The following is a 221852-nucleotide window of genomic DNA, read 5'->3' on the forward strand; positions in this document are numbered from 1 at the left end:
TCCTTCCCCGGCACCCTGGCCACCGACGTCCGCCGTCTGAACGCCCACGGTCTCGGCACCGCCGCCGATCTCCTGGCCGAGCTGCACGTCTCGGCGACGGAGCGTTCCCGCGACGTCTTCGGCCGCCTGCTCCCGGCCGACACCACCCGGTTCGCCCGCGGCTGGCTGGCGGCGACCCGCTACACCGCGGAACTGGACCGGGCGCTGTGCGCGGCCGCGTGGGGCGTCCGGGCCGAATAATCGCGTCGACAACGCCCCACGGCGCCCGGCAGAGTGGCCGCCCGTGACGAGCAGCGAACTGTGGAACCGTGACAGTGCCGAGCGCTACGACGCCGAGGAGACCGAGATGTCCTCGGCGGCGGTGCTCGGCCCCACCCTCGACTGCCTCGCCGAACTGGCCGGAGCGGGAAGGGCGTTGGAGTTCGCGGTCGGTACCGGCCGGGTGGCCGTTCCGCTGCGGGAGCGGGGGGTGCCGGTGGCGGGCATCGAGTTCTCCGCGCACATGGCGGCGGTGCTGCGCCGGAAGGTGGACGAGGAGACGCTCCCGGTCACGCTGGGAGACATGGCCACGACGGTCGTACCGGGCGAGTTCAGCCTGGTCTACCTCGTCTACAACACCATCTCCAACCTGCTCACGCAGGACGAGCAGGTGGAGTGCTTCCGTAACGCCGCCCGGCATCTGGCGCCCGGCGGACGCTTCGTCATCGAACTCGGTGTGCCCCCGCTGCGGCTGCTGCCGCCCACGCAGTCGGCGGTGCCGTTCGACGTGTCGGCGGGGCACATCGGGTTCGACACCTTCGACCTGGTGGACCAGGTGCTGGTCTCGCACCACCTCACCCGGGACGGCGAGGACGGCCGGTACCGGCGCTCGGCCTCCCGGCACCGTTACGCCTGGCCCGCCGAGCTGGACCTGATGGCCCGCATCGCCGGACTGAGCCTGGAGCGGCGGGTGGCCGACTGGACCGGGACCCCCTTCACGGACGCCTCGGCCCAGCACATCTCGGTCTGGCGCAAGCCACTCTGACTTCGGGGCCCTTCCCCACCATGGGCCACTCCTGATAGACGCAGGAGGCATGACCCGACTCTCCCGTGCCGCCCGCGGTGTCATCACCGCCGTGGCCGCCCTGCTGACCGTGACCGCCGCCTCCACCACCGCCCGGGCCACACCCGAACCGAGGGCGCCGAAGGACTTCGTGGCCCTCAGGACGGTGGACCCCACGATCATCCAGGAGATGCGCTACTTCACCCCGCACAACTTCGTGGGCGAGCGCATCGACGGCTACCAGCAGCCGATCTGCGTCCTCACCCGCCCGGCCGCCGAAGCCCTGCACCAGGCACAGCGCCAACTCCTGCGCCACGGTTACAGCTTGAAGGTGTACGACTGCTACCGGCCGCAGCGCGCCGTCGACCACTTCGTCCGCTGGGCCGAGGACCTCGACGACGAGGCGATGAAGGCCGAGTTCTATCCGAACGTCGACAAGACCCGGCTCTTCGCCGACGGCTACATCGCGGAGAAGTCCGGCCACAGCCGTGGCTCGACCATGGACCTGACGATCGTCAGGCTCCCGGCCAGGCCGACGCGCCCGTACCGTCCCGGGCAGCCCCTGGTCCCCTGTTACGCCCCCAAGTCCGAGCGCTTCCCCGACAACTCCCTCGACATGGGCACCGGGTTCGACTGCTTCGACCCCCTCGCCCACACCCTGGACCCCCGCGTCCAGGGCCCGCAGCGCGCCAACCGCCTGCTGCTCAAGAACCTCCTGGAGAGCCTCGGCTTCGTGAACCTGGCCGAGGAATGGTGGCACTACACGTACAAGCCGGAGCCGTACCCGAACACGTACTTCGACTTCCCGGTGGCCTGGAAGTCGCTGACCAGGCACTGACCCGGGAGCCCTGCGGCCGCCCGGAACGCACGGTTCGAAGCCCCGGAGGGCAGCCCTTTTCGCGGCGGCGGACAATGGCTCTACGGAAGCTCCACGGAAGACTGCCGGGTGACCGGTACGAGGACCGCCTCGCGGCCCTGTCCGCCGGACAGAACCTCAGAAGGGGAAGCGTGACCGAGACCAGCAGCACCCGATCCGCCGCCAGTGACGCGCAAGAAGCACCACGGAGCCGACTGCAGCGTCTGATGCGCTACATCCCGCTGGTCGCCCCGGTGCTGCTGTGGGCGGTGCCGTGCTGGGTCCTCCTGTACACCGGCCAGCACTGGCCGCTCCCCGCGACCCTGACCGGCACCGCGCTGTTCGTCCTCGGCCTGGTCAGTATGCCGTTCGCGATGGCGCGCGGGCACGGTCGGCGCCAGCAGGACGGGGCCGCGATCGTCGGTGACACGCTGCTGGGCGGCGCCTGGGTCCTGTTCACCTGGTCCGTCCTGCTCGGTGTCCTGCTGCGGCTCGCCCTGGTCGTGGCAGGAGCCGGTGACGGCCAGGACCGGGCGCGCATCGTCACCTGGGCCGTCCTCGCCGTGACCGCCGTGCTGCTCGCCTGGGGGTACGCCGAGGCGCGACGCGTGCCGCGCGTGCGCAGGCTCGACGTGCGACTGCCGCGCCTGGGAGCCGGGCTGGACGGCACCCGCGTCGTCCTGATCACCGACACCCACTACGGTCCGCTCGACCGCGCCCGCTGGTCGGCACGGGTCTGCGAGACGGTGAACACCCTGGAGGCCGACCTGGTCTGCCACACCGGGGACATCGCGGACGGCACCGCCGAACGCCGTCGCGCCCAGGCCGCTCCCCTGGGCACCGTCGAGGCGACGCGGGCCCGCGTCTACGTCACCGGCAACCACGAGTACTACAGCGAGGCCCAGGGCTGGGTCGACCTGATGGACGAGCTGGGCTGGGAGCCGCTGCGCAATCGCCATCTGCTGCTGGAACGCGGCGGTGACACCCTGGTGGTCGCCGGGGTGGACGACGTGACGGCCGAGTCCTCCGGCCTGGCGGGCCACGGCGCTCACCTCGCCGGAGCCCTGGACGGCGCCGAGCCCGACCTCCCCGTCCTGCTCCTCGCCCACCAGCCCAAGTTCATCGACCGCGCGGCGGCCCACGGCATCGACCTCCAGCTCTCCGGCCACACCCACGGCGGCCAGATCTGGCCCTTCCACCACCTGGTCCGCCTCGACCAGCCAGCCTTGGCCGGCCTCACCCACCACGGCCCCCGCACCCTCCTCTACACCAGCCGCGGCACCGGCTTCTGGGGCCCGCCCTTCCGCGTCTTCGCACCGAGCGAGATCACCCTGCTCGTACTCCGCTCCACGTCTTAAGGCGGACCTGGCCCTCTCGTCGGCCGGATGTGGTTCGCTGCTGGGGTGACTCAGGAGTTGGAGATCGTCGCGTTCGAATCCACCGAGGCATTCCAGGCATGGCTCGGTGAGCACCACGCCGCCTCGCCCGGCATCTGGCTCAAGCTGCGCAAGAAGGGCCCCGGAATCATCGCCCTGGACTACGCCCAGGCGCTCGACGTGGCCCTCTGCCACGGCTGGATCGACGGCCAGAAAGGCAAGTTCGACGACGAGTGGTGGCTCCAGCGGTTCACTCCGCGCAAGCCGCGCAGCAGGTGGTCCAAGGTCAACCGGGAAAAGGCGGTCGCCCTGATCGAGCAGGGCCGGATGCGTCCGCCGGGGCAGGCGGAGGTCGACCGCGCCAAGGCGGACGGCCGCTGGGAGGCGGCCTACGCCGGAGCCAGGACCGCCACCGTGCCGGACGACCTCGCCGCGGCGCTGTCCGCCGACCCGGCCGCGGCGGAGTTCTTCGAGACCCTGGACCGCCAGAACCGCTACGCGATCCTGTACCGGGTCCAGGACGCGAAGAAGCCCGAGACCCGTGCGCGCCGGATCGAGAAGTACGTGGCGATGCTGGCGAAGGGCGAGAAGCCGCACCCGTAGACCCGGGGCGGGCTCGGATGGCGGGCGTGATGTCAGCGGGCTACGTTCCGAACGGACCTGTCGGAGGGGGCGGCGAGGGAGACATCGCATGGCGAACGCGGACCGTATCGATGTGCACACCCATGTGGTGCCCCCGTTCTGGGGCGAGGCGCTGCCGAGCCATGGCGGAGATCCGTCGGGCTGGGCCACCCCGGCGTGGAGCCCGGAGGCGCACCTCGCGTACATGGACGACCAGCAGATCGCCACCAGCGTCCTGTCACTGACCGCGCCGAGCGTGGTCGGCTGGGAGGGGCAGGAACGCCGGGACATGGCCCGCGGGGTGAACGAGTACGTCGCGGAGCTGGTCACCCGGTACCCGGGCCGGTTCGGCAACTTCGCCACCGTCCCGCTGCCGGACGTCGAGGGCGCCGTGGCCGAGGCCGAGTACGCGCTGGACGAGCTGGGCGCCGACGGGGTGGTGCTGCTCAGCAACTACGAGGGTGTCTACCTGGGCGACCCGAAGTACGCGCCGCTCTGGGAGGCACTGAACCAGCGGTCGGCCGTGGTGTTCATCCATCCGGGCCACCCGCTGATCCCGCTCCTGCCGGACGTGCCCGGTCCGCTCGTGGACTATCCGTTCGACACCACCCGGAACGCCGTGCAGATGGTGTTCACCGGGGTGCTGGACCAGTACCCGGACGCGAAGATCATCCTGTCGCACGCGGGCGGGTTCGTCCCCTACGCCGTGATGAGGTTCTGCGAGCTGCAACCGGCCCTCGAACCCGACGGACCCACCACCGAGGAGCTGCTGGCGAAGTTCAGGCTCTTCTACTGGGACACCGCCCTGTCCTCCGGTCCGGACGCCTTCCCCAGCTTCCTAGCCTTCGCCGACCACGAACGCATCCTCTTCGGCAGCGACTTCCCCTACGCCCCCGCACCCGTCGCGGGGGCGTTCAACCAGCTCCTGGACACACGCAGCGGCCTCACGGACGAACAGAAGACCGCCTTCAACCACGGCAACGCCAAGAGGATCTTCACGCGCCTCACCTGACGACGACAGGCCGGGTCAGCGGGCGAGGCGGGGGAAGAGCGCCTCGGCGTTGCCGCGGTCGATGGCCTCGGCCTGGCCCGGCGTGAAGTCCGGGTAGGTCTCCAGGAAGTGGTTGTAGTAACTGCCCGCCTCCTGCGGGGCGAAGGGCCAGTCGCTGCCGTAGAGGACGTGACCGGGCTCGGCGAAGGCGAGCAGGGCAGGCAGGGCGGAGGGGCTCGCGGACAGGGCGGTGTCGAAGTAGAACCGCTTGAGGTCGCGGAGGATGTCGTCGGCGTCGCGGTCCCGGTCCACGACGGTGGAGGTCAGGCCGGAGAAACGGTACGCCGCGTACGGCAGGAAGCCGCCACCGTGGGACAGGATGACGCGGACATCGCGGTACCGGTCCATGACGCCGTTCAGCACCATGTTCAGCGCGGTGCGGGTGGTGTCGAAGACGTAGTCCGCGAGCGGGGCCGGGGTGCCGGGCAGCAGCGTCATCGGGGGCTGCGCGGGGTGGACGAAGACGTTCGCCGAGCGGCGGTCCAGCTCGGCCCAGAGCGGCTCGAAGTCCGGGTCGCCGAGGTACTTGCCGTGAGCGTTGGACATCAGCACCACACCGTCGGCCCCGAGGACGTCGAGCGCGTACACGGCCTCCGCGACCGCCGCGTCCACGTCGGGCAGCGGGATGCTGGCGAAGTGGCCGAAGCGGTCGGGGTTGCCCTTGACGACCTCGGCGCCGTACTCGTTGACCGCGCGGGCCAGGTCGCGGGCGTCGGCGTCGTCACCGAGGTGGATGCCGGGCGAGGTGACGGACATGACGCCGGTGGCGATGCCCTGCTGGTCCATCATCGCGATCGCGCTCTCGGGGCTCCAGGCCGGGATGGCCCAGCCGCCCGAGGTGAGACCGCGCGCGGCCAGGGTCTCGGCCCAGACCGGCGGGACGATGTGGTGGTGGACGTCGATGCGTGCGGGGAAGTCCATGACTCAAAGCCTCCTAAAGCTTAGCTTGCTAATGACTTCATTTAGTAAGCTAACAGTCATGCAAGAGACGAGCAACCACGACGAGGGCGACCCCCAGGGCGCGGCTGGGGACGAGGCGAGCGTGCGGGAGCTGGCGCAGGCCGCTGACAGGCTGTTCTACGCGATGCGCCGGTCCCGGGCGGCCACCATGGGGCACTCCGGGGCCGGACTGTCCATGGCACAGCTCACCCTGCTGGAACCGCTCTCCGCCGACGCCAAGGGCGACGGACTGCCGGTCGGCAAGCTCGCCACCACCGCCGAGGTCAGCGTCCCGACCGCCACCCGCATGCTCAAACAGCTCGAGACGGCGGGCGTGGTCACCCGGCAGCGCTCCCCCCACGACGAGCGCCAGGTCCTCGTCCGCCTCACCCAGGACGGCGCCGACCGGCTCGCGGCCATGCGGGGCGACCTCCGCGCGCGCCAGGCCGAGGCACTCGCGCACTTCACCCCCCGGGAACGCCACGAACTCGCCGCGCAGCTCCTGCGCCTGGCCGCCGTCATCGGCGACACCATTCCTCAGCCCACCGAGGGGGACACCGCACGACCGTGACATGCCACCGGCCCTCGAGGCGTTCTGCGCGAGGTGGCCGAGTCACCGCGCGGCGGAGGAAGGCGTCGGGTCCGTCGATGGCGCCGCCGTACGCGGGTTCGGGGGCGGGGACCGGCGCTCCGTAGGGGTTGCCGAGGGGAGGGCTGAGGGCGAGGCGGTAACGGCCGTCGGACGGGCGGGTCTGGTCGGCGTGCTGGTCGAGGAGCGGGCGTCGGGGCGTGGGCTCACGGGAGCCGACTCGGCCGGGGTCGGCGGGGCCGTGGGGCTGCTCGCGGGCGGCGGCGCGAGGGGGACCGTCGGGGAGACGGGGTCCTGGAGTGCGCCGCGCAGGACGGGTACGGCGAGGAGGGCGACGGCCGCGCAGGTCGCACCGGCTACGACGGCGGTGCGCAGGAAGCGGCGGCGGGCGGCGCCACGGCGGATCTCCTCGTACCGGCCGGGCGGCGGTGCGAGGTGTCCGGAGGGGGGCCGCATGATGACGGCGAGGGGGTCGTCGGGTTCGAAGTCCGGACCGTCGTCACTGTATGTGATCAAGGCTTCTCCTCAAGTGGGCGCGGAGCAGTTCGCGGGCCGCGTGCAGGTCGGCCTTGACGGTTCCTTCCTTGCGCCCGGTCAGCTCGGCCACCTCCCGGATCGGCAAGTCAGCGTAGTAGTGCAGGAGGGTCGGTATGCGCAGTCGTTCGGGGAGCGCCTGGACGAGCAGGCGGACCGACGGATCGTTCTGCTCGGTGGGCGGGAGGACGGATGCCTCCACGGTGGCGCGGCGCACGGCCCGGCGTTCGCGCTCCAGGCGGCGCCAGTGATCGCGGACGATGTTGGCGGCCGTGACGTAGAGGAAGCCCCGGGGCTCCGACACTGACGTCCAGCGGGCCCAGAGGCGGGTGAACGCCTCCGAGGCGATCTCGTGCGCGGTCTCGTCGTCGTCGACCAGACGGCGGCACCAGCCGGCCAGGCGCGGATAGAGAACGGCGAACAGCTCGGCTGCCGCCTTCTCACGGGACCGTTTCAACACTCTCCAGGGGGTGGGGGGCATTCTTCACGTCCGGGTGCGCGGGGCAACCCTTGGGGAAGACCCCGGACCGAGGCCGTACGCTCCACACTCCACGCTCCGTGGCGTACGTTCCGTCGGTCCGGGATCGGGGCGGGCGGCGACCGTTCAGTGACGTGCGGCGCGCAGCACGGCGAAGACGATCACGTTGTCGCGATAGCCGTCGCCGGTACGGGGGCCGCCGCAGGTGATGAGCCGCAACTCCGGCCGGTCGACGTCGCCGTACACCGCCGCCGTAGGAAACTCGGCCTTCGCGACCGTCCGTACGGAGGTGACCGTGAACTCGGCCGACGTGCCGTTCTCCAGGCGCACGCTGATCTCGCCGCCCCGGCGCAGCCGGTCGAGCCGACGGAAGACGCCGTCCCCGTAGGCGCCGACCGTGACATGACCGAGGATCACCGACGGTCCCGTCTGACCCGGCGTCGGGGAGTCCTGGTACCAGCCCGCCTGATCGTGCGCGGTGATCGGCGGCACCTGCACGGTGCCGTCCTGCGCCAGCCCGAGCCGCATGACCGGGGTGTCGACGCCGATCCCAGGCATCCGCAGGCGCACCGGCATCGAGCGGCTCTGCGCGACCTTGGACGGATCCGCAGCGGGCGGGGGTGTCACGTGCGCGCCCCCGTCGCCACCGTGACCGCCGCAGCTCACGAGCAGCGAGCCCGCCACCGCGGTGACGAACACGCGCCTGGAGAGGTGGGTCATGCCCCGGTCGCCCGTCGGCGGCGCACGAGGAAGACCGCCGCGCCACCCACCGCGAGCACACCCGCGGAACTTCCGCCGATCAGCATGCCGTCCGAGCCGGAGCCGGTGGTCACGCCGGTATTGGGCGCGCCACTCGGCACGACGCCGACCTGGCCACCCCCCTCACGCGGCGCGACGGAAGGCACGGGAGTGGCCGCCTGGCTCGGCACCCGGGTCGGGACCGCACTGGGCGCCTCACTCGGCGCCTCACTCGGCTCCGCGCTGACCGGCGCGCTCGGCCGGGCCGACGGCGCGGCGGAGGCGGCGGGACGGGGAGTCGCGGACGAGTCCGCCCCACTGGCGAACGCGGGCACCGTGCTCGCCAACACGGCGACGCACGCGGCTGCCGTGGCGCTGAGGACTGTTCGGCGCATGTATCGCTCTCTTTCGTCGTCCGTCCCGGCGGATGGCCGGACCGGCTGCGTGATGGATCGAGCGAAGAGACGAGACAGGGGTGGTACGGGTTGTAAAGGATCGGCAAAGTCGCGGGGGGGGGTGACACATGGCTGTCGCCCATGCACAACGCTCACGTCAGCAGCCTGCGCTGATGCTCTACATGGTCATACGCTCATGCCGTAGCCCAATTCCTCGGCTGCGATATGCCAGAAAGAGTTCTCGTCGGCAACGGCCTCGGCATCAAGTGCCCCAAATCGTTCCAGCAACGTTTCGATGAGCACGTCGGCGGCCTGCCCGGCCAGGTCCACGGTCTCATCGTCGTCCAGACCGTCGCCGGGCCCCTCGTATGCAGCGGCCTCAGCAGCGGCCTTCTCATAAGCACGGTTGAAGGCGACGAACACGTCGACGCTGGAGTTCACCAGTTGGGGAACACCGTCTTCCGGCAGGCACCACAGCGAGCCGTCATGACGCCGTAGGGCGAGCGCACTCAGCCCTGGATCGATCGCAACCAGGGCGTACCGCACACCGTCGACCACGCGTTCCGCAAGTGGGGAGCCCTGCCACATACCCGGAAAGGGGGAGCCAGCACATCCGGCCAGGAGTGAGGCGACTTCAGCGTCGTTCATGCCGAGAACATAGCTCGCCTCAACATGGCCTCACCAAGGCGGTGAACCTCTGCGAAAGTTCTCCCCGCCCCGTCATGCGATGGTCAACGCGTCAGGCCGAAGGCCGGATACGGCCCTACAGTGAGGACATGTCAGACGACGGGCACCGCGTGACCGTGGACGACGGCGTCGGAATCCCGGCGCCCGCCGACGGCGAGGTATGGACGGTGGGGGCCGTCATCCTCAATCGGAACGGCCACGCCTTCGCCCAGAAGCGCAGCCTTGACCGGCGGCTCTTCCCGGACTGCTGGGACATCGTCGGCGGCCACGTCGAGCCCGGCGAATCCCTCCTGGACGCCCTCGCCCGCGAGGTGGAAGAGGAGACCAACTGGCGTTTGCGCCGCGTCCGGCGCCTCCTTGGGATCACCAACTGGACCGGCGACGACGGGGCCGGAATGCGGCACGAGGCCGACTACCTCATCGAGGTCGACGGCGACTTGGACCACCCCACCCTGGAACGGTCCAAGCACACCGCCTACGCCTGGTTCGGCCCCGCCGACCTCCCCCGCCTCAAAGAGAACCGGACCCCCGGCGAATACCTCATCCACGACCTGATCGCGAAGGCCCTACAAGATCCCCCGGACATGGCCTAGCCGAGAAAGCTCAGTCGCACCTACCCGTTGGCTCACCGCCACCCTCGCGCGGCTGGGCGATCAACTGAAGGCGGGCGAGACCTGCAGCGGCACCGGGGCGAAGGAGGCACAGACACGGATCCCACCGCCGATCAGATCCAGGAAATGGGCACCAGCCCCTTCAAGGAAGCCGATCAAGTACACGGCGAGCATCCATCTGATCCGCAGCGGCTGGCCCCTCCACCGTTCCCGCACTCCACCCCTCACCGGGCCAACCTATGCGTGACGCGGCACATCGATCAAAGAAACGACCGCCCCACCCGGCGGCGTTATCAGTGCACGTAGCTACAACTCGTAGTCCTGGGCCAACTTCTCCCAACGAGTACCGCGAAGCGCAAGATCGGCGTCCTCACCCGCCGGTACCTCCGGTGCTGGCTGGAACCAAGCGACAACGAGGGTTGAACTGTCCATTACCGGGTCGAGCGCCGTGGAGCGAAAACACCAACGCAGGCCACGGCAGGCAGCTCAGGGCAGGCATGTCGGCCAGGCACGTCGGTCAGTTCCTCGAAACTCGCGGACTGCTCACCTCATGCGAGTGTTCCGCATCAGCGACGGCACCACCATGCGCTACATCACCACAGCTACCGCAGCTCAATGCGCGACGGGCGGCTCAAGGCATCCCGTCTCCGGGAAATGCCCGTCGACCTGCAGGTACACTCTCTCTTCGGTGACAGCTCCAGTGAGGCATGCAGTCCGCCCCACGAACACGCCGAAGGTACTGCCTTTAGCGGCTCCCGCAGAGGTTGCTGCCGCAGGTTCATCAATGGTCACTCGCCCCGCACCAAGCTTCTCAAGTATGGGACGCAGGTCACGAGGGGCAACACGCCCCCTCTTTCGCTGGGCTTCGAGGGCGGGACGAAGGGCCTTCGCCTTGTCGAGGGCGTCTCGCTCATCGGTGGCACTCATGGAGCGGGGGCGTTGGGCGGCGCCGTTGTCGCCGTAGTTCGGTGGAGCGTCAGCATCAGGTGACTGGTCCCCCACACCTGGGCGAGGCGCCGCGTTGGCCGCGCGTGTCCCGTTCAGGTTGGAGAAGAGGTCGTCTCCGGAGCATCCGCTGGCAGTCAACGAGACGATGAGGAGGCTTCCCACGATGGCAGTTCTTCGCAGCAGCATGCGGTGATTGTTTCTGGGGTTGCCGGCGGCGTCCTGAGTAGGAGTACTCACATGAGAGGGCCGAGTTGGCCCGCGGGCTGAGGCCCCATAGGCTCGGCTCCTGCTCCGGGGACGATGTGGACTGCTGGTCACAGGTCCTGGATGCGCTTGCCGTTGGGCGCGAGCCGTCGATGTTCAACCTCGCCGCTGCAGTCCCACTGAAGCAAACCCCTAGCCGAGAAAGCTCAGTCGCACCTGACGGTTGGGATTGTCCCGGTTCGTATCCACCAGGCAGACCGACTGCCAGGTACCCAGTTCGAGGCTGCCGTCGATCACCGGCAGGGTCGCGTGGGGTGGGACGATCGCGGGGAGGACGTGGTCGCGGCCGTGGCCGGGGCTGCCGTGGCGGTGCTGCCAGCGGTCGTCGGCCGGGAGCAGGGTGTGCAGGGCGGTGAGCAGGTCGTCGTCGCTGCCCGCGCCGGTCTCGATGACGGCGACACCGCAGGTCGCATGGGGTACGAAGATGTTGAGGAGGCCATCGCGGCCCGCCGCGACCTCGCCCAGGAAGTGCTCGCACTCTTGAGTGAGGTCCACGACCCGCTCACGGGAACCGGTGGCGACGTCGAGCACGCGCGTGGTGAAGGCATCTGACATGCCTCCATCCTCACCCGGCCGCCGCGTTTCACGCCCCTCGGCGCGACCGTTCCGCGATACGGGCCGTCCACTGGACGAGACACCGTTGACCGGCGAACGTCAGCCTGGCTACGTTCACCGGCATGTCGCGTTCAGCCCTGCTCACCACGCGTGGTCACATCGACCTGCTTCGGGTGGCCTCCGCCGCGTGTCGCCCCGGCCGCTGACGCCTTTCCCCCGTTCCACCCCCGCCCTTCCTTCGGGCTGCCTCGCGTTCCCCGTCCGCCACACGTGACCCTCCGCTGAGCCGAGGGCGCCGTGGCGGTCATGGGCGCACCCTCTTCAGCGCTCTCCACCGTGTGGAGCACCCATGAGCATCAGCCATGCCCCACCCCATCCGTCCGACGTCCCGGACATGACCAAACTCCCCGCTTCTCCCACTCTGCAACGCCTCGTCCCCGCCTCCTCCCGGCGCACCCGGCTCCCCCGCTGGCTACGCCGTACCACCGGCCCGCTCGCCCTCCTCGCCCTGTGGCAACTCCTCAGCGTGACCGGCGTATTGGCGCCCGATGTACTGGCCTCACCGGGACGCATCGCGCAGGTCGCCGGTGATCTGACGGCGGATGGTTCGCTGCCGTCGGCCATGGCCATCTCGCTGCAGCGCGTCGCCGCCGGGCTGGTCCTCGGCACGGTGATCGGCACCGGACTCGCCCTGGTCTCAGGGCTGTTCCGCATCGGCGAGGACGTGGTCGACGCCCCGGTGCAGATGTTGCGGACGGTGCCCTTCGTGGGTCTCATCCCGCTCTTCATCATCTGGTTCGGCATCGGGGAGGCCCCCAAGATCGCCATCATCACCCTGGGCGTGACCTTCCCGCTGTATCTCAACGTCTACGCGGGCATTCGCGGCGTCGACTCCCAACTCATCGAGGCCGGTGAGTCATTGGGGCTCTCCCGCTGGGGTCTCGTCCGCCATGTGGTGCTGCCGGGCGCCCTTCCCGGCGCGCTCACCGGCCTGCGCTACTCCCTCGGCATCGCCTGGCTCGCCCTGATCTTCGCCGAACAGGTCAACGCCGACTCCGGCATCGGCTTCCTGATGGTGCAGGCACGCGACTTCCTGCGGACCGACGTGATCGTGGTCTGCCTGATCGTCTACGCCTTCCTCGGCCTCCTCGCCGATTTCATCGTCCGCTCCCTCGAAAGGCTCTTGCTGCGATGGCGACCGACGTTCACGGGCCGGTGAGCCCCGCGACCACCGAGGTCGCCCAGGCCGTCCATGTCGAGGGGCTGACCCGCGCCTTCGACGGCCGAGCCGTCATCGACGACCTCGAACTCGACCTCGCGCCGGGCGAGTTCGTCGCCCTGCTCGGCCGCAGCGGTTGCGGCAAGTCCACACTGCTCCGGGTCCTCGCCGGACTCGACCGCGACATCGACGGCACCGTACTGGTCCCCCGCCGCCGCTCGGTCGCGTTCCAGGCGCCCCGGCTCATGCCGTGGAAGAGGGTGTGGCGCAACGTCCTGCTGGGCCTGCAGGGCAATCCCGAACGCGCGCTGGCGGAGCAGGCGTTGGAGGAGGTGGGGCTCGGCCATCGGGTGAATGCGTGGCCGAAGACCCTGTCCGGCGGGGAGGCCCAGCGCGTCTCGCTCGCCCGTGCCCTGGTCCGCGAACCCGATCTCCTGCTGCTCGACGAGCCTTTCGGCGCCCTGGACGCGCTCACCCGTATCAACGCCCAACGCTTGGTGGGTGAGTTGTGGCAGCGCCGGGGCTGCGCGGTGCTGCTGGTCACGCACGACGTGGAGGAGGCCGTACTGCTCGCCGACCGCGTCCTGGTGATGGACGGCGGCCGCATCGCCCACGAGCAGCGTGTCGCACTCGACCGGCCCCGCGACCTGACCGACCCCCGCTTCGCCGCGATCCGCGCCGATCTGCTGGCACGCCTCGGTGTCACGCCGACGGCGGAAGCGGCCTGAACCTCCCCCATCCACTCGCGTCATGACCCTCGCACCATGAACGGAACCTTCATGCGACGACTCCTGGCCCCTGCCGTGCTGCTCCTTCCCTTGGCCCTTCTCCTCACTTCCTGCGGTGGGGACTCCGCAGCCGACACGGGCGCGCGGATCGACGGCTCGGGCTCCGTCACGCTCTCCGTCGGCGACCAGAAGGGTGGCTCCGAGGCCATCCTGCGGGCCGCCGGGGAGCTGAAGAACCTGGACTACCGGATCAAGTGGTCGACCTTCAGCTCGGGCCCGCCCCTGCTGGAGGCGGTCAACGCCGGGGCCGTGGACATCGGCGGCGTCGGCAACACCCCGCCCGTCTTCGCGGCGGGCGCTGGCTCCAAGATCGCGGTGGTGGCCGCCTGGCACGGCACGTCCCAGGCCGACGCCATCCTCGTCCGGAACGGCTCCGAGCTGACCGGTCCGAAGCAGCTAAAGGGCAGGTCCGTGGCCGTCGCCCAGGGCTCCTCCGCCCACTACCAACTGGTCGCCTCCCTCGAAGCGGCCGGGCTCCACCTGAAGGACATCAAGGTCAAGTACCTCCAGCCGGCCGACGCGCTCGCCGCGTTCAACTCCGGCAAGGTCGACGCCTGGGCGGTCTGGGACCCGTACACCTCGCAGATCCTCCAGAACAAGCAGGGCCGGGTCCTCACCACCGGCGACGGTGTCACCAACGGGCTCACCTTCCAGGTCGCGTCGCCCGGAGCGCTGCGCGACGCGAAGAAGGCCGCCGCCGTCAAGGACTACCTGGCCAGGCTGCGGCGCGCGCAGGACTGGGTGCACGGGCATCAGGAGGAGTGGGCCAAGGTGTGGGCCAAGGACACGGGGCTGCCGTACAAGGTGGCGCTCGCCTCCGTACGCCGTACCAACGCCACTCGTGTCGCCGTCGCCGTGGACAAGCCTCTCATCGCCTCCGAGCAGCGGATCGCCGACACCTTCACCGAGCTGAACCTGATCCCGAAGAAGGTCGACTTCGGCGACTTCGTGGACCCGCGCTTCAACGGCGACCTGCCGCCCTCGACCACTCCGGCCAAGCACTGACACGGGAGGACCCGACATGACCGTACGACTCCACTGGTTCCTGCCCACCGGCGGCGACGGCCGCACCCTGGTCGACCGGCACGCCTACGGCTCCAACATCGGCCGCGAGACCCGCGGCCTGCGCACCCCCGACATCGAGTACCTGACGCAGATAGCCAAGGCGGCCGAGCAGCTGGGCTTCGAGGCGGTGCTGACCCCGACCGGCACCTGGTGCGAGGACGCCTGGCTGACCACGGTGGCCCTCGCCCAGCACACCGAACGCCTGAAGTTCCTGGTGGCCTTCCGCCCCGGCCTGCTCTCCCCCACCCTGGCCGCCCAGATGGCCGCGACCTACCAGCGCCTCACCCGCGGACGACTCCTGCTCAACGTCGTCACCGGAGGCGACTCGTCGGAGCAACGCCGCTTCGGCGACCACCTCGACCACGACCGGCGCTACGAACGCACCGACGAATTCCTGTCCGTCGTACGCGGCGTTTGGCGGGGCGAGCCGTACGACTTCCACGGCGCCCACTACGAGGTGGAAGGTGGTCTCACCTCCCTCCCTCCGGACCCGGTGCCGGAAGTGTTCTTCGGCGGCTCCTCCCAGGCGGCTGGACCGGTGGCCGCGCGCCACGCCGACGTGTACCTCACCTGGGGCGAGCCACCGGCCCAGGTGAAGGCGAAGATCGACTGGATTCGCTCGCTGGCCGAGCGGGAGGGGCGCACGGTCCGCTTCGGCATCCGGCTGCACACCATCTCCCGCGACTCGTCCGCCGACGCCTGGTCGACGGCGAACCGGCTGCTCGACGACCTGGACGCCGACACCATCGCCGCCGCCCAGGCAGCCCTGGGACGCAGCGAGTCGGTAGGACAGCGGCGGATGCTGGAACTGCACGGCGGCTCCCGCGACCAGCTGGAGATCTACCCCAATCTCTGGGCGGGTGTCGGCCTGGTCCGGGGCGGCGCGGGCACCGCGCTGGTCGGCAGCCACGCGGAGGTCGCCGACCGGATCGAGGAGTACCACGCCCTCGGCGTCGAACACTTCGTGCTGTCCGGATATCCGCACCTGGAGGAGGCGTACTGGTTCGGTGAGGGCGTGATCCCCGAACTGGCCGCCCGCGGCCTGCTGTCCGCCGACACGGCATCGCGGACCACCGGACGCGGGGCCCCACTGCTGGCCGCCGGCGGCCGCTGAGCCCTCCGAGCACCGCTCACCACCGGCCGTCCCGGCCCCTCACCGGGGCGGCCGCGTGACCGGGCTCGCGCTGCCCGACGGTGTGCCCGACCTGGCGTCGGCCTTCTGCTGGGCGTTGAAGTCGGCCACGTTCCGCAGATGCCGGGTGTAGTCGGCGGTGAAGCGGGTGTCGCCGGGCTTGACGGTGACGAAGTACAGCCAGTCCCCCTTCGGCGGGTTGGTCACCGCCCGCATCGCGTCCTCACCGGGGTTGTCGATCGGCGTGGGCGGCAGCCCCATGCGCTGGTAGGAGTTGTACGGGCTCTCGATCCGGGTGTCGTCGATGCTGGTGTGGATGGTGTTGCGCTTCAGGGCGTAGTTGAGGGTGGAGTCCATCTGGAGCGGCATTCCGCGCTCCAGCCGGTTGAAGACGACGCGGGCCACCTTCCCCATGTCGCTCTTGGTGGCCGCCTCTGCCTGCACGACGCTCGCGACGGTGACGGCCTCGTAGACGTTCATCGCGTTCCGCTGCGCTCCGGCCGCGACCGGTGCGCCGTTGAACCGTCGGTTGGCCGTCTCGACCATCTTCCGGAGCAGCGATTCGACGGTGGTGTCGTCGGTGAGGGTGTAGGTCGCCGGGAAGAGGTAGCCCTCCGGGTTTCCCTCGGCGGCGGACTCCAGCTTGAGGCCCGCCTTGGCTACGGTTTTGCGGGCGCTGCCGGGCGGCAGTGCGAGCGCCTTGTCGATCGCGTCGTAGATCTGGCTCGCGCGCCAGCCCTCCGGGATCACGAGGGTGGTGGGCTCGTCGTCCCCGAATCCCCCCAGGCTCAGCGGCACCACCACGGCGGTGCCGACCAGGACGGCGCCGACCCCGGTGAGGGCGAGTCTGCCCCGGCGCGTCAGTCGCGTCATGCTCCGTGACGGAGTCTTCGTCTGCATGCGGGCACGGTAATACGCATATGACCGTAGAACCGACATATCTTCAGCTTGTCGGCTCCTGATCACCCATCATGACGACTCGTCAGCCGGTGGGTTCGAGCTGGGCGTCCCTGCGCACCAGTGCCGCGTAGCGCCCGTCGCGCGCCAGCAGTTCGTCGTGCGTGCCCAGTTCGGCCACCCGGCCGGAATCGAGGACGGCTATCTGGTCGGCGTCCCGGACGGTCGAGAGCCGGTGGGCGATGGTGATGGTCGTCCGGTCGGCCGACAACGCGTCGATCGCCTCCTGGACCGCCGCCTCGGTACGGGTGTCCAGGGCGCTGGTCGCCTCGTCGAGGATAAGGACGGGCGGGTCGCGCAGGATGGTGCGGGCGATCGCCAGGCGCTGCTTCTCCCCACCGGAGAACCGGTGTCCGCGTTCACCGACGATCGTGTCGTATCCGTCCGGCAGCGCGGTGATGTGGTCGTGGATCTGGGCGGCGCGGGCCGCCGTGTGCAGCTCGTCGTCGGTGGCGTCGGGCTTGGCGAAGCGGAGATTGTCGGCGACGGAGGCGTGGAAGAGGTAGGTCTCCTGCGCGACGACGCCGACCGCCCGGGCGACGGTGTCGAAGTCGAGGTCGCGGACGTCCACCCCGTCGACGGTGACGCGGCCGCCGGTGACGTCGTACAGCCGGGGCACCAGGCAGCCGAACGTCGATTTTCCGGCGCCGGTCGGACCCACGACGGCGAGGCTGCCTCCGGCGGGCACCGTGAGGTCGATGCCGTCGAGGACCGGGCCGCTCTTCTCGTCGTACCGGAACTCGACCCCTTCAAAGCGGACCTCGCCCTTGATGTCGTCGAGGTGGACGGGGTCCACGCGTTCGGTGATGTCGATGGGCAGGTCGAGGTACTCGAAGATGCGCTGGAAGAGCGCGAGGGACGCCTGGATCTGGACGCCGGTGGACAGCAGGCTCACGGCGGGCCGGAACAGACCCTGCTGGAGCGAGACGAAGGCGACGAGCGTGCCCAGCGAGACTTCGGGACCGCCGAACTGCAGGGCCAGTCCCGCGGCCCAGTAGATGAACGCGGGCATCGCCGCCATGACGATCGTGATCACCGCCATGCGCCAGCGTCCCGCCATGCTCGCCCGGACCTCCAGGTCGACCAGGCGCTCGGACTCCTCGGCGAAGCCCGCGGTCAGCGAGTCGGAGCGGCCCATGGTGCGGCCGAGCAGGATGCCGCTGACGGACAGCGACTCGGTGACGGTGGCGGCCATCACGGCCATCTGTTTCTGCCGCCGGGTGGTGATTCTCTTGCGCTCGTCGCCGACGCGGCGACTGATCCAGACGAACACCGGGAGCAGGAGCAGCGAGACGATCGTGAGCCGCCAGTCGAGGGCGACCATCGCCACGATCGTGGCGACCACGCTGGTGGTGTTGGAGACCAGGGAGGTGGCGGTGGAGGTGACGGTGGCCTGCATCCCGCCGATGTCGTTGGCGATGCGGGACTGCACCTCGCCGGTGCGGGTGCGGGTGAAGAAGGCGAGGGACATCCGCTGGAGTCGGCCGTAGACGGCGGTGCGCAGGTCGTGCATGACGCGCTGGCCGACGGTGGTCGAGATCAGCGTCTGGAGGACGCCGAAGACGCTGGAGAGGACCGCGCTGAGGATCATGCCGAGCGCGAGCAGGCTCAGCAGTCCGGTGCGGCCCTGCGGGATGGCGACGTCGAGGATCTCCCGCAGCAGGAAGGGTGTGGCCACCGAGACCAGCGAGGAGGCGCCGACCAGCAGGCCGACGACGGCGAGCCGACCGCGGTAGGGACGGAAGAGTTTGAGGATGCGGCGCACCTGTCGGGGCTGCTCCCCGGCATCAGGGGGCGGCATCCAGGACGTTTCTCGTTCGAGGCTCAAAGGACTCCTAGGAAGGCGAGAAGGGCCGGACCGACGGGCGGCCGACTCTGACTCATTGATCATAGCTCACTGTTACCTATACTCACAATGAATGTGGTCCTGATATTGTTCCCGCATGACGACCCCAGATCCCGAGGGTGTGCTCGCCGAGCAGTTGCTGCGGCTGACCCGCCGGGTGCACCGCATCCAGAAGCGCCATCTCGAATGGCGTGATCTGGGGGTCACTCCCGCCCAGTCCCGCCTGCTGCGCACCCTCGCGCACTACGACTCTCCCCCGCGCATGGCCGACCTCGCCGAGCGCCTGGAGGTGGTGCCCCGTGCGGTGACGACACTGGTCGACGGTCTCGAGGCACACGGCAAGGTCCGCCGGGTCCCCGACCCGACCAATCGCAGGGTCACCCGGATCGAGCTGACGGACGAGGGCCGCGCCACTCTGGGCGAACTGCGCGGAGCGCGCCGCTCCGCCGCCGAGGAGATCCTCGCTCCGCTGACCGAGAAGGAGCGGCAGGTGCTCGGCGTCCTGCTGGACACCCTGGTGGACGGCGACACCACGAAGCGGTGAACGCCCCGCTCGGCCTCCCTCCGTCCCCCGCTTTCCTCGCGCCCTCGCTTCCCTCGCCCGCGCGCCCTTGATCTGCGCGTAGTCGGGCCGAGGGGCGTGGCCGGAACCTGGTGACGGGTCGGGCGACACGGGAAAAACCGTTTGAAATTCACCTCCACGCAAGGCGAACCTTTCACGGCTTGCCGCCACCTCCGGGTGTCGCAGCAGCCTGCCCCTCCCTGACACGAGCCACTGGGACGCCATGCAGATCCAAGACCTTCCGTACTCAGATCCCGGCGTACCGGATGCGCGTTCCGGCCCCCGCCTGCTGTGGTGGCTCGGCCGCAACCAGCTGGACGGGCAGTGCAAGGCACTGCTGTGGGGCGTGCTGCACTTCGTCTCCGTCTGCGCCCTCCCCTTCTGCGTGGGCGTCGCCGTCCAGGCGGCCGTCGACCGCTCCGCCACCCGGCTGGCCCTGACCGGCGGTCTGATGCTGCTGTGCGGCACGGGCATCGCGGTGGGCGACACCTTCCTGCACCGCGCGGCGGTCACCAACTGGATCACGGCCGCCGCCCGGCTCCAGCAACTCCTGGCCCGCAAGGCAGCGCACCTGGGCTCCGCGCTGACCCGGCGGGTAGCCGCGGGAGAGGTCGTGACCGTCTCGACGGGCGACGTCGAGAAGATCGGGTGGTTCGTCGAGGCGGTGTCCCGCTTCACCGCGGCCGCGATGACCGTCGTCGTGGTGTGTGTCGTGCTGGTCGTCTACCAGCCCGCACTCGGCGTGATCGTCGCCGCGGGCCTGCCGGTGGTCGCGCTCGCGGTACTGCCCCTGCTGCCCCGGGCCACCACCCGAGCCGACGTTCAGCGCGAGAAGGCCGGCCGCGCGACCGATCTCGCCTCGGACACCGTGGCCGGACTGCGGGTGCTGCGGGGCATCGGCGGCGAGGAACTGTTCCTGGACCGCTACCGCCGTGCCTCGCAGGAGGTGCGGCACGCCGCGGTGCGCAGCGCCCGGATGTGGTCGGTCATCTCTGCGCTTCAGGTGCTGCTGCCGGGTCTGCTGCTGATCGTGGTCGTCCTGCGCGGCGTCCAGCTGGCCCGCGAGGGGCGGATCACGGTCGGTGAACTCGTCACCGTCTACAGCGCGATCATGATCGTCAACTATCCGCTGCGGCACTTCGTCGAGATCGCCATGGCGTACTCCTTCTCCCGGCCCTCCGCGCAACGGGCCGCGCGGGTCCTGTCGTTGGGACGCCCCACGGACACCGACGGCTCGCGCGCGAGCCAGGTGCCGGACGGCGACCTGTTCGACCCGGCCACCGGCCTGCTCGCCCCGGCACACGCCTTCACCGCCGTGGTGTGCGGCGACCCGGACATGGCGGGTCGCCTCGCCGATCGTCTGGGCGGCCATCCCGCCGAGCCCGCCGTGTCGGTACTGCTCGGCGGAGTGCCACTGGACGAGCTTCCCCTCGAGCACGCCCGCACCGTCGTCCTGGTCCAGGACAAGGACCCGGTGCTGCTGTCCGGAACCCTGCGCGAACTGCTCGACGTACCCGCCTCCGGCACCGTCCGTGCCGAGGACGCGCTCTCGGCCGCCCAGTGCGCGGACGTACTGGACGCCCTGGTGCAGGGGTCGCTGGACGCCTCCGACCCGATGGACGCGCGGATCACCGAACGCGGACGCTCCCTGTCCGGCGGCCAGCGGCAGCGTCTCGCCCTGGCCCGTTCCCTCGTCGCGGACCCGGAGGTCCTGGTACTGGACGAACCGACCTCCGCCGTGGACTCGCACACCGAGGCGAGGATCGCGGACGGGCTGCGGCGACTGCGCTCGGGCCGTACGACCGTGATGCTCACCTCCTCCCCGCTGCTGCTGGACCGCGCGGACGGAGTCGTCTTCCTCCATGAGGGCGAGGTCGCGGCGACGGGCACCCACCGCGAGCTGATCGGCTCCGAGCCCCGGTACCGCGCCGTCGTCACACGGGAAACCGAGGACGAGCAGCGCAAAACCGAAGACGCCACCGGGCTGCCCTCCGAACGGGAAGAGTCAGCCACCACCGACGGAGCCGCTCTCCTGGGCGCTCTCGAACCGCTCGAAGAGATCGAGGAGAGCGCATGATCGGCGTAGCGCCACCGGCCTACGATCCGGCGGCCCCGACCACCGCCACGACCCTGCCCATCGGCGCGGCCGCGACCGTGCGCGATTACGTGGCGGAACTCTTCCGCCGTCATCGACGGGCCTTTCTGCTGCTCATCGCCGTCAACACGATCGCGGTGATCGCCTCCATGGTGGGGCCCTACCTGCTCGGAGGTCTGGTCGAACGCGTTGCCACCCGAGCCTCCAACCCCCATCTGGGGCTGACGATCGGGCTCTTCCTGCTCGCACTGGTCGTCCAGGCGCTCTTCACGCTGCAGGTGCGGCTTCGGGGCGCGATGCTCGGCGAGCGGATGCTGGCCGACCTGCGCGAGGACTTCTTGATCCGCTCGGTGCGGCTGCCGCCGGGCGTACTGGAGCGGGCCGGCACGGGCGACCTGCTCTCCCGCATCACCACCGACATCGACCGTCTGTCCAACGCCATGCGGGAGGCCGTTCCCGAGTTGGCGATCGGTGTCGTGTGGGCGCTTCTGCTGCTCGGCGGACTCGTCGTGACGGCCCCGCCACTCGCTGCCGCCATCCTGCTCGCGGTGCCGGTGCTGGTGGCCGGGTGCCGCTGGTACTTCAAGCGCGCCCCGTCCGGCTACCGCTCGGAATCCGCCGGGTACGCGGCCGTCGCCGCCGCCCTCGCGGAGACCGTGGACGCCGGGCGCACCATCGAGGCCCACCGCCTCGGCGCCCGCCGCATCGCCCTCTCGGACGAGCGGATCGCACAGTGGACGGCGTGGGAGAGGTACACGCTCTGGCTGCGCTCGGTGCTGTTCCCCGTGATCAGCGCCGTCCATGTCATCGTGCTGGGCTCCGTCCTGATGGTCGGCGGTGTCCTCGTCCTGCGGGGCTGGATGGACGTGGGGCAGTTGACCACGGGCGCGCTGATCGCCCAGATGCTGGTCGACCCGATCAACCTGATCCTGCGCTGGTACGACGAGGTGCAGGTCGCCCAGGTGTCGCTGGCCAGGCTCGTCGGAGTCCGGGACATCGAGCCGGACGCCGGTGACGCCTCGCTGGTACCGGACGGGCGGGACGTGGACGCGGGCGGGGTGCACTTCGGCTACCGCGAGGGCGTCGACGTGCTGCGCGCGGTGTCCCTTCGGGTCGCGCCGGGCACCCGGCTGGCCCTGGTCGGCCCGTCCGGCGCGGGCAAGTCCACACTGGGCAGGCTGCTCGCCGGTGTCTACGCGCCGCGGACCGGCCATGTCACCCTGGGCGGCGCGGAGCTGTCCGGGATGGCCGCCGAACGGGTCCGCGCGCACGTCGCCCTCGTCAACCAGGAGCACCACGTCTTCGTCGGCTCCCTGCGCGACAACCTCCTTCTGGCCCGCACCGAGGCGCGGGACGCCGAGCTGTGGGCGGCGCTGGGCGCGGTCGACGCGGACACCTGGGCACGCGCGCTGGACTCGGGGCTGGACACCGAGGTCGGTTCCGGAGGTCTGCCGCTGACCCCGGCGCAGGCCCAGCAGATCGCACTGGCGCGGCTGGTGCTGGCCGACCCGCACACACTGGTGCTGGACGAAGCGACCTCGCTCCTCGATCCACGCGCGGCACGCCATCTGGAACGTTCGCTGTCCCGCGTCCTCGACGGGCGCACGGTGATCGCCATCGCGCACCGGCTGCACACCGCCCACGACGCCGATGTGATCGCGGTCGTGGAGAACGGCCGCATCAGCGAGCTGGGCAGCCACGACGACCTGGTCGCTGCGGACGGCGCCTACGCAGCGCTCTGGCGATCCTGGCACGGATGAGGGGCGGCAGACCGGGCCCGGCCGGAGTGGAGCGAGGCGAGGGGGCCGGTGCCGCCTCTCCCCCACGGTGCGGCGTTGCCGTTGCGCGGTCCCGAATCGGGGTGGAAGGCTGGACGAAGGCACAGGGCCCGGAATCCGGGGGACGTTTTCCCGGCCGTCATGTGGGACAGCAGGGCCGTATGTGCCCATGGGCCCGCGCCGGTGATGACGGCGCCGGGTCGTGCTCAGCGGATGGAGGTTCACGTGAACAGCGCCGACGGATGGGGTGACGACGTTTACCAGCCCGGCACCGACGAGATCCAGGAGGACTCCGGTGTGCTCGACGTGGAGGACACGTTGGACACCGACGGTGTCGAAGACCCTCTCGACCGGGGCTGGTCCCCTCCCGAGCGGCCGTGGGCGGTCGAGCACGACGGCGTGACGGCGGCGGAACGCGCGGCCGGGGAGACGCTGGACCAGCGGCTCGCCGAGGAGCTGCCCGACGCGGCCGCCCCCGACGGCGACGGTCTCGGTGACTGCGACGGCACCGACGGTGAACTGCTCGACAACGAGGTCGGTCTCCGGCGTTCTGGCCGCCTGGTGGCACCCGACGAGGGCACCCACGAGGACGAGGAGAGCGCGCTCGTGGCCACCGACGTCGGCATCGACGGGGCGGCCGCCTCCGCCGAGGAGGCCGCCATGCACATCGTCGACGAGGACTCCCTTCCCGGCTGATCCGGAAGCCTCCCGCCCCACCGACTCGTGCGAGGAGCCGCCATGCAGGACAAGCAGCCCGCGTACCGTCCCGTCGTCTTCCGCGACCGCTCGGCGGGCTTCGCCTTCCTTACCCGGTCCACCGCGGTCAGCGACCAGACCATCGACTGGGACGACGGCGAGACCTACCCAGTGATCGACGTGGAGATCTCCTCCGAGAGCCACCCCTTCTACACCGGCAAGGCCCGCACTCTCGACAGCGAGGGGCGCATCGACCGGTACGAGCGCAGATACGGAGGGAAGCCCCCGGACGCGACCGCCTGACGGGAAGCGCCTCGTCAGATGAAGTTGAGGGCCGCCGCGCCGCCCACTCCCCCGAGCAGCATGAACACGGGCATGAGCACCCGCAGCTCGACCCAGCTGCCCGCCCGGAAGCGCAGCGGCTTCGGCGGCCCGATCGGGTACCAGCGCTTGCGGCCCACCGGGATCGGCCACAGGACGGGGCAGCCGGACACGGTCAGCGCGTCCCCGAGATCGTGGACCAGGGCGCCCAGCACGACCGGCAGGCCCAGCCACATGTACTCCTGGCCGGGGGCCGTGAACAGCCAGTCGGCACCCTGGCCCGGCTTGTCCAGCATTCCTGCCAGGATCCAGGCGCTGGTCGCCGCGAGCAGCCACACCAGCACATCGCTGCTGGAACCACGTGCCGCCCGCCAGAGCAGACCTTCGATGGCCAGCACCATGTGCACGAACAGGATGCCCAGGACGCCCCAGCGGCCACAGGTGATCGCCACCGCGGAGCTGCCCACCCCGATCAGAACCGCCCACAGCCAGGTGTGGGTGAGGGTGCGGTGACCACCCGACCGACGCGCGTCGCCCGGCTTCCGGGTCGCCTTGTAGACGGCGTACGACAGCTTGTCGACGATCTCGCAGATCCAGCGGGACACGGGTCCGAAGGCCCGCGAGATGGTGGCCGCCTTGTGGTCCAGGTCGGGGGCGAGCGCGGCACCCGCACAGACCAGGGCACCTACCAGGAGGACCGGCCAGGGCATCGGGTACCCGGAGGCCGCGGCGGCCGCTCCGACGCCCAGCCAGGCCGCGGCCCCCGACAGTGAGTGTGCTGGTCCCATCATGGCCGTGTCCCGCCCCATTCCTCGTGTGCCGCTGTCCAGTTGACCTGCGGTGCTGATGCTCCGTCGGCGACACAGCGTAGCCTCCATGATCTTGACGCCCGCAGCCGATTCCCCGGTTGACGGCATGGCCAGGCAAGATGGGGGCGTGACCCTCATCGATCAGCTGCCGCAGACCGCCGACCCCGACGCCCTGTACGAATCCTTCGAGTCGTGGGCCCAGGATCGCGGCCTCACCCTCTATCCCCACCAGGAAGAGGCGCTGATCGAGGTGGTGTCCGGGGCGAACGTGATCGTCTCGACGCCGACCGGTTCCGGTAAGAGCATGATCGCCGCCGGGGCGCACTTCGCGGCGCTGGCCCGCGACGAGGTCACCTTCTACACCGCTCCGATCAAGGCCCTGGTCTCGGAGAAGTTCTTCGAGCTGTGCAAGATCTTCGGCACCGAGAACGTGGGCATGCTGACCGGCGACGCCTCGGTGAACGCCGACGCGCCCGTGATCTGCTGCACGGCCGAGGTTCTGGCGTCCATCGCGCTGCGTGACGGCAAGGACGCGGACATCGGCCAGGTGGTGATGGACGAGTTCCATTTCTACGCTGAGGGCGACCGGGGCTGGGCCTGGCAGATTCCGCTGCTGGAGCTGCCGCAGGCGCAGTTCATCCTGATGTCGGCCACGCTCGGCGACGTGTCCTTCTTCGAGAAGGACCTCACCCGCCGTACCGGCCGCCCCACCGCCGTGGTCCGTTCGGCCACGCGCCCGGTACCGCTCTCCTACGAGTACCGGCTCACCCCGCTCACCGAGACGCTCACCGAGCTGCTGGAGACCCGGCAGGCTCCGGTGTACATCGTGCACTTCACGCAGGCGCAGGCCGTGGAACGGGCGCAGGCGCTGATGAGCATCAACATGTGCACGCGTGAGGAGAAGGACCGGATCGCCGAGCTGATCGGCAACTTCCGCTTCACCACCAAGTTCGGCCAGAACCTCTCCCGTTACGTACGGCACGGCATCGGCGTCCACCACGCGGGCATGCTGCCCAAGTACCGGCGCCTGGTGGAGAAGCTCGCCCAGGCCGGTCTGCTGAAGGTCATCTGCGGCACGGACACCCTCGGTGTGGGCGTCAACGTGCCCATCCGCACCGTGCTGTTCACGGCGCTGACCAAGTACGACGGGAACCGGGTACGCACCCTGCGGGCCCGCGAGTTCCACCAGATCGCGGGACGGGCCGGGCGCGCCGGCTTCGACACCGCCGGACTGGTCGTCGCACAGGCGCCCGAGCACGTCATCGAGAACGAGAAAGCCCTCGCCAAGGCGGGGGACGACGCCAAGAAGCGCCGCAAGGTGGTGCGCAAGAAGGCTCCGGAGGGCTTCGTCGGCTGGACGGAGAGCACCTTCGAGAAGCTGATCGCGGCCGATCCGGAGCCGCTGACCTCGCGGTTCAGGGTGACGCACACCATGCTGCTGTCGGTGATCGCCCGGCCCGGCAACGCCTTCGAGGCGATGCGGCACCTGCTGGAGGACAACCACGAGCCGCGCAGGCAGCAGCTGAGGCACATCCGCCGCGCGATCGCCATCTACCGTTCGCTGCTGGACGGCGGCATCGTCGAGAAGCTCGACGAGCCGGACGCCGAGGGCCGGATCGTGCGGCTCACGGTCGATCTCCAGTCGGACTTCGCGCTCAACCAGCCGCTGTCCACGTTCGCGCTCGCCGCCTTCGAACTCCTCGACCCCGAGTCGCCGTCCTACGCCCTCGACATGGTGTCCGTCGTCGAGTCCACCCTGGACGACCCGCGACAGATCCTCGCCGCCCAGCAGAACAAGGCGCGCGGTGAGGCCGTGGCCCTGATGAAGGCGGACGGCGTCGAGTACGAGGAGCGCATGGAGCGGCTCCAGGACATCACCTACCCCAAGCCGATGGAAGAGCTGCTCTTCCACGCCTACGACACGTACCGCAAGAGCCACCCCTGGGTCGGCGACCACCCGCTGTCGCCGAAGTCGGTCGTCCGCGACATGTACGAGCGGGCCCTGTCCTTCACGGAGCTGGTGTCCCTCTACGAGCTGGCCCGCACCGAGGGCATCGTCCTGCGCTACCTGGCCGGCGCCTACAAGGCTCTCGATCACACCATCCCGGACGACCTGAAGTCCGAGGACCTGCAGGATCTGATCGAGTGGCTCGGTGAGATGGTCCGCCAGGTGGACTCCAGCCTTCTGGACGAGTGGGAGCAGCTGGCCAACCCCGAGGTGATGACCGCCGAGGAGGCCCAGGAGAAGGCCGACGAGGTGAAGCCCGTCACCACCAACGCCCGCGCCTTCCGCGTGCTGGTCCGCAACGCCCTCTTCCGCCGCGTGGAGCTGGCCGCACTCGACCAGGTCGACGAACTCGGCGAGATGGACGCCGAGTCCGGCTGGGACGCGGACGCGTGGGGCGAGGCCATGGACAAGTACTGGGACGAGTACGAGGACCTCGGCACCGGCCCCGACGCCCGCGGTCCCAAGCTGCTGGTGATCAAGGAGGAGCCGCAGAACGGTCTGTGGCGCGTCCGCCAGATCTTCGACGACCCCGATGATGACCACGACTGGGGCATCAGCGCGGAAGTCGATCTCGCCGCTTCCGACGCGGAGGGCCGTGCGGTCGTCCGTGTCACCGATGTCGGCCAGTTGTGAACACAGGAGAAACCCACCGATGACGAATCCGGCCGAGAGCCTGGTCGATCTGCTCGACCTGGAGCAGATCGAGGTCAACATCTTCCGCGGCCGAAGCCCGCAGGAGTCCCTCCAGAGGGTCTTCGGCGGCCAGGTGGCGGGCCAGGCGCTGGTCGCCGCGGGGCGCACCACGGAAGGTGACCGCCCCGTGCACTCGCTGCACGCGTACTTCCTGCGTCCGGGCCGCCCAGGCGTGCCGATCGTGTACCAGGTGGAGCGCGTCCGTGACGGACGCTCGTTCACCACGCGGCGCGTCACGGCGGTGCAGCAGGGCCGCACGATCTTCAATCTGACCGCCTCCTTTCACAAGCCTGAGGAAGGACCGTTCGAGCACCAGCTGCCTCCGGCCCGTGTGGTGCCGGACCCCGAGTCGCTGCCGCCGGTGGCCGAGGAGATCCGGAAGCACCTGGGCGCGCTGCCCGAGCAGTTGGAGCTGATGGCGCGCCGCCAGCCCTTCGACATCCGCTATGTCGACCGGCTGCGCTGGAACGCCGACGACATCGACGGCGCCGAGCCGCGCAGCGCCGTGTGGATGCGGGCGGTGGGACCGCTCGGTGACGACCCGCTGGTCCACACCTGCGCGCTGACCTACGCCAGCGACATGACCCTGCTGGACGCGGTCCGCATTCCGATCGAGCCGCTCTGGGGTCAGCGGAACTTCGACATGGCGTCGCTGGACCACGCCATGTGGTTCCACCGTCCCTTCCGCGCCGACGAGTGGTTCCTCTACGACCAGGAGTCCCCGATCGCCATCGGCGGCCGTGGCCTGGCCCGCGGGCGCATCTACGACGTGCACGGGCAACTGCTGGTGTCGGTCGTCCAGGAGGGTCTGTTCAGGTCCCTCTAGCGTGACGTCCGGTCAGCGCGCTCCGAGGAGTTCTGCGGCACAGCCAGGTCAGCAGCCCTCGGGGCGGTCGCGGCACGTCCGATGCGGGCGTGTGTCCGCCGTGGGCGACCGGCCGAGGGGTCGGTTCGTCGGAGCGGACGGGCGCTGCGGCGGTGTCGCTCGCCGCTGCCGGTGCGGGAGTTCGCGGCACTGGCGCTGTGGGCAGTCGCCGTACGCGCGCCCTTCGCGTCGTGTGATCGCGTGGGCCAGGTGCTGGTGACGAGACGTGCGGCGGCACGCGTGTCGCCTCCAGTTGTCGGGACAGGTCCGCGCTCAATCAGGCGATCTCGTCCGCTTCCCGCGCGGTCATGATCTCCTCGCCGAGCAGCGCGGAGGGGGACCCGGGGGCGCCGTGGTCGGGCAGGGCGGGCCGGAGCCGATTCAATCGAGCGCGTTCATAGGGACTCTTGACGATCCCCGCGATCTCGGCCTCCGGCAGGAAGGCGGCGATGGCTCCGGCTCGCGTCCACGGGTCCTCGGCTTGGCGCAGCAGGAATCCGAGATGACGTCCCCGCCAGTTGCGCGGGCGCAGATCGAGCCCGGCCATCAGCTGGCTCCTGAGTGTCTCGGGCGTCCTGCCCCTGATCAGTTCGGCGTGGTCGTCGTCCGCCGCGAACTGCCTGAGTTCCTCGGCCAGATAGAGCCACACCACGGCCCGGTACCGGTTGAGGTAGAAGTGCACGGGCACCAGCAGCCCCAGCCGGGCAAGCCGGGCGAACCTGCCGTCGGAGACACCCATGAGGGAGGCGCCCTCCTTGGTGCCCACGATCCGCACCCGCGCCCGGAGCGTCTCGGGAAAACCCTTCTGCGCCTGGAGGCGGGCGATCTCCGCCCAGTCGACTCGGCGGCCCCCGCCTCCCTCGTCGGGCACGGTGCGGATGCGGCCGAGTTGGACGGCCAGGTCGAACTCGTAGCGCTTGAGACCCAGTTCTCGAGCCGCGCGGCTCGGCGCGCAACGCGCGGGGCGTTCTGGGGTCAGGGTGGTCACGGACGCGATGGTGATTCCCGGCATGGCATGCTCCCCCGTGGAGTCCGACTCACGCCCTGTGCGTTAGCCGTGCACACACCGTAGCCGGAGCCGCGCACTCCGTGCCGAGCCTGTGGATAACTCTCCGGGCTCCGCTGATCCGCAGGTCAGAGCTCGGATACCGGAGTGTGTTCGGGCTGCCGGGCATTCACCCCGAGGTGTTCGCCGACCCGGTTCACAAGCAGCGTCATCTCGTAGGCGATCTGGCCGATGTCCGCCTCCGCACCGCTCAGCAGGCACAGGCAGCTGCTGGGTCCGGCGGCGGTGACGAACAGTACGGCGTCGTCGTACTCGATCATGGTCTGGCGGACGCGGCCCGCGCCGAAGTGGCGTCCCGAGCCCTTGGCCAGGCTGTGCAGTCCGGAGGACACCGCCGCCAGATGCTCCGCGTCCTCGCGCCGTAGTCCGGTGCTCGCCCCGGTGACCAGTCCGTCGTTCGAGAGCACCAGCGCGTGCCGCACGTGATCCACGCGCTGGGTGAGATCGTCCAGGAGCCATCCCAGTCCCTGGTTCTGCGCCATGTTCCGTCTCCCCGTGTGGCCTCTCCCCCTGGCTGGAGGAGCTTTCCGCAAGCCTTCCCCACCTCCGGCGTCCGGGCAAGCAGGATGGGCGTATGGCACACAAGATGACCGACGAGGAATGGCGGGCGTTCGTCTCGGACGGCACCCGGACCGGCAAGCTGGCGACCGTAAGGGCCGATGGAAGCCCTCATATCGCCCCGATCTGGTTCCTGCTCGACGGTGACGAGCTGGTCTTCAACACCGGTGAGGAGACAGTGAAAGGGCGCAATCTCGCCCGTGACCCACGAGTCGCGCTCTGCGTGGACGACGACCGGCCGCCGTTCTCGTTCGTGGTGCTGAACGGCCAGGCCCGTCTGTCCGAGGATCTGGACGACATCCGCCGGTGGGCGACCCGGATCGCCGCGCGGTACATGGGCGAGGACCGCGCCGAGGAGTTCGGCGCCCGCAACGGCGTTCCGGGTGAACTGCTGGTGAGGGTGCACATCGACCACGTGGTCGCCGTGCAGGACCTCGCGGACTGAGGCGGGCTCAGCTCACCGAGTCGAGAAGCCGGGCGGTGTGCATGCGCCCGGCGTACTCGACGAGGCGGATCAGGACTTCCTTGCCGGAGTCGCGGTCGCGGGCGTCGCAGAGCACCACGGGTGTCCCTTGGTCCAGGTCGAGGGCGCGCGAGACGTCAAGAGCACCGTAGGGGCGTGCGCCGGGGAAGCAGTTGACGGCGACGACGAACGGAATGCGCCGGTGCTCGAAGTAGTCGACCGCCGGGAAGCAGTCCTCCAGTCGGCGGGTGTCGGCGAGGACCACGGCGCCGAGGGCTCCTTGCGAGAGTTCGTCCCAGATGAACCAGAAGCGGTCTTGTCCCGGCGTCCCGAACAGGTACAGGGCGAGGCCGGAGCGGATGGTGATGCGGCCGAAGTCCATGGCCACGGTCGTGGTGACCTTGTGGTCCACGCCGTCGGTGTCGTCGACCAGCTGGCCCGCCTCGCTGAGCAGTTCCTCGGTGCGCAGGGGCCGGATCTCGCTGACGGAGCCGACCAGGGTGGTCTTGCCGACACCGAATCCCCCCGCCACCAGTATCTTCAGCGCCAGGGCGGAGATGTCGTCGGCGGCTTCGACGTGCTCAGAGGCCATGATCACTTCTCTCGGGAGGGCCGGCTGCGGTCGACGTGTTCGGGGCGTGAGGTCAGCATCATGACAACTTCGACACCGCCTCGGGGGTTCGGACTGAAAAGCACCAGATGTGACCGACTTCCGGCCGGTTGACCACCGGAAGCATGCGGAACGGCGATCAAAGAGGCGCCGGGTCGGTCGTGAACGTTCATCTACAGGGCCCGCAGCCCTTCGATGACCTCGCGCAGAATCCGCTCGTCCGGCAGTTGGGCCGGTGGTACCGGGCGGCTGACGGTGACGCGGCCCAGTTCCAGCAGGTCGCCCAGGAGCACTCGGACCACTCCCACGGGGAGGTCCGCGTCCGCAGCGAGTTCCGCGACCGACTGTGTCTCGGTGCGGCACAGCTCGATCAGGGTCCGGTGTTCCGGACCGAGCGCGCTGTCCTCGTCCGTGCCGGGTGCGGCGGGATCGAGGGTGACGAGGGCGATGAGGTCGAAGGGGACTCCGGTGGGGCCTGGCTGGGTGCGCCCGCCGGTCATGGCGTAGGGGCGCACCAGTGGCCCCGCCTCGCCGTCGTACCACTGGCTGCCCTCGTCCCGGAGGTCGCCCGGCGGGTTCTCGGTCATCCGTTCCGGCCTTCCCGGTCAGCCTGCCGCAGGCGGCCGTGAGGCGACGCGCGGTGCGGTGTAGAGGTGTTCGCCCACGCGCCTGACCAGGCGTGCCATCTCGTAGGCGACCAGGCCGATGTCGGCGGTCGCCGCCGTGAGGACGGCGAGACAGGACCCGTCCCCCGCGGAGACCACGAAGAGGAAGGCGTCGTCCAGCTCCACCATGGTCTGACGGACGCCGCCCGCGCCGAAGTGGCGTCCCGTGCCCTTGGCCAGGCTGTTGAAACCCGAGGCCACGGCGGCGAGGTGTTCGGCGTCGTCGCGGCCGAGGCCGGTGGAGGCTCCGACCGCGAGGCCGTCGTTGGACAGCACGACGGCGTGACGTACCTCGCCCACTCTCCTGACCAGGTCGTCCAGGAGCCAGTCGAGTTCGCCGGATCGCTGGTTCACGGTCGTGTTCGGCTCCTGGATCATGCCGGTTCTCCTTCGGTGCTGTCGCTGCCCGTGATGGGCGCTGCTGCGAGGCGGCCGGGGCGGCGACCGCCACCGCGTACCCAGCCGTCGCGGTAGGCCGCCATGCGGTCCCGCACAACTTCGGGGGTCCGCTCCTCGTCCTCAAGGGGTTCGGGTTCCGCCGCCGGTTCGGCCGGGCGCTCCTTGCGGAGCTGAGGTGCCAGGCTGGCCTGGCGCACGCGGCGTGGAAGATCGTCCGAGGACTCGGAGTCGGTCGGCGGACGGTGGGGCCTCAAGGTGCTGACTCCGGGCGGCGGTGTGTCGGGGACGGGTTCGGCGGGCGGTGGCACGGTGGCGGCCAGGGCGGGCCGCTCGGCCTGCGTGGTCACCACGGCCGGGATTGGCACGGGAGCGTCGGGCACGCGCGCGTACTCGCGTTCCGGCTCTCGTTCGACCGGGGGTTCCGCCACGGGCTGCTCCGAAGTGCCCTGGTGCACCAGGGCGGTCGGCAGGAGCACGACGGCGGTGGTGCCGCCGTACGGGGAGGTGCGCAGGTGCACCTTGATGCCTTGGCGGGCCGCGAGTCTGCTGACCACGAAGAGGCCTAGGCGGTCGCTGTCGAAGAGGTCGAGGGCCTCGGACTGCTCGATGCGCCGGTTGGCCTCCACGAGGGTTTCGGCGCTCATGCCGAGGCCCCGGTCCTCGACTTCGAGGACGTAGCCGTTGCCGACCGGTTCGCCGGACACGCGCACGCGCGTGTGGGGCGGCGAGAACTGGGCGGCGTTCTCGACCAGTTCCGCGAGCAGGTGGGTGAGGTCGGCGACGGCCGCCCCGATGACGGCTGCCTCCGGGAGCTGGCGGACCTCGACGCGCGCGTAGTCCTCGATCTCGGAGACCGCCGCGCGGACGACATTGGTCAGGGACACCGGCATCCGCCAGGCCCGGCCGGGTGCCGCCCCGGAAAGGATGATCAGACTTTCGGCGTGGCGCCGCATACGTGTGGTGAGGTGGTCGAGCCGGAACAGGTCACTCAACTCGTTCGGGTCGTCGGAACGGCGCTCCATGCTGTCGAGCAGGCTGAGCTGACGATGGACCAGTACCTGACTGCGGCGGGCGAGGTTGACGAAGACGCCGGAGATGCCGCTGGCGAGTTCGGCGCGTTCCACCGCGGCGTGCAGGGCGGCCCGGTGCACGGTCGTCAGGGCCTCCGCCACCTGCCCGGTCTCGTCCTCCGCGGGCGGTCCTGCGGGCGCCTCGGCGCGGATGTCGATGTCGGCGCCCGCGCGGAGTTTCCGCATGGCCGCCGGGAGTTTACGGCGGGCGATGTCCAGAGCGTCGTTGCGCAGACTCACCAGCTCGACCACGAGCGTGCGTCCGATCCGGACCGAGATCACGAGCGAGGCGACGACTGCGGCCAGGCCGAAGAGCACGGCGGCACCGGCCGGGCTCAGCAGCCCGTGCGTGAAGGGGTCCGCGCGGCCCGCGACCGCCCGGCTCGTGTCCGCCGCGATGGTGCTCATGTCCGCCTGCACGCGCGCGTGGGCGGTGGCCCAGGCCGAACCGGGCGCCGTGTCGGCCGCCTTGGCGCCGGAGCCCGCGGCGAGGACGCGGTCCTCGGTGGCGGTGAGGGCGAGGTAGGCGCTGCCGTGGGCGACACGGTTCCAGGCGGCGCGCTGGGCGGCGGGCAGGTCGGCGACGGCGACCTGGGTGAGGGCGCGCCGGTTGGCGACGGCGCCGTCCAGCAGCCGGAGCCGCGGGCCGCCAAGCTCGTCGCCGGGGCCCGTGCTCGCGAGGACGGCGTTCTCCTGGGCCAGTGCTTCAGCTGCTCGGGAGAATTCGAGCAACACACGCGCGTCGGAGCCGACATCGGCCCGCTGGATGCCGGAGAGGGCACCGTCCACCGCGAACGCGGCGTCGATGGTCCGGGAGTACCGGTCGTACGCCTTCGCCCAGTCCGCCTGGCGGCTGAGCACGGCGGCACGCACCGTGCGGAGCTGCTCGGCGCCGCCGACGAAGGTCTCCAGGCGGCTGCCTACTCCGGCGGGGAGCTGCTGCCCGGCGGCGACGGTGCTGTCGTCGCCGAGTCGCAGTTCGGACACCGCGCGGTCGGTGGTGGCCGCGAGGCCGCGGAGGTCGTTCCCGCGTGCCGCGTCCGGTTCGGCGGCGTACCGCACGGCGGCGGCGCGTTCCGCTTGCAGGGCGGCGACGGCGACCGCGACAGGGGTGCGCAGTTCGGCGTCGACGCGCTGGGACTCGCGCAGTCCGGAGACGTCCTGGGCGGTGGTCACGGTGGCGTAGGCCCACAGCGCGAGGAGGGAGACCACCGGCACCATGAGGAGGCAGACCACCTTGGCGCGCACGGTCCGGGGGCGCATGTGCCAGCGGCCCGCGCGCGTGGGCGCGTAGTCCGGCGACATGTCGAGGTACGGGTCCGGTCCCTCGTCGGCCGGTGGCCCGGCATGCGCGCGTCGGCCGCGTAGCGGGGTCGGGGACTGCGCCGGTGGTCCGGCCTTGGGAGTGCTACGGGGTGGGCGCATGGCCTCCTCGCTCGGGCAGTGGGTCAAGGGCTCTGGGTGCCGGGCTTCCGTCAGCGGGCGGCGCCCTCGACGGGCTGTTGGGCCGTGGCGGACGCCTGGCGCTCGTCCGCCGTGGGCGAGAGGGCGACGAAGGCCGAGGTGATGAAGAGGTAGGAGCCGAGGCCCACGGCGAGCGGGAAGATGAACTGCATGGCCGTGGCTCCCGGCAGGGTCGCGCCCGAGGGGCTGACGTGGACGCTGACCGCGAACATGCCGCTGTAGTGCATGCTGCTGACGGCCGCCCCCATGACGAGGGAGGCGAGCGTGACCGCGAGCGGGGACTTGATGTTGAGGCCCGCCCAGAGCGCGGCCGTGGCGGCCACCACCGCGATCACGATCGACAGGCCGACGAGGACGGGATCGTAGGTCACGTCCCCGTGCAGCCGGACCGCGGCCATGCCCAGGTAGTGCATGCTGGCGACGCCGAGGCCGGTGGTGAGGCCGCCGATCAGGAGGGCGCGGTTACGGTCCTTGCTGTAGCCGACGGCGAAGACGCCCGCGCACACGACGACCATGGCGACGACGAGGCTCAGGATGGTCAGCGGCACGTCGTAGCGGATGTCGGTGCCGCTGACGCGGAAGCCGAGCATGGCCACGAAGTGCATGGTCCAGATGCCGGTCCCGATCGCCGAAGCGGCGGTGATCAGCCAGTTGCGCCGGGCCCGGCCGGTCGTGGCCAGCGCGCGCACGGTGCAGCGCAGGCCGAGTGCGGCGCCGATGCAGGCCATCGCATACGAGAGCGTCGGGGTCAGCCAGCCGAAGGCCGCGTGGTCAAGGTGTCCCATGGCCTCCGGACGCTAGCCGGGGCAGGGGCGTACAGAGGGGGCGCGTTTCGAAAGCTGGCACAACATGACGCGGGGGGTGTCCGAACATGACGTGGAGTTGTGGTGAAAAGATCGCATCGCGCTCGAACCATGCGCGGGGGGCGTCAGCGGTCCTGGTGAGAGATCATCGGAGTATGAGTGACGACCACACGCACGTCCAGGAGTTCTTCACCGCGCGGGCGGCCGACTGGGACAGCAAGTTTCCCGACGACGGTCCCGCCTACGCGGCGGCCGTGTCCGACATGGGGCTGAGCGCGGGCGGCCGGGTGCTCGACGCGGGGTGCGGCACGGGCCGCGCGCTCCCGTCGCTGCGCGCGGCTGTGGGACCGTCCGGGACGGTGATCGGGGCCGATCTCACCCCGGCCATGGTCGAGGCCGCCGCTCGGGCCGGGCGCGGCGAGGAGGGGGCGCTGCTGCTCGCGGATGTCACCACGCTCCCCCTGCGGTCGGAGACCCTGGACGCCGTCTTCGCGGCGGGGCTCATCGCGCACCTCCCCGAACCGAACGAGAACCTGCGCGAACTGGCCCGAGTGGTGCGGCCCGGTGGCACGCTCGCCCTGTTCCACCCCATCGGCCGGGCCGCCCTGGCCGCTCGCCAGGGCAGGCAGCTCACCCCCGGCGACCTGCGGGCGGAGGCCAACCTCGGCCCCCTCCTGGCGCGTTCCGGCTGGCGCATGACCTCGTACGTCGACGAGCCCGACTACTTCCTCGCGCTGGCGGTCCGCGAGTCCTGAGACCAACTTGCCCGAAGCGGGCCCTCGTCTCACTCCACCGCGTCGGCCGATTTCGTCTGCCTCACCGGGCAACCACCCATTCCCGGCACAGGGCGCGTGCCCAGGTCAGCGGGGCGGTAGCCGTTCGGGTAGCTCTTGATCTCCCGGTTCTGCCGCGCGAAATGGGGCGCTCGACGCGGAGGCAGCAGCCTGACCAGCCGCCCGCGTGTCCGTACGGCGCGACGCGCGAGCGCGGTGACCGTAGCGCTCGGAGCCTCATAGCGGAAGGCACGCAGCAGCGGCTCGTCGAGCAGGGCGAGCGTCGCCGAACGCAACAGCGGCGCGAGCGGCCGCGGATACCAGGACGCCATGAGGTCGAGCGTCGCGTCGGACACCTGCCGGGCCCGCTCGTCCCAGGCGAAGTGCTCCTTCTCGTACGAGTCGAGGAGGGCCTCGAACTCCTCGAACGTCTCCGGGATGCCGGGGATGCCCATGTGCCGCCCGAGGGTGCGGTAGTACTCCGTGGTGGCGACGATCTCGTGCCGGGACAGACGCCGCCAGGCGTAGGTGTCGATCCAGCGTCTGGGCATCACGACGAGGGTCGACAGCACATAGCGCATGTCGTCGTCGCTGATGTCGTAGCTGCGGTGCATCTGGTTGATGCGCCGGATCGCGGTAAGGCCCTCGCGGGCGGCGAAGCCGTGTTCCATGATGGTGTCGAGCAGCAGGGCCGTGTCGTCGTACCGCCGCTGCGAGCGCTCGGTCAGCTCCGCCGTCTCGGCGAGCAGCCGGCCGATGGCGGGGACGGCGTAGGTGCGGTACAGAGCCAGTTCCAGCGCTCGCGTGTAGTCCCAGGGGAATTCGAACGCGGCGCTGAGACGGTAGATCTCCGCGGCGTCGGCGACCGGGTCCAGCCGCCGGATCCGGTCGAGCCGCTCGAAGCGTTTCACCGTGAGGTCCCCCTTATGCGGCCGGAATTTCAACTCTACTTTGAGCAACGGGACATGTGCGAGGAGCGAGACCCCGACCGGGGGAAGGTGGTTCGCGTGTTCGACACACTGCGCAAGTACGCCGTCAGGCTGGGTACTTCCCAGCATGGGCAAGCCGTCGCCGAGCGGAAGCGGCGTGGACACAATCTCTTCGAGGCCGCGGCGGCCTACGTGGCGGCCCGTGCACAGGACGACCAGGACGGAGTGGACGAGGCGTCGTCGTGGGTGTCACCGGAGGCGCTCTCCTTCGGTGTCGGCGAACTGGCGAGCCGAGCCGTCGTCACCCTCGCCCGAGAGCGTTCCATGACCCCGAGGGCGGTGGCCCGCGACCTGCTGGGCCTGCCGGCCGACTGAGGAAGGCCCTGCCGGACGGGGGTGTTTCGCCCCTGTCCGGCAGGAAAACCGCAGCTCCCACCGGTGTGCGGAGTCGTGACAAGCCTCTCCCCCGCGCACTAGGGTGCGCGCCGACGGACGAACCACTGGGGAGGCTGAGATGGCCGGGTCGGACGATGCACCCGTGGCTGCCGCGGACGAAGCGCTGTACGTGTTGACGGCGGTGCTGCTGACGCCCGCGCAGTTCCCGAGCGTGCTGGGTGACGACTACCCCGCGGCCTGCGCGGCACTGGGTCTCACACCGCTCGAAGAGGGGTACGGGCTGGTGCTCGGGCAGGACGGTGCCGGAGCGCGGTGGACGGCGGTCATCGACGACGTCTCCCTGGTGGCGGTGGCGATCGCCTCTTGGGACTGCGGCATGGAGTACGAACTGTCGCCCGACGAGCGCACGCTCGTGGCGGCCCTCCCCGGCTGGCCGCTGGCGCTGGCCGTCGCCGCACCCGACGTACCGGCCCCGCACGACCCGGTCACCGATGCCGAGAACCCACCTCCGCTCAGCCCGCCCGACACCAGCATCTGGGGGGCGGCCCAGCGGCGCCTCGGCGCCGACGAGATAGCCCTCCAGTGGGCGGAGTGGCGCGGTCGGCTCGATGACGCCGACGTCCTGCCGAAGGAGCGCCCTTCCGGTGCCGAAACGCCCGCACCGGAGACCGAAGCCGACACAGGCGCCGAACCCGGAGCTGCGGCCAAGCCCCGCCACCCGGGCGTGCGAGAGGCACTGGAGGAGGCGCGTGCCTACATCGACGCGCCGCCGCCCCTCGGACGGGTCCGTTCGTCGTTCGCCCCTGGTGACGCGCGGACACTGCGTGCCGACGGTCCCGGCTGGTCGATCGTGGCCCGTACGGACGACATCGCCTTCGTCCTGCTCGACGCGGAGCCCGGCGAGGTCATCCCCGTGGGACGGGGCCCGGAACTCCCCGGCCTGCTGGAAGGGCTGGACAAGATCGCGGTACGTCCCATCTGACCCCGCTCGGCTCAGCGGCCGATCTCCTTGCGCGTGACCCGGCGGAGCCTGCGCCGCTGCGAGGGGTCCAGCGCCAGGTACGCGACGGCGGGAACCCCCACCACGATCAGGAACGCCACCCACCAGGGCAGCCATATCAACAAGATCAGCCCGACCGCCACGCCACCTACGGCGATCTTCGCGTTTCTCGACATGCGCTCCGCCTCCTTCGTCACGTCCCACTGCCGCTCTCTGCAATGGAAAACGGTCCCGGGCACCCCACGGTTCCGGCCGCCGCCCCTGAGACATCCCTGAAACCGGACCCTGAGGAACCCCTGAGACGCCGTTCGGAGGCTGAAACGATCTCCGTGCCCTTGAGGGTGAGTACCCGCTCCAGCCACGAGCGACGCGGTCCATCCAGCACTCACCGCTGCCGAGGGGAAGACGCGGCGCGCGTGCCCAGCCGTAGTGGACCGGCCACGCGCGCGCTCTGTCAGCCGCGTGCGCCGAGCAGGTGATCCATCGCGAGCTGGTCGAGGTGCTCGAAGGCCATGCCACGCGCGGCGGCGGAGTCGACGTCGAAGTCCTCGAAGGCCGAACGGTCGGCGAGCAGGTCGTCAAGGCCGTCCGCGGCCGTGGGCAGCGCCAGCTCGTCCAGCCGCGAAGCGCGCAGCGCCTCCTGCACCTCCGGGTCGGCGCGGAAGGCGGCCGCGCGGTCCTTCAGGATGAGGTAGTTGCGCATGCATCCGGCGGCCGAAGCCCAGACCCCGTCGAGGTCCTCGGTCCGCGGCGGCTTGAAGTCGAAGTGCCGGGGTCCCTCGTACCCGGCGGTCTCCAGGAGGTCGACGAGCCAGAAGGCGGCCCGGAGGTCACCGGCACCGAAGCGCAGGTCCTGGTCGTACTTGATGCCCGACTGGCCGTTGAGGTCGATGTGGAAGAGCTTGCCCGCCCACAGTGCCTGCGCGATGCCGTGGGGGAAGTTGAGCCCGGCCATCTGCTCGTGGCCGACCTCGGGGTTGACGCCGTACAGCTCGGGGCGCTCCAGGCGCTCGATGAAGGCGAGGGCATGGCCGACGGTGGGGAGCAGGATGTCGCCGCGCGGCTCGTTCGGCTTGGGCTCGATGGCGAAGCGGATGTCGTAGCCCTGGGCGGTGACGTACTCGCCGAGGAGGTCGAACGCCTCCTTCATACGGTCCAGGGCCGCCCGGACGTCCTTGGCGCCACCTGACTCGGCGCCCTCGCGGCCGCCCCAGGCGACATAGGTCTCCGCGCCCAGTTCGACGGCGAGGTCGATGTTGCGGATCGTCTTGCGGAGCGCGTAGCGGCGCACGTCGCGGTCATTGGCGGTGAACGCGCCGTCCTTGAAGACGGGGTGGGTGAAGAGGTTGGTCGTCGCCATCGGCACGGCCATGCCGGTCGCGTCCAGGGCTTGGCGGAAGCGCTTGATGTGCGACTCGCGCTCGGTCTCGGAGGCGCCGAACGGGATCAGGTCGTCGTCGTGGAAGGTCACCCCGTGCGCGCCGAGCTCGGCCAGCCGCTGCACGGACTCGACCGGGTCGAGGGCACGACGGGTGGCGTCGCCGAACGGGTCCCTCCCCTGCCAACCGACGGTCCACAGGCCGAAGGTGAACTTGTCCTCGGGGGTGGGCTGGTAGTTCATGCCGTGGCTCCTCGGTGCGTACGACTATTTCGTCATGGCCGTTTACAAATTAGTATGCGAACGCGCCTCTGGGAAGAGACCGGATGTCTCCGACGCCGGGGCGCCATCGACGAACGGCGCCGCTGCCGGTCGATGACGCCGCGGAAGAGGGAGAGCCCGAATGTCAGCAGCCGAGGGACCGCTCGTCGTCGGTGTGGACACGTCCACCCAGTCCACGAAAGCACTGGTCGTCGACGCGTCCACCGGACAGGTGGTGGCGAGCGGCCAGGCCGCGCACACGGTGACCTCCGGCGCGGGACGGGAGAGTGATCCGCGTCAGTGGTGGGACGCGCTGTGCGAGGCGCTGCGCCAGTGCGGCGAGGCCGCGCACGAGGCGGCGGCGGTGTCGATCGGCGGCCAGCAGCACGGCCTGGTCACTCTGGACGCGAAGGGCGAGCCGGTACGCCCCGCGCTGCTGTGGAACGACGTCCGCTCGGCACCGCAGGCCCGGCGCCTCGTGGACGAACTGGGCGGCCCGGACGCCTGGGCGGAGCGTACGGGCAGCGTGCCGGGCGCGTCGTTCACGGTGTCGAAGTGGGCGTGGCTCGCGGAGCACGAGCCGGACGCGGTCCGCGCCACCAGGGCCGTGCGTCTCCCCCACGACTACCTCACCGAGCGCCTCACCGGCCTGGGCACGACCGACCGCGGCGATGTCTCCGGCACCGGCTGGTGGGCGTCGGCGACGGAGTCGTACCACGAGGAGACCCTCGCGCATGTGGGGCTCGACCCGGCACTGCTGCCCCGGGTGGTGCGGCCAGGCGAGGTGGCCGGCACCGTGCGCGATGGCCATGACCTGCCGTTCTCCAAGGGCACTCTGGTGGCGCCGGGAACCGGGGACAACGCGGCCGCCGCGCTCGGTCTCGGCCTGCGTCCGGGCACCCCGGTGCTCAGCCTCGGCACCTCGGGCACGGTGTACGCGGTCTCGGAGCGCCGCCCCACCGATCCGACCGGCACGGTGGCGGGTTTCGCCGACGCGCACGGCGCCTGGCTTCCGCTGGCCTGCACCCTGAACTGCACCCTCGCCGTGGACCGGGTCGCGGCGCTGCTCGGACTGGACCGCGAGGCCGTGGAGCCCGGCACCTCGGTCACGCTGCTGCCCTATCTGGACGGCGAACGCACCCCGAATCTGCCCCACGCCTCCGGGCTGTTGCACGGCCTGCGCCATGACACGACCCCCGGCCAGGTACTGCAGGCCGCCTACGACGGCGCGGTGCACTCGCTGCTCGGCGCGCTGGACCTGGTCCTCGACCAGGACGCCGACCGCACCGCTCCCCTCCTGCTGATCGGCGGCGGCGCCCGCGGGACGGCCTGGCAGCAGACGGTACGACGGCTGTCCGGGCGGCCGGTACAGATCCCCGAGGCGAAAGAACTGGTCGCGCTGGGCGCGGCCGCTCAAGCGGCGGGTCTGCTGACCGGCGAGGACCCGGCGGCCGTCGCTCGCCGCTGGAACACGACGGAGGGACGCGTCCTGGACGCGGTGGAACGGGACGAGGAAGCCCTGGCTCGGATCGCCGGGGTACTCTCCGACGCGTCCCCGCTGTTGGAGCGGGGGTCGGACTCCCGCTGAGCCCGACCAGGCCCGTGCCGGATGCGGCCGGAGTATCGGGAAGCGTCACACGCGAGGCCCACCGGTGGGCGACCGACCGAGCCGCGAGCCGCACACCCGGCCACGGACACCGAGGATCGACGGAGGCATGACCGCACCGCCGCACGACACACGACCGACGGGGAGCGGACGCACCCTGCCGGACACCCAGCAGGGCATGCGTCGTCGCAACCTTGCCCGGGTCATGCACACCGTCAGCGCGGACGGGCCGCTGTCGCGCGCCACGGTCGCCTCACGCATCGGCCTCACGCGGGCGGCCGTGTCCTCCCTCGTGGACGAACTGATCCGCTGGGATCTCCTGGAGGAACTGGGGCCCGAACGGCCGAGCCGGGTGGGACGGCCCGGCTCCGCGCTCGCGGTGAGTGGCCGCGGTCCTGCGGGGATCGGCGCGGAGATCGGGGTGCACCACCTCGCGGTGTGCGCTGTCGACCTTCGCGGCACGGTTCGCGCACGAGCCGAACGGCGCGGCGCGAACCGGGGGCGGACTCCAGAGTCCGTGGCCCAGGAACTCACGCGGCTGATCCAGCAGGTCACGGCCGAGGCGGAGAACGACGGCCTGTGGGTCGCCGGGCTCGCGGTCGCCGTACCCGGTCTGGTGGCCCGCGACGGCCGTACCGTCGTACGCGCCCCCAATCTCGGCTGGCATGACACCGACCTCGGCAGCGTGCTGCCCGACAGGGTTCCGCTGACCGTGGACAACGAGGCCAACTTCGGCGCCCTGGCGGAGCTGTGGCTCGGGGCCGGCACACCCGGCGACTTCCTGCACGTGTCTGCGGAGATCGGCATCGGCGCGGCGATCGTCGTGAACGGGCGGTTGCTGCGCGGCACCCGCGGGTTCGCGGGCGAGCTGGGCCATGTACCCGTCCGGCCGGACGGTCCTCCCTGTCCGTGCGGGGGACGCGGCTGCCTGGAGCAGTACGCCGGAGAGGAGGCCGTGCTGCGGCTGGCCGGGATCGAAGCCCGCGAGGACGTGATGGGGGTGCTGGCGGAGCGGGCCGAGGCAGGCGACGACGATGTGCGCACAGCACTCGGCGAGGCCGGTACAGCGCTCGGCATCGCCCTGACCGGAGCGGTCAATCTCCTGGACCCGGACACGGTCGTCCTGGGTGGTGCGCTGGCGGCCCTCTCACCATGGCTTCTCCCCTCTCTGCAACGCGAGCTGCGCGGCCGCACAGCCGGTCCGGCATGTCCGGTGGCGGTGTCCGAGCTGGGTCCGCAGGGGCCGCTGCTCGGTGCCGCGCATTCGGTGGTGCGGGCCGTGCTCGACGATCCGGCGATGGTGGCGGAACGGCCCTGACTTTTCGGTGGATGCCCGTGGCGGAAGCCCGCGACGCTCGCTGACGCCCGAAGCCCCTCGAACGGGTGGCCGACTTATCCACAATCCGCGAGTTGTCCACGGACCTGGCGCTCACCCTTCTGCCCAACTCCCCCGCGCCGTACCGTGATTCGCACGAGCCGCACCCGCCGCCCTCGAGTGGCGGAAGCGCAGGCCACACATGTGCCGAGCATCAGCTGACACCGGTATCGGGAGGGAAGCATGTACACGGAATCGACCGGCGCACGACGCCAGAGCCGACACCACCACGACCATTCCCGGTTCCCGCTGACACGAGCTGACACTGTGTCGGTCATACGCACGACTCCACTGAACTGTGCGTGTGCACCGCCCCGACGTCCCCGCGCACTCCTCGAGCGACGGCTCTCAAGAGCCTGCGCACCTCAACGCACTCAACTGCCGCCTCACCCACGGCAGGTGACCCTCACACTGCTGAAGGGCAGCCGACGATGGAGATGAACCAGCCCCGTACCCACCTCACCCGACGCGGCGTTCTCAAGGGCGCGGCACTCGCCGCCGTCCCCTATGCGCTCCTCCCCGACCCACAGGCGGCCGCTCAGACGGCGGTCGACTATCCGCCCGGCGAGTGGCAGCCGGCGAGCAGCGGCAACTACACCGCGTCCAGCCGCCCCGCCGCCTACAAGATCGACCGGGTGATCATCCATGTCACCCAGGAGACCTACACCCGCACGCTGGCCATCTTCCAGAACCCCGAGAAGAAGGTGTCCGCGCACTACCTCGTGCGCTCAGCGGACGGCCATGTCGCCCAGTGCGTCCGAGAAGCAGATGTCGCCTGGCACGCGGGCGACTGGGACTACAACACCCGCAGTATCGGCATCGAGCACGAGGGCTGGGTGGACCAGCCCGCCTACTTCACCAACGCCCTCTACGAGCAGTCCGCGAGACTGACGGCCGCGGTGTGCGACAAGTACGGCATCCCCAAGGACAGGGAGCACATCATCGGCCACTTCCAGGTTCCCGGCACCGACCACACCGACCCAGGGGTGAACTGGGACTGGTTCCGGTACATCAGGCTTGTCAATTTCTCCTGACCTCATGTCGGCCCGGTTGTCCGCGGAGGAGTCGCGCGTGACGATGGCCCAGTTGATTCCCTGGCAGGGAGGACGAGTTGACCGATCAGTGGGTGGCTCTGGAGCCGGGAGCCGACCCAGGCGAAAGAGTTCGGGCACTGCGCCGAGCGCATGAGACCTTCACGACCGTCGGTACGGTTCCGCGCCCGGTCCGGCCGGTGGTGGCCGAATCATGGCGGCGCAGCGCGCGAGCGGGCGTGGGGCCGGACGGCACCGCGAGCGTGGAACTGACCGATGACGACCTCGGCGCCTACCGCGCCGAGCATCCCCTGGCCCAGGTCATGCCGCTGGTCCGGGAGCTGGTGGGCACCTTCGCCGCCGATGGCTCGCATCTGCTCGCGGTGTGCGACGCGCACGGCAGGCTGATGTGGGTCGAGGGGCATCCGACGACGCTGCGGCGGGCGGACGGGATGAACTTCGTGCCGGGGGCTCGGTGGTCGGAGGCTGCAGTCGGTACCAACGCGCCGGGCACGGCGGTGGCCGTGGACCGTCCGGTGCAGGTCTTCGCGGCGGAGCACTTCATAAGGCGCGTGCAGCCGTGGACCTGCGCGGCCGCGCCGATCCACGATCCGCACACCGGCCGGGTCCTCGGCGCCGTCGACATCACCGGAGGAGACGGGCTGGCGCATCCGCACAGCCTGGGCTTCGTGCAGGCGGTGGCCCGCGCGGCCGAGTCACAGCTCAGCCTCCTCACCCCGCCGAGGCAGCGGGAAGACACCGCCACGCTGAGCGCGCTGGGCCGGGACGAGGCGGAACTCCGTCCAGATGGCGGCCACCGGATCAGGCTGAGCCGTCGGCACAGTGAGATCCTCGTGCTCCTGGCCCGCCACCCCGAGGGCATGACCGGCGACGAGCTGTCGTGCGCGCTGTACGCGGACGAATCGGTGACGCCGGTGACCTTGCGCGCCGAGCTGGCCAGACTGCGTCCGCTGCTGCCGCCCGGGCTGCTGGCATCCCGGCCGTACCGGCTGTCCCTGCCGGTCGAGTGCGACGCGGGTCTGGTGGAACGGCAGCTGGAGACGGGTGCGCTCACGGCCGCCATACGGGCGTATCACGGCCCGCTGCTGCCGGGCTCCCAGGCCCCCGCTGTCGTACGGCTGCGGCGTAGGCTCGCCGCGGCCCTCCGGACGGCGCTGATCAGCCGCGGCGACCCCGATCTGCTGGCGGACTGGGCTCACGCACCGTGGGGTGAGCACGATCTGCTGGTCTGGCGGGCCCTGGCGGCAGTGCGACCGAGTGCTCCGGTGCGGGCACGGATCGCGGCGCTGGAAGCCGAACTGGCCGTTCCGGGGGTACCGAGCCGTCGCCCGCACGTCCGCCAGACACCCTGGGTGACCAGCGGTGCAACATGTTCGCAACGTCCGCCCGTCTAGCCTCACGACGGGAGCTGCCCAACGGCGGGCAGCGCTGCACCGGGAGGCAGACCAGCATGACCCGTTACGCGACGCCCGGCTCCGAGGGCTCGATCGTCTCCTACCAGCCGCGGTACGACCACTTCATCGGCGGTGAGTACGTGCCGCCGGCGCGCGGGCAGTACTTCGAGAACCCGTCGCCGGTCAACGGGCAGCCGTTCACCGAGATCGCGCGCGGTACCGCGGAGGATGTCGAGCGGGCGCTCGACGCGGCGCACGCGGCCGCGCCCGGCTGGGCCCGTACGTCGGTGACGGTGCGTTCGGACATCCTGCTGAAGATCGCCGACCGTATGGAGGCCAACCTCGAGGCCCTGGCGGTGGCCGAGAGCTGGGAGAACGGCAAGCCGGTCCGCGAGACGCTGGCCGCGGACATCCCGCTGGCCATCGACCACTTCCGTTACTTCGCGGGGGCGATCCGCGCGCAGGAGGGGTCGCTGGGCGAGATCGACGACGACACCGTGGCGTACCACTTCCACGAGCCGCTCGGGGTGGTCGCGCAGATCATCCCGTGGAACTTCCCGATCCTGATGGCGGCCTGGAAGCTGGCGCCCGCGCTCGCCGCGGGCAACGCGGTCATCCTCAAGCCCGCCGAGCAGACCCCGGCGTCCATCCACTACTGGATGAGCCTGATCGCCGACCTGCTGCCGCCGGGCGTGCTCAACATCGTCAACGGCTTCGGCGTGGAGGCGGGCAAGCCGCTGGCCTCCAGCCCCCGGGTGGCGAAGGTGGCGTTCACCGGGGAGACCACGACCGGGCGGCTGATCATGCAGTACGCCTCCGAGAACATCAAGCCGGTCACGCTGGAGCTGGGCGGCAAGTCGCCCAACATCTTCTTCGACGACGTGTGGGCACACGACGACGACTTCCGGGACAAGGCCCTCGAGGGCTTCACCATGTTCGCGCTCAACCAGGGCGAGGTGTGCACCTGCCCCTCCCGAGCGCTCGTCCAGCGCGGCCACTACGCCGACTTCCTGGAGGCGGCCGTGGCCCGCACCCGGCAGATCAAGCCGGGGCACCCGCTCGACACCGACACGATGATCGGCGCCCAGGCGTCCAACGACCAGCTGGAGAAGATCCTCTCCTACCTGGACATCGGCCGTCAGGAGGGCGCCAAGGTGCTCACCGGCGGCGAACGCGTCGAGTACGACGGCGAGCTGAAGGGCGGGTACTACGTCCAGCCGACCATCTTCGAGGGCGACAACCGCATGCGGATCTTCCAGGAAGAGATCTTCGGCCCGGTCGTCTCGGTGACGTCGTTCGACGACTTCGACGACGCGATGAAGCTGGCCAACGACACGCTGTACGGCCTCGGCGCGGGCGTCTGGACCCGCGACATCAACACCGCCTACCGCGCCGGCCGCGAGATCCAGGCGGGCCGCGTCTGGACCAACTGCTACCACGCCTACCCGGCCCACGCGGCCTTCGGCGGCTACAAGCAGTCCGGAATCGGCCGCGAGACCCACAAGATGATGCTGGAGCACTACCAGCAGACTAAGAATCTCCTCGTGTCGTACTCCCCGAAGAAGCTCGGCTTCTTCTAGAAGCGCATGGAAAGGCGCCTGAAATGGGCTTTTACCAGTCAGGCGCCTTCCGCCATGGACTGCTCGATGAGCATGCGCGCGCCGCACACCCTCAGCACACAGTCAGCAGATGGTTCCTGTTGATGACCTCGAGGGACAGCGTGCGATACCCCACCGTCTCGAACAGCACCGTCAACCGCTCGTTCTCCTCGCTCATGACCGACCCCTGCCCCCACTGCTCGTGCCGTACGAGGGTGCCGGGCGGGAAGGGATGCTGGTCTCCGGCGGGTGCCGAAGAGGCCGACTCGGGGATCGGCCCACCTGTACCGGCCAGCACGGCGGGTCCGCCCTCCGCACCGCCGTCCTCCGCCAGTTCGGCCGCCTCGCATCGGTCGCACGCGCCGCAGGACTCGTCCTGATCGCCGACCTGACCGAAGTAGCCGAGCAGGAACCGGCGCCGACAGCCGGTGGCCTCCGCGTAGCCCCGCATCATGTCGACGCGGGACCGCTCCAACTGCTGATGGGCGTCGCCCAGTTCTATCGCCTGCTGTGCGGCGGCGGCCGGGCCGACCGTGCCGGTGGCCTCCAGTTCGCCGTCCTCGGTGGTGTGGACGGCGTCGACCTGCTCCAGGAGGTTGACGACGGCCGTCAGGCGGCTCGCCGTCAGGTTGGTCTCGTCGCGCAGTTCGGTCGGCGGGACGGGCCCGTCGTGTTCCTCCAGGGTGCTCACGACCTGGGTGACGGTGTCCGGGTCCGGCCGTCCCGCCGCGAAGAAGCGCTGCATGCCGAGGTCCTGCGGCCGGTAGGCGAGTATCGCGCGGGATTCTTCGCCGTCGCGTCCGGCGCGGCCGATCTCCTGGTAATAGGCGTCCAGGGAGCCGGGGACGGAGGCGTGCAGCACGAAGCGGACGTTCGGCTTGTCGATGCCCATCCCGAAGGCGGAGGTCGCCACGACCACGTCCAGCTCGCCCGCCATGAACCGGTCGTGCACGTCGCCCCGATCCCGCGCGGGCAGCCCCGCGTGGTACGCGGCCGCGTCCAGCCCGAGCAGGCTCAGTTCCTCGGCGTACTCCTCGGCCTCCCGGCGCGTACCGGCGTACACGAGGCCGGGCTTGGCCTCCGCGGCCGCGCGCTCGACGACGGCACGCTTCTTGACCGCGGCCTCCCGGAACGGGACGACCTCCAGGTGGATGTTGGGCCGGTCGAAGCCGGTGACGACCTCGTGCACGTCCCGCATGCCGAGCTGGCTGACGATGTCGGCCCGTACGGGTGCGGCGGCGCTCGCGGTCAGGGCCAGTACGGGAGGCCGGCCGAGCCGGTCGATGACCTGGCCGAGCCGCAGGTAGTCGGGGCGGAAGTCGTGTCCCCACGACGACACGCACTGGGCCTCGTCGACGACGAACAGGGCGGGCTCCGCGGCGGCGAGCTGCTCGACCACCTCGTCCTTGGCGAGCTGCTCGGGCGCCAGGAAGAGGAAGTCGACGTCGCCGTCGCTGATCCGGTCCCACACCGCCGCGTTCTCGCTGCCGCTCTGGGACGAGTTCACGGCCGCCGCCTCCGCGCCCTCCCGGCTCAGCAGCCCCCGCACCTGGTCCCGTTGGAGAGCGACGAGCGGCGACACCACGACGGTCGGCCCCGGCAGCAGCAGCCCAGGCACCTGGTAGACGGCCGACTTCCCGGCCCCGGTGGGCATCACGACCAGCGTGTCCCGCCGCTCCATCACCGCTTCCATCGCCACCAACTGCTCCGGCCGCAGCTCCTCCCACCCGAACACGTCCAGCGCGCTCTTCCGCAGCCGCTTCGCCGTCGCGGTACGCATCATGCTCCCCCTGAATTCCGGGCCTTGCTCAGATCACCGGAATCGGCGCCTGGGTGAGCACCCGGTACCCCGGGGAGACCGGAGTAGCGCCCTGGCTGCTCGGGAATTTGCCTCAGGAAGGCGCGACGCCCAGGGGCCCGAGGGGGCTCTGCGAAGCCCAGAAGAAGACCCCCATTGACGACGCGAGCGCCTCCGGTTGGCCCTCCCCCGACGCATCTCCCCCGGCTACCCCACAGGCCCGTCAGGCAACTCCGCCCACCCCTCCTTCAGCGCCCGTACCGTCTCCACGATCGCCGGTCGCCCGCTCGCCCCGGTGCGCCACAGGGCGTACAGCCGGCGGACCGGGGCCGGATCGAGCGGCAGCTCCACCGCACCGGGCGGCAGCGGCCCGCGCCCCAGCCGAGGCACGAGGCCGATACCGAGTCCCGCCGCGATGAGGGCGACCAACGTGGGGTTCTCGTCGGCCTGATGGACGATCTCCGGCGTGTGTCCGGCCTCGCGGAGGGTGCGGACCAGCCAGTCGTGGCACACCCGCCCCGGCGGCTGGCACACCCAGCGCTGACCCCCGAGTTCCGCGCGCCGCACCGAGGAACGCCTCGCGAACGGATGCGTCCGAGGCACCAGCAGCGTGCACGGATCGTCCCCGAGCACCGCCTGCTCCACCCCAGGCGGGAGCGGCAGCGGCGCGATGTCCCAGTCGTGCACCACCGCCAGATCGACGGCCCCCTTGGCCACCATGTCGACGGACAGATGCGGGTCGACCTCGCTGAGGCGGACGTCCAACGCGGGATGCCGTACGGCCAGTTCGGCCAGCACCCCCGGCAGCAGCCCACGGGCCGCCGAGGCGAAGGCGGCGACGGTGAGCAGCCCGGCGGGCACCCCGCGCCGCTGCTCCAGTTCCGTCTCGGCCCGCTCCATAACGGCGAGCATCTCCTGCGCGGCGGCAGCGAGTTGACGCGCCTCGGCGGTGAGGCGGACACCCCGCCCGTCCCGTTCCAGCAGGACGGACCTGGTCTCGCGCTCCAGCTTGGTGATCTGCTGGGACACCGCGGACGGGGTGTAGCCCAGCGCGGAGGCGGCGGCGCCCACACTGCCGTGCACGGACACGGCGTGCAGCGCGCGCAGCCGCTGGAGATCGAGCATGCGGGACCACCTCTCGGAACACTCGGCTCATTAGCGTCGCTTAATCCAATCATGCAGAACTCGTCGCTGGTGCTTCATCGAGCCGGGATGTGATCCTCGGCCCATGCGTCCGTCCCACCTCGCCCTCGCCGTTCTCGTCGCCGCCGTCTGGGGCGTCAACTTCACCGTCATCGAGATCGGCCTCGCCCACTTCCCGCCGCTGCTCTTCTCCGCCCTGCGCTTCCTGGCGGCCGCGCTCCCGGCGGTGTTCCTGGTCGGCCGCCCCAAGGTGGCGTGGAAGTGGATCGTGGCCGTGGGACTGGTGCTGGGAGTGGCCAAGTTCGGGCTGCTGTTCATCTCGATGGACCGGGGCATGCCGGCCGGGCTGTCCTCGCTGGTGCTGCAGATCCAGGCGGTGTTCACGGCCGTGTTCGCCTTCGCCGTCCTCGGGGAGCGGCCCTCGCGGCTGGGTGTGCTCGGCATGGCGGTCGCGCTGGCCGGGATCGGTGTGGCCGCCGTGGACGAGGGTGCGTCCGGGCCGCTCGGGGCGTTCGCGCTGTGCGTCCTGGCCGCCGCCTGCTGGGGCGCGTCCAACGTGCTGACCCGCAAGGCGTCTCCGTCGGACCCGCTGAACTTCATGGTGTGGGTCAGCACGGTCCCGGTCCTGCCGCTGCTCGGCCTCTCCCTGCTCACCGAGGGCCCGTCCCGCGACCTCGACGCGCTCGCCGCCCTCGACTGGCCGGGGGCGGGCACGATCCTCTACGTCGCCTGGATCACGACCGTCTTCGGCTTCGGCGCCTGGGGCTGGCTGCTGCGCCGTCACCCCGCGTCCACGGTGGCGCCGTTCTCCCTGCTCGTCCCGTTCTTCGGCATGTCCTCCGCGGCCCTCTTCCTCGGCGAACCGGTGAGCGGCCCGCGCTGGTGCGCGGCGGCACTGCTGATCGGCGGAGTGGCACTGGCGTCCTTCGCCCCTCGGCGGCGGGCTACGGCGGAGCAGGAGCCGATCGAGGTGCCGATTTCCGGACGCGTACGGGAACGGGCTGCGGGCAATGATGGACCATGACGACACTGCTCGCAGCCTTTGTGCTCGGCACCCCTGACCCGCCCGCGCTCGCTGATTTCTATCGCGCCCTGTTGGGCTGGGAAGAGGTCGACCGGGAGCCCGACTGGGTCCGCATCAAGGCTCCGGAGCGTGAACGCCCGGGTCTGAGCTTCCAGTTGGAGAAGGACCACCGCCCGCCCGCCTGGCCGTCCGGTCCCGGTGAGCAGCAGATGCAGGCCCACCTGGACATCCAGGTCGACGACCTCGGCGCCGAGACCGAGCGGGCCCGCGCTTTGGGCGCGACGGTGGAGGAGCACCAGCCGCAGGGCGACGTCCGCGTGTTGCGCGACCCCCACGGCCACCTCTTCTGCCTCTTCCTCCCCGGCGCCTGAGCGACGCGCACGGCTCAGCCCAGTGCCGCCAGCTCCAACAGCTCCTGCAGCCTCAGCCCCCGGTCGGCGTCCAGCTCGGTCGGGGTGTTCGTGCGTACGGCGGTGGCGAACTCCCGGCGCAGCGGGGGCCAGCACTCCTCGTGGTCGATCCCGGCCGTGTCGTATCGCAACGGCTCGGCGGAGCCGAAGAGTTCGACCGTCGTGACCGCTCGGGGCACGGCCACGCTGCCCGACAGGGTGGCCTGGCTGACGGCGCCGTTCGCGTGCTCGCAGGTCAACTCGGTCCAGCGGCGCGGATCTCCGGTGCGCCGGATGGCGGTGATCGGGGCTATCGCCGTGTCGAGGAGGTCCAGCAGATGCGGGCCGAGGTCGAGCAGGGCGCCGTGTTCCAGCCGCCAGCCGGTGGCGAAGTCGCCGCCCAGGAAGGCCCCGTGGAGGTAGCAGGAGCGGGCGCCGACGACATCGAAGGTGCGCGCGGCCCGCAGGAAGGCGCGGGTGGCGGGGTGGTAGCGCTTGGTCAGGACGAGTTGGGAGACGGCACCGGCCTCGGCGACCGCTTCGGCCACCCGCTGAGCCGCGGCCAGGTCCGGGCCGAGCGGCTTCTCCAGCAGCAGCGCCTTCCCCCGCTTCGCGGCGAGCGGGGCCAGTTCGGCCTGTACAGCGGGCGGTACCGCGAAGGCGACCGCCTCGCAGCGGTCGAGCAACTCCTCGAAGCTGGCTGCGACATGGGCGCCGTAGGGCGCGGCGGTCTGCTCGGCGGCCTCGGGGCGACGGGCCCAGACGGCGGACAGCCGGGTCTCGGGCCCGGCTGCCAGCACGCGGGCGTGCATGGCGCGGGCCCAGGGACCGGCGCCGACCAGTCCGACCGCCACGGGACGGTGCGGCCAAGGGGCGGGTGTGGTCATGACTTCCTGTCCGAACGAGGTCGAGGAGAAGGCGGGTTCAGCGGGCGAACCGCTCCAGCCGGGCGTCCGCGCGGTCGGCCGAGTACAGGAACTGCACGACCATGGCGGCGGCGCCGATGAGTCCGGCGTGGTCGCCGAGCCGGGAGGTGACGATCTGGAGGTTGCCGGTGGTGCGCGGCATGGCGCGCTGGTAGATCAGCTCCCGCACCCCGGTGAGGTACGGGACCCCAGACAGCTCGCCCGCGAGCATCAGCACACCGGGGTTGAGCAGGGTGACGACGGTGACCAGCACCTCGCCCGTACGCCGACCGGCCTCCCGCGCGAGCCGTACCGCCTCGGGGTGGCCCTCGGCGAGCAGGCGCCGGACGTCGCGGCCGGAGGCGGTGTCCAGGCCGAGCGCGCCCAGTTCCCGGGCGAGCGCGCCGCCACTGGCCACGGCGGCGAGGCAGCCGTGCGCACCGCACATGCACAGCGCGTCGGGACGGTCGTGCAGCCGGATGTGCCCGATGTCGCCCGCGCCGCCGTCGATGCCCCGGTACACGGAGTCGCCGATGACGACGCCCGCGCCGATACCGGTGGACGCCTTCACCAGGACGAAGGAGTCGCAGTCGGCGTGGTTGGCCCGCTGTTCGGCCAGTGCCATCAGGTTGGCGTCGTTGTCGACGAACACCGGTACGGGGCCGTCCTCCATGGAGCCGCCGATGCGCCGGGCGTAGGTCTCCTGGAGGCGTTCCCGGATCGGGTACTGGTCCCAGCCGGGCATGATGGGCGGCTCCACGACCCGGCCGGTCGCGAAGTCCACCGGGCCGGGGACGGACACGCCGATCCCGCAGATCCGGGCCGGGGAGACGCCCGCGGCGGCCAAGAGGTCGGGGAACCAGCCGACGAGCCGGTCCAGCACCGGCTCGGGGCCGTCCGCGATCTCCATCGGCCCGGTGTGCTCGGCGAGGATCGTGCCCCCGAGGTCCAGGACGGCGGCCCGCGCGTGCCGGGTCTCCAGGTCGACGGCGAGGACGGCCGCGTGGGCCGGGTCGAAGACGATCCGGTCGGAGGGACGGCCCCCGGTCGAGGCGCCGGTGGTGTGCCGTATCCAGCCCGCCCGGTTGAGCAGGTCCAGGCGCTGGCCCACGGTGGAGCGGGAGAGGCCGGTGACGCGCTGGAGATCGGCGCGGGTGTTGGCGCGTCCGTCGCGGATGAGCTGGAGCAGCCCTCCCGCGCTGACCTGACTGGGCGTCATCATGATGTCCCCCTGGACTCCTGGTTCCGCTGGGCTTCAGCTCTTGTCGGCACCGCTGGTCAGGCCCTCGGTGAGCAGCCGTTCGGCGGCGAAGAACAGAAGTACCACGGGCACCGTCAGCACCACCGAACCGGCCATCAGCACCGTCTTGGGCACCTCGATGCCGTTGGACAGCTGGGCCAGGCCCAGCGAGACGGTCCACTTGCCGGGAGAGGCGGCGAGGAAGAGCAGCGCGAACAGGAACTCGTTCCAGGCGATCATGAACACGTACAGGCCGGTCGCCATGAGCGAGGGCAGCGCCAGCGGCAGGATCACCTTGCGGAGGGTCTGCAGGCGCGAGCAGCCGTCCAGCGCGGCGGCCTCCTCGACCGAGTACGGGATGGTGACCAGGTAGTTCTTCAGCATGTAGATCGACACCGGGACGGTCTGCGCGACGTACACCACCGCGAGGCCCACCAGGCTGGAGGAGAGGCCGAGCCGGGCGAAGATCACGAACAGCGGGACGGCGAGCAGCGTCGCGGGGAAGAGGTAGACCGCGAGGAAGAGGGCGCTGACCTGGCGGTGCCCGAAGAACTTCAGTCGGCTCACCGCGTAGGCGCCCGGCACGGCGGCCACCAGGGTGAGCGCGACCGTACCGAGCGACACCAGCGCGGAGTTGGCCAGGAAGCCGAGGAAGCCCTGCCCGCCGTCGTCGGACGACTTCAGCACGTTCCGGTAGGTGTCGAGGGTGAGATCGCGGGCGGAGACCCACAGCGAGCCGGGGTCGAGGAGCAGCGCGTCGATGGGCTTCACCGACAGCAGCAGCATGTAGTAGAAGGGGAGCACGGTGATCACGGCGAGGAAGGCGATGACGCACCAGCGCGCCACGCCGAAGAAGCGCTCCTCGAACCGGGCCCTGGTCAGGGCGGCCTTGCGGGTCACGCTTCCTCCTGGACCTTGTTGCCGAAGAACTTGAAGTAGCAGCCCAGCAGGATCATCAGCGAGACCGCGAGGACCAGTGCCTGGGCGGCCGCGGCGCCCACGTCGTAGCGGGCGGTGAGGAAGTCGTAGACCCGGACGGCCGCGACGTCGGTGCCCGCGCCGCCGCCGGTGAGCAGATAGACGTCGTCGAACTTGTTGAACGTCATGATGAAGCGCAGCACGCACAGCAGGGCGATGACCGGCATGAGCTGCGGGAGCAGGATGTGCCGGAAGCGCTGCGAGACGGTGGCGCCGTCGACCTCCGCGGCCTCCTCCAGACCGTCCGGGACCGCCTGGAGCCGGGCGAGCAGGAAGAGGAAGGCGAACGGGAAGTAGCGCCAGCACTCGAAGGCGATGACGGTCAGCAGCGCCAGCGGTACGTGGAAGTGCGCGCCGAAGAGGCCGATTTCGTAGCTGCGGGTGGAGAGGAAGGCGACGGGGTCGTCCCAGCCGAACAGCCGGTGGCCCCAGTCGTTCACGATGCCGTACTGCGGGCTGAGCGCCACCTCCCACACGAAGGCGACGGCGACGACGGGCGCCACGTACGGCAGGAGCATCGCCGCGCGCAGCAGGGCCCGGCCGCGGAAGGGCCGCCTGAGGGCGAGCGCGGCCACCAGGCCGAGGAGGACGGAGCCGAGGGTGCCGCCCGCCGTGTAGAGCAGGGTGGTCAGCAGGCTGGACCAGAACCCGGCGGATTCGAAGACCGCCGCGAAGTTGTCCAGTGTCCAGCGGCCGAACAGGCCCATGCCCTGGATGTCGACGAGCCGGGCGTGCTGGAAGGCCAGCAGGAGTGTCCACAGGATCGGCAGGACGACCACGACAAGGACGACGATCAGGGTGGGAGAGACGAAGGCGAGACCGGCGCGGTTGGCCCGCCGCTCGGCGGTCATCGGCCGCGCGGGCGGCTGCTGCTGCCGTACGGCCGGGGGCCGGGGCTCGGTGTCCGGGCGCGGCGCTGCGCCGGAAGGGGCTCGGGTCATGGGGATGCCTTTGTGACGTGCGGCTACTGGAGGGACTTCTGCAGCGCGGCGACCTCGTCGTCGGCTTCGCGGGCCGCCTCCTTCGGGGAGAGCTGGCCGCTGGTCATCGCGCCGATCGCCTTGGGTACGGGCAGTTCGCCGTTGGTGGCGCCGACCAGGGCGCCCTCGCCCTGCTCGATGCCCCAGCGGCGCATGTTGCCGACCCCGGCGGCGAGTTCGTTGAGCAGGCTCGGCGGGTACACCTGGTCGAACGGCTTCTTGGTGTCGACCCCGATGTCGCTGTGCCGCCATGCGTCGAGATAGCGGTGGGGCTCGGCGGCGGTGCCGTGGCGGACCGGGATCTTGCCCTCGGGCGACATCCCGAACCAGGACTCGTAGCCGGAGTTCATCATGTACTCGATGAACTGCTGCGAGGCGGCGGTCTCCGCGGTCTTGGTGGTGACCCAGGAGGTGATCTCCCCGAACTGGGCGCCCTCGCGGGCGTCGGGGCCCTTCAGCGCGGTCACGATGCCGCTGTCGCGGGCCAGCCGTCCGGGGTCCTTCTCGCACTGCGGACAGCTCGGCAGGGCGTCCTTGCGCAGTCCGGCCAGCTCGTCCAGCAGGAACGAGGACCAGATGACCATGGAGGAGCGCCCGGCGAAGTAGGTGGCGCGGGTGGAGTCCACGCTCTGGGTGCCGGGGGCGCCGTGTTCGCGGGCGAGCTGGTCGTAGGTGCGGAAGGCGGTCTCGCACTGCGGGCTGTGCAGGTCGACCTTGTGGTCATCGTCAACGAGCTGGCAGCCGTTGGCGAGGGCCACGCTCTCGAAGCTCTGCGAGGTGAACACGTCGGAGGGGTCGGTGGCCGCCGACATGCCGTCGTGGCCGCCGCCGTCCAGCGCCCGTGCCGCGTCGAGTGCGCGGTCGTAGGTGTCGGGCGCGGCGAGGTGTTTCCGGGCGAAGTCGTCCTTGCGGTACACGAGCAGCTGGAGCCAGGCGTCGGAGGGGACGCCGAGATGGGTGCGGCCGTCGGAGGTGAGCCCGAGCGCGTTGGCGTTGAACGTGCCGGGCCCGAGTTCCTTGACGATCCGCCCGGGTATCTCCGTGTTGAGCAGGCCGTTTCCGTACATCTGCCAGACCTGGCCCATGGGTGCGGCGCCGATCACGTCGGGGAGGTCTCCGGAGGCGGCCGCCGACATGATCAGCTGCGGCAGCTGGCCCTCGTCCACCCCGACGAGGTGCACTTTCACGCCCGACTTCCGCTCGAAGCCGTCGATGATCTTCCGCGTCGCCCCGACGCGGTCGGGGAGGTTCTCCAGCGACCACACGGTGATCTCGTGGTCGGGTCTGCCGGGGCCGGTGCTACCGGAGCAGCCGGTGACCAGCGCCAGTCCCAGGGCGGAGGTGAGACCCACCGTGGTCGTCAGCGACCGTCGGCTCTTGATGCGCATTGCGTCTGTCCTCGTGTCGACTTACGTCTACCGATCACGCATCTCAGCATCACTTTTGCTGGTTGACAAGACATAAGTGAGGGTTATTGTCGACGCAACCCGCAGCCGCAACCTTCCGGAGTCATCCGTGGAACGCGTCGTTCAATTCACCGGTCCGCGTCAGGTGGAGGTGGCCGAGCAGTCTCGCGCCGACCTCCCGCCCGGCCATCTCAGGGTCCGCACCCGCTACTCCGGCATATCCGCCGGCACCGAGCTGACCGCCTACCGGGGCACCAACCCCTACCTCACCCGCACCTGGGACCCCGAGGCCCGCCTCTTCCGCGACGGCGCGGCCGGCATCGAGTACCCGGTGGCCGGTTGGGGCTACTCCGAGGTCGGTGAAGTCACCGAGATATCGCCCGAGTTGGCCGGTACGCCGGGCCTGCCGCGCCTCGGCGACACGGTGTGGGGCATCTGGGGCCACCGCAGCGAGGGCATCGTCCCCGTGGAGCGCATGATCGGGCACACCCTGCCCGCCGGACTGGACGACCTCTCCGGCGCGTTCGCCCGGGTCGGCGCCATCGCGTACAACGCGGTCCTGGCCGGGGACATCCACCTCGGCGAGGACGTCGCCGTGTTCGGCCAGGGCGTGATCGGCCTGCTCACCACCCGGCTCGCCCAGCTCAACGGCGCCCGCGTCATCGCCGTCGACGCCCTGGACGACCGCCTGGAGGCCGCGAAGCGGTACGGCGCCCGGCACACCCTCAACGCCCGCACCGACGCCGTCGCCGAGCGCGTCCGCGAGATCACCGGCGGGCTCGGCGCCGACCTCGCCATCGAGATCAGCGGCGCCCACCCCGCGCTGCAGGAGGCCCTGCGCTCGGTCGCGGTCGGCGGCCGCGTGGTCGCCTCCGGCTTCTACCAGGGCGACGGCATGGGGCTCCGGCTCGGCGACGAGTTCCACCACAACCGGGTCCAGCTCGTCTGCTCCCAGATCGGCGGCGTGCCCCCGGCGCTGTCGCACCGCTGGAGCCAGGAACGCCTCCAGCACACCTTCCTGCGCCTGGTCGCCGAGGGCCAGGTCGATGTGAACTCCCTGGTCAGCCATGTCGTCCCGGCCGCCGACGCCGCCGACGCCTACGTACTGCTGGACGAGCGGCCCGCCGACGCGCTCCAGGTCGTCCTGGAATTCTGAGAGGTTCTTCTGATGCTCACGATCGCCGCCCAGGAGCAACTGCTGCCCGGTGACACCCTCCAGGCCAAGTGGGAGTTCGCGCAGGACGCCGGATACGGCGCCATCGAACTGCGCGCCAAGGGCGACCTCCACTTCGCCGGTCGCCTGGACGAACTCAAGCAGGCCGCCAAGGACGGGGTGGTCATGCCCACCGTCTGCGTCGACATGCCGCACTTCCTCGGCGCCTTCGACGCGGAGCTGCGCCGCGACGCCGTCGCCCAGCTCAAGTCCCAGCTCACCGTGATCGCGGAGATCGGCGGCCGGGGCGCCCAGACTCCCGCGTCCTACGGCATGTTCTCCCGCCGCCTGCCGCCCTTCGAGCCCCCGCGCAGCGAGGAGCAGGACCGCGAGATCCTCCTCACCGGCCTCACCGAGCTGGGCGAACACGCCCGCAGGGAGGGCGTCACGCTCTATCTGGAGCCGCTCAACCGGTACGAGGATCACATGGTCAACCGGCTGGAGCAGGCCGCCGATCTGATCCGCGCGACCGGTCTGGACTCGGTCCGGATCGGCATCGACAGCTACCACATGAACATCGAGGAGAGCGACCCGTCGGCCGCGATCCTGGCCCACGCCGAGTACATCGGTCACGCCCAGGTCTCCGACTCCAACCGCCTCCAGCCCGGCGCCGGTCACCTCGACTGGCCCGCCTGGCTCGGCGCCCTGCACACCATCGGCTACGACGGCGTCCTCGCCGCCGAATGCCGACTCGGCGGCGACCCCGTCGAGGCCGTCCGCTCCGTCCCGGCGTTCCTGCGGAGGTCGGGCGCATGACGGCCGTGCTCGAACGCCCCTCCCCCGCCCGCACCCTGAGGCGCGGCGCGGCACGGGTCCTGCTGGACAACTGGACCGGGACCGCCACCGTCCCCTCCCGCACGCTCTACCCACACCAGTGGAGCTGGGACTCCGCCTTCATCGCCATCGGGCTGCGCCACCTCTCCGCCCGACGCGCCCAGCGCGAACTGGAGTCCCTGCTCGCCGGGCAGTGGGCGGACGGCCGTATCCCGCACATCGTCTTCAACCCGGCCCAGCCGTACGACGCTTACTTCCCGAGCCCCGACTTCTGGCAGTCCTCGACCGCGGGGCGGCCCTCCGGGGCCCCGGCCGCGCCGGAGACCTCGGGCATCGTCCAGCCGCCCGTCCACGCGCTCGCCGCCTGGCTCGTGCACCAGGCGGACCCGGCCGAGTCGGACCGGCGCGGCTTCCTCGCCCGTGTCCACCCCCGGCTGGCCGCCTGGCACGACTACCTGCTCACCCGGCGCGACCTCGGGGGCGGCGGCCTGGCGGCCGTGGTCCACCCGTGGGAGCCGGGCATGGACAACAGCCCTTGCTGGGACGGGCCGTTGGGCTCGGTCGGCCCGGCCGACCCCGACACCTACCGGCGTGCCGACCTCGACCACGGCCAGGCCGCCGACCGCCCCACCGACCTGGACTACGGCCGCTACGTCCGCCTCGCCACCGACTACCGCGCCACCGGCTACGACGACCGCGCGACCGAGCACGCCTTCGCCGTCGAGGACCCCTGCTTCAACGCGCTGCTCATCGCCAGCGAACGGGCCCTCGCCGCGATGGCCCGCCACCTCGGCGCGAGCGGCGCCGAGCACGAGGAGCGTGCGCGGGCCCTCACCGAGCGGCTGGTGGAGCGGCTGTGGGACGAGGAGGCCGGACTGTTCCAGGCCCGCGATCTGGTGGCGGGCGGGCTGATCGTCGAACGCGGCGTCACCGGCCTCGTCCCGCTCATCGTGCCGGGGCTGCCGACCGGGATCGCCCACCGTCTCACCGACACCGTCGCCGGGCCCCACTTCCGGGCCCCCGGCACCGGGCTGGTCCCCAGCTACGACCTCACCGGGCACGCCTTCGACCCACAGCGGTACTGGCGCGGACCGGCCTGGTTCAACACCGCCTGGCTGGTCCACCAGGGTCTGCGCACCCATGGTCACCACGCCCGCGCCGATGAGCTGCGCCGGAGCTTCCTGGCCGAGGCGGGGCGGTCCGGCTTCGCGGAGTACGTCGACCCCACCACCGGTGACGGCCGGGGCGCCCGGAACTTCTCCTGGACCGCCGCCCTCACCCTCGACCTGCTGCACCCCGAGGTCGCTCACGAAGAGGAGCCCCTGCGATGACCCCGGCCGACCCCCACGTCCAACTGGTCCGGGACGCCACCTTCGCCCGCCTCGACACCACGGGCGGCATCGCCGGCGTACGCGGCACCGCCCCCGACGGGCTGTTCGCGCGCGACGGCCGCCATCTGAGCCGCTGGCAGCTCACGGTCGACGGCAGCCACCCGACCGTCCTCGTACCGGCCTCGCGCGAGGACGACCACACGACGTCGTGCGTACTGACCCCGAAGGGCACGCGCGACGCCCCGCCCGCGTACACGGTCTTCCGTCAACAGAGCTTGGCGGCAGGCGAGTTCACCGAGCACCTGCGTCTGGTCAACAACCGCCCGGACGCCGTGACGGCCCGCCTCGAACTCACCGTGGACTGCGACTTCGCCGACCTGTTCGAGCTGCGGGCCGACGACCGGGACTACCCCAAGCCGGACGGCAGGCGGGAGGTCCGGACGGTGGCCGGGGGCCTGGTCTACGCGTACCACCGGGCCGACTGGCACGCCGGGACGACGGTCACGTGTCAGCCCGAGCCGGACGGCATCGCCACCCCGGACGCCGGGACCACGGCCCGTACGCTCGCCTGGGAGCTGGACCTGGCCGAGCACGGTGAGGCCGAACTGCACCTGACGGTCCGCACCGACCCGTCCCCGCCCTCCTCGTCCCCGGCCGTCGGGCGGACCGCGCCGGAGGTCACCGACGACCTGGACCGTGCCTGCGAACGCGGCCTGGCCGACATCGACTTGCTGACCATCGCGGTCGAGGGCGTGGACGGCGAGCCGGTGCGCGTCCCGGCCGCAGGCATCCCGTGGTTCCTCACCCTCTTCGGCCGCGACTCGCTGCTGACCTCGTACTTCCTGCTCCCCTACCGCCCCGGCACCGCGGCCGCCACCCTCAGCGCCCTCGCGGCGACCCAGGGCACCCGGTACGACGACTTCAGCGGCGAGCAGCCCGGCCGGATCGTGCACGAGACCCGCCAGGGGGAGCTGGCCCACTTCCGCCAGGTCCCCTACGGCCGCTACTACGGTGCCGTCGACGCCACCCCGCTGTTCCTGGTCCTGCTCCACGCCCACCACGAGACCACCGGTGACCCGGCACTCGCCTCGCGCCTGGAGCAGCACGCCCGCCGCGCCGTGGACTGGATGCTGACCGACGGTGGCCTCTCGCAGCACGGCTACCTCGTCTACTCCCCCGACCCGAACGGACTGGTCAACCAGAACTGGAAGGATTCAGCCGGGGCGATCTGCTTCACCGACGGCACCCAGGCGCAGGGAGCGATCGCGGTGTGCGAGGCGCAGGGTTACGCGTACGACGCGCTGGTCCGTACGGCGGAACTGTCGGAGAAGGTCTGGGGGGACACGGAGTACGCCGCTCAACTCCGCTCTCAGGCTGCGAACTTGAGGCACCGCTTCGCCGACGACTTCTGGATGCCGGGCCCCGGTTTCCCGGCCCTGGCGCTGGACGGTGACGGCCGCCAGGTCGACGCGCTGGCCTCGGACGCCGGACACCTCCTCTGGTCCGGCATCCTCGACGACGGCCCCGCCCGGCAGGTCGGCCGACGCCTGCTGGAACCCGACTTCTTCTCCGGCTGGGCCATCCGCACCCTCGCCGCCGGTCAGCGCCCCTACCACCCGCTCTCCTACCACCGCGGCAGCGCCTGGCCCCACGACAACGCAGTCATCGCCCTCGGCCTCGCCCGCCACGGCCTCCACGCCGAACTCCGCACCCTGTCCGAGGCGTTGACGGCAGCAGCGGCCCACCACGGCCACCGCCTCCCGGAAGTCCTCGCCGGGTACGCCCGCGACTCGACGTCCACCCCGGTCCCGTACCCCCACTCCTGCTCCCCCCAGGCGTGGGCGGCGGCAACTCCCTTGGCCCTGCGGACCGCGTTGGGGGACGTTGCCTGAGTCCGACGCGCGTGATTGGCTCGGCCGATGGAACTTCTGCTGACGTCGGCCGGTCTGCGCAACGAGACCCTGAAGGACGCCCTGCGGGACATGCTGGGCAAGCCGTTCGGGTCGGCGAACATCGTATACGTCCCGACGGCGTCCATGGCCGAGTCCGGCGACCACGGGTGGCTTCTCGCCGACATGGCCCGCGTGCACGGCCTGGGCTGGCGGGAGTTCGACATCCTGGAACTGAACGGCCTGCCGCAGCAGTTGGTGCTCGACCGACTGCTGCGCGCCGACGTCATCTACGTCGGCGGCGGCAACCACTACCACCTCGCCCGCAGCATCACCGGCAACGGCCTGGCGGACGGCTTCCTGGAGGCACTGGCGGACCGGGTCTACGTGGGACTGAGCGCCGGATCGATGATCCTCAGCAGGCATCTCACCGAACACTCCGCCGACGTCCTCGGGGACACGGCGGACCTGCACCTGCTCGGCGCGACCACCGTGACCCCGCCCTTCGGCCTCCTCGACTCGTACCTGAAGCCCCACCTGTACTCCCCGGACTTCCCGGAACGCGACGACGCCTGGGCCGACCGCATCGTCGCGCGGGCAGACTTCCCGATCCACTTCATCGACGACGACACCGCGCTTCGCGTCCGCGACGACAAGGTGGACATCGTCTCGGAGGGCCGGTACCGCTTCCACCCGTGACCGTCCCTCATTGCGGCGGTGACCGTCAGCGGATGGGTAACGCGCTGTCCCTCCGGCACGCGATCTGTGGCGTTTCGTGCGATTGCCTCCGATAGGTCCGAGATAGCGTCACGCTCACGAAGGGCGAGAGACGGTTGTCTCCGCCGAAAATGTGGGTGCGGCCGGATCGATCGGAGGTGTGGTCGTGTCGGTCGACATGAGCACCGTGGACGAAGCGAAGTTGAACGAACTGCTCGGGAAGGTCGTGACCGATCTGGGTGCGGTCGCGGCGGCGCCCCTGGCTCTGCTCGGGGAGAGGCTGGGGCTTTTCCGGGCCCTCGCGGACGGCGAAGCCGTCACCCCGGGCGGGCTCGCGGAGCGCACCGGGACCACCGAGCGCAACGTCCGCGAATGGCTGGCCGCGATGGCCGCCAGCGGATACCTGAACCACGAGGGCGACGACCGCTTCCGTATGACACCGGAACAGAGTGCGGTCTTCGCCGACGAGAACAGCCCGGCCTTCGCGCTGGGCGGGTACCAGGCGTTCCTGTCCTGCGGCTCGGCCGAGGAGCAGGACCGGCTGGAGCGCGCCTTCCGGGACGGCCACGGCGTCGGCTGGCACGAACACCACCCTGACCTGTTCGCGGGCACGGGCCGCTTCTTCCGTCCGGGCTACGCCGCGCATCTGGTGGACGAGTGGCTACCGGCGCTGACCGGTGTGGTGGAGAAGCTGCGCGATGGCGGCAGGGCGGCCGACGTGGGCTGTGGACTGGGCCACTCCACTGTGATGATCGGCCAGGCGTTCCCGGACGCGCTGGTGACCGGCTTCGACAGTCACGTACCGTCCGTCGAGGCGGCCCGGGAGCTGGCGGCGGAGAGCGGTGTCGGGGGCCGGGTCTCGTTCGAGGTGGCGGGTGCGAAGGACTTCGCCGGTGGGCCGTACGACCTGATCGCGTTCTTCGACTGCCTGCACGACATGGGTGACCCGGTCGGCGCCCTGGCACACAGCAGGGAGCAGCTGGCCGAGGGCGGCAGCATCATGCTCGTGGAGCCGTTCGCGGGCGACCGGTTGGAGGAGAACCTCACCCCGCTGGGCCGCACGTTCTACAGCGCCTCGTCCCTGATCTGCACCCCGGCCTCGCAGTCCCAGGAGGTGGGCCGCGCTCTGGGCGCCCAGGCGGGCGAGGAGCGCACCCGCCAGGTCGCGTCGGAGGCCGGTCTGACCCGGTTCCGCCAAGCGGCGCAAACCCCGTTCAACATCGTCTACGAGGCCCGCGTCTGACGGCCCCAGCCGCCCACCCAGCCCCGTGTTACGGTACCGAGTACCACATGGAACTCGGTACCGAAGGAGCCTGCCATGGGCAGCCGGACGATCGTGTTGACCGGAGTGACCCGCGGTTTCGGCCGCGAGGCCGTCGAGTTGCTGATGCGGGAACGGCCGCAGGACCACTACGTCGTGCTGGCTCGCCAGGGCGGCGCACGCCTCGCCGCGGAACTCGTCGAGGCCACCGGTGCCACCGGGGTCACGGGCGTGGACTGTGACCTCGCTTCGCTCGCCGAGATCAGGCGAGCGGTGGAGGAGATCCTGCGCGGGCTCGACACCGGACGCCTCCCGCCCCTGGGTGGCTATCTCGGCAACGCCGGCCTGACGCTCACGACGACCGGGAAACGCACCACGGACGGGTACGAGATGACCTTCGGGGTCAATGTGCTGTCCCACTACCTGCTCGTCAGGGAGCTGCTGCCCCGGTTCACCGGTCCGGGCTGGATCGTGCTCACCTCGAGCGACTGCCACTTCGGGCAGTTCCGCCACACACTCGGCGCCACACCGCCGCCGCGCTGGGAGACGCCGGAACGACTGGCCACGCCCCGTACCGGTGGAGCGAGAGAGGCCGGGCGGGCGTACGCGACCAGCAAACTCGGCGTCATCTATCTGACCCACGCGCTGGCCCGGCGCCTGCCCGACGACGTCGGCGTCTACTCCTACAACCCGGCGCTCGTCGCGGGCACCGACTTCTTCCGCCACGCCCCGGGGCCCGTGCGGGGCGTGCTCAACGGGTTCTTCCAGCTTCAGCGCCTCCTCGGCCGGGGCATGACGCCGCGGCAGGCGGGCGCCCGGCTCACCGAGACGATCCTGACCGGGCCGACCGCCCGGACCGGGTCCTACCTCGATCGCGGCCGCGACGTCCCGTCATCGCCGGAGTCGTACGACGAGGGCCGCGAGGAGGAGCTGTGGCGCGAGGCCGCCCGCCTCGTCGACGCCGACCGGCGGGTGGAAGGGGCGGATATCCTGGCCGAATGAGCGTGAACGAGTTTCCGGTGGAGTCATTGCGGGACCGCAAACGCCGCCGGACCCGGGAACGGATCATCGAGACGGCCTTCGCGCTCTTCATGGAGCGGGGGTTCGATGTCGTCACCGTGGACGAGATCGCCCAGCGGGCCGAGATCGGCCGCACCACCTTCTTCCGCTACTTCGGTGACAAGCAGGAAGTCGTCTTCTCCACCGAGGACGACTTCCTGGGCGCACTCGCCGCGGCCATGCGCGATGCGCCCGCCGAGCCGGTCCAGGATCTCGCGCAGGCGCTCGCCACATCGCGGCGGCTGCTGCTCGCCCTCTGCACCGAGGCCGCCCGCGACCCCGGCCACTACGCGGTGTACCACCGTCTGGTCACGCAGCACCCCGAGCTCGAGGACCGGCACACCCGCAAGACCCGGCACTACGCCGACCTCCTCGAGAAACACCTGCTCGACCACGACGCCCCGCCCGCCACCGCCGTCCTCGCCGCCCAGTTGACCCTCGCCTGCTACCAGGCGGCGTGGCGCCTCGGCGGCCCCGACGCGACGGCGGTGCTCCGTGAGGCGAATGACGCCTTCGACCTCCTGCTGGGCGCCACCCCCACCTGACCGGCGGCCCGACCTTCGTTGAATTCGCGAGACGTCGTCCTCGGACTCAGCGCACACGTGCCGCGGCCACCCCGGCGAGCGAGTCCAGAGTCGCCTCCATGCCAGCCGTGTTGTGCGCTTTCAGATCGAGGAGTTCCTCCCGGCTCTCGCCCATGACGGGGAACAGGTCGTACACGGTCTGAGGGGGCGCGTCGATCCACCGCTCGCGCCGCACCCGCAACTCGGACAGCTCCAGCAGGTCTGACATGGCGAGCCCTTCGGAAGGGTGTCGAGCGTAAGTGAGCGATTCTGCACCGGCAAGGGCGACGGGCGAGCTTCCCTTCCCTCCAACACCCGTTGTTGCATCGAAAGTTGTAGGCGCCCAGGTTCGGCAGAACGGCGCTCGAAGGCGGAGCGGTGCGGTCCCTACCTTCGGATGGTCACTCACCACCGTCCGAGAGGAACGCGGGACATGTCCTCGCTCATCCGATCGCATCCATTGGCCGCCTTCTTCACGCTCGCCTGCACGCTCAGCTGGCTCGGCTGGGTGAACTACATCCTCTCCAACCAGGGCCTGGGCATCATCGATGTCGATTACCCGGCCGTTCTCGGGACCACTCAGCTCCTCGGTGTACTGCCCGGCGCGTACCTCGGGCCGATCGGCTCGGCCCTCATCGTCACCGCCGTCGTCGACGGCCGCGCCGGGCTGCGCGCCTGGGCGGGGCGGCTGTTCCGGTGGCGCGTCGGCGCGCGGTGGTACGCCGTCGCGCTGCTGGCCGTTCCGGCGGGGCTGATGGTGGTCGGAACGGTCTTCTCGGGCGGCCGGATCGCGGCGCCGTCCCTGCTCGGCGCGTATCTCCCGGTCCTCGTGCTCCAGTTGGTCACGACGGGGCTCGCCGAGGAGCCCGGCTGGCGGGACTTCGCCCTGAGCAGGCTGCAGCGGCGGTACTCGCCGCTGGTATCCGCCGCGATCCTCGGACCGGTGTGGGCGGTCTGGCACTACCCCCTCTTCCTCACGGACTGGGCGGAGGGCAATCGCGGGTGGGCGGGGCTGCTCGCGTTCACCGTGTTCTGCGTGTCGTTCAACGTCGTGATGTCGTGGATGTTCAACCGCACGAACGAGTCGCTGCCCCTGTCGATGCTCATGCACGTCAGCGTCAACACCTTCGTCTCCGTGCTCTGGGCGGACATCTTCCCCGGCCTCGCCACCGTCGCCATCCCCGTCATGTCCGTGGGGTCCGTGGTGGCGGCGCTCGCGATCATCACGCTGACCCGGGGCCGACTCGGTCACCCGGCGCCGGTGGAAACGGCGGTCGCGGTCGAGCGCCACGGCGCTCCCCTACACTCCTGATGATGACCACTTCGCGGAGCGCCGCCGGCCGGGAAGCGCGGGGCGGCGCCGTGGTCGCGGGGGTCTGCTGCCTCGTCCTCGGACTCGCGATCCTGCTGGCCGTGCCGCCCGTCGCCGAGCTGCCGGGCAGTTCCGGGACCGTTCCCGCCGTCGGCTCGGCGGCGTGGTGCGCGATCCTCGTCGCCGTGGCGGTGCAGTCGGGCGCGGTCGCGCTGAGCACGCGGAAGCCTCGTACCGCCGTAGCGGTGGTCGTCCTCACCGCGCTGCTGCTCGTCGTTGTCGCGCCGGGCGACCTCGTCAGCGTGACCGCGGCGCCCGAGATCGCCGCCGCTTATCGGATCGCCGTGACGACCGGTCACCGACTGCGGAACGGGACGGCAGTGGCACTGTTCGCCGGGGTCACGGCCGCCACCGCCGTGAACGCCGTACGTTCCGGCGCGGCGGGTCCGCTCGTCGCGCTGGGACTGGGCGTCGGTCAGGGTCTGATCGTCGTCGGGGTTCCGCTGCTCATCGCCCTTGTCGTCGTCGGCAGGCGTGAGGTGCGCGCGGCCCACGAGCGGGAGATCGCCGCGCTGTCGGGCGAGAGGGAGGCCCTGGTCGCCTCGGCGATCGCCGCCGAGCGCATCGCCCTCGCCCGCGATCTGCACGACATCGCCGCCCATCACCTCTCCGGCATCGCCATGCTGGCGGCCGCTCTGGGACGGCAGATCGACGACCGGCCCGCCACCGCGCGGGAGTCGGCGAACGACATCCGCGCACAGAGCATGGCCGTCCTCGCCGACCTCCGGAGAATGGTGGGGTTGCTGCGCGACGACGACATGGCACCGCTCGCCGAACGGTCGCTCCGGGCGATCCCCGACCTGCTCGAACCACGGCGCGCGGACGGTCCCGGCATCGGTCTCACCGTCCGGCCGGACGGCGCCGACCTGGGCGCCGGGGTCTCCGCCCTCGCCCAGGTGGTCGGCTACCACATGGTCCAGGAAGCCCTGGCGAACGCGTCCCTGCACGCGCCCGGCGCACGATGCTCCGTGATGCTCGACGGCACCGGCGACGACCGCGTCGCCATCACCGTCCGCAACGACCGCGCCCCGGGCCCTGTGCCCGCATCGGGACGAGGGGGCTTCGGCCTGATCGGCATGGGTGAGCGGGCCGCCCTCGTGGGAGCGAGCGTCGACTACGGGCCGACGCCAGACGGCGGATGGCAGGTCACGCTGGAGCTGCCGCGCGAACGGCCGTCGCGGCACCAGCGGCTGACGGAAGGAGTGAAACCGTGACCACGGGAATCCGCGTGGTGATCGCCGATGACCAACCACTCGTGCGGAAGGGACTCGCGGCACTTCTCGAAGCCGAGGACGGCATCGAGGTCGTCGGCGTCGCCGAGGACGGGGCGGAGGCCCTGCGGCTGATCCGGCAACTGCGCCCGGACGTGGCGTGCCTCGACATCCGCATGCCGCGGATGAACGGCGTGGACGTCGCGCGCGCCGTGCAGCACGACCAGGTCGAGGTGCTCATGCTCACCACCTTCGACCTGGACGAGTACGTCTTCGGCGCGCTGGAGGCGGGCGCCGCGGGGTTCCTGCTCAAGGACTCCGATCCGGACGTCATCGCCCACGCCATCCGCCAGGTCGCCCTCGGCCGCGGCATGATCGATCAGGGACTCACCCGACGCGTCCTGCGCGCCTTCGTCGCGCACCGCCCGGCGCGGCCCGTCACCGTACGGGAGGACGCGGTGGCGGGCGGCATCCTCACGCTGCGCGAACTCGACATCCTGCGGCTGCTCGCGCAGGGCATGAGCAACAGCGACATCGCGTCCGAGCTGTGTATCGAACCGTCCACGGTGAAGTCCCATCTCGCCCGGATGCTGCCCAAGCTCGGCGCGGCCTCACGTCTCCAAGCGGTCGTCTGGGCCTACCAGAACCGGGTGGTCGCCCTGCCGGAGTAGACACGTATCCATGTACCGCTGATACCAGGGTCGTTGGGTCCTGGTTGCGAGACCGACACCGACGGATTCTTGACTCATGCTGATCACACGCACCGACCGGACCGTGCCCATCACCGTGTTCGCGCGGACGTCGGTCTCCCCCGAAACCGCGTTCTCCGTCATCGCCCCGATCGATCTCTCCCTGGTGTTCAAGGCCGACCGCTTCTTCCCCGGCGTCAGCCACATCGAGGGCCAGCACGACACCTGGGACCGCGCCGGGGTGGCCCGGCAGCCGCACTTCACCGACGGCTCCCACGTCACCGAGCGGCTGACCGAGTACACCGCACCGCACGGCTTCGCCTACGAACTCACCGGCTTCACCAACGTGCTCAACCGCCTGGCCCAGGGCGTCCGCGGCGAGTTCTCGTTCCTCCCGGACGGCACGGGGACGAACATCCGATGGACCTACGAGTTCAAACCGCGCCGGGGGCGTGGATGGGTCCTCAACGGTCCGTTCAAACCCTTGTGGCAGCGCTACATGCAGCGGGCCATCGACCGCATGGTCGACATGACCGAGGGCCGGGACCCTCGGTAGTCATGGCCTCCCACTGGTCTGTGGCGAACTGGCCTTTACCTCCTCCGCCCCCGGGGTGAGCCCCTTGGCGGAGTCGCCGGACCTTGCCACCAGCCAGTACAGCGTGGCCGGGATGGCGAGGCCGATGATCCAGGAGATGTCCGCGCCGCCGAGGGGGGCGACGAGGGGGCCGGTGTAGAACGACGTGGCCAGGAAGGGGAGTTGGGCCAGAACGCCGATCGCGTAGACGATCAGGGCGTCGGGGCGCCAGGCGCCATAGCGGCCGTGGGGGTCGAAGAGGGCGGGGATGTCGTAGCGCTCGCGGGAGATCAGGTAGTAGTCGACGAGGTTGATGGCGGACCAGGGGGTGAAGAAGGTCAGCAGGAACAGCAGGAAGTCCTTGAACGAGACGAGGAAGCTGTCCTTGCCGAGCAGGGCCAGCGCGGTGCCGGTCAGCATGATGACGGCGATGTACGCGGCCCGGCCGCGCGGTGACAGTGTCCGCTGGCCGCGGAAGCCGCTGATCCCCGTGACCATGGAGATGAAACCGCCGTAGGTGTTGAGGACGTTGATGGTGAGCTTGCCCAGGGCGATGACGAAGTACAGGAGCGACGCGGCCGCCCCGGCGCCGCCGAGCGAGACGACGTAACCGACCTGGTCGTCGAGGAACCGCTCCCCCGCGCTCGCCGCCACCAGCACGCCGAACGTCATGGACCACTGGGAGCCGAGCGCCGAACCGGACAGCGTCCACCAGAACGTGGCCCGGGCGCTGGTCGTGCGCGGCAGGTAGCGCGAGTAGTCGGCGACGTACGGGCCGAAGGCGAGCTGCCAGGACGCGGAGAGCGACATGGCCAGGAGGAACATCGGCAGGGAGAAGTGGGCGTCGCCGAACAGCGCGCCCGCGTCGACGCGGTCGAGCAGCCGGACGCCCAGGAAGACGAAGGCGACGGCGCAGACGGCGCTCGCGACGCGGCCCAGGACGTGGATGACGCGGTAGCCGATCGCGGCCACGACGGCGGTCAGCACGGCGAAGGCGACGATGCCCGTGGTGTCGTCGGTGTGGGTGAGGCGGGCGGTGGCCTGTCCGGCGAGCACGCTGCCGCTGGCGAAGAACCCGATGTACATCAGGATGACGAGGAGCAGCGGCACCGCGGCGCCCCGGACGCCGAACTGGGCCCGCGACTGGATCATCTGCGGGAGTCCGAGCCTCGGGCCTTGCGCGGAGTGCAGTGCCATGACGGCGCCGCCCAGCAGGTTGCCCGCGACGAGCCCCGCGAGGGACCAGACGACGTCGCCGCCGAAGACGACGGCCAGGGCGCCGGTGACGATGGCGGTGATCTGCAGGTTCGCACCGAGCCAGAGCGTGAACTGGCTGAACGCCCGGCCGTGTCGCTCGCTGTCCGGCACCACGTCGATGGAGTGCCGCTCGATCATGCCGTCGGCCCCGCCCGGGCTGGTGGTGCGCGCGTCCCTGTGGTCGGTACGACCTGCCCTGGTCATCGTCTGCCCTCCGCGCGCTGGTCCACCCGCTCTGCATATTGGCATGCAGACTCTGACTCACTGAATGATTTGTCAATACTCTGCCGACCCGACGGTGATCAGCTCATGCCGGATGAGCCGACCGGACCCCGAGGGTTCGGTCGGCTCACGCGTGGGCGGGGCTCAGCTCGTCCGGCAGGTCAGGGCCGGTGCGGCGGCGCCTCCCGGTGCCGCGCCGAAGCCGAACGACGCGGTCGCGCCGGGAGCGAGCGCTCCGTTGTGACCGGCGTCGGTGACCGTCACCGCCTTCCCGGTCTGGGTGTAGGAGGCGTTCCACATCCCGCTGATGCTCTGCGGGCCCTCCCAGGTCCAGGTGACGCGCCAGCCCTTCGTCGCCGTGCTGCCGGTGTTCTTCACGGTGATATCGGCGTTGAAGCCGCTGCCCCAGTCACTGCTCACCTTGTACGTCGCCGTGCAGCCCGCGTCTCCCCCGCCGGAGCCGGAAGTCTTCGCGGTCACCGACACCGAGGCGGCGGAGGTGTTGCCCGCCGCGTCCCGCGCCCGCACGGTGTAGCCATAGCTCGTGCCCGCGGTGAGCCCAGTGTCGGTGAACGAGGTGCCGGTGGCCGAACCGGCCCTGGTGGTGCCCCGGTACACGTCGTACCCGGTCACGCCGGTGTCGTCGGTGGACGCCGACCAGCTCAGCGAGACCGAGGACGCCGTCGTGCCGGTCACGGTCAGCCCGGTCGGCGCGGAGGGTGCCGTGGTGTCGTCCCCGCCGCCCGAGCCGCCCGCGGCGAAACCGGGGGCCTTGATGCTCGCGAGGTAGCCGTCCTTGACGGTGTCCACGCTCTGCCAGTCGTCCTTCAGAATGCCGCCGGTGTCACCGGAGTTCGGGTTCCAGGACCAGAACGTCCACTGGAAGCTGTCGGCGCCCGCGGTTTTGGTGGGGCGCAGATAGTCGACGAGGGCGGCGAGCCACTTCTGGTCCACCCCGGCCTGCAGGGTGGTGCCGAACTCGCCGAGCAGCACCGGCGCGGTGTTCTGCTTGAAGAGGTAGCCCCAGTGCTCGTCCCAGATGGCGGGCATGTTGGCCGGGAACGACGGGTCGCTGAACCAGGGCTGCTGGGCGACGCTGGTGGCGTAGTCGTGTGCGCGGAGTACACCAGGCGGCCGGGGACGTTCAGCCGTACCGGCGCGGCGGCGGCACCGGCCAGGTTGCCGCCCCACCAGTAGCTCTTGCCGCCGACGGTCTGCACACCCTCCACGAAGATCAGCAGGTCGGGGTTGGCGGCCAGTACCGCGTTCCCGGCCCGTTCGGCGGCGAGGCGCCAGTCGGTGGCCTGGTCGCCGCAGCCCCAACAGGCCGGGTCGTGCGGCTCGTTGTGGAGGTCGATGCCGACCACGGCCGAGTTGCCCCGGTAGCGGGTGGCCAGCGCCTTGAGGTCGCTGATCCAGGTGCTCTCCGGGACGGCGGAGGTGTACCAGAGCGCGGACTGCGCCGACGAGTCGGGCCGATGGCGGTCGAGGACCACCTTCAGGCCGATCGAGCCCGCGTAGTCGACGATCTTGTCCATGACCTGGAGGGAGTTGAGGCCCTGGAGGTCGGCGTTGAGGCCGTTCGCGTACGAGATGCCGTTCGGGGTGGTGCCCTTGAAGATGTCGTCGCTGTAGGGCAGGCGGATGGTGTTGTACCCGAGTGACTTCATCTGGTCCGTCATGGACTTGTAGTCGCGCGACCAGAGGCCGTGGGCCACGTAGTTGGCCGTCTCGAACCCGAACCAGTTGATGCCGGCCATCCGCACCGGCTGGTTCTGCGCGTCGAGCAAGCGCCGTCCACTGGTGTGCCAGGAGCCGGTGCCCGGCGCGGCGGCATCCCTCGCGGGGGCGGCCTGCGCGGAGACGGTGGTGAGCGGGATCAGCGCGGAGACCGCCAGCAGCAGGGCGACCAGGGCGTGTCGGAGGCGGCGTACGAGCGGGTGTCGCATCGGAGTCCTCTCCAGAGCTGTGGGAGCGCTCCCACCTTCAGGCGGAAGGGAGTTCGGGTGCTGGTGGAGCGGAGGGGTGTCCGGCGCGACGGCTCTCATCGGTCCGAGCGGAGTGCCCCATGCCGGGCGGGCCTCGTGCGTCGGAACCGGACTGAGCCCATGGAAGCCACTAAGCGTGCACGCGTCAACACCTTGCGCATCGAGCATCTGCGTCTGGGTGTCCGCGACACCCCGGCCCCTCCGCCACCGGTAGCCCACCCCGCCGAGTGTCAGGACGCGACGAGCGGACGCAAGCGCCCCCGGCCCAGCAGCGTGGCCATGGCGTCGGCGTACCGGGAGAGGGCCAGGGCGAGCAGCGTGGCGACGAGTGCTCCGACGGCGAGGCCCGCGAGGATGTCGTGCGGATAGTGGGCGCCGACCCAGACGCGGGAGGCGGCCATCGCCAGCGCGCCGATCGTGGCGATCACACCGAGGCGGGCGCTGACGAACCACAGGGCCACCGCCGCCGCGGCCGCCAGGGTGGCGTGGTTGCTGGGGAAGGACCAGTCGCCGGGAGCGGGACACGCCTCCAGCGTGATCACGTGCAGGGACTGGCAGGGCCGGTTCTCCCGCACCGCCTGCTTCAGCACGGTGCTGACGACGAACGCCAGGACGGTGAGCGCGGGCGCGGCGAGCGCCTTCACGGCCCGCACCGCGTCCCGATGGCGGGCCTGCCACCAGCCGATCAGCATCAGGACGGCGAACAGGGCGAGCCCGTAGGTGGAGTAGCCGGAGATGAGCTGGTCGAGCCAGGACGGCGCGTGATGCGCGGTGTCGACCACGTTGACATAGATCGCGCCGTCGATGCCCGAGCCGTCGTACGCCTGGGTGGTGATCGCGGTGTGCATCAGGCACCCCCGTCCGCACCGCGGGAGCGGCGGGAGCGCAGGAGCTCCAGGCCGACCGGGATGAGCGACACGATGACGATGACGGCGATGATCGGCAGCAGATAGCGGTCGACGTTCGGGACCGACGCGCCGAGCGCGTAGCCCGCCAGCACCAGGCCCACGGTCCACAGCAGACCGCCGACGACCTGCCAGAGGGCGAAGGTGCGCGCCGGGACGGCGAGGACTCCCGCCAGCGGGTTCAGTACGGTCCGCACGACCGGGAGGAAGCGGGCGAGCACGATGGCCTTGGCGTGTCCGTACCGCTCGAGGATGTCCGCCGCCCGGTCCGCGCCTTCACCGATCCTGCGGGACTTCGTACGCTTGAGCAGGGCCGGACCGGCCCGGCGGCCGAGCAGGTAGGCGAACTGGGCTCCGGTGAGCGCGCCGGTCGCGGCCGCGGCGAGGACCCAGCCCAGGGAGAGGTGGACCGAGCCTCCGGCCGAGCCCGAGGCGCACAGCAGTCCGGCCGTGAACAGCAGGGAGTCGCCCGGCAGGAAGAACCCGATCAGCAGGCCGGTCTCGGCGAAGAGGATCACGGCGATGCCGAGCGTGCCGAAGGTGGCGAGCAGCGACTGGGCGTCGAGCACGTTCACTGCGAGTTGGAGCGGGGGTGCTGCGTGGTGCGCGAGCGTCATCGGCGCTGGCCCCTTCAATGGTGACGGTCGGGTATACCGGACACGGACGGACCGGGACCTCTGCGGGAACGAGGTGGCAGTCCACTTGCGTCTACAGGACTGTAGTCGGTCTACTTCACTGTAGACGACTCGAAGGAGGGCAGGGTTCCATGACCGAGGCAGTGGGTGAGCGCAGACCCGCCGGTGAGCTGGAGGCGAGTGTGCTGGCGGCCCTGTGCGCGGCGGGTCGGCCGCAGTCGGCCGCCGATGTGCGGGCCGCGATACCGCAAGAGCTGGCCCGCACCACGGTGGCGACCCTCCTCGCGCGGCTCTTCGAGAAGGGGGCGGTGGGGCGGAGTCCGGGGCGGCGCGGCTTCCTGTACTTCGCGCGGGAGGACTCCCACGGCCTGACCGCGCAGCGCATGCACCGGGAACTGGACCAGGACGACGACCGCAGTACGGTACTGGCCAGGTTCGTCGAAGGGCTCAGCGCGGCCGACGAGGCGGAGCTCAAGCGCCTGCTGGACGGAGGCGGCCGTTGATCACCCTGCTGCTGGTCCCCCTCGTCCTGCCGTGGGTCCTGCCGCCGCTGGCGCGGCGCGCCGTGGAGAGGGTCCGGCCCGAGACCGCGCTGTGGACGGTCACCTGCGCCACAGCCGCACTGGCCGTGGGGGTCGTGGCGAGCCTGGGCGTCCTGCTGCTGCCGCTGGCCCTCGCCTTCCCTCCGGCAGCCGCGCTCGCGGAGCTGATCCGGCCGCTCACCATGGGCCCGCGACCACTGGTCCTGGGGGTCTCCGCGCTCTCCTGCGCCGCACTCGCCCTGACCGCCGTACGCGTCGTACGCGGGGCCGCGTCGGAGGTGGCGCACCTGCGCACCGTACGTCGGCTCGTCCGCGGCCTCCCGGACGCCGGGGGGCTGTGCGTCCTGGACGACCCCCGTCCCGACGCGTTCGCACTGCCGGGCGGACCGGCCCGGTCGGACCGGATCGTCGTGACCACCGGCATGCTGCGCGCCCTGGGGCCCTTGGAGCGCGAGGCCCTGCTCGCGCACGAGCGGGCTCACCTGGCCGCCGGACATCACCTCTTCCTGGGCGCCGCCCAGCTCGCCGCATGGTGCCATCCGGCCCTGACGGCTGTCGTCGACCACATCTCGTTCGCCGCCGAGCGGGCGGCCGACGAAGCCGCGGCCCGCCGCTGCGGCGACCGCGGCACCGCGGCGCGGGCCGTCGGGCGCGCCGCCCTGGCGACGAACAGCGCCCGTAAGGCCACCGCCACTCCCACGCTGGCCCCCGGCGCCGCCACCGGTCCGGTCCCGGCCCGAGTGCGGGCCCTACTCTCCCCCGCGCCTGTACGGCGGATGGCTCCGGCCCTGCTGGCCATGCTCCTCGTCTGTACGACGGCCGGGGCGTCCGCGCTGGCCGGTGCCGCCTGGCTGCACCAGGACGTCGAGGTCGCCCAGGGCGAGTCCTCGGGCGACTGACGACCTCTCACCGCGTGGAGTTAGGGCAACGTTCCCTCATCGTCTACATCTATGTAGACTCCGCTGCGGCCGGACGGGTGTGTCCGAGCCACCGGCCCGCGCGCGTGAATCGAGGCATCCATGCCCGCCAGACCGGGCGGCAAGCGACGAGGTCCGCTCCTTCGTGCTGGCGCGGGCTGAGCCGCTGCCGAAGCTCGCGGAAGCCGTGGCGAGTTGAGCAGCTCGCCGCCCAGCAGTAACGGCACACGGACGGAATGCGCCGCCTTCCTCCGGAAAAGCTCCCGACGTCATCCAGAAGGTTGGCCGATGCCCGAAAGCCGAAGGCCCCTCGCCGAGTCGGTGCGTGCCGCCCTGCCACAGGCCGAGCGGGTGCTGGCCTGGCTGGCGGCCCATGAGGACGTCGAACGCACCTTGCGCATCTCGCTCGGCGGACTGCCGAGTGAGCGGGACGAGCGTCTCGCGCAGATGGCCGAGGTCCTCCGGGCCACCGCTCAGGGACTGGGTCCGAGTGCGGCCGCCGTGTGGGCGGGTGTGCCCGAGCACCTGTTGCGGCAGTGGCTGGAGAAGGACCAGGAGTTCGCCGCTGCTGTACGGGCGGCCTCAACTCTGGCTGCGACACACGGACTTGAGCCAGGAGCGAGGACACCGGCGGCGATCCGTACCGTCGTACTCGCCCTGCGGAACGGCGCGTCCTGGGAGGCGGCCGCCACCATGGCGGGGCTCAGCGATCACAAGCTCCGCCAGTTGTGGAGAGCGTCTCCCATGCTGGTCGCCCTGGTGGAGGCGGCGCGTCGCGCCCGGCCCCGCAAGACACGGACGCACGGACCCCTCGACCATCAGCCCCGGACACCGGGCAACGGTTCCGGGTACCGGCTCGTTCGGCGCGACGACACATGAGGGGCCATCTCAAGCACGGTTGATCGGCATCGCGTTTTCGGGAACGTCCCGCCCTCCCGGATCGTCTACTGTGTTGTAGACCGTCTACTGCTTTGTAGTCGCTCCGGGTGGGTGTGCTCACTCCGCGGGGCGCGAAGGAAGGGGCCCCGTCTCATGTCCACCCGCCGGGAAGCCGCGGATCTGGCCGGGAGTGTCACGCTCGGGATCTGGGCCGCGTTCGGCGTGCTGGCCGCGGTGGCCGTCGGGGGCGGAGGCGCGCCGCTGGAGCTCGACCGCGACCTGCTCGCCTGGTCGCTCGGACACCGCCCGGGCGCGGCACTGGCCCTGGCACGCGCGGTGACCAGTACCGGGACGGGCGCGCTCCCGTACGCGCTGATCGTGGTGGCCGCCCTCGTGACCGGGCGCACCTCCCGGCAGCGACTCGGCGCCGCCGTGTTCGGCGTGCTCTGCCTGGGCACCGGCCAGGCCCTCCGGTACGCGGTGATGGGGCTGGCCCACCGGCCGCGCCCGCCGTTCGCGGACTGGGCGACGCACGCCTCCGGTTGGGCCTTCCCTTCCGGGCACAGCACGACGGCCGCGCTCACGGCGGGGCTGCTGCTCGTCGCGGTTTCGCTGCGTGCACCGCGAGGAGGGGTGGCGTTGCGGCTGCTCATCGGCTGCTGGGGTGCGGCGGTGGGGCTCAGCCGGGTCTATCTGGGGGTGCACTGGTTCACCGATGTCGCCGGAGGCTGGTTGTTCGCGGCGGGCTGGCTGGGCGTGTGTCTGTGGGGCGCCGCCCGGTGGCTGCCGGAGCTGTTCCTCGCCGGTCGCGAGCCCCGGCCGAGCACCGAGGAAGACTCATGCGGCCCAAGATCCTGATCGTCGAGGACGACCACGCGCTACGGGACTCGCTCCGCCGTGGGCTGTCCGGCGACTTCGACCCCGTGATGGCCGCCGACGGCGCTACGGCGCTGCGGCTCGCGGACACCGGCGTCGAGGCCGCGGTGCTGGACATCGGTCTGCCCGACTCGGACGGGCGGGACGTGTGCCAGGCGCTACGCGCCAACGGGTTCCGCGCTCCGGTGATCTTCCTGACCGCCCGGCACCAGATCACCGACCGGCTGTCCGGCTTCTCCGCCGGAGGAGACGACTACCTGTCCAAGCCGTTCCATCTCGCCGAGCTGACGGCACGGCTGAGAGCGATGCTGAAACGGTCCGCCGACCGGACCGCGGTGTCGCACGCCGACCTCGTCCTGGACGCCGTCAACCACAGCATGGCGAGCGGCGGTGGCGCGCCCGTCGCCCTGTCCCCGACGGAGTTCCGGCTGCTGGCCGCCCTGGTCGCCGCCCGGGGAAGCATCGTGCGCCGCCTCGACCTCGTACGGACCGGCTGGCCCGAGGGCGCGTACGTCAGCGACAACACGCTGGACCAGTACCTCTCACGGATGCGGCGCAAGCTGCGCGAGGCGGGCAGCGGTCTGTCGATCACCACCGCCCGCGGGGTAGGGCACCGCCTGTCATGACACCGCTGGCACATCGTCTCGCCCCACGCACCCTGCGAGGCCGTCTGTCCCTGGTGGCGCTGACCACGGCGGCGCTGATCATGACGTTGCTGACCATCGTGTTCAACCTGGCCGGCACCCGGCATCTGCGGGCCCAGGCGGACGCGGAACTGCGCGACCGGGCCGAGGCCGTCGCCACCACCGTCGACATCAGCGGCCCACGGGCGCGCGTACGGGAGAGCGTGAACGACCAGCTGCTCGACACCGACGTGTGGATCTACGCGGACGGCCGACTGCTGGAGAGGCCGTCCGTCACGGCATCGCCGGGCGGCCGACTCTCCGCCGTCGCCGCCGACATGGCCGGTACGGGGCGACAGCGGTGCGCGACCGCCGACGGCGGCCTCCCGGTCCGCCTGTGTTCGCTGCCGGTGCCGGGTCCGCACGCCGCCGTGATCGTCACCGCGCTGAGCCTGGGCCCGTACCGCGGGTCCGCCGATGCGCTGCTCATGGCGTCGCTCGTGCTCGACGCCGTGATGCTCGCGTGTACGTACGTCCTCACCCGGCTGTCCGTCGGCCGGGCGCTGCGCCCCGTGCAGTCCATGACCGCCCAGGCCGCCCAGTGGGGTGCGGTGGGGTCCGAGGAGCGGTTCGGCGCGGCGCACCATCCGGTCGAACTGGCCCGGCTCGGAGGCTCGTTGGACGTGTTGCTGGACCGGATACGTTCCGTGCTCCGGCACGAGCGGCAGCTGACCGGGGAGCTGTCCCACGAACTGCGCACTCCGCTCACCCGGATGGTCGTGGAACTCGACTGGTGGCGGGCCCGGCCGCGCTCGGAGGCCGAGACCTGGGCCACCCACCAGCGGCTCTCCGAAGCGGTCCACTCGATGCGCGGTATCTGCGACGCGCTCCTCGACGACGCCCGTGAGCGGGCACTGGACACACCGGGCGCCACCGATGTCCTGCCGGTGCTTGAACGCATGCTTCAGCAGCTCCACTCGGCGGAGGACGTCAGGAGCACGCTCGAGGCCGAGGAGCCGACCATCAGGGCGGCCCTCCCGCCCGCCCTGCTCGAACGCGTTCTCAGTCCGCTGCTGGCCAACGCCGCCCGTTACGCGCGCACGAGCGTGACGGTGTCGGCACGCCGGACCGCCGACGGCGTCCGCGTCGAGGTCACCGACGACGGCCCCGGCGTGCCCGAGGACTTCGTGGGCGAGCTGTTCACGCCCGGTCGGCGCGCCGACGGCGACGACGGGCACGACGGTGCGGGCCTGGGGCTGCCTCTCGCGCGACGGCTGGCCCGCTCCGTCGGCGGTGAGGTCTCCTTCGACTCCGGCCACACGCGCGGAGCCCGGTTCACGATCACGCTGCCCGCCGACTGAGCGACCGGGGCCGGTGAGCGTCGGCCTGCCTCTCGACCGGGATCACGAGGAGGACGCGCGCCTCGCCGAGGTGACGTCCTTGCGGGTCACGGTCAGATGGATCACGAGTCCCAGGATCACCGCGAGGAACAGCGCACTCGTCACCACCGTGCCCAGGCCCAGGCCGCCGTCGGCGGACGGCTGGGAGAGGTAGTCGCCCATGGACGCGCCGAGGGGGCGGGTCAGGACGTAGGCGATCCAGAAACTCAGGACCGCGTTCACGCCGAGGCTGAAACGCGCGACGGCTGTCGCCGCGAGGGCGAGCGCGAACAACAACGCGGCCGGCCAATAGCCCAGGGTCATCCGTTCGGAGACCAGGTCTCCGGCCGCCGTGCCGAGGGCGAAGGTGAAGAGGACGGTGAGCCAGTAGAACGTCTCCCTGCCGACGGTGTCGATGTGGTGGATGGACAGCGTCCGCTCCCGCCAGTACCAGACCGCGAAGACGGCGGCGAGGAGTACGGCGAACACCGCGGTGCTGGTCTCCAGCGGCACCCCCATGTTGTCCGTGAGGTTGTCGCTGATCAGCGTGCCGACGACGCTGATGAGGGCGACCGCGAGCCAGTACACCCCCGCGCGATAGGACCGGGTGCGGAACTGGGCGACGAGCGCCGCCGCCAGCAGGGCACTCATCAGGACGGACACACCGGTCAGGCCCAGTCCCGCCTTCCCGGCCAGCAGATCGGCCGCCGTCTCGCCGACCGTCGTGCACAGCACCTTGATGATCCAGAAGTAGGCGGTGACCTCGGGGACCTTGTTCCAGCGCGGCTGGAGCCGGGGCCAGGAGGCGCCGCCGGGCCCGACCGAGGGGGCGGGGTCTGATGTCTCGTACGTCATGAGACCGCACCGTGCCATTCGCCGCCTGAACAGATCCTGACCACCGCGTGTGACCGTGCATTCCGCTGGACGCGTCCAAAAGGCGGAAAAGCAAGCCCCGCGACATGACAGCGACCTGAATATCTCGGCCAAGCCCCGTGAGTCTCGCGTTCATTCGCCGATCGACGTGGCAATTCTTGGGCGACCTCCAAGACGGCGAGGAATGCGTCGCACGCGAGCAGAGAGGCAGCGGACCGATGATCGAAGCTCGGCAACTCAGCAAGAGATACGGCGAGAAAACCGCCGTGGACGGCCTGGACTTCGTGGTGAGGCCAGGTTCCGTGACCGGCTTCCTGGGACCCAACGGCGCGGGAAAGTCCACGACCATGCGCATGATCGTGGGGCTGGACGCCCCCACGAGCGGCAGCGTCACGGTGAACGAGCGCCGGTACGACCGGCACCGGGCGCCGCTCCAGGAGGTCGGCACCCTCCTGGAGGCCAGGTCGATCCACCCGGGCCGCTCGGCCTACCAGCATCTCAGGGCGCTGGCGCTCACCCACGGCATCCCCCGCCGCCGCGTCGACGAGGTCATCGGCCTCACCGGTCTCGGCAGCGTGGCCGGGAAGCGGGCCGGTGCCTTCTCGCTGGGCATGGGACAGCGGCTCGGCATCGCCGCGGCGCTGCTGGGCGACCCCCGGACGGTGATGCTGGACGAGCCCGTCAACGGGCTGGACCCGGAGGGGGTGCTCTGGATTCGCAACCTGCTGACGTCGCTCGCGTCTGAAGGGCGCACGGTGTTCGTGTCATCGCACCTGATGAGCGAAGTGGCGCTGGTGGCGGACCACTTGATCGTCGTCGGACGTGGCCGACTGCTGGCCGACACGACCGTGCGGGAGCTCGTGCGCGAGGCGGGCGGCAACACCGTGCGGGTGGCCGCCCAGGACCCCGCGCGACTGCGGGACGTGCTGGCGGGGCCGGGCGTGGAGATCACCGGAGAGGCCGGTACGGAGGAGCTTCAGGTGACCGGGCTGTCGGCGCGCGACATCGGCCTGCGAGCGGCCGAGCACGGGATCGCCCTCTTCGAACTGCACACCCGTCAGGTCTCGTTGGAGGAGGCATTCATGGAACTGACCAGGGACGCCGTCGAATATCACGGCATCCGGGCCGAGGCCGTCGCGTCCGCCGGGGGGCCCGCGTGAGCACCCTCACCGCGGCCACCGAGGCACCGCCCGCCGCGAGCGGCCGTCCCGCCTACCGGGTGACCGGACGACGCGTCCTCGCCTCGGAGTGGGCCAAGCTCTTCTCGCTGCGCTCCTCCTGGATCGTCCTCGGGCTGAGCCTGCTGTTCGTCGTCGGCTTCGGGCTGATCGCCGCGTTCCGCTACCGGTCCGAGATCGGCTCCGGGCACATGAACCAGGACTTCGCCCGGCAGAACGCGGTGGGCCTGTCGCTCTTCGGCACGAACTTCGCCCAGTTGGCGCTGGGCGTCCTCGGGGTACTGGTCACGGCCGGGGAGTACTCCACGGGCATGATCCGCTCGACGCTGGCCGCCGTACCGCGTCGGCTCCCGGTGCTGTGGTCCAAGGCGGCCGTGACCGGACTGGTCTCGCTGGTCATCGCGACGGCCGGGGTGTTCGTGGCCTTCCTGTTCGGCAGCCGGATCGTCGCCGGTACGCCCGGCGCCATGGGCTTCTCACACCCGGGCGTCGTACGGAGTCTGCTGGGCGCCGGGCTGTACCTGTGCCTGGTCGGCGTGATCGGGGCCGCCCTGGGTGCGCTGCTGCGCTCCGTGGCGGGCGCCATCTCGGTCCTGATCGCCGCGCTGACGCTGATCCCGGGCCTGATCACCCTGCTGCCGAACTCCTGGCGCGACGGCATCAGCCCCTACCTCCCCGGCAACGCGGGCGCGTCGATCTCCGCCCTGACCCACGACGCCACCACGCTGACCCCCGGCGCCGGTCTCCTGGTCCTCCTCGCCTGGACCACGCTCGCGCTGGCCGGTGCCGCGTACCGCCTGACGCACACCGACGCGTAGGGATGAGAAGTGCGGCGGAGACGCGGAGCGGGTGAAACTGCCTTTCATAGCAGCCATTCCTGGCGCCGACCGTAATTCCCGCCGCACCTTTCAGGTTGTGATCAGGTTCGGGTGAACGCGGGGAAATACCTGCACCGGAATTCCCAAAGCAACGGCAAAGGGGCCTGGGAACAGCACAGTTGGGCATGCGAAGGTGCGGATCATGAGCACAGAGCATGTCCTCGGCCACCGGCCTTCCTCCCGTACTCGCGCCCGCATGGCCGAGCGTGCGAACAAAGTGCCCGAGGTGACCGTCTATTTCTGGATCGTCAAGATTCTCACCACCGGCATGGGCGAAACCGCGTCCGACTTCCTGGCCCGTCTGCTCGGACCGGTCCCGGCCGTGGCCCTCGGCGGTCTGGCCTTCACCGCCTCACTCGTCCTCCAGTTCGCCGTACGCCGGTACGTGGCCTGGGTCTACTGGACGGCGATCGTGATGGTCAGCGTGTTCGGCACGATGACCGCCGACGTTCTCCACGTCGCTCTCGGCGTCCCCTACGCCCTGTCCACTCCCCTGTTCGTCGTCGCCCTGGGCGCGGTCTTCGCGCTGTGGCATGCCCGCGAGCGCACCCTGTCGATCCACGCCATCCGGACCCGCCGCCGCGAGACCTTCTACTGGGCGGCCGTTCTCGCCACCTTCGCCCTGGGTACCGCGGCGGGAGACCTCACGGCGTCCTCCGGTCTGGGCTACCTGGGCTCGACCGCTCTGTTCGCGGTGGCGATCGCGGTCCCGGCCGTCGCGCACCGCATGGGTCTCCTCGGCGCGGTGACCGCGTTCTGGTCTGCGTACGTGCTGACCCGCCCCCTCGGCGCGTCGATCGCCGACTGGATGGCCGCGTCCCACGCCCACGGCGGGCTCGGCTGGGGTGTCGGCCCGGTCACGCTGTCCTGGACGCTGGCGATCCTCGGTTTCGTGGGCTATCTGACGGTGTCCCGCCGGGACACCGGGGGTCGGCGGACGGTCCGGGAGCCCGGCGCGGACCGAGCGTGAACGTGCCCCGGGGCCCGCTCCTCGGCGCCGAGCCCTACACCGACAGGAGTGCGGTGGTCGGGCCGGTGGCCGTGATACGGCCCGCTTCGAGGAGGTGGGCCGTGTCGGTGTAGCGGGCGACCAGGTCGGGTTCGTGGGAGACGATGACCAGGGTGATCCGGTGCTCGCCGCGCAGGCGGGTGAGGAGATCCATGATGGCCTCGGCCGTGTCGGGGTCGAGGGCGGAGGTGACCTCGTCGCAGAGCAGGATGTCGGGTCCGGCGGCCAGGGCGCGGGCGATGGAGACCCGTTGGCGCTGTCCGCCCGACAGCTCGCCGGGGTGACGGCCCGCGTAGTCGGCGGGGAGGCCGACCTGGGCCAGGAGTTCGGTGACCCGCTCGGGGCGGGCGCTCTCGGGCAGGTCGGTGTGCAGGCGCAGGGGGCGGGTGAGCTGTCGGCCGACGGTGTGCCGGGGGTTGAGCGCGGCCAGCGGGTTCTGCGGGACGAGTTGGACGCGGCGCTGCTGCTCCCGGCTGCGACGGCGCACGTGGGAGGCGAGGGGGCGGCCGTCGAGGGTGAGGTGCCCGGTGTGGGTGGGGTGGAGTCCGGCCAGCACCCGCAGCAGGGTGGTCTTGCCGGAGCCGGAGGGCCCGACGATGGCCGTGGCAGCGCCGGGTGCCACGCTGAAGTCGACGCCGCTCAGGACGGGGCGCCCGGTGCGGCCGAAGGAGGCGTCGATCGCGCGGGCGGCGAGACCGCCAGTGCCCGGATCGGCCGTGGGTGCGGCCGGGCGCGCACGAGGGGTGGGCGACGTCTTCGGGGTGAGCCGGATGGTGTGGTCCGCGCAGGTTCTCACGAGGTGCGGATCGTGGGTGGCGATGACGACGGCGAGGTCACGGCTGGTCGCCAGGTGACGCAGCAGGTGGGCGATCTCGTCGCGCAGCGCGGTGTCGAGTCCGGCGGTGGGCTCGTCCAGGAGGAGGACCCTCGGGGCGCGGGCCAGTGCGCGGGCGAGCGCGACCCGCCGTTGCTGGCCGCCGGACAGGGCGGTGGGTCTGCGCCCGGCGATTCCCGTGTCCACGGGGAGGCGGCATTCGGCGAGCAGGTCCAGGATCTTTTCCTCGCGTGGGTCGGTGGCGAGTTCGGCGACCAGGCGGCGCACGGTCATGCGCGGGTCGAGGGCGGAGCCGGGGTCCTGGCCGACGTAGGCGACCGTGGTGCGGCGCAGGGCGCGCAGTTCCTCGGGCGGCAGTTGGTGGGGGCTGCGGCCGAGGACGTCGAGGCTTCCGGTGGCGGTGGCGCCCGCGGGGAGATGGCCGATGAGCGCGCGCAGCAGGGTGGTCTTGCCGGACCCGGAGGCGCCCATGAGGGCGGTGACCTGTCCGGCGTGGAGCTGTGCCGTGGTGGCGGGCAGGAGGACGGGGCCGTCGGGCATCCGTACGGAGAAGCCGGACAGGGAGACGGCGGCAGGGGCAAGGGTGTTCATGAGCGGGTCACCGTCTTCGCCGTGGTGTCGGGGGCCAGGGAGAGCGTGACCAGGTTGACGGTGATCGCCAGCAGGGCGATGGCCAGGCTGGGGGCGAGCACGGCCCAGGGGCTGAGGAGGATGCCGGGGGCGTTCTCACGGACCATCAGCGACCAGTCGGAGGCGGGTGGCTGGGGGCCGATCTGGAGGAACCCGGCCATGGAGATGACGTAGACGGCTTCGACGAACCGGAGTCCGAACAGGGTGAGCACGGTGGCGCGGAGGTTGGGCAGGATCTCGCGCAGCGCGATGTACGGGGTGGACTCGCCGCGTGCCAGGGCGGCTTCGACGTAGCCTGCCGTGGCGAGCGGGGCAGCGGCGGCGGCGACGACCCGTACCGCGTACGGCACTCCGAGGATCACGGCGGCGGCGAGCACCGCCCAGCGTCCACCACCGGGCCAGGCCAGCGCGATGAGCATGATGCCGAGCAGGGGCGGCAGGAGGATCGCGACGTCCGCGCAGCGTTCGACCGCCCTGCCCAGCGCGGGCCGCAGCACGGCGAGACAGCCGGTCAGCACGGCGGCGACGGTGGTGACGACGGCGACGAGCAGGGCGCCGAGGATCAGCGGGGTACCGCCGTGCAGGACGCGGCTGAGCACGTCCCGCCCGAGCTGGTCCCCACCCAGGAGGGCGCCGTCACCGGGGGCGGCGAACGGTGCGGTGACGGGGGTGTCGACGCGGTGCGGGGCGGCGAGCGGTCCGCCGAGCGAGAGCAGCAGGGGCAGTGCGGCCGTGGCCACGAGCGTCGTGGTCCTCGCCCGGCGGGAGGGCCGGGGTGCGGCCACGGGCAGGGCGGCGGTCATGCGCGGACTCCCAGCGTGGCGTGGCGGACGAGGTCGGCGGCCAGGAGTACGAGGCTGATGACGGCTCCGGCGCACATGACGACCCCGGCGATCAGCGGGGTGTCGCGGGCGGCGACCGCTCCGGCCAGGACGCTGCCGACGCCGGGGTAGTTGAACAGGGTCTCCACCACGACCGCTCCGCCGAACAGCAGGCCGGCGGAGGTGGCGAGCCCGGTGGCGATGGCCGGGATCGCGCCGGGCAGTTGGTGGTGCAGCAGGACCCGGCGCGGCGGCAGGCCGTCGAAGTGGGCGGCTTCGACATGCGGGGTCGACGCCTGGTCGGCCAGGGCGCCGCGTACGACGCGGGCGTTCCAGCCGGTCTGCGGGATGACCAGGGCGAGCACCGGCATGATCAGCATGGTCCAGTCGGCGGGCTTGCCGTCGCCGCCGGTCACGGTGACCGCGGGGAGCCAGCCCGTCCACTGGGACAGCACCAGCAGCAGCACGGCGGAGACCACGAACTCCGGCAGCGCGAAGGCGGCCGTCGAGGTGTGCGAGATGATCCGGTCGCTCGGGCGGCCGGGGCGTGCGGCGGCCCAGCAGCCCAGGAGCAGGGAGAGCACCACGGTGAGGATGAACGCGCTCACCGCGAGGACGAGCGTGTTGGGCAGCGGATCGGCCAGCAGGTCGGTGACCTTCTGTCCACGGGCGGAGGTGCCGAGGTCGCCGGTGGGCAGTGCGGTCATCCAGTCGGCGAACCGCTCCCACATTGGCCGGTCCAGGCCCAGCAGGTGGCGGCGCGCGGCGAGGTCGGCCGCGCTCTCCCCGCGCTCGGAGGCGGCCCCGGCCGCGTCCCCCGGGAGCAGCTCGACGGCCGCGAACACCAGGGCGAGCAGCACGACGAGCATGAGGAGACGGCGGGCGGCCGTTCCCGCGACGCGTACGGCGATGCTCCCGGCCCGGCGCGCGGTGACCGCCCCCGGGGTCGCGGCGGTCACCGGGGCGCTCCCGGCCGTCCGGCTCAACGCAACCACACGCCTTCGAGCTGGACGCGGCCGTAGCCGGGCAGCTTGGGCAGGTTCCGCACCTTGGCGGCGGCGAGGTCGATGCCGTCGGCCATGCCCCACAGCAGGTAGCCGGAGCGGTCGTGCTCGATCTGCTGGAGGTTCCGCAGCGCGGCGGCGCGCTTCTTCGGGTCGCCGCTGCCGATGACCTGGCGGTAGGCGGTGTCGAACCCGGAGTCGTCCCAGCCTGCCTCGTTCTGGCCCGCCTCGCTGACCATGGTCTTGGAGGCGAAGAAGACGACCGAGTCGTTGGTCCCCCAGTAACTGGTGTAGAAGTCGCCGGACTTCCAGGTCTTCTCCCAGAAGGCGCCGGACTCCTGCTTGACGACCTTGATCTTGATCCCGGCCTCGCGGGCCTGGTTGGCGAACAGGGTCGCCGAGTCGGCGAGGCCGGAGATGTCCTCGGTGGTGACCAGGTCGTAGGTCTGGGAGAGGTCGAAGCCCGCGTCCCTCAGCAGCCGCTTGGCCCTGGCCAGGTCGCGGGCGCGCTGGGGGATGTCCTTGGCGTAGTCCGGGTCGCCGGTGCCGAGGATGTCGTTGGCGACGGTGCCGTAGCCGGACAGGACCTGCTTGACCATCGCCTCGCGGTCCACGACCAGGCGCATCGCCTCGCGTACCCGGTCGTCTGCGAAGGGGCTGCCCTCGGCGGTGCGCATGACGAGGGGCATCGCCATGTCGTTCGGACGGCGCAGTACCTGGACGTCCTTGCGGGAAGCGGCGGTTCGGGCGGCGACGGCACCGGCGTTGGAGGCGAGGTCGATCTGCCCGGCGAGCAGGGCGTTCGCCATCGCCTGCAGGGTTTCGAACATGGTGACCTCGATGGCGTCGAGGTGCACGGCGGGCCCGTACCAGTTGTCGTTGCGCACCAGGCGGGCGTTGCCGCCCCGGAACCAGTCCAGCTTGAACGGTCCGGTGCCGGGCGCCTTGGCGATGTCCGCGTCCCTGGTGTCCTTCTTCAGCACGAAGGAGGAGAAGCGGGTCATGAGGGGGAAGTCGGCGTTGGGGTAGTCGGAGACGACCACGACCGTGTCGGTGCCCTTGGCGCTGATGTTCTGGGCCTGGATGCCTGGCAGGCGGGCCGCGCCGGAGGGGGTGCCGCGCAGCCGCTTCAGCGACCACACCACGTCGTCGGCGGTCACCGGAGTGCCGTCGTGGAACACGGCGCCCTGGGCCACCTTGAACGTCCACGTCTTCAGGTCCGGCGACGGCTCCCACGACGCGGCGAGCCGCGGGGCGGTGTTCTCCTTGGCGCCCGGCACCGTGAGGGTGTCGAAGACGAGGGCGAGGATCAGGTAGTCGCTCTCGTTGGCCTGGGTGCCGTGCGGGTCACGGGTGATCGCGCTCGCATGCCCCAGCGCCCCGACGCGCAGCGTGCCTCCGGTGCGGGGTCCGCCCGCTCCGTCGGAGTCCGCGATGGGTGCGGAACCGTCGCCGCCGCCACCGCAGGCCGCGAGAAGTCCGGCCGCTCCCACGCCTGTACCGGCCCACAGCAACTGTCGTCTGGTGACGCCCACGTCTGGTCCTCGTCTCGGGTGATCACTTGGTCGTTCTTAGGGTTACCTAACCCAATCGAGTCAGACTCCGCAAGCCACCTCCGGCCGCCACCGGGGACACTGGAACATGTCGTCGGCTCCTCAATTTGCCTGCTCAGCAAGCATTTTGACGACACGTCAGATCACTGCCAGGCAGCCAAAAAAGAGACTACGTTGATGTAGTCGATCCGGCAGGTTAGGGTTGCCTCACCAAGTCGGCGGCGCTACCTTCCCTGGTGTCCGGCGGCGCCCCGAGCCGCGCAATGTCCGGCCGTGTTCCCCCCCTCCCCCGCTTCCGAGCCGATGCGGCGATGCCGCATGCCCGCGCTCCGCTCCGCCCTGCCCTGGAAGGTGCCCCCGTGCCCATCTGCCCTGCACCGGTACGCCCTCTCGACGATGCCGCCGCAGCCGAACTGACCACCGTCGCGGCCACGTTGCTGGCCGCCCACGGTTCCCCGACCTCGCCCCGACTCCTGGCCGCCCTGCCCGACGCGTGCGCTCGACTCTCCGACGCCGTACGGCACGCGCTGCGCCCGGTGGACACCACCGACGGGCTGTTCGTCCTGCGCGGACTGCACCCGGACGACACCGAACTCGGCCCCACTCCCGATCATTGGTCGAGCGTCGGCGACGCGGGCGCGCTGTGGGACGTGGTCCTGCTGCTCGTCGCCACGCTGATGGGCACCCCGATCGCCTGGGAGGGCCAGCAGGACGGCCGGTTCGTCCACAACATCGTTCCCTCGCCCGGGCACGAGAGCGAACAGACCGGCGCCTCCAGCGACGTGCTGCTCACCCCGCACACCGAGGACGCCTTCCACCCCGGCCGCGCGCATCTGCTCCTGCTGTGCTGCATGCGCAACCACGACCACATCGCCACCACCGCGGCCAGCATCCGCCGCACCGCCCTCGCCTCGGCGGACCTGGCACTGCTCAAGCGCCCGGTCCTGCCGATCCTGCCCGACGACGCCTATGCGGAGGCGCGGCGGTTCGCCGGGCGGCCCGCGCCGGTGCCGACCCTCTTCGACACCCCCGACGGTCCGACCATGCGGTTCGACCCCGCCTACACCCCGCTGGACGAAGCGGACAGCGCGTGGCGTGCGGCGTACCGGCGGCTGGAGGACGAGCTGGCCCGCGTGTCCGTCGCGGTGAGCCTGGAGCCCGGTGACGTCCTGGTCGTGGACAACGACGTCGTCGTCCACGGGCGGGTGCCCTTCCGGGCGCGCTACGACGGCACCGACCGCTGGCTCAAGCGCGCCTCCGCCCGGGTCGAGGACCGTCCGACCCGCCCCGCGGCCGAGCGCGACGAACACGGCTACGGGCAGGCCGTCCTCACCGCCTGGCCCGTCTGACCAGCCTGTCCCATCCGACGCCCCACCACGTTCGAAAGGCACCTTCATGGACCGGGACGACACCACCCTGCGCGTACTGTCCACCAGTGACCTCGCCGGTCTGGACATCTCCCTGACCGACGTCCTCGAGACCGTCGAACAGGCTTACCGCACCCTGGCGGCGGGCAGGTCGGACAACCCGCGCAAGCTCACGGTCAAGCCCGCCGACGGCCACTCCGTCGCGTACGCGATGCTCGGCCGTGACGGCGTCCGCGAGGTCGTCGCGGTCAAGACCTCGTACAAGCACGGACTGCACGAGAGCCGCGAGCGGCAGCACTACTACACGACGCTGACCCTCTACGACGATGTCACCGGCCTGCCGATCGCGATGATGGACTGCTCCCGCGTCGGCTCCCTGCGAACCCCGGCCGTCTCCGCGCTCCTCGCCCGCGAGTGCGCGACCCCGGACGCCTCGACGGCACTGGTGATCGGCACCGGCACCCAGGGCCGACTCGCGCTGCCGTTCCTACTGACCGCCCTGCCCCGGCTGGACCGCCTGCTGCTGTCCGGCACCCACCCCGACGGCATCGCCGCCGTCCGCGCCGAACTCGCCCGCCGCTTCCCCGGCCGTGACGTGGAAGTCGTCGCCGACCTCAGGGCCGCCGCCCGCGCAGCCGATGTGATCATCGCGACCGCGGGCGGCCACACACCCGCCGCCGTCCAGGCGGGCTGGCTCAAGCCCGGCGCCACTACGATCCTCGTCGGCCACGGCCTGGCCCCCTCCACCCTGCACCAGGCCGACCGGGTCATCGCCACCAGCGAGGCCCAGATGCACATCACCGGCACCGACATGGCCGACGCGGACGGCAAGCTACCGGCCGTCGACCTGGAGCTTCCGGCCATCATCTCCGGCGTCTCCAAGGCCCGTACCGCCACCGGGCAGCGCGTCTTCGCCTACAACAGCGGCCTGGTCGTCACCGACATCGCCCTCGGCCACCGCTTCGCACAACTCGCCATCGAGCAGGGTCTCGGGACGGAGCTACGGCTGTGGAAGTGATCACCGCCACTTCCTGGCCGGCCCTCCCCGCGCTGCCCGATCCGGCCATGAGCAAGGTCGTGGCCAGCGGCCTGGTCAGCGAACTCGCCCACGCGCTGGACGGCCCGTTCCACCTCCTGCTGCCCGACGCCTTCACCGCGAACCTCACCGCCCTGCGGGACGCCCTCGCCGACGCCGACGTGGACGGCTTCGTCTACTACGCGAAGAAGGCCAACAAGGCGGCCGTCTTCGTCGAACGCGCCGCCGCCGGTGGCGCCGGGGTCGACGTCGCCTCCGCCGCCGAACTACGGGAAGCGCTCGGCCACGGGGTACGCGGCGAACACCTCATGGTCACCGGCCCCGCCAAGGACCCCGTGCTGCTGCGCCTGGCCGTCACGCACGGCGCGACCATCGCCGTGGAGGCCCTCGACGAGCTGGACCAGGTGATCTCCCTGGCCCTGGCGGGCCGTGAACGCCCTGCCCGCGTAATGCTGCGCGTCCTTCCCGACGCTCAGCCGCACTCGCGGTTCGGCATGAGCGAGAGCGAGCTGACCACCGCCCTGAAACGGTGTCTGGAGGCCGGGGACGCGATCCGGATGGAGGGCTTCAGCTTCCATCTGTCCGGCTACGCCCTCCAGCCGCGCGCCGATCTCGCCGCACGCCTGGTCGAACAGTGCCGGAAGGCGCGGGGGATGGGGCTCGAGGAGGCCGACCGCGTGTCCATCGGCGGTGGTCTGCCAGTCAGTTACACCGACGCCGACAGCTGGCACGCCTTCCTCGGGACCCAGCGCCCCGCCCACTACCACGCCGAAAAGGCTTTCCGCGTCGGGGACTTCTACCCCTACCACTCCCCCGTCGCGGGCCCCGACGCGCTGCGCGCACTCCTCGCGACGCGCCCGGAAGGTTCCGCGAGCACGCTCGCCGAGGTGATCCGCGAGGCGGGCATCGAGCTGCTCCTCGAACCCGGGCGGGCCCTGCTCGACCAGGCGGGCGCCACTGTCTTCCGCATCCAGGGCGTCAAGGACCGCGACGGTTACCAGCTCCTTACGGTCGACGGCACCAGCCTGAGCCTGTCCGAGCAGTGGTTCAACAGCGAGTACCTCCCCGATCCGCAGCTGATCCCTCACCGACGGGGCAGCACTGCCGGGGTGTTCCCGGCCAGCGTGGGCGCCGCGACCTGCCTGGAGTCGGACATGCTCACCTGGCGCAAGATCGCCTTTCCGCAGCCACCCCGCGTCGGGGATCTCCTGCTCTACCCGAACACGGCCGGGTACCAGATGGACTCCAACGAGTCCCCCTTCCACGACCTGCCGCTGCCGCCCAAGGTCGTCATCGACCGCGTCGATCAGGTCCGGCCACGCTGGCGATTCGACCGTCACTTCAGCTGACCCGCCGTCCTCCCCGCCCCCCTGTCAGGAGCCCCTTGATGTCCGGAGCCCTTGAGCGCCCCGCCGTCGTCTCCCGTGTGTCCGACCTGATCGGCCGCACCCCGCTGCTGGAACTCGCCGCCACCGAGACCGGCAGCCGCCTGCTGTTGAAGCTGGAGATGTTCAACCCCACCGGCACCGCGAAGATCCGTATGGCCCGCGCCATGATCGACGCCGCGGAGGCGGCGGGAGAGCTGCGTACCGGCGGGCGGATCATCGAATCCACCTCCGGCAACACGGGCCTCGGTCTGTCGGTGATCGCGGCCGAGCGGGGTTACACGTTCACCGCCGTCGTCGACCATCACGCCGCCGCCGACAAGCTGCGCGCCATGAAGGCCCTGGGCGCCGAACTCGTCTACGTGGACGCCGACAACGACGGCGGAGAGCTCCACACCGCGGCCCGTGAAGAACTCGCCGAGGACATGGCACGGGACGAGGACAACGCCGTCTTCACCGAGCAGCACAACAATCCCGCCAACGCGGTCGGCTACTTCTCCGTCGCGCACGAGCTGGCCGCAGCCCTGGACGGCGATCTCGACGTGCTCATCGGGGCCGTCGGCACCGGGGGCGGCCTGTGCGGCACGGGGCGTGAACTCGCCAAGCTCATCACCGGCTTCACGACCATCGGTGTCGAGCCCAAGGGATCGATCGCGTTCGGCGGACCGGCCCACGACTACTTCCAGTCCGGGACGGGCACCCCCGAGGGCGCGGAGATCGGCGCCCTGGTCGACTTCGACCTGATCGACGAGGGCGTCAAGGTCGGTGATGTCGAAGCCTTCGCCACCTGCCGCTCGGTCGCCCGGACCGGCCTGCTGATCGGCGGCTCCGCCGGGGGCGTCGTGCACGAGGCGCTGAACCGGCTGCCTTCGCTGCCGCCGGGCACCACCATGGTCGCGCTGATCAACGACGGCGGGGAGAAGTACCTGGACACCGTCTTCGACGACGACTGGATGGCCGAGCGTGACCTCCTCGCCCCCGACGTCGAACGCGCGGTGGACGAACAGCTCGGCAAGCTCCGCGGGAACCGGTGACCCGTGCTGACGAACCTCCTCCGCGACAGCCGCGCGCTCGGTGCTCTCGCCGTACCCCTCGTCCTCACCCAACTCGCGCAGGTCGCCCTGACGACCACCGACACGGTGATGATGGGCTTGCTGGGCACCACCGAACTCGCGGCCGGTGGCCTCGCCATCGTCATCTTCAACCAGATCCGCACCATGGGCGTCGGCCTGGTCACCTCCGTCGGCAACCAGATCGCCGCGGCGGCCGCCCGGAGCGAACAGGCGTCACCGGGCGACGCCGACGAGGGAGCGGCGAAGGTCCGGGGCATCCTCCGGGCGAGCATGATGGTCGCCACCCTGGCCGGTGTCGCCGGGGCGCTCGTGATGATCCTCGTCGGCCGGGCGCTGTCCCTGCTCGGGCAGGAAGCCGAGGTCGTCGACCTGGCCCGGACGATGCTCTACGCCCTCGCCCCCGGCCTGCTGCCCTGTCTGTGGTTCCAGGCGATACGCCAGTTCACCGTCGGCATGCGCCGCCCCCAGGCACTCCTGCGGATCACCCTCGCCTCCATCGCGGTGAACGCCGGGCTCAACTGGGTCCTCATTCATGGACTGTTGGGCCTGCCTCAGCTCGGTCTGACCGGCGTCGGCATCGCCACCTCCGGTGTCTACGCGCTGTCCTTCCTCGCCCTGTTCCTCGCCGCGCGGAGGGACGCCGAGCTGGCGCCGCTCCTCACCCTCGACATCACCCGGGCGGACGGCGCCACCGTCAAGAGGCTGCTCGGCCTGGGCATCCCCATCGCCGCCACCTACGGTTCCGAGGCCGGGTTCTTCTCCGTCACGGCGCTGATGGCGGGCTCCTTCGGTCCGGCCGCCCTCGCCGCGCACACCGCCGTGAACCAGCTCGTCTACCTCGTCTTCCAGGTCGCCGTGGGCCTTTCGCACGCCGCGTCCATCAACGTCAGCCGCGAACTGGCCCTCGGCAACCACGACGGCGCCCGCCGCATCAGGAACACCGCCCTGGCCTGCGCCGCCACGGTCATGACCGCCGTCGGCCTCGTCTACCTCACCCTGCCCCGCGTCGTCCTGGCCCCGTTCCTGGCGAACGGCTCCGCCCAGGCCATGACCATCGCCACCCAGCTGCTGGTCGTCACGGCCTTCCTGCAGTTCTTCGACTGCGCCCAGAACATCGGCGTCGGTCTGCTGCGGGGTCTGGACGACACCAGGAGCGGCTTCCGTATCACCGTGATCGGCTACTGGGCCATCGGCCTGCCCGCCGCATGGCTCCTCGCCTTCACCCTGCATCTGGAGACGGTGGGAATCTGGCTCGGCCTCCTCACCGGCCTGGCCGCGACCGCCCTGCTCCTGCTGCGCCGCTACGACACCGCGCTCACCGCGACGCAGGTCCAGCCCGTCACGTGACACCCGGCGGCCCTACCGCGCGGCGATCAACTGCCGTGCCGCGTACTCCACATACTCGTGCAGTCCATAGGCCAGCCCGAGAGCCGCCACCGCCGTGACCACCACGGTTCCCGCGAGGGCGACAGCGGTGGCTTGCCGGGCGCGCCCGCGCGGGGGCGTCGGCTCGGGGCGGAGGAGTGCCTCGACACGTCGTGGGACGGGCCCGTTCGCCGCCGACAGCAGCGGATAGGTGCCGCCACGGCGGTGGGACGAGCCCGCCAGGGCCGCCCGTGCGATGGCCGCGGCGGCGATCCGCCGGTCTCCCACGGCGCGGGCCGCTGCCTCGTCCGCCCACCGCTCCAGGTGGAAGGCGAGCGATGCGCGCAGCCCCCGGAGCGCCGGGTGGACGACGGTGGCGAGGTCGACCACCGCCGACAGCAGGTGATGGCGCCCGGCCAGATGCGCCCGCTCATGCGCGAGCAGCACCTCGCGCTCGCCCGCCTTCAGCGTCCGCACCGTCCCGGAGGTCATCACGACCCGGCCGGGCCGCCCCCGGTACCCGGGGAGCGCGAAAGCGTCCACGTCGGCGGCCGGGATCACCAGCAGGTCCCCGTCCCCCGTCCCTTCACCGGCCAGCTGCCAGGCCCGCCGCAGCAGCGCACGCTGTCGCGCCCACCGGCGGACCAGCAGCACGGCCTGGACGAGCAGGACCGCACCCGCCGTACCGGCGAACGGCACCGCGGCCGGCCACTCCGTCAGGACCTGGGCCAGGGGCATCCGCTCCAGGGCGGCGAGGAACGGTACGTGGAACAGACCGACCAGCGCCGCGGTCGTGCCGCCCGCCAGGAGGAGCGCCGCACCCGTCAACGCCCAGGACGCCTCACGGGGCGGAAGCACCAGGGCCAGACGCCGGGCGACCAGGGCGGCGCCCCAGGGAAACCCCAGGGCCAGCACGACCAAGGCCAGTACCCAGGTCACTCGGGTTCTGCCTCTGCCCCTGACTCGGCCTCGAGCAGCAGGCGGCGCAGCGTCTCCTCGTCGTCCTCGGACAGGGAGGACACGAACCGCTTCAGGACCAGATCGCGGGCGGGCTCGCTCTCCAGTTCGCGGCGCATCCGGTCGGCGACCAGGCCCGCCGCGTCCTCCACCGGCTCGTACGCGAAGCCGCGTCCCGCCGGGGTACGGCGCAGGACGCCCTTCTCGAAGAGGCGGGTCAGGGTGGTGGCCATGGTCGTCCTGGCCAGCCCCTTGTCGAGCGCCGTGTTGACCTCCTGCGCGGTCAGCGGCCTACCGGCCTCCCACAGCACCGCCAGCACGTCAGCGGCCAGCTCGCCGTGGGCCCGCCTCTCCTCCCGACGCTTGTCCGGCATTCTCTCCCCGTCCTTGGGCACGCAGATTTTCAGACAGCCAACGTACCGCCCCGTCGACCGCCCTCCCCCGCCGACCTCAGGTGTGGGGATGGCCGTTCTGTCCGGCCAGGTCGCGTGGGGTGAGCGGGTTCATGGCGGTCACGTCACGCGGGGAGAGGGAGAAGCCCTGCCAGTGCACCGGCATCGGCTGCTGGTCCTCGTCCCGGGCGATGTGGTGGAAGCCGATGTTCACCCAGGTGATCGGGTGGGTCAGCGTCTCCCCGTTCACGAACTTGTCCACGCTGGCGGGGCTGCCGTTCGGGCACCCCGGATTGTTGCTCGCGTACTGCTCGCACGCCTTGTACTGGGTGAAGAACACGTCGTGCCGGGTGTACGGGCGCCCGGGGTGCTTCTGGCTGGCGCCGGGCACGATCTCGTAGGAACGGGGGTGGCCGTCCTTGTTCTTGCCCGCGGTGCTCACCACGCGCCACCAGCGCATGTCGGTGCGGTCGCCGCTGAGTTCCTTGGTGATCGGCGTGCGGCGGGTGGTGGTGGTCGGGCTGCCGCGGCCGCTCGGCGGGGTGACCTTGGAGTCGTACTGCTCGGCCTTGGTCCTGGTGGAGCCGTCCAGGCCGAAGTCCAGCCGCCAGAACACGTTGTGGGCGTGGCTCTCGGCCTTGGCCTGGGCGCCCTTGCCGATGGGCCAGCCCCGGGTGTCGCCGCCGTCGAAGTCGTAGGGCGAAAGGCTGCCGGTGGCACCGACGTTGGAGCTGATGGTGCCGTCGGAGGCGAAGCGCCACTCGGTGATGTACTCGTACCAGGACGCCTTGTTGACGGTGTAGACGAGCAGGTCCTTGCCCTGGGCCGTGTACAGGTGACCGTTGCCGTTGGTGCTGGCGTCGTTGTTGAGGCGGTAGGCGTGCCCGCGGGCGCGGGTGGTGACGCACAGGCCCGCGACGGTGCCCCGGTCGGGGACCTTGACGGACTTGATGGTGCCGCCGGGGCATTCGTCGGGGCGCAGCTTCTGCAGTTGCTGTCCGAAGTCGGTGCCGGTGACGTCGTCGTACTCCGCGTCGCCGTCGTCGTAGGGCACATGGACCTGGGCGAGGCGGGCGCTGGCGAGGACGCGGATGGGCTTGGCCTCGCCCTTGGGCTGGTAGCCGACCTTGTCCAGGATCAGGCCGGAGAGCGTGTTGTAGTGCCAGCACATGCGCCAGGTGGTGCCGCCGTCGAGGGTCTGCTCGATCTTGTACGCGGTGCTGCAGTCGGCCGGGGCGGGAGCGGCGGGGGCCGCGGCCGCGGGGCTCACCAGGGCGACCGGTGAGCCGAGGAGGGCGACGGCCGTGAGGATCGTCGCGGCCCGGTTTCGGGCATGCCGGAATAGAGTGCCGTACGGGACATGCATGACTGGTCGGCTCCTTCGCCGAAGAGGGAAGAGCGGGAGTCAGCCGAGACGGCCGACGGAGCGGGCGCTGAGGTCGACGACGAAGGCCCGGGTGTCGATCCAGGGGCCGTTCCTGACCTTGGCCACGACCTGCAGACAGCGGTGCTCACCGCACGCCTCGAGGGCGGCGGGCAGTCGCTCGACGGTCTCCTTGCGGAACACGAATCCGCTGAGGTCGAGGTCCGCGGGTCCGGTGAGGTTCTTCCCGGTGGCCTTCCGGTAGTCCTGCTTGAGGCCCTTGCCGTGGGCGTCGGCGATCAACACGCGGGCGGCCTCGGTGAGTTCCTCACCGCTGGGCGGTGGCTGCACGTGCCGGGCCGTGGTCGTGGACGTGACCTTGCCGGTCCCCAGGTCCACCGTCCTGGTGGTGGTGACGTTCGCCCGGTAGTCGTAGTAGATGATCTCCGCGCGGCGGGCCCCGTTGCCCGTCCCGTCCTCGGCGAGGTTCGTGGCGATGCGCTGCGGGCCGCGGTCTCCCTCGACGTCCCGCGCGGCGGCGCTCATGCCGCTGCCGCGCAGCGCGATCTGCTCGGCGCGCGCGGTCTCGGCGTCGGTGAGCGGGTCGCTCCCGACGCCGTGTTCCCGCTCTCCGGGCGCGGCCTCGACCTTGCCCGCGGGTGCCACGGCGTCCTGGCTCGCGGTTCCGGCCGACTCACCGCGCAACCCGGTCTCCGGTTGATCCGGGAGCGTGACGGCTAACAGCAGGGCACCCGCGGCCACGGCGAGCGATCCGCCCGCCACGACCTTGCCTAGGTGACGTTCTATGACATGCCGCACATGATCCTCCTGTCCGACTCGGCACCCCATGTCGTTGATGTGCCGACAGTGCGTTCAGGCGGATAGACGGTCACCACTGCCGAGGCGTTGCCTGTGTGGGCGGATTGGTGACGCCGATTCAGCTGTCCGGAGCGTCCAGACGGTCGGAGAGGACGGGGCTGACCAGTGGTCACAGGCTCGCGAGCAGGCCCTCGAGCGGCGCGGGCACCTGGTCCGGGTCGAGGGCCTCGGCGAGTACGCGCCCGTAGTGGATCTTGCGCCCCTTCTTCGTGCCGAGGAAGCGCCGCAGCTGCTGTCGCGGAGTACGGTCCCGCTGGGCGGGCTGGCCGAGGAAGATCTCCAGGGACCGCAGGTCCCCCTCCGCGCGCACGAGGTCCTTCACCCGGGTCACCCCCAGCGCGCGGATCAGCTCCTCCTCCAGGTCCGCCACGCACACCTGGAACCCGTGTTGCGGGGCACCCGCCCGCTCCAGGCCGCGGACGTAGTAGCGGTACTCCGCCTCGTCGCACATGCCGGTGAGGCGGAGGTCCAGGCCGGGCGGCCCGAGGAGACGGGCGAAGTGTCCGACGTTCATCGCCCCGCCCATCGGCAGGACGCAGATCCCGTCGGCGGCCAGGTCCCGGCCCCGGCGCGCGGCCAGCGCCGTGACCGCGGCGGCGTCGCTCGGCCCCTCGAGCAGCACGACCACCCGGACCGGCAGCCGATCGGCCAGCTCGCGCGCGAGCTCGCCGGACCCCCCGGCCACCCACCCCGTGACCGCGTCCCGGAACGCCCCCATGTCAGCCATGCCACGAGTCTGGTCGTTCGCCGCCCGCGACGACAGGGAATATCCGCCGGTGCGTTCCGTCCGGCCCGCGTCCTACGCTGATCCCGTGCGCACAGTGGAGTTGCTGCCCGACGAGGCGACCGAGGCACGGGTACGGCGGGTCTGGGCGTGGCTCGCGGAGGCGGGGCTGCCCAGTCTGGCCGGTCACCGGCACCCCACGAACCGGCCCCACCTCACCCTGACGACGGCGTCCGAGCTGCCCTGGGACGCACGGCCCACGCTGACGGCCGCGCTCTCCGTGCTCCCCCTTCCGCTGCGGCTGGAGCACACGCTCCGCTTCGAGGGACGTACGTCGGTACTGGCCTGGCGCGTCGCACCTGACGCCGCGCTGGCCGCCCTCCAGCGCCGGGTGTGGGAGCTGCTGCCCGGGGCCGGGAACCCGCTGTTCGAGCCGGACGACTGGGTGCCCCACCTCACCCTCGGCCGGACCCGGTCCAGTACCGACCCATGGCCCGCGGACCTCCTGCCCACCGAGCTGTCCGAGCCCTGGGAGGGAACCTTCACTGCGGCACGGAGCTACGACAGCGAGGCGCGGACCGTGGAGTGTCTGACCTAGCCCGTGCTCGGTAACGTGACCCCCTGTCCAAATGTCCGGCTGGTCCGGGCGACGACTTCAGACGGAGAGTGACGAAACCGCGATGAGTGAACCGACGAAGCCCGAGGTCGACGTTCCCGAGGGTGAGGCTCCTGCCGAGCTGACCGTCCGGGACCTGGTCGTCGGGGACGGGGCCGAGGTGAAGCCGGGGATGGTGGTCCGGGTCCACTACGTCGGGGTGAACTTCGCGTCCGGGAAGGAGTTCGACTCCTCCTGGGACCGGGGCGAGCCGTACAAGTTCGCCCTGGGCGGCGGCAAGGTCATCAAGGGCTGGGACCGGGGGGTGCGGGGCATGAGGGTCGGCGGTCGGCGCGAGATCGTCGTCCCGCCGCGTCTCGGCTACGGGAACCAGTCGCCGTCGCCCCTGATCCCGCCGGGCTCGACCCTGGTCTTCGTGGTGGACCTGGTGGACGTGTACTCGGGCACGGCCGGGTGGAGCAGGGGCCGGTAGCCGGGGGCAACCCCCCTGCCCCGCCACTGCCTCGGGCGTCCTGGTGAGCGAGGTGCGGGGCGGTCACCATGGAGGCACGTGAGGGAAGGTGCGAGATGGCGACACACCAGCGGCGGGGTCGGCAGGGCGGCCAGGAAGATGAGACGGCCGAGGGCCGGGGTGCGGCTTCGGCGCCCCGGACGGATGCCGTCGTCGCGGCCGGGCCGGAGCGGGCGGTGAGTCCGGGCAGTGTCGCGGCACTCCAGCGCTCGGCCGGGAACGCCGCCGCGACAGCCGCCGTGCAGCGGTCCTCGGTGCATCGGGTGCTGCGCGGGGCCGGGCGGCCGCTGGACACCTCGGTGCGCGGGGAGATGGAAGCCCGGTTCGGCACCGGATTCGGGGACGTGCGGGTGCACAGCGGACCGGACGCGGAGCGGTCCGCGACCGAGATCGGCGCCCGTGCCTACACCGCGGGCAGCCATGTCGTACTGGGGCGCGGCGGCGGTGACAAGCACACCCTGGCGCACGAGTTGACGCATGTCGTGCAGCAGCGGCAGGGGCCGGTGTCCGGCACCGATTCGGGGCACGGGTACGCCCTGTCCGACCCCGGGGACCGTTTCGAGCGGGCCGCGGAGTCCAACGCGCACCGGGTGATGTCCGGCCCGGTTCCGGACCGGGACGGTGCCGCCGGGTCGGTGCAGCGGGCGCCCGCCACGGACCCCGGCTCGGTGCAGCGGGCTGCCGGCGTGGACCCCGCGATGGTGCAGCGGGCGCTGAACATGACGCTGGAGGGCGCGCGCGTCTCGCACTACGGGCCGTCGAAGGAGGGTGCGGGAACCGCGCGGGACCTGCCGATCGAGCGCCCGCACGAGGTGAGCGGCCCGGTCCGCAAGACCGGCACGAAGGGCAGGCCCGCCGCTCCCAACCCGATCGCGGTGGCCAAGCTCCAGCAGGCGTACAAGGCGCGGGCGCGCGCCAACAAGTGGAAGGTGCCCAGCGAAGGGGACGTGTGGAAGGACCTGTTCGGCGGGGCCGGGTACGACCGCGGGCACGTCATGGGTCTGGAGGTCGGCGGTGTGGACGACCCCAAGAACATCGTCCCGCAATGGTCGCTCAACCAGGGCACCGGCATGTGGCGGCGCATGGAGCAGGCGCTCGCCGATCTCGACGCGGGCACCGTGCGCTTCGTGGTGCACTACGCGTCGGCGAACGGCACCCACCGTGCGGTGATGGTGCCGACGCGGATCGACGTCTATCACGACGGCGTGGCCTACAAGCAGTGGGAGAACGAGCCGGACACCAACGACCTGATCAGGGCCGGGGCCGACCCGGGCGACATCTTCACCTTCTACGAGAAGACCATGGACGCCCTCGGTCACAGCTCCGGCGACACCCTGACGAGCGAGCAGATGGACTGGTTCGCCTTCAAGGCGCTGGGTGCCGACCGGGCCGACATGCTGTCGCACAACGACTACCACGACGCGGCCGCCCAGGGCGGCACACCGGCCCCCGGTGCCGCCGACCAGCACGAGGCGGGCATCTCCAAGTCCAACATCCCCCTGGACCGCCGCAAGAAGCAGATCGAGCGGTACGTGGCAGCGGACCTGGTGACCCGGAACGGTACGGGGGACACGGCCACCTACACGCTGCGCGACGTTCCGGACCTCGCGCCGGACAGTGACTCCAGCTCTTCGAGCGGTTCGGACGTGGAGATGTCCGACGGGTCCCAGCCCCAGTCGCCGGGGCAGCCGTTCCTGACCATGTCCTTCGACTCGCAGAGCAGCGGGGAGGAGTACCAGGACTCCGACGACCAGATGTCGACCTCTCCCTGACCGGGGCGCCGCCCGGCGCCGTCATCAGGCGCCGGGCGAGCCCGAACGGGGCGATTCGCGGGCGGAGTTGGCCCGTGTGTTGTGCGGGGTGGTGGACTCCCGGAAGCGCAGGTCGCGCCCCTCGCGGCGGAACAGGTCGCCCACGAAGGCGTCGAGGGCGTCGATCTCCTCCTCGCGCGAGTAGATGTCGACGAGGGCCTGGCGCTGGTCCCGGTCGATGATCCGCTGCCGGTCGAACCACGACTGGTCGGCGGGTGCCTGGGGCAGTGCGTCGAACTCCTTCTGCGTACGGACGTGGAAGCTCTCGACCGGTTCGAGGACGGCCGGGCCGCCGCCCGGGGCGTCATGGGCGTGGTAGACGACGAAGACCAGCCCGTCCACGGCGCCGTCCGCGATCCGCTGACGCAGCTCGGGCCACTCCAGGGTGCTGAGCACGCTGGAGCCGACGGTGCCGTCCAGGGCGTGGGCGGTGACGGTGCCGGTGAGGGACTGGACGTAGGTCGTCGACAGGCGCTTCCAGAGCGCGGCCAGGGCGTCGGAGGCGCTCCAGTTGGACAGGCCGAAGAGGAGGCCGTCGAAGATACGGCCCTGGACGGACGCCTCCAGGACCACGCCCCGGCCCACGCCCGCGTCCTCGGTGGGGATGGCCGAGTTCATCTTGGCCCAGAGCTGTCCGTGTTCCGCCGAGGCCCCGGCGACCCGGTCGAGCGCCTCCTGGAAGCCCTCCTTGCCCTGGTGCCGGGCGTACCAGGAGTACTGGACGCGGTGGCCCTGCACCCGGGGGTCCTGGAATCCGGCGATGATCCGGCCGATGGCGCCCTCGTCCACCGTGGTGGGCCGCCCGGCCCGCAGGTCGGCCTCGATGTTGTCGAGGAAGCCCTCGATGCCGGAGGTGAAGCCGTCCATGTTCGTCAGCGCCTCGATCCTGCCGATGCGCTGGAGGAGTTCGGCCTTGTCCTGGGCGAACTTGATCTGCTGCCGGTCGGCGAGGGGCATCGAGGGGGCGGACGCCTGGGAGCTCTCGGTCCCCTGCGATTCCTGTGACTTCTGCGAGGTGCGCGAGGGCGGCCGCGAGGACTCGGGCGAACGCTGGACGACGTCCTCGGACCCGGTCCGGGCGTCCGCGACCAGCCGGGACACCGTCGCGTTGCCCGCCGACCGCTGGAGGGCGAGGAGGGGCGGAGCCGGTGTGCCGCTCGGCCGTGCCCGTTCGGTGTCGGGACCGTGCGTTGCGTCCCGGTCCGTCCCGTGTCTGTGTGTGCGCACCGCACTCCCTCACCCCGGTCGAGCGGAACCGGATCATGACGGTGATCCCGCTCCGGTGCTCAGAGGAGATCAAGCCAAGTTTGATTCATAGTCAATGACGCCTACACGCGGTTACCGAGAGAAATTCAGGCAAGACACCCGAACATAACTGAGCAAAGTCGGTCATTCGCGCGACAGGACCGGGGTCCGTTTTCCGGACTCCCGGCCCTGTCGCGGCTTTGCATCACGGCGCGTCTCGCAGAGCATGGGCGTGACGCCCAAGTCACCTGATGTCGCTGAGCACTCCGCTGACGTTGAGCACCTCATGGCACTCCTGGGCCCGCCTGCCGGTGGCGGGGGTGCCGGGCTTGGCACAGGTGACCTGGGCGGTGACCGTGTCGTTCGCGGCGATCCTGATGGGGGTGACCCAGTGATAGTCCTGGTTGCGGAAGGTCTCCAACGCGATCGTCGTGATCTTCCGGTCACCGAAGTTGATGGTCAGCACCCCTTCGTCGCCCTGGAAGTTGGCCACGACGATGTCGGTGACCTGGAAGACCTTGTCCGCCGGGACCGTGTACGTGCCGGTCTTCTCCGCGCCGCTGCCCGTCTGTACGTCGATGGTGGCCGAGCTCTGGCCGCCGCCCGCGGCTCCACCGCCCCCGCCGGTTCCCGTCCCGGTGCCCGTACCGTCGCCGCCACCCGTGCCCGGCTGACTGCCCGCGCCACCACTGCCGGTGCCGGGCCGCCCGCCGTCGGCTCCCGTGCCCTGACCGGCCTGCTCGCTGCCGCCAGGGGTGGGCCGCTGCTGGACGACCTCGTCGGCCGCCTCCTTGGCCGCGCTGCGCACCGCGGGCCGCACCAGGGTGAACCAGGCGAGGAGCAGCGCGATCAGCGCGGCGAGCACGGCGAGCAGCCACTTGGGGAAGACCGGGATCTGGACGAACTCCGCGTCCAGCGGCGTACGGATGGCGTCGGCCGGCTCCGGTCGCGCGTCCTCCGGTTCGGCCGTCTCGGCGACGGTGACCGTGAACGGCCAGATCACCGGGGCGCCGAACCACACCGGCTTGCCGATGCGCGCCCGCAGGCCGACCTCCGCCGACTCGCCCGGCTCCAGCGTCTGTTCGGCGGGCTTGACGGTGAAGCGCAGTTCCTCGCCGGGCTGGGCGGGGGTGAAGCCCAGCGTCACCGGGGAGTTGCCCTCGTTGCGCAGCGCCAGCCGGTAGCGGCCGCGCAGCCAGCCTCGGCGGCGGCGCGGGGCGATCTCGGCGCGCAGCTCCCGGAACTCCTCGACGCGCACCGTCGATTCGGGCACCCGTACCGCCTCGGGGTGCTCGGTGGGCAGCACGCGCACGGCGAGCGGCAGTTCACCGGCCCGGACCTCGGGGGACCTCGGGGGTTCGAGGCGGATGGTCACCGTTTCGGAGGTTCCCGGGTACAGGGACACGCGCGCGGGCTCCACCGTGGCCCAGGCCGCGCAGTCGCCGACCACCTCGAGGCCGTATGCCTCGACGATGTCGCTGTCGTTGCGGACGGTCAGGGTGGTGGTCGCGATTCCGCCGGGCGTCACCGACACCGCGGGGATGTCGGAACCGGGCGCGCCGGGGCTTGGGGTGGGTGCTGGAGACGTCACACGGTGACCGTATGACGGGGCCCCTTCACTTCGGAGAGACGCGAGGGCAAGCCCGCGGGCAGCGTAGGTGCCCCGGACAGCACTCCTCGACTCCCCTTCAGATGACGCCAGTTGACCGAAGACCGGGCGCGGGCCGACTTCCGCCGCTCGGTCCCGCACGTTGCTTCACGGCGCGCCGCACCACCCCCCACACGTTCGATGGAAACAGGACCCATGACCACGAGCTGCCCTCAGGCCAACCATCCCGCTCCCGCCGCCCACACCGCACCCTGGACCACCTCGGCCAGGCGGCCCGAGCGGGTGTCCGTCACCGTCTACGCCCCCGACCCCGTCCTCTACGTCGGCATCGTGCACCAGTTGCGCCAGCGACCCGAGATCGAGTTCGTGGAGGCCGGGGCGGCCGACAGCGCCCAGGTCTCGCTGATCACCGTCGACACGGTGGACGACGAGACATCGGCGCTGCTCAACCGGCTGCGCCACAACTCCGCGACCCGCACCGGCCTGGTGGTCGGCACCTTCGAGTCGGGTGACGCTCTCCAGCGCGCCATAGACAACGGCGTCGCCGCGGTGCTCCGCCGTGCCGAGGCCGACCAGGACCGGCTGCTGCGTCTGGTCCTCGCCATAGCCAACGGCGAGGGCATGCTGCCCGGCGATCTGCTCGCCAAACTCCTCACCCACGTCGGCAGCATGCAGCGTTCCTCCCCGCTCGACCCGCGGGCGGCGTCGCTGTCCACGCTGGCGCCCCGGGAGACGGAGATGCTGCGGCTGGTGGCGGAGGGCCTGGACACCGGGGAGATCGCCCGCAAGACCTCGTACTCCGAGCGCACCGTGAAGAACGTGCTGCACGAGGTGATCACCCGGTTGCAGCTGCGCAACCGGGCCCACGCGGTCGGCTACGCCCTGCGCAACGGCCTGATCTGACAGGTGCGTTGACCACGGGCTGTCGGCACACTGCCCGAAAGCCCCTCCGCCCCTTCCCCCGAGAGCGTCCCGTCGGCCCTGCCGCACCAGGGACGGCGGCGCCCAGGATGGCGGGCGGTTGTGCGAAAGCGGAGTGCGGACGGTGAGGTGGGCCCGTGACGGGCACGGACAAGGCCGGTGGGTGGCGTCACCCGCTGGAGCGGATCGGCCTGGCATTGCTGATGCTGGTCCCCCTGCTGGCGGTCACCGCGGCCGCCGGTCCCGGTACGGCGAAGGCCCGTCCGCGAGCCGGTGACACGGCGGCGACCCGGATCGCCTTCGCGGGCACCCGGCACCGCAGCCTGGGCCGGGTGGCGACGACGACGTCCAGCACCCCGCTGTTCGGTGCGGGCGCGACCCACTACGACGTGGAACCCTCGGCGCTGGGCGACCAGTTGGTGTTCGCCAGCCGCCGGGACGAGCGGAACCCGCAGGTCTATCTCCGGGCCGCCGACGGCTCCGTGGCCAAGCTGACCAGCGGCCGGGACGCGGCGCACCCGCGGCTGACGCCGGACGGCCGGTCGGTCGTCTTCGACTCGGCCGAGCCCGGCGGCCCCGGTGGCGCCACCCAGCGCGACCTGTGGCTGGTGCGCACCGACGGCACCGGCCTGACCCGGCTGACCGACACCCGGGCCGACGAGGAGTGCCCGACGGTGTCGCCGGACGGGCAGCGCCTGGCGTACTCCAGTGACGCCGATCCCCTGGTCGGCCAGCAGATCTACGTCCGCCCGCTCCAGGGCGGCGCCGTGAACCGGGTCACCGGTCCGGAGAACGGCACGGCGAGCGAACCGGCGTGGAACCCGCTGGACAACGCCGAGAAGCGCGACATCATCGCCTACACGGCCACCAACGCCGACGGCCCCAAACTGCGGTATGTCTACGCGAGTTCGGGTGACAACGGGCCGCTGCTGGGCAGCACGGAGGCAGGCTGGCGTACCCATGGGGCAGCGTGGTTGCCCGATGGGAACCAGCTGCTGTTCCTCAGCCCGGACCGCGACTGCAGTTGCGAGGGCGACTGGGACCACGTCTTCAAGACGACCGTGCACTCCGAGCAGGCCGGAAACCTGGGGCTGGTGCTGAGCGAGAACCGCGAGGTCGGCACGGCCACCTGGCTCGGACCGGTGAACGGCGGCGGGGCCGTCGTGGACCGCACCACCGCGGCCGGACCGCATGTGGTGACCCTCCAGGACGCCCGCGCGGACGGCTCCGACCCCCGCGACCTGGGTCTGACGATCCTCAACGAGGACCCGACGGCCGACACCAACACCGACCCGACGAAGGACCCCCTGTTCCAGCCCGCCGCCGGGTCCGACCCGTGGACGGAGCGGCAGAACTACACCCCGGACGGGCGGCGGATCGTGCTGACCCGGTTCGAGGACTCCGAGGCCGGACGCGTCGAGCGGATCTGGCTGGCCGACGCCGACGGCTCGAACGCGCGGCCCCTGCCGCTGGCCGGGCGCGGCGCGAAGGACTGGGACACCGACCCGACCCTGTCCCCCGACGGCAAGTCCCTCGCGTTCCGGCGCACTTCACCCGGCGGTACCGGGGACGCGGCCGGGCCGAGCCGGGTGCTCGTCGCCGATGTGGCGACCGGCGCGCTCCGGGGCACGATCACCCCGCCCGCCGGGCAGGCGCAGGGCACCGACGCCCAGCCGACCTGGTCCTCGGACGGCACGCGCCTCGCCTTCACCCGTACGCAGGTCATCAACGGCGGCAACGGCAACAAGCACATCTGGACCGTGCCGGTCGACCGTCTCGACCAGCAGCGCGATCTCAGCGCCGCCGACTGCCCCGGCGCCTGCGACGTCATCGACGACAGCCCCGCCTTCTCCCCCGACGGGCTGACCATCGCCTTCAACCGCAAGGCGGGCGGCGGTCGCGTCGACCAGCAGGGCGGGCTCCTGCTCACCTCGGTGTCGGGCGACGACTGCCGGGTGCTGCTGCCCGCCACCGCCCGTGACCTGCCGGGCGCCTGCGGCCGGGAGCTGCCGGACGCCTCGGCCACGGGTCCGTTCCAGCCGCGTGACGCCGCCTGGACGGCCGACGGTACGAGCCTGGTGTTCAGCTCGCGTGCCGAACTCGCGGCGAACAGCCCGGAGAAGCTGAGCCGGGTGGACGTGGAGTCGGGTGCCCTGACCCCGCTCACCACCGGGCTGGGGGGCCGCCAGAAGGAGCCCTCGGTGCAGCAGTCCGTGGACCTGGCGGTACAGGCCCCGGACACCTCGGGGCGGGTGGTCGTCGGCCGTACCGGCACCGTCCGCGTCGACGTCGTGAACCAGGGCCCCGCGGCCTCGCCCGGCACCCGGTTCACCGTGGCGCCGCCCCTCGGGGCGACCGTCACCGGGCTGACCGCGCCCGGCCGGAACTGCGACGTGCGCGGCCTCACCTGCGACCTCGGCGTGGTGCCGCCCGGCGCGACCGTCCCGGTGACCGTCACCGTCACCGGGGTCACGCCCGGCGACCAGCCCCTGGACTGGTCGGTGACCGGCGCCGTGCTCGACCCCGACCCGAGCGACAACACCGACCGCACGGTGGTCCCGGTACGCGAGGCGCCCGCACCGCCCGACCCGACGCCGAGCCCGACCCCGCCCACCCCGACGCCGCCCACGACGCCCCCGGTGCCGCCCGCGCCCCCGGCACCGCCGGTTCCGGAGCCCCCGGCGCCGAAGGCCGGTCCGGGCGTGACGGTCACCGCGAACCCGAACCCCGGCTATGTCGGCGGCCGCGTGGTCGTCACGTACACCGTCCGCAACGGCCGGAACGCGCTGGCCACCGGGCTCCGGCTGCGCATCGGGCTGCCCGCGAACGTGCCGAACAACGGGCGCCCGCCCGGCTGTGACGCCGACTGGCTGTGCGCGCTGCCCGATCTGGCACCCGGCGCCCGCAGCACCCTCCAGGTCGTGCTCAGCCCGAAGAAGGCGCTGACCGCCACGGTCACCGGCAAGCTGACCACCACCGGCACGGACGCCGACCGGGGCGACAACTCCGCCCGGCAGCGACTGCGGGTCCTCCAGCCCCGGATCATCGCGGTGCCGCCGATCGGCAAGCCCGGCTTCGTGACCTCGGTGCGCGGCAAGGACTTCCCGCCGGGCGTGCCGGTCCGGTTCCGCTGGAAGCCCGGCATCACGGCCGCCGCCGCGCCGACGGTGCCGCTGCCGGACGGCACGTTCATCGGGCAGCTCCTGATCCTGGCCAAGGACCAGACGGGTCCGCGCACCATCACCGCGAGCGGCCCCGGCTTCTCCCCGGTGAAGACGGACTTCCTGGTCGTCAACGGCAGTGTGCAGCCCCCGGACGAGGTGACCCGCCGATGATCCACGAGGTCGACGAGGCCCTGCGGGGCCTGCTGGAGGAGTCCGGGCTCGCCGCGTCGGGCGTCGAGGTGGTCTTCGACGCGCCGACCAGCGACTGGGCGGCCCGGCGCAGCGCGCCCACGGTGTGCGCGTTCCTGTACGACATCCGCGAGGACAACTCCCGGCGCAACAGCAGTTCGGGCGAGATCTATGACGAGGACGGCTTCGTCGTCGCCCGCCGCTCGCCCGCCCGCTGGTTCGAGCTGACGTATCTGGTGACCGCGTGGGCGAGCCGCCCGCAGGACGAGCACCGGCTGCTGTCCCAGGTGCTGGCCACCCTGGTGTCCACGGACACCCTGGCCCCGCACCTGCTCACCGGGACCCTGGCCGAACTCGGCCTCATCGTGGGCATCGACGGGGGCGGCACCGGTCTGGACGCCCCGGCCGCGTCCGACGTGTGGTCCGCGCTCGGCGGCGAGCTGAAGCCCTCGCTCGGGGTCCGGGTACGGGCACCGCTGGCCGGCATCGTGCGGGTCGCCGCGCCGCCGGTCACCGAGGGCGTGGTCGTACGGTCGGTGCCCCGGTCCCAGCCGGACGAGCCGGAGTCGGCGCGCCGACTGCGCTACGCGGAGATCGACGACCCCGGCGGGGAGGGCTTCGGCGGCTCCCGCGAGCGGCGGCCCGCGCCCGCCCGGCGCCGCAGGAGGGGTGACCGCCAGCCATGACCCACACTGTGGAATCCGAACTGTGGCGGCGGCTGGGCGTCGTGGAGGAGCGGGTACGGAAGGCGGTCGCCGCGCGGCGGGCCGTCGACCCCGACCCGGACGACCCCTACCGCGGCCAGTACCTCACGCCCGAGGCGGCGCAGCGCGTCCTCGACACCCGCGCCGAACCGTCCGCCACCGAGCCCGAGGAGTCGGCGGAGGACTCGCCGCTCGGCCGCCTGGCACGGGACTTCGGCCTCACCCCGCTCGACCTGGACCTGCTGCTGGTCGCCCTGGCCCCCGACCTGGACGCCCGCTTCGAGCAGCTCTACGGCTACCTGAACGACGACCTCACCCGGCGCCGCCCCACGGTCGGGCTGGCCCTCGACCTGTGCGGGCACACCGGGCTGTCCCCGGCCCGCTTCCGCCTCTCCCCCGGCGCACCACTCCTCGCGGGCGGCCTGCTGGACGTGCAGGAGCCGGAACGGCCGCCGCTGTCGCGGGTGTTGGCGGTGCCCGACCGGGTGACCGCGCATCTGCTGGGCGACACCGCGCCGGACGCCCGCCTCGGTTCCGTGCTCGGGGAGCACACCGCCGACCCGGCCGCCGACCCCGCGCTGGTCCGGCGGGCCGCCGAGGCGGCCCGCAGCGGCACCGGGCATGTGCACCTGCGGGCAGTCGGCGGTGCCCCCGAGGGCCTGGCCGACGCGGCCCTGCGCGAAACGGGCCGCACACCGCTGGTCCTGGACGCGACGGCCCTGTCCCGGCGCGCCCGCGACCTGCCCGCACTGGCCGCGGCCGCCGCCCGCGAGGCCCGGCTGACCGGCGCCGGGGTGGTGCTCGGCCCGCTGGACGACCTCCCCGACAAGCCGTCCGAACGGACCCACGTGCTGCGCACGGTGTGCGCGGCGCTGTCCGGCATCCCGCTCTTCACCTACGGCTCGCAGGTGTGGGACCCGGGGTGGGCCGTCCGTACCCCCGTCTCCTTCACGGTGGGCACCTCCTCGCCCGAACAGCAGGCGGTGCGATGGCGGTTCGCGCTGGAGGCGGCCGGGGCCCCGGACGGCTCGGGCAGTGCGGACCTGGCGCGTGCCGTGGCCGCCCACCGGCTCGACTCGGGCCAGCTCCGGCGCGCGGCCGACGCGGCGGTGCGCACGGCCGTGCTCTCCGGGCGCCCGGTGGACGCCGAGGACGTACGGGCCGCCGTACGGGCGCAGAACGGCGCGGGGCTCGCCCGGCTGGCGCGCCGGGTGGAGCCAGCGGTCGGCTGGGACGACCTGGTGCTGCCGCCGCGGACCCTGCGGGGCCTGCGCGAACTCGCGGTGCGCGCCCGCCACCGCGACCAGGTGCTCGGCCAGTGGGGCATGCGGCCGGGCGGCGGCCGGGGGCGTGGCGTGATCGCGCTGTTCGCCGGGGAGTCCGGCACCGGCAAGACCATGTCCGCCGAGGTGGTCGCCACCGACCTGGGCATGGACCTGTACGTGGTGGACCTGTCGACCGTGGTCGACAAGTACATCGGCGAGACCGAGAAGAACCTGGAACGCATCTTCACCGAGGCGTCGGCGGTCAACGCCGTGCTGCTCTTCGACGAGGCCGACGCGATCTTCGGCAAGCGCTCCGAGGTGAAGGACGCCCGCGACCGGCACGCCAACATCGAGTCGGCGTACCTGCTCCAGCGCATGGAGTCCTTCGACGGCATCGCCGTGCTCACCACCAACCTCCGGGCCAACCTGGACGAGGCGTTCACCCGGCGGCTCGACGTGGTGGCCGACTTCCCGATACCGGACGCGGCGCAACGGCTCGCCCTGTGGGAGCGCTGTCTGGGTGACCGACTGCCGCGCGCCGAGGACGTCGACCTGAAGTTCTGCGCGGACCGCTTCGAGCTGGCGGGCGGCTCGATCCGGTCATGTGCGGTGACGGCCGCGTATCTCGCGGCGGAATCGGGGAACGAGCTGACGATGCGGCAGGTCGTGGAGTCGGTCGCGCAGGAGTACCGCAAGCTCGGCCGACTGGTACTGGCGGCCGAGTTCGGTCCCTGGCTCGCGCAGGTCACGGGCGCCTGACCCTGCACGCGCGGTGCGGGCCGTCCGCCCGCGCGGGCAGTCGGGCTGCCCCCGGGCAGGGCCCGATGTCCCCTGCCTCCGGGCAGGGCCTAAGGAAAGGGTGGAGGAGACCCGGACCGCAGGACCCGTGAAGGAGCGAGCATGCCGACGTACCTCACCCCAGGTGTTTACGTGGAGGAGGTGCAGTCCGGTGCTCGCCCGATCGAGGGTGTGGGCACCGCGGTCGCCGCGTTCGTCGGCTTCGCCGAGGAAGGGCCGTTCCACGAGCCCACGCTGGTGACGAGCTGGGACCAGTACAGCCGTCTGTTCGGCGGTTTCACGCAGGGCGCGTACCTGCCGCACTCCGTCTACGGCTACTTCGCCAACGGTGGCGGCTCCGCCTACATCGTCCGCATCGGCGGCTCCGCCGACGACTCCTCCGCCCCGGCCGGTGACGGCGCGCGGCGCGAGCAGGCGGCCCTCGCCGTCGAGGTGGGCGGCTTCCAGATCGCGGCCAAGCCCGGCGTGAGCGGCGTGTCCATCGAGATCGCCGACCCGGAGGGCGAGAACCCGCCGGAGGACCGCTTCCGCGTCCTGGTCCGCCAGGGCGAGCAGGTCGCCGAGACCTACGACGCCTCGACCCGCCGGAACGTCAAGGGCTATCTGCCCACCCAGGCGCGCGGCTCGAAGCTGATCGAGGTGACCGAGCAGCGCGGCGGGAACCAGACCCGACCGGCCGCGCAGACGATCGCCGTGCCGGACGCCCCGGCCGCCCCCGCGCCCGCCACCTCCGGCCAGGTGGCCCGGCTGAACCCGGCCGAGTACGTCGGCGACGCCGACGCGCGCACCGGCTTCGCCGGTCTGGAGAGCGTGGACGAGATCACCATGGTCGCCGTCCCCGACCTGATGAGCGCCTACCAGCGCGGTGACATCGACGCCGAGGGCGTGCGCACGGTGCAGCTCGCCGTCATCTCGCACTGCGAGCAGATGGGCGACCGGGTCGCCGTCCTCGACGCCCCGCCCGGCCTCTCCGCCCAGGCGGTGCGCAACTGGCGCAACGACGAGGCGGGTTACGACTCCCGCTACGCCACCCTGTACTACCCCTGGGTGCGGGTGCTGGACCCGGCGGCCGGGCGCAACATCACCGTCCCGCCGAGCGGGCACGTCGCCGGTCTGTGGGCCCGCAGCGACGCCGAGCGCGGCGTGCACAAGGCGCCCGCCAACGAGGTGATCCGCGGCGCGGTCGACCTGGAGCTGCGGCTGAGCAAGGGCGAGCAGGACCTGCTCAACCCGATCGGCGTGAACTGCATCCGCACCTTCCCCGGCCGAGGTGTGCGGGTCTGGGGTGCGCGCACCCTCTCCTCCGACCCGGCGTGGCGCTACCTGAACGTGCGCCGCCTGTTCAACTACCTGGAGGAGTCGATCCTGCTCGGCACCCAGTGGGTGGTGTTCGAGCCGAACGACGACCGGCTGTGGTCGAGCATCCGGCGCAACGTCAGCGCCTTCCTCACCGAGGAGTGGCGCCGGGGTGCGCTGTTCGGGCGGACGGCGGCCGAGGCGTTCTACGTCAAGTGCGACCGGGACAACAACCCGCAGGAGTCCATCGACCAGGGACGCGTGGTCTGCGAGATCGGTGTCTCGCCGGTCAAGCCCGCCGAGTTCGTGGTGTTCCGCCTGGCGCAGTTCTCCGACAGCACCAGCCTCGTCGACGAGTGACCTCCGTCGCTTCCGGCACTTACCCACCCAGAAAGGTGACAGACAGTCATGGCTGAGGGCGATGCTCTTTCCACCCATATCTTCGGCGTCCAGCTCGGCGGCTACCTGGTCGAATCCATCCAGGAGATCAGCGGCCTGAGCGTCGAGGAGGAGGTGGTCGAGGTTCGGCAGGTCAGCTCCGAGGGCAAGCAGATCATCCGCAAGCAGCCGGGCGCCCGCCAGGCAGGCGAGATCACGATCACCCGGGGACTCGACCAGAGCAGCGAGTTCACCTCCTGGATCAAGGAGACGCTGAACAACGGCGCGGTGGACACGGCGCGGCAGAACCTCACCATCGAGATCAAGGACTCCACCGGTGAGACCGTGCGGCGCATCCAGCTGATGCAGGGCTGGGCGTCCAAGTGGGAGGGCCCGTCCCTCAAGGCGGGCGAGTCGTCGGCCGCCACCGAGTCCGTGACCATCGTGTTCGAGGAGATCATCGTCGAATGAGGCGCCGTACGGTGACCGCGGGCAACCTGGACGAGATCCTCCAGGCGACGGCTCCCGCGAAGGACGAGGCCGAGGCGGTGTCGAAGCCGTTCACGCCAGCGGCGCCGCCGCGCCAGGAGCCCGCGTTGCGCACAGAGTTCGAGTTCGAGCTGCCTCGCGGGTACGTCGACGAGGCGGGCACCGTGCACCGGCACGGCTCGATGCGCCTGGCCACGGCCCGCGACGAACTGCGCCCGCAGATCGACCTGCGGGTCAAGGAGAACCCCGCGTACCTCAGTGTCGTGCTGCTCAGCCAGGTGATCACCCGGATCGGCACGGTCACCGATGTGCACGCGGGGATCGTGGAGCGGATGTACGCGACCGACGTCGCGTTCCTCCAGGACTTCTACCGGCGCGTCAACAGCGAAGGCCACACGCGTGCGGCGGTCACCTGCCCGCACTGCGAGGGCGGCTTCGAGGTCGACCTCTCGGGTGGGCGCCTGGGGGAATCGTGACGTACGCGCCTTCCCGGCTGCGGGAGGAGATCGCGTACGTCGCCTACCACTTCCACTGGAGCCGCGAGGAGATCCTCGACCTGACCCATGGCGAGCGCCGGGAGTGGGTCGCCGAGATCGCCCGCATCAACACCCGCGTGAACGAAGGCGGTTGACCGCATGGGATGGCGAGACAGGGTGCGTCGGCCCCGGCCGCCCGCCGCCGAGAACGTCGGCAGCACCGGCTCCGCGCCCGTGGAGCAGGCGCCTGCCGGCGTCGGCGTGCCCGAGGGCTGGGACGGCGGCTGGCGTGCCGCCGCCACGCCCGAACTGACGGTGTCCCGCGCCCCGTTGGCGGTCAGCGACGGCCTCGGCTTCCGCGCGGGGCTGGCGGCTTGGCGCGACCCGTCCTTCGATACGGGGCTCGCGCACGGGGTGCTGCCCTCGGCTCCGGCCGGACTGGTGCGGGGCGTCGCCCGGCCCGCTTCCGCGTCCGGGGAGACGTTCAGCGGCGGTGGGCCGCTGCTGTTGCGTGCGGTACGGCGGGAGGAGGCTGAGGAGGTCGCGCCCTCGGTCGGGGAACGGCTGGAGAGGGTTGTCGCCGGTCGGCCCGGGCAGGGGGAGCGGGCGGCGGGGTCCGGGTCCGGGGCTGCGTCCAGGAAGGGCGCGGAGGGCGGGCGTGGCGGTGTGCCCGCGGTGCAGCGGCGTGCGGCTGCCGACTCTGTCGACTCTGTCGACTCCGCCGAAGAGCAGCGTGGGCTCATGTCCTCTGTTTCTCCGGCTGTGCTTGGCGCGGGCGGGGCTCCGCAGGTGCAGCGGGCGGCGGCTACGTCGGCTCCGGCCCCGAGGGCGTCCCTCCCGGTGGTGCGGCGGGTCGCGGTGGTGGAACCCCGTACGAGTGGGGCTACTTCGCCGGGTCCCGCTCAGACGCGTTCTGCCGCTCGTCCCGAGAGCACTTCGGCGCCGTCCGGCAGTGACAGCGGGCGCGCCGCTGCCTCCCCCGCTGCCGTACGTCCGCTTCCCGTGGGCCGCTCGCTGATCGTCGCTCGGCGGCCGGTCGGCCCGGTGCGCCGGGTGGCTCCTGTGGCGAGCGCCGCTCCGAAGGCGGCCGCGCCCACTCCGCAGGCCGAGCCGGAGCCGCAGGCCGCTCGCGTAGAGCTGGCGGACCGGGGCACGGTTCAGCGGCGTGAGGGGAGCCGTCCGCCGCTGGGTGAGCCTTTGACCCAACTCCCGCCTACCGCCGTGCCGATGAAGCAGGGGCCCGTGGCGGGGAACGCTCCGGGGCCCACGCTTCCCGTGGTGCAGAGCCGGGCGGAGACGACGACCGGGGAGCGGCCCGCGCCGTCCGCCGAGCCCGTCCAGCGCCGGGTCGAGCCCCAGGCTCCCCGTGTCCGGACAGGTCTGGGGGCGCCCTTGTCCGAGCTGCCTCCGACGGCCGACGTGCCCGGAAGCCGACAGCGGCCCGGCCGGGCACCGGTGCAGCGGTCCGCCGCGCCCACGCCTCAACAGCCGTCGCAGAAGCCTCTGTTGGGCGGCCCTGATGGCACCGACGAGTCGACGCCCGACGCCGTCGTCCAGCGCCGCGCGGCCACGGACCCCGCTCCGACCGGCGCCCCCGCCGACTCGACGCCCCTGACCGTGGCCCGTCCGAGCACCCCCGCGCCGGAGACGCCCGGCATCGCCCCCAAGGACACCCCCGCGCGCCGCACCCCGGCAGCCGAGGCCCCCCGTCCCACGGCACAGCGCGCCCCGGCGAGCCCCGCTGCCACGCCCCGCACCCCCGAGCGCCCGACCCTGGGCGCCCCGGAGCGGCAGAGTCCCGTACCCCCGGCCACGTCCCCCGGCGGCCGGAGCCCCGCACGCCCAGCCACGCCCCCCGATCGCCCCGCCCCCGGCGTCGGCCAGAACGCGGTGCCCCTGACCCCGGCGCGTCCAAGCACGTCGGCTCCTCAGGCGTCCGGCACCAACCAGGCTTCCGTACCGCTGACTTCGGCTCGCCCAAGCACGCCCAACAACGCTCCCGGCAACGCATCCGCCAACGCGTCCGGCACCGGTCACGGCTCGGTCCCCCTGACCCCCGCCCGCCCGGTCAAGCCCACCCTCCAGACCTCCCGCACCGACCAGCACCCGGCACACCCAGGCACCCCGACCCACCCCGCACCCGCTACCGCCCAGTCCCCCGCAGCCTCGGCTCCGGCGCAGCCCGGCATGCCCACCCGCAGGACGCCCAACGCACCCGGCACCCCGGAGACCACAGCACCCCGCACCCCCGGCACCCCGAAGACCGCCGCACCCCGACCCCCCGCCACCCCGAAGACCGCAGCACCCCGCACCCCCGGCGCCACCCCCCTGGTCGTAGCCCGGTCGGTCACCCTCACCGGTCAGCCCACCCCCACGGCCGCCGCCAAGCCGTCCCCCACCCTGAACACCCTGAACCTCCTCCCCGCCCGCCCCCTCACCCTCAGTACCGAGGCGGCGCCCCCCGTGGCCGCGCCCGCGCAGCGCAAGACCGCCGAACGCCCGGTGGTGGCCGCCCGCTGGGCACGCGAGTCGGCCGGGGCGCAACCGTCGGCGCCGGTCCAGCGTGCGCCCCGAACCCCAGCCGCCCGCGCCCCCCGTCCCGCCCCGCTGGCCGCGACACCCAACGCCCCCGCGCCACGCCCGCTCCCGGTGACGGCACCCCAACCCCCCGCCGTACAGCCCTTCCTGGTGAACGCACCCGCCCGCGAAGCCACCCCACCGGCCCCCGCGCCCGTGGTCCGCCCCACGCACGTCCAGCGGGACACCGGCGGAGCCGCGACCGCGCCGAACGCCGCGCCCCCGCTGGTCCGCCCCGCCCAGATGCAGCGGGACACCGGCACGGCGCCCGTCGTACCGAACTCCACTCCCCCGGTGTTCCACACCCAGGTCCAGCGGGACACGGGCGGCACCACCACCCCGCCCGCCCAGGGCGTGCCCGCGGGCGAGCCCCCCTCCACCAAGCAGCAGGCGAGCCGAGGCAAGCTGCCCACCCCCGAGTCCTCCACCGACCTCGACGACCTGGCCCGCCGCCTGCTGGACCCCGTCGCCCGTCTCCTGCGCAACGAGCTGCGCCGGGGCCGGGACCGCACGGGCCGTCCCTTCGACGGCCGTCGCTGAACCGCACGCCCCACGCCACCCCTGAACGCCCCACGGACGGAACCCGAGCAGCATGACCGACAACATCTTCGCCACGAGCGTGTTCTTCCGGCTCGCCATCGGCGGGAACGACCTCGGCGCCTTCCACACGTGTTCCGGGATGGGCGCCCAGGTCGAGATGGAGACGTACGCGGAGGGCGGGAACAACGGGTTCACCTGGCAGCTGCCGGGCCGGGTGACCTGGTCGAACATCACGCTGACCCGGCCGGTCACGGCGGACACGGCGAAGATCGGCCGCTGGCTGGACGAGACGCTGCGCCGGGTGGAGCCGAAGGACGGCGAGATCGTGGCGCTGCGGCCCGACCTGAGCCGGATCATCGGCTGGCAGGTGTACGGGATCGTGCCGGTGCGCTGGCAGGGGCCGTCGTTCGACCCGGCCAGTTCGCAGGCGGCGGTGGAGACGCTGGAGATCGCGCACGAGGGGCTGGTTCCTTCCTGACCGCCCGCTCGCCCCGACAACTCCCCATCTCCAAGGCTCCCAGGAAGGAACCACCCCATGTCCCCATCGGTCCGCGCCAGCCGGGCCAGGGCGCAGCTCACGCTCAAGGAGCCGCCGGCCTCCGTCGGCGCCAAGCCCGGCGGCACGCTCGCGCGGCTCGACCTCCAGTTCAACCCGTCGACGCTGGAGTTGAGCAAGTCCGTCGAGTGGCGGCGCTCCCCGGCGCGCATGGCGGGCGAGTCGGCGCTGCCGGAGTTCGTCGGCAGTGGGCCCCGGACGCTGAGCCTGGAGGTGTTCCTGGACGCGACGGCCAAGCACGACAACTCCGTGGAGCAGGCCGTGGAGAAGCTGATGAAGGCGTGCGTGCCGACGCAGGCGAGCCTCGGCCGGAAGAAGCCTGCGAGCCCCTGGGTGCGGTTCGAGTGGGGCACGGCGCGTACGACGTCGTTCGACGGGGTGCTGACCAGCCTGTCGGTGTCGTACACGCTGTTCGACGTGGACGGGAAGCCGCTCCGGGCCACCTGCTCGCTGTCCATCGAGGAGGCGAGCGTCGACGCGCGGGGGCAGAACCCGACGTCCGGCTCGAAGACGGCGCGCAGCACGCACACGGTGGTGGCGGGCGACAGTCTGGCGATGCTGGCGTGGCGGGAGTACGGGGACGCGGCGGCCTGGCGGGCCATCGCCGAGGCCAACGGCATCGACGATCCGATGGCGCTGGCGCCCGGCAGTGAACTGGTGGTGCCCGGACTGCGGGACGCCGGGGACGAGGAGGAGCGGTGAAGCCTTCGGAGTCGGGGGACGTCAGGTCGTTCGCGGCGGACCCGGTGGTCGAGGCGCCGGGCGAGCTGCCGCAGACCTGGGCGACCCAGCTCGTGAGCTGTGTGGTCGAGGAGAGCGTGGGGCTGCCGGACATGGCGGTGCTCACCTACCGCGATCAGCAGCACGAGTTCCTGGCCGCGACCGGCGTCACGATCGGCACCCCGCTGAAGGTGTCGGTGGTGACCGTGAAGGGGCAGGCGCGGGAGCCGCTGTTCAGCGGCGAGGTGACTGCGTTGGAGCTGGACCGGGACGGCACCGGCACGTTCACCGTCGTCCGGGCGTACTCCAAGGCGCACCGGCTGCAGCGGGGCCGGAAGGTGGTCGCGTACCGGAACATGACGACCGCGGCGATCATCCGCAAGGTCGTCACCTCGGCGGGGCTGGCCTGCGGCAAGGTGGAGGCCCCGGCGGTGACGCACAAGCAGCTCTCGCAGGCGAACGTCTCCGACTGGGACTTCCTGCAGTACCTGGCGGCCGAGTGCGGGGCGCAGGTGCGGGTGGACGACAAGGGGGTCGTCCAGTTCACCCGGCCGGTGAAGGCGTCCGGGGCGCCGTCGCCGTCGATGCCCGCGACGCGCAGCCCGCTGGTGCTGGAGTACGGGCGGAACCTGCTGGCGCTGCGGGCGTCGCTGTCGATGGCGGACGCGGCGCAGAAGGTGCAGGTGCGCGGCTGGGACGCGACGACGAAGCGGGCCGTGGTGGCCGAGCAGGCGTCCATCACCAGCGACACGGTCGTGCCCGGTCTGAGCCCGGCGTCGGTGAACCGGTTCGGGAAGAAGACCCAGGTCACGGTGGCCGACACCCCGTACCGCACGCAGGCGGAGGCCGCGGCGGTGGCGCGGGCGACCGCGGACCAGGTCAGCGCGTCCTACGGTGACCTGGAGGCGCTGACCACCGGCAATCCCTCACTGCACGCGGGCAAGGCGGTGGCGTTGGGCAATGTGGGCCCGGCGTTCTCGGGGCGGTACACGACGACGGCGGTGCAGCACGTGCTGGAGCCGCACGGCGGTTTCCGGACGACCCTGTGGGTCAGCAGCCGCCCCGACCCCTCGCTGACCGGCCTGTCCGGTGCCGGGTCCGGCGCGCGGGGTCCGCGTATCCCGGGGCTGGCGATCGGCGTGGTAACCGACGTACGCGAGCCGAACGGCGCCGAACAGGGCGCGGTGCGGCTCAAGTTCCCCTGGCTGGACGACACGTACGTCTCGGACTGGACGCGTACCGTGCAGTGGGGCGGCAAGGGCGGCGGCGGTGTGGTCAGCCCCGAGGTCAACGACGAGGTGCTGGTCGGGTTCGAGCAGGGGCTGCTGGACAGTCCGTACGTCCTCGGCGGGCTCTACAACGGGGTGGACAAGCCGTCGAAGCACGATGTGCCGCTGATCGACAAGACCAGCGGGAAAGTCAACCGGCGTTCCTTCGTGTCGCGTTCGGGGCACCGGCTGGAGCTGCTGGACGCGCCCCGGCCGGGTCCGTCGGGGCTGCGGCTGGTGACGGCGGACAAGCGGCTGGAGGTGCGGATGGACGACCGCACGGACCGCGTCGAGGTGACGGTGTTCCGGGCGCCGGGGCAGGCGGGCACGTCCATGGTGCTGGACAAGCAGGACATCACCCTGAGCGCGCCGATGGGCCAGGTGATCCTGAAGGGGCGCCAGGTGGTGCTGGAGGGGCAGACGCGGGTCTCCGTGTCCGGTGGCGCGGTGGCGGTGTCCGGGCGCTCGTCGGTCGAGGTGGACGGCGGTCTGCTGGGGGTCCTGAAGGCCAAGCTCATCCGGATCAACTGAGCTGTGCCGCATGTCTGTTGTTGTCGAGAACCGAGGAGTTGATGATGCCGGCCGCAGCCCGTACCGGTGATCCCACGAGCCACGGCGGCCGGATCGCCACCCCGCCGCCCGCGGCCGCCACGCGGGTGGCGACCGTCCTGATCGGCGGGCGGCCGGCCGCCGTCGTGGGCAGCCTGCACGTGTGCGTGGTCCCGCCGCACGCGGCCACCGGACCGGCGAACGTGATCATTCCCGATCCGAAGGCGCTGGTCGGAAAAGGCGTCCTGATCGGCGGGCTGCCCGCCGCGCGGATGGGGGACAGGACGACGTGCCAGGCGCAGATCGTGATGGGTGAGTTGAGCGTGGAGATAGGTGGCGTGCTGTGAGCGAGCGGTTCATCGGCCGTGGCTGGGCGTTCCCGCTGCGGGTCGGCCCCACCGGCGGCATCGCCATGGTGGAGCGGGCGCGGGAGATCGAGGAGGCGATCCGGCTGATCCTCGGCACCGCGCCCGGCGAGCGGCCGATGCGGCCCGAGTTCGGCTGCGGCATCCACGACTACGTGTTCGCGCCGGGCGACGGCGCCACGGCGGGCCGGGTCGCGCAGCAGGTGCGGGAGGCGCTGGAGCGGTGGGAGCCGCGGATCTCGGTGGACGATGTCGTGGTGGCCTTCGACGCGGTGGACGCCGGGACGCTCTACATAGACGTGCACTACACGGTGCGTTCCACCAACGACCGGCGCAATCTTGTGTTTCCGTTCTACACGATCCCCTCCGAGGAGGGTGTCGAGGAAGTGGTCGGCGACTGATGGTCCTGCCCTCCCCCAATCTGGACGACCGGCGCTTCCAGCAGCTCGTGGACGAGGCGAAACGGTATGTGCAGCAGCGCGCCCCCGAGTGGACCGACCACAATGTGTCGGACCCTGGTGTCACGCTGATCGAGACGTTCGCCTATCTGGTGGACCAGCTGCTGTACCGGCTCAACCGGGTGCCGGAGAAGAACTACCTCGCTTTCCTGGACCTGTTGGGCATCCGGCTGTTCCCGCCGTCGGCGGCGGCCGCCGAGGTCGACTTCTGGCTCTCCGCGCCGCAGCCGGAGACGGTGACGCTGACGGCGGGCACCGAGGTGACGACCGGGGCGGGCGAGGACGAGGAAGCCGTCGTCTTCGCCACGACCGGCGAACTGCGCATCGTGCCCAGCGAGTTGATCCGGCTGGTGACGGCGCCGCGCGGCGGTGAGCAGACCGACCGGACGAACGCGCTCGCCGAGGGCCGGGACGTGCCCTGCTTCCAGACGACGCCCGAGCCCGGTGACGCGCTGCTGTTCGGTCTGCCGACGGCGGTACCGCGCTGTGTGGTCGCCGTCCGCCTGGACAGCCGGGTCGAGGGCGTCGGCGTCGACCCGCGCCAGCCCCCGCTGGCCTGGGAGGCGTGGGACGGCACGCGCTGGCTGCGGTGCGAGACCGGCGAGGACACCACGGGCGGGCTGAACCGGCCCGGCGAGGTCATCGTGTACGTCCCCGCGTCGCACACCGCGTCCGTGATCGGCGGGACGCACGCGGGCTGGCTGCGCTGCCGGGTCATCCCGGCCGAGCCCGGCCAGCCGTTCTACTCCGAGTCGCCGACCGTGCGGGAGGCGGCCGTGTTCACGGTCGGCGGCACCATGACGGTCGAGCACGCGGAGACCGTGACGGACGTGCCGCTCGGCGTCTCCGAGGGGGTCGCCGGGCAGACGTTCCGCCTCGACCGGCCGCCGGTGCTGCTCGACGGCGAGCCGCCCGTGGTGGAGGTGTCCTCCGCCGACGGCTGGCAGCGCTGGCAGGTCGTCGAGCACTTCGGCCGCTCCGGCCCCGAGGACCGGCACGTCCGGGTCGACGCCACCTCGGGCGAGTTCGGCTTCGCGCCCGCGCTGCGCGAACCCGACGGCACGCTGCGCGCGTGCGGCGCGGTGCCGGGCAAGGGCGCCCAGATCCGGGTGGCCCGCTACCGCACCGGCGGCGGCCCGGCGGGCAACGTGGCGCGTGGCGCGATCAACGTGCTGCGCAGTTCGGTGCCGTACGTCGCGCGCGTCGGCAACCGGGAGGCGGCGCGCGGCGGGGTCGCGGGCGAGACCGTGGCCAACGCCCGGCTGCGCGCCCCGCAGGCGCTGCGCATGCAGGAGCGCGCGGTGACCGCCGAGGACCACGAGATCATCGCCCGGCAGGCGGCGCCCTCGGTACGCCGGGTGCGCTGTCTGCCCGCCGCCGACGAGCCGGGCGCGGTACGGGTCCTGGTGGTGCCGGACGCGGTCCCGGACGTCGACGGCCGGGTCCGCTTCGAGCAGCTCATCCCGTCCGACCAGGTGCTGGCCACGATCACCGGGGCGCTGGACGAGCGGCGCCTGATCGGCACCCGGCTCGTGGTGGAACCGCCGGTCTACCAGGGCGTCACCGTGGTGGCCCGGCTCACCGCCCCGGCCGCGGTCGCCGACCGGGTGCGCGCCACGGCGCTGGCCGCGCTCTACGACCACCTGGACCCGCTGCACGGCGGCCCCGACGGCACGGGCTGGCCGTTCGGGCGGCCGGTGCAGTACGGGGAGGTGTTCGTCGTGCTCCAGCGTGCCGTGGGGGACGTGCTGGTGGAGGACATCCGGCTGTTCCCGGCCGACCCGGTGACCGGGCGGCGCGGTACGCCGGTCGACCGGGTCGACATCGGCGCGGGCGCGCTGGTCTTCCCGTACCAGCACCAGGTGGTCGTCACGGCGGCGGAGCCGGAGGCCCGGGTATGAGCCGCGCCGCGATCCCCGGTCTGCCGAGCCGCCATCCGATCGGCGGTCAACTGCCCGCGCTGTACGCGGAGGACGACTTCGCCCAGCGTTTCACCGCGGGTCTCGACACGGTCCTGGCGCCGGTGTTCAGCACCCTGGACAACCTGCCCGCCTACCTCGATCCGAGGGTGGCCCCCGCCGACTTCGTGGCCTGGCTCGCCTCCTGGGTGGGTGGCGTGGACGATCCGCGCTGGCCCGCCGAGCTGCGCCGCGAGGCCACGGTCCGGGCGATGGAGCTGCACCGGGGCCGGGGTACGAAGCGCGGGCTGCTGAAGGCGCTGCGGCTGATCCTCGGGGTGGGCGCCGAGATCTCCGGCGACGGTGCCGCCGTCTGGTCCCGCACCCCCGGAGCCGAGCTGCCGCCCGCGCCGGACGCCGAGGTCGTCGTACGGGTGTGGCCCGAGCGGGACGCGACGGTCGACGCGTCCCGCGTCCACGAACTGGTCCGGGCGCTGTGCCCGGTGCACACACGATGCCGGGTGGAGGTCCTCACCGCTCCGCCCGCCGACTCCGGCGAAGGGGAGTGACGTCATGCGTGAGTGTCCCGCCTGCGGGGCTTCGAACGAGGCGACGGACGACTTCTGCTGGAACTGCGGGAGTTACCTCGGCTGGTCGGAGGGGTCGGCGCGGGTCCGGGGCGAGGCGGCCGACGCCCCCGCGGAACCGGAGCGGCCGGAACCGGCCGCCGAGCCCACGCCACGGACCGAGGACGCGGAGGCGTCCAGGCCGGAACCTGAACCGGTAACGGCACCGGCACCGGCACCCACACCGGCACCCGAGCGCGCCCCGGAGCCGTCCAGCCCGGCTCCCCCGGTCCCCGAGCCACCGGCTGCTCCGGCTGCTCCGGCTCCCCCTGTGACTCCGGCGCCCCCGGTGGTCCCGGCGACCCCTGCGGCCCCGGCCGCCCCAGCAGCCCCGCAGCCGGTCAAACCGGCCAAGGCGGTCGCCCCCCGGCCGGTGGTCCGGCCGCTCCCTGCGGCGGACGAGGACACCTCCGGGGTGCCGTGTCCCGTCTGCGGTACCCCCAACCCGGCGTACCGTCGTTTCTGCCGGAAGTGCGCCGCGCCGCTGGCGCCCGTGGCGGCTCGGGAGCGGTTGCCGTGGTGGCGGACCGTGTGGCCGTTCCGGCGCCGCACCCGTGGCGGCTCCGGGCGGCTGGCGCGGCTGCTGGTCATCCTCGCGGTGGTGCTGGCGCTGTGCGCGGCGGGTTTCCTGCTGCTCCCGGCCGGGCGGAAGCTGATCGAGGACACGCGGGACAAGCTGGGCACACCCAAGGCGGTGAGTCCCTCCCACGTCGCCGCGACGGCCGAGCTGCCGGGACACTCCGCCCAGCTCACCACGGACGGGATCACCAACCGCTACTGGGCGATCCCCGGCAAGGGCGCGGCGGTGACGTACACCTTCGCGAAGCCGTTCCGGTTCGTGGACGTGATCGTCACCAACGGCGCGTCCAAGAACGCCGAGGACTACGGCACCCAGGCCCGCGCCCTCCACCTGGACATGGACGTCTTCGCGGAGGACGGCAAGGTCCAGCGCAAGGAGATCGACCTCAGCGACAAGCCCGGCCCGCAGCCGATCGTGGTCGGCATGAGCCGGGTCACCTCGGTCCGGCTGACCCTCAGCGACCCGGTCGGCCTGTCCGGTGGGCGGCATGTCGCGCTGGCGGAGGTGGAGTTCTTCCAGCGGACGTGATGTTCAGGGCGTTGGGGAGTCCAGCTCGCGCAGGGCGTTCTCCACGACCTCCGTCAGGGCCGGGTGAATCCACAGCGGCTTCTCCGCGAGGTCGCGCGCGGTGATGCCGAAGGTCTGGGCCACCACCAGCGGCTGGATGAGGGTGGCCGCCTGCGGGCCGAGCAGGTGGGCGCCGAGCAGGCGGCCGGTGCGCCGGTCGACGAGCACCTTGCAGAAGCCCTGGGTCTCCTCCAGGGCCCAGCCGTAGGCCACGTCCTCGTACCGGTGCGTGGCGGTCACGTAGTCGAGGCCCTGCTCGCGGGCCTCCTGCTCGGTGCGGCCGACCTGGGCGATCTGCGGGCGGGTGAACACGGCGGCGGGCACCGCGTCGTAGCTCATGGTGCGCGGGTCGCCGGGGTGGATGAGGTTGTGCGCGACCACCTCGGCCTCGCGGTTGGCGACGTGCTTGAGCGGTACGGGCGTGGACACGTCCCCGAGCGCCCACACGCCCTCGGCGCTGGTGCGCAGCTGCTCGTCCACGGTGATCCGGCCGTCCTCGGCGTCGATCCCGGCCGCGTCCAGGTCGAGCCGGTCGCCATTGGGTCGGCGGCCGACGGCCACCAGCAGGGTGTCGGCGCGCAGCTCGGTGCCGTCGTCCAGGGTGAGCCGCAGATCGCCCGGCTCCCCCGAGACCTCGGTCAGCTCCCGGCCCAGGCGCAGGTCCCACCGGTCGCGCACGATGTCGGTGAACGCCTCGGAGACCGCCTCGTCCTGCTGGGCCAGCAGTCGGTCCTGCTGCTCGACCACGGTGACGTGGCTGCCCGCCGAGTGGAAGACGTGCGCGAGTTCGGCGGCGATGTACCCGCCGCCGAGCACGACGAGGCGCTCCGGCGGGCTGTCCAGCCGCATCACGGTGTCGGAGGTCTCGTAGGGCAGCCCGGAGTCGGCGACCACCGGGGGGACGACGGGCCGCCCGCCGACCGCGACCACGATCCGCTCGGCGCGCAGCTCCACCGGGCCACCCTCCGTCTCCACGCTCAGGCGGCGCTCGCCGGTGAAGCGGGCGCGGCCCCGGTAGACGGTGATGTGGTCCGAGGCCCGGCGTCCCTCCTCGCCCTCCTTGGCGGCGGCGTCGAGGCGGCCGAACACCCGCTCGCGGGCGTCGGCCCAGCGCACCCGGCGCAGCTCGGCGTCGACGTCGTGGCGGTGTGCGTCGCGGACGGTGTCGGCCACGTCGGCGGTGGCGGCGAGCATCTTGCTGGGGATGCAGCCCGCGTTGAGGCAGGTGCCGCCGAAGGGGCCCTCGGAGACGATCGCGATGTCCAGGTGGGCGAAGCGGTCGTCGACGAGGGCGTTGCCCGTGCCTGCTCCGATGACGATCAGGTCATGAGTGCGCATGCCGGGAACGTGTCCCTTCGGTCGGCATTCATGCCCCTTCGCCCCTCAGCGGGTGACGCGGACCAGCTTGTGGTTGGCGAACTCCTCCATGCCGTAGCGGCCCAGTTCGCGGCCGAAGCCGGACCGCTTGACCCCGCCGAAGGGCAGCTCGGCGGCGGTGCCCGCCGGACCGCCGAGGAACACCATGCCGGTGGCGAGGCGCTGGGCCACCCGGTCGGCCTGCTCGTCGTCGTCGGTCTGCACCGAGGCGCTCAGCCCGTACGGCGAGTTGTTGGCGAACTCGACCGCCTCGTCCTCGGAGCCGACCTTGAAGAGCAGCGCGACCGGGCCGAACAGCTCCTCCTTGTAGGCCCGCATCTCGGGCGTGATGCCCGCGAGCACCGTCGGCTCGTACCAGGAGCCCGGCCGGTCCACGCGGCGGCCGCCCGCCAGGACGGTCGCGCCCTTGGAGATGGCGTCCTGGACCTGCTCGTCCAGCGTCTCGACGGCTTTCTCGGAGGAGAGCGGGCCCATGAAGGTGCCGGGGTCGGTGGGGTCGCCGGGGACGATACGGCGGACCGCCTCGGTGTACTGCTCGGCGAAGTCGTCGTAGTGCTCGTCCAGTGCGATGATCCGCTTGGCGGAGTTGCACGCCTGGCCCGCGTTGAACATGCGGCCCTGGAGGGTGTTCTTCACGACGCGGGACATGTCCGAGACGCCGAGGATCAGATACGGGTCGGAGCCGCCCAGCTCCAGCACGACCTTCTTCAGGTTCCGGCCCGCGATCTCGGCGACGGCCGCGCCCGCCCGCTCGGAGCCGGTCAGCGAGACGCCCTGGATACGGTCGTCGGCGATCACGTCCTCGATCTGCGCGTTGCTGGCGAAGATGTTGACGTACGCGCCCTTCGGCAGCCCGGCGTCCTGGAAGATCCGCTCCATCTCCAGCGCGGACTCCGGACACTGCGGGGCGTGCTTGAGCAGGATCGCGTTGCCCAGCATCAGGTTGGGCGCGGCGAAGCGGGCGACCTGGTAGTACGGGAAGTTCCACGGCATGATCCCGAGCAGGGTGCCGACGGCCTCCTTGCGGATGACGGCACGGCCGCCGGAGGCCACGTCGAGTTCCTCCTCCTTCATGAACTCCTCGCCGTGGTCGGCGTAGTACCGGTAGATTGAGACGACGATGTCGATCTCGCCGAGGGCCTGCTTGACCGGCTTGCCCATCTCGCGGGTGATGATCCCGGCGAGCTGGTCCCGGCGCTCCTCGTACAGGTCGGCCACCCGGTGCAGTACGGCCGCGCGCTCCTCGGGCGGCCGGGCGGCCCACTCGTGCTGCGCGGTGTCGGCCAGCTCGAGCGCCTCGCGCAGTTCGGCGTCGGTCGCGGTCGGGTACTCCCGCTCGGTCTCGCCGGTGGCGGGGTTGACGATTCGGTAGTGCTCCATGACGTCCTCTCGTTACTCCGGTCCTACCGGCTACCCGTCGGCACACCCAGGACACGCGTTACCCGAATACGCGCCGCTGACCGCACCTCCGGAGTTGTCGGACGGCAAGAGTCTGCGATCACGGGGTCGTGCGGAGCGGGATCGGGGGTAAGGGGGCCGCATGGCAGCGAAGACCGATCACTCCCGAATCATGCGAGCCGTACGGCAGTTGCGCCGGACGCGTGCCTTCTACGCGACCGGTGTGGCTCTGTGGCTGACCGCCGCGATCTGGACGGGATGGATGAGTCCCGGCAGTCGCCAGATGTGGGTCTCCGTCCTCCTCCTCACGCTCTTCGCCGGGCTGCTGGCCACGGCGACGCTGTGGCTCCAGCGGCTGCGCGCCAGGAGCACGGACGCTCCGGCCCACCATGCCGCGCCGGGACGGAAGATCGCCGCCCGGCACGCCTGATCCGGCGGGCCGGAGCCCCGGTTCACGCCGCGAGGTCGTGGCCGGGGTGCAGTACCACCTTGGTGTAGCCCTCGATCCGCTTGTCGAACTTCTCGTACGCCTGCGGCGCGTCCTCCAGCGGCAGTTCGTGGGAGACCACGAAGCTGGGCCGGGCGCGGCCGGAGGCGATCAGGTCGCGCAACTGGCGGTTGTACTTCTTGACGTTGCACTGGCCGGTGCCCATCTTCTGGCCCTTCTCGAACATCTTGCCGATCGAGACCAGGAGTTGGCCGTGCTTGGCGTTCTCGTCGGGGCCGCCGGGGTCGGAGGGCACGTACAGGCCGGGTATGCCGAGCCTGCCGGTCGGCCGGACCGTCTCGACCAGCTGGTTGAGGACGATCGCGGGTTCCTCGTGACCGCTGTCGTCCCCGGTCTGGGCCTGGTAGCCGACGGCGTCGATGCCCTTGTCGGTGCCCTCGCCGTTCGTCTGCGCCTTGATCTGCTCGGCGGGGTCGCCCTGGGTGAAGTCGATCGGGATGGCCCCGATCTCCTCGGCCTTGGCGAGCCGCTCGGGCACCCGGTCGACCACGAACACCTTGGACGCGCCGCGCAGCAGTGCCGAGTAGGCGGCCATCAGGCCCACCGGTCCGGCCCCGTACACCGCGACCGTCTCGCCGGGTGAGACCTGGGCGAGTTCGCAGCCGTGGTAGCCGGTGGGGAAGATGTCGGCCAGCAGGATGTAGTCGGTCTCGTTCTCGTCGCCCTCGGGCAGCTTCAGGCAGTTGAAGTCGGCGAAGGGCACCCGCAGCCGCTCCGCCTGGCCGCCCGTGTACGGGCCCATGGCCACATAGCCGTACGCGCCGCCCGCGAAGCCGGGGTTCACGGTCAGGCAGAACCCGGTCTCCCCGGCGAGGCAGTTCTTGCAGAACCCGCAGGCCACGTTGAACGGCATCACGACGCGGTCGCCCACGGACAGCGAGGTCACGCCGTCGCCGACCTCCTCGATCACGCCGAGGTTCTCGTGGCCGAACACGATGCCCGGCTCGGCCGCCGTGCGCCCCTCGTACATGTGCAGGTCGGAGCCGCAGATCGCGGACGAGGTGACCCGGACGATCACGTCGTTGGGGTGCTGGATCCGCGGATCGTCGACTTCCTCCACCGTGACGCTGAAGGGCCTTTCGTAGACAACGGCTTTCACCTCGGTCACCTCCGCGTCTCGTGCTGGATGACGGTGATGGGGCGGGCCGCTGCCGGAACGCACGAGAAGGCGTGGCCGTGCCGGGGCCCGCTGCCCTCGCTCCACCGCCGTTGCTTCCAGGTAACGCCCCCGCGGCGGGCGCTGCAACCCACCCGTGGATTGGCGAAGTTTTTGCCTGTGGCCGGTTCGCGATGCCCCGGCGCCGCTCACCCGGCATGCGCCGGTTTTCGCTTCGGCAAAGTGCGGCCGAAACCGTCGGCGGACGGTGTCGCGGAGGTTACGGGGGCGTTGACCGGCGCGCGTGCCGGGCGGAGGCTCGTCATATAGGTGCTCGATACAACTGGTTCGGCGGCCGGGTTCTGCGCTGGCGGGAAATCGCAGGTCAGCGGCGCGCCGTAGGCAGGAGGCAGCGCATGTGCGGCATCACCGGCTGGGTGTCCTTCGACCGTGATCTCGGCGCCGAGGACGCCGTATTGGATGCGATGACCGAGACGATGGCCTGCCGGGGTCCGGACGACCGGGGCACCTGGGCGGAGGGGCCCGCCGCGCTGGGGCACCGCAGGCTCGCCATCATCGACCTGCCCGGCGGACGGCAGCCGATGTCCGTCCGCACCCCCCGGGGGAACATCGCCCTCGTCTACTCGGGCGAGGCGTACAACTTCACCGAGCTGCGCCGCGAACTCACCGACCGGGGGCACCGGTTCACCACCGACTCCGACACCGAGGTCGTGCTGCGCGGCTATCTGGAGTGGGGCGACACGGTGGCCGAGCGGCTGAACGGCATGTACGCGTTCGCCGTCTGGGACGGCCGCCACGACAAGCTGGTGATGATCCGCGACCGCATGGGCATCAAGCCGTTCTACTACCACCCCACCGCCGACGGCGTCCTGTTCGGCTCCGAGCCGAAGGCGATCCTCGCCCATCCGCTGGTCCGCCCCCGGGTCACGCTGGACGGGCTGCGCGAGCTGTTCACCATGGTCAAGACGCCGGGCCACGCGGTGTGGGACGGCATGCGCGAGGTCGAGCCGGGCACCGTCGTCACCGTCGACCGCTCCGGCCCGCGCACCCGCGTGTACTGGCGGCTGGAGACCCGTCCGCACCCCGACGACCGGGACACGACGATCGCCACCGTCCGCACGCTGCTCGACGACATCGTGCGCCGCCAGCTCGTCGCCGACGTGCCGCGCTGCACCCTGCTCTCCGGGGGCCTGGACTCCTCCGCCATGACCGCGCTGGCCGCCGAGCAGCTCGCGGAGCGGGGTGAGAAGGTGCGCAGCTTCGCGGTGGACTTCGCCGGGCAGGCCGACCACTTCGTCGCGGACGAGCTGCGCGGGACGCCGGACACCCCCTTCGTCCACGACGTGGCCCGGGCCGCCGGGACGGACCACCAGGACATCGTCCTCGACGTGCGATCCCTGGCCGATCCCGCCGCCCGCGAGAAGGTGATCCGCGCCCGTGACCTGCCCGCCGGATTCGGCGACATGGACGCCTCCCTCCTGCTGCTCTTCCGCGCCATCCGGGACCAGTCCACGGTGGCGCTGTCGGGCGAGTCGGCGGACGAGGTGTTCGGCGGCTATCTCCAGTTCTTCGACGAGGAGGCCCGCACCGCGGACACGTTCCCCTGGCTGGTGAGCTTCGGCCGCCACTTCGGCGACGACACGGGCGTGCTGCGGCCCGAACTGGTCGACGCGCTGGACCTGCCGGGGTACGTCGCGGACGGCTTCCGTACGGCGGCCGCCGGGGTCGAACGGCTCGACGGCGAGAGCGACTTCGAGTTCCGCATGCGGCGGATGTCCCACCTCCACCTCACCCGGTTCGTGCGCATCCTGCTCGACCGGAAGGACCGGATGAGCATGGCGGTCGGGCTGGAGGTGCGGGTGCCGTTCTGCGATCACCGGCTCGTGGAGTACGTCTACAACACGCCCTGGGCGCTGAAGTCGTTCGACGGCCGCGAGAAGAGCCTCCTCCGGGAGGCCACGGCGGACGTCCTGCCCCGCTCGGTGTACGACCGCGTCAAGAGCCCGTACCCCTCCACCCAGGACCCCGGCTACGGCCGCGCCCTCCAGACCCAGGTGAAGGACCTCCTGTCCCAGCCGTCCCACCGCGTCTTCGACCTCCTCGACCGGGAGAACGTCCGCAGGATCGCGGAACACGACTCCCTGGCCGGTACGCAGGCGGCCCGGCGCGGCCTGGAGCGGACGCTCGATCTCGCGGTGTGGCTGGACCTCTACTCGCCCGAGGTGAGCATCGGCTGAGACGACCCGAAAAGGGTGCGGAGGGCATCGGGAATGCCCTCCGCACCCTTTTGTCTGCCGCCGTCCGATCGCCCGACTCCCTTTCCACACAGGCAAGTTGACCGAAGTTCGCCCCTTCCACGCGCAGCCTCTTGACTGGTACAGACCAATGCGTTTGAGTGTGGCCTCACACCCCCCATCACGGCCGCCCCCCACGCCTTCGCCGGTGTCTCCGGCATGCACGCAGTGAGCGCGCCCGCGTTCCGCCTCGCGCTGGAACGGCCGTGGCATTCCTAGGAGTTGATTCAGTGTCGAGACGGCACATCTCCGCCGCGCTGGCCGCACTCGCCCTCGCCGTGGCCCCCGCCCTGCTCCCGGCCCCGGCCGCGTCGGCCGCTCCGGCGGCCTCCTGTTCGAGCTACCCGAACTGGGTGGCCGGCAAGTCGTACCGGGCCGGTGACGTCGTCCGCTACACGGACGGCAAGGCGTACATCGCCGAGCACGACAACCCGGGTTACGACCCGATCATCAGCACCTGGTACTGGGACCCGTACAACTGCGACGGCGGTGGCGGGAACACGCCCGTCGGCAACTTCGTGGTCACCGAGGCCCAGTTCAACCAGATGTTCCCGAACCGGAACTCGTTCTACTCCTACAGCGGGCTGGTGAACGCGCTCGGCGCGTACCCCGGCTTCGCCAACACCGGCAGCGACTCGGTGAAGAAGCAGGAGGCCGCGGCCTTCCTCGCCAACGTGAACCACGAGACCGGCGGTCTGGTCTACGTGGTCGAGCAGAACACCGCGAACTACCCGACGTACTGCGACTGGAGCCAGCCGTACGGCTGCCCGGCCGGTCAGGCGGCGTACTACGGGCGCGGCCCGATCCAGCTCAGCTGGAACTTCAACTACAAGGCGGCCGGTGACGCGCTCGGCATCGACCTGCTGCACAACCCGAACCTGGTGCAGAACGACAGCGCCGTCGCCTGGAAGACCGGCCTCTGGTACTGGAACACCCAGTCCGGACCGGGCTCCATGACGCCGCACAACGCCATGGTGAACCAGGCGGGCTTCGGGCAGACGATCCGCAGCATCAACGGCTCCCTGGAGTGCGACGGCCGCAACCCGGCGCAGGTGCAGAGCCGCGTCGACGCCTACCAGCGCTTCTCGCAGATCCTCGGCGTCTCCCCCGGCGGCAACCTCTACTGCTGACGAGAGCCCCGCTCCCGGCGCGCCACGGCCACCCCGGCCGTGGCGCGCTCGTGCGTCACCGGCCGCCTCCACGCGGTGACGCGCCTCCCCCGACGTGTGGCCCGCGCGACGAAGGGCACTCAGACACCGGCACGAGAACGCCCGGCGTCCAGGAGGCGGACATGGGAACACCGGTCGCACTGCCGACACCGCCCGGCGTGTACACCCCGCAGCACGACACCGGCCTCATCGCCCGCGCCCTGGAGCACGAACGCCTGGACGCCGGTTCCGCCGTCCTCGACCTGTGCACCGGCAGCGGCGCGCTGGCGGTACGGGCCGCGCTGCGCGGGGCGCGGGTCACCGCGGTCGACATCTCCTGGCGGGCCCTGGCCACCGCGTGGTGCAACGCGCTGCTCGCCGGGCAGTGCATCACCGTCCGCCACGGCGACCTGGTCGCGGCCGTGCCGGGCCGCCGGTACGACCTGGTGGTGAGCAACCCGCCCTACGTCCCCGCGCCCGCCCTGCGCCCGCCGAGCCGGGGTTCGGCCCGCGCCTGGGACGCCGGGCCGGACGGGCGGGTGTTCGTGGACCGGATCTGCGACAGCACCTCGGGCGTGCTGCACAGCGGCGGGGTCCTCCTGCTCGTGCACTCCGCCCTGTGCGGCACCGCCCCGACCCTGGACCGGCTCGCCGCCACCGGACTGGAAGCGGCCGTGGTGGACCGGGCCACCGTGCCCTTCGGCCCCGTACTGCGCGAGCGCCGGTCCTGGCTGCACAGCCGGGGCATGCTGCGCGACCGGCACGAGGACCAGGAGGAGCTGGTGGTGGTCCGCGCCGTCCGCCGCTGACCGGGCGGCCCGTTTCGGCGGCTTACAGCGGGTACTCGTGGGGGACGGTGAGGACCCGAGCCGAGAGGACGGTGGTCAGCCGTGCGCCGAGAAGCCGAGCCCGCGAACGGGGCCGCGACCGGTGTGACGATCACGCCCGACGGCCCGCTGCTCCTGCCCGGCCCGGTCGAGGTGACCCTCCCCGACGGCACGGTCGTCACCTCGCGACGGTTCACGGTGGCCCTCTGCACCTGCCGCCGCAGCCGTATCTACCCGTGGTGCGACACCAGCCACCGCCGACGCGCGAAGAACACGAGGGAGACCAGGTGACCGCGCCCCCGCTCCCCCAGCCCCGCGGCGACCTGTCCGCCGCGGTCGTCTCCACACTGACCGGCAGGGACACCGCGCCGACCGACACGCCTCCGGCCACCGTCGACCCGTACGGCGAAGACCTCCAGCTGGCCCTGTACACCCTCTACGAGCTGCATTACCGGGGCTTCGAGGGCGTGCCCGAGGAGTTGGAGTGGGACCCCGGCCTGCTGGCGCTGCGGCGGTCGCTGGAGCGGCCGTTCCTCGCCGCGCTGCGCCGGGACGTGCCGCCGGGCGGGAGTGCCGAGGAGGCGCTGGACGCGCTGCTGGTCGAGCCCGTGGGGTACGACGACAGCAGCGTCAGCCACCATCTCCAGCGCGACGGCGAACTGTGGCAGCTTCAGGAGTACGCGGCCCTGCGCTCGCTGTACCACCTGAAGGAGGCCGACCCGCACGCCTGGGTCATCCCGAGGCTGCGCGGCCGGGCCAAGGCGGCCATGGTGGCCGTGGAGTTCGACGAGTTCGGCGCGGGACGCCCGGACGAGATCCACGCCCGGCTCTACGCCGACCTGATGACCGACCTCGGCCTGGACACCACCTACGGCCACTATCTCGACCGAGCTCCCGCCCCCGCCCTGGCCACCGTCAACCTGATGTCCCTGTTCGGGCTGCACCGCGCCCTGCGGGGCGCCCTGGTCGGCCACTTCGCCACGGTCGAGGTGACCTCGTCCCCGGGCTCCCGCCGGATGGCCGCGGCCCTGCGCCGTACCGGTGCGGGCGCGGCCGCGCAGCGCTTCTACGACGAGCACGTGGAGGCGGACGCCGTGCACGAACAGATCGTCCGCCGTGACGTGGTCGGCGGCCTCCTGGCCGACGAGCCGCACCTCGACCCCGACATCGCCTTCGGCGTACACGCCACCGGTCTGTTGGAGGACCGGTTCGGCTCCCATGTGCTGAAGGCGTGGCGGCAACAGCACAGCGCCCTGCGGACATAAGAGTGTGACGCGGCAGCGGCCCGGACCTTCTTGGTCCGGGGCCGCTACCGCGTTCTGGGGCTCAGGCGTCCAAGAGCTGGTTGAAGAAGGTGCGGTACTGCTGGAGTGCCACCCGCAGGCCCTCGGTCTCGACCTGTTCGCCGCGGCTCCACTGGCCCTCGAGTTCCTTCTTGTGGTCGGCGAAGGTCGCGGCCAGCGACTGGATGACGTCGGCGACCAGCGCGTCCGCGGAACGGACCGCGTCCTTGGGGTCGTCGACGAAGGTGCCCTGGATCTTCGCCCAGCGCTCGCGGTAGGTGTCCGCCTCCTGGTGGGCGATCAGCGGGTCGGCACCCTCGTCCACCGAACGCGGCTGCCCGCCGCCCTGACGCTGCTCCCCGCCCGGACGCTGATCGCGGTCGCGGTCGTCCCGTTCGGCCAGGGGGGTGCGTTCCGGGGCTCCGGTCGGCTCGCCCATGGCGGTCCGCTCGGGCGCGCCCGCCCGCTCGCCCGTGGGGGTCCGCTCGCCGGGGACGTCCCGCGCCTGGTCGGAGACCGTCGACGCCTCGCCGGGGTAGGACGGCGGGGGCGTGTCGGCCGAGCGGTCGGGGCGCGCCCCGGACAGCGGGCCGGAGCGGGTGTCCGGCGGGGCGTCGTGGCCGGTGTCGGACGGCGCGTCGGAACGCGTCTCCGACAGGGGGCCGGAGCGGGCGTCGGGACGGCTGTCCCGGCCGGAGCGGGCCAGGTCCTCCGTGCTCAACTCGCCTTCGCCGTGGCCGCTGTTGGTGTGCCGATCTGACATGACAACCTCGTTTCCGCTCGTGCCGTGATGGAATGCGCGCCGGGTCAGGCCGCGTCGTGCCCGGTGCTCTCGTGGTGCGGGGGCCGGCCGCCGCCCAGCAGGTCGTCGAAGAGGGTGCGGTAACGCACCATCGCGCCGCGCAGCTCCTCCGTGGTCGCCTCGCCGTTCTCGTTGCGGAGGCTCACGTCGTGGGCGTCGCGGTAGTGCTCCAGGGTCTGGGCGTGCTCGACGGACAGGTCCCGCAGCTGCTGCTCGAACCCCTCGGTGGGGTAGCCGCGGTCCCGCATGAGCTGGGTGACCAGGCGGTCGGCGTCGTCGACGCTCTGCGCCGGGTGGTCGACGAACCGCTCCTGGGTGCCGCTCCACTCGGTGGCGTAGTGGTCCCGCTCTTCCGGGGACAGCTCCTTGAGGTCGAGGTCGCGGTGCCGCTTCTCGCGGGCCTGCAGTTCGCGCTCGGCCTCCCGCCTGCTCTCGCCGGACTGCACGGCCCGGTCGTACTCGGGGCCGAACTTCTCCTGGAGGCGGCGCCTGCGGCGGCTCCTCACGAGCGCCACTCCCGCGGCGATCAGGATCAGGATGACCACGATGGGAATCAGAATGGCGAGCAGCGTTGCGGTGGACATCGCCTCTCCCGCTGGGTGAGTTGAGTGGACGGGCGGGCCGGTCGACGGCCCGCCGGGGTACTCCGCCCGAGTACCCCGGCCCAGTCCCCGCACACCGGCTCCCCGGCAGGCGAGCGGGGGTGGTTGCCCGGCCGTGCGCGCGGGTACGCGGAGGCGGCACCGGGCAGCCCGGCCGTCCGTCGTGCGGCGGGCCGCCACCTTCCTGCGACACGCTTCGTGCGACTTGGGACGGGGATGAGGGCATGAGCCGACGACACGCACAGGACGACACGGCACACCCGCCGCGCTCGCGTCCGGGGACGACCGGCCACCACCACCGGGAGCGCACCGGGACCGAACCGGTCACCGCCCGCAGCGCGCTGAGGCTGCGGCTCGTGCTCAGCGTGATCGGGCTGCTCGTCCTCCTGCTCGGTACGGCGCTCTTCGCCCTGTGGGCGGGCACGGTGACGCAGCGGGACGTACCGGACCCCACCCAGCTCACGGTGCTGTCCGTCATCTGCGGAATCCTCGCGCTGTTCGCGGCCGTGGACTTCGTGGTCGTCGCCCTGCGGCTCGTGCGCGAGCGGTGACGGCGAAGCACCTCAACCCGGCCGGAATCCGGCCGGGTTGAGGCACTGTCGGACGGGGCTCACCCCCAAGACGAGGCTCACCCCAGGACGGGGCTCACCACGGTTCGAGGACCGCCTTGATCATTCCGTCGCTCTTCGCCTGGAACGTCTCGTACGCCTGGGCGCCCTGCTCCAGCGGCAGGATGTGGGTGGCGAAGGTGTCCACGCCCAGCGGATCGTCGTCGGTGAGCAGCGGGAGGATGTCGTCGACCCAGCGGTGGACGTTGGCCTGTCCCATGCGCAGCTGGATCTGCTTGTCGAACAGGGTCAGCATCGGCATCGGGTCGGCCATGCCGCCGTACACGCCGGACAGCGAGATGGTGCCGCCCCGGCGGACGATGTCGATGGCCAGGTGCAGCGCGCCGAGCCGGTCGACGCCCGCCTTCTCCATGATGCGCTGGGCGAGGGCGTCGGGGAGCAGTCCGGTGGCCCACTGCGCGGCCCTGGTCACGGGTGCGCCATGCGCCTCCATGCCGACGGCGTCGATCACGGCGTCCGCGCCCCGGCCGTCGGTGGCGTCGCGGATCGCGTCGGCCAGGCGGTCGCCGTACTGCTCGAGGTCGTAGACGGTGATGCCGTGTTCCCTGGCGCGCTGGAGGCGTTCGGGGACGAGGTCGACGCCGATGACGTGCTCGACGCCCCGGTGCCGGGCGATGCGGCAGGCCATCTCGCCGATCGGGCCGAGGCCGAGGACGACGAGGGTGTCGCCGGGCGCGACGTCGGCGTACTCGACGGCCTGCCAGGCGGTGGGCAGGACGTCGGAGAGGTACAGGAAGCGCTGGTCGGGCGGCCCGTCGGGGATCTTCACGGGGAGCCGGTCGCCGAAGGGCACCCGGAGGAACTGGGCCTGCCCGCCGGGGACCTGGCCGTACAGCTTGGTGTAGCCGAAGAGGGAGGCGCCCTTGTCCTGGTCGCGCACCTGGGTGGTCTCGCACTGGGAGTACAGGCCCTGACCGCACATGTGGCACTCGCCGCAGGAGACGTTGAAGGGCACCACCACACGGTCGCCGGGGGCGAGGGCGGTCACCTCGGGGCCGGTCTCCTCCACGATGCCCATGGGCTCGTGGCCGAGGATGTCCCCGGCGTCGAGGAACGGGCCGAGGATCTCGTACAGATGCAGGTCCGATCCGCAGATGCCGCTCGACGTCACTCGGACGATCACGTCATCGGGGTCCTGGAGCTGCGGGTCGGGGACGGACTCGACCCGGACGTCCCTCCTGCCCTGCCAGGTGAGAGCGCGCATGTCTCCTCCAAGGGATGTGGGTACGCGGGCTCGCACCCCGCCGGGTACCCGACGCCCCGGCACCTACCCGGCGCGTCTGTTCGGGCGCCTCAGCCGGAGGGCTCGTCGGGTACGGGCTGGTCGGGGCGTACCCCGGCGGACTCCGGTGCCCCGCGCGGGCCCGCGCCCGCCTCGTCGGTCTCGGGCACCTCGGGCACCTCGTCCGTCTCGGGCACCTCGCGGGCGTCGTCCCGCTTACGGGCGTCCCAGCGGTCGTCGCCATGACCGGCCTGCTGGTCGGGCAGGTCCCTGGGGACGCGCCGGGTGTGCGGGTCGTGGTGCTGCTCCGTCATGGCTTCTCCTTCGTAGACCGGGATCAGCGCCCGCGCACGGCTCGCGGCGAGCGGTCCGTCGCGGGTACCCCTGAGTCCGGCGGACATGCGGGGTCGGCCGGAGGCGGCTGCTGCGGCCCGAAAGCCGAGCGGGCCAAGTGATTGAACGTTTCGTGTTTCAGGGCAAACCAGACGGATACCCGCACGCAGTCGTACCAACAGCTCAGAGGAAGTGTTCACGGTGGGCGCACCGAGCCTTGCCCCGCACGAATCTCCGTGGCCGATCGATCCGTCGCAGGTGTGAGGGGGGACCGGGAGATGCCGGACGACCTGGACAGCGAGGACCCCGGGGAGGCGGACCTGCCGCGCGCCCGGCGTCGGCTCACGGAGGAGGAGTTCCGTGCGCTGATGCGCGAGGCCCGGCAGGAGGCGCGCCGACTGCGGTTCGGCAGACCGCCCGAGGAGGACTCGGCGGTCGCGCTGCGCACCCAGCACGCCGAGTTCGGCGCGGCCGCGCACTGAGCGGTCCCTCCTGCGTTGTCGGTGGCGGCCGATACGCTCCACCGGACGGATCACGTCAGGGGCACATCAACGGGTGTGGCGGGGAGAGCGGGGGGCGCGGTGGCGGAGCTGGAGATGGCCGAATACCTGGGCGGGTACGCGCGGATGCTGGCCGAGGTCTCCCACACCGGGCGGCGCCCCACGCGTAAGGAACTGGGTGAGCGGCGCGCGCTCGGGGAGCGGGCCGCCGAGGCGGGGCACAGTCTGCGGGCCCTGGTGCGCGGGTATCTGTCGGCCACCCGGACGGCCTGGCCGAACGGCACCCCGGCAGGGTCGGTGGGCGGCGTGCTGGCCGCCGTCGAGCAGGCGGTGGACGCCTTCGCCGAGGGGTACGAGCGGGCACAGCGGCTCGCGGTGCGGCAGGAGGAGGCGGCGCGGCGGGAGTTCATCGACGACCTGCTGTACGGCCGCAGCGATCTGGGACGGCTGGCCGAGCGGGCCGAGCGGTTCGGTCTCGTCCTGTCCCGCGCGCACGCGGTCGCGGTGGCGGAGGGTCCGGAGGCGTACGTCGACACCGCCCCGGTGACCCGGCAGGTGGAGTCCGCGCTGCTCACCCGGTTCAGTGAGCGCCGCATCCTGCTGACCACGAAGAACGGCAAGCTGATCTGCATCGCCCCCGGCGACCAGGAGGAGGTGCTCGCCTGCTTCGCCGAGCAGGTGCGGGTCACCCCGGACTGCGGCCGGGTGGCCATCGGCCGCCCCCGTCCGGGCCCGGGCGGCGTGGTGCAGTCGTACGAGGAGGCGCTGAGCACGCTGGAGCTGGCGGAGCGGCTGGACCTCCCGGAACCGGTGGTGCGGGCGGCCGACCTGCTGGTGTACCCGGTGCTGCTGCGGGACCGGCAGGCGATGGCGGACCTGGTGCTCAGCGCGCTGGGGCCGCTGCAAGACGCGCGCGGGGGCCCGGAGCCGCTGCTGCGGACGCTGGAGGCGTACTTCGAGTCGGGGTGCCGGGCGGCCGAGGCGGCGCGGCGGCTGGCGCTGAGCGTGCGCGCGCTGACGTACCGGCTGGAGCGCATCCACCAGCTGACCGGGAACAACCCGGCCGACCCGGTGCACCGGTACACGTTGCAGACCGCCGTCATCGGGGCCCGGCTGCTGAGGTGGCCCGCGCGGGAGCTGTGAGGGGGCCCGCCACCTGGGCAGGCCCCCCTCCTGTTCGCCCGGCTCAGCCCGTGATCTCGACCTTGCCGTTGTCCTGGGCGGGACGCTCCACGCTCGCCGCGGCGCGCCCGGTGACGTCCTTGAGGAGCCGGGTCAGGTCGACGCCCGTGGTGGAGCCGAGCAGTTCCAGGCCCTGGGCCACGTTGTCGGCGACCGCGCGGGGAATCCGGCCGGCGCCGTCGGTGGAGATGACCGTCATCTTCTCGACGGCGCTGAGCGGCTCGGACGCCTTGGCGACGACCTCCGGCAGCACCGAGACGAGCATCTGGAGGACGGCGGCGTCACCGTACTGCTCGTACGCGTCCGCCTTCTTGCGCATGGCCTCGGCCTCGGCCGCGCCCTTGGCGGTGATCGCCGCGGCCTCCGCCTCACCCTCCAGCCGGACCGCCTCGGCGGCCGCCGCACGGCGGGACCGCTCGGCCTCGCCCTGCTTGAGACCCTCGACGGCGTCCGCTTCGGCCAGCGCGCCACGGCGCTGCTTCTCGCCCTCACCGGTGAGCCGCGCCCGCTCCGCCTCGGCCTCGGCCGCCGCGATGGCCGCCAGCCGCTCCGCCTCGGCCTGCTTGACGCGGGCGACCCGGCGGGCCTCCGCCTCCTGCTCGGCGGCGTAGCGCTTGGCGTCGGCGGGCTTGCGGACCTGGGTGTCGAGCTGACGGTCCGTCAGGGCGGCCTGGCGCTCGGCGACCCGCTCCTGCTCGACGAGGATCTCCTGCTGGCGCGCGGCCTCGGCGAGCGGGCCCGCGGCGGCCGCGCGGGCGGCGGCCTCGTCGGTCTCCGCCTTGATCTCCGCCTGCTTCAGCGCGAACGTCCGCTGCGCGACGGCGATCTCCTCCGCGGCCTTGAGCCGGGCCTGCTCGGCGGCCCGCTGGGCCACCGCCTCGGCGATGTCGGCCTCCTGCCGGGCACGGGCGGCCTCGGGACGGCCGAGGTCCTCCAGGTAGGAGCCCTCGGTGGTGATGTCCTGGATCTGGAAGGCGTCCAGCACCAGGCCCTGCCCGGACAGGCTGGACTCGGCCTCCTCGGCGACCTGCCCGGCGAAGGCGGCGCGGTCGCGGATGACGTCCTCCACGGACATCCGGCCGACGATGGCGCGCAGCGCGCCGGACAGCACTTCCTGGGTGAAGCCGACGATGCCGTCCTGCTGCATCAGGAACCGCTGGGCGGCGGCGCGGATGGAGTCCTCGGTGCCGCCGACCTTGACGATGGCGACGCCGTCCAGGTTGGCCTTCACCCCGCGCAGCGTGACGGCCCCGCGCACCGCGACCGGGATGTGCCGCGAGGACAGGTCGAGGGTGAACCGCTGCTGCACGAACGGCACGACGAACACGCCGCCGCCGACGACGACCTTCTGGCCGCTGTTGTCGGTGAAGACGCGGCCGGTCTCCGGGTCGGTGGACTTCTTGCCCCGGCGGCCGGTGACGATGAACGCCTGGCTCGGTCCGGCCACCTTGTATCGGCTGACCACGGTGAGCGCCAGCAGCACGAGGAGTACGACGACTCCGGCCACGGCGATGACGACAGGACTCATATCAAGGCCCCCATACATGAGACACAGACACATGGCACCCCGTCAGGGGTGGGAGAACAACCGCCCGCCGACGGGGCGGTGAGCAGGGTTCAGCGCTCCACCGGGCGCACCACGACGGAGGTCGGCGACGGCACCGCTTCCACCCACACCTCGGTTCCGCGCGCCACCGGCACGGCGCTGCGCGCGGCGAACTTGACGGTCTGGCCGCCCAGCCGGACGAGGACCTCGCCGTAGCCTGCGGCCGGGATGGCCGTGACCACGTTGGCCGAGGTGCCGATCAGGTCGTCCCCGGTCGGGGTGGCGTCCGTCTGGTCGCGCAGCAGCATCCGGCTGAGGCGGTAGGTCAGCCAGGCGGTGCCCACGCCCGCCGCCGCGCCGATCGCGGTGGCCGCGGCCGGTGCGAGGCCCAGCCCCTCGTGGGCGATGACCGCGCCGAAGCCGGTCATCGACAGGAACCCGGCGATGACCGGCAACGACAGCCAGCCGTCCAGCGCGCCGTCGAACAGGCCGTCCAGCAGCCCGTCGAAGACCAGCGACAGGACGAGCAGCACGACCCCCGTGATGCCGATTCCAAGAAACCAGGCCATCCGCGCCGTCCCCCTCCCGTCCGCCGCTGATCTCCGGCTCGACGGAATGTTCACACAGGCTCTCACCCCTTTTCATTGCCTGAATCCGGCAATCTTTACGCTTTTTTTATGCCGTCTTTGCGTCGAGCGGACCCGGAGCCGGACGGCCGCCCTCGTCATCCGTTCGGCGCACCGACGCGTGATCCGTGGTCACCGGGTTACTCGTGCGGCAGTGCGCGGGCGCCCCCGGTCCGCGGCGGGTGTTTGCGCGAAGGAGGAAATCGTGGCCATCCGGTACCAGCTCATCCGGCGTCCACCGTCCGCCGTGTGGAAGGTTCTCGAGGAGCCTTCCTATTACGCGGACTGGGTCGTGGGAACGCACGAGACCGCTCCCCGCGAGGGCCGCTGGCCCGAGCAGGGGTCGTCGCTCGTCTACACCCTGAAGATCGGCCCACGCCGGGTCGAGGGCTACACCGTGGTCCGCCGCCACGAGCCGCCGCGGCGCCTGGAACTGGAGGCCAAGTCCCCCTTCGGCAACGCGCGCATCGCCATCGACGTACGCGACTGGGGCGGCGAGAGCCTCGTCGTCGTGGACGAGCACCCGCTGCGCGGACTGGGCGACAAGCTGCACAACGTCGCGCTGGACACCGTGATTCAGCTCCGGCACCGGGGCATGCTGAGCCGACTGGCCCGGCTGGTCGAGCGGGAGACCCCGCAGGGCACCGGCGGGGTCCGGCCGGGGCCCGCTTCGATGCCGTCCAGGGCGGAGGAGGCGGGCCATGAGTGACGCGGTGGTCATCGGGGCCGGGCCGAACGGGCTGGTCGCCGCCAACCTCCTCGCCGACCAGGGCTGGAGCGTGGAGGTGCTGGAGGCCCAGGAGCGGCCCGGCGGCGCCGTGTTCAGCGACCGCGCGGTCCACCCCGACTTCGTCAACGACCTCTTCAGCTCCTTCTACCCCCTGGCCGCCGCCTCCCCGATCATCGCCGGGCTCCGGCTGGAGGAGGAGGGACTGCGCTGGTCGCACGCCCCGCAGGTGCTGGCCCACCCGCTGGCCGACGGCCGCTGCGCGTTGATCGACCGCGACCTGGACGTCACCGCGGAGGGCCTGGACGAGCTGTGCGCCGGGGACGGCCGCTCCTGGCGCGCCCAGTGCGCGACCTGGGACCGGGCCGGGCACGACCTCCTCCAGGCGCTGTTCACCACGATGCCGCCCATCCGGGCGCTCGCCGGGCTCGGGATGAAGCTGCGCGGCGGCGGCGCTCTGCGGCTCGCCCGCGCCATGCTGCTGCCGGTCCGCCGCCTCGGCGAGGAGGAGTTCGACGGTGAGGGCGCCAGGCTGCTGCTCGCGGGCAACGCCCTGCACGCGGACCTGGGCCCGGAGTCGGCGATCGGCGGCGGCTTCGGCTGGCTGATGTCGATGCTCGGCCAGCAGTTCGGCTTCCCGGTGCCGGTCGGCGGCGCGGTCTCCCTCACGGACGCCCTGGTCAGCCGCCTGCGGCGCCGGGGCGGGGTGATCCGCTGCGGGGAGTCGGTGACGGAGATCGTGGTGGAGCGGGGCAGGGCCGTCGCGGTCCGCACGGCGGGCGGCGACACGGTCCCGGCCCGGCGCGCCGTCCTCGCGGACGTGTCCGCGCCCGCCCTCTACGGCCACCTGGTCGCCCCCGAGCATCTGCCCTCGCAGGTGCTCGACGACATGCGGCGCTTCCAGTGGGACTTCGCCACCTTCAAGGTCGACTGGGCGCTGGACTCCACCATCCCGTGGAAGGCCGGGGCGGCGAGCGGCGCGGGCACCGTGCATCTGGCGGACAGCGTGGACGACCTGACCCGGTTCGCCGCACAGATCGCCATGGGGCAGATCCCCGACAACCCGTTCCTGCTGGTGGGGCAGATGACCACCGCCGACCCGACCCGGTCGCCCGCGGGCACCGAGTCCGCCTGGGCCTACACCCATCTGCCGCGTGTGGTGCGCGGCGACGCCGGGGACGCCGGGCTCGACGGCTCCTGGGACGCCGCCCAGCGCGAGATCATGGCGGACCGGATGGAGCAGCGGGTCGAGCAGTTCGCGCCCGGCTTCCGCGCCCGGATTCTGAGCAGGCGCGTGCTGTCGCCGCCCACGCTCCAGTCCGAGGACTCCAATCTCAGCGAGGGCGCCCTCAACGGCGGCACCACCGCCCTGCACCAGCAGGCGGTGTTCCGGCCGATCCCCGGCACGGGCCGCCCCGAGACCCCGGTACGCGGGCTGTATCTCGCCTCCGCCTCCGCACACCCCGGTGGCGGGGTGCACGGCGCCCCCGGCGCCAACGCGGCGCGGGCCGCGCTGGGCTTCCGCCGCCCCTTCGCGGACGCGATGGCCCTGGTGCAGCGCACCCTGACCGGCGGAAGCGGGGCGGCCGCGGTGGGAAACCGCTGACCGCCCCGCTTCCGGACGGTGTCAGCCCTCCAGGCTGCGGATGATCGCGGACGAGAAGGCGTCGAGATCACCGGGGTTGCGCGAGGTGATCAGCGGGTGGCCGCCCTCGGTGTCGACCACGACCTCCTGGTCCGTCCAGGTGGCGCCCGCGTTCACCAGGTCGTCCAGCAGCGACGGGTAGGAGGTCATGTCGCGGCCCTCGGTGAGTTCGCTGTTCACCAGCAGCCAGGGGCCGTGGCAGATCGCCGCCACCGGCTTGCCCTCCCGCGCGAACGCGGTCACCAGGCGCTGCGCGTCCTGGTCGGTGCGGAGCTGGTCGGCGTTGAGGGTGCCGCCTGGGATGATCACCGCGTCGTAGCCGTCGGAGGTCGCCTCGGCGAGCGTGGTGTCCGGCTCGACCTTGTCGCCGGGGTCCTTGTCGGTGACGAGGGTGGCGATGACCTCCGGCTTCTGTGCCGCGACCACGACGCGGGCGCCCGCCTCGCGCAGCGCCGCCACCGGCTTCTGCAGTTCGTCTTGTTCCGTCCCGTAGTTCGTCGTGAGGACGAGGACGCTCTTGCCGTCGAGAGCCATGGGTTGGTACTCCTCCCGTCTCCCCCTGGTTCCCGGTACCCGGACCCGCTCGCGGCGGTGTCCGGGCAGCCGGTCTTACCCGCTCCGGCTGCCCCTTTGGCCCCGGTTCATTCGACGGCGGCCGGAATCCGTTCCAGCACCCCGCCCGCGAACACGTCGTACAGCGGCAGCGTCTCCAGATGGACATAGCCGATATGGCAGTCGCAGCTGTTCAGCGGGCAGGCGCGGGGGCGCAGCGCGGCACGGTAGGAGCCGTCGTAGAGGTTGCCGAGTTCCGCCGGTACGAAGTGGCAGCGGCGGACCGTGCCGTCGCCGTCCACCGAGATCACCGACTCACCGGTACGGCACGGCAGCCCGGCGCTGGCGTGCGGGTGCCTGCTGTACGGGAACAGCGGGTCCAGCGCGGTCCACGCCTCGGCCTCCGCGTCGGTGTAGGTGTGCCCCTCGGCCGCGTTCACCCACAGGTACACCCGCCCCAGCAGCTCGGCCCGCAGCCGCCGGGCCACCGGGAGGTGTTCGCGCAGCCCCACGACGCCGACGCTGTACCGGACCCCGAGGGTGTCCAGCTCCCGGCACTTGCCGAGGAACCGGTCGTACGGCGTCTGTCCCGGGTGGAACGTGCACCACAGCGCCAGGGTGTCGCGGTCGGCGTCGGCCAGCCAGTCGGTGCGGCAGCTCAGGTTGGTCTGGATGGCGACCCTACGGATGTGCGGCAGCCGGGAGAGGTCGGTCAGGGCGCGCCGGTACCAGGAGCGCACCAGCCCCTCTCCCCAGGGCGTGAACAGCACCGAGAGCCGGTCCTCGGTGCGGGCCCCGGCCCAGTCGGCGAACCGCTCCAGGCTCGCCCGGTCGGCCCGCAGCTGCTCCCGGCTGTCCCGGCGCTTGGCGAAGGGGCAGTAGGGACAGTCGTAGTCGCAGGAGGCCAGCGGCCCCCGGTACAGCAGGGTCAGGTCCATGATGGGCGGCTCACTTGCGCTCGTAGGCGGCCATCGCCGCCCGCACGGCCGGGGAGAACAGCTCGGGGCCGAGCGCGTCGGAGTGGGCCAGCCCCTCCGGGGTCAGCCGCAGCACCGGGCCGGACTCCAGCCAGCCCAGGTCCGCGAACCGCGCCAGCTCGACCGGGAAGTCCTCTGCCGGGGTACGGCCGCCGAACCGGGCCCGGTAGTCGGCGACCGGCAGTCCGTCCGCCTGGAGCAGCGACTGCAGCAGATGACGGCGGCGCGCCTCATCACCGGTCATCTGGCGCCCGTACTCGGCGTGCGCGAAGTCGGCGGCGGGGCGGGCGGTGTAGTCGTCGATGATGGCGCGGATCTCGTGCATCCCGACCGCGTAGTCGAAGGAGTAGTGCAGCCCGGCGGTGTACGAGCGGGCACCGCAGCCCAGGCCGATCATGCCGTCGGTCTGGCAGGCGTAGTCGTCGGCGCCCTCGGCCGGGGCGTCGGCACGACGGAACATCCGCATGGACCGCTGCTCGTAGCCGCGCGCGAGGAGATGGTCGCGTCCGGCGCGGTACAGCCGCAGCCGCTGCTCGTCCCACTCCGGGTCGGCGGCGTCGGCGTGGCGGCCGAGGCCGGTCAGCGGGCGTATGTAGAGCGGGTAGAGGTACAGCTCCTCGGGCCGCCAGGCCAGCGCGGCGTCCAGCGAGCGCAGCCAGCTCTGCTCGGTCTGGCCGTCGATGCCGTAGATCAGGTCGATGTTGAGCACGGGTATCCCCGCGTCCCGGACCCGGCCGAGCGCCGCCTCCACATCCGCCCGGCGCTGCGGGCGTACGGCGGCCCGCGCCTCGGTGTCGTCGAAGCTCTGGACGCCGAGGCTGAGGCGGGTGGCGCCGCGCTCGGCGAGGACTTCGAGCCGGTCGGCGGTGGCCGTGGCCGGGGACGCCTCCACGGAGAGCGGGACGGCGCGCAAGTCGGCGCCCATCCGGTGCTCGGCGATGTCGCAGAGCCGGGTCAGCTCGGCGGCGGTGAGGAAGGTGGGGGTGCCGCCCCCGAAGGCGGCGGTGGCGAACCGGACGGGGTCCCGCTCCCCCAGCGCCTCCCGTACGGCGCCCGCCTGCCGCTCCAGCGCGTCGAGGTAGGCGCCGGTGAGTCCGTCCGGGGCGCCGATGCGGGTGAACAGGTTGCAGAACCCGCAGCGGATCTCGCAGAACGGGATGTGCAGATAGAGGGAGAGCGCGTCCTTGGGCTCGTCCGCCCACAGCTCGCTCAGCAGCGGCCGGTCGGGGAGCTTCCGGTACGCGGTCTTGTGCGGGTAGGCGTACACATAGCTCTGGTACGGGGCCGGGGCGGTCGCGGTGGTCATCGGGCCGCCTCCTGGTTCAGCAGGAAGTGGGCGTACGGCACGGTCCACACCGACTCGTGGCCGATGCGGTGGCCGGTCCAGCCGTCGTCGCCGTAGGCGGTGCCGTGGTCGGAGCAGACGATGGCGAGGCAGGGGCGTCGGCTGCTCATGGCGGTGAAGAGGCGGCCGATGTGCCGGTCCACGTACTCCAGCGCGGCGGCGTGGGTGGCGCGGGAGTCGCCGTCCTCCTTGCTCGCGCCGGGCAGATGGAACCAGTTGGGCTGGTGCAGCGCGGAGACGTTGACGAAGAGGAACAGCGGCTGTTCCGGGGCCGTCCGGGCGGCGATCTCCTCGGCGCGGGCCACCTGGGCCTCGAAGGAGGTCGGGGAGGCGACCCCGAACTCCGGTTCCCAGTGCGACTCCTCGAAGAGTCCGGGCAGCACCGAGCCGAGCGCGCCCTGCTTGTTGAAGAAGCCCACTCCCCCGACGCACGCCGTGCGGTAGCCCGCCTTGGCGAGACCGGAGACCAGATCGGGGGTGTCGTAGACGAAGGTGCCGTCGGCCGTGGTCTCGCTGCCCGCGAAGTCGGCGGCGAACAGGCGGGGGTGGCGGCCGGGTTCGGCCGGGGTGGGCAGGAAGCCCGCGAACATGGCCTGGTGGGAGGCGTAGGTGAAGCTGCCGGGCGCGTGCCGCTTCTCCCAGCGGCCGCCGGGGAGGTGGCGGGTGAGGGTGGGGATGCGGCCTGCGTCGGCGAGTTCGGCGGCCACGTCGTAGCGGAGCGTGTCGAGGGTGAGCAGCAGGATGTCGTGGCTGCCGACGATCCGGTTCATGTCCGGCACGCCCGGCGCCACTTCGGGCAGGCGGGCGGTGGCCGGGTCAGACGCTGGCATGGGTGGTTCCTGTTCTGTGCGGGTGGTGCGGGCCGGGGCGCCCGGTGAGCGGGGCCCGGCGCAGGGCGGCGGCGACCTGCGCCGCGTAGGTGTCGAGGCCCTCGGCGCCACTGCCGGGCAGGCCGGTGAGCCGGGGCAGCAGATCGCCGAAGGCGTTGACCTCGCCGACGAAGGCGCGGCGCCAGCCGACGGCGGGCAGCAGGTCGACGCCGACGCAGAGGGTGTCCGGGAAGCAGGCCGCGGCCCGCTCGCAGATCCCGAGCACCTCCGGCCAGCGCAGGCCCGCCGCCTCGGCGTCCCGTCGCGCCCCGGCGAGGTCGCCCCGGTGGCCGCCGAGGTGGAGGTTGGTGAGCGGTCCGGCGCTGGTGCGGACCACGGCGTGGGTGGCGCGGCCGTCCACCACGACCACCCTGAGGTCGGCGGCGCGGCCGTCCTGGGACGCCTTGGGCACCCATCGCTCCAGGTGCAGCCCGTCCGGCGCGAGCGCGTCCACGATGGCGGCGATGTCCCGCTCCCGCTGGTAGCGGCGCACCTTGAGGGAGTTGAACAGCCGCCCCTCGGAGTCGAGTTCGACGGAGGTGGTGGCCCTGATCCGGCCGCCTCCGGCCGAGTCGACGGCGAGCACCCCGGAGGCCGACGAGCCGTGCGCGGGCTTGACGAACAGCCGGGGCATCCGGTGCTCCCGCATCAGCGCGCGCACGTCGTCCCAGCCGCGCACGGGAGCGCCCGCCGCACCGGAGGTGGGTGACTCCGGCACCGGTACGTCTGCCGCGGCGAGGGTCGCGTGGCAGCGCCGTTTGTCGAACATGACCGCGACGTCCTCGGCGCCGTCTAGCCGGATGCCGCCGCGCAGCGTGCCCAGGGCCGCCGTGAAGCGCTCGTACCAGCGGGCGGTGCCCTCCACGCGGGTCGGGTCGGGCATGCCCCGCAGGAGGAGGTCGACCTCGGGGTCCTCACCGGGCGAGTCCACGCGGACGATCTCCCCGTCGCCGAACTCGGCCCCGCCCGCGCGCAGGACCTCCAGCCAGGGCACCACGCGGGGCGCGGGCAGCCCGGCGGCCCGGACGGCCTCCGCGAAGAGGGTCACCCTGCGGCCGCCGGGGTTGCCGACCACCGCGAAACACCAGTTCATGGCCTGCCGCTCACTCGCCGATGGCCACGAAGCGCTGCACGGTGCCGTCCTCGTTCTCGTACGAGTCCGCGTCGTCCTCGTCCAGGTCGAGCCGGACGCCCGCCGGTTCGAGCGTCTCGCGCAGGCGCTGCTGGAGGGGCTCGGTGAGGTAGTGGTGGTGCAGGTCGAGGAAGCCGAGGTGGGTCAGCGGCTGCCCGGCGAGCAGCGCGGCGGCGCCCTCGTCGCCCAGGGTGCCCATGGAGAGGTCCAGCGTCTCCAACCGGGCCACGACGGGCGCGGAGGCGACGGCGGCCGCGATCTCGTCCTGTATCTCGCTGTTGCGCAGCCCCAGATGACGCAGGGCGGGCAGCCGGGTGCCGGAGAGGATCGGCTCCAGGTCGGACACCGTGGTGTCGGCGCCGTACGAGGAGTCGCCGAGCCACAGCTCGAGGTGTTCCAGCGCGGGCAGGTCGCTGCCCCCGATGCCGCGCACGACCTCCACGGGCAGCCCGCCGGTCTGCACGACCAGCTTGCGCAGCGCGGTGTGGCCGAGCGCGGTGAACTCCAGCCCGGTGCCCCCGCGCACGCCGAACTCGGTCAACTCCGGGAATCCGGTGAGCAGTCCGGTGACGTCGGTCTGCTGGATCCAGGAGAGTTCGGCCTCCTCCATGACGAGATCGCCGAGGAACAGCGCGCGCAGGGCGGGCAGCCGGTCACGGGCGGCGAGCAGCGCCGCCATCACGGCGGAGGAGTCCGTCTCGTACGCGTCCGTCCAGGCGCCGATGATCAGCGCCCGCACCCGCGTGGTGTCCACGGCGGCGAGGAAGCGGGCGAAGGCGTCCACCCACTCCTCGTCCGCGTCGTACACGTCCCCGGCGACCCGCCAGGCGACGGCGTCCGGCTCGGGCAGCTCGGCCTTCGCGTCGGGTCCGGGAAAGGCGAACGCGGGGAGGCCGTACAGCTCCTCCAGGTGGTGACCAATGGTCATGCGGGCTGCTCCTGACGTGCGATGGGCGCGAACGTGTGCGGTCCACGGCGTACGCGGCATTTCTAGCAACCCCCACTGACAACCGGTCACCTGCCTGGGGAAGGGCTACTCGGCGGGCAGTGCCTCGCGGAGCGCCTTCGCGGTGGCGGCCGGGTCGTACCCCTCGGGGACCCCGTCGACCAGGATGATGTCGCCGGCGATGTGCCGGGAGCGCAGCGGGGCGATTTCCCGGTAGGCGGGCGAGTCCCACCAGGCCCGCGCCTCGGTGATGCCGGGGAAGCCGATGAGCACGACATGGCCGGGCCAGCCCCCCTCCTTCACCTCGTGCTGCGCGCCATGGACGAGGAATCGGCCGCCGTAGGGCTCGAAGGTGGCGGTGACACGCTCGATGTACTCCGCGATTTCCGGGTGCGGAGCGGCCTCACGGAGATGGGCTACGGCATAGGCGGTCATGACATCCTCCACATCACAGGTGATCGTCGGTTTGTCGCACCGGTGATACTTCCACCCCCGCGGACCGGCGTCGATGGTCTGTCAGGTGATCGACACCGACACGCCGGGAAGATCACGCAGACCCACACCGAGCCGGATCTGTGCTAGTCTTTCTCTTGTTGCAGTTGTGGTACCCATGAACTTTATGTGCGCCTGACGGGAAATGTTTTCTCTTTAGGCGCATTTTGTTTTCCGGCATCTTCCGGATGGGGCCTCTGCCATCAGAAGGAGAAAGTCATGGCACAGGGAACCGTCAAGTGGTTCAACTCTGAAAAGGGTTTCGGCTTCATCGAGCAGGACGGTGGCGGTCCGGACGTCTTCGCCCACTACTCGAACATCGCCACCCAGGGCTTCCGTGAGCTCCAGGAGGGCCAGCGGGTCAGCTTCGACGTCACGCAGGGCCAGAAGGGCCCCCAGGCCGAGAACATCGTTCCCGCCTAATAGCTGGACGCGTATTCCGCTCACCGGGGTCCGCACCGTCATGGTGCGGACCCCGGTTTGTGCTGTGTTGAGGAAGGCAGTAACCGCATGCCCCGCAGGTATCAGAAGCCGAACCGCGGCTCGTCGCCGTCCCGGCCCTCGTCGGCTCCCCAGGCTCCTCAGGAATTCCGCCTGCCGGAGAGCACGACGCCCGCACTGCCCGCCGTCGCTGAGTTCGCCGACCTCGACATGCCCGCGGCACTGCTGAAGACGCTCACCGCGCAAGGGGTGACCACCCCCTTCCCGATCCAGGCCGCCACGCTGCCGAACTCGCTGGCGGGCCGTGATCTCCTGGGCCGTGGCCGCACCGGCTCCGGCAAGACCCTCGCCTTCGGCCTCGCCCTGCTGGCCCGCACGGCCGGGCTGCGCGCCGAGCCCAAGGCTCCCCTCTCCCTGATCCTCGTGCCCACCCGCGAGCTGGCCCAGCAGGTGACCGACGCGCTGACCCCGTACGCGACGGCGGTCAACCTCCGGATGGCCACCGTGGTCGGCGGCCTGTCGATCACCAAGCAGGCCGCCACGCTCCGGCGCGGCGCCGAGGTGCTGGTGGCGAGCCCCGGCCGCCTCAACGACCTGGTGGAGCGCGGCGACTGCGTGCTGCACGACGTCCGCATCACGGTGCTGGACGAGGCCGACCAGATGACCGACATGGGCTTCCTGCCGCAGATCACCAAGCTGATCCAGCAGGTGAGCCCCGACGGTCAGCGGATGCTGTTCTCGGCCACCCTGGACCGGAACATCGACAAGCTGGTGCAGCGGTTCCTGACCGACCCCGTGGTGCACTCGGTGGACCCGTCCGCCGGTGCGGTCACCACGATGGAGCACCATGTGCTCCACCTTCAGGACGAGACCGACAAGAAGGCCGTCACCACCCGCATCGCGGCCCGTGACGGCCGGGTCATCCTGTTCCTGGACACCAAGCGCTCCGCCGACCGGCTCGCCAAGCGGCTGCTGTCGGTCGGGGTCCGCGCCGCCGCCCTGCACGGCGGCCGCTCCCAGCCGCAGCGCAACCGCGCCCTGGAGCAGTTCAAGACCGGCGAGATCACCGCGCTCGTGGCGACGAACGTCGCGGCGCGCGGTATACACATCGACGACCTCGACCTCGTGGTGAACGTCGACCCGCCGACCGACCACAAGGACTACCTGCACCGCGGCGGCCGTACCGCCCGCGCGGGTGGTTCCGGCAGTGTGGTCACGCTGGTGCTGCCCGAGCAGAAGCGGGAGATGAACCAGCTCATGTCGGCCGCGGGCATCAGCCCGAAGACGGCCCGCGTCACCTCCAGCGCCCCGGAGCTGGTCGCCATCACCGGCGCCCGCGAGCCCTCCGGCGTGGCCGTCGTCATCGCCACCCCGGAGCCGACGCCGCCGAAGGCGTCCCGTCCGGCCCGCAGGTCCGGTTCCGGTTCCGAGGGCGCCGGCCGCTCCAGCCGCCGTCGTCGCCCGGCCGGTGCCGGTGAGGCTGCGGCCGGTCAGGGCCGCAAGCAGGAGGGCCGGTCCAAGCCGGGCACCGCGAGCGGTGGCACCGGGGCGTCCGGCGGGCGCGGTACGGGCCGCCGCACGAGCGCCGAGGGCGCCAAGGGCGGCGGCGCCTCCGGTCGCCGTACCGCCGGGGGCGCGGCTCCCGGCAAGGCGGCCGCGCGCGGCACCGCCCGCAGGGCGCCGGGCGAGCGTGCCGCGGGCACCGGTGGCTCCGACCGCCGCGGCGGCCGCCGCCCGGCCGCGAGCTGAGCGCAGCACCACGCAGAACACCCCCCGACCGGAGCGGTCGGGGGGTGTTTTCGCGTCCAGGGTGTCTAGCGCCGCCCGGGCAGGCGGACCACCTGGACGAAGAAGTCGTCGATCTGGCGGACGGCGGCGATGAACTGGTCCAGGTCGACCGGCTTGGTGACATACGCGTTGGCGTGCAGCTTGTAGCTGCGGAGGATGTCCTCCTCGGCCGCCGAGGTGGTGAGGACGACCACCGGGATGTCCGCGAGATCCTGGTCCGACTTGATCCGCTCCAGCACCTGACGCCCGTCGTACTTGGGCAGGTTCAGGTCCAGCAGGATCAGGTCGGGGCGGGGCGCGCCGGTGTGGTCGCCGCGCCGGTAGAGGAAGTCCAGCGCCTCCTCGCCGTCCCGGACCACGTGCAGCGTGTTGCCGATCTTGTTGTCCTCGAACGCCTCCCGGGTCATCAGCTCGTCACCGGGGTCGTCCTCCACCAGGAGGACGTCGATCGGGGTGGCGTCGGGAGTCGTCATGTGAGGGCCTTTTCCTCGGAGGTGGTGCCGGTCTCGTCCGGGGCGGTGGACATGGGCAGGGTGAAGCGGAAACGGGTGCCGTCGGTGTACTCGGTGTCCAGCCAGATCCTGCCGCCGTGATGTTCCACGATCTTCTTGCAGAGCGCCAGGCCGATGCCGGTACCACCGTAGGCGTCCCGGCTGTGCAGCCGCTGGAAGATGACGAAGACCTTCTCGGCGAACTCACCGGGGATGCCGATGCCGTTGTCCGTGACGCTCAGCCGCAGACTGCCCGGCTCGTCCGGGTCGGCCTCACAGGTAATGGTGACCTGCGGGGCGCGGTCGGGGTGGCGGAACTTCAGGGCGTTGCCGATCAGATTCTGCCAGAGCATGGTGAACAGGGTCGGGTCGCCCACCACCTCGGGCATCTCCGTCGGCCGTTCGACGCGGGCACCGGACTCTTCGACGGCGGTGCCCAGGTTCATCATGGCCTTCTCCAGCGCCTTGTCCAGGCCGACCGGCACGCGGTCGTCGGTGAGACGGCCGACCCGGGAGAAGGTGAGCAGGTCGTTGATGAGCACCTGCATGCGCTTGGCGCCGTCCACCGCGAAGTCGATGTACTGCCTGCCGCGGTCGTCCAGCTTGTCGTAGTACCGCTTCTCCAGCAGCTGGCAGAAGGAGGCGACCTTGCGCAGCGGCTCCTGGAGGTCGTGGGAGGCGACGTAGGCGAACTGCTCCAGCTCCACGTTGGAGCGGCGCAGCTCGATCGCCTGGGCGTCCAGGTCGGCGGCCTGGGTGGTGAGGACGCGCTGCTGGGCGTGGGAGGCGTCCAGCTCGGCCACGATCCGGCGGCGCATGCCGTCGACGTCGACGGCCAGGGCGGTGAGGTCGGTCGGGCCGTCGCCCGAGATGACGTACTCGAAGTCACCGCCCGCGACCCGGCGGGACGCGCTGCGCAGCCGTTCCAGGGGCCGGGTGACGAGCAGCCGCACGAAGACGGCGAGCGCGACGCCGGTCAGCAGGAACGCGGCGACCATGGCGACGAGCACCGAGTTGCGCAGCGTGCGCTCCTGGGCGATGTGGGCGCGGCCGTCCTCGACGACGCGGGCCATGTGGGCGTTCTGGTCGACCCAGCCCGCGCGCAGCCTGTCGAAGTCCTCCTTGCCGCGTTCCACGGTCCGCAGGTCGACGGCCTTCGGCTTTCCGGGGGTCACGGAGGCGACGAGCGGCTCGGCGTAGTTCGAGCGCCAGGCGGCGGCCTGGCGCTCTACGGCGGCCAGGTCGTCGCGCAGCTCGGGCCGGTCAGCGATCAGGCGGCGCAGCCGGGCCGCGGACTCCGCCTCGTTCTTCTTGCCCTGGGTGTAGGGGGTGAGGAAGCGCTTGTCGGCGGTGATGGCGTAGCCCCGGATGCCGGTCTCCTGGTTGACCATGGCGGACTGGAGCCGGTACGCCTCGGTCTGGGCGGGCTGTACGCCCTCCAGCAGGGTGTCGGTCGCCTGGGCCGTGCGGTTGAGCAGGGCGGCGCCGACCACGGTGCCGAGGAGCACCAGGAGTGTCATGAGCGACAGCACCAGGTAGAACCAGCCCTGCACGGTCAGCCTGCGTGCGGTCCACGGCTTGCCCGTGACGTCGTTCACCCTGTGCTCCGAACCCACTCGTCACTCACGCGTCCCACTCGTTTCTCTCGTCTCGCCGTTCTCAGGGTTCTCGGGGTTCTCAGTTCCAGCTCACATGGACGACGGCGACGTCGTCCGCGAGGCCGCCGCGTTCCTCGGCCAGCCCCTCCGCCTCGCCGATGAGCCGGTCCACGAACTCGTCGGGCGCCAGTCCGGCCGCGTCACGGGCGAGCTGGAGCAGCCCCTCCTCGCCGAGCCGCTGCGGGCCGTGGCTGACGTGCCCCTCGAAGAGGCCGTCGGTGAAGAGGACGACGGAGGCGCCCGGCGGCACCGGCAGCTCCGCCATCGGCCAGTGCGCGCCGCCGGGGACCAGGCCCAGCGCGGGCCCGCCCGGCACCTCGACCCAGTCCACGTCCCCTCCGGCGCCGCGCCGGAGCAGCCCGTGATGGCCTGCCCGCACCACACTGGCCCGCTGCTCGCCGGGTACGGCGGACAGGCTGACCAGGGTGGCGAACACCTCGTCCCGGGCGCGCTCGGCGACCAGGATCTCCTCCAGCCGGGCCACCTGCTCGACGCCGGTGATACCGCTGAGAACCAGTGTGCGCCAGGCTATCCGCAGGGCGACACCGAGGGCGGCCTCGTCCGGTCCGTGGCCGGAGACGTCCCCGACCAGGGCGTGGACGGTGCCGTCCGCGCTCTGCACGATGTCGTAGAAGTCACCGCCGAGCAGCGCCTGGGCGCGGCCGGGGCGGTAGCGGGCGACGACCTGGACGCCGTCGGCGCGCAGCAGCGGGCGGGGCAGCAGTCCGCGTTCCAGGCGGGCGTTCTCCTGGGCCTGCATCAGGCTGGCCTGGAGCGCCACGGCGGACTGTTCGGCCTGCTTGCGCTGGATCGCGTAGCGGACGGCGCGCCCGAAGAGTTCGGGTTCGACGCGGCCCTTGACCAGGTAGTCCTGGGCTCCGGCGGTGACCGCGGCGAGCCCGGTCTGCTCCTCGGCCAGGCCGGTGAGGACGACGATCGCCACCTGGTCGGCGCGTGCCTTGACCAGGGAGACCGCTTCGAGGCCGCTGGCGTCGGGCAGGTGCAGGTCGAGCAGGACGCAGTCGGGGCGCTCGGCGGAGAGCACCTCGGCGGCCTCGGCCATCGAGCGCACCCAGCGCAGGCGCATCTTCAGGGCGCTGTCGGCGACCAGTTCCTCCACCAGCAGCGCGTCGCCCGGATCATCCTCGATCAGGAGCACGGACGGCTGTCGCTCGTCCCACGCCGTGTCGACTCCGCCCACGGTCACCGGCATCAGCTCATGAGCATCAGCCCGCGACGTCACCATGGTCCCGCCCTTTCCGCCCCACTCGTGCCGCCCGCCGTCAGAAGTTGTCGACCGACAACATTGGATGAGCATACTCAGTACGAAGATCCGGGCGTGACCAGTCCGGGTGACATCATTCACCCATCCGCACTCGGGCGCGACGACGCGGTCCCTTTAGGTGCCCGTTCACCCCTCGAAGCGGTAGCCCATACCGGGCTCGGTGATGAGATGGCGCGGGTGGGAGGGGTCGGCCTCCAACTTACGGCGCAGCTGGGCCATGTAGACGCGCAGGTAGTTCGTCTTGTCGCTGAGGGAGACGCCCCAGACCTCGCGCAGCAGGTGCTTCTGGCTGACCAGGCGGCCGGGGCTGGTGACAAGAATCTCCAGCAGATGCCATTCGGTGGGGGTCAGGCGGACGTCCCGGCCGTCGCGCACGGCCTTCTTCGCGGCGAGATCGAGGGTGAAACCGGCCGTCCGCACCGTCGTGACCTCCGGGGCGTCCCGGCTGGCCTCGGTGCGGCGGACGGCGGCGCGCAGCCGGGCGAGCAGTTCGTCCATGCTGAACGGCTTGGTGACGTAGTCGTCGGCCCCGGCGTCCAGGGCGGCGACCTTCTCCTCGGACGCCTGCCGGGCGGAGAGGACGAGGATCGGGACGCGGCTGCGGCCGCCGCGCAAGGACCGTATGACGTCGGCGCCGTCCATGTCGGGCAGCCCGAGGTCGAGCACGACCACGTCCGGCCCGCGGTCGGCCGCGAGCCGGAGCGCGGTGGCGCCGTCCGGGGCGGCGTCCACGGTGTACCGGCGGGCCTGGAGGTTGATCACGAGGGCGCGCACCAGCTGCGGGTCGTCCTCCACCACGAGCACCCGTGTCATGGACGCGCGCCCTCCTGTCGTACGCCGGATCAACGGCAGCAACCTACGTCATCCGGGCGGGAGTCGGCGGCTCCGGTGCGGCTTCCGGACACCGCTTCGGCGTATCAGCTCCGGGCCGACAGCTCCTTGAGGGCGATGTTCAGCTCCAGCACGTTGACACGGGGTTCGCCCAGGAAGCCGAGGGTGCGGCCCTCGGTGTGGTCGCGGACGAGCCGGGCCACCTCGGTCACCGGGAGGTGGTTCCGGGCGGCGACGCGGTAGGTCTGGAGCCGGGCGTAACGGGAGGAGATGTCCGGGTCGAGGCCGGAGCCGGAGGAGGTGACCGCGTCGGCGGGGACGTCGGCGGGGCTCACCGGATGGCCGGGTACGGAGTTGTCCCGGACGACCGCGGCCTGGGCGGCCCGCACCCGCTGGGCCAGGACCTGGCTGTCGGCGGCGAGGTTGGTGGCGCCGGACAGCAGCAGCGCGTAGCGGGTGTTCTCGCTGTTGGTGCCGAGACCGGCCGCGGGGCGCCCCTGGAACCATCTGAGGTCCGGCTCCGGCGTCTCCTGGCCCTTCTTGAGCGGCAGTGTGTACGACTGCCCGATGAGGGAGGAGCCGACGACCCGCCCGTCCACCCGGACCTCGGAGCCGTTCGCCCGGCCGGGGAGGAGGAGTTGGGCGACGCCGGTGACGGCGAGGGGGTAGAGGACGCCGGTGACGAGGGTGAGGACGAGCAGGGCGCGCAGGCCCGCGCCCAGTGAACGGGCCCTGCCGGTGAGGAAGTTGTTCATGGTCAGCCGATCCCGGGGATCAAGGAGAGGAGCAGGTCGATGAGCTTGATGCCGATGAACGGCGCGACAAGGCCGCCGAGGCCGTAGACGGCGAGGTTGCGCCGCAGCAGCCGGTCGGCGCTGACCGGCCGGTACCGCACCCCGCGCAGGGAGAGCGGGACCAGCGCGACGATGATCAGCGCGTTGAAGACGACGGCCGAGAGGATCGCGGAGTCCGGCGAGGCCAGCCGCATGATGTTCAGCCGGTCGAGCCCCGGATACACGGCGGCGAACAGCGCCGGGATGATGGCGAAGTACTTGGCCACGTCGTTGGCGATGGAGAACGTGGTCAGCGCGCCCCGGGTGATGAGGAGCTGCTTGCCGATCCCGACGATCTCGATGAGCTTGGTCGGGTCCGAGTCCAGGTCCACCATGTTGCCGGCCTCCTTGGCGGCCGACGTACCGGTGTTCATGGCCACGCCGACGTCCGCCTGGGCCAGTGCGGGGGCGTCGTTGGTGCCGTCCCCGGTCATGGCGACGAGCTTGCCGCCCGCCTGCTCCCGCTTGATGAGGGCCATCTTGTCCTCGGGGGTGGCCTCCGCGAGGAAGTCGTCGACGCCCGCCTCCTCGGCGATGGCCTTGGCGGTCAGCGGGTTGTCCCCGGTGATCATGACGGTCCGGATGCCCATGCGGCGCAGCTCGGCGAATCGTTCCCGCATGCCGTCCTTGACGACGTCCTTGAGGTGGACGACGCCCAGCACGCGGGCGCCCCGGCCGTCCCGCACGGCCACCAGCAGCGGGGTGCCGCCCGCGCGGGAGATACGGTCGGCGGCGGCTTCGGTGTCCTCGGGGACCGTGCCGCCCTGCTCGCGCACCCAGCGCAGCACCGAGGCGGCCGCTCCCTTGCGGACGGCGCGCCCGTCCACGTCCACGCCGGACATCCGGGTCTGCGCGGTGAACGCGACCCACTCGGCACCGGCCAGCTCGCCCTGGTGCCGTTCGCGCAGGCCGTACGCCTCCTTGGCCAGGACGACGACCGAACGGCCCTCGGGGGTCTCGTCGGCCAGCGAGGACAGCTGGGCGGCGTCCGCGAGCTCGGCCTCGCTCGCGTCGCCCACCGGCACGAACTCGGCGGCCCTGCGGTTGCCGAGGGTGATGGTGCCGGTCTTGTCCAGCAGCAGTGTCGACACGTCACCGGCCGCCTCGACGGCCCGGCCCGACATGGCCAGCACATTGCGCTGGACCAGGCGGTCCATGCCCGCGATGCCGATGGCGGAGAGCAGCGCGCCGATGGTAGTGGGGATCAGGCACACCAGCAGGGCGACCAGCACGACCATCGTGAGGTGGGTGCCCGCGTGGGCGGCGAACGGCGGCAGCGTGGCGCAGGCCAGCAGGAAGACGATGGTGAGCGAGGCCAGCAGGATGTTCAGCGCGATCTCGTTGGGGGTGCGCTGCCGGGCCGCGCCCTCCACCAGTCCGATCATCCGGTCGATGAAGGTCTCCCCCGGCTTGGTCGTGATCCGGATGACGATCCGGTCGGAGAGCACCTTGGTGCCGCCCGTGACGGCGCTGCGGTCCCCGCCGGACTCCCGGATGACCGGCGCCGACTCGCCCGTGATCGCGGACTCGTCCACCGAGGCGACGCCCTCCACGACATCGCCGTCACCGGGGATGACCTCGCCCGCCTCGCAGACGACCAGGTCGCCGACGCGCAGCTCGGTACCGGACACCTGCTCCTCGGTGGTCCCGGCCAGCCTGCGGGCCACGGTGTCCGCCCTGGCCCTGCGGAGGGTGTCGGCCTGCGCCTTGCCCCGGCCCTCGGCGACCGCCTCGGCGAGGTTGGCGAAGAGCACGGTCAGCCACAGCCAGGCGCTGATCGTCCAGCCGAACCAGTCGGTGGGGTCGGTGCAGGCGAACACCGTGGTGAGCACGGAGCCGATCCACACCACGAACATCACGGGTGCCTTGACCAGGCTGCGCGGGTCGAGCTTGCGGAAGGCGTCCGGCAGCGATCTGACCAGCTGCCGGGGATCGAACAGGCCCGCGCCGACACGTCCGTCCGCGGAGCGGTGACCGGCGGGCATCTCGCTGTGCGGCGCCCGGGCGGGAGTGGCTGTGGACATCGCGTCCTCTGACTTGTCTGTACGGGGTGACGGGTCTGTACGGTTTTTGTCTGTATAGGCCGACTTGTCTGTACGAGTGGTCATCACGCCAGCCCCTCGGCGAGCGGTCCCAGCGCCAGGGCCGGGAAGTACGTCAGGCCGGTGATGATCAGGATCGCCCCGACCAGCAGGCCCGCGAACAGGGGTTTCTCGGTGCGCAGGGTGCCCGCGCTCTCCGGGACGGGCCGCTGCGCGGCGAGCGATCCGGCCAGCGCCAGGACGAACACCATGGGCAGGAAGCGGCCCAGCAGCATGGCGAGCCCGGTCGTGGTGTTGAACCAGTCGGTGTTGGCGTTCAGCCCGGCGAACGCCGAGCCGTTGTTGTTGGCGGCCGAGGTGAAGGCGTACAGCACCTCGGAGAACCCGTGCGCGCCCGGATTGAGCATGGAGTGCGGCGGGGTCGGCAGCGCCATCGAGAGCGCGGTGAACACGAGGACCAGCGCGGGGGTGACCAGGATGTAGCAGGCGGCGAGCTTCATCTCGCGCGCGCCGATCTTCTTGCCCAGGTACTCGGGGGTGCGGCCGACCATCAGCCCGGCGAGGAACACCGCGATCACGGCCATGATCAGCATGCCGTACAGCCCGGAGCCGGTGCCGCCGGGCGCGATCTCGCCCAGCATCATCCCGAGCATCGTGATCCCGCCGCCGAGCCCGGTGAAGGAGGAGTGGAAGGAGTCCACCGCGCCCGTCGATGTCAGTGTCGTGGACACCGCGAAGAGCGCGGAGCCGCCGACGCCGAAGCGGACCTCCTTGCCCTCCATCGCGCCGCCCGCGGCCTGGAGCGCCGGGCCGTGGTGGCTGAACTCGGCCCACATCATCAGGGCGGTGAAGCCCAGCCAGATGGTGGCCATGGTGGCGAGGATCGCGTAGCCCTGCCGGACGCTGCCGACCATCAGGCCGAAGGTGCGGGTCAGCGAGAACGGGATGACGAGGATCAGGAAGATCTCGAACAGGTTGGTGAAGGGCGTCGGATTCTCGAAGGGGTGGGCGCTGTTGGCGTTGAAGTAGCCGCCGCCGTTGGTGCCCAGCTCCTTGATGGCCTCCTGGGAGGCGACCGCGCCACCGTTCCACTGCTGGCCATTGCCCATGAACTGGCCGACCTCATGGATGCCGGAGAAGTTCTGGATGGCACCGCAGGCGACCAGGACCAGCGCGCCGAGCACGGCCGCCGGGACCAGGACGCGCAGCGTGCCGCGCACCAGGTCGGCCCAGAAGTTGCCCAGTTCACCGGAGCGCGACCGGGCGAAGCCGCGCACCAGGGCGACCGCGACCGCCATGCCCACGGCGGCGGACACGAAGTTCTGCACCGCGAGCCCCGCCGTCTGCACGACATGGCCCATGGTCTGTTCGCCGTAGTACGACTGCCAGTTGGTGTTGGTGACGAAGGAGACGGCCGTGTTGAAGGACTGCGCCGGGTTCACCGAGGAGAACCCGAGCGAGCCGGGCAGCACCCCCTGCAGCCGCTGGAGCAGATAGAGGAAGAGGACACCGGCGACGGAGAAGGCCAGCACCCCGCGCAGATACGCGGGCCAGCGCATCTCGGTGTCGGGGTCGGCGCCGATGGCCCGGTAGATCCACCGCTCGACGCGCAGATGACGGCGCGAGGAGTACACCTTGGCCATATAGCTGCCCGCGGGCACGTGGACGAGGGCCAGCGCGGCGATGAGGGCGAGCAGTTGGAGCACGCCCGCGAGTACGGAACCCATGTCGGCTCTCAGAACCTCTCCGGGAAGATCAGGGCGAGGACGAGATAGCCCAGCAGAGCGACGGCCACGACCAGGCCGACGACGTTCTCGACGGTCACAGCTTCGTCACCCCCTTGGCGACGAGTGCCACCAGCGCGAAGGCCGCGAGCACGGTGACGACGAAGGCCAGGTCGGCCATCTTGGGACTCCTGAACGGACTCGGGATCGAAAAGGGGAACCCTTCGAGGAAACCCCTGCTCCGAGCGCTCGGACCCCCACGTTGACGCCTCCCATACGGGCGGGGGCGCGGCTTTGACGGGTCTCTGACGGGGGCGGTGCACGCGGGGCATGGGAAGGCGGTATGGAAAAGGCAGCCGCCGGGAAGCGGCTGCCTTTCAGGTGGGGACGTCGTGGCTAGGCGAGGTGCGAGTCGAACCACTCGATCGCCACTTCGGGGTGCTCGCCGAAGTAGTTGTAGCCGTCGAAGCGCCGGGTCGTCCCCTCGATCCACACGAGTTTCTTGTCCTCCACCGGGATGGCGTCGTAGATCGACTGCACGTCCTCGGGGCGGGTCATGGAGTCGTGGTGGACCTGGGCGACGAGGGTGGGGATGTGGATCGACTTGGCGTATTCGAGCGGTGACTGCTCGGCCAGGTGGAATCCGGTCCGCTCGGCGAGTCCCTGGTCGAAGCGCGCGTAGCCGTCCGGGATGTCGTTCGCCTTGACGAATTCCTCGATGATGTAACTGCCCGAGACCGGCTGGAGGAGGATGAGCGAGGGGATGTCCTCGAACTCCTCGGGGTGCCTGGCCATGGCGACGCAGGTTGAGTCGGCGCCCAGGCACACGCTGAGCAACAGCGTCGTCATGTCCTTGGTGTCCGGCCGGGACCTCGCGTAGCGCACCGAGCCGATCACGTCCCGGTACTCCAGCAGTCCGATGCCCACGGTGTCACCGTTTCCGGCGCCGCTGAGGCCGAAGTTCCGGATGTCGTAGCAGAGGATGTTGTACCCGGCGTCGTGCAGGGCCTTGAATTCGGGGAGGAAGTTCACCTCGAATCCGCCAAGACCACCGAATTCCGGCAACTGGCCCGGATATCCATACCGGTTGCCCGGCAGGAAGTGGTTCTGGATGACGAGCTTGTCCGAGTCGGCGGGGATGAACCAGCCGTCGAGCGGGACCCCGTCCATCGACAGGAAGAACACGTCCTCGTACTCCAGCCCGACCTCGCCCGGCCTGCGCAGCACGGGTGCGCGGCGCCCGGCGGTGGTGCCGGTGGTCCACATGTCGAGGAAGCCCTCCAGGGCGGCCTGACCGTGGTAGCTCTCCGTCATGCCCATTACCTCCTCGGCACGAGGCGTGAGGATGGTCGCATTTACCTCCTATCGTGACATGGCGGTCACTCTGATCGCACTCCACCTTCCTCGATTCGCACTCCACCTTCTCGATCTCCCTCGATCGAACGAGTTTGGGAGCGGGGCCCCTTGGCGCGCCGGGCCGAGCGGGCGATGGGAACACACGTTCCGGAATTTGCCTCGCACAAGCCGTGACAAGGGCGGTGTCCGGGGCGTTTTTAGAGCACCAGTTCACTTCCCACTCGGATGGAGGAGGTAGACGACATGAGTACGTTCGCCCCTGGTTCCGCCCACCTCACCTGCCGCGCGCTCGTCATCGACCGCGAGCGGCGCGTCCTGCGACTGTCGGGCCATGCCGGATTGCCCGGCGCGAGGGCCGAGGCGGGCGACCGCACACTGCTGGGAGCGGCCGTGCGGGCGGTGACCGGGCGGACAGGGCTCACGGCGGCCGATCTGTGCCTGACCCCGGAGCTGCTGACCACCCCGGTCCACGTCGAGGCCGTGGCACCGGCTCAGCACGAGTACACCTTCGCCCTCTACCTGGCCCACGATCTACCCGAACCCCTGCTGGGTATCGAGTGGTTATCCGCCGAGCAGCTCGATCCGGGTCCGGTGCGGGCGAAGTTGAGCGCGCTGAAGCTGGACGGCAGACCCGTGCCGGTCAACGCCTCGGCGCTGATCCACGACGGCGAGGGCCGCTATCTGCTCCATCTGCGCGACAACATTCCGGGCATCTGGGAGCCAGGAGCGTTCGCCCTGCTCGGCGGCGGCCGCGAGCCCGGGGACCGCACGCTGGAGGACACCCTCCGGCGTGAACTGGCCGAGGAGGTGCCGGGACTCGAACCGGCCGACCTCGAGCCGTACGCCGTCGAGGAGGCCATCGGCGCCGATGGCCTGTGCGTGCCGGTGCAGATCTTCTCCGGCCGCTGGACCGGCGATCCGGACAAGGTGGGGCTGGCGGAGGGCGTGCTGCTGCGCTGGTTCCGCCCGGAGACGCTGCACCGGCTGCGGCTGGCCCCCGGGACCCGTGAAATCCTCCTGCGCCACGCCTCCCGCATCGCCGCGCACCCCCCGGCGAAGGCCCCAGACGCGGGCGGTACGGAGCTGAACATCGTCGGGGTCCATCTCTACGCGGAGGACGAAGAGGGCCGCGTGCTGCTGGGCCTACGCCATCCCGACGCGGTCTTCGCGGGGTCCACCTGGCATTTCCTGGCCGGGCACTGCGAGCGGGAGTCCGCCGTCGCGTGCCTGGTGCGGGAGGCGGACGAGGAGGCCGGGCTGCTCATCGACCCCGGCGACGTGGAGCTGGCCCATGTGGTGCATGTGCTGCACGGCCCGAGCGCGCGGCCACGCCTGCAACTGGTCTTCCGCGCCCGCCGCTGGCAGGGGACACCGTGGCTGAGAGAACCGGACAAGTGTCTCGACTGGCGCTGGTGTGACCCGGACCAGCTGCCGGAGCCGCTCGTCCCGTACGCCCGCACGGCCATCGACGGCATCCGCACCGGCCGCGCCTACTCGGAGATGGGCTGGTGCCCGGCATGAGCGCCACGACCGACGAAACCCGGCGGGAACGCCACACCGTGCCGCTCGACGTGCATCTGATCCTGCGCCGGGAGGGCGGGAGCGGTCCGGAAGTGCTGGTGTCGCGGCGGGCCGGGTCGGTGTACGCCGCCGGGCTCTGGCATCTGCCCTCCGGCCACCTGGACGGCCCGCACGAGGACGTGGTGGAGGCACTGGTCCGCGAGGCACGGGAGGAGACCGGTGTCGTCATCGACCGGGCCGACGTACGCGCCGCCGTCACCGTCCATCACCGGGCACCCGGCGGGAAAGCCCGAGTCGGCTTCTTCTTCGAAGTGCGGCGCTGGGAGGGCGAGCCCCGGCTCATGGAGTCGCACGTCTGCGACGCCATGACCTGGGTCCGGCTGGACGCGCTCCCCGCCGCGATGGTGGCGTACTGCCGGGCCGGTCTGGACGCGTACCGCTCCGGGGAGCGGCTGGCCGTGCACTTCCAGTGGCCGGACGACCCGATCGCGCACGACACGACGGCCGACCGGCTCCTCCCCGTCCCCGGCATCAACCCATCGCCGCCGCCGTGGAGTTCGGCACCGGACCGGCCCGCCGCACCTCTTGGAGACGCATCGTGAACAGTGAGACCCTGCGCACCCGCCCCCGGCACTCCGGCACCGCGCACGCCGCCCGGCCCGCCACGCCCGGCGACGCGGAGGGCATTGTGCGGCTCCGGTCCGCCTTCGTCCTCGCCGAGCCGTTGGCGGAGGAGTGGATCGTCCGCTCCGGCGCCGAGCTGGCCGCCCGGCTCGCTCCCGGTGGCGACGCCCGTGCCTGTGTCGTCGATGCTCCGGACGGCACCCTCGCGTCCTGTGCGCTCGCGCTGATCCACCCCGTGCTGCCCGAGCCCGCGTCGCCCTCGGGGCGGGCGGCGCGGGTGCACGCGGTCGCCACGCATCCCTCGTGGCGGCGCCGGGGGTACGCCGGGTCGGCGCTGACCGCACTGCTCGACCGGCTCCGGGCGGAGCGGGTGTCGCCCGTGGAGGCGGACGTGTCCGGCGCCTCGGTGGCGCTCTTCCGTGCCTCGGGATTCTGCGGCAGCCTGGCGCCCATGCGGATGACATGGCCCGAGCCGCCGGTCCGGGGCCGGGTGGACGAGAAGACCGGCCATGTCTGGCTGCCGCTGGAGCAGTACGCCGAGACGGTGATGAAGGCCACCGGCTTCGCCTGCCTCCTCTTCACCGACACCCACGACCGGCCCGTCCAGCTGCACGGGGTCTACAGCGCGACCCACCCCTGGCAACTGGTCGGCGGCACGATGGACCCCGGCGAGCGGCCCTGGGAGACGGCCGTCCGGGAGTGCCGGGAGGAGACGGGCATCGAACTGAGCGGGCCGCCGAGACTGCTGGCGACGGTGTACGGCCTGCCCGGCACCGAGTGGCCGTACAGCACGATGGGGCTCGTCTTCGACGGCGGACGGCTCGACGAGGGGCAGATCCGGGACATCGTGCTGGACCCGCGGGAGCACGACGAGGTCCGGGTGCTGCCGCTTCCGGAGTGGCAACCGCTGATGCCACCACGGGACTTCGCGCGGCTCGGCGCGGTTCTGGAGGCCCGCCGCACCGGCGTGGCCGCCTACTTCGACACCTGGGACTGGGGGACGGAATGAGCGTCGTACTGATGTCGGACCGGCGGGTGGCGGCGATCCCGGTGCGGGAGTGCGGCGAACCGCTGGTCGACGTCCGGGCGCACGGCGCCCTCCGGGTCGACCCGCGCAAGCATGATGCCGCGGGCGCCTTCGCACACCTGCGCCAAGGTGTCCTCCACCGCCTGCTGCACGCCCAGTCGCTCCTGCCGGACGGCCTGCGGCTGCTGTTCGTCGAGGGGTACCGGCCGCCCGCCCTCCAGCGCCGCTACTTCGAGGAGTACACCGGCGTGCTCGGCCGGGACAACCCCGGCTGGACCCACACCCGTGTCCGGGAGGCGGCCAGCCGCTTCATCTCCCCGCCGGAGATAGCCCCGCACAGCGCGGGCGCCGCCGTGGACCTGACCCTGGTGGACGCCGACGGCCGTGAACTGGACCTGGGCACCCGGATGAACGCCGACCCGGAGGAGAGCGACGGAGCCTGCTACACCTCGGCGACGAACATCACCCCCGAGGCCGGGGCCAACCGGAACACCTTGGCCACGGTCCTGTCCGAGGCGGGCCTCGTCAACTACGCCACGGAGTGGTGGCACTGGAGCTGGGGCGACCGTTACTGGGCGTTCCGGACGAACAACCCGACCGCCCTGTACGGCCCCACCGAACCGGGCCGGGAGACAGGCCCGATGACCGGCGGACACTGACCGCGCGCTCAGTCGGCGTCGGTGGGCAGGGACAGCCCCGCGTAGGTCTCGTCGAGGACGGTCGGCAGCAGGGCGTTGGCCGTGGTGTTGCCGCCCGGCGACAGGGTGAGGTTGGTCCAGATGACGAGGGTGACGTCGTGGTCCGGGTCGTGGCCGATGAAGGAATTGAAGCCGGGGAGTTCGCCGCCGTGGTAGTACATCGCGGCGTCGGGGCCGAACCGCTGGTGGGTGATGCCGTAGCCGTAGCTCTGCCCGCCGGGCGGCGCCGAGGGGTCCTCGGCCTGCGGGCTGCGCAGCCACTGCCGTTGGTGCGCGGGGTCGAGGACCTCGCCGGTCACCAGGGCCCTGATCCAGGTGGCCAGGTCGTCCGCCGTGGAAATGGCGCCTCCGGCCGCGGTGGCGTACGACGGGTTCTGGTGGGTGTAGTCGAGAGGCTGGAGCTTCCCGGACCGGGCCGCCGCCTCCAGGTGGGCCGGGTAGGGGCGGTCGGTCAGCGCGTAGGCCGTGCCGCCGTACATGTAGCCGTGCGCGTAGGGGGTGGGCAGGGAGGTGTCGTGGAGGCCCGGCAGTGAGGTGCCGGTGAGGCCGTGGGGTGCGAGGAGACGGTCGCGGAACTGCCGCTCCAGCGGCCTGCCGCCCGCCTTCTCGGCGACGAGGCCGAGGAGGGCGTAGTTGGTGTTGCTGTACTCGTAGGACGCGCCGGGTGCGAAGTTCGGCGGGTGCCGGAAGGCGAGGGCCAGCATCTCGCGCGGGGTGCGGGCCTTGGCGGGGTGGGCGTCCAGGGAGGCGGCGAGCCGGGGGTCCTCGGTGTAGTTGTAGAGCCCGCTGCGCATCTTCAGCAGTTGGGCGAGGGTGATGCGGTCGCCGTTCGGGACGCCGGGCACGTAGTGGGACACCGGGTCGGTCAGGCGGAGCCTGCCGTCCTGCGCGAGGAGGAGGATCAGCGCCGAGGTCATGGTCTTGGTGTTGGAGGCGATCCGGAAGTGCTCGGCCGTGGTGGGCGCCCGTTCGCCGCCGAGGCGGCTAGTGCCGATGGTCGCCCGGTAGGTGCCCTGCGGGGTGCGGAGCAGGACCACCGCACCGGGCACCTTGAGGCGGTGGGCCGCGCGCTCCACGGCGGACTGGAGCGCCGCCTGATCGACGGGCTTCAGCGCGGAGTCGGTGGGAGCGGAAGCCACGACCGCGGTCGGCGGGCCGGACAGTACCGGAAGTCCCGCGCCCGTCGGCAGGAGGCAGCCCGCGATCAGCAGGGCCGCGTACGGCATCGGCCGGGTCACGCGGCGCGCGGCACGGAGCGGGTCGGCTCGGGGAGTCCTCATCCCGACGTCCCTGTCCTGACTGTCCTGACGGTCTCACCGGAACATACGTAACGAAGCACCCAATTTTATCAGCCGAGCCCTGTCGCGCGGACATATAAGCCGCATACCGCCCGCCCGCTGGCATAGTGCCGCCATGACCCTCACGCCCCGTAAGAACGGCTCGCGGCGGGGCGGTGGCCGCCGCCGCGCGGTCCTCGCGCTGGCCTGTGCCCTCGGGATCACGGGCGGTGTCGTCCTCGCGCTCGACCTGTCCTCGGACGAACCCCGCACCCCCGCCCTCCCCGGCCATCCCGCCCCCGGCCCCTCGGACGTCCCCTCCCCCGGCGCCCCCGGCATCGGCGACCCGCTCATGCCGCTGGACGGGAACGGCGGCTACACGGTCCGTCGGTACACCCTGGACTTCGACTGGCAGGCGCCGAAAACCCCCTTCGCCGCCGCCACCACGGTCAGCGCCACCGCGACCCAGTCCCTCTCCCGCTTCGACCTCGACTTCGCGGGCAACACCCTGCGCGGTGTCACGGTCGACGGCGTGCCCGCGAGGACCGCGCGCGAGGGGGACGAGCTGGTCGTGACCCCGGCGCGGCCGATCGCGCGGGGCCGCGCCTTCACCGTGCGGGTCGCCTACACCGCCGACCCCACGCAACACCGCCACCGTACCGACGCGATCCAGGACTACGGCTGGGTGCCCACGGCAGACGGCACGGTGCTGTCGCCGCAGCCGAACGGCGCCCGCATGATCTTCCCGGCGAACGACCACCCCAGCCTGCGCGCGCCGTTCACCTTCCACATCACCACCCCGCCCGGCTTGACGGCGGTCGCCAACGGACGGCTCGTCACCCGCGTGCCCCAGCGCGACGGCCGGGTCCGGTGGACGTACGACTCCGAGCATCCGGTCGCCCCGCAGCTGGTGCAGCTGGCCATCGGCCGGTTCGACGTGGTGGACGGCACCGGCCCGCACGGGCTGCCCCTGCGGGACGTGGTGCCCGAGGGGCTGGTGGCGGAGACAAAGGCGTACCGGGCGCTGACGCCGGACCATCTCGCCTGGCTGGAGCAGCGCCTCGGCCCGTACCCGTTCCGGCGCTACGGCGTGCTGGTGGGCGACACCGAGCTGCCGGTGGCGTTGGAGACGCAGTCCCTGTCGGTGGTGCCGAGCGCGGATCTGCTGGGGGATCAGGTCGCCGCCGAACGCAATCTCGTGCACGAGCTGACCCACCACTGGACCGGGGACAGCGTGGCGATCCGCCGCTGGTCGGACCTGTGGCTGAGCGAGGGTCACGCCCGTTTCTACGAGCTGCTGTACGCCGACACGCGGGGCGGTCCGGACCTGGAGGGCATGATGCGTTCGGCCTACGAGCAGCACGACCAGTGGCGGCACGGCGACGGCGCGCCCGCCGAGCCGCACGAGGAGGGCCTGTTCCGGCAGATGCGCTACGACGGCTCGGCGCTGGTGCTGTACGCGCTGCGGGAGAAGGTCGGCTCGGACACCTTCGAGCGCGTCGAGAAGGCGTGGGTGACGACGTATCGGGGGCGGGTGGCCGGTACCCGAGACTTCGTCAGACTCGTCTCGAAGGTGGCGGGCGAGGACCTGACGGGCTTTCTGACCCCGTGGCTGTACGGGTCGCACACCCCGCCCATGCCCGGCCACCCCGACTGGCAGGTGGACCCGGTCGAGCCGGTCGGGGAGGAGTGAACACCCTCCCGCCACCCGGCGGGTCCGCTGCCGCCGACCGGGTGGCCTGAGCGCGGGGGCTGGTCCACGCCAGTGACGCTCGGCGCGACGCGGCGCGCGAGGCAAGGAAACGTGAGCGGGGTGACATGCGGGGCGCGCCCTCGTTCGCGCCCTGGCCGCATGTCCAGGCCGCGCCGAACCTCGTTGGAGCCAGCCGTATGAGAAAACGCGTCGCCCCCCGCCTGTCCAGTGCCGTGCGCGGGCATCGGCGGATCGTCTGTGTGACCGCCGCGTCGGCGGCGCTTCTGGTGCCCCTGCTGATCGACCGCTCGGACGACTCGGGCGGTCCCTCCGACCAACGCCTCCAGGACGACTACACCGCGGCGGCGGACGAGTTCCATGTCCCCCGCAGCGTGCTCATGGGGGTGTCCTATCTCCAGTCGCGGTGGGACTCCCACCAGGGCGCGCCGAGCGTCATCGGCGGCTACGGGCCGATGCACCTGGTGGACTCCGCCGGACCGCCGGCCGCGACTCCCCCGCACCATGTGACACCCCATCCGAAGGTGCAGAAGGCCAGCCCGTCCCCGGCGCAGAAGGCGGCCGAGGACGCGCGGCGCTCCGCCGACCTGCGGCGGGCGGCCGCTCTGGTCGGTCTTCCGGTGGAGCGGCTGCGCACCGACGACGCCGCCAACGTGCGCGGCGGCGCGGCCCTCCTCGCGGCGGCGCAGAAGACGCTCGGCAAGCCGCTCAGCACCGACCCGGCCGAGTGGTGGGACGCGGTGTCGCGCTTCCCGGGGTCGACCGACGCCGACTCGGCGGCGACGTATGCCAACGATGTCTTCGACATCATCCGCAAGGGTGCGAACCGGGTCACCGACGCCGGTCAGCACGTCGTCCTGGCCGCGAGCCCGAGGGTGCGTCCGCACGCCGGGGCGGCGGGTTCGTCCCGGTCGAAGAACGTGGAGTGCCCGGCGGAGCTGTCGTGTTCCTGGCTGAGCGCGCCGTACGTCAGGATCGACGACGAGGCGTACGGCAACCACGACCTGGCCGACCGGCCCAAGGACCAGAAGATCGAGTACATCGTCATCCATGACACCGAGGCGCCGCTGGCCTCGATGCTGCTGACCGTCCAGGACCCGACGGAGGCGTCCTGGCACTACTCGATCCGGTCCAGCGACGGCAGTGTCACCCAGCATGTGAAGACCAAGGACGCGGCCTGGCACTCGGGCAGCCAGTTCGTGAACGGCCGCTCGATCGGCATCGAGCACGAGGGCTTCCTGCGGCAGCCGGACGCCTGGTACACGGAGCAGATGTACCGTTCCTCGGCCCGGCTGGTGAAGTACCTGACCAAGAAGTACGACATCCCGCTGGACCGGCAGCACATCTTCGGCCACGACAACGTGCCCGCGCCGACCGAGGACACCATCCCGGACATGCACGACGACCCGGGGCCGTTCTGGGACTGGCGGCACTACTTCGACCTGCTCGGCGCCCCGCTGAAGGCGACGGCGGGGCCGGACAGCGACACGGTGATGATTCTTCCGGAGTACGCCAAGCACAAGCCGGTGTTCACCGGGTGCGTGGAGAGCGGCGAGAAGTGCGCGCCGCACGGTTCCAGCGCGGTCCGGCTGCACACCGAGCCGAGCGAGGACTCCTCGCTGATCCAGGACCCGGGCCGCAAGCCCGACGGCGACGACACCACGGTGGACGTCAACGACCTGGGCTCGCGGGTGTCGGCGGGCCAGACGTTCGCGGTGGCCGGGCGGCAGGGTGACTGGACGGCGATCTGGTTCCAGGGCCACAAGGCGTGGTTCAAGAACCCGAAGGACCAGCCGACCGCCGTGGGCGAGCGGGCCCGGACGATCACGCCGAAGGAGGGCCGCCAGGAGATCCCGGTGTTCGGGCGGGCGCTCCCGGAGGAGTCGGCGTACCCGGACGGGATGGACGAGCAGCAGGAGGCGCCGCTGCCGTACACGATCCAGGAGGGTCAGCGGTATGTGACGCAGTCCGTCGTCCACGGCACCTATGTGGACCGGTCCTCGTTCGGGGACACCCCGGCGCCGGTGGTGAAGGGTCAGGAGGAGTACTACGAGATCCAGCTCGACCACCGGCTGGCCTATGTGCGGGCGAGCGACGTGGACGTGAAGGAGCCTCCGGCGGCCGCCGGTGCGCCGAAACCGGCCAGGCCGAAGTCCAAGAGCTGACACACTGCGGCCGGGGCCGGACCCGCGAGGTCCCGGCCCCGGCCGCCCGCGTGCCCCGACCGGCGAAGGAGTCGTGTGATGTCCGTACGGCGTGTGGTGCCCACCGTCCCGGCGGCGGCGCGGGAGGAGAGCGTGGCGTTCTACGGGGTGCTGGGGCTGGAGCAGGTCATGGACCACGGCTGGGTCACCACGCTGGGCTCGCCGTCGAACCCCACCGCGCAGCTGACCCTGATGGACGAGGACCGCACGGCTCCGGTGGCCCCGGATCTGAGCATCGAGGTGGACGACGCGGACGCGGTGTACGCGGCGCTTCTGGAGGGCGGCGCGGAGATCGTGCATCCGCTGACCGACGAGGAGTGGGGCGTACGCCGCTTCTTCGTCCGGGACCCCGCCGGTCGCGTGGTGAACGTGCTCAGCCATCGCTGACCGCTGGACTGCCTCCCGGTGAGCGCCCAGACTGGGGGTGTCGGACGCCCCGCTCTTCCTGGACGGTGACCGTGGAAACGCAAGAGAGTCAGCGCGTCGAGTTCACGCCCGAGGCGGCCGCGCTGGTGCGCAAGCTCCGTGAGCGGCATGGTCCGCTGATGTTCCACCAGTCCGGCGGCTGCTGCGACGGCAGCGCCCCGATGTGCTACCCCGAGGGCGAGTTCCGCACCGGCGGCTCCGACGTCCTCCTGGCCGAACTGGCCGTGGACGGCGTCCCGGAACCGGTCGGCTTCTGGATGTCGAAGTCCCAGTTCGAGGTCTGGAGCCACACCCGGCTGATCGTGGACGTGGTCCCCGGCCGGGGCAGCGGCTTCTCCCTGGAGGCCCCGGAGGGCGTCCGCTTCCTGATCCGCTCCCGAGTGATCGGCTCCTAGGCCGCGCGCGTCCTAGGTCGCGCGCGTCATGGCCGCAGGCCGCTCACCAGGTCCGCCGTGGCCGTGAGGCCGTTGCTGATGGTGGGGGCCATGCTGGTGCTGGCCAGGTAGAAGCCGAGCATCATGCAGACCAGGGCGTGCGAGATCTTCAGCGCGCCGTTGCGCATGAAGACCACGGCCAGGATCAGGAGCAGCAGCACCACTGAGATGGAAACAGCCATCGGAACCTCCTCCGCCACGCCAGGTGTGCGGCGTTCGGCCGCAAGTGTGGCGTAGCGGAGGGGTGTTCCGGGGCGCTGACGTGTCCCCCGTAAGGGTGGTGTCAGGGAGCCTGGAGGTCGGCCAGGCTTGCGAGGGCCTCGCGGTGGGCGCCCGCGCTGCCGTAGGCGAGGGCGTCCGCCTTGGCCCGCTTCAGGTAGAGGTGGATGGGGTGTTCCCAGGTCATGCCGAGTCCGCCGTGGAGCTGGAGCGCCTCCTCGGCGGCGCGGACGGCGACGGGCGAGGCGTAGGACTGGGCGACGGCGACGGCGAGGTCGGTGTCATGGCCCGTGGTGAGCGCGTCGGCGGCGGCGCGGGCGGCCGCGCGGAGGTTCACCACCTCCAGCCAGAGCTGGGCGAGCCGGTGCTTGAGCGCCTGGAAGCCGCCGACCGGCCGGTTGAACTGCTTGCGCTCCTTCAGATAGCGCACGGTCTCGGTCAACGACCAGTCCGCGATGCCCAGTTGCTCGGAGGCGAGCAGTCCCGCACCGGCCCGCAGGGCACGCCGTACGGCGGGTTCGGCGGGGCCGAGGCGGCGGCCGGGGGCGCCGTCGAGGGTGACGGTGGCGAGCGGGCGGGTGAGGTCGAGCGGGGTCCGCGGGGTGCGGGTGACCGCGTCGGCGGCCACCGCGTAGAGGTCGCCGTCGTCGGCCGGGACGAGCAGCACGTCGGCCGCGACCGCGTCCGCGATGGAGCTCAACTCGCCGTGCAGCGAGCCGTTCTCGACCCGCACGCTCGCGAAGGCGGCGCCGGGCGCCGTGGTCAGGGAGACGGCGAGCACGCCCACCGTGCGGCCGGTGGCGAGTTGCTCCAGCAGTTCGGCGTCGTCGCAGGCGAGCAGCGCCTCGGTGGCGACGACCGCGCTGGTGAGGTACGGCACCGGCGCCACAGCCCGCCCCAACTCCTCCAGCACGACGGCGACTTCGCGGTGCGAGGCCCCCTGGCCGCCCCGCGCCTCGGGGATCAGCAGCCCCGCCAGGCCCATGCCCTCGGCGAGCTGCTTCCACAGGGCGGGGTCGTGCGGGGTGTCCGACTCGGTGCGGGCGATCACCGCGGCGGGCCCGCAGTGGTCGGTGAGCAGGTCGCGGACGGCGGCGCGCAGCGCCTCCTCCTCCTCGGAGTAGAGGAGGTCGGGCTCGGCGTTCGGCGTGCTCATCGGGCCAGGTCCTTCCAGGGGACGTCCTTGTCGGTGCGCGGTTCGGCGGGCAGGCCGAGGACGCGCTCGGCGACGATGTTCAGCAGGACCTCGCTGGTCCCGCCCTCGATGCTGTTGCCCTTGGAGCGCAGATAGCGGTACCCGGCGTCGCGTCCGGTGAAGTCGACGAGTTCGGGGCGGCGCATGGCCCAGTCGTCGTAGAGCAGCCCCTCCTCGCCCCGGAGTTCGACCTCCAGGCCGCTGATCTCCTGGTTGAGGCGGGCGAAGGCGAGCTTCATGCCGGAGCCCTCGTAGCCGGGCTGGCCGGCGTTGAGCTGCTGGCGCAGGCGTTCGGCGGTGAGCCGGGACACCTCGGCCTCCACCCAGAGCTTCAGCAGCCGCTGGTGCAGGTCGTGGGTGCGCAGTTCGGGGCGTTCCCGCCAGGTCTTGGCGAGCGGGCCGATCATGCCGCCCTCGCGGGGCAGGCGCATGCCGCCGATGGAGACGCGTTCGTTCATCAGCGTGGTCTGGGCGACCCGCCAGCCGTCGCCGACCTCGCCGAGGCGGTGGCTGTCCGGGATGCGGACGCCGGTGAGGAACACCTCGTTGAACTCGGCCTCGCCGGTGATCTGGCGCAGCGGCCGGACCTCCACGCCGGGGTCGGTCATGTCGCAGATGAAGTAGGTGATGCCCGCGTGCTTGGGCGCGTCCGGGTCGGTGCGGGCGATGAGGATGGCCCAGCGGGCGAGGTGGGCGCTGGAGGTCCACACCTTCTGCCCGTCGACCACCCAGTCCTCGCCGTCCCGCACGGCACGGGTGCCGAGGGCGGCCAGGTCGGACCCGGCGCCGGGCTCGCTGAACAGCTGGCACCACACCTCCTCGCCGGTCCACAGCGGGCGCAGGAAGCGGGCCTTCTGCTCGTCGGTGCCGTAGCGCAGCACGGTCGGGGCGGCCATGCCGAGGCCGATGCCGATGCGGCGCGGGTCGTTGTCGGGGGCACCGGCGGCGGCCAGCTCCTCGTCCACGACGGCCTGGAGCGAGCGCGGGGCACCGAGTCCACCGAGGCCCTCCGGGTAGTGCACCCAGGCCAGTCCGGCGTCGAAGCGGGCGCGGAGGAAGTCGAGGCGGTCGGTGGTGGCGGGCGGGTGCGCGGCCAGCAACTCGTTTGTGCGGCGGCGCAGTTCCTCGGCGTCGGTCATGCGGTGGCTCCGTTCTGCGGCAGGACGGCGATCCGGCCGGTGGTCACGCCGTCGGCGACCCGCTGCACGGCGTCGGCCGCCCCGGCGAGCGGTACGCGCTCGCTGACCAGCGGCTTGATCGCGCCGCGCGCGGCCAGCTCGGTCAGCTCCTCGTGGCAGCGCAGCACCAGCTTGGGGTTCTTGGTGTTGTACAGGCCCCAATGGAGGCCCACGATCGAGTAGTTCTTCACCAGGGCGTGGTTGAGCGCGGGGGTCGGGATGCTGCCGCTGGCGAACCCGACGACCACGATCCGGCCCTCGAAGGCGACGAGCTTGGCGGACTGCGCGTACGCCTCACCACCGACCGGGTCGTAGATCACGTCGGCGCCCTTGCCGCCGGTGGCCTCCTTGACGGCGGCGATCACGTCCTCGGCACGCCGGTCCACGACCACGTCACAGCCCAGTTCACGGGCGATGGCGGCCTTGTCGGCCCCGCCGACGACACCGATGACCCGTGCCCCGGCGGCCTTGCCGAGCTGTACGGCCGCGCTGCCGACACCGCCCGCGGCGGCGTGGACGAGCAGGGTCTCCCCCGCCTCCAGATGGGCCCGCCGGTGCAGGCCGAACCAGCCGGTCTGGTAGCCGATGTGCAGGGCGGCCGCCTCGGCGTCGTCCAGCGCGTCGGGCGCGGGCAGCAGCGCGCGGGCGTCGGCGAGCACGTACTCGGCGAAACCGCCGTACGGCAGCGCCGGGTTGGCGATGACGCGGCGGCCGTCCTCGGTCTCGCCGCAGATCTCCACGCCGGGGGTGAAGGGCAGCGGGGGCCGGATCTGGTACTGGCCCCGGCAGAGCAGGGCGTCCGGGAAGTTGACGTTGGCGGCGCGCACACGTAGCAGCACCTGGCCCTCGCCGGGCGTGGGGGTCTCCACCTCCGCCAGGCGCATCACCTCGCGCGGCTCGCCGTTCTCGTGCACTTGCCATGCCTGCATGCCGGGCCTCCACGGGACTGCGTCGTCTGAACCGGGGTCCTGGGCATACTAAGCGGTCGCTTGCCGATGAGGGAACAGCGATCCGGGAACAGTCGGCCGGGGAACTGAACAGCCGAGGAACCGAACAGCGGAACCCGTCAGTCCTCCTCCCCGGCCCGCCGCCCGGCACGCGCCCGCAGATGCATCCGCTCCCCCTGCGGCCCGAACAGGCTCAGGAACTCCACCGGCCCGTCCCACGCCGACCCGAACCAGTGCGGCACGCGGGTGTCGAACTCAGCGGCCTCGCCTGGGCCCAGCACCACGTCATGGTCACCGAGGACCAGCCGCAGGCGCCCGGAGAGGACGTACAGCCACTCGTAGCCCTCGTGGGTGCGCGGGTCGGGCTGCCGGTCGCGGCGCGGTTCGACCACCTTGTACGCCTGGGGGCCGCCGGGGCGCCGGGTGAGGGGGTAGAAGGTGCGGCCGTCGCGCTTGACCGGCTCGGTCCGCACCCGGGGGTCACCGACCGGCGGGGCGCCGACCAGCTCGTCCAGCGGGACCCGGTGGGCCTGCGCGATGGGCAGCAGCAGTTCCAGGCTGGGGCGACGCAGGCCCGACTCCAGCCGGGAGAGGGTGCTGACCGAGATGCCGGTCGTCTCCGACAGCGCGGCCAGCGTCACGTCCCGCTCCTTGCGGATGCGGCGCAGTCTCGGGCCGACGGCGGCCAGCACCTCGTCGGTGCTCTCAGCGCCCGCGTCGCTCGTCTCGCTCATGCCCTTATTGCAGATTCAGCAAGCGGGTTTGTCAATCCGGCAGGTGTGAGCGGGGCCTTCGCAGAGCACTCATGCTGCATGCTGCTCACTCGGCTCGCGGAGGTGTCGGGTCAGGTCGCCGCCACGGCGTCCCGGACCCGCAAGACGGATCTGCTCGCGGAACTCTTCCGGGACGCGGAACCGGACGACGTCCCGGTGGTCATCCCGTATCTCGCGGGACGGCTGCCGCAAGGGCGGATCGGCGTCGGCTGGAAGGTGCTCGGCCGCGAGGTGCCGCCCGCCGCCGAGCCCACGCTCACCGTGCGCGGGGTGGACGCCCTGCTGACCGAGCTGGCCTCGGTGTCGGGGGCCGGTTCGCAGGCCGAGCGGGCGCGGATCGTCGACGAGCTGATGGGCGCGGCCACCGAGGACGAACAGCGGTTCCTGCGGGGCCTGCTGACCGGCGAGGTCCGCCAGGGCGCCCTGGACGCGCTCGCCGTGGAGGGGCTGGCCCGTGCCACGGACGCCGACCCGGCCACGGTACGGCGGGCGGTGATGCTGGCGGGCTCGCTCCAGACGGTCGCCCAGGCGCTGCTGGCCGAGGGCCCCGGCGCGCTGGACGAGTTCCGGCTCACGGTGGGGTGCCCGGTGCTGCCGATGCTGGCCCGCAGCGCCTCCTCGGTCGCGGAGGCGGTGGAGAAGCTCGGGGCGTGCGCGGTGGAGGAGAAGCTCGACGGCATCCGCGTACAGGTGCACCGGGACGGCGCCGAGGTGCGGGTGTACACCCGGACGCTGGACGACATCACCGACCGGCTGCCCGAGGTGACGTCGGCGGCGCTGGAACTGCCGGGCGAGCGGTTCGTGCTGGACGGCGAGGTCATCTCCTTCGGCCCGGACGGTCGGCCCCGCTCGTTCCAGGAGACGGCGGGCCGGGTCGGCTCACGGGTGGACGTGGCCAGGGCGGCCGAGGAGGTCCCGGTCTCCCCGGTGTTCTTCGACGCCCTCTCGGTGGACGGCCGGGATCTGCTGGACCTGCCCTTCGCCGAGCGGCACGCGGAGCTGGCCCGGCTGGTGCCGGAGCCGATGCGGGTGCGCCGGGCGCTGGTGGCCGGGCCGGAGGACACCGCGGCGGCGGAGGAGTTCTCGGCCGGGACCCTGGCGCGCGGGCACGAGGGCATCGTGGCCAAGGGGCTCGACGCGCCGTACAGCGCGGGCAGGCGCGGCGCGTCCTGGCTGAAGGTCAAGCCCGTGCACACCCTCGACCTGGTGGTGCTGGCCGCCGAGTGGGGCCACGGCCGCCGCACCGGCAAGCTCTCCAACCTCCACCTGGCCGCCCGCACGGCCGACGGCGGGTACGCGATGCTCGGCAAGACCTTCAAGGGCATGACCGACGCGATGCTCGCCTGGCAGACCGAACGGCTCGGCGGACTCGCGGTGGAGGAGAAGAGCTGGGGCATGACCGTACGCCCCGAACTCGTCGTGGAGATCGCCTACGACGGACTCCAGCGCTCCACCCGCTATCCGGCCGGGGTCACCCTGCGGTTCGCGCGGGTGATCCGCTATCGCGAGGACAAAAGGCCCGAGGACGCCGATACGGTGGAGGCCCTGCTCGCGGCCCACCCGGAGGTCAAGGCGTGACAGTGCGTGCGACGAAGCGCAGTGCGGGACTGCTGTTGTTCCGCCATACCAGCCGAGGGCTGGAGGTGTTGCTCGGCCATATGGGCGGCCCGCTCTGGGGCACGAAGGACGAGGGGGCGTGGTCGGTGCCCAAGGGCGAGTACCAGGCGGACGAGCCCGCCTGGGAGGCGGCCCGCCGGGAGTTCCAGGAGGAGCTGGGCCTCGCCCCGCCGGACGGCCCGGCGCTGGCGCTGGGCGAGATCACCCAGCGCAACGGCAAGATCGTCACGGCCTGGGCGGTGGAGGCCGACCTCGACCCGTCGGCCATCACGCCCGGCACCTTCACCATGGAGTGGCCGCCCCACTCGGGCCGGGTCCAGGAGTTCCCGGAGCTGGACCGGGTGGCCTGGTTCACCCCCGAGGAGGCCCGGCCGCTGATGATCTCCGGACAGAGCACGTTTCTGGACCGTCTGGCGGAGCACTCGGGCTGAACAGGGGACCGATGCGTTGCGGTACCGCATGCCGCGCGCGATGGTCGACGCACACCCCGGTACCAGGAGGTCAGCCATGCCCATCGCCACGGTGAACCCGGCGAACGGCGAGACGGTCAAGACGTACGAGCCGATGGACGACGCCGAGGTGGAGCGTCGGCTCCAGCTCGCCGAGGCCACCTTCCGGACCTACCGGACGACGTCGTTCGCCGAGCGCGCCGAGCGTCTGAACCGGGCCGCCGACCTCCTGGAGGCGGACAACGACGAGGTCGCCCGGATCATGACGACCGAGATGGGCAAGCCGCTCGCGCAGGCCCGCGCGGAGGCCGCCAAGTGCGTCAAGGCGATGCGCTGGTACGCCGAGCGGGCCGAGGGGCTGCTCGCCGACGAGGTGCCGGACGAGGCGGACGTGAAGGACTCCGGCGCCTCGCGGGTCCGGGTCGTCTACCGCCCGCTGGGTCCGGTGCTCGCGGTGATGCCGTGGAACTTCCCGCTCTGGCAGGTGATCCGGTTCGCCGCGCCCGCGCTGATGGCGGGCAACGTCGGCCTGCTCAAGCACGCCTCCAACGTGCCGCAGACCGCCCTGTATCTGGAGGACCTGTTCCACCGGGCCGGGTTCACGGTCGGCTGCTTCCAGACGATGCTGGTCGGCTCGTCGGCCGTCGACGAGATCCTCCGGGACGACCGGGTCAAGGCCGCCACCCTCACCGGCAGCGAGCCCGCCGGGCGCGCGGTCGCCTCCACCGCGGGCGAGATGATCAAGAAGACGGTGCTGGAGCTGGGCGGCAGCGATCCGTACCTGGTGATGCCCTCCGCCGATCTAGACCGGGCGGCCCAGGTCGCGGTGACGGCACGGGTACAGAACAACGGGCAGTCCTGCATCGCCGCGAAGCGGTTCATCGTGCACCGGGACGTCTACGACGCCTTCCTGGAGAAGTTCGTCGCCGGGATGAAGGACCTGACCGTCGGCGACCCCATGGACGACCACACCGACGTCGGCCCGCTCGCCACCGAGCAGGGCCGCACGGACGTGGAGGAGCTGGTCGACGACGCGCGCCGCAGCGGGGCCGAGATCCTGTGCGGCGGCCAGCGGCCGGACGGCGTCGGCTGGTACTACCCGCCGACCGTGATCGCGGACGTCGAGCGCGAGATGCGTATCCATCGCGAGGAGGCGTTCGGGCCGGTGGCGACCGTGTACCGGGCGGACGACCTGGAGGACGCGATCCTCATCGCCAACGACTCGCCGTTCGGGCTGAGTTCCAGCGTGTGGACGCGGGACGAGGACGAGATGGCGCTCTGCGCGCGGGACCTGGAGGCCGGGGGCGTGTTCGTCAACGGCATGACCGCCTCGCACGCCGCGTTCCCCTTCGGCGGGATCAAGCGGTCCGGGTACGGACGTGAACTGTCCGCGCAGGGAATCCGGGAGTTCTGCAACATCACCACCGTTTGGCAGGGAGCGTGAGGATCGCACGGATACGATCCGGTCTGTGAACGGCGAAGTGACCCTCCCTCTGATCGTGGACGAGCGTGGTGCGCTGCGGGTGTCGGCGTCCGACGTCAGCAAGTTGCTGCGCAGCGTGGGGGCGCGGTGGGTGCATCTGGTGGAGGCTGGGGAGCGGGGGCTCGATGAGGACACCGTTGCCGAGTTGACCATCGAGTTGGCGAAGTTGGCGGATCGGATCGATGTGGCGTGCATTGCTCATAGCAGTGGGGCGCCGTAGGGGTTCGGGGTGCGTGGTGGGGTGCTGCGCCGTCGTGGCTTGTCGCGCAGTTCCCCGCGCCCCTTTTACAGTCGGCCTGAGCTGCATGGATGCCCTTTTGTTACTCTCTGTTCTCGCCGGTTCGGCGTAATTCGGCGCGAGATCGTCGGCCTTCCGGGTGAGTGTGGGTGGACCACCTTCTGACCGGCGGACGAAGGCCCGCCGGACGGCGAAAGCAGGGACCGCTCATGGCGACTTTGTGCAGACCCTCGGTGTCCGTGCCGGAACACGTGATCACCATGGAGGAGACCCTGGAGCTGGCCCGCACGCACCACGCGGACAACCCACAGCTCCCGCTGGCCCTCCGGCTGATCGAGAACACCGGAGTGCGCACCCGGCACATCGTGCAGCCCATCGAGGAGACCCTGAAGCATCCGGGCTTCGAGCAGCGCAACAAGCTGTACGAGTACGAGGCCAAGGCCCGGGTGCCCGCGGTGATCCAACAGGCCCTGGACTCGGCCGAACTCCTCACCTCTGACATCGATGTCATCGTCTACGTGTCGTGCACCGGCTTCATGATGCCGTCGCTCACCGCGTGGCTGATCAACGAGATGGACTTCTCCAGCACCACCCGGCAGCTGCCCATCGCCCAGCTGGGATGCGCGGCCGGGGGCGCTGCCATCAACCGGGCGCACGACTTCTGCTCGGCCTACCCGGAGGCCAACGCCCTCATCGTGGCCTGCGAGTTCTGCTCGCTGTGCTACCAGCCGACCGACCTCGGCGTCGGCTCCCTGCTCTCCAACGGCCTGTTCGGCGACGGCATCGCGGCCGCCGTCGTGCGCGGCCGGGGCGGCACGGGTGTGCAGCTGGAGCGCAACGGCTCGTACCTGATCCCCAAGACCGAGGACTGGATCTCGTACGACGTCCGGGACACCGGGTTCCACTTCCTGCTGGACAAGCGGGTGCCGACCACGATGGAGCCGCTGGCCCCGGCGCTCCAGGAACTCGCGGGCAACCACGGCTGGAACGCCTCCGACCTGGACTTCTACATCATCCACGCGGGCGGCCCCCGAATACTCGACGACCTCAGCAAGTTCCTGAAGGTCGAGCCGCACGCGTTCCGGTTCAGCCGGGCCACGCTCACCGAGTACGGCAACATCGCCAGCGCCGTCGTCCTGGACGCGCTGCGTCGGCTGTTCGACGACGGCGGTGCCGAGCACCGGGCGCGCGGACTGCTGGCCGGGTTCGGGCCCGGCATCACCGCCGAGATGACCGTCGGCCGCTGGGTCGGCCGGGACCAGGAGGGGCGATGAGCGACGAGACGCTCACCGGGACCCCGCCCCCGGTCCGGCACTGGCCGGTCACCGACCTGCCGGGCACCGACTTCGACCCGGTGCTGACCGAGCTGATGAACGAGGGCCCGGTCACCCGCGTTCAGCTGCCCAACGGCGAGGGCTGGGCCTGGCTGGTCACCCGGTACGACGACGTACGGATGGTGACCAACGACCCGCGCTTCGGCCGGGAAGCCGTGATGGAGAAGCAGGTCACCCGGCTCGCCCCGCACTTCATTCCGGACCGGGGCGCGGTCGGCTTCCTCGACCCGCCCGACCACACCCGGCTGCGTCGCGCGGTGGCCGCCGCGTTCACCGCGAAGGGCGTGGAACGGGTCCGGGAGCGGTCGCGGGCCGTGCTGGAGGAGCTGGTGGACGGGCTCCTCCGGGCGGGACCGCCCGCCGACCTCACCGGCGCGGTGCTCAGCCCGTTCCCCATCGCGGTGATCTGCGAGCTGATGGGCGTCCCCGCCGCCGACCAGCACGCCATGCACGAGTGGACCCAGCTGATCCTGTCCTCCGCGCACGGCAAGGAGGTCAGCGAGCAGGCCAAGCGGGAGATGAGCGCCTACTTCACGGACCTCATCGGCCACCACGCGCACGGCAGGGGCGAGGACGTCTGCTCGCTGCTGAGCGCGGCCGTGGACCGGGACGAGGTCACGCTGGTGGAGGCGGTCGGTCTCGCCGTACTGCTCCAGATCGGCGGCGAGGCGGTCACCAACAACAGCGGGCAGATGTTCTATCTGCTGCTGACCCGGCCGGAGTTGGCCGAGCGGCTGCGCTCGGACCCGGCGATCCGGCCGAGGGCGATCGACGAGCTGCTGCGGTACATCCCGCACCGCAACGCGGTGGGCCTCTCCCGGATCGCCCTGGAGGACGTGGAGATCGGGGGCGTCCGCATCCGCGCGGGCGACGCGGTCTACACCTCCTACCTGGCCGCCAACCGCGACCCGGAGGTGTTCCCCGACCCGGACACCATCGACGTCGAGCGCAGCCCCAACCCGCATGTGGCGTTCGGCTTCGGCCCGCACTACTGCCCCGGCGGGATGCTGGCCCGGCTGGAGTCCGAGCTGCTGGTGGACGTCCTGCTGGACCGGGTGCCGGGCCTGAAGCTCGCCGTGCCGCCGGAGGATGTCCCCTTCCGCAAGGGCGCGTTGATCCGGGGGCCCGAGGCCCTGCCGGTGACCTGGTGAGCCGGTCATGACGACGACCGAGGGACTGCTCGTCCCGCCGGGGCACGGCCGGGTGATGGAGACGGCCGCCCAGCGGGTCACGTTCAAGGTCACCGGCACCCACTCGCGGACGGCCTCCACCTTCGAGGTGGAGGTCCCGCCGGGCTTCGACGTGGGCGCCCATGTGCACACCCGCAGCGAGGAGTTGTTCTACGTCCTCGACGGCGAACTCGACGTCCTCGCCTTCGAGCCCCGCATCCGCACCCCCGACAACTGGCAGAAGTGGGAGTCGAGTTCGGGCACCAGGATGGTCCGGGCGACACCGGGCACGCTCATCGTCGTCCCGCCCGGCTGCCCCCACGCCTTCGCCAACCCCACCGACACCCCGGCCCGCATGTTCTTCCAGGCATCTCCCCCACCGGACCACGAGCGCTACTTCGAGGAACTCCTGGAGATCCTGGACGCGGGAGGCCCCCCGGACCACCAGGCGATAGAGCAGCTGAGGAAGCGCTACGACATAGAGCAACTCACACCGTTGAAACACCGGTGAGTGTCTGTGCCTTCAGGGGCGCGGGGAACTGCGCGACCAGCCACGACGGCCGGTCAGCCCGAAAACCACCCCCGCGCCCCTCGCCGCTACCGAATCGGCACCCCGGCCAAGGTCCGAGCGATCACCAGCCGCTGAATCTCACTGGTCCCCTCGAAGATCGTGTAGATCGCCGCATCCCGATGCATCCGCTCCACGGGATACTCCCGCGTATACCCATTCCCCCCGAGAATCTGAATCGCCTGCCCAGTGACCTTCTTCGCCGTCTCGCTGGCGAACAGCTTGGACATCGACCCCTCGGCCGCGGTGAACGGCCGCCCGTTGACCGCCATCCACGACGCCCGCCACACCAACAGCCGGGCCGCGTCGATGGACGTCCGCATGTCGGCCAGCTGGAAGGCGACCCCCTGGTTGTCAACAATGGGCCGCCCGAACTGCTCACGCGTAGTGGCGTATTCGAGAGCCACCTCATAAGCGGCCCGAGCCGTACCCACAGCCATCGCCCCCACGGCGGGCCGGGACGCCTCGAACGTGGCCATCGCCGCGTTCTTCACCCGCTCACCCCCGCTACGCGCCCGCTCCCGCGCCCGCGCCAGCCGCTCGTCCAGCTTCTCCTTGCCGCCGAGCAGGCAGGAGCCGGGCACCCGCACGTCCTCGAGGACGACCTCGGCGGTGTGCGAGGCGCGGATGCCGTGCTTCTTGAACTTCTGGCCCTGGCTGAGACCGGGCGTGCCGGGCGGGACGATGAAGGAGGCGTGGCCCTTGGAGCCCAGCTCCGGGTCGACCACGGCGACGACGACATGGACGTTGGCGATGCCGCCGTTGGTCGCCCAGGTCTTGGTGCCGTTGAGCACCCACTCGTCCTTGGCCTCGTCGTACACCGCGCGGGTGCGCAGGGAGGCCACATCGGAGCCCGCGTCGGGCTCGGAGGAGCAGAAGGCGGCGACCTTGACGTCGTTCACGTCGCCGTACATCTGCGGTATCCAGGTGCCGATCTGCTCCTCGGTGCCGTTGGCGAGGACGCCCACGGCCGCGAGGCCGGTGCCGACGATGGAGAGGGCGATGCCCGCGTCCCCCCAGAACAACTCCTCCATGACCATCGGGATGCCGAGGCCGGTGGGGTCGAAGTACTGCTGGGCGTAGAAGTCGAGGGAGTAGACGCCGATCTTGGCGGCCTCCTGGATGACCGGCCAGGGAGTCTCCTCCCGCTCGTCCCATTCGGCGGCCGCGGGCCGGATGACGTCGGCGGCGAAGCCGTGCAGCCAGTCCCGGACCTCCTTCTGTTCGTCGTTGAGCTCCATGGTGAACTCGGCCATGTCCCCTCCAGCGGCGCACGTACGGTGTTACTAGCGGTAACCAAATTATGTTACCGACCGGTAGGCAAAGTCAACTCCGCATGACGGCTCGGTATCCCGTTCGATGTCAGACCCCCGGCGGGTGTTAGTTTGCGCAGGCGTCACCGAATCAGCACGGGTGGGGAGACCACATGGACACCACACAGCGGACCGATCAGCAGCGGTCCGCCGACCGACGACGGCGGGAGCTGCTGGAAGCCGCCGACCGGGTGGTGCTGCGCGACGGCCCGCAGGCGTCGATGAACGCCATCGCCGCGGAGGCGGGCATCACCAAGCCGATCCTCTACCGGCACTTCGGCGACAAGGGCGGGCTCTACGCGGCCCTCGCCATGCGGCACACCGACGCCCTGCTCGACTCGCTGCGCGCCGCGCTGGACGCGCCCGCCGAACGCCGTGAGCGCGTGGAGTCCACGCTCGACACCTACCTCGCCGCCATCGAGGCCCGGCCGCAGGTGTACCGGTTCCTGATGCACCCCTCCGAGGGCGGCCAGGGCGCCGACCAGGGCTTCGACGTCGGCAAGCACAGCGCCCCGCTGCTGCGCCGGATGGGCGAGGACCTGGCCCAGGTCATCGAGGAGCGGGTGGACCTCGGTCCGGGCAGCCAGCAGCTGGCCCGGGTCTGGGGGCACGGGATCGTCGGCATGATGCACGCCGCCGGGGACTGGTGGCTGGGCGAGCGCCCCTGCTCGCGGGCCGAACTGGTGCGCTCGCTGGCCGACTTGCTGTGGGGGCGGCTCGCGGCCGCCGGTGACCGCGTGGGCGGCCCCGGCTTCTGACCCGCCCGCCTCACCTGTGCCAGGGGGCCTTGCGCACCTGGCGGTCGAGCTTGCGCCGACGGCGGCCGGTCACACGGTCGGCGTAGACCGTGCCGTCCAGATGGTCGCACTCGTGCTGGAGGCAGCGGGCGAAGAACCCGGTGCCGTCGATGGTGACGGGCTCCCCCGTCATCGTGACGCCCTCGACCACGGCGTGGTCGTACCGCTCCAGGCCCGCCTCCAGGCCGGGCAGCGACAGGCAGCCCTCGGGGGCCAGGAACTCCAGCCCGTCGGCGGCGACCAGCCGGGGGTTGACCACATGGCCGAGGTGGCGCGTCTCCTCGTCGTCCGGGCAGTCGTACACGAACACCCGCTGGTCGACGCCGATCTGGTTGGCGGCCAGGCCCACCCCCTCGTTCGCGTACATGGTGGCGAACAAGTCCGCCACGAGCGCGGAGAGTTCCGGACCGAAGTCGGTGACGTCCCGCGAGGGTGCGTGCAGCACGGGGTCGCCGAGGAGGGTGAGAGGCCGGACGCGCCCGTGGGCACCCGGTATCGAGCGGTGTCGCATGGCGGCAAGGGTACGGTTCGTTCGGCCCGCACCGAGCGCGCGAGGGCGGGCCGGGTGGACCGGGATTCGGGTGTGCGAACGGTTCTCGATAGGCTGAGGCCCCCACCACGCTGCCGGATGGCCCCCAGGCGCGGCGCGTACGCAAGGAGGATCGAGGACTGATGGCAGGCAACTCGGACCCGCTCTCGCCGCGGGCCAAGCTGGCCGTGACCGCGGGCAAGGCGGTCGCGGCGGCATCGCGCGCCGCGGGACGCGGCAGCGGGTCGGTGATCGGCGGCAAGGTCGCCCTGCGGCTCGACCCCGACCTGCTCGCGCGGCTCGCCACCCACCTGGACGTGGTCCTGGTGTCGGCGACCAACGGCAAGACCACCACCACCCGGCTGATCGCGGAGGCCCTGCGCGCCGCCGGGCCGGTCGTGTCCAACGCGCTCGGCGCCAACATGCCGGCCGGAATCACCTCCGCCCTCGCGGGCGGCTCGGACGCCAAGTTCGGTGTCATCGAGGTCGACGAGAAGTACCTGGCCGGTGTGGCACGTGACACCAGCCCCAAGTGCATCGCCCTGCTGAACCTCTCCCGCGACCAGCTGGACCGCGCGGCCGAGACCCGGATGCTCGCGGAGAACTGGCGCGAGGGCCTGTCCGGCTCCAAGGCCGTCGTCGTCGCCAACTGCGACGACCCGCTGGTGGTGTGGGCGGCCTCGTCCTCCCCCAACGTGGTCTGGGTCGCGGCCGGCCAGATGTGGAAGGACGACGCCTGGTCCTGCCCGTCCTGCGGCGGTGTGATGCAGCGCCCCGGCGACGACTGGTTCTGCGGCGAGTGCGGCTTCCGCCGTCCGACGCCGACCTGGGCGCTCTCCGGCGACCATGTGCTGGACCCGCACGGCTCGGCCTGGCCGATCCACCTCCAGCTGCCGGGCCGCGCCAACAAGGCGAACGCGGCCAGCTCGGCCGCCGTCGCCGCCGTGTTCGGGGTGCCGCCGCAGGTGGCGCTGGAGCGCATGTACCAGGTGCAGGCGGTCGCCGGACGCTACGACGTGGTCCAGTTCCAGAACCGCGACCTGCGGCTGCTGCTGGCGAAGAACCCGGCCGGCTGGCTGGAGACCTTCTCCCTGATCGACCCGCCGCCCACCCCGGTGATCCTCTCCGTGAACGCGCGCGGGGCGGACGGCACCGACACCTCCTGGCTGTGGGACGTGGACTACACCCGGCTCACCGGCCACCCGATCTTCGTCATCGGTGACCGGAAGCTGGACCTCGCCGTCCGCCTAGAAGTGGCGAACCAGCACTTCCAGGTGTGCGAGAACCTCGACGAGGCCGTCGCCGCGGCCCCGCCGGGCCGGATCGAGGTCATCGCCAACTACACCGCGTTCCAGGACCTGCGCCGCCGCGTCGGCAACTGAGCCAGAAGGGCGACAACCTCCTCATGAGCGACAACCAACTGCGGCTGGTGTGGATCTATCCCGACCTGCTGAGCACCTACGGCGACCAGGGCAACGCCCTCGTCGTGGAGCGCCGGGCGCGTCAGCGCGGCCTGGACGTGGCCCGTCTCGACGTGCGCAGCGACCAGCCGATCCCGACCTCGGGCGACATCTACCTGATCGGCGGCGGTGAGGACCGTCCGCAGCGGCTGGCGGCCGAGCGGCTGCGCCGCGACGGGCACCTCCAGCGCGCGGTGGAGAACGGCGCGATCGTGTTCTCCGTGTGCGCCGGTTACCAGATCCTCGGCCACGAGTTCATCAACGACCTCGGCCAGCGCGAGCCGGGCCTCGGCCTGCTCGATGTGACGTCGACGCGCGGCGAGGGCGAGCGGTGCGTGGGCGATGTCCTCGGCGACATCGACCCGCGGCTGGGCCTGCCCCCGCTGACCGGCTTCGAGAACCACCAGGGCGTCACCCATCTGGGCCCGACCGCCCGCGCTTTCGCCCAGGTCCGGCTGGGCCGGGGCAACGGCACCGGGGACGGCACCGAGGGCGCGTACAACGGGACCGTGTTCGGCACGTACATGCACGGCCCCGTGCTGGCCCGTAACCCGCAGGTCGCGGACCTGCTGCTGAAGCTGGCGCTGGACGTGAACGCGCTGCCGCCGATCGACGACACCTGGTACGAGGCGCTGCGTGACGAGCGGATCGCCTCGGCGCAGCAGCCCGCGTAATCGGCGTAGACAACCGCATATCCGTACACCCGTCAGGCGGGCCCGTGAGCATTCGCGGGCCCGCCTGACGCGTCGTCCGCTCACCTGTGCGGGTGCGTCCAGCAGGCGGACGCCCGCTGGGTGAGGGGCCCCTGCCGCCGGTAGTCTGGCCGGGACCCCGCCGGACAACGTGGTCCGGTCTCCCGGCCCACGTCGAGAAGGTAATCCGGGCTATGCGCATTGGTGTCCTCACCTCCGGCGGCGACTGCCCCGGTCTGAACGCCGTCATCCGGTCCGTCGTGCACCGGGCCCTCGTCGACCACGGCGACGAGGTCATCGGCTTCCGCGACGGCTGGAAGGGCCTGCTGGAGTGCGACTACTTGAAGCTCGACCTGGATGCCGTCAGCGGCATCCTGGCGCGCGGCGGCACGATCCTCGGCTCCTCCCGCGTCCGTCCGGAGCACTTGCGCGGCGGAGTGGAGCGGGTGAAGGGCCATGTCGAGGAACTCGGGCTCGACGCGATCATCCCGATCGGCGGTGAGGGCACGCTGAAGGCGGCCCGGCTGCTGTCGGACAGCGGGCTGCCGATCGTGGGCGTGCCCAAGACCATCGACAACGACATCGCGGCGACCGATGTCACCTTCGGCTTCGACACGGCCGTGGGAGTCGCCACCGAGGCGCTGGACCGGCTGAAGACCACCGCCGAGTCCCATCAGCGGGTGCTGATCGTGGAGGTCATGGGCCGCCACACCGGCTGGATAGCGCTGAACTCGGGCACGGCGGCCGGTGCGCACGCCATCGTCGTGCCGGAACGGCCTTTCGACATCGACGAGTTGACCCGCCGCGTCGGTGCCAGGTTCGAGGCGGGCAAGCGGTTCGCCATCGTGGTGGCCGCCGAGGGCGCCAAGCCGCGTCCCGGCTCCATGGAGTTCGACGAGGGCGGCCGGGACATCTACGGCCATGAGCGCTTCGCCGGGATCGCCCGCCAGCTCTCCGTCGAGCTGGAGCAGCGGCTCGGCAAGGAGGCCCGGCCGGTGATCCTCGGGCATGTGCAGCGCGGCGGCACGCCGACGGCGTACGACCGGGTGCTGGCCACCCGGTTCGGCTGGCACGCGGTGGAGGCGGTGCACCGGGAGGAGTTCGGCCGGATGACCGCGCTGCACGGCACGGACATCGTGATGGTGCCGCTGGCCGAGGCGGTCAGCACGCTGAAGACGGTCCCGGCGGAGCGGTACGCCGAGGCGGAGTGCGTGCTGTAGCGGGCGGCGCGGGGCGGCGGACCCCGCTCACGGCCGGGCGCGGGGGCGCCCGTACCCTGAGTGCGGACAGAAACCGCTCAACCCCCACGAACCAGGAGCCGCCGGATGGACCACAGCGGGCACGGCATGGTGCCGGATCTGCCGCCGTTCACGCTGGGACGGGGGCTCGTGTGGTCGGCGGACCCCTTCTTCCTGATCGCCTGCCTGGCCGGGCTCGCCCTGTACGGCTGGGGGGTGCTGCGGCTGCGGCGGCGCGGGGACGCGTGGCCGGTGTCGCGGACGCTGTCGTACGCCGTCGGGGTGCTGACCATCGGCCTGGTGATGTGCACCCGGCTGAACGACTACGGCATGGTCATGTTCAGCGTGCACATGGTGCAGCACATGGTGATCAGCATGCTGTCGCCGATCCTGATCCTGCTCGGCGCGCCGGTGACGCTGGCGCTGCGGGCGCTGCCGACGGCGGGGCGGGGCCGCAAGGGCCCGCGTGAGCTGCTGCTGGCGCTGCTGCACAGCCGGTACATGCGGTTCATCACCCATCCGGCGTTCACGATCCCGCTGTTCATCGCCAGCCTGTACGCGCTGTACTTCTCGCCCGTCTTCGACTTCCTGATGGGGTCCAGGGCCGGGCACATCGCCATGATGGTGCACTTCCTGGCGGTGGGCGTGGTGTTCTTCTGGCCGATCATCGGCGTGGACCCGGGCCCGCACCGGCCGAACCATCTGATGCGGATGCTGGAGCTGTTCGCGGGCATGCCGTTCCACGCCTTCTTCGGCATCGCGCTGATGATGGCGTCGGAGCCGATGGTGAAGACGTTCCTGCACCCGCCCGCCTCGCTCGGCATCGACGCGCTCTCGGACCAGGGCGCGGCAGGCGGCATCGCGTGGGCGTTCAGCGAGATCCCGTCGGTGCTGGTGCTGATCGCGCTGCTGTTCCAGTGGTACCGCTCCGAGCAGCGGCAGGCGCGTCGCAAGGACCGGGCGGCGGACCGGGACGGCGACCAGGAGCTGGCGGCGTACAACGCCTATCTGGCGTCGCTCAGCGGGCGCGAGGGCTGATCCCGCGCGGACCGGCTCGGCCATCGGAGTGCCGGTGGCGCTAGAACCGGGGCACGATGGTGGTGGACGGACCACTAGGAGGGTGCCGCGATGCCCGGTTCCATGCGAGGTTCCAGCAAGGCGGACGGTTCCACCAGGGCGATGGGGGCGCTGACCGTGGGCGGCCTCGTCGTCGTCACGGCGTACACGGTCGCGATCGGCGGCAACGGCTGGCTCTGGTTCGGCTGGGTGGTGCTGGGGCTGCTGACGGTGGCGCTGGCCGTCACGCAGTCGTAGCGCGCCGCGTCACCGGGGCCGGGGGGGCGGCCGGGGCTGATTACAGTGGCCGCGTGAACAGCAGGGCCGCGTCCTTCGACGACCTCGACCGCAAGATCATCACCGCGCTGATGGCGAACGCCCGGAGCAGCTTCGCCGAGATCGGCGCGGCCGTCGGGCTGTCGGCCACGGCGGTCAAGCGGCGGGTGGACCGGCTCCGGGAGACCGGGGTGATCACCGGGTTCACGGCGACCGTGCGGCCCTCCGCGCTCGGCTGGCGCACGGAGGCGTACGTCGAGGTCTACTGCGAGGGCGCCGCCCCGCCCCGGCGGCTCGCGGAGGTGGTCAGCAACCATCCGGAGATCACGGCGGCGATGACGGTGACCGGCGGCGCGGACGCCCTGCTGCACGTACGGGCGCGGGACGTGGAGCACTTCGAGGAGGTGCTGGAGCGCATCCGCGCCGAGCCGTTCATCCGGAAGACGATCAGCGTGATGGTGCTGTCCCACCTCCTCCCGGAAAGCCCCGAGGCGGGCGCCACCCAGGCCGCACCCGAGTGATCGTCCGCCAAACCCGCGGAACGCGCAGGTCTCGTGCGTCCTGGCCGGTGGATGCGCAGCGATCCTGCGCGAACACGCAGCTTTCGTCGCTTGTCGCGCCTCGGCCGGAGTTTCTACCGTGGTGTCACCGCCGTGAGTAACACACTGGAAAGCGGAGGAAACCCTCTGTGGCCGAAACCCGTGCGCAGCGCCCCCGGCGCTTTCTGGTCTGCGAACCCAGACACTTCACCGTGCAGTACGCGATCAACCCCTGGATGCGTCTGGACGCCCCCGTGGACGTCGATCTCGCCCAGTCCCAGTGGCAGACCCTGATCGACGCCTACCGCGCCCATGGTCACACCGTGGACGCGGTCGACCCGGTGCCGGGCCTGCCCGACATGGTCTTCGCCGCCAACGCCGCCTTCGTGGTCGGCGGCCGGGTCTTCGGCTCGCTGTTCCACGCCCCGGAGCGGCGCCCGGAGTCGCAGCACTACGACTCCTGGTTCAAGACCGCGGGGTACGACGTGTACCGCCCGCTGGCGGTGACCGAGGGCGAGGGCGACCTCGTGTGGACCGGGCGGTACGTGCTCGCGGGCACCGGTTTCCGCACCACCCGCGACGCCCACCGCGAGGCGCAGGAGTTCTTCGGGCACCCGGTGATCGCGCTGACCCTGGTGGACCCGTACTTCTACCACCTGGACACGGCGCTGTTCGTACTGGACGACGACAACATCGCCTACTACCCGGAGGCGTTCTCGGAGGGCAGCCGCGAGGTGCTCCGGCGGCTGTACCCGGACGCGGTGCTCGCCACCCGCGACGACGCGATGGCGTTCGGCCTGAACTCCGTGTCCGACGGTCGGCACGTCTTCATCGCCCCCCAGGCCGAGGTGCTCGCCGAGCGCCTGGCGACGCATGGCTACGACCCCGTGCCCGTCGACCTGTCGGAGCTGCACAAGGCAGGCGGCGGCATCAAGTGCTGCACTCAGGAGATCCGCTCATGACCGCACCCGCGCACGCGCACACCTCCGCCGACCTGATCCGGGCGGAGGAGCCGGTGCTCGCGCACAACTATCACCCGCTGCCCGTCGTCGTGGCACGGGCCGAGGGCGCCTGGGTGGAGGACGTCGAGGGCCGCCGGTACCTCGACATGCTGGCGGGCTACTCGGCCCTGAACTTCGGTCACCGCCACCCGGCGCTGATCCAGGCCGCGCACGACCAGCTGGACCGGCTGACCCTGACCTCCCGCGCCTTCCACAACGACCGGCTGGCCGGGTTCGCCGAGCGGCTCGCCGCGCTGACCGGCCTGGACATGGTGCTGCCGATGAACACCGGCGCGGAGGCGGTGGAGAGCGGCATCAAGGTGGCCCGCAAGTGGGCGTACGACGTGAAGGGCGTCCCCGAGGGGCAGGCCACGATCGTGGTCGCGGCGGACAACTTCCACGGCCGTACGACGACCATCGTCAGCTTCTCCACGGACGAGACGGCGCGGGCGGGCTTCGGGCCCTTCACGCCCGGTTTCCGAATCGTGCCGTACAACGACCTGGCCGCGCTGGAGGAGGCGGTCGACGAGACGACGGCCGCGGTGCTGATCGAGCCCATCCAGGGCGAGGCCGGGGTGATCATCCCGGACGACGGCTATCTGACCGGGGTCCGGGAGCTGACCCGGCGCAAGGGGTGCCTGTTCATCGCGGACGAGATCCAGTCCGGTCTCGGCCGCACCGGGCGCACCCTCGCCGTCGAGCACGAGTCGGTGGTGCCGGACATGGTGCTGCTGGGCAAGGCGCTGGGCGGTGGCATCGTGCCGGTGTCGGCGGTGGTGGCCCGGCGCGAGGTGCTGGGCGTGCTGGGTCCGGGTGAGCACGGCTCCACCTTCGGCGGCAACCCGCTGGCGGCGGCGGTCGGCACGGCGGTGGTCGAGCTGCTGGAGACGGGCGAGTTCCAGCGCCGCGCCGACGAGCTGGGCGTGGTCCTGCGCGAGGGGCTTGAGGCGCTGCGCGGGCACGGGGTGAGCGGGTTCCGGGCGCGCGGTCTGTGGGCGGGCGTGGACGTGGACCCGGCGCTGGGCACCGGCCGGGAGATCAGCGAGCGGCTGATGCGCGAGGGCATCCTCGTCAAGGACACCCACGGCTCCACCATCCGGCTCGCTCCCCCGCTGACGGTGGCGGCGGACGAGCTGCGCTCCGCGCTGGGCACGCTGGAGAAGGTGCTGGGGCAGGCGGGCTGAGCGTCTGAGGGCGGGGCCGGTGTGCTCACCGGCCCCGCCCGCTTGCTCACTTCTCGCCGAGCAGGCCCTTCATCTGCTTGATCTCGGCGCTCTGCGCGGTGATCACGTCGTCCGCCATCGTCGTGGCACGGCCGTCACGGCCCTTGGCCTTCTCCGTCTTCGCCATCTCCACGGCGCCCTGGTGGTGGGCGATCATCAGGGTCAGGAACTTCCGGTCGAAGTCCGCGCCGGTGCTCTTCTCCAGCGCGGTCATGTCGTCGGCGCTCATCATCCCGGACATGCCCGCCATGCCGCCGTGCCGGGAGTGGTCCATGCCGGCCATCGGGGGCTCCTCGCCCCAGGACTTCAGCCAGCCGGTCATGGTGCGGATCTCCGGGTCCTGCGCCTTCTCGATACGGGCGGCCAGCGCCTTCACCTCGGCGGAGGCGGCGTGGCCGGAGGCCAGCCGGGCCATCTCCAGGGCCTGCTGGTGGTGCGGGATCATGCCCTGCGCGAAGGTGACGTCCTGGGCGTTGTGGGCGTCCGCCCCGGCCGACGCGGCCGGGGCGCCGTGGGCCCCGGTGTGCTGCTCCCCGCCGCAGGCGGCGAGGAGGACGACGGCGGAGACGGTGGCGACGCCGAGCGCGGCACGGCGGATCGCGTGAGAGGTGGTCATGCGGGAACTCCTGCTGGTGAAAAGGGGATGCGGGCACGCGTGGGGACGGCCGCGCCGCACGGGGCGCGGTCGTGGGTGCCGCTAGATCCGCAGGAGTTGGAGTTCGGCGAGCGAGGGGGGTGCGCGGGCGCTGTCCGGCGCGGTGACGGCACGGGCGCGTGGGTCGCCGCACGGTGCGGGTGGGGCCGCCGGTCCCGTGAGCGGTTCCGGCAGCTCGGGCCCGCCGCCGACGGCTCCGGACGCGCAGGTCGGGTCGGCGTGGTGCATCCGGTGGCCGCCGCAGTGGCCGTCGGGGCAGTCGCCGGGCGCGTCGATGACGGCACCCGCGTGCAGGGCGTGGGTGTGTTCCGGGTGCCCGGTGCCGCCGATCGGCGCCAGCGCGTGCATCCCGAGCAGCCCGGCCAGCACCGCGAGCACGAGCAGCCCCGGCGAGCGCCGCAGGGGCGGTCGCGGGGAGCGCTGGTGCACGGGGCCGGGCATGCCGGTCATCCTACGAGTGCCGCTCGCGCGGGTTACGGCGGGACTCGCCGCCCGCGGGCGCGCCCGTACAGCGGGGTTCGCCCGACCCGTCAGGTTCGGCTCGCGGTGCCCCTGTCCCGGGAACGCCGCATCACCCGCGCGCCCACTGCCACGGTCGCGGCCACCGCACCGGCGCCGAGCGCGAAGGGCACCCAACGGGGGCGGGGTTCGTGCTGGACGGCGGTGGGGTCGAGCGGTACGGCGGGGACCTGGTCGGCGCCGGTCTCGGCAGGGGAGAGCCGGCCCCTGGCGGCACTTCGGCGGCTCCCGGTCGCGACGGCTTCGTGGCCCGCCGTCGCGGCATCCTGGTCCCCTTCCTTCACGCGGCTCCGAAAGGGACGTTCGTCCACCCCCACGTCGCCCCGGCCGCTGAGCCGGAACAGGAGCACCAGGGACGGCACGATCAGCAGCCCCGCGACGATGGCGACGCCCACCACGACGGCCAGGGTGGCGTCCGGTGCGGCGGCCTCGTTGATGGAGAGGTGCGTGCCGAGGAGGTACGGGGTCTGGGCGACGCCCCAGCCGATCACGACCAGGGCGACGGCGCCCGCCGCCGCCACCCGGGTGCCGATGGTCCGCCTGGCCCACAGCAGGGCCAGTCCGACCAGGCCGCCGACGGCCGCGAGGACCACCAGGGGCAGCGCCGGTCCGCTGAGCCGGTCGAAGAGGCGCGGCGAGTCGGCCTGGAGGACGAAGATGCCCGCGATGGTGACCGCGCCGGTGACCGCTCCGGCGGCGATCGCCCGGTCGCGGTAGTACCGGTACAGCTTCTGGTCGTCGCGGTGCAGGGCCTCCACGGTCAGATAGGTGGCGGCGAGGTAGGAGCAGGCCAGCACGGCGAGGATGCCGCCGAGGATGCTGGTGGGGTTGACCCAGCTGGACACCGCGTCGCCGTTGCCCGCCGTGGGCACCCGGCCGGAGGCGAGACCGCCCGCGATGGCGCCGAAGCAGTACGGCGTCAGGACGGAGGAGAGCGCGAAGGCGGCGCCGTACAGGCGCTGCTCCTCGGTGCGGACGGTCGCCTTGCGGAAGGCGAATCCGGCGCCGCGCAGCACGATGCCGAGCAGGGCGAGGACCATCGGGATGTAGAGCGTGGTGGTGATGGCGGCGAAGGCGGTGGGGAAGCCGCTCCACAGGACCACGAGGCAGTAGATCAGCCAGGTGTGGTTGGCCTCCCAGACCGGGGCGAGCGAGACGTCGATCAGATGGCGTGGCTCGCGGCCGCGCTTGGCTCCTCCGGCGATCATGTCCCAGAAGCCCGCACCGAAGTCGGCTCCGCCGAGCACCGCGTAGGCGACGACCCCGATGAAGAGGAATACCGCGACCAGCTCGGCCATCTACGACACCTTCCTCTCGGACCGCTCGGAGCGCTCGACCCGGGAGCCGGGCGTGGCGTCGGGGCCGTAGGGCACCAGGACGTTCTCGTCACCCTGCTTCTGCCAGCGTCGCTTCATCGACAGCAACACCCAGATGGCACCGGCGCCGACCGCCAGGTAGAGCACCAGCACCCCCGCGAAGGTGGGCCAGAGGTTGCCCTGGGTGGTCACCGCGTCTCTGGTGCGCAGCAACCCGACGACGATCCACGGCTGGCGGCCGACCTCGGTGGTGACCCAGCCCGCTTCCAGACTGGCGATGGAGACGAGGCCGCACACGGAGGCGGCGCCCAGGAACCAGCGGTTGGTCTGCAGGGTGTTCCGGCGCTTCCACCAGACCCAGACGAACCAGGCGGCCACGGCGAGCATCAGCATGGAGGTGCCGACCATGATGTCGAACGCCCAGTGCACGATGTTGACCTGCGCGGTGGTGGGTCTGATGTCGGCCGGGATGGCGTTGAGTCCCTGGATGCGGGTCGAGGGTTTGAACCCGGCCAGGATGGAGGCCACCCAGGGCACCGAGATGCCGTAGCGGACCTCGCCGTCGATGAGGACACCGCCGAGGGTCTCGGGGACGTGGGTGCCGGTGTTGGGCAGCAGCTCGATGGCGGCGAACTTGGCGGGCTCGCTGTCGAAGACCTGCCGGGCGATGGTGTCCCCGACGAAGATCTGCACCGGCAGGGCGACGGCGGCGGTGATGAAGCTGATCAGGAAGCCGAGCTTCTGGTAGTGGCCGCGCCGCCCTCTGATCATGCCCACCGCGTAGACGCTCGCCACACAGAACCCGGCGACGATGTAGGCGGCCAGCAGCATGTGCCAGAACTGGAGCCAGAAGGCGTTGTTGAAGAAGACCTCGGCGGGCCGGACGTCGACCAGCTGGCCGTTGCGCAACGTGATGCCGCCGGGCTGGTTCATCCAGCTGTTGGCGGCGATGACGGCGCCCGCTCCCCCGATGCTGGCCAGCGCCACCGGCACGCCGGACCAGAAGTGCGCCCAGGGGGGCATCCGGTCCCAGCCGTAGATGTAGATGGCCACGAAGATCGCTTCGAGGAAGAAGAACAGCCCCTCGATGGCGAAGGGGAACCCGAAGGCGGCGCCGTATTTCCCCATCAGCCCGGGCCACAGCAGGCCCAGCTCGAAGGAGAGGACGGTTCCGGTGATGGCGCCGACCGCGAAGAGCACGGCGGCCACCTTGGACCAGCGCCGGGCGAGCAGCAGCGCGGCCTCGTCGCCCTTGCGCAGCCCCCGGTAGTTGGCGATGAGCATCAGGGAAGTCAGCGCCACGCCGAAGGGCACCAGGATGATGTGGAAGCCCAGGGTGAAGGCCATCTGTTCCCTGGCCGGCAGCAGCTGGTCCGGCTCCGCTGCGGCCAGGAGCAGGGGGTACCTGGCCAGGTCGACCGTCAACATGGACGGGCCCTCCTCTATGCGGGTTCAGCCGTTCTCGGACTGATCTGTCCATATTTACCCTGATTTATCGAAGGCGGATGCACAAGGGCGTCTGTTCGAGGAGGAGCCGCTTCCGCGAATTCGCCGCGCGATGAGCATGAGCCCGGCCGCGGGCGGTAACAGGTGACTGCACATGCCGCTGCGAGCGAGGGGGAGCCGTGTTCTACCACTTGCTGAAATACGTGCTGCTGGGCCCGGTGCTGAGGCTGGCCTTCCGGCCCCGGATCGAGGGGCTCGACCATGTGCCGGAGTCCGGCGCGGCGATCATCGCCGGGAACCATCTGTCGTTCTCCGACCACTTCCTGATGCCCGCCATCCTGAAGCGCCGGATCACCTTCCTCGCCAAGGCGGAGTACTTCACCGGGCCGGGGCTCAAGGGCCGCCTGACGGCGTTCTTCTTCCGCAGCGCGGGCCAGATCCCGGTGGACCGCTCCGGCAAGGAGGCCGGGCAGGCGGCCGTCCGCGAGGGGCTGAAGGTGCTGGGCCGGGACGAGCTGCTCGGGATCTACCCCGAGGGGACCCGGTCGCACGACGGGCGCCTGTACAAGGGGAAGGTCGGGGTCGCCGTGATGGCGCTGAAGGCCGGGGCGCCCGTCGTGCCGTGCGCCATGATCGGCACCTTCGAGGCCCAGCCGCCCGGCCGCAAGATCCCGAAGCTGCGCCCGATCACCATCCGCTTCGGCGAGCCGCTGGAGTTCTCCCGCTACGCGGGGATGGAGGACGAGAAGGCGGTCCTGCGGGCCATCACGGACGAGATCATGTACGCGGTGCTGGAGCTGTCGGGCCAGGAGTACGTGGACCGGTACGCCGCCGAGGTGAAGGCGGAGGCGGAGGCGGCGCGGACCCGCAGGTTCGTCCGGCGGCGCTGAGCCGTCCGGAAACGCCGGAGGGGGCGGCCGGGTGTCCGGCCGCCCCCTCCTTGCTCAGGGTCGCTCTGGCTCGCTCCGGGCCGTTACGGCTGGGGCGTGGCGTGCGGTGCGCAGGTGACGTCGGAGCTGTCGAGCTTGCCGCTCAGCAGGTAGGCGTCGACGCGCTGGTTGATGCACGGGTTGACCAGTCCGGTCACCCCGTGGGAGCCCGCGCCCTTCTCGGTGATCAGGCGGGAGCCCTTGAAACGCTGGTGCAGCGAGACGGCACCGGCGTACGGGGTGGCCGCGTCGTTGGTGGACTGCACGATCAGCACGGGCGGCAGACCCTTGTGGGTGCCGACCTCGACCGGGGTGTGCTGCTTGGCGCCCCAGGTGGCACAGGGCAGGTTCATCCAGGCGTTGGCCCAGGTCATGAACGGGTAGTCCTTGTGGAGCCGGGTGTTGTCCCGGTCCCACTTCTGCCAGCTGGTGGGCCACTTGGCGTCGGCGCACTCGACGGCGGTGTAGACCGCGTTGCCGTTCTCCGCGGAGATGTTGCCCGCGGTGTCCGACAGGTCGGGCGCGGCGGCGTCCACGAGCGCCTGGGTGTCACCGGCGACGTACTTGCTGAACGCCGTGGCGACCGGCACCCACGAGGAGTCGTAGTACGGGGCGCTCTGGAAGAAGGAGATCAGCTCGGCCGGGCCGACGACTCCGCCGAGCGGGCTCTTCGCGGCGGCGGCGCGCAGCTTGAGCCACTGTCCCTGCACGGCGGCACGGGTGGTGCCGAGGTGGAAGGCGGCGTCGTTTGCGGCGACCCAGTCCTGCCAGTCCTTCCAGCGGCCCTCGAAGGCGATGTCCTGGTTCAGGTTGGCCTCGTACCAGATGTTCTCGCGCGCGGGGTCGACGACGCTGTCCACGATCATCCGGCGGATGTGGCCCGGGAAGAGCGTGCCGTAGACGGCGCCCAGGTAGGTGCCGTAGGAGACGCCCAGGTAGTTGAGCTTCTTCTCGCCGAGTGCGGCCCGGATGACGTCCAGGTCGCGGGCGGTGTTCGGCGTGGTCATGTGCGGCAGCATCGCGCCGCTGCGCTCGGCGCAGCCCTCGGCGTACTCGCGGGCCAGCTTGCGCTGGGCGCGCTTGTCGGCCTCGTTCGCGGGCACCGGGTCGGCCTTGGGCGCCTTGACGAACTCCTGCGGGTCGACGCAGGAGATGGGCGCCGAGTGGCCGACGCCGCGCGGGTCGAAGCCCACGAAGTCGTACGCCTTGGCGGTGTTGGTCCACAGCGCGCTCTTGGTGGTGACCCGGCGCGGGAAGCGCAGGCCGGAGCCACCGGGGCCGCCGGGGTTGTAGATGAGGGCGCCCTGGCGCTCCTCCTTGGTGCCGGTGTTGCCCATGCGGTCGACGGCGAGCTTGATCTGCTTGCCGTTCGGCTTGGCGTAGTCCAGCGGCACGGAGACCCAGCCGCACTGGATGGGCTTCTCCAGCCCCCAGTCGGCCGGGCAGTCCTGCCAGTCGATCCCGGCCTTGGCGGCGCGGGCGGCGGCCGTGGCGGCTCCGCGGGCCTCGCGGTCCTGGCCGTGGCGGCTGTCGGCGCTGGCCGCGGGTGCCGTCACCGCGCCGGCTATCAGCGTGGCGGTGACGAGCGCTCCGGCCGAACTGAGCGCCAGCAGACGGCTCTTCGGTTTGTTCTCCCTCAAGGGGTCCCCTCCCCGTGACTTCACTGCGAGTGGTCAGGCGGGGAATCCTCTCGGCTGTGAGCCGTCTGAGAACAGGGGTGACGGACCTTCTTTACCAATCCGATAAACGGATGGTCAGTTCCGATCGGCGGTCAGTAGCGCCATCGCCTCGTTCAGACGGCGCCGCAGGGCGAGCGCGTCGGGCGCCACGGCGCTGACGAGGACCCCCGGTCCGGCGAGCGGCATCAGGGCGGTGCCCTCCCCCAGCATCCGGGGCTCCGCCGGGATTTCTCGCAACTCCGGGGACACGAGAACCAGTTGTCCGACCGACCGGTGCCCGCCGAGCACGGCGGGTCCGTCCCAGCCGCCCGGTGCTCCGGGGCCGCAGCTCAGCTCCTGGTCGAGCAGCGTGGTGCCTCCGAGGCGGACGGTGAGCCTGCTGGTCAGCCGTCCCGGCTCCTCCCCGGCCCGCCCGAGGACCTGCTCCTCGCGCAGCAACAGCGTGGCGCCGGGCGCGAGTTCGGCGCGCGTGGTGACGTGCAGGTCGCTGCCCCGGGCCGAGATCAACTGCTCGGGCAGCCAGTGCAGCTCGCCTCCGGCGGCCACGTCGAGCCGTACGTCGTAGCGGGCCTCGCCCTTGGCCTGGCCGGGCAGTGCGAGGGTGGCGGCGGCCGAGCCCAGGTGCAGCCGGGCGCCCTCCCCCACCTGGGCGTCGATCGAGAAGCGGTCGCCGCCGAGCGGTCCGCTCATCGCGCCGACCAGCAGGACACGGGCCTCGGCGCCGTGGGCGCGGGTGCGGCGCGGGGCCAAGGGGCCGTCGCCCTCCAGCACCGGGAGCGCGGTGCCGCCCCGGCCGTCGGCGCGGGCCTCGATCCGGGCGCGGGCGCGGACTCCGGTCACGCGGTCCACGCCGCGAGCTTCCCGCGCACCCATCCGGCGACCTCGCCGACGCCGCCCTCGACGCGCAACGTCTGGAAGATCACCGGGAGTTCGGCACGCTGCGCCTTGGCGTCGGCGGCCATGCGGGCGAGGTCGGAGCCGACGTACGGGGCGAGGTCCGTCTTGTTGACCACGAGGAGGTCGGCGGTGGTGACACCGGGGCCGCCCTTGCGCGGGATGTCGTCCCCTCCGGCGACGTCGATGACGAAGATCTGGGCGTCCACCAGCCCCTTGGAGAAGGTGGCCGTGAGGTTGTCGCCTCCGGACTCGACGAGGATCAGGTCGAGCGGGCCGACGGCGTCCTCCAGGTCCTCCACGGCCTCGAGGTTGGCGGAGATGTCGTCGCGGATCGCGGTGTGCGGACAGGCGCCGGTCTCCACGGCCGTGATCCGCTCGGGCGGCAACACGGCTTCGCGCAGCAGGAATTCGGCGTCCTCGCGGGTGTAGATGTCGTTGGTGACGACGGCGAGGGAGAGTTCGTCGCGCAGCGCCCGGCACAGCGCGGCGACGGTCGCGGTCTTGCCGGAGCCGACCGGTCCGCCGAGGCCGATGCGCAGCGCGCGCCGGGCGCCGTCGGGGCGGTGCGCGTCGGCGCTGACGGCGGCGGGGCCGGTGTGGGTGTGGTCGAGATGCATGTGCGGCTCCAGGTGCGGTTCGGTGCGGGCCCTACGGGGCGAGTGCGGGTCCCATGAGGCGAGTGCGGGTCCTATGAGGCGAAGAGGCGGACCGGCCACGCGGCGTGCGCCTGTGCGCCGATCTCCAGCAGGGGCGCGGACGCGGCGGGCAGGGCGTCGGTGCCCTCGGTCAGCGCACGCCGGGCGGCCTCCACGGCACGGTCGGCCACCCGGTCCAGCTCGGGTGCCAGCCGGGCGAGCACGCCGGTGGCGTCGAACGGGTCGAGGCTGAGCAGCCGTACGGTGGCGGTCGCGGGGCCGCTCACGCTCTCGTACAGCGCGCAGTGGGCGGCGTCCAGCGGCTCCAGACCGGCCGCGCGGGCGGTGAGGCCGAGGACGACCGGCTGATGGGCGCCCTTGGGGAACTCCCGTGTCAGCGCGTCCAGTTCAGGTGAGGGCCAGGTGGCGCGGGCCGCCCGTACCAGCTGACGGCCCAGCCGTCGCGCGGCGGTGCGCAGCGCGGGGGACGGGGTGCGGGCGTCGGCGGCCGCGTCCAACTCCCGTGCGGGGATGCCGAGTACGGCGGCTGCCGCGAAGGAGGCGGCGACCAGCCCGGTGGTGTGCAGGCGTCCCCGGCAGAAGTCCTCCAGGGTCGCGGCGTCGGTGATGCGGCCCGCCTTGACGGCGGCCTCCGCCCCGCCGGAGTGGGCGTGCCCTCCGGCGGGGAAGCGGCCGTCGGCCAGGACGAGCAGCGCTGCTCTTGACATCAGCGGCCTCAGAAGAGGAAGTAGCGCTGGGCCATGGGCAGTTCGGCCGCCGGTACCGCCTCGACCAGCTCGCCGTCGATGTGCACGGCGAAGCTGTCCGGGTCGATCCGTACGTCCGGCATGGCGTCGTTCTCGCGCAGGTCGGCCTTGGTGACGGCGCGGGTGGACTGGATCGCCACGAACTCCTTGCCCAGTCCCAGCCGTTCGGGCAGGCCGTCCTCGATCGCCAGCTCAGACACGAAGTTGAAGGAGTTGGCGGCCGGGGCCCGGCCGATCGCGCCGAACATCGGGCGGGGCAGGATCGGTTGCGGGGTCGGGATGGAGGCGTTGGCGTCGCCCATCTGCGCGTAGGCGATCTGGCCGCCCTTGAGCACGAGCAGCGGCTTCACCCCGAAGAACGCGGGCTCCCACAGCACCAGGTCGGCCAGCTTGCCGGTCTCCACCGAGCCGATCTCCGTGGCGAGGCCCTGCGCGAGGGCCGGGTTGATCGTGTACTTGGCGACATAGCGCCGCACGCGGTGGTTGTCGGCGCGGCCGTCTCCGGGGAGCGCGCCCCGGCGGCCCTTCATGACGTGGGCGGTCTGCCAGGTGCGCAGGATGACCTCGCCGACGCGGCCCATGGCCTGGGAGTCGGAGGAGATGATCGAGATGGCGCCGAGGTCGTGGAGGATGTCCTCCGCGCCGATGGTGGACGGCCGGATGCGGGACTCGGCGAAGGCGAGGTCCTCGGGGACGGCCGGGTTGAGGTGGTGGCAGACCATCAGCATGTCGAGGTGTTCCTCGGCGGTGTTGACGGTGAACGGCCGGGTCGGATTGGTCGAGCTGGGCAGCACGTTGGGCTGCGAGACCACGGTCATGATGTCCGGCGCGTGCCCGCCCCCGGCGCCCTCGGTGTGGTACGAGTGGATGCCCCGCCCGGCGATGGCGGCGAGGGTGTCGCCGACGAAACCGGCCTCGTTGAGGGTGTCGGTGTGGATGGCGACCTGGATGCCGGTGCGGTCGGCCACGGTGAGGGCCGCGTCGATGACGGCCGGGGTGGAGCCCCAGTCCTCGTGCAGCTTCAGTCCGACGGCGCCGCCCCTGATCTGGGACAGCATCGCCTCCTGCGAGACGGTGTTGCCCTTGCCGAGGAAGCCGACGTTGACCGGGTACGCCTCCATCGCCTCCAGCATCCGGGCGAGGTGCCAGGGGCCCGGGGTGACGGTGGTGGCCTTGGAGCCCTCGGCCGGGCCGGTGCCGCCGCCGACCAGGGTGGTGACGCCGGAGGAGAGCGCCTCGTCGGCGATCTGCGGGCAGATGAAGTGCACATGGGCGTCGATGGCGCCCGCGGTGAGGATGCGCCCGTTGCCCGCGATGATCTCGGTCTCGGGGCCGATGACGAGGTCGGGGTGGACGCCGTCCATGGTGTCGGGGTTCCCGGCCTTGCCGATGCCGGTGATCCGGCCGTCGCGGATGCCGACGTCGGCCTTGATCACGCCCCAGTGGTCCACGACGACGACACCGGTGATCACGGTGTCCGGGGTGCCCTCGGCGCGGGTGGCGCGGGACTGGCCCATGGACTCGCGGATGACCTTGCCGCCGCCGAACACCGCCTCGTCGCCGGAGGTGCCGGGGCCGCCGGAGCGGTCCTCCTCGATCTCGATCAGGAGGTCGGTGTCGGCGAGCCGGATGCGGTCGCCGGTGGTGGGGCCGAACAGGTCGGCGTAGGCGGCGCGGGAGATCTCAGGCATCGAGGGCACCTCCGGTCTCGCCGCGCAGTCCGGGCACGATCCGGGCGCCGCCCAGGGGGACGAGTTCGACCTCGACGGGGATGCCGGGCTCGAAGCGGACGGCCGTACCGGCGGCGATGTTCAGCCGCTTGCCGTGCGCGGCGGAACGGTCGAAGTCCAGGCCGGGGTTGGCCTCGGCGAAGTGGTAGTGGGAGCCGACCTGGACGGGCCGGTCGGCGGCGTTGAGGACGGTGAGCCGGGTGGACTCGCGCCCCTCGTTGTAGACGACCGGGCCGTCCGCGAACAGCACCTCTCCGGGAATCATCGCGGGCCCCTCAGACGATCGGGTCATGGACGGTGACCAGCTTGGTGCCGTCCGGGAAGGTGGCCTCCACCTGGACGTCGTGGATCATCTCGGGGATGCCGTCCATCACGTCGTCCCGGGTCAGCACCTTGCGGCCGGAGGACATCAGCTCCGCGACGGTACGGCCGTCGCGGGCGCCCTCCAGGATGTGCGACGTGATGAGCGCGACCGCCTCCGGGTGATTGAGCTTCACGCCGCGGGCCCGGCGCCGCTCTGCCACGTCGGCCGCCACATGGATCAGCAGTCGCTCTTGCTCGTGCGGGGTCAGTTGCACGTCCCACCTCACAGTCCTCGCTCCGGACCGTGCGGGGCCCGGTCGCCGCGGCCACGACTGGGGTCGGCTCGTGATGAAAACCCCTGGTGGCGTGGGAGCGAAGGCTAGTTCGCCGGCGTTTCGGCGACGTTAACCGGCGGGGTGTTCGGCGTGCCTCGGCCTCAGGTGGTGCCGGGCCGCCGGTGCTCGGCGGCGATGCCGAACCGCTGGCGCTCGTGCGGCGGGGAGGCGGCGATCTCGCGGACGCCGGAGACGGAGCTGATCACCTGCTCGTCCTGCTCGGCGTCCCGCGCGTCGAGCGCTTCCAGCCGTGCCAGGTCGTCGGCCGAGACCAGCGCGACGAGCGGTTTGCCGTGCCGGGTCACCACGACCCGCTCACCGCCGTACACCACGCGGTTGATCAGGTCGGCCAGCTCGGCCCTGGCTTGCGTCACCGGAATCTCGTAGGCCATGACCCCATTCTAACGTCACGTACGTCCTGTACATTTTTTACAGAAGCGGGGTCGTCAGTGGTCCCGTCGATCAGGAGGGGTGTGCCATGACCCGATCGAACGCCCGACATGTCCTGCCCGAGTTCACCGAGCGCGACGGAGGCGTCCGCCGCACGCTCGACCCGTACTCCAAGCTGTTCGAACACCGGATCGTGTTCCTGGGCACGCCGCTGGACGACACGGCGGCCACGGATGTGATCGCCCAGCTCATGCAGCTCGAACACGCCGCCCCGGACCGGGACATCACGCTGTACCTGAACTGCCCCGGCGGCGACTTCCACGCCATGACGGCGGTCTACGACACGATGCGCTACGTCGGCTGCGACGTGGGGACGTACTGCCTGGGCCAGGTCGCCTCGGTGGCCACCGTGCTGCTCGCGGCCGGTACGCCCGGCAAGCGGTTCGCGCTGCCCGGCTCGCGGGTGGTGCTGCGTCAGCCGGAGCTGACCGAGCCGGTGCAGGGGCAGCCCAGCGACCTGGAGATCAAGGCGGCGGAGCTGGTCAGGGCGCGGGAGCTGATGGAGGAGCTGCTCGTGCGGCACACCGGCCGGGACGCCGCCACCGTCACCGCGGATCTGGAGCGGGAGCGGGTGCTGGACGCCACCGGCGCCCTGGAGCACGGCCTGGTCGACGGCGTCGTACGCGACCGCAAGCAGCTGCCCGGCGCCCGGTGAGCGGGCCGTGCTGCCGGAGGAGCTGCCGCCGCTGCCCGCGCTGACCCGCGCCGAGGGCGAGCTGATCGACCGTTATCTGGAGGCGGCCGACCTGCTGGGCCGGATCAACCCGGCCCGGCACGGGGACACGTACCGGGCCCTCAGGGCGGCGCAGGCGCTGGTGCGCACGGCGGCCGCGCTCCGTGACGCGCTCGCGCTGATGCACGGGCGGGGCGAGGCGGAGCTGTACGGGCGCACGCTGGCACACGCGCTCCGGGTGCTGGACGGGGAGCGCCGGGCCGCGCGCGTCGCGCTCCCGCCCGATGACGTCGGCTGAGCCGGACACCGCCGTCGGCCGGACGGGGCACGGCGTGTCGTCCGCCGCGCCGAAACGGGCCGAACGTGCTACCGCCGACCGGTGTATCTCCGCGCCCGTTTCCGGACCCGCCGAGTTGCGCGCGGCGCGCCCGGCGGGCCGACGCGCGGCGATCGAATCCCAGGTCCGGGGCCATGCAGGGGAATTGACGGCGGCTCGGACATACCCCTGTCCACCCGAACGGGTGAGTGGTGAGTAACACCACAAACCCCCGGTTCCATTGGGATTTTCGGACAGGAGTGGGCCAAGATCCCTGTCTGACGACAAGACCCCGCCACAACGGCGGGGCGCATCCGGGCGGACGCCGAGTCCTGCCGCCACCCGGATGACCGGTCGACAGAAGTGCATCGGCAGGAGTGGAGGACCCGAGCAAGACGGGTCGCCGGGACGGATGTCCGCGAGACGCGGACGATCGTGCCGAGCAGCCCTTGGGGTGAAGCCGTGGTGACACGGCCGGGCAACTTCGCCAGCCCGAATCCGACAGGTCATCCTTCACAGGCGGCTGACGAAGGGTTGCGCATGACTGCGCTCAATCGTGTCCCGTCGCTGATGGCCCGGGCCGGTACGGCCTCGGCCCTCACCCTGGCCGCCGTGGGCGGCTCGATCATGGTGCCGGGACTGGCCACCGACGCCTCCGCCGCGACCACCGCGTCGAAGGCACTGAAGGTCGCCGCGTCCAAGAAGGGCGCCCCCTACCGCTACGGAGCCACCGGGCCGGGCCGCTTCGACTGCTCGGGCCTGACGCTGTACTCGTTCAAGAAGGCGGGCAAGAAGCTGCCGCGGACGGCCGCCCAGCAGTACAACAAGACGCACCACATCTCCTCGGGCCACCGCAAGGCCGGTGACCTGGTGTTCTTCCACTCGGGCTCCAGCGTCTACCACGTCGGCATCTACGCCGGTAAGGGCAAGATCTGGCACGCGCCGAAGTCCGGGGACGTGGTGCGGCTCCAGAAGATCTGGACCAAGAGCGTCTGGTACGGCCGGGTCAACTAGCGGCGCCGGAACACGGCTGGGGACGGCTTCCGCGGGCGTACACGCGCCCCGGAGCCGGTTCCTGGCCCCGCCGGGGCTCTCAGCGGGCCGGTGAGGGCTCCGGGCGGGCCGTGACGGTCAGCGGCCGGTCCGGGACGCTCCAGGGCAGCTCGACGAAGACGGTCTTGCCGCCCTCGCGGGTCGGCCGGACCCGGAGCTTGCCGCCGCACTCGACGGTGAGACACCGGATGATGGCCATGCCGCGCCCGTTGTCCTGGGCGACCGCCGCCGGGAGCCTCTTGGGCAGCCGCGGGTGGCTGTCCGTCACCCCGATGAGCAGCAGCTCGTCCCTGGCCAGCACGATGTCCACGGTGAAGGTGGGCGACTGGCCCAGGGTGTGCTGGACGGCGTTGGTGGCGAGTTCGGAGACGATGAGGCGCACCGTGTCGGCCACCTCGTCGTCCGAGGGCAGCCCCCAGCCCATCAGGGTGCCCACGACATAGGACCGGGCCGTGGAGACCGAGGCGGGATCGCTCGGCAGAGTGACGGATGCTTCCAGATGGTCTGCCATGGCGAAGTCGTCCCTTTCCCACGGGCGGCCCGCCGACCTCCCACACGCCGCGCGGCGACGCGGGGCGGAGGCTTCGGACACGGTCCCGCTCTGGTGCGTGCAGGTCACCCTGCCATCACGGGGCCGGTCCGGGGAACCAACCCCCCAGATACGCGGACATCTGTCGCTCAACGGGGTGAACTCTGCGACGTGCGCCCGTATTTGACGGGGTTTTTCCCGACCTCAGCTGGGCCGAACGGCGGTGATGACCCGAACGGCCCGTTCGATCTCCGCCCCGGACAGGTCCGCGCGGGCGGTCAGCCGCAGCCGGGAGACGCCGTCCGGGACCGACGGCGGGCGGAAACATCCCACCGACAGACCCTCGGCACGGCAGTCGGCGGCCCAGCGCACCGCGGCGTCGGCGGACGGCGCCCGTACGGAGACCACGGCCGCGTCCGGGCGGACCGCCGACAGACCCTCGGCGGTCAGCCGGGCGTGCAGTTCGGCGGCGACCTCCCGGACGCGCGCCGGGCGCTCCGGTTCGCGCCGGAGCAGCCGCAGCGCGGCGAGCGCCGCCCCCGCGGCGGCCGGGGCGAGTCCGGTGTCGAAGATGAACGTCCGCGCGGTGTTGACCAGATGGCCGATCACCCGCGCCGGGCCCAGCACCACCCCGCCCTGGCTGCCCAGCGACTTGGACAGCGTCGCGGTGACCACCACGTCGGCCGCGCCCGCGAGCCCGGCCGCGTGCGCCGCGCCCCGGCCGCCCTCCCCCAGCACGCCGAGCCCGTGGGCGTCGTCCACGACCAGCCCGGCCCCGTGCTCCCGGCAGACGTCGGCCAGTCGGCGCAGCGGGGCGGCGTCGCCGTCGACGGAGAACACCGTGTCGGAGACGGCGATCGCCTCGCCCCGGTGGGTCGCCAGCGCCTTGGCCACGGCCTCCGGGTCGGCGTGCCCGACGACCTGGGTGGTGCCGCGCGCCAGGCGGCAGCCGTCGATCAGGGAGGCGTGGTTGCCCGCGTCGGAGACGATCAGCGAGCCGTGCGGACCGAGCGCGGTGACGGCGGCCAGGTTGGCGGCGTACCCGGAGGACAGGACGAGGGCCGCCTCGAAGCCGCAGAACGCGGCGAGTTCGGCCTCCAGCCGGGCGTGCAGCTCGGTGGTGCCGGTGACGAGGCGCGAGCCGGTGGCGCCGCCGCCCCAGGTCCGGGCCGCGTCCGCCGCGCCCTCGACGACCTCCGGGTGGCGGGCCAGGCCCAGATAGTCGTTGCTCGCCAGATCCAGCAGGGGCGAGTCGGCGGGACGGGGGCGCAGGGTCCGCAGGAGTCCGGCGCGGCGGCGCGCCTCGGCCTGCTCGTCGATCCAGCCGAACGCCATGGCTCCTCCGGGCTTTCGCTCACACGGGTTGTATAGACACACGGGTTTTGTAGACAACAGACAGACACTAGCGGCGCGGAGAGCCGCCCATGATGTGGCAATACCCACACGGTGAACCCCGGTCGTTGTGCGAAGTCTCCTTGGCCCCGGGCGGTCGGGTAGGACAGGATCAAGCCTCATGGACCTGCTGAACACGCTGGTGGACAAGGGACTGCGGCGCGAGACGCCGACGCGCGAGGAAGCACTCGCCGTGCTCGCCACCTCCGACGACGACCTGCTCGATGTGGTGGCCGCGGCCGGCAAGGTGCGGCGGCACTGGTTCGGCCGCAGGGTGAAACTCAACTATCTGGTCAACCTCAAGTCGGGCCTGTGCCCGGAGGACTGCTCCTACTGCTCGCAGCGGCTGGGCTCCACCGCGGGCATCCTCAAGTACACCTGGCTGAAGCCCGACCAGGCGTCCGAGGCGGCGGCCGCCGGGCTCGCCGGGGGCGCCAAGCGGGTGTGCCTGGTGGCGTCCGGGCGCGGACCGACGGACCGGGACGTGGACCGGGTCTCCGACACCATCAAGGCCATCAAGGACCAGAACGAGGGCGTGGAGGTGTGCGCCTGCCTCGGCCTGCTCTCCGACGGCCAGGCGGAGCGGCTGCGCGCGGCGGGCGCCGACGCCTACAACCACAACCTCAACACCTCCGAGGCGACCTACGGCGAGATCACCACCACCCATACCTACGCCGACCGGGTGGACACGGTGCACAAGGCGCACGCGGCCGGTCTTTCCGCCTGCTCGGGGCTGATCGCGGGCATGGGTGAGCGCGACGAGGACCTGGTGGACGTGGTGTTCGCGCTGCGCGAGCTGGACCCGGACTCCGTGCCGGTGAACTTCCTGATCCCGTTCGAGGGCACCCCGCTGGCCAAGGAGTGGAACCTCACCCCGCAGCGCTGTATGCGCATCCTCGCCATGGTCCGCTTCGTCTGCCCGGACGTGGAGGTGCGGATCGCGGGCGGCCGTGAGGTGCACCTGCGCTCGCTCCAGCCGCTCGCGCTGCACCTGGCCAACTCGATCTTCCTCGGGGACTACCTGACCAGCGAGGGCCAGGCGGGCAAGGCCGACCTGGAGATGATCGCGGACGCCGGGTTCGAGGTGGAGGGCGCGGACGAGGTGACCCTGCCGGAACACCGGGCGGCGGCCGGTGGCGGCTGCGGCTCGCACGCGGCGGCGGGCGGGTGCGGTACGGACGCGGAGTCGGCCGGGTGCGGTTCGCACGCGGGGGGCGGCGTCTGCGGTACACCCGAGGCTTCCGCGCCCGCCGAGCCGCGCACCGATCTGGTCGCCGTGCGCCGCCGGGGTGCCGGGACGGACCTCGCGCCCAATGCCTGACCTGGATACGGCCGAGCTGCTGAAGCTGGACCGGCGGCATGTGTGGCATCCGTACGGTCCGATGCCGGGCCGCAGCGAACCGCTCGTCGTGGAGTCGGCGAGCGGGGTCCGGCTGCGGCTGGCGGACGGCGCGGAGCTGGTCGACGGGATGTCGTCCTGGTGGTCGGCGATCCACGGCTACCGCCACCCGGTGCTGGACGAGGCGGCGCGCGCGCAGTTGGGGCGGATGAGCCATGTGATGTTCGGCGGGCTTACCCATGAGCCCGCCGTACGGCTGGCGAAGCTCCTTGTCGACATGTCGCCCGAGGGTCTTGAGCATGTCTTCCTCGCGGACTCCGGCTCGGTGTCCGTCGAGGTGGCCGTCAAGATGTGCCTGCAGTACTGGCGTTCGCTCGGCCGTCCCGGCAAGCGGCGCCTGCTGACCTGGCGCGGCGGCTACCACGGCGACACCTGGCACCCGATGTCGGTCTGCGACCCGGAGGGCGGCATGCACGGGCTGTGGTCCGGCGCGCTGCCCCGCCAGGTCTTCGCGGACGCGCCGCCCGCCGCCTACGAGGAGGCGTACGCGGAGCATCTGCGGTCCATGATCGAGCGGCACGCGGACGAACTGGCCGCCGTGATCGTGGAGCCGGTGGTGCAGGGCGCGGGCGGGATGCGGTTCCACTCCCCCGCGTATCTGCGGGTGCTGCGCGAGGCGTGCGACGCGCACGACGTGCTGCTGGTGTTCGACGAGATCGCCACCGGCTTCGGGCGTACGGGCGCGCTGTTCGCGGCGGAACATGCCGCGATCTCGCCCGATGTGATGTGCGTGGGCAAGGCGCTGACCGGCGGTTATCTCACGCTGGCGGCGACCCTGTGCACCGCGCGGGTGGCCGACGGCATCTCGCGCGGCGAGGTGCCGGTGCTCGCGCACGGGCCGACCTTCATGGGCAACCCGCTGGCCGCGAGCGTGGCCTGCGCCTCGGTCGAGCTGCTGCTCGGGCAGGACTGGCGGGGCGAGGTGAAGCGGATCGAGACCGGTCTGCGGGAGGGTCTCGCCGAGGCCGCGGAGCTGCCCGGTGTCCGGGACGTACGCGTGCTGGGCGCCATCGGCGTGGTCCAGCTCGACCACGAGGTGGACATGGCGGCCGCGACGCGGGCCGCCGTGCGGGAGGGCGTGTGGCTGCGCCCCTTCCGCGACCTGGTCTACACGATGCCGCCGTACGTCACGGACGACGCGGACGTGGCACGGATCGCGCGCGCGGTGTGCGCCGCGGCGCGGGAGGGATGACATGCCGGTACTGGTGATCACGGGCACGGGCACGGAGATCGGCAAGACGATGGTGACGGCCGCCGTGGCGGCCGCCGCCCTCGCGTCGGGCCGCTCGGTGGCCGTCCTGAAGCCCGCACAGACAGGCGTACGCCCGGACGAACGCGGCGACGCCGACGAGGTGGCCCGCCTGGCGGGCCCGGTCACGGCCCGCGAACTGGCCCGCTACCCCGACCCGTTGGCCCCCGCCACGGCCGCCCGCCGGGCCGGTCTGCCCCCGGTGCGGCCGCAGGACGTGGCCGAGGCGGCGGCCAAACTGGCCACCGACCACGACCTGGTCCTGGTCGAGGGCGCGGGCGGCCTCCTGGTCCGCTTCGACCCGGAGGGCGGCACCCTGGCCGACGCGGCGTCCTTCCTGGGCGCCCCGGTCCTGCTGGTCGCCCCGGCGGGCCTGGGCACCCTCAACTCCACGGACCTCACGGCCCGCGAACTACGCTCCCGCGAGCTGGAGTTGACCGGCGTGGTGATCGGCTCCTGGCCGGCCTCCCCCGACCTCGCCACCCGCTGCAACGTCACCGACCTCCCGGAGGTGGCCGCAGCCCCCCTGCTGGGCGCACTCCCCCAGGGCACGGGCCTCCTGCCTCCGACGGAGTTCCGCACCCAGGCACCGTCCTGGCTGTCGCCCCGGCTGTGGGGGACGTGGGACCCGGACGGGTTCCGGGAGCGGGAGGGCGCGGAGTAGGGACGTACGGGCGCGGAGTAGGGACGTACGGATTCCCCCCTGCTTGCATCCACCGCTCCACCGATTGCCGAACATCGTTTCAGGTGTGGTTCGGGTCACACTAGGCTCGGCCATGGCCGAGGGATCGGGACGTCGAGGCGACGGGGAGTGCATCGTGTTCACATCTGCTGCTCAGGACGTGCCGGGCGCGGTGCCGGGGGACGGGACGGTGGCCCGGGCCCGTGGGCTGACCAAGGCGTACGGCACCGGGGAGACGGCCGTGATCGCGCTGGACTCGGTGGACGTGGACATCGCGCGCGGGCGGTTCACCGCCGTGATGGGGCCGTCCGGGTCGGGGAAGTCCACGCTGATGCACTGCCTGGCGGGTCTGGACACGGTCTCGGCCGGTCAGGTGTGGCTCGGGGACACCGAGATCACCGGGCTGAAGGACGGTGAGCTGACCCGGCTGCGCCGGGACCGGATCGGGTTCGTCTTCCAGTCGTTCAATCTGATCCCCACACTGACGGCGGCGGAGAACATCACGCTGCCCATGGACATCGCGGGCCGCAGGCCGGAGGCGGGCTGGGTGGACCAGGTGATCGACCGGCTGGGGCTGCGCGACCGGCTCGGGCACCGCCCGGCGCAGCTGTCCGGGGGCCAGCAGCAGCGCGTCGCGTGCGCGCGGGCGCTCGCCTCGCAGCCGGAGCTGATCTTCGCGGACGAGCCCACCGGCAACCTGGACTCCCGCTCGGGTCTGGAGGTGCTGGGCTTCCTGCGCAGCGCGGTGGACGACCTCGGGCAGAGCGTCGTCATGGTCACGCACGACCCCGGCGCGGCCGCCCACTCCGACCTGGTGCTCTTCCTCGGTGACGGGCGGATCGTGGACCGGATGGAGCGGCCCACGGCGGACACCGTGCTGGAGCGGATGAAGGCGTTCGACGTGGTCCGGGGCAGGCTCGGCGACGACGCCGTGGCGCGGGAGGACTGACCCCCGTGCTCAAGGCGACTTTGCGCAGTTTTCTCGCGCACAAGGGGCGGCTGGCGCTCTCCGCGCTGGCCGTCGTGCTGTCCGTGGCGTTCGTCTCGGGCAGTCTGATCTTCTCCGACACGGTGACCCGTACCTTCGACCGGCTGTTCGCCTCCACCGCGGCGGACGTGACGGTCGGCCCGAAGCAGGACCTGCGGTCCCCGGTGCCGGGCGGCGGGGTGCAGACGGTGCCCGCGGACCTCGCGGGCCGGGTGGCGAAGGTCCCCGGTGTCGCGTCGGCGCACGCGGACGTGTCGGTGCAGAACATCACGGTGATCGACAGCCGCAACCGGTCCGTCGGCCCGACCACGGGCGCCCCCACGATCGCGACCTCCTGGTACCTGACCGACCGCAGCCCGGTGGAGCTGACCTCGGGTCACGCGCCGCGCGGCGCGGGCGAGGCGCTGCTCGACGCGGACACCGCGGACAAGAAGCACGTACGGATCGGCGACACGCTGACCGTGCAGGCGCAGCCGGGGACGTTCCGGGTGCGGGTCGTGGGCATCGCCACGTTCCGCACCACCAACCCCGGCGCGGCGCTGGTCTTCCTCGACCAGGCCACGGCCGGGAAGCAGTTGCTGGGTTCGGCGGACAAGGCCACCGCCATCTCGGTGGAGGCGGCGCCGGGCGTCACCGACCCGGTGCTGAAGGGCCGGGTCGCCGCGGCGATCGGCGGCGGCTACGACCTGAAGACCGCCGCCGAGCAGGCCAAGTCGGCGGCCGCGAACCTCGGCGGGTTCCTCGACGTGATCAAGTACGTGATGCTGGGCTTCGCCGGGATCGCGGTGCTCGTCGGCATCTTCCTGATCGTCAACACCTTCTCCATGCTGATCGCCCAGCGCACCCGTGAACTCGGCCTGCTGCGGGCGCTGGGCGCGGACCGGCGCCAGGTGCGGCGCTCGGTGCTGCTGGAGGCGCTGCTGCTCGGGGTGGTGGGCTCCACGCTGGGGCTGGCGGCCGGGATCGGGATGGCGTACGGGCTGATCCGGCTGATGAGCCTGTTCGGGATGAACCTCAAGGCCACGGAGATGGTGATCGGCTGGGGCACGCCGGTCGCGGCGTACGTGGTCGGGGTGGGCGTCACCTTCGTCGCCGCGTATCTGCCCGCGCGGCGGGCGGCGACGGTGTCGCCGATGGCGGCGCTGTCGGACGCGGAGATCGCCGGGATCGACAAGCCGCTGACCGGCCGGGCCGTCGCGGGCGCCGTCATGGGCGTGGCCGGGGCGGCGGCGCTGGCCGGGTGCGTGGCGGCGACGAAGGCCGCGCCCGCGGCCGCGCTGCTGGGGCTGGGCGTGGTCCTGACGCTGATCGCCATGGTGATCGCCGGGCCGCTGCTGGTGCGGCCGGTGATCCGGGTGCTGGGCGGCGCGTTCCCGACGCTGTTCGGTTCGGTGGGCCGGATGAGCCAGCGCAACGCGCTGCGCAATCCGCGACGTACGGGGGCCACGGCGGCGGCGCTGATGGTGGGGCTGGCGCTGGTCGGCGGGATGTCGGTGGCGAGCGCCTCGATGTCGGCGTCGTTCGACCGGCAGATCGACCGTACGCTCGGCGCCGACTTCATCGTGCAGAGCACCAACTTCACACCGTTCAGCGACGACGTGCGGCGCACGGTCCTCCGCACCGAGGGCGTCGGGCTCGTCGTACCGCAGCGGATCACACCGCTCGCGGTGCGGATGCCGGACGGACGGCGGGTGCAGACGGCGGCCTCGGCGTACGGGCCGGGCCTGGACGACGTCGTGCACCTCACCTACGCGCGCGGCGGCACCGGGGCCGCGCTGGCGGACGGGCGGCTGGCTATGGACGCCGGGTTCGCGAAGGACCACGGCGCGCGGGTCGGCACCGTGCTGCCGGTGGAGTTCCCCGGCGGACGCGAGGCGCGGATCACGGTCGGCGCGCTCACCAACCTGGACTCGCCGGAGGGGTTCGGCACGCAGGGCGGAATCTTCCTGGGCCTGAAGACGGTGGACCGTTACGTGCCCGGCGCCCAGGACTCGGTGCTCTTCGTCAACGCCGCCCCCGGCACCGACGCGGCGGGGCTGCGGTCCTCCCTGGAGTCTGCGCTCACGCCGTATCCGCAGCTCCAGGTACGCGACCAGGCCGACTACAAGAAGCTGGTGCACGACCAGATCTCGGTGCTGCTGTACCTGGTGTACGCGCTGCTCGGGCTGGCGATCGCCATCGCGGTGCTCGGGGTGGTCAACACCCTGGCGCTGTCGGTGGTGGAGCGCACCCGGGAGATCGGGCTGCTGCGGGCGATCGGGCTGAGCAGGCGGCAGTTGCGCCGGATGATCCGGCTGGAGTCGGTGGTGATCGCGGTGTTCGGCGCGGTACTCGGGCTGGCGTTGGGGCTGGTGTGGGGTGTGTGCGGTCAGCAGGTGCTGGCGCTGCGCGGGCTGAAGGAGCTCCAGGTGCCCTGGGGCACCATCGTCGCCGTGGTGATCGGCTCGGCGGTGGTGGGTGTGGTGGCGGCGCTGCTCCCGGCGCTGCGGGCCTCGCGGATGAACGTGCTGGCCGCGATCGCCCACGAGTGAGCGGGCCCGGGTTGGTCGGGTGGCGGGTTTCCGTCCGGCACGGCACGGTATAGATGGTCCGTACCGCGTGATCTGCAAGGGGGCGCGTCCCGGCGCGGACTTCGGGCTCGTACACCGGGTCCGGGCGTCGTCCGGGCCGAGCCCGGCCGACCACCACACCCCTTGGACCCCGGGTCCGGGTATCGCGTCCCCCAGCCGGAAAAGGGATGCGCCATGACGACCAACTCCAGCGAAGGGCAGGTCGGCTTCGCCGATCTCGACCTGGCCCCCGAGATCCAGCGGGCGCTGAGCGCGCTCGGCTACGAGGAGCCCACCCCGATCCAGCAGGAGGCCATCCCGCCCCTGCTGGAGGGCAACGACCTGCTGGGGCAGGCGGCCACGGGCACCGGCAAGACCGCCGCGTTCGCGCTGCCGGTGATCCAGCGCATCGCCCGCGACGGCAAGGGCAAGGGGCCCAGCGCCCTGGTGCTGGTGCCGACGCGTGAGCTGGCCATCCAGGTCTCGGAGGCCGTGCACCGCTACGGCACCGACCTCGGCGTACGTGTGCTGCCGGTCTACGGTGGGCAGCCCATCGGCCGCCAGCTGCGCGAACTGCAGCGCGGGGTGGACGTGGTGGTGGCGACGCCGGGCCGGGCCCTGGACCACATCGCGCGCGGCACGCTGCCCCTGGGCGGCCTGCGCACGGTCGTGCTGGACGAGGCCGACGAGATGCTGGACATGGGGTTCGCGGAGGACATCGACTCGATCCTGGAGAACGTGCCGGAGGAGCGGCAGACGGTGCTGTTCTCGGCGACGATGCCGTCGCGGATCGACTCCATGGCGCGCAAGCACCTCAGCGACCCGGTCCGGGTGCGGATCGAGCGGGAGGCCCCGGCGCCGGGTGAGGCGCCGCGCATCCGGGAGTCGGCGTACATCGTGGGGCGGGCGCAGAAGCCGGCCGCGCTGGGGCGGCTGCTGGACGTGGAGTCCCCGGAGGCGGCGATCGTGTTCTGCCGCACCCGTGACCAGGTCGACCAGCTCTCCGAGACCCTGAACGGCCGCGGCTACCGCGCCGAGGCGCTGCACGGCGGGCTGAGCCAGGAGCAGCGGGACCGGGTGATGGGCAGGCTGCGCGGCGGTACGGCGGATCTGCTGGTCGCCACCGATGTCGCGGCCCGCGGTATCGACGTCGAGCATCTGACGCATGTGATCAATTACGACGTGCCCTCGGCGCCGGAGTCGTACGTGCACCGGATCGGGCGGGTCGGGCGCGCGGGCCGTGAGGGGGTAGCGATCACGCTGGCGGAGCCCCGAGAGTCCCGGATGCTGAAGGCGATCGAGCGGGCGACCGGCCGGAAGGTCCCGTTGGAGAAGGTGCCGTCGGTGGCGGACCTGCGGGCCAGGCGGCTGGAGCTGACGCGGGCCGCGCTGCACGAGAGCCTGCTGGAGGACGAGGACCTGGAGCGGTTCCGGGTGGTGGTGGAGACCCTCGGGGACGAGTTCGACGTGATGGACGTGGCGCTGGCGGCGGTGAAGCTGGCCCATGAGTCGGGCGGCGCGGCGTTCGACGAGGAGGAGATCCCGGAGCTGGCGCCGAGGGACCGCGACCGGGATCGCGGCGACCGGGGCCGGGGCGACCGTGACCGGGGCCAGCGCGGGCGCCGTCCCCAGCGGACCTCGCCGGGGATGACCCGGCTGTTCGTCGGGGCCGGGCGCAGTTCGGGGGTGCGACCGCAGGATCTGGTCGGCGCCATCGCCGGGGAGACGCGGCTGAGCGGGCGGGACATCGGGGCGATCGAGATCGCGGACCGTTTCTCACTGGTGGAGGTGCCCGAGGAGGCGGCGGACGACGTGGTGAACGCGATGCGCGGCGCCAACGTCAAGGGGCGCCGGGCCCAGGTGCGCCGGGAGCGGGACCAGTCCCGCTGACGGGGAGGTACGGCCGCCGGGTCTCGGGTGCCGAAACTCCCTGGCCCGGTGGTCGGGCGCTCTGCTTGGCTCGGCCCATGAGCGATCCGCAGATCCGTCACGCCACCCCCGCCGACATCGCCACCGTGCTGGCGTTCTGGGGCGAGGCCGCCGAGGGCACGAGCATCAGCGACGACCACGCCGGGGTGGCCCGGCTGATCGAACGGGACCCGGAGGCCCTGCTCCTCGCGGAGCTGGACGGCGCCCTGGTGGGCACGGTCATCGCTGGATTCGACGGCTGGCGGTGCTCCGCCTACCGGCTCGCGGTGCACCCCGGCCACCGCCGCCGGGGCGTCTCCCGGGCACTGCTGGCGGCCGCCGAGGACCGGTTCGCCGCGCTCGGCGGGCGCCGGGTGGACGCGATGGTGCTGGTCCGCAACGAGACCGCGCATCATGCCTGGAGCGCGGCGGGGTATGGGCCGGAGGAGAAGTGGCGCCGCTGGGTCAAGCCGCTCTCCGGCTGAGGTCCGGCGAGGCCGCTTTGCCGATCCTTTACCATTGAGGCAGCATCTCGGCACTCGATGAAAGGTTGTGAGCGTCCACCCATGGGCGATCCTCCCAGTCCGCGCCACCGACATCGCGCGGTCCACCCCGTCCTGACCGATCCTGGGACGGAGGTGACCCGATGACCGAAGTGCTGCTCCTGCTGGTGGCGATCCTGCTGTCGCTCGCCTGCGGCGCCTTCGTGGCGGCCGAGTTCTCGCTGACCACCGTCGAGCGCGGCGAACTGGAGCGGGCCGCGGCGCGCGGCGAGCGCGGTGCCTCCGGCGCGCTGAAGGCCGTACGGAGCCTCACCTTCCAGCTCTCCGGCGCCCAGCTCGGCATCACCGTCACCAACCTGGTCGTCGGCATGCTCGCCGAGCCGTCGATCGCCGCGCTGCTCTCGGGGCCGTTCCGCGCCATGGGCCTGTCCGACACCGCGGCGAGCTCGGCCGCGCTGGTCCTGGGCACCGCGCTGTCGACGGTGTTCCTGATGGTGGTCGGCGAACTGGTGCCGAAGAACTGGGCGATCTCCTCGCCGCTGGCGGTGGCCAAGCGGGTGGGCAACCCGCAGCGCTGGTTCAGCCTGGCCTTCCGCCCCTTCATCACGCACCTCAACAACACCGCCAACCGCGTGGTGCGCCGCTTCGGCCTGGAGCCCGCCGAGGAGCTGGCGTCCGCGCGCGGCCCGCAGGAACTGGTGGCGCTCGCCCGGCACTCCGCGAAGGCGGGCGCGCTGGAGCCGGACACCGCCGAGCTGTTCGTACGCACGCTGAACCTCGCCGACCTGACGTCGGAGAACGTGATGACCCCGCGTGTCCAGGTCGTCGCCCTCGACACGCAGGCCACCTGCGAGGACGTGGCGAACGCGACGCGGGCGACCGGCCTGTCCCGTTTCCCGGTCTACCAGGGCAACCTGGACTCGGTCGTCGGCGTCGCCCACATCAAGGACGTCCTGGCGCTGCCCGCCGAGGACCGCCCCTTCCGCCCGGTCACCCAGATCATGCGCGAACCCCTGCTGGTCCCGGAGTCCCTGACCGTGGACCGGCTGCTGGACCGGCTGTCGGGCAAGCGCACCATGGCCGTCGTCATAGACGAGTACGGCGGCACGGCGGGCGTGGCGACGCTGGAGGACATCGTCGAGGAGGTCGTCGGCGAGGTCCGCGACGAGCACGACCCGCACGAGACCCCCGACCTGGCCCCCGCGGGCACCGACGACCGGGGCCGCGCCCTGTACTCGGCGGACGGCGCGGCCCGCACCGACCAGCTGGCACGGGTGGGCCTCAGGGTGCCCGAGGGCCCGTACGAGACGCTGGCCGGGCTGGTCGCCACCGAGCTGGGCCGCATTCCGCGGGTCGGGGACAGCGTGGAGACGGACGGCTGGCGGCTGGACGTGGTGGACGCCTCCGGGCACCGGGCCGCGCGGGTGCTGCTGCACGCGCCGGTGGCGGACCCGTCGCACCACAGGCATGCCGACGAGTCGACGGAGAGGGCGCGATGACCGCCGTACAGCTGCTGATCGGCCTGGCGACCCTCGTCGTCAACGCCTTCTTCGTGGGGGCCGAGTTCGCGCTGATCTCGGTGCGCCGCTCG

The 221852-nt window shown here is 71.8% G+C and carries 217 protein-coding genes, 1 pseudogene and 1 riboswitch (2 of these 219 only partly in view); of the genes and pseudogenes, 127 read left to right on the plus strand and 91 right to left on the minus strand.

Annotated features, from left to right (window positions below; all coding sequences use genetic code 11):
• The 6 genes from ACI2LY_RS21165 to ACI2LY_RS21190 form a co-directional block, all read left to right on the plus strand.
• A protein-coding gene (locus tag ACI2LY_RS21165; RefSeq protein WP_404708502.1) for a hypothetical protein crosses the window boundary here: on the plus strand, positions 1-240 show its 3' end. Its footprint begins 1467 nt before the window's first position; 240 of the gene's 1707 nt are visible here — the last part of the coding sequence; its start codon lies off the left edge, out of view; its stop codon occupies positions 238-240.
• Positions 241-283: 43 nt separating this feature from the next.
• On the plus strand, positions 284-1024 hold the full coding sequence (locus ACI2LY_RS21170) for a class I SAM-dependent DNA methyltransferase (protein ID WP_404708503.1): 741 nt from the start codon (positions 284-286) through the stop codon (positions 1022-1024).
• A 49-nt stretch (positions 1025-1073) separates the two neighbouring features.
• Positions 1074-1880 (plus strand): M15 family metallopeptidase, encoded by an 807-nt coding sequence (locus tag ACI2LY_RS21175; RefSeq protein ID WP_404708504.1) that lies wholly within the window; start codon positions 1074-1076, stop codon positions 1878-1880.
• A 170-nt stretch (positions 1881-2050) separates the two neighbouring features.
• The gene (locus ACI2LY_RS21180; RefSeq protein WP_404708505.1) at positions 2051-3256 is read left to right on the plus strand and encodes a metallophosphoesterase; all 1206 of its coding nucleotides are present in this window, start codon (positions 2051-2053) and stop codon (positions 3254-3256) included.
• Positions 3257-3283: 27 nt separating this feature from the next.
• Positions 3284-3877 carry a YdeI family protein gene (locus ACI2LY_RS21185; protein WP_404708506.1) on the plus strand — a complete coding sequence of 198 codons (594 nt, stop codon included), beginning with the start codon at positions 3284-3286 and terminating at the stop codon, positions 3875-3877.
• A gap of 88 nt (positions 3878-3965) precedes the next feature.
• On the plus strand, positions 3966-4907 hold the full coding sequence (locus tag ACI2LY_RS21190; RefSeq protein ID WP_404708507.1) for an amidohydrolase family protein: 942 nt from the start codon (positions 3966-3968) through the stop codon (positions 4905-4907).
• A gap of 15 nt (positions 4908-4922) precedes the next feature.
• On the opposite strand, the gene ACI2LY_RS21195 is transcribed toward ACI2LY_RS21190, so the two are convergent.
• Positions 4923-5867, minus strand: a complete 945-nt coding sequence (locus tag ACI2LY_RS21195) for an amidohydrolase family protein (protein ID WP_404708508.1) — start codon at positions 5865-5867, stop codon at positions 4923-4925.
• A 58-nt stretch (positions 5868-5925) separates the two neighbouring features.
• Between ACI2LY_RS21195 and ACI2LY_RS21200 the strand changes: the two genes are divergently transcribed.
• Positions 5926-6456, plus strand: a complete 531-nt coding sequence (locus tag ACI2LY_RS21200; protein ID WP_404708509.1) for a MarR family winged helix-turn-helix transcriptional regulator — start codon at positions 5926-5928, stop codon at positions 6454-6456.
• A 42-nt stretch (positions 6457-6498) separates the two neighbouring features.
• Here ACI2LY_RS21200 and ACI2LY_RS21205 read toward each other — a convergent pair whose 3' ends face one another.
• The 5 genes from ACI2LY_RS21205 to ACI2LY_RS21225 all read right to left on the minus strand — a co-directional run bounded on the left by ACI2LY_RS21205 (position 6499) and on the right by ACI2LY_RS21225 (position 9267).
• Positions 6499-6990: a hypothetical protein gene (locus ACI2LY_RS21205; protein ID WP_404708510.1), complete on the minus strand. Its 492-nt coding sequence runs from the start codon at positions 6988-6990 to the stop codon at positions 6499-6501.
• Positions 6974-7465 (minus strand): RNA polymerase sigma factor, encoded by a 492-nt coding sequence (locus tag ACI2LY_RS21210; protein WP_135786938.1) that lies wholly within the window; start codon positions 7463-7465, stop codon positions 6974-6976. The genes ACI2LY_RS21205 and ACI2LY_RS21210 overlap by 17 nt, the downstream gene beginning before the upstream one ends.
• Positions 7466-7612: 147 nt before the next feature.
• Complete coding sequence (locus ACI2LY_RS21215; protein WP_404708511.1) at positions 7613-8206, minus strand: class F sortase; 594 nt, start codon at positions 8204-8206, stop codon at positions 7613-7615.
• Entirely contained in the window at positions 8203-8619 is a 417-nt protein-coding gene (locus tag ACI2LY_RS21220; protein WP_404708512.1) for a sortase-dependent protein, read from the minus strand. The genes ACI2LY_RS21215 and ACI2LY_RS21220 overlap by 4 nt, the downstream gene beginning before the upstream one ends.
• Positions 8620-8805: 186 nt before the next feature.
• Positions 8806-9267: an SUKH-4 family immunity protein gene (locus ACI2LY_RS21225; RefSeq protein WP_404708513.1), complete on the minus strand. Its 462-nt coding sequence runs from the start codon at positions 9265-9267 to the stop codon at positions 8806-8808.
• Positions 9268-9395: 128 nt separating this feature from the next.
• On the opposite strand from ACI2LY_RS21225, the gene ACI2LY_RS21230 reads away from it, so the two are divergent.
• Positions 9396-9899: an NUDIX hydrolase gene (locus ACI2LY_RS21230; protein ID WP_404708514.1), complete on the plus strand. Its 504-nt coding sequence runs from the start codon at positions 9396-9398 to the stop codon at positions 9897-9899.
• Positions 9900-11261: 1362 nt separating this feature from the next.
• Here the strand turns inward: ACI2LY_RS21230 and ACI2LY_RS21235 are convergent.
• Complete coding sequence (locus ACI2LY_RS21235) at positions 11262-11684, minus strand: YjbQ family protein (RefSeq protein ID WP_393910888.1); 423 nt, start codon at positions 11682-11684, stop codon at positions 11262-11264.
• A 122-nt stretch (positions 11685-11806) separates the two neighbouring features.
• On the opposite strand from ACI2LY_RS21235, the gene ACI2LY_RS21240 reads away from it, so the two are divergent.
• From ACI2LY_RS21240 to ACI2LY_RS21260, 5 genes are all read left to right on the plus strand, one after another.
• Positions 11807-11890 (plus strand): putative leader peptide, encoded by an 84-nt coding sequence (locus ACI2LY_RS21240; protein ID WP_343235472.1) that lies wholly within the window; start codon positions 11807-11809, stop codon positions 11888-11890.
• Positions 11891-12033: 143 nt separating this feature from the next.
• On the plus strand, positions 12034-12903 hold the full coding sequence (locus tag ACI2LY_RS21245; protein ID WP_404708515.1) for an ABC transporter permease: 870 nt from the start codon (positions 12034-12036) through the stop codon (positions 12901-12903).
• Positions 12876-13631, plus strand: a complete 756-nt coding sequence (locus ACI2LY_RS21250) for an ABC transporter ATP-binding protein (protein WP_404708516.1) — start codon at positions 12876-12878, stop codon at positions 13629-13631. Before ACI2LY_RS21245 ends, ACI2LY_RS21250 begins: the two co-directional genes overlap by 28 nt.
• Positions 13632-13682: 51 nt before the next feature.
• Entirely contained in the window at positions 13683-14696 is a 1014-nt protein-coding gene (locus tag ACI2LY_RS21255; RefSeq protein WP_404708772.1) for an ABC transporter substrate-binding protein, read from the plus strand.
• A 16-nt stretch (positions 14697-14712) separates the two neighbouring features.
• Positions 14713-15870, plus strand: coding sequence for an LLM class flavin-dependent oxidoreductase (locus ACI2LY_RS21260; RefSeq protein WP_404708517.1), 1158 nt, complete (start codon positions 14713-14715; stop codon positions 15868-15870).
• A gap of 39 nt (positions 15871-15909) precedes the next feature.
• On the opposite strand, the gene mltG is transcribed toward ACI2LY_RS21260, so the two are convergent.
• Together mltG and ACI2LY_RS21270 are read right to left on the minus strand one after the other, a co-directional pair.
• A complete protein-coding gene (gene mltG / locus ACI2LY_RS21265; protein WP_404708518.1) occupies positions 15910-16788 on the minus strand; it encodes an endolytic transglycosylase MltG in 879 nt (292 codons plus the stop codon).
• A gap of 82 nt (positions 16789-16870) precedes the next feature.
• Entirely contained in the window at positions 16871-18646 is a 1776-nt protein-coding gene (locus tag ACI2LY_RS21270; protein WP_404708519.1) for an ABC transporter ATP-binding protein, read from the minus strand.
• A 142-nt stretch (positions 18647-18788) separates the two neighbouring features.
• On the opposite strand from ACI2LY_RS21270, the gene ACI2LY_RS21275 reads away from it, so the two are divergent.
• The 5 genes from ACI2LY_RS21275 (at position 18789) to ACI2LY_RS21295 (ending at position 24125) form a co-directional block, all read left to right on the plus strand.
• On the plus strand, positions 18789-19235 hold the full coding sequence (locus ACI2LY_RS21275; protein ID WP_393910882.1) for a MarR family winged helix-turn-helix transcriptional regulator: 447 nt from the start codon (positions 18789-18791) through the stop codon (positions 19233-19235).
• Positions 19236-19476: 241 nt separating this feature from the next.
• A complete protein-coding gene (locus ACI2LY_RS21280) occupies positions 19477-21330 on the plus strand; it encodes an ABC transporter transmembrane domain-containing protein (RefSeq protein ID WP_404708520.1) in 1854 nt (617 codons plus the stop codon).
• Positions 21327-23108, plus strand: coding sequence for an ABC transporter ATP-binding protein (locus tag ACI2LY_RS21285; RefSeq protein ID WP_404708521.1), 1782 nt, complete (start codon positions 21327-21329; stop codon positions 23106-23108). The genes ACI2LY_RS21280 and ACI2LY_RS21285 overlap by 4 nt, the downstream gene beginning before the upstream one ends.
• Positions 23109-23351: 243 nt before the next feature.
• Entirely contained in the window at positions 23352-23822 is a 471-nt protein-coding gene (locus tag ACI2LY_RS21290; protein WP_404708522.1) for a DUF5709 domain-containing protein, read from the plus strand.
• A gap of 42 nt (positions 23823-23864) precedes the next feature.
• The gene (locus ACI2LY_RS21295) at positions 23865-24125 is read left to right on the plus strand and encodes a type B 50S ribosomal protein L31 (RefSeq protein ID WP_404708523.1); all 261 of its coding nucleotides are present in this window, start codon (positions 23865-23867) and stop codon (positions 24123-24125) included.
• 14 nt (positions 24126-24139) lie between these two features.
• Here ACI2LY_RS21295 and ACI2LY_RS21300 read toward each other — a convergent pair whose 3' ends face one another.
• The gene (locus tag ACI2LY_RS21300) at positions 24140-24934 is read right to left on the minus strand and encodes a metal-dependent hydrolase (protein ID WP_404708524.1); all 795 of its coding nucleotides are present in this window, start codon (positions 24932-24934) and stop codon (positions 24140-24142) included.
• A 145-nt stretch (positions 24935-25079) separates the two neighbouring features.
• Between ACI2LY_RS21300 and ACI2LY_RS21305 the strand changes: the two genes are divergently transcribed.
• Complete coding sequence (locus ACI2LY_RS21305; RefSeq protein ID WP_404708525.1) at positions 25080-27593, plus strand: DEAD/DEAH box helicase; 2514 nt, start codon at positions 25080-25082, stop codon at positions 27591-27593.
• A gap of 19 nt (positions 27594-27612) precedes the next feature.
• Positions 27613-28479, plus strand: a complete 867-nt coding sequence (locus tag ACI2LY_RS21310; protein WP_135786954.1) for an acyl-CoA thioesterase II — start codon at positions 27613-27615, stop codon at positions 28477-28479.
• 316 nt (positions 28480-28795) lie between these two features.
• Here the strand turns inward: ACI2LY_RS21310 and ACI2LY_RS21315 are convergent, their stop codons facing one another.
• Complete coding sequence (locus ACI2LY_RS21315; protein ID WP_404708526.1) at positions 28796-29530, minus strand: DUF6397 family protein; 735 nt, start codon at positions 29528-29530, stop codon at positions 28796-28798.
• A gap of 122 nt (positions 29531-29652) precedes the next feature.
• Positions 29653-30066, minus strand: a complete 414-nt coding sequence (locus ACI2LY_RS21320; RefSeq protein WP_161150532.1) for a roadblock/LC7 domain-containing protein — start codon at positions 30064-30066, stop codon at positions 29653-29655.
• A gap of 92 nt (positions 30067-30158) precedes the next feature.
• Here ACI2LY_RS21320 and ACI2LY_RS21325 point away from each other — a divergent pair, with 92 nt between their 5' ends.
• A complete protein-coding gene (locus ACI2LY_RS21325) occupies positions 30159-30587 on the plus strand; it encodes a PPOX class F420-dependent oxidoreductase (RefSeq protein WP_388998835.1) in 429 nt (142 codons plus the stop codon).
• A 7-nt stretch (positions 30588-30594) separates the two neighbouring features.
• On the opposite strand, the gene ACI2LY_RS21330 is transcribed toward ACI2LY_RS21325, so the two are convergent.
• The 5 genes from ACI2LY_RS21330 to ACI2LY_RS21350 form a co-directional block, all read right to left on the minus strand.
• On the minus strand, positions 30595-31197 hold the full coding sequence (locus ACI2LY_RS21330) for an ATP/GTP-binding protein (protein WP_393593258.1): 603 nt from the start codon (positions 31195-31197) through the stop codon (positions 30595-30597).
• 191 nt (positions 31198-31388) lie between these two features.
• A complete protein-coding gene (locus ACI2LY_RS21335) occupies positions 31389-31802 on the minus strand; it encodes a DUF742 domain-containing protein (RefSeq protein ID WP_404708527.1) in 414 nt (137 codons plus the stop codon).
• 18 nt (positions 31803-31820) lie between these two features.
• On the minus strand, positions 31821-32258 hold the full coding sequence (locus ACI2LY_RS21340; protein ID WP_388998844.1) for a roadblock/LC7 domain-containing protein: 438 nt from the start codon (positions 32256-32258) through the stop codon (positions 31821-31823).
• Positions 32255-34774, minus strand: coding sequence for a nitrate- and nitrite sensing domain-containing protein (locus tag ACI2LY_RS21345; RefSeq protein ID WP_404708528.1), 2520 nt, complete (start codon positions 34772-34774; stop codon positions 32255-32257). The genes ACI2LY_RS21340 and ACI2LY_RS21345 overlap by 4 nt, the downstream gene beginning before the upstream one ends.
• A gap of 50 nt (positions 34775-34824) precedes the next feature.
• Positions 34825-35598, minus strand: a complete 774-nt coding sequence (locus tag ACI2LY_RS21350) for an MHYT domain-containing protein (protein WP_404708529.1) — start codon at positions 35596-35598, stop codon at positions 34825-34827.
• 173 nt (positions 35599-35771) lie between these two features.
• Between ACI2LY_RS21350 and ACI2LY_RS21355 the strand changes: the two genes are divergently transcribed.
• On the plus strand, positions 35772-36371 hold the full coding sequence (locus tag ACI2LY_RS21355) for a class I SAM-dependent methyltransferase (RefSeq protein ID WP_404708530.1): 600 nt from the start codon (positions 35772-35774) through the stop codon (positions 36369-36371).
• A gap of 29 nt (positions 36372-36400) precedes the next feature.
• On the opposite strand, the gene ACI2LY_RS21360 is transcribed toward ACI2LY_RS21355, so the two are convergent.
• A complete protein-coding gene (locus tag ACI2LY_RS21360) occupies positions 36401-37300 on the minus strand; it encodes an oxygenase MpaB family protein (protein WP_404708531.1) in 900 nt (299 codons plus the stop codon).
• A gap of 96 nt (positions 37301-37396) precedes the next feature.
• On the opposite strand from ACI2LY_RS21360, the gene ACI2LY_RS21365 reads away from it, so the two are divergent.
• Positions 37397-37693 (plus strand): hypothetical protein, encoded by a 297-nt coding sequence (locus ACI2LY_RS21365; RefSeq protein WP_404708532.1) that lies wholly within the window; start codon positions 37397-37399, stop codon positions 37691-37693.
• A gap of 139 nt (positions 37694-37832) precedes the next feature.
• The gene (locus ACI2LY_RS21370; RefSeq protein WP_404708533.1) at positions 37833-38696 is read left to right on the plus strand and encodes a hypothetical protein; all 864 of its coding nucleotides are present in this window, start codon (positions 37833-37835) and stop codon (positions 38694-38696) included.
• Between the two features lie 11 nt (positions 38697-38707).
• Here the strand turns inward: ACI2LY_RS21370 and ACI2LY_RS21375 are convergent, their stop codons facing one another.
• On the minus strand, positions 38708-38890 hold the full coding sequence (locus tag ACI2LY_RS21375) for a hypothetical protein (protein ID WP_393910866.1): 183 nt from the start codon (positions 38888-38890) through the stop codon (positions 38708-38710).
• 278 nt (positions 38891-39168) lie between these two features.
• Positions 39169-40335, minus strand: a complete 1167-nt coding sequence (xylA, locus tag ACI2LY_RS21380; protein WP_404708534.1) for a xylose isomerase — start codon at positions 40333-40335, stop codon at positions 39169-39171.
• Between the two features lie 160 nt (positions 40336-40495).
• Between xylA and xylB the strand changes: the two genes are divergently transcribed.
• The 5 genes from xylB (at position 40496) to adh (ending at position 47360) form a co-directional block, all read left to right on the plus strand.
• The gene (gene xylB / locus ACI2LY_RS21385) at positions 40496-41941 is read left to right on the plus strand and encodes a xylulokinase (protein WP_404708535.1); all 1446 of its coding nucleotides are present in this window, start codon (positions 40496-40498) and stop codon (positions 41939-41941) included.
• 127 nt (positions 41942-42068) lie between these two features.
• Positions 42069-43277, plus strand: a complete 1209-nt coding sequence (locus ACI2LY_RS21390) for an ROK family protein (RefSeq protein WP_404708536.1) — start codon at positions 42069-42071, stop codon at positions 43275-43277.
• Positions 43278-43771: 494 nt separating this feature from the next.
• Positions 43772-44368, plus strand: a complete 597-nt coding sequence (locus ACI2LY_RS21395; protein ID WP_404708537.1) for an N-acetylmuramoyl-L-alanine amidase — start codon at positions 43772-43774, stop codon at positions 44366-44368.
• 77 nt (positions 44369-44445) lie between these two features.
• The gene (locus tag ACI2LY_RS21400) at positions 44446-45780 is read left to right on the plus strand and encodes a GAF domain-containing protein (RefSeq protein WP_404708538.1); all 1335 of its coding nucleotides are present in this window, start codon (positions 44446-44448) and stop codon (positions 45778-45780) included.
• 56 nt (positions 45781-45836) lie between these two features.
• The gene (adh, locus tag ACI2LY_RS21405; RefSeq protein ID WP_404708539.1) at positions 45837-47360 is read left to right on the plus strand and encodes an aldehyde dehydrogenase; all 1524 of its coding nucleotides are present in this window, start codon (positions 45837-45839) and stop codon (positions 47358-47360) included.
• Between the two features lie 91 nt (positions 47361-47451).
• On the opposite strand, the gene ACI2LY_RS21410 is transcribed toward adh, so the two are convergent.
• Together ACI2LY_RS21410 and ACI2LY_RS21415 are read right to left on the minus strand one after the other, a co-directional pair.
• Positions 47452-49158, minus strand: a complete 1707-nt coding sequence (locus ACI2LY_RS21410; RefSeq protein ID WP_404708773.1) for a RecQ family ATP-dependent DNA helicase — start codon at positions 49156-49158, stop codon at positions 47452-47454.
• A 225-nt stretch (positions 49159-49383) separates the two neighbouring features.
• Positions 49384-50301, minus strand: a complete 918-nt coding sequence (locus ACI2LY_RS21415; protein ID WP_404708540.1) for a LysR family transcriptional regulator — start codon at positions 50299-50301, stop codon at positions 49384-49386.
• Positions 50302-50404: 103 nt separating this feature from the next.
• Between ACI2LY_RS21415 and ACI2LY_RS21420 the strand changes: the two genes are divergently transcribed.
• Both ACI2LY_RS21420 and ACI2LY_RS21425 read left to right on the plus strand, forming a co-directional pair.
• Entirely contained in the window at positions 50405-51343 is a 939-nt protein-coding gene (locus ACI2LY_RS21420; protein ID WP_404708541.1) for an EamA family transporter, read from the plus strand.
• Complete coding sequence (locus ACI2LY_RS21425) at positions 51340-51714, plus strand: VOC family protein (protein ID WP_404708542.1); 375 nt, start codon at positions 51340-51342, stop codon at positions 51712-51714. The genes ACI2LY_RS21420 and ACI2LY_RS21425 overlap by 4 nt, the downstream gene beginning before the upstream one ends.
• 14 nt (positions 51715-51728) lie before the next feature.
• Here the strand turns inward: ACI2LY_RS21425 and ACI2LY_RS21430 are convergent, their stop codons facing one another.
• The 5 genes from ACI2LY_RS21430 to ACI2LY_RS21450 are packed head-to-tail and all read right to left on the minus strand — an operon-like array spanning position 51729 to position 57223.
• Positions 51729-52619, minus strand: coding sequence for a Gfo/Idh/MocA family protein (locus ACI2LY_RS21430; protein ID WP_404708543.1), 891 nt, complete (start codon positions 52617-52619; stop codon positions 51729-51731).
• Positions 52620-52656: 37 nt separating this feature from the next.
• Positions 52657-53856 carry an ROK family transcriptional regulator gene (locus ACI2LY_RS21435; protein ID WP_404708774.1) on the minus strand — a complete coding sequence of 400 codons (1200 nt, stop codon included), beginning with the start codon at positions 53854-53856 and terminating at the stop codon, positions 52657-52659.
• Between the two features lie 36 nt (positions 53857-53892).
• Complete coding sequence (locus ACI2LY_RS21440; RefSeq protein ID WP_381074935.1) at positions 53893-54777, minus strand: carbohydrate ABC transporter permease; 885 nt, start codon at positions 54775-54777, stop codon at positions 53893-53895.
• Complete coding sequence (locus tag ACI2LY_RS21445) at positions 54774-55796, minus strand: carbohydrate ABC transporter permease (RefSeq protein ID WP_404708544.1); 1023 nt, start codon at positions 55794-55796, stop codon at positions 54774-54776. The genes ACI2LY_RS21440 and ACI2LY_RS21445 overlap by 4 nt, the downstream gene beginning before the upstream one ends.
• A gap of 23 nt (positions 55797-55819) precedes the next feature.
• Positions 55820-57223 carry an ABC transporter substrate-binding protein gene (locus ACI2LY_RS21450; RefSeq protein WP_404708545.1) on the minus strand — a complete coding sequence of 468 codons (1404 nt, stop codon included), beginning with the start codon at positions 57221-57223 and terminating at the stop codon, positions 55820-55822.
• 127 nt (positions 57224-57350) lie between these two features.
• On the opposite strand from ACI2LY_RS21450, the gene ACI2LY_RS21455 reads away from it, so the two are divergent.
• From ACI2LY_RS21455 to ACI2LY_RS21490, 8 genes are all read left to right on the plus strand, one after another.
• The gene (locus ACI2LY_RS21455; RefSeq protein ID WP_404708546.1) at positions 57351-58397 is read left to right on the plus strand and encodes a zinc-binding alcohol dehydrogenase; all 1047 of its coding nucleotides are present in this window, start codon (positions 57351-57353) and stop codon (positions 58395-58397) included.
• A 12-nt stretch (positions 58398-58409) separates the two neighbouring features.
• Positions 58410-59210, plus strand: a complete 801-nt coding sequence (locus ACI2LY_RS21460; RefSeq protein WP_404708547.1) for a sugar phosphate isomerase/epimerase family protein — start codon at positions 58410-58412, stop codon at positions 59208-59210.
• On the plus strand, positions 59207-60559 hold the full coding sequence (locus tag ACI2LY_RS21465; protein WP_404708548.1) for an MGH1-like glycoside hydrolase domain-containing protein: 1353 nt from the start codon (positions 59207-59209) through the stop codon (positions 60557-60559). Before ACI2LY_RS21460 ends, ACI2LY_RS21465 begins: the two co-directional genes overlap by 4 nt.
• Positions 60556-62451 (plus strand): glycogen debranching N-terminal domain-containing protein, encoded by a 1896-nt coding sequence (locus ACI2LY_RS21470; RefSeq protein WP_404708549.1) that lies wholly within the window; start codon positions 60556-60558, stop codon positions 62449-62451. The genes ACI2LY_RS21465 and ACI2LY_RS21470 overlap by 4 nt, the downstream gene beginning before the upstream one ends.
• 27 nt (positions 62452-62478) lie before the next feature.
• Entirely contained in the window at positions 62479-63147 is a 669-nt protein-coding gene (locus ACI2LY_RS21475) for a Type 1 glutamine amidotransferase-like domain-containing protein (RefSeq protein WP_404708550.1), read from the plus strand.
• 184 nt (positions 63148-63331) lie between these two features.
• The gene (locus ACI2LY_RS21480) at positions 63332-64408 is read left to right on the plus strand and encodes a methyltransferase domain-containing protein (protein WP_404708551.1); all 1077 of its coding nucleotides are present in this window, start codon (positions 63332-63334) and stop codon (positions 64406-64408) included.
• Between the two features lie 75 nt (positions 64409-64483).
• Entirely contained in the window at positions 64484-65428 is a 945-nt protein-coding gene (locus ACI2LY_RS21485) for an SDR family NAD(P)-dependent oxidoreductase (protein WP_404708552.1), read from the plus strand.
• On the plus strand, positions 65425-66030 hold the full coding sequence (locus ACI2LY_RS21490; protein ID WP_404708553.1) for a TetR/AcrR family transcriptional regulator: 606 nt from the start codon (positions 65425-65427) through the stop codon (positions 66028-66030). Before ACI2LY_RS21485 ends, ACI2LY_RS21490 begins: the two co-directional genes overlap by 4 nt.
• A 46-nt stretch (positions 66031-66076) precedes the next feature.
• Here the strand turns inward: ACI2LY_RS21490 and ACI2LY_RS21495 are convergent, their stop codons facing one another.
• A complete protein-coding gene (locus ACI2LY_RS21495) occupies positions 66077-66277 on the minus strand; it encodes a hypothetical protein (protein WP_404708554.1) in 201 nt (66 codons plus the stop codon).
• Between the two features lie 204 nt (positions 66278-66481).
• Here ACI2LY_RS21495 and ACI2LY_RS21500 point away from each other — a divergent pair, with 204 nt between their 5' ends.
• From ACI2LY_RS21500 to ACI2LY_RS21515, 4 genes are all read left to right on the plus strand, one after another.
• Complete coding sequence (locus ACI2LY_RS21500; protein WP_404708555.1) at positions 66482-67360, plus strand: CPBP family intramembrane glutamic endopeptidase; 879 nt, start codon at positions 66482-66484, stop codon at positions 67358-67360.
• 2 nt (positions 67361-67362) lie between these two features.
• Entirely contained in the window at positions 67363-68634 is a 1272-nt protein-coding gene (locus tag ACI2LY_RS21505; protein WP_404708556.1) for a sensor histidine kinase, read from the plus strand.
• Positions 68631-69302 carry a response regulator gene (locus ACI2LY_RS21510; RefSeq protein ID WP_404708557.1) on the plus strand — a complete coding sequence of 224 codons (672 nt, stop codon included), beginning with the start codon at positions 68631-68633 and terminating at the stop codon, positions 69300-69302. Before ACI2LY_RS21505 ends, ACI2LY_RS21510 begins: the two co-directional genes overlap by 4 nt.
• A gap of 76 nt (positions 69303-69378) precedes the next feature.
• Positions 69379-69876, plus strand: coding sequence for an SRPBCC family protein (locus ACI2LY_RS21515; protein WP_404708558.1), 498 nt, complete (start codon positions 69379-69381; stop codon positions 69874-69876).
• Here ACI2LY_RS21515 and ACI2LY_RS21520 read toward each other — a convergent pair whose 3' ends face one another.
• From ACI2LY_RS21520 to ACI2LY_RS21535, 4 genes and pseudogenes are all read right to left on the minus strand, one after another.
• Positions 69877-71289, minus strand: a complete 1413-nt coding sequence (locus ACI2LY_RS21520; protein WP_404708775.1) for a purine-cytosine permease family protein — start codon at positions 71287-71289, stop codon at positions 69877-69879.
• A 228-nt stretch (positions 71290-71517) separates the two neighbouring features.
• Positions 71518-73322, minus strand: a pseudogene (locus tag ACI2LY_RS21525) (cellulase family glycosylhydrolase).
• A 269-nt stretch (positions 73323-73591) separates the two neighbouring features.
• A complete protein-coding gene (locus ACI2LY_RS21530; RefSeq protein WP_404708559.1) occupies positions 73592-74209 on the minus strand; it encodes a phosphatase PAP2 family protein in 618 nt (205 codons plus the stop codon).
• On the minus strand, positions 74209-74883 hold the full coding sequence (locus ACI2LY_RS21535; protein ID WP_404708560.1) for a DedA family protein: 675 nt from the start codon (positions 74881-74883) through the stop codon (positions 74209-74211). Before ACI2LY_RS21535 ends, ACI2LY_RS21530 begins: the two co-directional genes overlap by 1 nt.
• A gap of 149 nt (positions 74884-75032) precedes the next feature.
• Here ACI2LY_RS21535 and ACI2LY_RS21540 point away from each other — a divergent pair, with 149 nt between their 5' ends.
• The 6 genes from ACI2LY_RS21540 to ACI2LY_RS21565 all read left to right on the plus strand — a co-directional run bounded on the left by ACI2LY_RS21540 (position 75033) and on the right by ACI2LY_RS21565 (position 80099).
• A complete protein-coding gene (locus ACI2LY_RS21540) occupies positions 75033-75404 on the plus strand; it encodes a BlaI/MecI/CopY family transcriptional regulator (RefSeq protein ID WP_388998948.1) in 372 nt (123 codons plus the stop codon).
• Positions 75401-76342, plus strand: coding sequence for a M48 family metalloprotease (locus ACI2LY_RS21545; RefSeq protein WP_404708561.1), 942 nt, complete (start codon positions 75401-75403; stop codon positions 76340-76342). The genes ACI2LY_RS21540 and ACI2LY_RS21545 overlap by 4 nt, the downstream gene beginning before the upstream one ends.
• 306 nt (positions 76343-76648) lie before the next feature.
• Positions 76649-77239, plus strand: coding sequence for a hypothetical protein (locus ACI2LY_RS21550; RefSeq protein ID WP_404708562.1), 591 nt, complete (start codon positions 76649-76651; stop codon positions 77237-77239).
• A 153-nt stretch (positions 77240-77392) separates the two neighbouring features.
• Complete coding sequence (locus ACI2LY_RS21555) at positions 77393-78097, plus strand: phosphatase PAP2 family protein (RefSeq protein WP_404708563.1); 705 nt, start codon at positions 77393-77395, stop codon at positions 78095-78097.
• A complete protein-coding gene (locus ACI2LY_RS21560; RefSeq protein WP_404708564.1) occupies positions 78079-78741 on the plus strand; it encodes a response regulator transcription factor in 663 nt (220 codons plus the stop codon). The genes ACI2LY_RS21555 and ACI2LY_RS21560 overlap by 19 nt, the downstream gene beginning before the upstream one ends.
• Complete coding sequence (locus ACI2LY_RS21565) at positions 78738-80099, plus strand: sensor histidine kinase (RefSeq protein ID WP_404708565.1); 1362 nt, start codon at positions 78738-78740, stop codon at positions 80097-80099. The genes ACI2LY_RS21560 and ACI2LY_RS21565 overlap by 4 nt, the downstream gene beginning before the upstream one ends.
• 42 nt (positions 80100-80141) lie before the next feature.
• Here the strand turns inward: ACI2LY_RS21565 and ACI2LY_RS21570 are convergent, their stop codons facing one another.
• On the minus strand, positions 80142-80972 hold the full coding sequence (locus ACI2LY_RS21570; protein ID WP_404708566.1) for a hypothetical protein: 831 nt from the start codon (positions 80970-80972) through the stop codon (positions 80142-80144).
• Between the two features lie 236 nt (positions 80973-81208).
• Between ACI2LY_RS21570 and ACI2LY_RS21575 the strand changes: the two genes are divergently transcribed.
• The 3 genes from ACI2LY_RS21575 (at position 81209) to ACI2LY_RS21585 (ending at position 84016) form a co-directional block, all read left to right on the plus strand.
• Positions 81209-82150 carry an ATP-binding cassette domain-containing protein gene (locus ACI2LY_RS21575; protein WP_404708567.1) on the plus strand — a complete coding sequence of 314 codons (942 nt, stop codon included), beginning with the start codon at positions 81209-81211 and terminating at the stop codon, positions 82148-82150.
• Positions 82147-82986 (plus strand): ABC transporter permease, encoded by an 840-nt coding sequence (locus ACI2LY_RS21580; protein ID WP_404708568.1) that lies wholly within the window; start codon positions 82147-82149, stop codon positions 82984-82986. The genes ACI2LY_RS21575 and ACI2LY_RS21580 overlap by 4 nt, the downstream gene beginning before the upstream one ends.
• A gap of 202 nt (positions 82987-83188) precedes the next feature.
• Entirely contained in the window at positions 83189-84016 is an 828-nt protein-coding gene (locus ACI2LY_RS21585; protein WP_404708569.1) for a hypothetical protein, read from the plus strand.
• Between the two features lie 34 nt (positions 84017-84050).
• Here the strand turns inward: ACI2LY_RS21585 and ACI2LY_RS21590 are convergent, their stop codons facing one another.
• From ACI2LY_RS21590 to ACI2LY_RS21605, 4 genes are all read right to left on the minus strand, one after another.
• Complete coding sequence (locus tag ACI2LY_RS21590) at positions 84051-85481, minus strand: ABC transporter ATP-binding protein (RefSeq protein ID WP_404708570.1); 1431 nt, start codon at positions 85479-85481, stop codon at positions 84051-84053.
• Complete coding sequence (locus tag ACI2LY_RS21595) at positions 85478-86323, minus strand: ABC transporter permease (RefSeq protein WP_404708571.1); 846 nt, start codon at positions 86321-86323, stop codon at positions 85478-85480. Before ACI2LY_RS21595 ends, ACI2LY_RS21590 begins: the two co-directional genes overlap by 4 nt.
• Positions 86320-87210, minus strand: a complete 891-nt coding sequence (locus ACI2LY_RS21600; RefSeq protein WP_404708776.1) for an ABC transporter permease — start codon at positions 87208-87210, stop codon at positions 86320-86322. Before ACI2LY_RS21600 ends, ACI2LY_RS21595 begins: the two co-directional genes overlap by 4 nt.
• 113 nt (positions 87211-87323) lie before the next feature.
• Complete coding sequence (locus ACI2LY_RS21605) at positions 87324-88880, minus strand: ABC transporter substrate-binding protein (RefSeq protein WP_404708572.1); 1557 nt, start codon at positions 88878-88880, stop codon at positions 87324-87326.
• A gap of 377 nt (positions 88881-89257) precedes the next feature.
• Here ACI2LY_RS21605 and ACI2LY_RS21610 point away from each other — a divergent pair, with 377 nt between their 5' ends.
• The 5 genes from ACI2LY_RS21610 to ACI2LY_RS21630 are packed head-to-tail and all read left to right on the plus strand — an operon-like array spanning position 89258 to position 95106.
• Positions 89258-90247 (plus strand): TauD/TfdA family dioxygenase, encoded by a 990-nt coding sequence (locus ACI2LY_RS21610; RefSeq protein WP_404708573.1) that lies wholly within the window; start codon positions 89258-89260, stop codon positions 90245-90247.
• A 46-nt stretch (positions 90248-90293) separates the two neighbouring features.
• A complete protein-coding gene (locus tag ACI2LY_RS21615) occupies positions 90294-91283 on the plus strand; it encodes an ornithine cyclodeaminase family protein (RefSeq protein WP_404708574.1) in 990 nt (329 codons plus the stop codon).
• 47 nt (positions 91284-91330) lie between these two features.
• Positions 91331-92650, plus strand: coding sequence for a Y4yA family PLP-dependent enzyme (locus ACI2LY_RS21620; RefSeq protein WP_404708777.1), 1320 nt, complete (start codon positions 91331-91333; stop codon positions 92648-92650).
• 38 nt (positions 92651-92688) lie between these two features.
• On the plus strand, positions 92689-93720 hold the full coding sequence (locus ACI2LY_RS21625) for a cysteine synthase family protein (protein WP_404708575.1): 1032 nt from the start codon (positions 92689-92691) through the stop codon (positions 93718-93720).
• Between the two features lie 3 nt (positions 93721-93723).
• Positions 93724-95106 carry an MATE family efflux transporter gene (locus ACI2LY_RS21630; protein WP_404708576.1) on the plus strand — a complete coding sequence of 461 codons (1383 nt, stop codon included), beginning with the start codon at positions 93724-93726 and terminating at the stop codon, positions 95104-95106.
• Between the two features lie 12 nt (positions 95107-95118).
• On the opposite strand, the gene ACI2LY_RS21635 is transcribed toward ACI2LY_RS21630, so the two are convergent.
• From ACI2LY_RS21635 to ACI2LY_RS21655, 5 genes are all read right to left on the minus strand, one after another.
• On the minus strand, positions 95119-96063 hold the full coding sequence (locus tag ACI2LY_RS21635; RefSeq protein ID WP_404708577.1) for a M56 family metallopeptidase: 945 nt from the start codon (positions 96061-96063) through the stop codon (positions 95119-95121).
• A complete protein-coding gene (locus ACI2LY_RS21640; protein WP_404708578.1) occupies positions 96060-96455 on the minus strand; it encodes a BlaI/MecI/CopY family transcriptional regulator in 396 nt (131 codons plus the stop codon). Before ACI2LY_RS21640 ends, ACI2LY_RS21635 begins: the two co-directional genes overlap by 4 nt.
• 76 nt (positions 96456-96531) lie before the next feature.
• Positions 96532-97839 carry a copper amine oxidase gene (locus tag ACI2LY_RS21645; protein ID WP_404708579.1) on the minus strand — a complete coding sequence of 436 codons (1308 nt, stop codon included), beginning with the start codon at positions 97837-97839 and terminating at the stop codon, positions 96532-96534.
• Between the two features lie 39 nt (positions 97840-97878).
• Complete coding sequence (locus ACI2LY_RS21650) at positions 97879-98655, minus strand: Tat pathway signal sequence domain protein (RefSeq protein WP_404708580.1); 777 nt, start codon at positions 98653-98655, stop codon at positions 97879-97881.
• Positions 98656-98824: 169 nt separating this feature from the next.
• Positions 98825-99442: a TOPRIM nucleotidyl transferase/hydrolase domain-containing protein gene (locus tag ACI2LY_RS21655; RefSeq protein ID WP_404708581.1), complete on the minus strand. Its 618-nt coding sequence runs from the start codon at positions 99440-99442 to the stop codon at positions 98825-98827.
• Positions 99443-99527: 85 nt separating this feature from the next.
• On the opposite strand from ACI2LY_RS21655, the gene ACI2LY_RS21660 reads away from it, so the two are divergent.
• The 3 genes from ACI2LY_RS21660 to ACI2LY_RS21670 all read left to right on the plus strand — a co-directional run bounded on the left by ACI2LY_RS21660 (position 99528) and on the right by ACI2LY_RS21670 (position 102338).
• Positions 99528-100037, plus strand: a complete 510-nt coding sequence (locus tag ACI2LY_RS21660) for a 2'-5' RNA ligase family protein (protein ID WP_404708582.1) — start codon at positions 99528-99530, stop codon at positions 100035-100037.
• An 82-nt stretch (positions 100038-100119) separates the two neighbouring features.
• A complete protein-coding gene (locus ACI2LY_RS21665; RefSeq protein WP_404708583.1) occupies positions 100120-100527 on the plus strand; it encodes an FKBP-type peptidyl-prolyl cis-trans isomerase in 408 nt (135 codons plus the stop codon).
• Between the two features lie 95 nt (positions 100528-100622).
• Positions 100623-102338, plus strand: a complete 1716-nt coding sequence (locus ACI2LY_RS21670; RefSeq protein WP_404708584.1) for a DUF4157 domain-containing protein — start codon at positions 100623-100625, stop codon at positions 102336-102338.
• Between the two features lie 24 nt (positions 102339-102362).
• Here the strand turns inward: ACI2LY_RS21670 and ACI2LY_RS21675 are convergent, their stop codons facing one another.
• A complete protein-coding gene (locus ACI2LY_RS21675) occupies positions 102363-103604 on the minus strand; it encodes a hypothetical protein (RefSeq protein ID WP_404708585.1) in 1242 nt (413 codons plus the stop codon).
• Positions 103605-103866: 262 nt separating this feature from the next.
• Positions 103867-105213, minus strand: a complete 1347-nt coding sequence (locus tag ACI2LY_RS21680; protein ID WP_404708586.1) for a hydrolytic protein — start codon at positions 105211-105213, stop codon at positions 103867-103869.
• A 213-nt stretch (positions 105214-105426) separates the two neighbouring features.
• Between ACI2LY_RS21680 and ACI2LY_RS21685 the strand changes: the two genes are divergently transcribed.
• From ACI2LY_RS21685 to ACI2LY_RS21765, 17 genes are all read left to right on the plus strand, one after another.
• Positions 105427-106134, plus strand: coding sequence for a response regulator transcription factor (locus tag ACI2LY_RS21685; RefSeq protein WP_086690412.1), 708 nt, complete (start codon positions 105427-105429; stop codon positions 106132-106134).
• A 221-nt stretch (positions 106135-106355) separates the two neighbouring features.
• Positions 106356-109487: a hypothetical protein gene (locus tag ACI2LY_RS21690; RefSeq protein ID WP_404708778.1), complete on the plus strand. Its 3132-nt coding sequence runs from the start codon at positions 106356-106358 to the stop codon at positions 109485-109487.
• Positions 109484-110191: a DUF4255 domain-containing protein gene (locus ACI2LY_RS21695; RefSeq protein WP_404708587.1), complete on the plus strand. Its 708-nt coding sequence runs from the start codon at positions 109484-109486 to the stop codon at positions 110189-110191. The genes ACI2LY_RS21690 and ACI2LY_RS21695 overlap by 4 nt, the downstream gene beginning before the upstream one ends.
• Positions 110188-112233 (plus strand): ATP-binding protein, encoded by a 2046-nt coding sequence (locus ACI2LY_RS21700; protein WP_404708588.1) that lies wholly within the window; start codon positions 110188-110190, stop codon positions 112231-112233. The genes ACI2LY_RS21695 and ACI2LY_RS21700 overlap by 4 nt, the downstream gene beginning before the upstream one ends.
• A gap of 141 nt (positions 112234-112374) precedes the next feature.
• Positions 112375-113928, plus strand: a complete 1554-nt coding sequence (locus tag ACI2LY_RS21705; protein ID WP_404708589.1) for a phage tail sheath family protein — start codon at positions 112375-112377, stop codon at positions 113926-113928.
• Positions 113929-113976: 48 nt separating this feature from the next.
• Positions 113977-114417, plus strand: coding sequence for a phage tail protein (locus tag ACI2LY_RS21710; RefSeq protein WP_030803419.1), 441 nt, complete (start codon positions 113977-113979; stop codon positions 114415-114417).
• A complete protein-coding gene (locus ACI2LY_RS21715; protein ID WP_031183844.1) occupies positions 114414-114911 on the plus strand; it encodes a zinc-ribbon domain-containing protein in 498 nt (165 codons plus the stop codon). Before ACI2LY_RS21710 ends, ACI2LY_RS21715 begins: the two co-directional genes overlap by 4 nt.
• Positions 114908-115066: a DUF6760 family protein gene (locus ACI2LY_RS21720; protein ID WP_388999045.1), complete on the plus strand. Its 159-nt coding sequence runs from the start codon at positions 114908-114910 to the stop codon at positions 115064-115066. The genes ACI2LY_RS21715 and ACI2LY_RS21720 overlap by 4 nt, the downstream gene beginning before the upstream one ends.
• Before the next feature lie 1351 nt (positions 115067-116417).
• The gene (locus tag ACI2LY_RS21725) at positions 116418-118028 is read left to right on the plus strand and encodes a hypothetical protein (protein WP_404708590.1); all 1611 of its coding nucleotides are present in this window, start codon (positions 116418-116420) and stop codon (positions 118026-118028) included.
• 52 nt (positions 118029-118080) lie between these two features.
• A complete protein-coding gene (locus tag ACI2LY_RS21730) occupies positions 118081-118506 on the plus strand; it encodes a phage tail protein (protein WP_031181814.1) in 426 nt (141 codons plus the stop codon).
• Positions 118507-118563: 57 nt separating this feature from the next.
• Positions 118564-119286, plus strand: a complete 723-nt coding sequence (locus tag ACI2LY_RS21735) for a LysM peptidoglycan-binding domain-containing protein (protein ID WP_404708591.1) — start codon at positions 118564-118566, stop codon at positions 119284-119286.
• Positions 119283-121103, plus strand: a complete 1821-nt coding sequence (locus ACI2LY_RS21740; protein WP_404708592.1) for a VgrG-related protein — start codon at positions 119283-119285, stop codon at positions 121101-121103. The genes ACI2LY_RS21735 and ACI2LY_RS21740 overlap by 4 nt, the downstream gene beginning before the upstream one ends.
• A gap of 44 nt (positions 121104-121147) precedes the next feature.
• Entirely contained in the window at positions 121148-121468 is a 321-nt protein-coding gene (locus ACI2LY_RS21745; protein WP_388999057.1) for a PAAR domain-containing protein, read from the plus strand.
• Complete coding sequence (locus tag ACI2LY_RS21750; protein ID WP_404708593.1) at positions 121465-121887, plus strand: GPW/gp25 family protein; 423 nt, start codon at positions 121465-121467, stop codon at positions 121885-121887. Before ACI2LY_RS21745 ends, ACI2LY_RS21750 begins: the two co-directional genes overlap by 4 nt.
• A complete protein-coding gene (locus tag ACI2LY_RS21755) occupies positions 121887-123845 on the plus strand; it encodes a putative baseplate assembly protein (protein ID WP_404708594.1) in 1959 nt (652 codons plus the stop codon). The genes ACI2LY_RS21750 and ACI2LY_RS21755 overlap by 1 nt, the downstream gene beginning before the upstream one ends.
• Positions 123842-124411, plus strand: a complete 570-nt coding sequence (locus ACI2LY_RS21760) for a phage tail protein (protein WP_404708595.1) — start codon at positions 123842-123844, stop codon at positions 124409-124411. The genes ACI2LY_RS21755 and ACI2LY_RS21760 overlap by 4 nt, the downstream gene beginning before the upstream one ends.
• Before the next feature lie 4 nt (positions 124412-124415).
• Positions 124416-125576 carry an NADase-type glycan-binding domain-containing protein gene (locus tag ACI2LY_RS21765; RefSeq protein ID WP_404708596.1) on the plus strand — a complete coding sequence of 387 codons (1161 nt, stop codon included), beginning with the start codon at positions 124416-124418 and terminating at the stop codon, positions 125574-125576.
• Positions 125577-125579: 3 nt separating this feature from the next.
• Here the strand turns inward: ACI2LY_RS21765 and ACI2LY_RS21770 are convergent, their stop codons facing one another.
• Together ACI2LY_RS21770 and ACI2LY_RS21775 are read right to left on the minus strand one after the other, a co-directional pair.
• Positions 125580-126953, minus strand: coding sequence for a mycothione reductase (locus tag ACI2LY_RS21770; RefSeq protein ID WP_404708597.1), 1374 nt, complete (start codon positions 126951-126953; stop codon positions 125580-125582).
• A 45-nt stretch (positions 126954-126998) separates the two neighbouring features.
• Positions 126999-128372, minus strand: a complete 1374-nt coding sequence (locus tag ACI2LY_RS21775; protein WP_404708598.1) for an NAD-dependent succinate-semialdehyde dehydrogenase — start codon at positions 128370-128372, stop codon at positions 126999-127001.
• Positions 128373-128532: 160 nt separating this feature from the next.
• Between ACI2LY_RS21775 and ACI2LY_RS21780 the strand changes: the two genes are divergently transcribed.
• Complete coding sequence (locus ACI2LY_RS21780; protein WP_404708599.1) at positions 128533-128820, plus strand: hypothetical protein; 288 nt, start codon at positions 128533-128535, stop codon at positions 128818-128820.
• 22 nt (positions 128821-128842) lie between these two features.
• On the opposite strand, the gene ACI2LY_RS21785 is transcribed toward ACI2LY_RS21780, so the two are convergent.
• Positions 128843-129997: a glutathione-independent formaldehyde dehydrogenase gene (locus tag ACI2LY_RS21785; protein ID WP_404708600.1), complete on the minus strand. Its 1155-nt coding sequence runs from the start codon at positions 129995-129997 to the stop codon at positions 128843-128845.
• Between the two features lie 413 nt (positions 129998-130410).
• Between ACI2LY_RS21785 and asnB the strand changes: the two genes are divergently transcribed.
• The 5 genes from asnB (at position 130411) to ACI2LY_RS21810 (ending at position 135549) form a co-directional block, all read left to right on the plus strand.
• On the plus strand, positions 130411-132252 hold the full coding sequence (gene asnB / locus ACI2LY_RS21790) for an asparagine synthase (glutamine-hydrolyzing) (RefSeq protein ID WP_404708601.1): 1842 nt from the start codon (positions 130411-130413) through the stop codon (positions 132250-132252).
• Positions 132253-132539: 287 nt separating this feature from the next.
• Positions 132540-133439: a glycoside hydrolase family 19 protein gene (locus ACI2LY_RS21795; protein ID WP_401448907.1), complete on the plus strand. Its 900-nt coding sequence runs from the start codon at positions 132540-132542 to the stop codon at positions 133437-133439.
• A 161-nt stretch (positions 133440-133600) separates the two neighbouring features.
• A complete protein-coding gene (locus tag ACI2LY_RS21800) occupies positions 133601-134266 on the plus strand; it encodes a HemK2/MTQ2 family protein methyltransferase (RefSeq protein ID WP_404708602.1) in 666 nt (221 codons plus the stop codon).
• Positions 134267-134347: 81 nt separating this feature from the next.
• Positions 134348-134575 carry a CDGSH iron-sulfur domain-containing protein gene (locus ACI2LY_RS21805; protein ID WP_404708603.1) on the plus strand — a complete coding sequence of 76 codons (228 nt, stop codon included), beginning with the start codon at positions 134348-134350 and terminating at the stop codon, positions 134573-134575.
• Positions 134572-135549, plus strand: a complete 978-nt coding sequence (locus ACI2LY_RS21810; RefSeq protein WP_404708604.1) for an iron-containing redox enzyme family protein — start codon at positions 134572-134574, stop codon at positions 135547-135549. The genes ACI2LY_RS21805 and ACI2LY_RS21810 overlap by 4 nt, the downstream gene beginning before the upstream one ends.
• A 61-nt stretch (positions 135550-135610) precedes the next feature.
• Here the strand turns inward: ACI2LY_RS21810 and ACI2LY_RS21815 are convergent, their stop codons facing one another.
• Positions 135611-136330, minus strand: a complete 720-nt coding sequence (locus tag ACI2LY_RS21815) for a hypothetical protein (RefSeq protein WP_404708605.1) — start codon at positions 136328-136330, stop codon at positions 135611-135613.
• A 44-nt stretch (positions 136331-136374) separates the two neighbouring features.
• Positions 136375-136953: a hypothetical protein gene (locus tag ACI2LY_RS21820; protein WP_404708606.1), complete on the minus strand. Its 579-nt coding sequence runs from the start codon at positions 136951-136953 to the stop codon at positions 136375-136377.
• A gap of 242 nt (positions 136954-137195) precedes the next feature.
• On the opposite strand from ACI2LY_RS21820, the gene ACI2LY_RS21825 reads away from it, so the two are divergent.
• On the plus strand, positions 137196-137522 hold the full coding sequence (locus ACI2LY_RS21825) for a DUF6343 family protein (protein WP_404708607.1): 327 nt from the start codon (positions 137196-137198) through the stop codon (positions 137520-137522).
• A gap of 94 nt (positions 137523-137616) precedes the next feature.
• Here ACI2LY_RS21825 and ACI2LY_RS21830 read toward each other — a convergent pair whose 3' ends face one another.
• Together ACI2LY_RS21830 and ACI2LY_RS21835 are read right to left on the minus strand one after the other, a co-directional pair.
• On the minus strand, positions 137617-138804 hold the full coding sequence (locus tag ACI2LY_RS21830) for a zinc-dependent alcohol dehydrogenase (RefSeq protein WP_404708608.1): 1188 nt from the start codon (positions 138802-138804) through the stop codon (positions 137617-137619).
• An 89-nt stretch (positions 138805-138893) separates the two neighbouring features.
• Entirely contained in the window at positions 138894-139136 is a 243-nt protein-coding gene (locus ACI2LY_RS21835; RefSeq protein WP_404708609.1) for a hypothetical protein, read from the minus strand.
• A gap of 297 nt (positions 139137-139433) precedes the next feature.
• On the opposite strand from ACI2LY_RS21835, the gene ACI2LY_RS21840 reads away from it, so the two are divergent.
• Together ACI2LY_RS21840 and ACI2LY_RS21845 are read left to right on the plus strand one after the other, a co-directional pair.
• Entirely contained in the window at positions 139434-139637 is a 204-nt protein-coding gene (locus ACI2LY_RS21840; protein ID WP_404708610.1) for a hypothetical protein, read from the plus strand.
• 114 nt (positions 139638-139751) lie between these two features.
• Positions 139752-140798 (plus strand): PucR family transcriptional regulator, encoded by a 1047-nt coding sequence (locus ACI2LY_RS21845; protein WP_404708779.1) that lies wholly within the window; start codon positions 139752-139754, stop codon positions 140796-140798.
• Positions 140799-140841: 43 nt separating this feature from the next.
• On the opposite strand, the gene ACI2LY_RS21850 is transcribed toward ACI2LY_RS21845, so the two are convergent.
• A complete protein-coding gene (locus ACI2LY_RS21850) occupies positions 140842-142365 on the minus strand; it encodes an SPFH domain-containing protein (RefSeq protein WP_393915678.1) in 1524 nt (507 codons plus the stop codon).
• Positions 142366-142454: 89 nt separating this feature from the next.
• Positions 142455-142952: an NfeD family protein gene (locus ACI2LY_RS21855; protein WP_404708611.1), complete on the minus strand. Its 498-nt coding sequence runs from the start codon at positions 142950-142952 to the stop codon at positions 142455-142457.
• Between the two features lie 262 nt (positions 142953-143214).
• On the opposite strand from ACI2LY_RS21855, the gene ACI2LY_RS21860 reads away from it, so the two are divergent.
• Together ACI2LY_RS21860 and ACI2LY_RS21865 are read left to right on the plus strand one after the other, a co-directional pair.
• A complete protein-coding gene (locus ACI2LY_RS21860) occupies positions 143215-143718 on the plus strand; it encodes an SRPBCC family protein (RefSeq protein WP_404708612.1) in 504 nt (167 codons plus the stop codon).
• A complete protein-coding gene (locus ACI2LY_RS21865) occupies positions 143711-145342 on the plus strand; it encodes a phytoene desaturase family protein (RefSeq protein WP_404708613.1) in 1632 nt (543 codons plus the stop codon). Before ACI2LY_RS21860 ends, ACI2LY_RS21865 begins: the two co-directional genes overlap by 8 nt.
• A 21-nt stretch (positions 145343-145363) precedes the next feature.
• Here ACI2LY_RS21865 and ACI2LY_RS21870 read toward each other — a convergent pair whose 3' ends face one another.
• The 7 genes from ACI2LY_RS21870 to ACI2LY_RS21900 form a co-directional block, all read right to left on the minus strand.
• Positions 145364-145915 carry a type 1 glutamine amidotransferase domain-containing protein gene (locus tag ACI2LY_RS21870; protein ID WP_404708614.1) on the minus strand — a complete coding sequence of 184 codons (552 nt, stop codon included), beginning with the start codon at positions 145913-145915 and terminating at the stop codon, positions 145364-145366.
• Between the two features lie 107 nt (positions 145916-146022).
• Positions 146023-146871, minus strand: a complete 849-nt coding sequence (locus ACI2LY_RS21875) for an STM4011 family radical SAM protein (RefSeq protein ID WP_404708615.1) — start codon at positions 146869-146871, stop codon at positions 146023-146025.
• Between the two features lie 10 nt (positions 146872-146881).
• Positions 146882-148216, minus strand: a complete 1335-nt coding sequence (locus ACI2LY_RS21880; RefSeq protein WP_404708616.1) for an STM4012 family radical SAM protein — start codon at positions 148214-148216, stop codon at positions 146882-146884.
• Positions 148213-149025 carry an STM4013/SEN3800 family hydrolase gene (locus ACI2LY_RS21885; RefSeq protein WP_404708780.1) on the minus strand — a complete coding sequence of 271 codons (813 nt, stop codon included), beginning with the start codon at positions 149023-149025 and terminating at the stop codon, positions 148213-148215. The genes ACI2LY_RS21880 and ACI2LY_RS21885 overlap by 4 nt, the downstream gene beginning before the upstream one ends.
• Positions 149026-149071: 46 nt before the next feature.
• Positions 149072-150217, minus strand: coding sequence for an STM4014 family protein (locus ACI2LY_RS21890; RefSeq protein WP_404708617.1), 1146 nt, complete (start codon positions 150215-150217; stop codon positions 149072-149074).
• Positions 150218-150227: 10 nt separating this feature from the next.
• Positions 150228-151184 carry an STM4015 family protein gene (locus tag ACI2LY_RS21895; protein ID WP_404708618.1) on the minus strand — a complete coding sequence of 319 codons (957 nt, stop codon included), beginning with the start codon at positions 151182-151184 and terminating at the stop codon, positions 150228-150230.
• A gap of 105 nt (positions 151185-151289) precedes the next feature.
• Complete coding sequence (locus ACI2LY_RS21900; RefSeq protein WP_393915669.1) at positions 151290-151637, minus strand: DUF1330 domain-containing protein; 348 nt, start codon at positions 151635-151637, stop codon at positions 151290-151292.
• 276 nt (positions 151638-151913) lie between these two features.
• On the opposite strand from ACI2LY_RS21900, the gene ACI2LY_RS21905 reads away from it, so the two are divergent.
• Complete coding sequence (locus ACI2LY_RS21905) at positions 151914-152117, plus strand: cold-shock protein (protein ID WP_007502648.1); 204 nt, start codon at positions 151914-151916, stop codon at positions 152115-152117.
• 87 nt (positions 152118-152204) lie between these two features.
• Entirely contained in the window at positions 152205-153884 is a 1680-nt protein-coding gene (locus ACI2LY_RS21910) for a DEAD/DEAH box helicase (protein WP_404708619.1), read from the plus strand.
• Between the two features lie 65 nt (positions 153885-153949).
• Here ACI2LY_RS21910 and ACI2LY_RS21915 read toward each other — a convergent pair whose 3' ends face one another.
• From ACI2LY_RS21915 to ACI2LY_RS21955, 9 genes are all read right to left on the minus strand, one after another.
• On the minus strand, positions 153950-154396 hold the full coding sequence (locus ACI2LY_RS21915; RefSeq protein WP_404708620.1) for a response regulator: 447 nt from the start codon (positions 154394-154396) through the stop codon (positions 153950-153952).
• The gene (locus tag ACI2LY_RS21920; protein ID WP_404708781.1) at positions 154393-155934 is read right to left on the minus strand and encodes a CHASE3 domain-containing protein; all 1542 of its coding nucleotides are present in this window, start codon (positions 155932-155934) and stop codon (positions 154393-154395) included. Before ACI2LY_RS21920 ends, ACI2LY_RS21915 begins: the two co-directional genes overlap by 4 nt.
• Before the next feature lie 157 nt (positions 155935-156091).
• Positions 156092-157318, minus strand: coding sequence for a PP2C family protein-serine/threonine phosphatase (locus tag ACI2LY_RS21925; protein ID WP_393915667.1), 1227 nt, complete (start codon positions 157316-157318; stop codon positions 156092-156094).
• Positions 157319-157483: 165 nt separating this feature from the next.
• Positions 157484-158170 carry a response regulator transcription factor gene (locus ACI2LY_RS21930; protein WP_404708621.1) on the minus strand — a complete coding sequence of 229 codons (687 nt, stop codon included), beginning with the start codon at positions 158168-158170 and terminating at the stop codon, positions 157484-157486.
• Positions 158171-158274: 104 nt separating this feature from the next.
• Positions 158275-158943 (minus strand): potassium-transporting ATPase subunit C, encoded by a 669-nt coding sequence (locus ACI2LY_RS21935; protein ID WP_404708622.1) that lies wholly within the window; start codon positions 158941-158943, stop codon positions 158275-158277.
• 2 nt (positions 158944-158945) lie between these two features.
• Positions 158946-161045 (minus strand): potassium-transporting ATPase subunit KdpB, encoded by a 2100-nt coding sequence (gene kdpB / locus ACI2LY_RS21940; RefSeq protein ID WP_404708623.1) that lies wholly within the window; start codon positions 161043-161045, stop codon positions 158946-158948.
• 83 nt (positions 161046-161128) lie between these two features.
• Positions 161129-162790: a potassium-transporting ATPase subunit KdpA gene (gene kdpA / locus ACI2LY_RS21945; RefSeq protein ID WP_404708624.1), complete on the minus strand. Its 1662-nt coding sequence runs from the start codon at positions 162788-162790 to the stop codon at positions 161129-161131.
• Positions 162791-162798: 8 nt separating this feature from the next.
• Entirely contained in the window at positions 162799-162888 is a 90-nt protein-coding gene (gene kdpF / locus ACI2LY_RS21950) for a K(+)-transporting ATPase subunit F (RefSeq protein ID WP_037770757.1), read from the minus strand.
• 295 nt (positions 162889-163183) lie between these two features.
• Positions 163184-164101, minus strand: coding sequence for an alpha/beta hydrolase family protein (locus ACI2LY_RS21955; protein WP_404708625.1), 918 nt, complete (start codon positions 164099-164101; stop codon positions 163184-163186).
• Between the two features lie 285 nt (positions 164102-164386).
• Between ACI2LY_RS21955 and ACI2LY_RS21960 the strand changes: the two genes are divergently transcribed.
• Genes ACI2LY_RS21960 through ACI2LY_RS21975 form a run of 4 tightly spaced genes read left to right on the plus strand, consistent with a single transcriptional unit; the run spans position 164387 to position 167974 of the window.
• Positions 164387-165664, plus strand: a complete 1278-nt coding sequence (locus ACI2LY_RS21960; protein WP_404708626.1) for an NUDIX domain-containing protein — start codon at positions 164387-164389, stop codon at positions 165662-165664.
• Positions 165661-166266, plus strand: a complete 606-nt coding sequence (locus ACI2LY_RS21965) for an NUDIX domain-containing protein (protein ID WP_404708627.1) — start codon at positions 165661-165663, stop codon at positions 166264-166266. Before ACI2LY_RS21960 ends, ACI2LY_RS21965 begins: the two co-directional genes overlap by 4 nt.
• Positions 166263-167297 (plus strand): GNAT family N-acetyltransferase, encoded by a 1035-nt coding sequence (locus ACI2LY_RS21970; RefSeq protein ID WP_404708628.1) that lies wholly within the window; start codon positions 166263-166265, stop codon positions 167295-167297. The genes ACI2LY_RS21965 and ACI2LY_RS21970 overlap by 4 nt, the downstream gene beginning before the upstream one ends.
• Entirely contained in the window at positions 167294-167974 is a 681-nt protein-coding gene (locus ACI2LY_RS21975) for a M15 family metallopeptidase (RefSeq protein WP_404708629.1), read from the plus strand. Before ACI2LY_RS21970 ends, ACI2LY_RS21975 begins: the two co-directional genes overlap by 4 nt.
• 8 nt (positions 167975-167982) lie before the next feature.
• Here the strand turns inward: ACI2LY_RS21975 and ACI2LY_RS21980 are convergent, their stop codons facing one another.
• Positions 167983-169293, minus strand: a complete 1311-nt coding sequence (locus ACI2LY_RS21980) for a serine hydrolase domain-containing protein (protein WP_404708630.1) — start codon at positions 169291-169293, stop codon at positions 167983-167985.
• Between the two features lie 133 nt (positions 169294-169426).
• On the opposite strand from ACI2LY_RS21980, the gene ACI2LY_RS21985 reads away from it, so the two are divergent.
• The 4 genes from ACI2LY_RS21985 (at position 169427) to ACI2LY_RS22000 (ending at position 174026) form a co-directional block, all read left to right on the plus strand.
• Complete coding sequence (locus ACI2LY_RS21985; protein ID WP_404708631.1) at positions 169427-170983, plus strand: M1 family metallopeptidase; 1557 nt, start codon at positions 169427-169429, stop codon at positions 170981-170983.
• A gap of 197 nt (positions 170984-171180) precedes the next feature.
• On the plus strand, positions 171181-173166 hold the full coding sequence (locus ACI2LY_RS21990; protein ID WP_404708632.1) for an N-acetylmuramoyl-L-alanine amidase: 1986 nt from the start codon (positions 171181-171183) through the stop codon (positions 173164-173166).
• Positions 173167-173244: 78 nt separating this feature from the next.
• Complete coding sequence (locus ACI2LY_RS21995) at positions 173245-173592, plus strand: VOC family protein (RefSeq protein WP_404708633.1); 348 nt, start codon at positions 173245-173247, stop codon at positions 173590-173592.
• A gap of 71 nt (positions 173593-173663) precedes the next feature.
• The gene (locus tag ACI2LY_RS22000) at positions 173664-174026 is read left to right on the plus strand and encodes a DUF779 domain-containing protein (protein ID WP_404708634.1); all 363 of its coding nucleotides are present in this window, start codon (positions 173664-173666) and stop codon (positions 174024-174026) included.
• Between the two features lie 26 nt (positions 174027-174052).
• Here ACI2LY_RS22000 and ACI2LY_RS22005 read toward each other — a convergent pair whose 3' ends face one another.
• From ACI2LY_RS22005 to ACI2LY_RS22025, 5 genes are all read right to left on the minus strand, one after another.
• Positions 174053-174247, minus strand: a complete 195-nt coding sequence (locus ACI2LY_RS22005) for a hypothetical protein (protein WP_031181865.1) — start codon at positions 174245-174247, stop codon at positions 174053-174055.
• A 101-nt stretch (positions 174248-174348) separates the two neighbouring features.
• Positions 174349-175440, minus strand: coding sequence for an acyl-CoA dehydrogenase family protein (locus ACI2LY_RS22010; RefSeq protein ID WP_404708635.1), 1092 nt, complete (start codon positions 175438-175440; stop codon positions 174349-174351).
• Positions 175437-176618, minus strand: coding sequence for an acyl-CoA dehydrogenase family protein (locus tag ACI2LY_RS22015; RefSeq protein WP_404708636.1), 1182 nt, complete (start codon positions 176616-176618; stop codon positions 175437-175439). Before ACI2LY_RS22015 ends, ACI2LY_RS22010 begins: the two co-directional genes overlap by 4 nt.
• Complete coding sequence (locus ACI2LY_RS22020; protein WP_404708637.1) at positions 176615-177586, minus strand: NADPH:quinone oxidoreductase family protein; 972 nt, start codon at positions 177584-177586, stop codon at positions 176615-176617. The genes ACI2LY_RS22015 and ACI2LY_RS22020 overlap by 4 nt, the downstream gene beginning before the upstream one ends.
• A gap of 137 nt (positions 177587-177723) precedes the next feature.
• Positions 177724-178338, minus strand: coding sequence for a helix-turn-helix domain-containing protein (locus ACI2LY_RS22025; protein WP_393593455.1), 615 nt, complete (start codon positions 178336-178338; stop codon positions 177724-177726).
• Between the two features lie 78 nt (positions 178339-178416).
• On the opposite strand from ACI2LY_RS22025, the gene ACI2LY_RS22030 reads away from it, so the two are divergent.
• The 7 genes from ACI2LY_RS22030 (at position 178417) to ACI2LY_RS22060 (ending at position 185178) form a co-directional block, all read left to right on the plus strand.
• Positions 178417-179955 carry an ATP-dependent DNA ligase gene (locus ACI2LY_RS22030; protein WP_404708638.1) on the plus strand — a complete coding sequence of 513 codons (1539 nt, stop codon included), beginning with the start codon at positions 178417-178419 and terminating at the stop codon, positions 179953-179955.
• Entirely contained in the window at positions 179952-180425 is a 474-nt protein-coding gene (locus tag ACI2LY_RS22035; RefSeq protein ID WP_404708639.1) for an NUDIX domain-containing protein, read from the plus strand. Before ACI2LY_RS22030 ends, ACI2LY_RS22035 begins: the two co-directional genes overlap by 4 nt.
• 76 nt (positions 180426-180501) lie before the next feature.
• Positions 180502-181887, plus strand: coding sequence for an NADP-dependent succinic semialdehyde dehydrogenase (locus tag ACI2LY_RS22040; protein WP_404708640.1), 1386 nt, complete (start codon positions 180502-180504; stop codon positions 181885-181887).
• A gap of 25 nt (positions 181888-181912) precedes the next feature.
• Positions 181913-182146, plus strand: coding sequence for a DUF6213 family protein (locus tag ACI2LY_RS22045; RefSeq protein ID WP_217460603.1), 234 nt, complete (start codon positions 181913-181915; stop codon positions 182144-182146).
• A 227-nt stretch (positions 182147-182373) separates the two neighbouring features.
• On the plus strand, positions 182374-183438 hold the full coding sequence (locus ACI2LY_RS22050; protein ID WP_388999209.1) for a type III polyketide synthase: 1065 nt from the start codon (positions 182374-182376) through the stop codon (positions 183436-183438).
• Positions 183435-184649: a cytochrome P450 gene (locus ACI2LY_RS22055; RefSeq protein WP_404708641.1), complete on the plus strand. Its 1215-nt coding sequence runs from the start codon at positions 183435-183437 to the stop codon at positions 184647-184649. The genes ACI2LY_RS22050 and ACI2LY_RS22055 overlap by 4 nt, the downstream gene beginning before the upstream one ends.
• A gap of 7 nt (positions 184650-184656) precedes the next feature.
• Entirely contained in the window at positions 184657-185178 is a 522-nt protein-coding gene (locus tag ACI2LY_RS22060; RefSeq protein ID WP_404708642.1) for a cupin domain-containing protein, read from the plus strand.
• Between the two features lie 86 nt (positions 185179-185264).
• On the opposite strand, the gene ACI2LY_RS22065 is transcribed toward ACI2LY_RS22060, so the two are convergent.
• Positions 185265-186491, minus strand: a complete 1227-nt coding sequence (locus ACI2LY_RS22065; protein WP_404708643.1) for an acyl-CoA dehydrogenase family protein — start codon at positions 186489-186491, stop codon at positions 185265-185267.
• A gap of 170 nt (positions 186492-186661) precedes the next feature.
• Between ACI2LY_RS22065 and ACI2LY_RS22070 the strand changes: the two genes are divergently transcribed.
• Entirely contained in the window at positions 186662-187306 is a 645-nt protein-coding gene (locus tag ACI2LY_RS22070) for a TetR family transcriptional regulator (RefSeq protein WP_388999221.1), read from the plus strand.
• 10 nt (positions 187307-187316) lie between these two features.
• Here ACI2LY_RS22070 and def read toward each other — a convergent pair whose 3' ends face one another.
• The gene (gene def / locus ACI2LY_RS22075) at positions 187317-187856 is read right to left on the minus strand and encodes a peptide deformylase (protein WP_404708644.1); all 540 of its coding nucleotides are present in this window, start codon (positions 187854-187856) and stop codon (positions 187317-187319) included.
• A 161-nt stretch (positions 187857-188017) separates the two neighbouring features.
• Between def and ACI2LY_RS22080 the strand changes: the two genes are divergently transcribed.
• From ACI2LY_RS22080 to rocD, 8 genes are all read left to right on the plus strand, one after another.
• Positions 188018-189256: a MurT ligase domain-containing protein gene (locus ACI2LY_RS22080; RefSeq protein WP_135791091.1), complete on the plus strand. Its 1239-nt coding sequence runs from the start codon at positions 188018-188020 to the stop codon at positions 189254-189256.
• Between the two features lie 23 nt (positions 189257-189279).
• A complete protein-coding gene (locus ACI2LY_RS22085; protein ID WP_388999227.1) occupies positions 189280-190008 on the plus strand; it encodes a type 1 glutamine amidotransferase in 729 nt (242 codons plus the stop codon).
• Between the two features lie 212 nt (positions 190009-190220).
• Positions 190221-191246 carry a 6-phosphofructokinase gene (locus ACI2LY_RS22090; RefSeq protein ID WP_388999229.1) on the plus strand — a complete coding sequence of 342 codons (1026 nt, stop codon included), beginning with the start codon at positions 190221-190223 and terminating at the stop codon, positions 191244-191246.
• A gap of 105 nt (positions 191247-191351) precedes the next feature.
• Complete coding sequence (locus tag ACI2LY_RS22095; protein WP_404708645.1) at positions 191352-192302, plus strand: cytochrome c oxidase assembly protein; 951 nt, start codon at positions 191352-191354, stop codon at positions 192300-192302.
• A gap of 90 nt (positions 192303-192392) precedes the next feature.
• Positions 192393-192578 carry a hypothetical protein gene (locus ACI2LY_RS22100; protein ID WP_388999235.1) on the plus strand — a complete coding sequence of 62 codons (186 nt, stop codon included), beginning with the start codon at positions 192393-192395 and terminating at the stop codon, positions 192576-192578.
• 53 nt (positions 192579-192631) lie between these two features.
• The gene (locus ACI2LY_RS22105) at positions 192632-193117 is read left to right on the plus strand and encodes an Lrp/AsnC family transcriptional regulator (RefSeq protein WP_388999238.1); all 486 of its coding nucleotides are present in this window, start codon (positions 192632-192634) and stop codon (positions 193115-193117) included.
• A 167-nt stretch (positions 193118-193284) separates the two neighbouring features.
• On the plus strand, positions 193285-194097 hold the full coding sequence (gene ddaH / locus ACI2LY_RS22110) for a dimethylargininase (protein ID WP_388999240.1): 813 nt from the start codon (positions 193285-193287) through the stop codon (positions 194095-194097).
• The gene (gene rocD, locus ACI2LY_RS22115; RefSeq protein ID WP_404708646.1) at positions 194094-195320 is read left to right on the plus strand and encodes an ornithine--oxo-acid transaminase; all 1227 of its coding nucleotides are present in this window, start codon (positions 194094-194096) and stop codon (positions 195318-195320) included. Before ddaH ends, rocD begins: the two co-directional genes overlap by 4 nt.
• 46 nt (positions 195321-195366) lie before the next feature.
• Here the strand turns inward: rocD and ACI2LY_RS22120 are convergent, their stop codons facing one another.
• The 4 genes from ACI2LY_RS22120 to ACI2LY_RS22135 all read right to left on the minus strand — a co-directional run bounded on the left by ACI2LY_RS22120 (position 195367) and on the right by ACI2LY_RS22135 (position 199277).
• Positions 195367-195975 (minus strand): DUF305 domain-containing protein, encoded by a 609-nt coding sequence (locus ACI2LY_RS22120; protein WP_404708647.1) that lies wholly within the window; start codon positions 195973-195975, stop codon positions 195367-195369.
• 81 nt (positions 195976-196056) lie between these two features.
• Entirely contained in the window at positions 196057-196455 is a 399-nt protein-coding gene (locus tag ACI2LY_RS22125; protein ID WP_404708648.1) for a DUF6153 family protein, read from the minus strand.
• 89 nt (positions 196456-196544) lie between these two features.
• Positions 196545-197831: a cytochrome d ubiquinol oxidase subunit II gene (locus tag ACI2LY_RS22130; protein ID WP_404708649.1), complete on the minus strand. Its 1287-nt coding sequence runs from the start codon at positions 197829-197831 to the stop codon at positions 196545-196547.
• Positions 197832-199277, minus strand: coding sequence for a cytochrome ubiquinol oxidase subunit I (locus ACI2LY_RS22135; RefSeq protein WP_404708650.1), 1446 nt, complete (start codon positions 199275-199277; stop codon positions 197832-197834). It abuts the gene before it with no gap.
• Positions 199278-199474: 197 nt separating this feature from the next.
• Between ACI2LY_RS22135 and ACI2LY_RS22140 the strand changes: the two genes are divergently transcribed.
• Complete coding sequence (locus ACI2LY_RS22140) at positions 199475-200185, plus strand: lysophospholipid acyltransferase family protein (protein ID WP_404708651.1); 711 nt, start codon at positions 199475-199477, stop codon at positions 200183-200185.
• An 83-nt stretch (positions 200186-200268) separates the two neighbouring features.
• Here ACI2LY_RS22140 and ACI2LY_RS22145 read toward each other — a convergent pair whose 3' ends face one another.
• From ACI2LY_RS22145 to ACI2LY_RS22180, 8 genes are all read right to left on the minus strand, one after another.
• Complete coding sequence (locus tag ACI2LY_RS22145) at positions 200269-201864, minus strand: alpha/beta hydrolase (RefSeq protein WP_404708652.1); 1596 nt, start codon at positions 201862-201864, stop codon at positions 200269-200271.
• Positions 201865-201978: 114 nt separating this feature from the next.
• On the minus strand, positions 201979-202776 hold the full coding sequence (locus ACI2LY_RS22150) for an urease accessory protein UreD (RefSeq protein WP_404708653.1): 798 nt from the start codon (positions 202774-202776) through the stop codon (positions 201979-201981).
• Positions 202740-203417, minus strand: coding sequence for an urease accessory protein UreG (gene ureG / locus ACI2LY_RS22155; protein WP_404708654.1), 678 nt, complete (start codon positions 203415-203417; stop codon positions 202740-202742). Before ureG ends, ACI2LY_RS22150 begins: the two co-directional genes overlap by 37 nt.
• 71 nt (positions 203418-203488) lie before the next feature.
• On the minus strand, positions 203489-204163 hold the full coding sequence (locus ACI2LY_RS22160) for an urease accessory protein UreF (protein WP_404708655.1): 675 nt from the start codon (positions 204161-204163) through the stop codon (positions 203489-203491).
• A gap of 8 nt (positions 204164-204171) precedes the next feature.
• Positions 204172-205893 (minus strand): urease subunit alpha, encoded by a 1722-nt coding sequence (locus ACI2LY_RS22165; RefSeq protein ID WP_404708656.1) that lies wholly within the window; start codon positions 205891-205893, stop codon positions 204172-204174.
• Positions 205886-206197 (minus strand): urease subunit beta, encoded by a 312-nt coding sequence (locus tag ACI2LY_RS22170; RefSeq protein ID WP_404708657.1) that lies wholly within the window; start codon positions 206195-206197, stop codon positions 205886-205888. The genes ACI2LY_RS22165 and ACI2LY_RS22170 overlap by 8 nt, the downstream gene beginning before the upstream one ends.
• A gap of 10 nt (positions 206198-206207) precedes the next feature.
• Positions 206208-206510 (minus strand): urease subunit gamma, encoded by a 303-nt coding sequence (locus ACI2LY_RS22175; protein ID WP_164188155.1) that lies wholly within the window; start codon positions 206508-206510, stop codon positions 206208-206210.
• 161 nt (positions 206511-206671) lie between these two features.
• Positions 206672-206962, minus strand: coding sequence for a type II toxin-antitoxin system Phd/YefM family antitoxin (locus ACI2LY_RS22180; protein WP_404708658.1), 291 nt, complete (start codon positions 206960-206962; stop codon positions 206672-206674).
• Between the two features lie 86 nt (positions 206963-207048).
• Between ACI2LY_RS22180 and ACI2LY_RS22185 the strand changes: the two genes are divergently transcribed.
• The 3 genes from ACI2LY_RS22185 to ACI2LY_RS22195 all read left to right on the plus strand — a co-directional run bounded on the left by ACI2LY_RS22185 (position 207049) and on the right by ACI2LY_RS22195 (position 209023).
• Complete coding sequence (locus ACI2LY_RS22185; RefSeq protein ID WP_404708659.1) at positions 207049-207675, plus strand: ATP-dependent Clp protease proteolytic subunit; 627 nt, start codon at positions 207049-207051, stop codon at positions 207673-207675.
• A 7-nt stretch (positions 207676-207682) separates the two neighbouring features.
• The gene (locus ACI2LY_RS22190; RefSeq protein ID WP_393915631.1) at positions 207683-207991 is read left to right on the plus strand and encodes a hypothetical protein; all 309 of its coding nucleotides are present in this window, start codon (positions 207683-207685) and stop codon (positions 207989-207991) included.
• 341 nt (positions 207992-208332) lie between these two features.
• Positions 208333-208546: riboswitch (cyclic di-AMP (ydaO/yuaA leader) on the plus strand.
• A gap of 3 nt (positions 208547-208549) precedes the next feature.
• A complete protein-coding gene (locus ACI2LY_RS22195; protein ID WP_376115131.1) occupies positions 208550-209023 on the plus strand; it encodes a C40 family peptidase in 474 nt (157 codons plus the stop codon).
• 79 nt (positions 209024-209102) lie between these two features.
• Here ACI2LY_RS22195 and ACI2LY_RS22200 read toward each other — a convergent pair whose 3' ends face one another.
• The gene (locus ACI2LY_RS22200; RefSeq protein WP_404708660.1) at positions 209103-209573 is read right to left on the minus strand and encodes an ATP-binding protein; all 471 of its coding nucleotides are present in this window, start codon (positions 209571-209573) and stop codon (positions 209103-209105) included.
• Between the two features lie 222 nt (positions 209574-209795).
• Complete coding sequence (locus tag ACI2LY_RS22205) at positions 209796-210926, minus strand: 8-amino-7-oxononanoate synthase (RefSeq protein WP_404708661.1); 1131 nt, start codon at positions 210924-210926, stop codon at positions 209796-209798.
• Between the two features lie 178 nt (positions 210927-211104).
• Here ACI2LY_RS22205 and bioB point away from each other — a divergent pair, with 178 nt between their 5' ends.
• From bioB to ACI2LY_RS22250, 9 genes are all read left to right on the plus strand, one after another.
• Positions 211105-212304: a biotin synthase BioB gene (bioB, locus tag ACI2LY_RS22210; RefSeq protein WP_404708662.1), complete on the plus strand. Its 1200-nt coding sequence runs from the start codon at positions 211105-211107 to the stop codon at positions 212302-212304.
• Positions 212297-213574, plus strand: a complete 1278-nt coding sequence (locus ACI2LY_RS22215; protein ID WP_404708663.1) for an adenosylmethionine--8-amino-7-oxononanoate transaminase — start codon at positions 212297-212299, stop codon at positions 213572-213574. Before bioB ends, ACI2LY_RS22215 begins: the two co-directional genes overlap by 8 nt.
• Position 213575: 1 nt before the next feature.
• Entirely contained in the window at positions 213576-214295 is a 720-nt protein-coding gene (gene bioD, locus ACI2LY_RS22220; RefSeq protein ID WP_404708664.1) for a dethiobiotin synthase, read from the plus strand.
• Between the two features lie 154 nt (positions 214296-214449).
• Complete coding sequence (locus ACI2LY_RS22225; RefSeq protein ID WP_404708665.1) at positions 214450-215262, plus strand: ABC transporter ATP-binding protein; 813 nt, start codon at positions 214450-214452, stop codon at positions 215260-215262.
• Between the two features lie 5 nt (positions 215263-215267).
• A complete protein-coding gene (locus ACI2LY_RS22230; RefSeq protein ID WP_404708666.1) occupies positions 215268-217832 on the plus strand; it encodes an ABC transporter permease in 2565 nt (854 codons plus the stop codon).
• 213 nt (positions 217833-218045) lie between these two features.
• Positions 218046-219740, plus strand: coding sequence for a DEAD/DEAH box helicase (locus ACI2LY_RS22235; protein WP_404708667.1), 1695 nt, complete (start codon positions 218046-218048; stop codon positions 219738-219740).
• A 77-nt stretch (positions 219741-219817) separates the two neighbouring features.
• Positions 219818-220243, plus strand: coding sequence for a GNAT family N-acetyltransferase (locus ACI2LY_RS22240; protein WP_404708668.1), 426 nt, complete (start codon positions 219818-219820; stop codon positions 220241-220243).
• Between the two features lie 161 nt (positions 220244-220404).
• Positions 220405-221760: a hemolysin family protein gene (locus ACI2LY_RS22245; protein ID WP_404708669.1), complete on the plus strand. Its 1356-nt coding sequence runs from the start codon at positions 220405-220407 to the stop codon at positions 221758-221760.
• A protein-coding gene (locus ACI2LY_RS22250) for a hemolysin family protein (protein ID WP_404708670.1) crosses the window boundary here: on the plus strand, positions 221757-221852 show its 5' end (the start). It continues 918 nt past the right edge of the window; the window shows 96 of its 1014 coding nt (coding positions 1-96); it begins with the start codon at positions 221757-221759; its stop codon lies off the right edge, out of view. Before ACI2LY_RS22245 ends, ACI2LY_RS22250 begins: the two co-directional genes overlap by 4 nt.

The sequence above is a fragment of the Streptomyces sp. NPDC002176 genome (assembly GCF_044903645.1).
In the GTDB taxonomy this organism is placed as follows: domain Bacteria; phylum Actinomycetota; class Actinomycetes; order Streptomycetales; family Streptomycetaceae; genus Streptomyces.

What these genes read in the sequence shown, in the direction of transcription:
- ACI2LY_RS21175 (WP_404708504.1), top strand. Translation starts at nt 1,074, where the DNA reads ATGACCCGACTCTCCCGTGCCGCCCGCGGTGTCATCACCGCCGTGGCC.
- ACI2LY_RS21185 (WP_404708506.1), top strand. Translation starts at nt 3,284, where the DNA reads ATGTGGTTCGCTGCTGGGGTGACTCAGGAGTTGGAGATCGTCGCGTTC.
- ACI2LY_RS21190 (WP_404708507.1), top strand. Translation starts at nt 3,966, where the DNA reads ATGGCGAACGCGGACCGTATCGATGTGCACACCCATGTGGTGCCCCCG.
- ACI2LY_RS21195 (WP_404708508.1), bottom strand. Translation starts at nt 5,867, where the DNA reads ATGGACTTCCCCGCACGCATCGACGTCCACCACCACATCGTCCCGCCG.
- ACI2LY_RS21200 (WP_404708509.1), top strand. Translation starts at nt 5,926, where the DNA reads ATGCAAGAGACGAGCAACCACGACGAGGGCGACCCCCAGGGCGCGGCT.
- ACI2LY_RS21215 (WP_404708511.1), bottom strand. Translation starts at nt 8,206, where the DNA reads ATGACCCACCTCTCCAGGCGCGTGTTCGTCACCGCGGTGGCGGGCTCG.
- ACI2LY_RS21220 (WP_404708512.1), bottom strand. Translation starts at nt 8,619, where the DNA reads ATGCGCCGAACAGTCCTCAGCGCCACGGCAGCCGCGTGCGTCGCCGTG.
- ACI2LY_RS21225 (WP_404708513.1), bottom strand. Translation starts at nt 9,267, where the DNA reads ATGAACGACGCTGAAGTCGCCTCACTCCTGGCCGGATGTGCTGGCTCC.
- ACI2LY_RS21230 (WP_404708514.1), top strand. Translation starts at nt 9,396, where the DNA reads ATGTCAGACGACGGGCACCGCGTGACCGTGGACGACGGCGTCGGAATC.
- ACI2LY_RS21235 (WP_393910888.1), bottom strand. Translation starts at nt 11,684, where the DNA reads ATGTCAGATGCCTTCACCACGCGCGTGCTCGACGTCGCCACCGGTTCC.
- ACI2LY_RS21240 (WP_343235472.1), top strand. Translation starts at nt 11,807, where the DNA reads ATGTCGCGTTCAGCCCTGCTCACCACGCGTGGTCACATCGACCTGCTT.
- ACI2LY_RS21245 (WP_404708515.1), top strand. Translation starts at nt 12,034, where the DNA reads ATGAGCATCAGCCATGCCCCACCCCATCCGTCCGACGTCCCGGACATG.
- ACI2LY_RS21250 (WP_404708516.1), top strand. Translation starts at nt 12,876, where the DNA reads ATGGCGACCGACGTTCACGGGCCGGTGAGCCCCGCGACCACCGAGGTC.
- ACI2LY_RS21255 (WP_404708772.1), top strand. Translation starts at nt 13,683, where the DNA reads ATGCGACGACTCCTGGCCCCTGCCGTGCTGCTCCTTCCCTTGGCCCTT.
- ACI2LY_RS21260 (WP_404708517.1), top strand. Translation starts at nt 14,713, where the DNA reads ATGACCGTACGACTCCACTGGTTCCTGCCCACCGGCGGCGACGGCCGC.
- mltG (WP_404708518.1), bottom strand. Translation starts at nt 16,788, where the DNA reads ATGCAGACGAAGACTCCGTCACGGAGCATGACGCGACTGACGCGCCGG.
- ACI2LY_RS21270 (WP_404708519.1), bottom strand. Translation starts at nt 18,646, where the DNA reads ATGCCGCCCCCTGATGCCGGGGAGCAGCCCCGACAGGTGCGCCGCATC.
- ACI2LY_RS21275 (WP_393910882.1), top strand. Translation starts at nt 18,789, where the DNA reads ATGACGACCCCAGATCCCGAGGGTGTGCTCGCCGAGCAGTTGCTGCGG.
- ACI2LY_RS21280 (WP_404708520.1), top strand. Translation starts at nt 19,477, where the DNA reads ATGCAGATCCAAGACCTTCCGTACTCAGATCCCGGCGTACCGGATGCG.
- ACI2LY_RS21285 (WP_404708521.1), top strand. Translation starts at nt 21,327, where the DNA reads ATGATCGGCGTAGCGCCACCGGCCTACGATCCGGCGGCCCCGACCACC.
- ACI2LY_RS21295 (WP_404708523.1), top strand. Translation starts at nt 23,865, where the DNA reads ATGCAGGACAAGCAGCCCGCGTACCGTCCCGTCGTCTTCCGCGACCGC.
- ACI2LY_RS21300 (WP_404708524.1), bottom strand. Translation starts at nt 24,934, where the DNA reads ATGATGGGACCAGCACACTCACTGTCGGGGGCCGCGGCCTGGCTGGGC.
- ACI2LY_RS21310 (WP_135786954.1), top strand. Translation starts at nt 27,613, where the DNA reads ATGACGAATCCGGCCGAGAGCCTGGTCGATCTGCTCGACCTGGAGCAG.
- ACI2LY_RS21315 (WP_404708526.1), bottom strand. Translation starts at nt 29,530, where the DNA reads ATGCCGGGAATCACCATCGCGTCCGTGACCACCCTGACCCCAGAACGC.
- ACI2LY_RS21320 (WP_161150532.1), bottom strand. Translation starts at nt 30,066, where the DNA reads ATGGCGCAGAACCAGGGACTGGGATGGCTCCTGGACGATCTCACCCAG.
- ACI2LY_RS21325 (WP_388998835.1), top strand. Translation starts at nt 30,159, where the DNA reads ATGGCACACAAGATGACCGACGAGGAATGGCGGGCGTTCGTCTCGGAC.
- ACI2LY_RS21330 (WP_393593258.1), bottom strand. Translation starts at nt 31,197, where the DNA reads ATGGCCTCTGAGCACGTCGAAGCCGCCGACGACATCTCCGCCCTGGCG.
- ACI2LY_RS21335 (WP_404708527.1), bottom strand. Translation starts at nt 31,802, where the DNA reads ATGACCGAGAACCCGCCGGGCGACCTCCGGGACGAGGGCAGCCAGTGG.
- ACI2LY_RS21340 (WP_388998844.1), bottom strand. Translation starts at nt 32,258, where the DNA reads ATGATCCAGGAGCCGAACACGACCGTGAACCAGCGATCCGGCGAACTC.
- ACI2LY_RS21345 (WP_404708528.1), bottom strand. Translation starts at nt 34,774, where the DNA reads ATGCGCCCACCCCGTAGCACTCCCAAGGCCGGACCACCGGCGCAGTCC.
- ACI2LY_RS21350 (WP_404708529.1), bottom strand. Translation starts at nt 35,598, where the DNA reads ATGGGACACCTTGACCACGCGGCCTTCGGCTGGCTGACCCCGACGCTC.
- ACI2LY_RS21355 (WP_404708530.1), top strand. Translation starts at nt 35,772, where the DNA reads ATGAGTGACGACCACACGCACGTCCAGGAGTTCTTCACCGCGCGGGCG.
- ACI2LY_RS21370 (WP_404708533.1), top strand. Translation starts at nt 37,833, where the DNA reads ATGGCCGGGTCGGACGATGCACCCGTGGCTGCCGCGGACGAAGCGCTG.
- ACI2LY_RS21375 (WP_393910866.1), bottom strand. Translation starts at nt 38,890, where the DNA reads ATGTCGAGAAACGCGAAGATCGCCGTAGGTGGCGTGGCGGTCGGGCTG.
- xylA (WP_404708534.1), bottom strand. Translation starts at nt 40,335, where the DNA reads ATGAACTACCAGCCCACCCCCGAGGACAAGTTCACCTTCGGCCTGTGG.
- xylB (WP_404708535.1), top strand. Translation starts at nt 40,496, where the DNA reads ATGTCAGCAGCCGAGGGACCGCTCGTCGTCGGTGTGGACACGTCCACC.
- ACI2LY_RS21390 (WP_404708536.1), top strand. Translation starts at nt 42,069, where the DNA reads ATGACCGCACCGCCGCACGACACACGACCGACGGGGAGCGGACGCACC.
- ACI2LY_RS21395 (WP_404708537.1), top strand. Translation starts at nt 43,772, where the DNA reads ATGAACCAGCCCCGTACCCACCTCACCCGACGCGGCGTTCTCAAGGGC.
- adh (WP_404708539.1), top strand. Translation starts at nt 45,837, where the DNA reads ATGACCCGTTACGCGACGCCCGGCTCCGAGGGCTCGATCGTCTCCTAC.
- ACI2LY_RS21410 (WP_404708773.1), bottom strand. Translation starts at nt 49,158, where the DNA reads ATGCGTACCGCGACGGCGAAGCGGCTGCGGAAGAGCGCGCTGGACGTG.
- ACI2LY_RS21415 (WP_404708540.1), bottom strand. Translation starts at nt 50,301, where the DNA reads ATGCTCGATCTCCAGCGGCTGCGCGCGCTGCACGCCGTGTCCGTGCAC.
- ACI2LY_RS21420 (WP_404708541.1), top strand. Translation starts at nt 50,405, where the DNA reads ATGCGTCCGTCCCACCTCGCCCTCGCCGTTCTCGTCGCCGCCGTCTGG.
- ACI2LY_RS21425 (WP_404708542.1), top strand. Translation starts at nt 51,340, where the DNA reads ATGACGACACTGCTCGCAGCCTTTGTGCTCGGCACCCCTGACCCGCCC.
- ACI2LY_RS21430 (WP_404708543.1), bottom strand. Translation starts at nt 52,619, where the DNA reads ATGACCACACCCGCCCCTTGGCCGCACCGTCCCGTGGCGGTCGGACTG.
- ACI2LY_RS21435 (WP_404708774.1), bottom strand. Translation starts at nt 53,856, where the DNA reads ATGACGCCCAGTCAGGTCAGCGCGGGAGGGCTGCTCCAGCTCATCCGC.
- ACI2LY_RS21445 (WP_404708544.1), bottom strand. Translation starts at nt 55,796, where the DNA reads ATGACCCGAGCCCCTTCCGGCGCAGCGCCGCGCCCGGACACCGAGCCC.
- ACI2LY_RS21450 (WP_404708545.1), bottom strand. Translation starts at nt 57,223, where the DNA reads ATGCGCATCAAGAGCCGACGGTCGCTGACGACCACGGTGGGTCTCACC.
- ACI2LY_RS21460 (WP_404708547.1), top strand. Translation starts at nt 58,410, where the DNA reads ATGCTCACGATCGCCGCCCAGGAGCAACTGCTGCCCGGTGACACCCTC.
- ACI2LY_RS21465 (WP_404708548.1), top strand. Translation starts at nt 59,207, where the DNA reads ATGACGGCCGTGCTCGAACGCCCCTCCCCCGCCCGCACCCTGAGGCGC.
- ACI2LY_RS21470 (WP_404708549.1), top strand. Translation starts at nt 60,556, where the DNA reads ATGACCCCGGCCGACCCCCACGTCCAACTGGTCCGGGACGCCACCTTC.
- ACI2LY_RS21475 (WP_404708550.1), top strand. Translation starts at nt 62,479, where the DNA reads ATGGAACTTCTGCTGACGTCGGCCGGTCTGCGCAACGAGACCCTGAAG.
- ACI2LY_RS21485 (WP_404708552.1), top strand. Translation starts at nt 64,484, where the DNA reads ATGGGCAGCCGGACGATCGTGTTGACCGGAGTGACCCGCGGTTTCGGC.
- ACI2LY_RS21490 (WP_404708553.1), top strand. Translation starts at nt 65,425, where the DNA reads ATGAGCGTGAACGAGTTTCCGGTGGAGTCATTGCGGGACCGCAAACGC.
- ACI2LY_RS21495 (WP_404708554.1), bottom strand. Translation starts at nt 66,277, where the DNA reads ATGTCAGACCTGCTGGAGCTGTCCGAGTTGCGGGTGCGGCGCGAGCGG.
- ACI2LY_RS21500 (WP_404708555.1), top strand. Translation starts at nt 66,482, where the DNA reads ATGTCCTCGCTCATCCGATCGCATCCATTGGCCGCCTTCTTCACGCTC.
- ACI2LY_RS21505 (WP_404708556.1), top strand. Translation starts at nt 67,363, where the DNA reads ATGACCACTTCGCGGAGCGCCGCCGGCCGGGAAGCGCGGGGCGGCGCC.
- ACI2LY_RS21515 (WP_404708558.1), top strand. Translation starts at nt 69,379, where the DNA reads ATGCTGATCACACGCACCGACCGGACCGTGCCCATCACCGTGTTCGCG.
- ACI2LY_RS21520 (WP_404708775.1), bottom strand. Translation starts at nt 71,289, where the DNA reads ATGATCGAGCGGCACTCCATCGACGTGGTGCCGGACAGCGAGCGACAC.
- ACI2LY_RS21530 (WP_404708559.1), bottom strand. Translation starts at nt 74,209, where the DNA reads ATGCACACCGCGATCACCACCCAGGCGTACGACGGCTCGGGCATCGAC.
- ACI2LY_RS21535 (WP_404708560.1), bottom strand. Translation starts at nt 74,883, where the DNA reads ATGACGCTCGCGCACCACGCAGCACCCCCGCTCCAACTCGCAGTGAAC.
- ACI2LY_RS21540 (WP_388998948.1), top strand. Translation starts at nt 75,033, where the DNA reads ATGACCGAGGCAGTGGGTGAGCGCAGACCCGCCGGTGAGCTGGAGGCG.
- ACI2LY_RS21550 (WP_404708562.1), top strand. Translation starts at nt 76,649, where the DNA reads ATGCCCGAAAGCCGAAGGCCCCTCGCCGAGTCGGTGCGTGCCGCCCTG.
- ACI2LY_RS21555 (WP_404708563.1), top strand. Translation starts at nt 77,393, where the DNA reads ATGTCCACCCGCCGGGAAGCCGCGGATCTGGCCGGGAGTGTCACGCTC.
- ACI2LY_RS21560 (WP_404708564.1), top strand. Translation starts at nt 78,079, where the DNA reads ATGCGGCCCAAGATCCTGATCGTCGAGGACGACCACGCGCTACGGGAC.
- ACI2LY_RS21565 (WP_404708565.1), top strand. Translation starts at nt 78,738, where the DNA reads ATGACACCGCTGGCACATCGTCTCGCCCCACGCACCCTGCGAGGCCGT.
- ACI2LY_RS21570 (WP_404708566.1), bottom strand. Translation starts at nt 80,972, where the DNA reads ATGACGTACGAGACATCAGACCCCGCCCCCTCGGTCGGGCCCGGCGGC.
- ACI2LY_RS21575 (WP_404708567.1), top strand. Translation starts at nt 81,209, where the DNA reads ATGATCGAAGCTCGGCAACTCAGCAAGAGATACGGCGAGAAAACCGCC.
- ACI2LY_RS21585 (WP_404708569.1), top strand. Translation starts at nt 83,189, where the DNA reads ATGAGCACAGAGCATGTCCTCGGCCACCGGCCTTCCTCCCGTACTCGC.
- ACI2LY_RS21590 (WP_404708570.1), bottom strand. Translation starts at nt 85,481, where the DNA reads ATGAACACCCTTGCCCCTGCCGCCGTCTCCCTGTCCGGCTTCTCCGTA.
- ACI2LY_RS21595 (WP_404708571.1), bottom strand. Translation starts at nt 86,323, where the DNA reads ATGACCGCCGCCCTGCCCGTGGCCGCACCCCGGCCCTCCCGCCGGGCG.
- ACI2LY_RS21600 (WP_404708776.1), bottom strand. Translation starts at nt 87,210, where the DNA reads ATGCTCGTCGTGCTGCTCGCCCTGGTGTTCGCGGCCGTCGAGCTGCTC.
- ACI2LY_RS21615 (WP_404708574.1), top strand. Translation starts at nt 90,294, where the DNA reads ATGGACCGGGACGACACCACCCTGCGCGTACTGTCCACCAGTGACCTC.
- ACI2LY_RS21620 (WP_404708777.1), top strand. Translation starts at nt 91,331, where the DNA reads ATGAGCAAGGTCGTGGCCAGCGGCCTGGTCAGCGAACTCGCCCACGCG.
- ACI2LY_RS21625 (WP_404708575.1), top strand. Translation starts at nt 92,689, where the DNA reads ATGTCCGGAGCCCTTGAGCGCCCCGCCGTCGTCTCCCGTGTGTCCGAC.
- ACI2LY_RS21640 (WP_404708578.1), bottom strand. Translation starts at nt 96,455, where the DNA reads ATGCCGGACAAGCGTCGGGAGGAGAGGCGGGCCCACGGCGAGCTGGCC.
- ACI2LY_RS21645 (WP_404708579.1), bottom strand. Translation starts at nt 97,839, where the DNA reads ATGCATGTCCCGTACGGCACTCTATTCCGGCATGCCCGAAACCGGGCC.
- ACI2LY_RS21655 (WP_404708581.1), bottom strand. Translation starts at nt 99,442, where the DNA reads ATGGCTGACATGGGGGCGTTCCGGGACGCGGTCACGGGGTGGGTGGCC.
- ACI2LY_RS21665 (WP_404708583.1), top strand. Translation starts at nt 100,120, where the DNA reads ATGAGTGAACCGACGAAGCCCGAGGTCGACGTTCCCGAGGGTGAGGCT.
- ACI2LY_RS21670 (WP_404708584.1), top strand. Translation starts at nt 100,623, where the DNA reads ATGGCGACACACCAGCGGCGGGGTCGGCAGGGCGGCCAGGAAGATGAG.
- ACI2LY_RS21685 (WP_086690412.1), top strand. Translation starts at nt 105,427, where the DNA reads ATGACCACGAGCTGCCCTCAGGCCAACCATCCCGCTCCCGCCGCCCAC.
- ACI2LY_RS21690 (WP_404708778.1), top strand. Translation starts at nt 106,356, where the DNA reads ATGCTGGTCCCCCTGCTGGCGGTCACCGCGGCCGCCGGTCCCGGTACG.
- ACI2LY_RS21695 (WP_404708587.1), top strand. Translation starts at nt 109,484, where the DNA reads ATGATCCACGAGGTCGACGAGGCCCTGCGGGGCCTGCTGGAGGAGTCC.
- ACI2LY_RS21700 (WP_404708588.1), top strand. Translation starts at nt 110,188, where the DNA reads ATGACCCACACTGTGGAATCCGAACTGTGGCGGCGGCTGGGCGTCGTG.
- ACI2LY_RS21705 (WP_404708589.1), top strand. Translation starts at nt 112,375, where the DNA reads ATGCCGACGTACCTCACCCCAGGTGTTTACGTGGAGGAGGTGCAGTCC.
- ACI2LY_RS21710 (WP_030803419.1), top strand. Translation starts at nt 113,977, where the DNA reads ATGGCTGAGGGCGATGCTCTTTCCACCCATATCTTCGGCGTCCAGCTC.
- ACI2LY_RS21715 (WP_031183844.1), top strand. Translation starts at nt 114,414, where the DNA reads ATGAGGCGCCGTACGGTGACCGCGGGCAACCTGGACGAGATCCTCCAG.
- ACI2LY_RS21730 (WP_031181814.1), top strand. Translation starts at nt 118,081, where the DNA reads ATGACCGACAACATCTTCGCCACGAGCGTGTTCTTCCGGCTCGCCATC.
- ACI2LY_RS21735 (WP_404708591.1), top strand. Translation starts at nt 118,564, where the DNA reads ATGTCCCCATCGGTCCGCGCCAGCCGGGCCAGGGCGCAGCTCACGCTC.
- ACI2LY_RS21745 (WP_388999057.1), top strand. Translation starts at nt 121,148, where the DNA reads ATGCCGGCCGCAGCCCGTACCGGTGATCCCACGAGCCACGGCGGCCGG.
- ACI2LY_RS21755 (WP_404708594.1), top strand. Translation starts at nt 121,887, where the DNA reads ATGGTCCTGCCCTCCCCCAATCTGGACGACCGGCGCTTCCAGCAGCTC.
- ACI2LY_RS21760 (WP_404708595.1), top strand. Translation starts at nt 123,842, where the DNA reads ATGAGCCGCGCCGCGATCCCCGGTCTGCCGAGCCGCCATCCGATCGGC.
- ACI2LY_RS21765 (WP_404708596.1), top strand. Translation starts at nt 124,416, where the DNA reads ATGCGTGAGTGTCCCGCCTGCGGGGCTTCGAACGAGGCGACGGACGAC.
- ACI2LY_RS21770 (WP_404708597.1), bottom strand. Translation starts at nt 126,953, where the DNA reads ATGCGCACTCATGACCTGATCGTCATCGGAGCAGGCACGGGCAACGCC.
- ACI2LY_RS21775 (WP_404708598.1), bottom strand. Translation starts at nt 128,372, where the DNA reads ATGGAGCACTACCGAATCGTCAACCCCGCCACCGGCGAGACCGAGCGG.
- ACI2LY_RS21780 (WP_404708599.1), top strand. Translation starts at nt 128,533, where the DNA reads ATGGCAGCGAAGACCGATCACTCCCGAATCATGCGAGCCGTACGGCAG.
- asnB (WP_404708601.1), top strand. Translation starts at nt 130,411, where the DNA reads ATGTGCGGCATCACCGGCTGGGTGTCCTTCGACCGTGATCTCGGCGCC.
- ACI2LY_RS21800 (WP_404708602.1), top strand. Translation starts at nt 133,601, where the DNA reads ATGGGAACACCGGTCGCACTGCCGACACCGCCCGGCGTGTACACCCCG.
- ACI2LY_RS21815 (WP_404708605.1), bottom strand. Translation starts at nt 136,330, where the DNA reads ATGTCAGATCGGCACACCAACAGCGGCCACGGCGAAGGCGAGTTGAGC.
- ACI2LY_RS21820 (WP_404708606.1), bottom strand. Translation starts at nt 136,953, where the DNA reads ATGTCCACCGCAACGCTGCTCGCCATTCTGATTCCCATCGTGGTCATC.
- ACI2LY_RS21825 (WP_404708607.1), top strand. Translation starts at nt 137,196, where the DNA reads ATGAGCCGACGACACGCACAGGACGACACGGCACACCCGCCGCGCTCG.
- ACI2LY_RS21830 (WP_404708608.1), bottom strand. Translation starts at nt 138,804, where the DNA reads ATGCGCGCTCTCACCTGGCAGGGCAGGAGGGACGTCCGGGTCGAGTCC.
- ACI2LY_RS21835 (WP_404708609.1), bottom strand. Translation starts at nt 139,136, where the DNA reads ATGACGGAGCAGCACCACGACCCGCACACCCGGCGCGTCCCCAGGGAC.
- ACI2LY_RS21840 (WP_404708610.1), top strand. Translation starts at nt 139,434, where the DNA reads ATGCCGGACGACCTGGACAGCGAGGACCCCGGGGAGGCGGACCTGCCG.
- ACI2LY_RS21845 (WP_404708779.1), top strand. Translation starts at nt 139,752, where the DNA reads ATGGCCGAATACCTGGGCGGGTACGCGCGGATGCTGGCCGAGGTCTCC.
- ACI2LY_RS21850 (WP_393915678.1), bottom strand. Translation starts at nt 142,365, where the DNA reads ATGAGTCCTGTCGTCATCGCCGTGGCCGGAGTCGTCGTACTCCTCGTG.
- ACI2LY_RS21855 (WP_404708611.1), bottom strand. Translation starts at nt 142,952, where the DNA reads ATGGCCTGGTTTCTTGGAATCGGCATCACGGGGGTCGTGCTGCTCGTC.
- ACI2LY_RS21865 (WP_404708613.1), top strand. Translation starts at nt 143,711, where the DNA reads ATGAGTGACGCGGTGGTCATCGGGGCCGGGCCGAACGGGCTGGTCGCC.
- ACI2LY_RS21870 (WP_404708614.1), bottom strand. Translation starts at nt 145,915, where the DNA reads ATGGCTCTCGACGGCAAGAGCGTCCTCGTCCTCACGACGAACTACGGG.
- ACI2LY_RS21875 (WP_404708615.1), bottom strand. Translation starts at nt 146,871, where the DNA reads ATGGACCTGACCCTGCTGTACCGGGGGCCGCTGGCCTCCTGCGACTAC.
- ACI2LY_RS21880 (WP_404708616.1), bottom strand. Translation starts at nt 148,216, where the DNA reads ATGACCACCGCGACCGCCCCGGCCCCGTACCAGAGCTATGTGTACGCC.
- ACI2LY_RS21885 (WP_404708780.1), bottom strand. Translation starts at nt 149,025, where the DNA reads ATGAACCGGATCGTCGGCAGCCACGACATCCTGCTGCTCACCCTCGAC.
- ACI2LY_RS21890 (WP_404708617.1), bottom strand. Translation starts at nt 150,217, where the DNA reads ATGAACTGGTGTTTCGCGGTGGTCGGCAACCCCGGCGGCCGCAGGGTG.
- ACI2LY_RS21895 (WP_404708618.1), bottom strand. Translation starts at nt 151,184, where the DNA reads ATGACCATTGGTCACCACCTGGAGGAGCTGTACGGCCTCCCCGCGTTC.
- ACI2LY_RS21900 (WP_393915669.1), bottom strand. Translation starts at nt 151,637, where the DNA reads ATGACCGCCTATGCCGTAGCCCATCTCCGTGAGGCCGCTCCGCACCCG.
- ACI2LY_RS21905 (WP_007502648.1), top strand. Translation starts at nt 151,914, where the DNA reads ATGGCACAGGGAACCGTCAAGTGGTTCAACTCTGAAAAGGGTTTCGGC.
- ACI2LY_RS21910 (WP_404708619.1), top strand. Translation starts at nt 152,205, where the DNA reads ATGCCCCGCAGGTATCAGAAGCCGAACCGCGGCTCGTCGCCGTCCCGG.
- ACI2LY_RS21915 (WP_404708620.1), bottom strand. Translation starts at nt 154,396, where the DNA reads ATGACGACTCCCGACGCCACCCCGATCGACGTCCTCCTGGTGGAGGAC.
- ACI2LY_RS21920 (WP_404708781.1), bottom strand. Translation starts at nt 155,934, where the DNA reads ATGACACTCCTGGTGCTCCTCGGCACCGTGGTCGGCGCCGCCCTGCTC.
- ACI2LY_RS21925 (WP_393915667.1), bottom strand. Translation starts at nt 157,318, where the DNA reads ATGGTGACGTCGCGGGCTGATGCTCATGAGCTGATGCCGGTGACCGTG.
- ACI2LY_RS21930 (WP_404708621.1), bottom strand. Translation starts at nt 158,170, where the DNA reads ATGACACGGGTGCTCGTGGTGGAGGACGACCCGCAGCTGGTGCGCGCC.
- ACI2LY_RS21935 (WP_404708622.1), bottom strand. Translation starts at nt 158,943, where the DNA reads ATGAACAACTTCCTCACCGGCAGGGCCCGTTCACTGGGCGCGGGCCTG.
- kdpB (WP_404708623.1), bottom strand. Translation starts at nt 161,045, where the DNA reads ATGTCCACAGCCACTCCCGCCCGGGCGCCGCACAGCGAGATGCCCGCC.
- kdpA (WP_404708624.1), bottom strand. Translation starts at nt 162,790, where the DNA reads ATGGGTTCCGTACTCGCGGGCGTGCTCCAACTGCTCGCCCTCATCGCC.
- ACI2LY_RS21955 (WP_404708625.1), bottom strand. Translation starts at nt 164,101, where the DNA reads ATGACGGAGAGCTACCACGGTCAGGCCGCCCTGGAGGGCTTCCTCGAC.
- ACI2LY_RS21960 (WP_404708626.1), top strand. Translation starts at nt 164,387, where the DNA reads ATGAGTACGTTCGCCCCTGGTTCCGCCCACCTCACCTGCCGCGCGCTC.
- ACI2LY_RS21965 (WP_404708627.1), top strand. Translation starts at nt 165,661, where the DNA reads ATGAGCGCCACGACCGACGAAACCCGGCGGGAACGCCACACCGTGCCG.
- ACI2LY_RS21975 (WP_404708629.1), top strand. Translation starts at nt 167,294, where the DNA reads ATGAGCGTCGTACTGATGTCGGACCGGCGGGTGGCGGCGATCCCGGTG.
- ACI2LY_RS21980 (WP_404708630.1), bottom strand. Translation starts at nt 169,293, where the DNA reads ATGAGGACTCCCCGAGCCGACCCGCTCCGTGCCGCGCGCCGCGTGACC.
- ACI2LY_RS21985 (WP_404708631.1), top strand. Translation starts at nt 169,427, where the DNA reads ATGACCCTCACGCCCCGTAAGAACGGCTCGCGGCGGGGCGGTGGCCGC.
- ACI2LY_RS21990 (WP_404708632.1), top strand. Translation starts at nt 171,181, where the DNA reads ATGAGAAAACGCGTCGCCCCCCGCCTGTCCAGTGCCGTGCGCGGGCAT.
- ACI2LY_RS21995 (WP_404708633.1), top strand. Translation starts at nt 173,245, where the DNA reads ATGTCCGTACGGCGTGTGGTGCCCACCGTCCCGGCGGCGGCGCGGGAG.
- ACI2LY_RS22005 (WP_031181865.1), bottom strand. Translation starts at nt 174,247, where the DNA reads ATGGCTGTTTCCATCTCAGTGGTGCTGCTGCTCCTGATCCTGGCCGTG.
- ACI2LY_RS22010 (WP_404708635.1), bottom strand. Translation starts at nt 175,440, where the DNA reads ATGAGCACGCCGAACGCCGAGCCCGACCTCCTCTACTCCGAGGAGGAG.
- ACI2LY_RS22015 (WP_404708636.1), bottom strand. Translation starts at nt 176,618, where the DNA reads ATGACCGACGCCGAGGAACTGCGCCGCCGCACAAACGAGTTGCTGGCC.
- ACI2LY_RS22020 (WP_404708637.1), bottom strand. Translation starts at nt 177,586, where the DNA reads ATGCAGGCATGGCAAGTGCACGAGAACGGCGAGCCGCGCGAGGTGATG.
- ACI2LY_RS22025 (WP_393593455.1), bottom strand. Translation starts at nt 178,338, where the DNA reads ATGAGCGAGACGAGCGACGCGGGCGCTGAGAGCACCGACGAGGTGCTG.
- ACI2LY_RS22030 (WP_404708638.1), top strand. Translation starts at nt 178,417, where the DNA reads ATGCTGCTCACTCGGCTCGCGGAGGTGTCGGGTCAGGTCGCCGCCACG.
- ACI2LY_RS22040 (WP_404708640.1), top strand. Translation starts at nt 180,502, where the DNA reads ATGCCCATCGCCACGGTGAACCCGGCGAACGGCGAGACGGTCAAGACG.
- ACI2LY_RS22050 (WP_388999209.1), top strand. Translation starts at nt 182,374, where the DNA reads ATGGCGACTTTGTGCAGACCCTCGGTGTCCGTGCCGGAACACGTGATC.
- ACI2LY_RS22055 (WP_404708641.1), top strand. Translation starts at nt 183,435, where the DNA reads ATGAGCGACGAGACGCTCACCGGGACCCCGCCCCCGGTCCGGCACTGG.
- ACI2LY_RS22060 (WP_404708642.1), top strand. Translation starts at nt 184,657, where the DNA reads ATGACGACGACCGAGGGACTGCTCGTCCCGCCGGGGCACGGCCGGGTG.
- ACI2LY_RS22065 (WP_404708643.1), bottom strand. Translation starts at nt 186,491, where the DNA reads ATGGCCGAGTTCACCATGGAGCTCAACGACGAACAGAAGGAGGTCCGG.
- ACI2LY_RS22070 (WP_388999221.1), top strand. Translation starts at nt 186,662, where the DNA reads ATGGACACCACACAGCGGACCGATCAGCAGCGGTCCGCCGACCGACGA.
- def (WP_404708644.1), bottom strand. Translation starts at nt 187,856, where the DNA reads ATGCGACACCGCTCGATACCGGGTGCCCACGGGCGCGTCCGGCCTCTC.
- ACI2LY_RS22080 (WP_135791091.1), top strand. Translation starts at nt 188,018, where the DNA reads ATGGCAGGCAACTCGGACCCGCTCTCGCCGCGGGCCAAGCTGGCCGTG.
- ACI2LY_RS22085 (WP_388999227.1), top strand. Translation starts at nt 189,280, where the DNA reads ATGAGCGACAACCAACTGCGGCTGGTGTGGATCTATCCCGACCTGCTG.
- ACI2LY_RS22090 (WP_388999229.1), top strand. Translation starts at nt 190,221, where the DNA reads ATGCGCATTGGTGTCCTCACCTCCGGCGGCGACTGCCCCGGTCTGAAC.
- ACI2LY_RS22095 (WP_404708645.1), top strand. Translation starts at nt 191,352, where the DNA reads ATGGACCACAGCGGGCACGGCATGGTGCCGGATCTGCCGCCGTTCACG.
- ACI2LY_RS22100 (WP_388999235.1), top strand. Translation starts at nt 192,393, where the DNA reads ATGCCCGGTTCCATGCGAGGTTCCAGCAAGGCGGACGGTTCCACCAGG.
- rocD (WP_404708646.1), top strand. Translation starts at nt 194,094, where the DNA reads ATGACCGCACCCGCGCACGCGCACACCTCCGCCGACCTGATCCGGGCG.
- ACI2LY_RS22120 (WP_404708647.1), bottom strand. Translation starts at nt 195,975, where the DNA reads ATGACCACCTCTCACGCGATCCGCCGTGCCGCGCTCGGCGTCGCCACC.
- ACI2LY_RS22125 (WP_404708648.1), bottom strand. Translation starts at nt 196,455, where the DNA reads ATGCCCGGCCCCGTGCACCAGCGCTCCCCGCGACCGCCCCTGCGGCGC.
- ACI2LY_RS22130 (WP_404708649.1), bottom strand. Translation starts at nt 197,831, where the DNA reads ATGGCCGAGCTGGTCGCGGTATTCCTCTTCATCGGGGTCGTCGCCTAC.
- ACI2LY_RS22135 (WP_404708650.1), bottom strand. Translation starts at nt 199,277, where the DNA reads ATGTTGACGGTCGACCTGGCCAGGTACCCCCTGCTCCTGGCCGCAGCG.
- ACI2LY_RS22150 (WP_404708653.1), bottom strand. Translation starts at nt 202,776, where the DNA reads ATGGGTGCGCGGGAAGCTCGCGGCGTGGACCGCGTGACCGGAGTCCGC.
- ureG (WP_404708654.1), bottom strand. Translation starts at nt 203,417, where the DNA reads ATGCATCTCGACCACACCCACACCGGCCCCGCCGCCGTCAGCGCCGAC.
- ACI2LY_RS22160 (WP_404708655.1), bottom strand. Translation starts at nt 204,163, where the DNA reads ATGTCAAGAGCAGCGCTGCTCGTCCTGGCCGACGGCCGCTTCCCCGCC.
- ACI2LY_RS22165 (WP_404708656.1), bottom strand. Translation starts at nt 205,893, where the DNA reads ATGCCTGAGATCTCCCGCGCCGCCTACGCCGACCTGTTCGGCCCCACC.
- ACI2LY_RS22170 (WP_404708657.1), bottom strand. Translation starts at nt 206,197, where the DNA reads ATGATTCCCGGAGAGGTGCTGTTCGCGGACGGCCCGGTCGTCTACAAC.
- ACI2LY_RS22180 (WP_404708658.1), bottom strand. Translation starts at nt 206,962, where the DNA reads ATGGCCTACGAGATTCCGGTGACGCAAGCCAGGGCCGAGCTGGCCGAC.
- ACI2LY_RS22185 (WP_404708659.1), top strand. Translation starts at nt 207,049, where the DNA reads ATGACCCGATCGAACGCCCGACATGTCCTGCCCGAGTTCACCGAGCGC.
- ACI2LY_RS22195 (WP_376115131.1), top strand. Translation starts at nt 208,550, where the DNA reads ATGACTGCGCTCAATCGTGTCCCGTCGCTGATGGCCCGGGCCGGTACG.
- ACI2LY_RS22200 (WP_404708660.1), bottom strand. Translation starts at nt 209,573, where the DNA reads ATGGCAGACCATCTGGAAGCATCCGTCACTCTGCCGAGCGATCCCGCC.
- ACI2LY_RS22205 (WP_404708661.1), bottom strand. Translation starts at nt 210,926, where the DNA reads ATGGCGTTCGGCTGGATCGACGAGCAGGCCGAGGCGCGCCGCCGCGCC.
- bioB (WP_404708662.1), top strand. Translation starts at nt 211,105, where the DNA reads ATGGACCTGCTGAACACGCTGGTGGACAAGGGACTGCGGCGCGAGACG.
- ACI2LY_RS22215 (WP_404708663.1), top strand. Translation starts at nt 212,297, where the DNA reads ATGCCTGACCTGGATACGGCCGAGCTGCTGAAGCTGGACCGGCGGCAT.
- bioD (WP_404708664.1), top strand. Translation starts at nt 213,576, where the DNA reads ATGCCGGTACTGGTGATCACGGGCACGGGCACGGAGATCGGCAAGACG.
- ACI2LY_RS22235 (WP_404708667.1), top strand. Translation starts at nt 218,046, where the DNA reads ATGACGACCAACTCCAGCGAAGGGCAGGTCGGCTTCGCCGATCTCGAC.
- ACI2LY_RS22240 (WP_404708668.1), top strand. Translation starts at nt 219,818, where the DNA reads ATGAGCGATCCGCAGATCCGTCACGCCACCCCCGCCGACATCGCCACC.
- ACI2LY_RS22245 (WP_404708669.1), top strand. Translation starts at nt 220,405, where the DNA reads ATGACCGAAGTGCTGCTCCTGCTGGTGGCGATCCTGCTGTCGCTCGCC.